The sequence below is a fragment of the Lachnospiraceae bacterium JLR.KK008 genome (assembly GCA_037015955.1).
Classification (GTDB): domain Bacteria; phylum Bacillota; class Clostridia; order Lachnospirales; family Lachnospiraceae; genus VSOB01.
Genome location: CP143548.1, coordinates 1,645,934 through 1,876,619 on the forward strand (window position 1 = coordinate 1,645,934; position 230,686 = coordinate 1,876,619).

218 protein-coding genes, 1 tRNA gene and 1 pseudogene (1 of these 220 only partly in view) are annotated in these 230,686 nt (G+C 47.7%); 64 read left to right on the forward strand and 156 right to left on the reverse strand.

Annotated elements, in window-relative coordinates; all coding sequences use genetic code 11:
- From V1224_08420 to V1224_08445, 6 genes are all read left to right on the forward strand, one after another.
- On the forward strand, positions 1-1,405 hold the 3' portion of the coding sequence (locus V1224_08420) for a DNA gyrase subunit B (protein WWR14532.1). The gene continues 518 nt to the left of window position 1, outside the view; only the last 1,405 of its 1,923 coding nucleotides appear in the window; its start codon lies off the left edge, out of view; the stop codon is at positions 1,403-1,405.
- 12 nt (positions 1,406-1,417) lie between these two features.
- The gene (locus V1224_08425; GenBank protein ID WWR14533.1) at positions 1,418-3,655 is read left to right on the forward strand and encodes a DNA topoisomerase (ATP-hydrolyzing); all 2,238 of its coding nucleotides are present in this window, start codon (positions 1,418-1,420) and stop codon (positions 3,653-3,655) included.
- Positions 3,656-3,666: 11 nt separating this feature from the next.
- Positions 3,667-4,224: a 16S rRNA (guanine(966)-N(2))-methyltransferase RsmD gene (gene rsmD / locus V1224_08430; protein ID WWR14534.1), complete on the forward strand. Its 558-nt coding sequence runs from the start codon at positions 3,667-3,669 to the stop codon at positions 4,222-4,224.
- 1 nt (position 4,225) lies between these two features.
- Positions 4,226-4,726: a pantetheine-phosphate adenylyltransferase gene (gene coaD, locus V1224_08435; protein WWR14535.1), complete on the forward strand. Its 501-nt coding sequence runs from the start codon at positions 4,226-4,228 to the stop codon at positions 4,724-4,726.
- Positions 4,727-4,759: 33 nt separating this feature from the next.
- Positions 4,760-5,365 (forward strand): vacuolar family H+-ATPase subunit H, encoded by a 606-nt coding sequence (locus V1224_08440; protein ID WWR14536.1) that lies wholly within the window; start codon positions 4,760-4,762, stop codon positions 5,363-5,365.
- 117 nt (positions 5,366-5,482) lie between these two features.
- Entirely contained in the window at positions 5,483-6,541 is a 1,059-nt protein-coding gene (locus V1224_08445; GenBank protein ID WWR14537.1) for an N-acetylmuramoyl-L-alanine amidase, read from the forward strand.
- 14 nt (positions 6,542-6,555) lie between these two features.
- Here the strand turns inward: V1224_08445 and V1224_08450 are convergent, their stop codons facing one another.
- Positions 6,556-7,446, reverse strand: coding sequence for a hypothetical protein (locus V1224_08450; protein ID WWR14538.1), 891 nt, complete (start codon positions 7,444-7,446; stop codon positions 6,556-6,558).
- A gap of 110 nt (positions 7,447-7,556) precedes the next feature.
- On the opposite strand from V1224_08450, the gene V1224_08455 reads away from it, so the two are divergent.
- The 30 genes from V1224_08455 (at position 7,557) to rsfS (ending at position 38,102) form a co-directional block, all read left to right on the forward strand.
- Positions 7,557-8,276: a pseudouridine synthase gene (locus V1224_08455; GenBank protein ID WWR14539.1), complete on the forward strand. Its 720-nt coding sequence runs from the start codon at positions 7,557-7,559 to the stop codon at positions 8,274-8,276.
- Entirely contained in the window at positions 8,263-8,940 is a 678-nt protein-coding gene (locus V1224_08460) for an HAD family phosphatase (protein WWR14540.1), read from the forward strand. The genes V1224_08455 and V1224_08460 overlap by 14 nt, the downstream gene beginning before the upstream one ends.
- A complete protein-coding gene (locus V1224_08465; GenBank protein ID WWR14541.1) occupies positions 8,937-10,916 on the forward strand; it encodes a YgiQ family radical SAM protein in 1,980 nt (659 codons plus the stop codon). Before V1224_08460 ends, V1224_08465 begins: the two co-directional genes overlap by 4 nt.
- A gap of 35 nt (positions 10,917-10,951) precedes the next feature.
- Complete coding sequence (locus V1224_08470) at positions 10,952-11,713, forward strand: SDR family NAD(P)-dependent oxidoreductase (GenBank protein ID WWR14542.1); 762 nt, start codon at positions 10,952-10,954, stop codon at positions 11,711-11,713.
- Positions 11,714-11,780: 67 nt separating this feature from the next.
- Entirely contained in the window at positions 11,781-12,353 is a 573-nt protein-coding gene (locus V1224_08475) for a hypothetical protein (protein ID WWR14543.1), read from the forward strand.
- A gap of 76 nt (positions 12,354-12,429) precedes the next feature.
- Positions 12,430-13,461 carry an RluA family pseudouridine synthase gene (locus V1224_08480; GenBank protein ID WWR14544.1) on the forward strand — a complete coding sequence of 344 codons (1,032 nt, stop codon included), beginning with the start codon at positions 12,430-12,432 and terminating at the stop codon, positions 13,459-13,461.
- A gap of 2 nt (positions 13,462-13,463) precedes the next feature.
- Entirely contained in the window at positions 13,464-13,997 is a 534-nt protein-coding gene (locus V1224_08485) for a Holliday junction resolvase RecU (GenBank protein WWR14545.1), read from the forward strand.
- A 72-nt stretch (positions 13,998-14,069) separates the two neighbouring features.
- Positions 14,070-15,197, forward strand: coding sequence for an ATP phosphoribosyltransferase regulatory subunit (gene hisZ / locus V1224_08490; protein ID WWR14546.1), 1,128 nt, complete (start codon positions 14,070-14,072; stop codon positions 15,195-15,197).
- 8 nt (positions 15,198-15,205) lie between these two features.
- Complete coding sequence (hisG, locus tag V1224_08495; GenBank protein ID WWR17445.1) at positions 15,206-15,868, forward strand: ATP phosphoribosyltransferase; 663 nt, start codon at positions 15,206-15,208, stop codon at positions 15,866-15,868.
- Positions 15,865-17,154 (forward strand): histidinol dehydrogenase, encoded by a 1,290-nt coding sequence (gene hisD / locus V1224_08500; GenBank protein ID WWR14547.1) that lies wholly within the window; start codon positions 15,865-15,867, stop codon positions 17,152-17,154. The genes hisG and hisD overlap by 4 nt, the downstream gene beginning before the upstream one ends.
- 12 nt (positions 17,155-17,166) lie before the next feature.
- Positions 17,167-18,468, forward strand: a complete 1,302-nt coding sequence (hisIE, locus tag V1224_08505; protein WWR14548.1) for a bifunctional phosphoribosyl-AMP cyclohydrolase/phosphoribosyl-ATP diphosphatase HisIE — start codon at positions 17,167-17,169, stop codon at positions 18,466-18,468.
- 163 nt (positions 18,469-18,631) lie between these two features.
- Entirely contained in the window at positions 18,632-20,386 is a 1,755-nt protein-coding gene (locus tag V1224_08510; protein WWR14549.1) for a GH25 family lysozyme, read from the forward strand.
- Positions 20,387-20,514: 128 nt separating this feature from the next.
- Positions 20,515-21,984 carry an SWIM zinc finger family protein gene (locus tag V1224_08515; protein WWR14550.1) on the forward strand — a complete coding sequence of 490 codons (1,470 nt, stop codon included), beginning with the start codon at positions 20,515-20,517 and terminating at the stop codon, positions 21,982-21,984.
- A gap of 15 nt (positions 21,985-21,999) precedes the next feature.
- Complete coding sequence (locus V1224_08520) at positions 22,000-23,949, forward strand: hypothetical protein (GenBank protein ID WWR14551.1); 1,950 nt, start codon at positions 22,000-22,002, stop codon at positions 23,947-23,949.
- Positions 23,950-23,965: 16 nt separating this feature from the next.
- Entirely contained in the window at positions 23,966-25,051 is a 1,086-nt protein-coding gene (locus V1224_08525; protein WWR14552.1) for an AAA family ATPase, read from the forward strand.
- Positions 25,051-27,315 carry a DUF5682 family protein gene (locus tag V1224_08530; GenBank protein ID WWR14553.1) on the forward strand — a complete coding sequence of 755 codons (2,265 nt, stop codon included), beginning with the start codon at positions 25,051-25,053 and terminating at the stop codon, positions 27,313-27,315. The genes V1224_08525 and V1224_08530 overlap by 1 nt, the downstream gene beginning before the upstream one ends.
- Before the next feature lie 74 nt (positions 27,316-27,389).
- The gene (locus V1224_08535; GenBank protein WWR14554.1) at positions 27,390-28,580 is read left to right on the forward strand and encodes a VWA domain-containing protein; all 1,191 of its coding nucleotides are present in this window, start codon (positions 27,390-27,392) and stop codon (positions 28,578-28,580) included.
- A gap of 83 nt (positions 28,581-28,663) precedes the next feature.
- On the forward strand, positions 28,664-29,026 hold the full coding sequence (locus tag V1224_08540; GenBank protein WWR14555.1) for a hypothetical protein: 363 nt from the start codon (positions 28,664-28,666) through the stop codon (positions 29,024-29,026).
- A gap of 31 nt (positions 29,027-29,057) precedes the next feature.
- Positions 29,058-30,968 carry a TIGR03960 family B12-binding radical SAM protein gene (locus tag V1224_08545; protein ID WWR14556.1) on the forward strand — a complete coding sequence of 637 codons (1,911 nt, stop codon included), beginning with the start codon at positions 29,058-29,060 and terminating at the stop codon, positions 30,966-30,968.
- Positions 30,965-31,666 carry a TIGR03936 family radical SAM-associated protein gene (locus tag V1224_08550; protein ID WWR14557.1) on the forward strand — a complete coding sequence of 234 codons (702 nt, stop codon included), beginning with the start codon at positions 30,965-30,967 and terminating at the stop codon, positions 31,664-31,666. The genes V1224_08545 and V1224_08550 overlap by 4 nt, the downstream gene beginning before the upstream one ends.
- A complete protein-coding gene (locus V1224_08555) occupies positions 31,663-32,961 on the forward strand; it encodes a ribonuclease E/G (protein WWR14558.1) in 1,299 nt (432 codons plus the stop codon). The genes V1224_08550 and V1224_08555 overlap by 4 nt, the downstream gene beginning before the upstream one ends.
- 87 nt (positions 32,962-33,048) lie before the next feature.
- Complete coding sequence (locus tag V1224_08560; GenBank protein WWR14559.1) at positions 33,049-33,603, forward strand: NUDIX hydrolase; 555 nt, start codon at positions 33,049-33,051, stop codon at positions 33,601-33,603.
- Between the two features lie 177 nt (positions 33,604-33,780).
- The gene (rplU, locus tag V1224_08565; protein WWR14560.1) at positions 33,781-34,086 is read left to right on the forward strand and encodes a 50S ribosomal protein L21; all 306 of its coding nucleotides are present in this window, start codon (positions 33,781-33,783) and stop codon (positions 34,084-34,086) included.
- 18 nt (positions 34,087-34,104) lie between these two features.
- Positions 34,105-34,434: a ribosomal-processing cysteine protease Prp gene (locus tag V1224_08570; GenBank protein WWR14561.1), complete on the forward strand. Its 330-nt coding sequence runs from the start codon at positions 34,105-34,107 to the stop codon at positions 34,432-34,434.
- 4 nt (positions 34,435-34,438) lie between these two features.
- Positions 34,439-34,723 carry a 50S ribosomal protein L27 gene (gene rpmA / locus V1224_08575; protein ID WWR14562.1) on the forward strand — a complete coding sequence of 95 codons (285 nt, stop codon included), beginning with the start codon at positions 34,439-34,441 and terminating at the stop codon, positions 34,721-34,723.
- Between the two features lie 133 nt (positions 34,724-34,856).
- Positions 34,857-36,146, forward strand: coding sequence for a GTPase ObgE (obgE, locus tag V1224_08580; protein WWR14563.1), 1,290 nt, complete (start codon positions 34,857-34,859; stop codon positions 36,144-36,146).
- Between the two features lie 17 nt (positions 36,147-36,163).
- Positions 36,164-36,454: a ribosome assembly RNA-binding protein YhbY gene (gene yhbY / locus V1224_08585; GenBank protein WWR17446.1), complete on the forward strand. Its 291-nt coding sequence runs from the start codon at positions 36,164-36,166 to the stop codon at positions 36,452-36,454.
- Between the two features lie 32 nt (positions 36,455-36,486).
- Positions 36,487-37,122, forward strand: coding sequence for a nicotinate-nucleotide adenylyltransferase (gene nadD, locus V1224_08590; GenBank protein ID WWR14564.1), 636 nt, complete (start codon positions 36,487-36,489; stop codon positions 37,120-37,122).
- Positions 37,123-37,164: 42 nt separating this feature from the next.
- Positions 37,165-37,755, forward strand: a complete 591-nt coding sequence (gene yqeK, locus V1224_08595) for a bis(5'-nucleosyl)-tetraphosphatase (symmetrical) YqeK (protein ID WWR14565.1) — start codon at positions 37,165-37,167, stop codon at positions 37,753-37,755.
- Positions 37,752-38,102 (forward strand): ribosome silencing factor, encoded by a 351-nt coding sequence (gene rsfS, locus V1224_08600; protein WWR14566.1) that lies wholly within the window; start codon positions 37,752-37,754, stop codon positions 38,100-38,102. The genes yqeK and rsfS overlap by 4 nt, the downstream gene beginning before the upstream one ends.
- A 99-nt stretch (positions 38,103-38,201) precedes the next feature.
- Here rsfS and lexA read toward each other — a convergent pair whose 3' ends face one another.
- On the reverse strand, positions 38,202-38,822 hold the full coding sequence (lexA, locus tag V1224_08605; GenBank protein ID WWR14567.1) for a transcriptional repressor LexA: 621 nt from the start codon (positions 38,820-38,822) through the stop codon (positions 38,202-38,204).
- Between the two features lie 193 nt (positions 38,823-39,015).
- On the opposite strand from lexA, the gene V1224_08610 reads away from it, so the two are divergent.
- Positions 39,016-39,372: a LysM peptidoglycan-binding domain-containing protein gene (locus V1224_08610; GenBank protein WWR14568.1), complete on the forward strand. Its 357-nt coding sequence runs from the start codon at positions 39,016-39,018 to the stop codon at positions 39,370-39,372.
- Positions 39,373-39,387: 15 nt separating this feature from the next.
- Here the strand turns inward: V1224_08610 and V1224_08615 are convergent, their stop codons facing one another.
- Complete coding sequence (locus V1224_08615) at positions 39,388-40,452, reverse strand: tyrosine-type recombinase/integrase (protein ID WWR14569.1); 1,065 nt, start codon at positions 40,450-40,452, stop codon at positions 39,388-39,390.
- Between the two features lie 268 nt (positions 40,453-40,720).
- Here V1224_08615 and V1224_08620 point away from each other — a divergent pair, with 268 nt between their 5' ends.
- From V1224_08620 to cls, 3 genes are read left to right on the forward strand one after another with little or no spacing between them, the layout of a single operon-like run.
- Complete coding sequence (locus tag V1224_08620; GenBank protein WWR14570.1) at positions 40,721-42,151, forward strand: AI-2E family transporter; 1,431 nt, start codon at positions 40,721-40,723, stop codon at positions 42,149-42,151.
- A 42-nt stretch (positions 42,152-42,193) separates the two neighbouring features.
- A complete protein-coding gene (gene dtd / locus V1224_08625; protein ID WWR14571.1) occupies positions 42,194-42,652 on the forward strand; it encodes a D-aminoacyl-tRNA deacylase in 459 nt (152 codons plus the stop codon).
- A gap of 5 nt (positions 42,653-42,657) precedes the next feature.
- Entirely contained in the window at positions 42,658-44,247 is a 1,590-nt protein-coding gene (gene cls / locus V1224_08630) for a cardiolipin synthase (protein WWR14572.1), read from the forward strand.
- Between the two features lie 41 nt (positions 44,248-44,288).
- On the opposite strand, the gene V1224_08635 is transcribed toward cls, so the two are convergent.
- A complete protein-coding gene (locus V1224_08635) occupies positions 44,289-45,107 on the reverse strand; it encodes a MerR family DNA-binding transcriptional regulator (protein ID WWR14573.1) in 819 nt (272 codons plus the stop codon).
- 111 nt (positions 45,108-45,218) lie between these two features.
- On the opposite strand from V1224_08635, the gene V1224_08640 reads away from it, so the two are divergent.
- Complete coding sequence (locus V1224_08640; GenBank protein ID WWR14574.1) at positions 45,219-46,550, forward strand: MATE family efflux transporter; 1,332 nt, start codon at positions 45,219-45,221, stop codon at positions 46,548-46,550.
- Between the two features lie 212 nt (positions 46,551-46,762).
- Here the strand turns inward: V1224_08640 and V1224_08645 are convergent, their stop codons facing one another.
- The 45 genes from V1224_08645 to nth all read right to left on the reverse strand — a co-directional run bounded on the left by V1224_08645 (position 46,763) and on the right by nth (position 93,823).
- Complete coding sequence (locus tag V1224_08645) at positions 46,763-47,317, reverse strand: transglutaminase domain-containing protein (protein ID WWR14575.1); 555 nt, start codon at positions 47,315-47,317, stop codon at positions 46,763-46,765.
- Positions 47,318-47,456: 139 nt separating this feature from the next.
- Positions 47,457-48,635: a phosphoribosylaminoimidazolecarboxamide formyltransferase gene (locus V1224_08650; protein WWR14576.1), complete on the reverse strand. Its 1,179-nt coding sequence runs from the start codon at positions 48,633-48,635 to the stop codon at positions 47,457-47,459.
- A gap of 40 nt (positions 48,636-48,675) precedes the next feature.
- Positions 48,676-49,389 (reverse strand): IMP cyclohydrolase, encoded by a 714-nt coding sequence (locus V1224_08655; protein WWR14577.1) that lies wholly within the window; start codon positions 49,387-49,389, stop codon positions 48,676-48,678.
- Between the two features lie 17 nt (positions 49,390-49,406).
- On the reverse strand, positions 49,407-50,963 hold the full coding sequence (locus V1224_08660; GenBank protein ID WWR14578.1) for a Na+/H+ antiporter NhaC family protein: 1,557 nt from the start codon (positions 50,961-50,963) through the stop codon (positions 49,407-49,409).
- Positions 50,964-51,053: 90 nt separating this feature from the next.
- A complete protein-coding gene (locus V1224_08665; protein WWR14579.1) occupies positions 51,054-52,235 on the reverse strand; it encodes an MFS transporter in 1,182 nt (393 codons plus the stop codon).
- The gene (locus tag V1224_08670; protein ID WWR14580.1) at positions 52,232-52,861 is read right to left on the reverse strand and encodes a cytidylate kinase-like family protein; all 630 of its coding nucleotides are present in this window, start codon (positions 52,859-52,861) and stop codon (positions 52,232-52,234) included. Before V1224_08670 ends, V1224_08665 begins: the two co-directional genes overlap by 4 nt.
- 71 nt (positions 52,862-52,932) lie before the next feature.
- Positions 52,933-53,847, reverse strand: coding sequence for an RluA family pseudouridine synthase (locus V1224_08675; GenBank protein ID WWR14581.1), 915 nt, complete (start codon positions 53,845-53,847; stop codon positions 52,933-52,935).
- A 1-nt stretch (position 53,848) separates the two neighbouring features.
- Positions 53,849-54,376, reverse strand: a complete 528-nt coding sequence (gene lspA, locus V1224_08680) for a signal peptidase II (protein WWR14582.1) — start codon at positions 54,374-54,376, stop codon at positions 53,849-53,851.
- Positions 54,373-55,476: a 3-dehydroquinate synthase gene (gene aroB, locus V1224_08685; protein WWR14583.1), complete on the reverse strand. Its 1,104-nt coding sequence runs from the start codon at positions 55,474-55,476 to the stop codon at positions 54,373-54,375. Before aroB ends, lspA begins: the two co-directional genes overlap by 4 nt.
- Before the next feature lie 96 nt (positions 55,477-55,572).
- Positions 55,573-56,073, reverse strand: a complete 501-nt coding sequence (locus tag V1224_08690) for a cell division protein SepF (protein WWR14584.1) — start codon at positions 56,071-56,073, stop codon at positions 55,573-55,575.
- A gap of 34 nt (positions 56,074-56,107) precedes the next feature.
- Entirely contained in the window at positions 56,108-56,812 is a 705-nt protein-coding gene (locus V1224_08695; protein WWR14585.1) for a YggS family pyridoxal phosphate-dependent enzyme, read from the reverse strand.
- 27 nt (positions 56,813-56,839) lie between these two features.
- A complete protein-coding gene (locus tag V1224_08700) occupies positions 56,840-58,240 on the reverse strand; it encodes an HlyD family efflux transporter periplasmic adaptor subunit (GenBank protein WWR14586.1) in 1,401 nt (466 codons plus the stop codon).
- Positions 58,241-58,347: 107 nt separating this feature from the next.
- Positions 58,348-58,767 carry a twitching motility protein PilT gene (locus V1224_08705; protein WWR14587.1) on the reverse strand — a complete coding sequence of 140 codons (420 nt, stop codon included), beginning with the start codon at positions 58,765-58,767 and terminating at the stop codon, positions 58,348-58,350.
- Between the two features lie 66 nt (positions 58,768-58,833).
- Positions 58,834-59,823, reverse strand: coding sequence for a D-alanyl-D-alanine carboxypeptidase (locus V1224_08710; protein ID WWR14588.1), 990 nt, complete (start codon positions 59,821-59,823; stop codon positions 58,834-58,836).
- Positions 59,807-60,202, reverse strand: a complete 396-nt coding sequence (locus V1224_08715) for a methylglyoxal synthase (protein ID WWR14589.1) — start codon at positions 60,200-60,202, stop codon at positions 59,807-59,809. Before V1224_08715 ends, V1224_08710 begins: the two co-directional genes overlap by 17 nt.
- A complete protein-coding gene (locus V1224_08720) occupies positions 60,199-61,329 on the reverse strand; it encodes an FtsW/RodA/SpoVE family cell cycle protein (GenBank protein ID WWR14590.1) in 1,131 nt (376 codons plus the stop codon). Before V1224_08720 ends, V1224_08715 begins: the two co-directional genes overlap by 4 nt.
- Positions 61,330-61,355: 26 nt before the next feature.
- Entirely contained in the window at positions 61,356-61,622 is a 267-nt protein-coding gene (gene minE, locus V1224_08725; protein ID WWR14591.1) for a cell division topological specificity factor MinE, read from the reverse strand.
- 13 nt (positions 61,623-61,635) lie between these two features.
- Positions 61,636-62,427: a septum site-determining protein MinD gene (gene minD, locus V1224_08730; protein WWR14592.1), complete on the reverse strand. Its 792-nt coding sequence runs from the start codon at positions 62,425-62,427 to the stop codon at positions 61,636-61,638.
- Between the two features lie 54 nt (positions 62,428-62,481).
- On the reverse strand, positions 62,482-63,153 hold the full coding sequence (locus tag V1224_08735; protein WWR14593.1) for a septum site-determining protein MinC: 672 nt from the start codon (positions 63,151-63,153) through the stop codon (positions 62,482-62,484).
- A gap of 22 nt (positions 63,154-63,175) precedes the next feature.
- Complete coding sequence (locus tag V1224_08740; protein WWR14594.1) at positions 63,176-66,043, reverse strand: penicillin-binding transpeptidase domain-containing protein; 2,868 nt, start codon at positions 66,041-66,043, stop codon at positions 63,176-63,178.
- Positions 66,036-66,554, reverse strand: a complete 519-nt coding sequence (gene mreD, locus V1224_08745) for a rod shape-determining protein MreD (protein WWR14595.1) — start codon at positions 66,552-66,554, stop codon at positions 66,036-66,038. Before mreD ends, V1224_08740 begins: the two co-directional genes overlap by 8 nt.
- A gap of 14 nt (positions 66,555-66,568) precedes the next feature.
- Positions 66,569-67,438: a rod shape-determining protein MreC gene (gene mreC, locus V1224_08750; GenBank protein ID WWR14596.1), complete on the reverse strand. Its 870-nt coding sequence runs from the start codon at positions 67,436-67,438 to the stop codon at positions 66,569-66,571.
- Positions 67,439-67,441: 3 nt separating this feature from the next.
- Entirely contained in the window at positions 67,442-68,452 is a 1,011-nt protein-coding gene (locus V1224_08755; GenBank protein WWR14597.1) for a rod shape-determining protein, read from the reverse strand.
- Between the two features lie 18 nt (positions 68,453-68,470).
- Positions 68,471-69,169: a DNA repair protein RadC gene (radC, locus tag V1224_08760; protein ID WWR14598.1), complete on the reverse strand. Its 699-nt coding sequence runs from the start codon at positions 69,167-69,169 to the stop codon at positions 68,471-68,473.
- Between the two features lie 147 nt (positions 69,170-69,316).
- Positions 69,317-70,636, reverse strand: a complete 1,320-nt coding sequence (locus V1224_08765) for a methionine gamma-lyase family protein (protein ID WWR14599.1) — start codon at positions 70,634-70,636, stop codon at positions 69,317-69,319.
- Positions 70,633-71,595: a tRNA (adenosine(37)-N6)-dimethylallyltransferase MiaA gene (gene miaA / locus V1224_08770; GenBank protein WWR14600.1), complete on the reverse strand. Its 963-nt coding sequence runs from the start codon at positions 71,593-71,595 to the stop codon at positions 70,633-70,635. Before miaA ends, V1224_08765 begins: the two co-directional genes overlap by 4 nt.
- A 28-nt stretch (positions 71,596-71,623) precedes the next feature.
- Positions 71,624-73,597 carry a DNA mismatch repair endonuclease MutL gene (mutL, locus tag V1224_08775; protein WWR14601.1) on the reverse strand — a complete coding sequence of 658 codons (1,974 nt, stop codon included), beginning with the start codon at positions 73,595-73,597 and terminating at the stop codon, positions 71,624-71,626.
- A 15-nt stretch (positions 73,598-73,612) separates the two neighbouring features.
- The gene (mutS, locus tag V1224_08780) at positions 73,613-76,273 is read right to left on the reverse strand and encodes a DNA mismatch repair protein MutS (protein WWR14602.1); all 2,661 of its coding nucleotides are present in this window, start codon (positions 76,271-76,273) and stop codon (positions 73,613-73,615) included.
- Positions 76,261-77,730: a tRNA (N6-isopentenyl adenosine(37)-C2)-methylthiotransferase MiaB gene (miaB, locus tag V1224_08785; GenBank protein WWR14603.1), complete on the reverse strand. Its 1,470-nt coding sequence runs from the start codon at positions 77,728-77,730 to the stop codon at positions 76,261-76,263. Before miaB ends, mutS begins: the two co-directional genes overlap by 13 nt.
- Positions 77,731-77,752: 22 nt before the next feature.
- The gene (locus V1224_08790; protein WWR14604.1) at positions 77,753-79,006 is read right to left on the reverse strand and encodes a glutamate-5-semialdehyde dehydrogenase; all 1,254 of its coding nucleotides are present in this window, start codon (positions 79,004-79,006) and stop codon (positions 77,753-77,755) included.
- On the reverse strand, positions 79,003-79,587 hold the full coding sequence (locus tag V1224_08795; GenBank protein WWR14605.1) for a 5-formyltetrahydrofolate cyclo-ligase: 585 nt from the start codon (positions 79,585-79,587) through the stop codon (positions 79,003-79,005). The genes V1224_08790 and V1224_08795 overlap by 4 nt, the downstream gene beginning before the upstream one ends.
- The gene (locus tag V1224_08800) at positions 79,559-79,789 is read right to left on the reverse strand and encodes a DUF896 domain-containing protein (GenBank protein ID WWR14606.1); all 231 of its coding nucleotides are present in this window, start codon (positions 79,787-79,789) and stop codon (positions 79,559-79,561) included. Before V1224_08800 ends, V1224_08795 begins: the two co-directional genes overlap by 29 nt.
- Before the next feature lie 132 nt (positions 79,790-79,921).
- Entirely contained in the window at positions 79,922-80,794 is an 873-nt protein-coding gene (gene proB, locus V1224_08805) for a glutamate 5-kinase (GenBank protein ID WWR14607.1), read from the reverse strand.
- The gene (locus V1224_08810) at positions 80,791-82,551 is read right to left on the reverse strand and encodes an NAD(P)-binding protein (GenBank protein ID WWR14608.1); all 1,761 of its coding nucleotides are present in this window, start codon (positions 82,549-82,551) and stop codon (positions 80,791-80,793) included. The genes proB and V1224_08810 overlap by 4 nt, the downstream gene beginning before the upstream one ends.
- Positions 82,548-83,855, reverse strand: coding sequence for an aminoacetone oxidase family FAD-binding enzyme (locus tag V1224_08815; protein WWR14609.1), 1,308 nt, complete (start codon positions 83,853-83,855; stop codon positions 82,548-82,550). Before V1224_08815 ends, V1224_08810 begins: the two co-directional genes overlap by 4 nt.
- A gap of 30 nt (positions 83,856-83,885) precedes the next feature.
- The gene (locus tag V1224_08820) at positions 83,886-84,533 is read right to left on the reverse strand and encodes a hypothetical protein (protein ID WWR14610.1); all 648 of its coding nucleotides are present in this window, start codon (positions 84,531-84,533) and stop codon (positions 83,886-83,888) included.
- Positions 84,534-84,592: 59 nt separating this feature from the next.
- A complete protein-coding gene (locus tag V1224_08825) occupies positions 84,593-86,239 on the reverse strand; it encodes a polysaccharide biosynthesis C-terminal domain-containing protein (protein ID WWR14611.1) in 1,647 nt (548 codons plus the stop codon).
- A gap of 25 nt (positions 86,240-86,264) precedes the next feature.
- Positions 86,265-86,771, reverse strand: a complete 507-nt coding sequence (gene ybeY, locus V1224_08830) for an rRNA maturation RNase YbeY (protein ID WWR14612.1) — start codon at positions 86,769-86,771, stop codon at positions 86,265-86,267.
- Complete coding sequence (locus V1224_08835) at positions 86,755-87,957, reverse strand: hypothetical protein (protein WWR14613.1); 1,203 nt, start codon at positions 87,955-87,957, stop codon at positions 86,755-86,757. Before V1224_08835 ends, ybeY begins: the two co-directional genes overlap by 17 nt.
- A 19-nt stretch (positions 87,958-87,976) precedes the next feature.
- A complete protein-coding gene (locus tag V1224_08840; GenBank protein ID WWR14614.1) occupies positions 87,977-89,002 on the reverse strand; it encodes a PhoH family protein in 1,026 nt (341 codons plus the stop codon).
- Between the two features lie 6 nt (positions 89,003-89,008).
- A complete protein-coding gene (locus V1224_08845; protein ID WWR14615.1) occupies positions 89,009-90,250 on the reverse strand; it encodes a sporulation protein YqfD in 1,242 nt (413 codons plus the stop codon).
- 14 nt (positions 90,251-90,264) lie between these two features.
- Positions 90,265-90,573, reverse strand: a complete 309-nt coding sequence (locus V1224_08850) for a YabP/YqfC family sporulation protein (protein WWR14616.1) — start codon at positions 90,571-90,573, stop codon at positions 90,265-90,267.
- A 21-nt stretch (positions 90,574-90,594) separates the two neighbouring features.
- Positions 90,595-91,902: a pyrimidine-nucleoside phosphorylase gene (locus tag V1224_08855; protein ID WWR14617.1), complete on the reverse strand. Its 1,308-nt coding sequence runs from the start codon at positions 91,900-91,902 to the stop codon at positions 90,595-90,597.
- 33 nt (positions 91,903-91,935) lie between these two features.
- Complete coding sequence (locus tag V1224_08860; protein WWR14618.1) at positions 91,936-93,132, reverse strand: VanW family protein; 1,197 nt, start codon at positions 93,130-93,132, stop codon at positions 91,936-91,938.
- Between the two features lie 49 nt (positions 93,133-93,181).
- On the reverse strand, positions 93,182-93,823 hold the full coding sequence (nth, locus tag V1224_08865) for an endonuclease III (GenBank protein WWR14619.1): 642 nt from the start codon (positions 93,821-93,823) through the stop codon (positions 93,182-93,184).
- Between the two features lie 250 nt (positions 93,824-94,073).
- Between nth and V1224_08870 the strand changes: the two genes are divergently transcribed.
- Positions 94,074-95,462 carry a methyl-accepting chemotaxis protein gene (locus tag V1224_08870; GenBank protein WWR14620.1) on the forward strand — a complete coding sequence of 463 codons (1,389 nt, stop codon included), beginning with the start codon at positions 94,074-94,076 and terminating at the stop codon, positions 95,460-95,462.
- Between the two features lie 50 nt (positions 95,463-95,512).
- Here V1224_08870 and V1224_08875 read toward each other — a convergent pair whose 3' ends face one another.
- The 7 genes from V1224_08875 to V1224_08905 all read right to left on the reverse strand — a co-directional run bounded on the left by V1224_08875 (position 95,513) and on the right by V1224_08905 (position 103,714).
- Positions 95,513-96,637 carry a hypothetical protein gene (locus V1224_08875; protein WWR14621.1) on the reverse strand — a complete coding sequence of 375 codons (1,125 nt, stop codon included), beginning with the start codon at positions 96,635-96,637 and terminating at the stop codon, positions 95,513-95,515.
- Entirely contained in the window at positions 96,630-98,477 is a 1,848-nt protein-coding gene (locus V1224_08880; GenBank protein WWR14622.1) for an HSP90 family protein, read from the reverse strand. Before V1224_08880 ends, V1224_08875 begins: the two co-directional genes overlap by 8 nt.
- 3 nt (positions 98,478-98,480) lie before the next feature.
- A complete protein-coding gene (locus V1224_08885; GenBank protein WWR14623.1) occupies positions 98,481-98,606 on the reverse strand; it encodes a hypothetical protein in 126 nt (41 codons plus the stop codon).
- A gap of 111 nt (positions 98,607-98,717) precedes the next feature.
- Entirely contained in the window at positions 98,718-99,404 is a 687-nt protein-coding gene (locus V1224_08890) for a DUF2461 domain-containing protein (protein ID WWR17447.1), read from the reverse strand.
- Positions 99,405-99,419: 15 nt separating this feature from the next.
- Positions 99,420-100,271 carry an RNA polymerase sigma factor gene (locus V1224_08895; protein WWR14624.1) on the reverse strand — a complete coding sequence of 284 codons (852 nt, stop codon included), beginning with the start codon at positions 100,269-100,271 and terminating at the stop codon, positions 99,420-99,422.
- Positions 100,272-100,328: 57 nt separating this feature from the next.
- Positions 100,329-102,446 carry a leucine-rich repeat domain-containing protein gene (locus V1224_08900; protein WWR14625.1) on the reverse strand — a complete coding sequence of 706 codons (2,118 nt, stop codon included), beginning with the start codon at positions 102,444-102,446 and terminating at the stop codon, positions 100,329-100,331.
- A gap of 470 nt (positions 102,447-102,916) precedes the next feature.
- On the reverse strand, positions 102,917-103,714 hold the full coding sequence (locus V1224_08905; protein ID WWR14626.1) for an Rpn family recombination-promoting nuclease/putative transposase: 798 nt from the start codon (positions 103,712-103,714) through the stop codon (positions 102,917-102,919).
- 163 nt (positions 103,715-103,877) lie between these two features.
- On the opposite strand from V1224_08905, the gene V1224_08910 reads away from it, so the two are divergent.
- Positions 103,878-104,060 (forward strand): hypothetical protein, encoded by a 183-nt coding sequence (locus tag V1224_08910; GenBank protein ID WWR14627.1) that lies wholly within the window; start codon positions 103,878-103,880, stop codon positions 104,058-104,060.
- Positions 104,061-104,113: 53 nt separating this feature from the next.
- Here the strand turns inward: V1224_08910 and rlmH are convergent, their stop codons facing one another.
- The 8 genes from rlmH to V1224_08950 form a co-directional block, all read right to left on the reverse strand.
- Complete coding sequence (gene rlmH, locus V1224_08915) at positions 104,114-104,593, reverse strand: 23S rRNA (pseudouridine(1915)-N(3))-methyltransferase RlmH (protein ID WWR14628.1); 480 nt, start codon at positions 104,591-104,593, stop codon at positions 104,114-104,116.
- A gap of 70 nt (positions 104,594-104,663) precedes the next feature.
- Positions 104,664-105,509 (reverse strand): hypothetical protein, encoded by an 846-nt coding sequence (locus V1224_08920; protein ID WWR14629.1) that lies wholly within the window; start codon positions 105,507-105,509, stop codon positions 104,664-104,666.
- A 42-nt stretch (positions 105,510-105,551) separates the two neighbouring features.
- Positions 105,552-106,937: an NADPH-dependent glutamate synthase gene (gene gltA / locus V1224_08925; GenBank protein WWR14630.1), complete on the reverse strand. Its 1,386-nt coding sequence runs from the start codon at positions 106,935-106,937 to the stop codon at positions 105,552-105,554.
- Entirely contained in the window at positions 106,937-107,827 is an 891-nt protein-coding gene (locus tag V1224_08930; GenBank protein WWR14631.1) for a sulfide/dihydroorotate dehydrogenase-like FAD/NAD-binding protein, read from the reverse strand. Before V1224_08930 ends, gltA begins: the two co-directional genes overlap by 1 nt.
- A gap of 108 nt (positions 107,828-107,935) precedes the next feature.
- Complete coding sequence (locus V1224_08935; protein WWR14632.1) at positions 107,936-109,345, reverse strand: chitobiase/beta-hexosaminidase C-terminal domain-containing protein; 1,410 nt, start codon at positions 109,343-109,345, stop codon at positions 107,936-107,938.
- Between the two features lie 27 nt (positions 109,346-109,372).
- Positions 109,373-110,242 (reverse strand): bifunctional methylenetetrahydrofolate dehydrogenase/methenyltetrahydrofolate cyclohydrolase FolD, encoded by an 870-nt coding sequence (gene folD / locus V1224_08940; protein WWR14633.1) that lies wholly within the window; start codon positions 110,240-110,242, stop codon positions 109,373-109,375.
- An 11-nt stretch (positions 110,243-110,253) separates the two neighbouring features.
- Positions 110,254-111,924 carry a formate--tetrahydrofolate ligase gene (locus tag V1224_08945; protein ID WWR14634.1) on the reverse strand — a complete coding sequence of 557 codons (1,671 nt, stop codon included), beginning with the start codon at positions 111,922-111,924 and terminating at the stop codon, positions 110,254-110,256.
- A 103-nt stretch (positions 111,925-112,027) separates the two neighbouring features.
- Entirely contained in the window at positions 112,028-114,844 is a 2,817-nt protein-coding gene (locus V1224_08950; GenBank protein ID WWR14635.1) for a DNA translocase FtsK 4TM domain-containing protein, read from the reverse strand.
- A gap of 178 nt (positions 114,845-115,022) precedes the next feature.
- Between V1224_08950 and V1224_08955 the strand changes: the two genes are divergently transcribed.
- Together V1224_08955 and V1224_08960 are read left to right on the forward strand one after the other, a co-directional pair.
- Positions 115,023-115,095, forward strand: a tRNA-Thr gene (locus V1224_08955).
- Between the two features lie 232 nt (positions 115,096-115,327).
- Positions 115,328-115,999, forward strand: a complete 672-nt coding sequence (locus V1224_08960; GenBank protein ID WWR14636.1) for a hypothetical protein — start codon at positions 115,328-115,330, stop codon at positions 115,997-115,999.
- Positions 116,000-116,115: 116 nt separating this feature from the next.
- On the opposite strand, the gene glgB is transcribed toward V1224_08960, so the two are convergent.
- Together glgB and V1224_08970 are read right to left on the reverse strand one after the other, a co-directional pair.
- A complete protein-coding gene (glgB, locus tag V1224_08965; protein WWR14637.1) occupies positions 116,116-118,473 on the reverse strand; it encodes a 1,4-alpha-glucan branching protein GlgB in 2,358 nt (785 codons plus the stop codon).
- A 53-nt stretch (positions 118,474-118,526) separates the two neighbouring features.
- Positions 118,527-119,780, reverse strand: a complete 1,254-nt coding sequence (locus V1224_08970) for a DUF1015 family protein (protein WWR14638.1) — start codon at positions 119,778-119,780, stop codon at positions 118,527-118,529.
- A gap of 245 nt (positions 119,781-120,025) precedes the next feature.
- Here V1224_08970 and V1224_08975 point away from each other — a divergent pair, with 245 nt between their 5' ends.
- A complete protein-coding gene (locus tag V1224_08975) occupies positions 120,026-120,304 on the forward strand; it encodes a hypothetical protein (GenBank protein ID WWR14639.1) in 279 nt (92 codons plus the stop codon).
- A 5-nt stretch (positions 120,305-120,309) separates the two neighbouring features.
- Here V1224_08975 and V1224_08980 read toward each other — a convergent pair whose 3' ends face one another.
- The 8 genes from V1224_08980 to V1224_09015 form a co-directional block, all read right to left on the reverse strand.
- Positions 120,310-121,473 carry a phosphoglycerate dehydrogenase gene (locus V1224_08980; GenBank protein WWR17448.1) on the reverse strand — a complete coding sequence of 388 codons (1,164 nt, stop codon included), beginning with the start codon at positions 121,471-121,473 and terminating at the stop codon, positions 120,310-120,312.
- Positions 121,473-122,555 carry a 3-phosphoserine/phosphohydroxythreonine transaminase gene (serC, locus tag V1224_08985; GenBank protein WWR14640.1) on the reverse strand — a complete coding sequence of 361 codons (1,083 nt, stop codon included), beginning with the start codon at positions 122,553-122,555 and terminating at the stop codon, positions 121,473-121,475. Before serC ends, V1224_08980 begins: the two co-directional genes overlap by 1 nt.
- Positions 122,556-122,633: 78 nt before the next feature.
- On the reverse strand, positions 122,634-124,334 hold the full coding sequence (gene ilvB / locus V1224_08990; GenBank protein WWR14641.1) for a biosynthetic-type acetolactate synthase large subunit: 1,701 nt from the start codon (positions 124,332-124,334) through the stop codon (positions 122,634-122,636).
- Positions 124,335-124,424: 90 nt separating this feature from the next.
- Positions 124,425-126,098 carry a dihydroxy-acid dehydratase gene (ilvD, locus tag V1224_08995; protein WWR14642.1) on the reverse strand — a complete coding sequence of 558 codons (1,674 nt, stop codon included), beginning with the start codon at positions 126,096-126,098 and terminating at the stop codon, positions 124,425-124,427.
- Positions 126,099-126,133: 35 nt separating this feature from the next.
- Positions 126,134-127,231 (reverse strand): 3-isopropylmalate dehydrogenase, encoded by a 1,098-nt coding sequence (gene leuB, locus V1224_09000; protein ID WWR14643.1) that lies wholly within the window; start codon positions 127,229-127,231, stop codon positions 126,134-126,136.
- Between the two features lie 228 nt (positions 127,232-127,459).
- Positions 127,460-127,768, reverse strand: a complete 309-nt coding sequence (gene yajC / locus V1224_09005; protein ID WWR14644.1) for a preprotein translocase subunit YajC — start codon at positions 127,766-127,768, stop codon at positions 127,460-127,462.
- A 104-nt stretch (positions 127,769-127,872) separates the two neighbouring features.
- The gene (gene tgt / locus V1224_09010) at positions 127,873-129,021 is read right to left on the reverse strand and encodes a tRNA guanosine(34) transglycosylase Tgt (GenBank protein WWR14645.1); all 1,149 of its coding nucleotides are present in this window, start codon (positions 129,019-129,021) and stop codon (positions 127,873-127,875) included.
- Positions 129,022-129,025: 4 nt separating this feature from the next.
- Positions 129,026-130,099 carry a M15 family metallopeptidase gene (locus tag V1224_09015; protein WWR14646.1) on the reverse strand — a complete coding sequence of 358 codons (1,074 nt, stop codon included), beginning with the start codon at positions 130,097-130,099 and terminating at the stop codon, positions 129,026-129,028.
- 254 nt (positions 130,100-130,353) lie between these two features.
- Here V1224_09015 and aroC point away from each other — a divergent pair, with 254 nt between their 5' ends.
- Positions 130,354-131,454: a chorismate synthase gene (gene aroC, locus V1224_09020; protein WWR14647.1), complete on the forward strand. Its 1,101-nt coding sequence runs from the start codon at positions 130,354-130,356 to the stop codon at positions 131,452-131,454.
- A gap of 78 nt (positions 131,455-131,532) precedes the next feature.
- On the opposite strand, the gene ilvC is transcribed toward aroC, so the two are convergent.
- From ilvC to V1224_09045, 5 genes are all read right to left on the reverse strand, one after another.
- Complete coding sequence (gene ilvC / locus V1224_09025) at positions 131,533-132,564, reverse strand: ketol-acid reductoisomerase (protein ID WWR17449.1); 1,032 nt, start codon at positions 132,562-132,564, stop codon at positions 131,533-131,535.
- 57 nt (positions 132,565-132,621) lie between these two features.
- On the reverse strand, positions 132,622-133,125 hold the full coding sequence (gene ilvN, locus V1224_09030; protein ID WWR14648.1) for an acetolactate synthase small subunit: 504 nt from the start codon (positions 133,123-133,125) through the stop codon (positions 132,622-132,624).
- A 192-nt stretch (positions 133,126-133,317) separates the two neighbouring features.
- Positions 133,318-133,803 (reverse strand): acetolactate synthase small subunit, encoded by a 486-nt coding sequence (ilvN, locus tag V1224_09035; GenBank protein ID WWR14649.1) that lies wholly within the window; start codon positions 133,801-133,803, stop codon positions 133,318-133,320.
- Between the two features lie 13 nt (positions 133,804-133,816).
- Positions 133,817-135,433, reverse strand: a complete 1,617-nt coding sequence (gene ilvB, locus V1224_09040) for a biosynthetic-type acetolactate synthase large subunit (protein WWR14650.1) — start codon at positions 135,431-135,433, stop codon at positions 133,817-133,819.
- Between the two features lie 4 nt (positions 135,434-135,437).
- Positions 135,438-137,924, reverse strand: a complete 2,487-nt coding sequence (locus V1224_09045) for a homocysteine S-methyltransferase family protein (GenBank protein WWR14651.1) — start codon at positions 137,922-137,924, stop codon at positions 135,438-135,440.
- Positions 137,925-138,143: 219 nt separating this feature from the next.
- Between V1224_09045 and V1224_09050 the strand changes: the two genes are divergently transcribed.
- Complete coding sequence (locus V1224_09050; GenBank protein WWR14652.1) at positions 138,144-138,746, forward strand: hypothetical protein; 603 nt, start codon at positions 138,144-138,146, stop codon at positions 138,744-138,746.
- Positions 138,747-138,756: 10 nt separating this feature from the next.
- On the opposite strand, the gene V1224_09055 is transcribed toward V1224_09050, so the two are convergent.
- The 14 genes from V1224_09055 to argH form a co-directional block, all read right to left on the reverse strand.
- Complete coding sequence (locus V1224_09055) at positions 138,757-139,467, reverse strand: hypothetical protein (GenBank protein ID WWR14653.1); 711 nt, start codon at positions 139,465-139,467, stop codon at positions 138,757-138,759.
- Between the two features lie 17 nt (positions 139,468-139,484).
- On the reverse strand, positions 139,485-141,527 hold the full coding sequence (locus V1224_09060) for a methyl-accepting chemotaxis protein (protein WWR14654.1): 2,043 nt from the start codon (positions 141,525-141,527) through the stop codon (positions 139,485-139,487).
- 155 nt (positions 141,528-141,682) lie between these two features.
- On the reverse strand, positions 141,683-142,693 hold the full coding sequence (locus V1224_09065; GenBank protein WWR14655.1) for a GGGtGRT protein: 1,011 nt from the start codon (positions 142,691-142,693) through the stop codon (positions 141,683-141,685).
- Positions 142,694-142,708: 15 nt separating this feature from the next.
- Positions 142,709-143,401: a hypothetical protein gene (locus tag V1224_09070; protein WWR14656.1), complete on the reverse strand. Its 693-nt coding sequence runs from the start codon at positions 143,399-143,401 to the stop codon at positions 142,709-142,711.
- A gap of 137 nt (positions 143,402-143,538) precedes the next feature.
- Positions 143,539-144,333 carry an ABC transporter ATP-binding protein gene (locus V1224_09075; protein ID WWR14657.1) on the reverse strand — a complete coding sequence of 265 codons (795 nt, stop codon included), beginning with the start codon at positions 144,331-144,333 and terminating at the stop codon, positions 143,539-143,541.
- Positions 144,327-145,286, reverse strand: a complete 960-nt coding sequence (locus V1224_09080; GenBank protein ID WWR14658.1) for an ABC transporter permease — start codon at positions 145,284-145,286, stop codon at positions 144,327-144,329. The genes V1224_09075 and V1224_09080 overlap by 7 nt, the downstream gene beginning before the upstream one ends.
- A gap of 116 nt (positions 145,287-145,402) precedes the next feature.
- Positions 145,403-146,449: an ABC transporter substrate-binding protein gene (locus V1224_09085; protein WWR14659.1), complete on the reverse strand. Its 1,047-nt coding sequence runs from the start codon at positions 146,447-146,449 to the stop codon at positions 145,403-145,405.
- Between the two features lie 158 nt (positions 146,450-146,607).
- A complete protein-coding gene (locus tag V1224_09090) occupies positions 146,608-148,863 on the reverse strand; it encodes a diguanylate cyclase (GenBank protein ID WWR14660.1) in 2,256 nt (751 codons plus the stop codon).
- A 40-nt stretch (positions 148,864-148,903) separates the two neighbouring features.
- Positions 148,904-149,572, reverse strand: coding sequence for a UDP-N-acetylglucosamine pyrophosphorylase (locus V1224_09095; GenBank protein WWR14661.1), 669 nt, complete (start codon positions 149,570-149,572; stop codon positions 148,904-148,906).
- Positions 149,573-149,578: 6 nt separating this feature from the next.
- A complete protein-coding gene (locus V1224_09100) occupies positions 149,579-151,609 on the reverse strand; it encodes a DNA topoisomerase (GenBank protein WWR14662.1) in 2,031 nt (676 codons plus the stop codon).
- A gap of 8 nt (positions 151,610-151,617) precedes the next feature.
- Complete coding sequence (locus V1224_09105; protein WWR14663.1) at positions 151,618-153,003, reverse strand: DUF234 domain-containing protein; 1,386 nt, start codon at positions 153,001-153,003, stop codon at positions 151,618-151,620.
- Positions 152,994-154,721, reverse strand: a complete 1,728-nt coding sequence (locus tag V1224_09110; protein ID WWR14664.1) for a bifunctional diguanylate cyclase/phosphodiesterase — start codon at positions 154,719-154,721, stop codon at positions 152,994-152,996. Before V1224_09110 ends, V1224_09105 begins: the two co-directional genes overlap by 10 nt.
- A 47-nt stretch (positions 154,722-154,768) precedes the next feature.
- The gene (asd, locus tag V1224_09115) at positions 154,769-155,857 is read right to left on the reverse strand and encodes an aspartate-semialdehyde dehydrogenase (GenBank protein WWR14665.1); all 1,089 of its coding nucleotides are present in this window, start codon (positions 155,855-155,857) and stop codon (positions 154,769-154,771) included.
- 1 nt (position 155,858) lies between these two features.
- The gene (gene argH / locus V1224_09120; GenBank protein WWR14666.1) at positions 155,859-157,280 is read right to left on the reverse strand and encodes an argininosuccinate lyase; all 1,422 of its coding nucleotides are present in this window, start codon (positions 157,278-157,280) and stop codon (positions 155,859-155,861) included.
- 257 nt (positions 157,281-157,537) lie between these two features.
- Here argH and V1224_09125 point away from each other — a divergent pair, with 257 nt between their 5' ends.
- On the forward strand, positions 157,538-158,308 hold the full coding sequence (locus tag V1224_09125; GenBank protein WWR14667.1) for an ABC transporter ATP-binding protein: 771 nt from the start codon (positions 157,538-157,540) through the stop codon (positions 158,306-158,308).
- Entirely contained in the window at positions 158,298-159,110 is an 813-nt protein-coding gene (locus V1224_09130) for an ABC transporter permease (GenBank protein ID WWR14668.1), read from the forward strand. The genes V1224_09125 and V1224_09130 overlap by 11 nt, the downstream gene beginning before the upstream one ends.
- Before the next feature lie 72 nt (positions 159,111-159,182).
- Here V1224_09130 and V1224_09135 read toward each other — a convergent pair whose 3' ends face one another.
- From V1224_09135 to V1224_09185, 11 genes are all read right to left on the reverse strand, one after another.
- The gene (locus tag V1224_09135; protein WWR14669.1) at positions 159,183-159,941 is read right to left on the reverse strand and encodes an ATP-dependent Clp protease proteolytic subunit; all 759 of its coding nucleotides are present in this window, start codon (positions 159,939-159,941) and stop codon (positions 159,183-159,185) included.
- 195 nt (positions 159,942-160,136) lie between these two features.
- The gene (locus V1224_09140) at positions 160,137-160,301 is read right to left on the reverse strand and encodes a hypothetical protein (GenBank protein ID WWR14670.1); all 165 of its coding nucleotides are present in this window, start codon (positions 160,299-160,301) and stop codon (positions 160,137-160,139) included.
- Positions 160,302-160,323: 22 nt separating this feature from the next.
- Entirely contained in the window at positions 160,324-161,223 is a 900-nt protein-coding gene (locus tag V1224_09145) for a CFI-box-CTERM domain-containing protein (protein ID WWR14671.1), read from the reverse strand.
- Positions 161,224-161,258: 35 nt separating this feature from the next.
- A complete protein-coding gene (locus V1224_09150) occupies positions 161,259-161,987 on the reverse strand; it encodes a YebC/PmpR family DNA-binding transcriptional regulator (protein WWR14672.1) in 729 nt (242 codons plus the stop codon).
- 31 nt (positions 161,988-162,018) lie between these two features.
- Positions 162,019-162,957, reverse strand: coding sequence for a hemolysin family protein (locus V1224_09155; protein ID WWR14673.1), 939 nt, complete (start codon positions 162,955-162,957; stop codon positions 162,019-162,021).
- Positions 162,958-163,006: 49 nt separating this feature from the next.
- The gene (locus V1224_09160) at positions 163,007-163,897 is read right to left on the reverse strand and encodes an MBL fold metallo-hydrolase (protein ID WWR14674.1); all 891 of its coding nucleotides are present in this window, start codon (positions 163,895-163,897) and stop codon (positions 163,007-163,009) included.
- A gap of 12 nt (positions 163,898-163,909) precedes the next feature.
- Positions 163,910-164,251: a type II toxin-antitoxin system PemK/MazF family toxin gene (locus V1224_09165; protein ID WWR14675.1), complete on the reverse strand. Its 342-nt coding sequence runs from the start codon at positions 164,249-164,251 to the stop codon at positions 163,910-163,912.
- A gap of 37 nt (positions 164,252-164,288) precedes the next feature.
- The gene (alr, locus tag V1224_09170; protein ID WWR14676.1) at positions 164,289-165,506 is read right to left on the reverse strand and encodes an alanine racemase; all 1,218 of its coding nucleotides are present in this window, start codon (positions 165,504-165,506) and stop codon (positions 164,289-164,291) included.
- Positions 165,503-167,068: an NAD(P)H-hydrate dehydratase gene (locus tag V1224_09175; protein WWR14677.1), complete on the reverse strand. Its 1,566-nt coding sequence runs from the start codon at positions 167,066-167,068 to the stop codon at positions 165,503-165,505. The genes alr and V1224_09175 overlap by 4 nt, the downstream gene beginning before the upstream one ends.
- A gap of 75 nt (positions 167,069-167,143) precedes the next feature.
- A complete protein-coding gene (locus tag V1224_09180) occupies positions 167,144-167,800 on the reverse strand; it encodes a hypothetical protein (GenBank protein ID WWR14678.1) in 657 nt (218 codons plus the stop codon).
- A gap of 6 nt (positions 167,801-167,806) precedes the next feature.
- Positions 167,807-168,448 carry a redox-sensing transcriptional repressor Rex gene (locus V1224_09185; protein ID WWR14679.1) on the reverse strand — a complete coding sequence of 214 codons (642 nt, stop codon included), beginning with the start codon at positions 168,446-168,448 and terminating at the stop codon, positions 167,807-167,809.
- A 146-nt stretch (positions 168,449-168,594) separates the two neighbouring features.
- Between V1224_09185 and V1224_09190 the strand changes: the two genes are divergently transcribed.
- A complete protein-coding gene (locus V1224_09190) occupies positions 168,595-170,526 on the forward strand; it encodes an ABC-F family ATP-binding cassette domain-containing protein (GenBank protein WWR14680.1) in 1,932 nt (643 codons plus the stop codon).
- A gap of 75 nt (positions 170,527-170,601) precedes the next feature.
- On the opposite strand, the gene V1224_09195 is transcribed toward V1224_09190, so the two are convergent.
- The 15 genes and pseudogenes from V1224_09195 to V1224_09265 all read right to left on the reverse strand — a co-directional run bounded on the left by V1224_09195 (position 170,602) and on the right by V1224_09265 (position 182,515).
- Positions 170,602-171,804, reverse strand: coding sequence for an NADP-dependent isocitrate dehydrogenase (locus V1224_09195; GenBank protein ID WWR14681.1), 1,203 nt, complete (start codon positions 171,802-171,804; stop codon positions 170,602-170,604).
- Positions 171,805-171,858: 54 nt separating this feature from the next.
- On the reverse strand, positions 171,859-172,551 hold the full coding sequence (locus tag V1224_09200) for a GntR family transcriptional regulator (protein ID WWR14682.1): 693 nt from the start codon (positions 172,549-172,551) through the stop codon (positions 171,859-171,861).
- Between the two features lie 72 nt (positions 172,552-172,623).
- A pseudogene (locus tag V1224_09205) lies at positions 172,624-173,340 on the reverse strand (S8 family serine peptidase).
- Between the two features lie 35 nt (positions 173,341-173,375).
- Positions 173,376-174,980: a recombinase family protein gene (locus V1224_09210; GenBank protein ID WWR14683.1), complete on the reverse strand. Its 1,605-nt coding sequence runs from the start codon at positions 174,978-174,980 to the stop codon at positions 173,376-173,378.
- A 190-nt stretch (positions 174,981-175,170) separates the two neighbouring features.
- On the reverse strand, positions 175,171-175,341 hold the full coding sequence (locus tag V1224_09215) for a hypothetical protein (GenBank protein WWR14684.1): 171 nt from the start codon (positions 175,339-175,341) through the stop codon (positions 175,171-175,173).
- A gap of 12 nt (positions 175,342-175,353) precedes the next feature.
- On the reverse strand, positions 175,354-176,034 hold the full coding sequence (locus tag V1224_09220; GenBank protein ID WWR14685.1) for a hypothetical protein: 681 nt from the start codon (positions 176,032-176,034) through the stop codon (positions 175,354-175,356).
- Positions 176,028-176,663, reverse strand: coding sequence for a DUF4417 domain-containing protein (locus V1224_09225; protein ID WWR14686.1), 636 nt, complete (start codon positions 176,661-176,663; stop codon positions 176,028-176,030). Before V1224_09225 ends, V1224_09220 begins: the two co-directional genes overlap by 7 nt.
- Before the next feature lie 148 nt (positions 176,664-176,811).
- A complete protein-coding gene (locus tag V1224_09230; GenBank protein WWR14687.1) occupies positions 176,812-177,819 on the reverse strand; it encodes a ParB/RepB/Spo0J family partition protein in 1,008 nt (335 codons plus the stop codon).
- Positions 177,816-178,601: a ParA family protein gene (locus V1224_09235; GenBank protein ID WWR14688.1), complete on the reverse strand. Its 786-nt coding sequence runs from the start codon at positions 178,599-178,601 to the stop codon at positions 177,816-177,818. Before V1224_09235 ends, V1224_09230 begins: the two co-directional genes overlap by 4 nt.
- A gap of 56 nt (positions 178,602-178,657) precedes the next feature.
- The gene (locus V1224_09240; GenBank protein ID WWR14689.1) at positions 178,658-179,053 is read right to left on the reverse strand and encodes a DUF6075 family protein; all 396 of its coding nucleotides are present in this window, start codon (positions 179,051-179,053) and stop codon (positions 178,658-178,660) included.
- 16 nt (positions 179,054-179,069) lie between these two features.
- Positions 179,070-179,651: a metal-dependent hydrolase gene (locus tag V1224_09245; GenBank protein ID WWR14690.1), complete on the reverse strand. Its 582-nt coding sequence runs from the start codon at positions 179,649-179,651 to the stop codon at positions 179,070-179,072.
- A gap of 442 nt (positions 179,652-180,093) precedes the next feature.
- Positions 180,094-181,413, reverse strand: a complete 1,320-nt coding sequence (locus V1224_09250; GenBank protein WWR14691.1) for an IS30 family transposase — start codon at positions 181,411-181,413, stop codon at positions 180,094-180,096.
- Positions 181,414-181,802: 389 nt separating this feature from the next.
- Positions 181,803-182,042 (reverse strand): hypothetical protein, encoded by a 240-nt coding sequence (locus V1224_09255; protein ID WWR14692.1) that lies wholly within the window; start codon positions 182,040-182,042, stop codon positions 181,803-181,805.
- Between the two features lie 66 nt (positions 182,043-182,108).
- On the reverse strand, positions 182,109-182,348 hold the full coding sequence (locus tag V1224_09260) for a hypothetical protein (protein ID WWR14693.1): 240 nt from the start codon (positions 182,346-182,348) through the stop codon (positions 182,109-182,111).
- Positions 182,345-182,515 (reverse strand): hypothetical protein, encoded by a 171-nt coding sequence (locus V1224_09265; protein WWR14694.1) that lies wholly within the window; start codon positions 182,513-182,515, stop codon positions 182,345-182,347. The genes V1224_09260 and V1224_09265 overlap by 4 nt, the downstream gene beginning before the upstream one ends.
- 122 nt (positions 182,516-182,637) lie before the next feature.
- On the opposite strand from V1224_09265, the gene V1224_09270 reads away from it, so the two are divergent.
- On the forward strand, positions 182,638-183,012 hold the full coding sequence (locus V1224_09270; GenBank protein WWR14695.1) for a helix-turn-helix transcriptional regulator: 375 nt from the start codon (positions 182,638-182,640) through the stop codon (positions 183,010-183,012).
- A 234-nt stretch (positions 183,013-183,246) separates the two neighbouring features.
- Here V1224_09270 and V1224_09275 read toward each other — a convergent pair whose 3' ends face one another.
- A complete protein-coding gene (locus V1224_09275; protein ID WWR14696.1) occupies positions 183,247-183,396 on the reverse strand; it encodes a hypothetical protein in 150 nt (49 codons plus the stop codon).
- A 133-nt stretch (positions 183,397-183,529) separates the two neighbouring features.
- Between V1224_09275 and V1224_09280 the strand changes: the two genes are divergently transcribed.
- Both V1224_09280 and V1224_09285 read left to right on the forward strand, forming a co-directional pair.
- Positions 183,530-183,862, forward strand: coding sequence for a helix-turn-helix transcriptional regulator (locus V1224_09280; GenBank protein WWR14697.1), 333 nt, complete (start codon positions 183,530-183,532; stop codon positions 183,860-183,862).
- Positions 183,863-184,483: 621 nt separating this feature from the next.
- Positions 184,484-184,858 carry a helix-turn-helix transcriptional regulator gene (locus V1224_09285; protein WWR14698.1) on the forward strand — a complete coding sequence of 125 codons (375 nt, stop codon included), beginning with the start codon at positions 184,484-184,486 and terminating at the stop codon, positions 184,856-184,858.
- 162 nt (positions 184,859-185,020) lie between these two features.
- Here V1224_09285 and V1224_09290 read toward each other — a convergent pair whose 3' ends face one another.
- The 5 genes from V1224_09290 to V1224_09310 all read right to left on the reverse strand — a co-directional run bounded on the left by V1224_09290 (position 185,021) and on the right by V1224_09310 (position 188,386).
- Positions 185,021-185,197 carry a hypothetical protein gene (locus V1224_09290; protein ID WWR14699.1) on the reverse strand — a complete coding sequence of 59 codons (177 nt, stop codon included), beginning with the start codon at positions 185,195-185,197 and terminating at the stop codon, positions 185,021-185,023.
- 31 nt (positions 185,198-185,228) lie between these two features.
- Entirely contained in the window at positions 185,229-186,101 is an 873-nt protein-coding gene (locus tag V1224_09295; protein ID WWR14700.1) for a hypothetical protein, read from the reverse strand.
- Between the two features lie 718 nt (positions 186,102-186,819).
- Positions 186,820-187,839, reverse strand: coding sequence for a hypothetical protein (locus V1224_09300; GenBank protein WWR14701.1), 1,020 nt, complete (start codon positions 187,837-187,839; stop codon positions 186,820-186,822).
- A 183-nt stretch (positions 187,840-188,022) separates the two neighbouring features.
- Positions 188,023-188,181 carry a hypothetical protein gene (locus tag V1224_09305; GenBank protein ID WWR14702.1) on the reverse strand — a complete coding sequence of 53 codons (159 nt, stop codon included), beginning with the start codon at positions 188,179-188,181 and terminating at the stop codon, positions 188,023-188,025.
- A 64-nt stretch (positions 188,182-188,245) separates the two neighbouring features.
- Positions 188,246-188,386, reverse strand: coding sequence for a hypothetical protein (locus V1224_09310; GenBank protein ID WWR14703.1), 141 nt, complete (start codon positions 188,384-188,386; stop codon positions 188,246-188,248).
- Positions 188,387-188,724: 338 nt separating this feature from the next.
- Here V1224_09310 and V1224_09315 point away from each other — a divergent pair, with 338 nt between their 5' ends.
- Both V1224_09315 and V1224_09320 read left to right on the forward strand, forming a co-directional pair.
- The gene (locus tag V1224_09315) at positions 188,725-188,913 is read left to right on the forward strand and encodes a type II toxin-antitoxin system HicA family toxin (protein ID WWR17450.1); all 189 of its coding nucleotides are present in this window, start codon (positions 188,725-188,727) and stop codon (positions 188,911-188,913) included.
- A 29-nt stretch (positions 188,914-188,942) separates the two neighbouring features.
- The gene (locus V1224_09320; protein WWR14704.1) at positions 188,943-189,338 is read left to right on the forward strand and encodes a type II toxin-antitoxin system HicB family antitoxin; all 396 of its coding nucleotides are present in this window, start codon (positions 188,943-188,945) and stop codon (positions 189,336-189,338) included.
- A 97-nt stretch (positions 189,339-189,435) separates the two neighbouring features.
- Here the strand turns inward: V1224_09320 and V1224_09325 are convergent, their stop codons facing one another.
- Together V1224_09325 and V1224_09330 are read right to left on the reverse strand one after the other, a co-directional pair.
- Positions 189,436-191,511 carry a hypothetical protein gene (locus V1224_09325; protein ID WWR14705.1) on the reverse strand — a complete coding sequence of 692 codons (2,076 nt, stop codon included), beginning with the start codon at positions 191,509-191,511 and terminating at the stop codon, positions 189,436-189,438.
- The gene (locus tag V1224_09330; protein ID WWR14706.1) at positions 191,501-192,721 is read right to left on the reverse strand and encodes an NlpC/P60 family protein; all 1,221 of its coding nucleotides are present in this window, start codon (positions 192,719-192,721) and stop codon (positions 191,501-191,503) included. Before V1224_09330 ends, V1224_09325 begins: the two co-directional genes overlap by 11 nt.
- A gap of 147 nt (positions 192,722-192,868) precedes the next feature.
- Here V1224_09330 and V1224_09335 point away from each other — a divergent pair, with 147 nt between their 5' ends.
- From V1224_09335 to V1224_09365, 7 genes are all read left to right on the forward strand, one after another.
- On the forward strand, positions 192,869-194,146 hold the full coding sequence (locus V1224_09335) for an ATP-binding protein (GenBank protein ID WWR14707.1): 1,278 nt from the start codon (positions 192,869-192,871) through the stop codon (positions 194,144-194,146).
- On the forward strand, positions 194,139-194,768 hold the full coding sequence (locus V1224_09340; protein WWR14708.1) for a hypothetical protein: 630 nt from the start codon (positions 194,139-194,141) through the stop codon (positions 194,766-194,768). The genes V1224_09335 and V1224_09340 overlap by 8 nt, the downstream gene beginning before the upstream one ends.
- A gap of 157 nt (positions 194,769-194,925) precedes the next feature.
- A complete protein-coding gene (locus V1224_09345; protein WWR14709.1) occupies positions 194,926-195,858 on the forward strand; it encodes a hypothetical protein in 933 nt (310 codons plus the stop codon).
- Entirely contained in the window at positions 195,836-196,390 is a 555-nt protein-coding gene (locus tag V1224_09350) for a hypothetical protein (GenBank protein WWR14710.1), read from the forward strand. Before V1224_09345 ends, V1224_09350 begins: the two co-directional genes overlap by 23 nt.
- A 95-nt stretch (positions 196,391-196,485) precedes the next feature.
- Positions 196,486-197,103, forward strand: a complete 618-nt coding sequence (locus V1224_09355) for a hypothetical protein (GenBank protein ID WWR14711.1) — start codon at positions 196,486-196,488, stop codon at positions 197,101-197,103.
- Positions 197,066-197,836, forward strand: coding sequence for a hypothetical protein (locus V1224_09360; protein WWR14712.1), 771 nt, complete (start codon positions 197,066-197,068; stop codon positions 197,834-197,836). The genes V1224_09355 and V1224_09360 overlap by 38 nt, the downstream gene beginning before the upstream one ends.
- A 15-nt stretch (positions 197,837-197,851) precedes the next feature.
- On the forward strand, positions 197,852-198,547 hold the full coding sequence (locus V1224_09365; protein ID WWR14713.1) for a hypothetical protein: 696 nt from the start codon (positions 197,852-197,854) through the stop codon (positions 198,545-198,547).
- Positions 198,548-198,813: 266 nt separating this feature from the next.
- On the opposite strand, the gene V1224_09370 is transcribed toward V1224_09365, so the two are convergent.
- From V1224_09370 to V1224_09430, 13 genes are all read right to left on the reverse strand, one after another.
- Positions 198,814-200,466 (reverse strand): recombinase family protein, encoded by a 1,653-nt coding sequence (locus V1224_09370; protein ID WWR14714.1) that lies wholly within the window; start codon positions 200,464-200,466, stop codon positions 198,814-198,816.
- 76 nt (positions 200,467-200,542) lie between these two features.
- Positions 200,543-200,716 (reverse strand): hypothetical protein, encoded by a 174-nt coding sequence (locus tag V1224_09375; protein WWR14715.1) that lies wholly within the window; start codon positions 200,714-200,716, stop codon positions 200,543-200,545.
- A gap of 271 nt (positions 200,717-200,987) precedes the next feature.
- A complete protein-coding gene (locus V1224_09380) occupies positions 200,988-202,349 on the reverse strand; it encodes a VapE domain-containing protein (protein ID WWR14716.1) in 1,362 nt (453 codons plus the stop codon).
- On the reverse strand, positions 202,306-202,947 hold the full coding sequence (locus V1224_09385; protein WWR14717.1) for a CHC2 zinc finger domain-containing protein: 642 nt from the start codon (positions 202,945-202,947) through the stop codon (positions 202,306-202,308). The genes V1224_09380 and V1224_09385 overlap by 44 nt, the downstream gene beginning before the upstream one ends.
- Before the next feature lie 58 nt (positions 202,948-203,005).
- Positions 203,006-204,397, reverse strand: coding sequence for a serine/arginine repetitive matrix protein 2 (locus V1224_09390; GenBank protein ID WWR14718.1), 1,392 nt, complete (start codon positions 204,395-204,397; stop codon positions 203,006-203,008).
- Between the two features lie 363 nt (positions 204,398-204,760).
- Positions 204,761-205,174, reverse strand: coding sequence for a DNA mismatch endonuclease Vsr (gene vsr / locus V1224_09395; protein ID WWR14719.1), 414 nt, complete (start codon positions 205,172-205,174; stop codon positions 204,761-204,763).
- A gap of 22 nt (positions 205,175-205,196) precedes the next feature.
- On the reverse strand, positions 205,197-207,089 hold the full coding sequence (locus tag V1224_09400) for a Z1 domain-containing protein (GenBank protein WWR14720.1): 1,893 nt from the start codon (positions 207,087-207,089) through the stop codon (positions 205,197-205,199).
- On the reverse strand, positions 207,086-208,147 hold the full coding sequence (locus tag V1224_09405) for a restriction endonuclease PLD domain-containing protein (GenBank protein ID WWR14721.1): 1,062 nt from the start codon (positions 208,145-208,147) through the stop codon (positions 207,086-207,088). Before V1224_09405 ends, V1224_09400 begins: the two co-directional genes overlap by 4 nt.
- Before the next feature lie 13 nt (positions 208,148-208,160).
- The gene (locus tag V1224_09410; GenBank protein WWR14722.1) at positions 208,161-209,270 is read right to left on the reverse strand and encodes a DNA cytosine methyltransferase; all 1,110 of its coding nucleotides are present in this window, start codon (positions 209,268-209,270) and stop codon (positions 208,161-208,163) included.
- 265 nt (positions 209,271-209,535) lie between these two features.
- Positions 209,536-210,144, reverse strand: a complete 609-nt coding sequence (locus V1224_09415; GenBank protein WWR14723.1) for a recombinase family protein — start codon at positions 210,142-210,144, stop codon at positions 209,536-209,538.
- Positions 210,145-210,478: 334 nt separating this feature from the next.
- Complete coding sequence (locus V1224_09420; protein WWR14724.1) at positions 210,479-210,784, reverse strand: molecular chaperone; 306 nt, start codon at positions 210,782-210,784, stop codon at positions 210,479-210,481.
- On the reverse strand, positions 210,768-211,112 hold the full coding sequence (locus V1224_09425) for a hypothetical protein (protein WWR14725.1): 345 nt from the start codon (positions 211,110-211,112) through the stop codon (positions 210,768-210,770). Before V1224_09425 ends, V1224_09420 begins: the two co-directional genes overlap by 17 nt.
- On the reverse strand, positions 211,113-211,331 hold the full coding sequence (locus V1224_09430; protein WWR14726.1) for a helix-turn-helix domain-containing protein: 219 nt from the start codon (positions 211,329-211,331) through the stop codon (positions 211,113-211,115).
- A gap of 343 nt (positions 211,332-211,674) precedes the next feature.
- Between V1224_09430 and V1224_09435 the strand changes: the two genes are divergently transcribed.
- Positions 211,675-212,721, forward strand: coding sequence for a hypothetical protein (locus V1224_09435; GenBank protein WWR14727.1), 1,047 nt, complete (start codon positions 211,675-211,677; stop codon positions 212,719-212,721).
- A 74-nt stretch (positions 212,722-212,795) separates the two neighbouring features.
- Here V1224_09435 and V1224_09440 read toward each other — a convergent pair whose 3' ends face one another.
- From V1224_09440 to V1224_09515, 16 genes are all read right to left on the reverse strand, one after another.
- Complete coding sequence (locus V1224_09440; GenBank protein ID WWR14728.1) at positions 212,796-213,173, reverse strand: TnpV protein; 378 nt, start codon at positions 213,171-213,173, stop codon at positions 212,796-212,798.
- Positions 213,174-213,197: 24 nt separating this feature from the next.
- Positions 213,198-216,050 (reverse strand): ATP-binding protein, encoded by a 2,853-nt coding sequence (locus tag V1224_09445; GenBank protein WWR14729.1) that lies wholly within the window; start codon positions 216,048-216,050, stop codon positions 213,198-213,200.
- On the reverse strand, positions 216,043-216,486 hold the full coding sequence (locus tag V1224_09450) for a TcpE family conjugal transfer membrane protein (protein ID WWR14730.1): 444 nt from the start codon (positions 216,484-216,486) through the stop codon (positions 216,043-216,045). Before V1224_09450 ends, V1224_09445 begins: the two co-directional genes overlap by 8 nt.
- A 16-nt stretch (positions 216,487-216,502) precedes the next feature.
- Positions 216,503-216,859 (reverse strand): TcpD family membrane protein, encoded by a 357-nt coding sequence (locus tag V1224_09455; GenBank protein WWR14731.1) that lies wholly within the window; start codon positions 216,857-216,859, stop codon positions 216,503-216,505.
- A gap of 12 nt (positions 216,860-216,871) precedes the next feature.
- Positions 216,872-217,897, reverse strand: coding sequence for a conjugal transfer protein (locus tag V1224_09460; protein ID WWR14732.1), 1,026 nt, complete (start codon positions 217,895-217,897; stop codon positions 216,872-216,874).
- A 39-nt stretch (positions 217,898-217,936) separates the two neighbouring features.
- Positions 217,937-219,484 carry an FtsK/SpoIIIE domain-containing protein gene (locus V1224_09465; GenBank protein WWR14733.1) on the reverse strand — a complete coding sequence of 516 codons (1,548 nt, stop codon included), beginning with the start codon at positions 219,482-219,484 and terminating at the stop codon, positions 217,937-217,939.
- Positions 219,485-222,253 carry a hypothetical protein gene (locus V1224_09470; protein WWR14734.1) on the reverse strand — a complete coding sequence of 923 codons (2,769 nt, stop codon included), beginning with the start codon at positions 222,251-222,253 and terminating at the stop codon, positions 219,485-219,487.
- Positions 222,247-223,134 carry a site-specific integrase gene (locus V1224_09475; GenBank protein ID WWR14735.1) on the reverse strand — a complete coding sequence of 296 codons (888 nt, stop codon included), beginning with the start codon at positions 223,132-223,134 and terminating at the stop codon, positions 222,247-222,249. Before V1224_09475 ends, V1224_09470 begins: the two co-directional genes overlap by 7 nt.
- Before the next feature lie 270 nt (positions 223,135-223,404).
- A complete protein-coding gene (locus V1224_09480; protein WWR14736.1) occupies positions 223,405-223,713 on the reverse strand; it encodes a hypothetical protein in 309 nt (102 codons plus the stop codon).
- Between the two features lie 22 nt (positions 223,714-223,735).
- Positions 223,736-224,125 (reverse strand): hypothetical protein, encoded by a 390-nt coding sequence (locus V1224_09485; protein WWR14737.1) that lies wholly within the window; start codon positions 224,123-224,125, stop codon positions 223,736-223,738.
- A 444-nt stretch (positions 224,126-224,569) separates the two neighbouring features.
- Positions 224,570-225,346 carry a Rha family transcriptional regulator gene (locus tag V1224_09490; protein ID WWR14738.1) on the reverse strand — a complete coding sequence of 259 codons (777 nt, stop codon included), beginning with the start codon at positions 225,344-225,346 and terminating at the stop codon, positions 224,570-224,572.
- Positions 225,347-225,605: 259 nt separating this feature from the next.
- Positions 225,606-226,925, reverse strand: coding sequence for an IS30 family transposase (locus tag V1224_09495; protein ID WWR14739.1), 1,320 nt, complete (start codon positions 226,923-226,925; stop codon positions 225,606-225,608).
- Between the two features lie 253 nt (positions 226,926-227,178).
- Positions 227,179-227,352 carry a ribbon-helix-helix protein, CopG family gene (locus tag V1224_09500; protein ID WWR14740.1) on the reverse strand — a complete coding sequence of 58 codons (174 nt, stop codon included), beginning with the start codon at positions 227,350-227,352 and terminating at the stop codon, positions 227,179-227,181.
- 587 nt (positions 227,353-227,939) lie between these two features.
- The gene (locus V1224_09505) at positions 227,940-228,524 is read right to left on the reverse strand and encodes a hypothetical protein (protein ID WWR14741.1); all 585 of its coding nucleotides are present in this window, start codon (positions 228,522-228,524) and stop codon (positions 227,940-227,942) included.
- Positions 228,525-229,502: 978 nt separating this feature from the next.
- Positions 229,503-230,384 carry a hypothetical protein gene (locus V1224_09510; protein WWR14742.1) on the reverse strand — a complete coding sequence of 294 codons (882 nt, stop codon included), beginning with the start codon at positions 230,382-230,384 and terminating at the stop codon, positions 229,503-229,505.
- Between the two features lie 84 nt (positions 230,385-230,468).
- Positions 230,469-230,663, reverse strand: a complete 195-nt coding sequence (locus V1224_09515) for a hypothetical protein (GenBank protein ID WWR14743.1) — start codon at positions 230,661-230,663, stop codon at positions 230,469-230,471.
- Positions 230,664-230,686: the final 23 nt, after the last annotated feature.

Consider the following 230,686-nt stretch of genomic DNA (forward strand, 5'->3'; position numbering starts at 1 on the left):
GTTTCTGCCAGACGATACGATCTTTGACCGCACACGGTTTCGGGAGGATGAGATCAAGAGCCGCCTTCATGAAACTGCCTATCTCAATCCGGCGCTGACGATCGCGTTTGAGGACAGAAGAAAGGCGGAGGCGGAAGTTCTGGAGTTTCATGAACCGGACGGCATCACCGGCTTTATCCGGGATATGAACAAGGCGAAAGAGACCGTTCATGAGGTCATTTATTATAAAGGAGAGAGTGAAGGGATTTCCGTGGAAGCAGCGTTCCAGTATGTCAATGAATTTCACGAGAACATCCTTGGATTTTGTAATAATATCTACAACGCAGAGGGCGGCACGCATCTGACCGGTTTTAAGACGATGTTCACGACGGTCATCAACAACTATGCCAGAGAACTGAACATCTTAAAAGAGAAGGATGTAAATTTCACGGGAGCGGACGTGCGAAACGGCATGACGGCCGTCATTTCCGTGAAACATCCGGATCCCCGGTTCGAGGGACAGACCAAGACGAAGCTGGACAATCAGGACGCGGCCAAAGTTGTGGCCAAAGTGACCGGGGATGAGATTCAGCATTATTTTGACAGAAATCTGGAAGTGCTGAAAAATATTATCAGTTGTGCGGAAAAAGCTGCCAAAATCCGCAAGACGGAAGAAAAGGCGAAGACAAACATGCTGACAAAGCAGAAGTTCTCCTTTGACTCCAACGGGAAGCTGGCTAACTGTGAGAGCCGGGATGCCTCCAAATGCGAAATATTTATTGTCGAGGGGGATTCCGCCGGCGGCAGCGCCAAGACAGCGCGCAACAGACAGTATCAGGCGATTCTGCCGATCCGCGGAAAAATACTGAATGTGGAGAAAGCCAGCATTGATAAAGTACTCGCCAATGCGGAGATTAAGACAATGATCAATGCTTTTGGCTGCGGGTTCTCAGAAGGGTATGGCAACGACTTTGATATTGCCAAACTGCGCTATGACAAGATCATTATTATGGCCGATGCCGATGTGGACGGCGCTCATATTTCCACGCTGCTTCTGACGCTGTTTTACCGATTTATGCCGCAGCTCATCTATGAAGGACACGTGTATATCGCCATGCCTCCCCTCTATAAGGCAATGCCTGCGAAGGGAAATGAGGAATATCTGTATGACGATAAGGCGCTGGAACGGTACCGGAAACGACACAAAGGGCCCTTCACTTTACAGCGGTACAAAGGTCTGGGGGAGATGGATGCCGAGCAGCTCTGGGAGACGACACTGGACCCGGAGACGCGGCTGCTGAAGCTGGTGGAGATTGAAGACGCACGTATGGCGTCGGAAGTGACGGAAATGCTTATGGGCACAGAAGTCCCGCCGCGAAAAGCCTTTATCTATGACCACGCAACTGATGCGGAACTTGACATATAGGAGCAGTAAGCGATGAATGACAGAATTATAAAAACCGAATATTCGGAAGTGATGCAAAAGTCCTATATTGACTATGCCATGAGTGTAATCATCGCCAGGGCGCTTCCCGATGTGAGGGACGGTCTCAAACCTGTTCAGCGGCGCACGCTCTATGATATGCACGAACTCGGAATCCGCTATGACAGGCCCTACAGGAAGAGTGCCCGTATCGTCGGCGATACGATGGGTAAATATCATCCGCACGGCGACAGCTCGATCTATGAAGCGCTCGTTGTGATGACACAGGAATTTAAAAAAGGACTGCCGCTGATCGACGGCCATGGCAATTTCGGCAATATCGAGGGAGACGGTGCGGCGGCCATGCGTTATACGGAGGCCAGACTGGCAAAGATCACGCAGGAGGCGTTTCTGGCCGATCTGGATAAAGACGTCGTCGATTTTATTCCCAACTTTGATGAGACGGAGAAAGAACCGTCCGTACTTCCGGTGAAAATTCCCAATCTGCTCGTCAATGGAGCGGAAGGGATCGCCGTCGGTATGGCGACGAGCATCCCGCCTCACAATCTCGGGGAGATCATCGACGCCATGAAAGCCTATATGCAGGATGAATATATCGCCACGGCGGCGTTGCTCAGATACGTGAAGGGGCCGGATTTTCCGACCGGCGGCATTGTCATCAACAAGTCCGACCTTTTGTCTGTCTATGAGACAGGTACAGGCAAGATCCGCATCCGCGGGAAAGTGGAGACGGAAAAGGGCAGGGCAGGCAGGATCAATCTTGTTATTACCGAGATTCCCTACCCGATGATCGGCGGCGGTATCGCCAAATTTCTGTCCGATGTGGCGGCGCTGGCGGAGACAAAGAAGACGCAGGACATTGTCGACATCTCCAATCAGTCGTCCAAAGAGGGAATCCGCATCGTCATCGAGCTCAAAAAAGATACCGATGTGGAAAACTTTAAAAACATGCTCTACAAAAAGACCCGTCTGGAAGACACATTCGGTGTCAATATGCTGGCCATTGCCGGCGGCCGGCCGGAGACGATGGGGCTGAGAGAGATTATCAGGGCCAATGTAAACTTCCAGTTCGAAGTGGCCACAAGGAAATATACGACACTGCTGGCCAGAGAGCAGGAAAAGAAAGAGATTCAGGAGGGCCTGATCAAAGCCTGCAATGTGATCGACCTGATCATTGAGATATTAAGAGGTTCGCGGGATCGGGCGATGGCGAAAGCCTGTCTCGTGGAAGGGAAGACCGACGGGATTAAATTCAAATCCCGGGAGTCGAAAGTGATGGCGCAGATGCTGCGGTTTTCGGACCGGCAGGCAGCCGCCATTCTGGAGATGCGTCTCTATAAGCTGATCGGTCTGGAGATCGACGCCCTTGTGAAAGAACATGAAGAGACGCTGGCCAATATATACCGGTATGAAGATATTCTCGAGCGCCGGGATTCGATGGCCCAGGTTATTATGAACGAGCTGGACGCTATCAAAAAAGAATATGCGAAAAAAAGACGGACCGTCGTGGAGGACGGAAAGGAAGCGGTCTTTGAGGAAAAAAAGACGGAAGAGATGGAAGTCATCTTTTTAATGGATCGGTTCGGTTATGCGAAAGTGGTCGACGTCTCCACATACGAACGCAACAAAGAGGCAGCGGACGCCGAACATGTGTATGTCTTTTCCTGCAAGAATACAGGGCGCATCTGTCTGTTTACCAATACCGGAACACTGCATACGATCAAGGTTATTGACCTGCCCTTTGGAAAATTCCGTGATAAGGGGATTCCGATCGACAATGTGAGCAATTATAATTCTTCGGAAGAGAACATCATCTTCATGACCGGACAGACGGAACTGAATCTCTACCGGGTTATCTTTGTGACGAAATTTTCCATGGTCAAAATCGTGGACGGCGGTGAATTTGACGTGATGAAGCGTACTGTGGCGGCGACCAAACTCCAGGAGGGGGACGAAGTGATCAGTATCGCTGTCCTCCGGGAACAGAAGGATATGGTCTTGCAGTCAAAAGACGGATATTTTCTCCGTTTCTCTCTGGAAGAGATTCCTGAGAAGAAAAAGGGCGCCATCGGCGTACGGGGAATGCGGCTGAGCGAGCAGGATGTGATCGAAGCCGTCTATTATACGGAAAATATGACGGACACGGTCGTTCCTTACAGGAATAAAAGTCTGGAACTGCATAAACTGCGTTCCGGTAAACGGGATACCAAAGGTGTTAAAGTGAGAGTATAGAGGATTCATTTATGAGAGTGATCGCAGGAAGTGCCCGCAGTCTGCCGTTAAAAACCCCTCCGGGGCTTGATACGAGGCCGACGACGGACAGGATCAAAGAGACGTTATTTAATATATTGCAGCCGCATCTGAGCGGAAGTGTATTTCTGGATCTGTTCAGCGGCAGCGGCGGTATCGGCATCGAGGCGCTCAGCCGTGGTGCGGAACGCGCTTATTTTGTGGAAAAGGACCGGCGTGCCGCAGCCTGCATTGAAGATAATCTACGGTTTACGAAGCTGTCGGGGCGGGCGGTGATACTTCAGGAAGAGGTACAGGGAGCACTCAGCCGGATCAGAGAAGAGGCGGTGGATCTTATTTTTATGGACCCTCCTTATGGGAAGGGACTGGAAAGACAGACACTGACACTGCTTGAGAGCCGGACATATGTGACCAGGGATACACTGATCGTCGTTGAAAGCGCTCTGGAGACCGATTTTTCCGATCAGGAATTGGAACATTGTGGTTTTATGGTGGAAAGAGAAAAGAAATACAAGACAAATAAACATGTGTTTATCAGGAGGCGTGCATAGGATGAAAGCGGCAATTTATCCCGGAAGTTTCGATCCGGTCACATTCGGACATCTGGATATTATCCGGAGAGCGGCATATATTTTTGACGAATTGACGATTAGTGTGTTGAATAATGTCAAGAAGACACCATTGTTTTCTACGGAGGAACGTGTTAGAATACTGAAAGAAGCAACCAGGGACATGCCTAATGTAAAAGTAGACTCTTTCAGCGGGCTGCTGGTAGATTATGCCAGACAGAAAAAGGTTCGTGTCATTGTCAGAGGGCTTCGGGCCATCACGGATTTTGAGTATGAACTGCAGAACGCACAGACGAACAGACTGCTGTCAAAAGAGAAACTGGATACAATGTTTTTTACGACCAGTCTTGAGTACGCATATTTAAGTTCTACAACGGTTAAGGAGATCGCAAGTTTCGGCGGAGATATTTCCGGCTGTGTTCCAGCCTTTGTGGAAAAGCTGATCTATGAAAAATATGGGGTTCCAAAGGCGCCGGCGAAGTGATCGCATGTCGGTGTGCAGTGACTGGAGGGGAAAATGAGCAGTAAGATCGAACAGCTGATCGATGAGATTGAAGAATATATCGATACATGTAAATACCAGACGCTTTCCAACACAAAGATCATTGTAAATAAAGAGGAGATCGATGAACTTCTGCGGGAATTGCGTATGAAAACGCCCGATGAGATCAAGCGTTACCAGAAGATTATCAGCAACAAAGAGGCAATCTTAAACGATGCCAAAGAAAAGGCGGAGGCACTGATCAACGCCGCTACCGTACAGACAACTGAGCTGATCAACGAGCATGAGATCATGCAGCAGGCATATGCGCAGGCCAATGAGGTTGTGACGATGGCCACCAATCAGGCGCAGGGCATTCTGGACAATGCCACGATCGAGGCTAACAATATGAAAGCGGCCGCCATGCAGTATACGGATGATATTCTCGGTAATCTGGAGACGATCATCGCACATTCCATTGATACTGTGTCCCAGCAGTTTCAGAGGACAGTCTCTTCGTTACAGGATTGTATGAATATCGTCAAGTCCAACCGCATGGAACTGCATCCGGCGGATGTTGAGGCGGAGAGCGAGAAAAGTGAGGGTACTGAGGAGGAGCCGATCAATCTGGACATGATCTGACAGGCAGTGCGTCAAAGTGAAAGAAGAGCGTACGGTTATTCTACATAATAAAAACAGAGGGAAGCATAGACGGGAGAGAAATAAAGAAATATAAAGGGAACGATAAGGGGAAGCAGATTGAGAGAGACAGCAAAGACAAATGGTACGAAAAATACCAAAAAGAACTGGCAAAAAATAATGACGGGATTTATGGCGGCAGTCGTATTCGCTGCGGCGATTCCGTTCTCTGCGGCAGCGGCGCCGCAGGATGACAATATCGTAGTTGTTATTGATCCGGGACATGGCGGTACAAATATTGGCGGACAGATCCCGGGACTGGACGAGAAAAATGCGACTCTGATCACGGCGCTGGCCATGAAAGAAGAGTTGGAGAAATATGAGGGAATCACCGTATACCTGACAAGATACGGCGACGAGGATGTGTCGCTTTCGGAGAGGCCTCTGCGTGCGGCTGCCGTGGGGGCGGACTTTTTATTCAGTCTGCACTATAATAAAGCGGTGCCAAATCGCCTGTATGGAGCGGAAGTGTGGGTCCCTTCGCTCGGAGAAAACTACAGCAGGGCCTATGCCTGCGGTGATCTGATTTTAAATGAACTGTGTGACAGTTATGGTATCTATCGCCGGGGGATCAAGACAAAGCTGAATAAGAACGGGACAGATTACTATGGGGTAATCAAAAATGCTACGGCTGTCGGCATCCCGTCCATGATTATCGAACACTGCCATATCGACAATGAAAAAGATCTGTCTTATTTTAACAGCATCGAAAAAATGCAGCAGCTCGGGCGTCTTGATGCCACCGGGGTCGCCAAATATTTCGGCTTGCGGTCCGATGTGCTCGGCGTCGACTATTCCAATGTGCCTAAGACCGTGGTGACGGCCCCAAGAGTGCCGGTCGCAGACGATACGACTCCGCCGGAAGTAGCGGCAATCGTGTCCGCGGTGCGGGAGAACGGGCAGATCAGAGCCGTACTGCAGGGAGCCGATTCCCAGAGCGGTATTCTTTACTATGACTACAGTCTGGACGGCGGTCTTACCTGGTCGGCATTGCAGGAATGGAACAGCGCCGATACTGTAAACGCGGTCCTGATTCCGGGGGATGGGTCGACACTGACTGTGCGGATCTATAATCAGTATGACAAAGCGTCACAGAGCGCGCCGGTTCCCGTTTCATGACGTGACAGAGTCTGTTACATAAAAATGCGGAAGATGAACAGGTAATAACAGAGCGTCAGAGCACTCTGACAGAGCTTATGAATCACATAGGGAAAGACGGACAGATCTGTCCCGGTGATCATGCCGGCTGTCTGGGCGATGCAGGAGAGGCCGCCGAACGGAAGAAATGTCAGAATAAGCAGCGGCGCGTCGGTTCCGGCCAGAGCGATTCCGCCGGTGATCTCTGTAGTCAGATACAGCGGAATCCGCAGAGAAGTAAATGCGGGCGGAAGCAGAGGCAGAAACAGTCCGGGCAGTACATTCAGCAGATTAAAGAAAATCATATAACCTCCTAATTTTGTAATGCTTTGGATGGCAGATAATATCGACTCATCCAAAGTCTGTACAAAGCCGGGAGGTTTTTGTATTGGCAGCTCTGCCGCCCCGCAGACGTTAAGACTGTTCCCATAATACAGATACCGCAGAAACAGCCCATAGAGAAAGGGAATGCCGTACATGCCAAATAAATAAACGGATACCGGGATCTGCCTCGGAAGAAATGCGAGCACAAAACCGGTAAAAAATACAGGACCGATGTTGTTGCAGAAGGCAAGCAGGAAGTCGGCCTCTTTTTTTGTGATCTGTCGCAGGCGGTACAGATCAGCAGTGATCTTTGCGCCCATGGGAAACCCACAGAGAAAACCGATGATAACACAATACAGGCAGCGGTTATTCACACGCAGGAATGGATAGAGCAAAGGGCGGAAAAAACCGGCGAATTGGTCTGATAAGCGCAGCCGGATCATCATCCCTGAGAGGACCATAAACGGAAACAGGGTGGGGATCATCTTCTGGAACCAGACATTCAAACCTGTCAGCGCGCAGGAGAGAGACAACTGTGGATAACAGAGCATGGCAAAGACCATCAGGGCGAAAAAAAAGAGCAGACATGATTTTTTTATAAATTTTTGCAAGAAATCACCCCAAAGAAGTGAAAATGTTATATACTCATACATATGTGCAAGGAGACAGATTCATGCGCCTGGATAAATATCTGACAGAGGCCGGCTTCGGTTCGCGAAGCCAGGTAAAACAATCAATACGAAAAGGACAAGTCCAGGTGGACGGTGTGACGGAGACCCGTTCCGACCGCAGTATTGACGAAGCGGTTTCAGAAGTCATCGTTCAGGGCAGGGTGGTCCGTTTTCAGAAGACGGTCTATTATATGATGAATAAGCCGACGGGCTTTGTCTGCGCCACACGGGACCACAGAGAGAAAACGGTCCTGGAACTTTTGCGGGAAGAGGACAGAAGGAGAACTGATCTGTTCCCCGCCGGGAGACTGGACAAGGATGCGGAAGGGCTGCTTCTGATCACCAATGACGGCGCGCTGGCACACCGGCTGCTGACTCCCAGGAGACATGTGCCGAAGACGTATTTTGTAAAGCTGTCGCACGGTCTGGAAGAAGAGCAGATACAAATGCTTGAGGCCGGTATCGATATTGGAGAAGAGAAACAGACACTTCCGGCACGATTTTGCTGGAAAGACAGAGAGAAGAAGGAAGCGCTGCTGACGATCACCGAGGGAAAGTTTCACCAGGTCAAACGGATGTTTTCGGCTATCGGAACCCATGTCTTATATTTAAAGCGCGTACGCATGGGGAATCTGGCTCTGGACGAGACACTGGAACCTGGTCAGTACCGCGCGCTGACTGCGGAAGAATTAAAGGAGTTATCAGAATATGCTGAACAATAAAGAAGCTGTTATCTTTGATATGGACGGTTCTCTTGTGGATTCAATGTGGGTCTGGAAAGACATTGATACTGAATACCTGTCGCGATTCGGCCTGACGGTGCCGGATGATCTCGGACAGTTGATTGAAGGTATGAGCTTTACGGAGACCGCCATGTATTTCAAGGAGCGATTCGGACTGGAACGCCCGCTTGAGCTGATCAAAGCCGACTGGAACGAGATGGCATGGGAAAAATACCGCACGGAAGTGATGCTCAAACCGGGCGCCAGAGAGCTGCTTGATCATTGCCGCAGGCACGGGATCAAGCTGGGGATCGCAACGAGCAATTCGAGACAACTCGTCGATATGGTCATGCGCGCACGCGGGGTTTTTGATTACTTTTCTTCGATCATGACAAGCTGTGAGGCGAAAAAAGGCAAACCGGCCCCAGATATTTACCTGATGACAGCGAAACAGCTTGCAGTGAAACCGGAGAACTGCCTCGTATTTGAGGACATCATATTTGGCATTCAGGCCGGTAAGGCGGCCGGCATGGAAGTATGCGCCGTGGAAGACGATTATTCGGCCTATCAGAGAGAGGAAAAGCGCAGACTTGCCGATTATTATATCAACGATTACACAGAGATCGAAGAAGTACAGGCGATGCTGCGGGTGAACGCCTGTTGAGCGGCGGCTTTTTGCCTGTCAGCCGGGAAGAGATGCTCGCGCGGGGATGGGACAGCGTTGACTTTGTCTATGTATCGGGGGACGCCTATGTAGATCATCCGTCCTTTGGGCATGCTATCATTACAAGGCTGCTGGAGGCGCATGGCTTCCGGGTCGGCATCATTGCCCAGCCGGACTGGCGGGACGCGGAGAGTATCGCAGTCTTCGGGGAGCCGAAGCTGGCGTTTCTCGTCAGCGGCGGCAATATGGATTCGATGGTCAACCACTATTATGTATCCAGAAAACCGCGGGAGCATGACGCCTATACGCCCGGCGGAGCGACGGGCAAACGGCCCGATCATGCCGTCGTTGTATACGGCAATCTGATCCGCAGAAAATTTCGCAGGACACCGGTCATAGTGGGCGGTATCGAAGCCAGTCTTCGCCGGATGGCCCATTATGATTACTGGTCCGACTCCTTCAAACGTTCTATTCTTCTGGACAGTCAGGCCGATCTGATCTCCTATGGAATGGGGGAGAAATCCATCCTGGAGATTGCTGAGGCACTGCAGAGCGGCCTTTCGGTCAGAGATCTCACGTTTATCCCGGGTACGGTCTATCAGACAAAAGATATTTCCGGTGTTTATGACAGCATATCGCTGCCTGTTTACGAAGAGATGAAAGCAGAGAAACGCCGTTACGCAGACAGTTTTCTGTTACAATATGAGAATACGGACCCATTTACCGGCAAAACTTTGATTGAGCCTTACGAAAATGGTGTTTATATCGTACAGAATCCTCCACAGCCGCCTCTGACGATGCAGGAGATGGATGATGTCTATGACCTGCCCTATATGCGGACCTGTCATCCTTCTTATGAGAAGGAGGGCGGAGTACCTGCCGTACAGGAGATCCGGTTTTCTCTTGTGAGCAACAGAGGATGCTTCGGCGGCTGCAATTTCTGTGCCCTGACCTTTCATCAGGGAAGAATTGTGCAGACGCGCAGCCATGCGTCCATCCTGAGAGAGGCAGAGGCAATGACACAGGAGGCGGATTTCAAAGGTTATCTTCACGATGTGGGCGGTCCGACCGCCAATTTCCGGGCGCCGTCCTGTGGCAAACAGCTCCGGCATGGTGTCTGCAAGGACAGGCAGTGCCTGTTTCCGAAACCATGTAACAATCTGCAGGCGGACCACAGAGACTATCTGTCGCTGCTGCGAAAACTCCGAGCGCTGCCGGGTGTCAAAAAAGTGTTTATCCGCTCTGGCATCCGCTTTGACTATGTCCTGGCAGACCGAGATAACAGTTTCCTGCGGGAGCTTGTGGAACATCATGTGAGCGGACAACTCAAGGTCGCGCCGGAACATATCTCAGACACGGTCTTAAGACGGATGGGTAAGCCGGAGAACGCCGTATATGAAACGTTCGCGGCCAAATATCGACGACTCAATGAAAAACTGGGGAAGAAGCAGTATCTTGTTCCCTATCTGATGTCTTCCCATCCGGGCTCGACGCTGAAGGAGGCCGTGGCTCTGGCGGAATACCTGCGTGATCTCGGCTATATGCCGGAACAGGTACAGGACTTTTATCCGACGCCGTCCACGATGTCCACCGTCATGTATTACACAGGCATTGACCCAAGAACAAAAGAGAGTGTCTATGTATGCCGCAGTCCCCATGAAAAAGCGATGCAGCGGGCGCTGATCCAGTACCGTGATCCGAAAAATTACCGGCTTGTCCGCGAAGCGCTGACCGCGGCCGGGCGGGAAGATCTGATCGGCTATGACAGAAAGTGTCTGCTCCGGCCAGCGCGCGCCGCCCATGAGGCAGCCGCAGGGAATATACCGGCAAAAAAGAGTTCCGATTTGGGCCAAGGCAGCCGCAGACAAGGACAGACACAAAAGGGACGAAACGGCGCAGACCGCAGAAAAAAGACGATCCGTAATGTGCATAAGAAAAGCGCCGCGAAGGTGTCGCAAAGAAAACGAGAGACGTAACGATATAATCAATCAATAATGACAGGAGACGCATTATGAATATTGTGATTATTACGGGAGCTTCCTCCGGCATCGGACAGGAATTTGCCTGGCAGTTGGATACGCTCTTTTCCAATATGGATGAGATCTGGCTGATCGCCAGAAGAAAAGAACGTCTGGAAGATTTGAGTCTTACTCTACACACGAAATGCAGAATTATAGATATGGACATTACGGACCCGGTTTACATGAAACAATTTTCCGAGATCCTGGCGCTCTCCAAACCACAGATCCGCCTGCTTGTCAACTGTGCAGGTTTTGGTCTGATGGGGGCGGTGGAAAAGCTCTCTCTGGAAGAGCAGACAGCCATGATTACGCTCAACTGCACGGCGCTGACGGAGATGACACACAGATGTCTCCCTTATATGCGAAAAAACAGCCGGATTATCCAGATGGCCTCAAGCGCCGCTTTTCTGCCACAGGAAAATTTTGCAGTCTATGCGGCCACAAAGGCTTATACACTCAGCTTTTCCCAGGCGCTGAATCAGGAGCTGCGCGCACGTGGAATCTATGTGACAAGTGTCTGTCCCGGCCCCGTAGATACGGAATTTTTTTCGATTGCCGAGAAGTATGGCAAGACACTTGCCGTCAAAAAACTGACAATGGTGTCGGCGAAACGCGTGGTGAGAAAAGCCATCCGTGACTGCTACCGGAAGCGGCCGCTTTCTGTGTGCAGTCTTCCGATTCAGGCGTTTCACGGTCTCTGTAAGCTCGTTCCGCATTCTCTGATCTTCCGTGTGATGAAACTGTACAAATGATGCTGCGATCCCGCCGCTGACAGGCGGCGGACGGTCGCCCGGAAGAAATACATTGTGGGAGAAAAGAATGAAACTGACAAAAGGCTGTTTTGGCTATTTGAACGCGAAAAAAAAGTGGGAGACCCTGAAGACGGTCATTTATTTTGCCCTTCCGGCGGCGATCTTCCTTATGGGATACTATACGACCGGGACAAAGAAAAACCTGCTGACAGTCGTGGCTGTGCTCGGCTGTCTGCCGGCAAGCAAGAGCGCAGTCAGTCTGATCATGTATCTGAAAGCGGGCGTCTGTTCCGGTTCCTGTCATGAGACATTGCAGGAGTGCGGACTGGAACGGGGAGATACCTTGCTGCTTTACGACCTGTATCTGACAAGTTACGAGAAAAATTTTCAGATCAGTGCGCTGGCAATTAAAAACAATGCTGTCTGCGGCTATACTGAGGACGGCAGATGTGATGTCGGAGCAGGGGAAAAGCATATCGCGGAAATCCTGCGGCAGAGCGGCTATGAGGGACTGACGGTAAAGCTGTTTACCGATCTGTCGAAATTTGCCGACCGGCTGGCACAGATGAACGACACCGCGGAAAAAAAGGAAGAAAAAGAGAAAGCCATTGCCGGGATTCTCAAAGACATTTCTTTATAGAAGGATATTTCTTTTATAGAAGGCTTCGAGGCAGGGAAGTTGATGGACAGGGGAAGTTACCGGAAAGGAGCCGGTTATGCGCCGTATCATTGTCAGACAGGAGGAAGCCGGACAGCGGTTTGACAAATTCCTTCGGAAATATATGCGGGAAGCGCCAGTCAGCTTTTTTTATAAAATGCTGCGCAAGAAAAATATTACGTTAAATGGCCAAAAAGCGGACGGCAGCGAGCGGATCCGTGAGGGAGACCGGGTGGAAATGTTTCTCTCGGACGAGACGATCGAAAAGTTTTGCGGCGTGCAGGACTGCCCGGGGAGCGGAAGCCGGGAGGAGTCTTTGTGCCTGGAAGGGGAGGCGGCCTGGAAGAAATTCGGGGCGCTTCCGGTTCTGTATGAAGACAGACATATTCTGCTCGTGGACAAACCTGCCGGCATATTGACGCAAAAGTCAATGCCTGACGATCTCTCGCTGAATGAATGGCTGACTGGTTATCTGCTAGCAAGTGGAGCGCTTGGCACCGACAGAAAGCAGGCCAGAGACAGCCTGCGGATGTTCCGTCCGTCTGTCTGTAACCGTCTGGACCGGAACACAAGCGGCATTGTCATCTGCGGCAAAAGTCTGTATGGCAGTCAGCAGATGAGCCGTATTCTGAAAGACCGCAGTCTGCACAAATATTATCTTTTGTATGTCGAGGGAAAGCTGCGAGAGGCAAGACGGGTGGAAGGCTGGCTTGTCAAGGATGAGACAACAAACAAAGTGCGGATTACCCGCGAACAGACGGAGGAAAGTGCGAAGATCGTCACCGCTTACCGGCCCATCCGGGAGGGAGAACACGAAACGTTAGTGGAAGTGGATCTGATTACCGGCAAACCGCATCAGATCAGAGCACATCTGGCGGCGGAGGGCTTTCCTCTTGTGGGAGACTATAAATATGGCGACCGCCGCGCCAACGACAAAAGGAAACGGCAGGATGGGATCACGCATCAGCTCCTGCACGCATACCGGGTCGTATTTCCGGTTTTGGACGGAGAACTTTCGGCCCTGTCCGGCAGAGAGATCCGGGCACCCCTTCCGGACATCTTTCAAAAACTGAAAGGACAGAAGAGATAACGATGGCAACTTGGAATTCCAGAGGGCTGCGCGGCTCCACACTGGAGGACTTGATCAACAGGACGAATGAAAAATACCGGGAGAACGGACTGGCGCTCATTCAGAAAGTACCGACCCCAATCACTCCGATCCGAATTGACAAGGAGAGCAGACATATCACACTCGCCTATTTTGATCAGAAGAGTACGGTCGATTATATCGGTGCGGTCCAGGGGCTTCCGGTCTGCTTTGATGCCAAAGAATGCGCGGCGGATACTTTTTCTCTGCAAAATATCCATGAACATCAGGTCGCTTTCATGGACGATTTTGAAAAACAGGGCGGTATTGCCTTTTTTCTCATTTATTATACGGGCAGAGATCTGTTCTACTACCTGCCGCTTGCCCATCTGAAGCTGTTCTGGGAGAGGGCGATGACGGGAGGCAGAAAGAGCTTTCGCTATGACGAGCTCAATCCGGAATATATCATACCGAAAAAACAAGGCGTTTTTGTGTCTTATCTGGATATGATCCAGAAGGATCTGGACGACCGGCCCTGACGGTAAACCGGAAACAGCCAGGAAACAGATACGCGGCAGAACCGCGATGCGATATGGAAAGGAAACGGAATCATGCGGGAACGACTGGTACATACGCCGGAAGGCGTACGGGACATTTACGGAGAGGAATATGCGAAGAAACTCGCAGTGGAAGAAAAGATCCAACAGGTATTCCACAGCTACGGGTATCAGGATATTCAGACGCCGTCTTTTGAGTTTTTTGAGGTTTTTTCCAGGGAGATTGGCACGAAGCCATCTAAAGAACTCTACAAATTTTTTGACAAAGAAGGGAATACCCTTGTACTGCGGCCGGATTTCACGCCGTCCATCGCCCGCTGTGCAGCCAAATATTTTATCGGAGAGGACAGGCCGCTGCGGTTCTGTTATCTCGGCAACTCCTTCAGCAATACCTCGGAGCTTCAGGGAAAACTGAAAGAGATGACGCAGATGGGCAGTGAACTGATCGGTGACGATTCCGTGCAGGCAGATGCGGAGACGGTTGCTGTGGTAATCGAATCATTGCTTGGCGCAGGACTGAGCAGATTCCAGGTCAGTATCGGAGAAGTGGAATATTACAAGGGAATCTGTGAGGCGGCCGGCCTGTCGGAAGAAATGGAGCTGGAACTGCGTGGTTATATTTCAACTAAAAATTATTTCGGCGCGGAAGATTTTCTCATCCGTGAACATGTGCCGCAGGAGCAGCGGGGTGTACTGCTGAAGTCCGCAGAGCTATTCGGCGGCGCAGAGATTTTACAGGAGGCGCGGCAATCGGTTTCCGGAGACAACAGACGTTCTCTGGCAGCGATTGACCGCCTGGAACAGATTTATCAGGTTCTCTGTGTTTACGGTCTGGAAAACTATGTCTCCTTTGACCTTGGCATGTTGAGCAAATACCGCTATTATACAGGAATCATTCTCAGGGCTTACACATACGGTGTGGGAGATGCCATCGTCACGGGCGGCCGTTACGACAAGCTGCTCGGCTATTTCGGCAGGGAAAAGCCTGCCGTCGGGTTTATGATTGCCATTGATGCCCTGATGGAAGCGATCGCCAGACAAAAACTCCCGGTATCCACCGGCAGACAGGTATCTGTCATCACCTATCGGGAAGAATCGGCTGGGGAAGCGATCGCACAGGCGCAGGAACGAAGACGGGCAGGGGAATGGATCGAACTCATACCGGAGGGAAAAGAACAATGAAAGAAGAAATGCGTTATCTGACATTTGCACTCGGAAAGGGTCGTCTGGCGGACCGGACGCTGGCACTGCTGGAGTCGATCGGCATTACTTGTGAGGAGATGAAAGACAAAGATTCCAGAAAGCTCATCTTTGTCAATGAAGAGTTAAAACTGAAATTCTTTCTCTCCAAAAATCCGGATGTTCCCACTTATGTGGAGTACGGTGCCGCAGACATTGGCGTCGTCGGGAGCGACATCATCCGGGAGGAAAACCGCAGAGTATACGAAGTGCTCGATCTCGGGTTCGGGAAATGCCGGATGTGCGTCTGTGGGCCTAAAGAAGCCGGAGAGCTGTTGCAACATCACGAGATGATCCGTGTGGCAAGCAAATATCCAAACATAGCCAAAGATTATTTCTTTAATAAAAAACATCAGACTGTCGATATTATCAAGTTAAACGGCTCCGTGGAGCTGGGACCGATCGTCGGCCTGTCCGATGTGATCGTGGATATTGTGGAGACCGGCTCCACACTGCGCGAAAACGGCCTTGATGTGCTGGAAGAGATTTGTCCGCTGTCCGCAAGGATGATCGTCAATCAGGTGAGTATGCAGATGGAAGCTGACCGTATTCGGGAGATCATCGCCAGACTGCGGGAAAAAATAGGGAGAGACACACAGGAGGAGACAGCATGAAGATCGTGGCACTGACAGAAGAGACCAAAACGGGGCTGATGCAGCACTTACTGAAGAGAAGCCCAAACCATTACGGTCAATACGAGAATATTGTGGCGGAGATTATCGCCAATGTCCGGGAACAGGGAGATCAGGCTTTATTTTCTTATACGAAACAATTTGATCACTGCGAGATGGACGCCTCCCACATCCGTGTCACAGAGGCAGAGATCCGGGAAGCCTATGATGCGCTGGAGCCGGAATTTATCGAAGTGATGAAAAAGGCAGCCGCCAATATCCATGCCTATCACGAAAAACAGGTGCGAAACAGCTGGATTGACGTGAAAGAGGACGGAAGTATCCTTGGACAGAAAGTTACCCCCATCGGCAGAGCCGGTGTGTATGTGCCCGGCGGTAAGGCGGCCTATCCGTCGAGCGTGCTCATGAATGTTATTCCAGCCAAAGTGGCGGGCGTGCCGGAGATCATTATGACCACGCCGCCTAATATGACTGACCAGGTCAATCCGGGAACGTTGGTGGCTGCTCACATTGCGGGCGTCGACACGATCTATAAAGCGGGCGGCGCACAGGCGGTCGCGGCGATGGCATTCGGTACGGAGAGCATTCCCAAAGTAGATAAGATTACCGGACCGGGCAATATTTTCGTCGCCCTTGCGAAAAAGGCTGTATATGGTTATGTGAGCATTGATTCGATCGCCGGGCCGAGCGAGATCCTCGTGCTGGCGGATGAGACGGCGAATCCCCGCTATGTGGCGGCAGATCTGCTGTCGCAGGCCGAACATGACGAGCTTGCTTCCGCAATTCTGATCACGACGAGTGAGACGCTGGCCGCGCAGGTACAGACAGAGATCGGACAGTTTCTCACACAACTTTCCAGAGCGGACATCATTCAAAAATCTCTGGATCATTATGGATATATTCTTGTGGCAAACGATCTGGATGCGGCTGTGGAAGCAGCCAATGAGATTGCCAGCGAACATCTGGAAATTCTTACAAAAGATCCGTTTGCTGTGATGACGAAGATTAAAAACGCAGGAGCGATCTTTCTGGGTGAATATTCCTCGGAACCGCTGGGCGATTATTTCGCGGGTCCCAATCACATTCTGCCGACAAACGGGACCGCACGCTTTTTCTCGCCGCTCGGCGTGGACGATTTTATCAAAAAGTCCAGTATCATTTCTTATTCTGCAGATGCGTTGGCGGCGGTACATAAAGACATCGAGTTGTTTGCAGGCAAGGAGGGGCTGACAGCCCATGCAAATTCTGTCAAAGTCAGATTTGAATGAGGAGAGCGGACGATGAATGGAAAAACGATGAACAAAAAGAAGCTGATTCCCTGTATGTATCTGTATCAAAGACATGCGGTTGCAGGCTTTACGGATAAAAAGACAGTTATCAGCATGAATCCGGTGGAACTGTCCCGGTTTTACAGTGACAACGGCGCGGATGAACTGATTATTTTCGACCTTTCGGACGATGACCAGGAACACGAGGAAGCGCTTGATCTGATCAAGGCAATCTGCAGCGCTGTGGAGATGCCTGTCATCGGCGCCGGCAATGTAAAGCGCATGGAAGACATCAAGAAACTGCTCTATGCCGGCTGTAAAAAAGCGGCGCTGAACTACTCCAAACCATCCAACGTTGCGATCACGGAAGAAGTTTCCCTGAAGTTTGGCGCAGATAAGATCGCCGCCTGTGTGCAGGACGGCAATTCCATTTCCGGAAATAAGGAACTGCTCGAGACTTATGTGAGTGAGCTGATCCTTGTGAGAGAAGCAATCGTGAAGACATGTGTCGGCTGTTCCAGTGTTCCGTTTATTGCCATGCTCCCGGACATGACGCTGGATAAACTGCTGGATACACTGAATTATATTGATCTGTGCGGGGTAACCGGAAATATTGTCAATGAGAATGCCCGTGAGATCACAGCTCTCAAGTCGCTCTGTGCGGATAGGGGAATCTGTGTGGATACTTTTGTGACCGACGTTGTCTGGGAAGATTTCAAATGCAACTGCGATGGTATGGTTCCTGTCGTCGTGCAGGATTACCGGACAGACGAGGTGCTGATGGTCGCCTATATGAACAGGGAAGCCTATGAGTCTACATTAAAGACCGGAAAGATGACATACTTCAGCAGGAGCAGACAGCAGCTCTGGCTGAAAGGGGAGACGAGCGGACACGTCCAGTATGTAAAAAGTCTCACGGCTGACTGCGACATGGACACGATTCTGGCCAAAGTATCTCAGACAGGCGCGGCCTGCCATACCGGCAGCCATTCCTGCTTCTTTCATGAGATTGCAAAAAAGGAGTCCAAAGAGTCCAATCCGCTTCGTATTTTTGAGTCTGTGTTCGAGGTAATCATGGACAGAAAAGCACATCCGAAGGAAGGCTCGTATACGAACTATCTGTTTGACAAAGGGATTGATAAAATTCTGAAAAAATTGGGAGAGGAGGCGACAGAGATCGTTATCGCTGCCAAAAATCCCAATCCAAATGAAATCAAATATGAGATCTCTGATTTTCTGTATCATATGATGGTACTGATGGCAGAGAAAGGTGTCACTTGGGAGGAAATAACGACCGAACTGGCAAAACGGTGATCTTCCAAAAAATGTTACAAATTCTTTACAAATTATTATGGCAATATTTCAAGTTTTATATTATACTGGAAATACCCTCGCGGCGTTTGCCGGACCGGACATGCCTGTATGTCCGTCCTGGCTTACTGCCCATGGGAATAAAGACAGGAGGAATTTTTTACATATGAAGAAATATCTGAGAAAGATAGCAGCCATATTATGTGCGGTGACCGTGATGTCAAACATTCCGGCCGTCCCGTCACAGGCCGCAATCACATCTGCCCAGGCGATCGCCAAGGGAATTGATGTCTCCAAGTATCAGGGTGCCATCGACTGGAACAGCGTGGCGGCACAGGGATACACTTTTGCCTTTATCAAGATCGGAAGCAGCAAGAGCGGGCTTGATCCTGCCTTTATTCCGAATATGGCAGGGGCGTCTGCGGCAGGTCTGCGTACGGGCGGATATATTTATTCCTACGCGACAACAGTGGAAGCAGCGATCGCTGAGGCGACTTTTGCGGTCAATGCACTGCAGAATATGCCGGTTTCTTTCCCGATTGCCTTTGATATTGAGGACACTGTCCATAAACCGTTGACGCCAATGGAACAGCAGGCAATCGTCAATGCGTTCTGTACGGTGATCGAGAATGCTGGCTATTATCCGATGGTATACGCAAGTAAGAACTGGTATCTGAACAGGCTCGGCCCCACCATGTATGACCAGTGGGTTGCTCAGTATGCGGATGCCTGTGATTATCCGCTTCCCTTCACGGTATGGCAGGCGACGAGCAACGGCGCCGTTGCCGGAATTGCCGGCAGGGTAGACATTGATTATCTGTATAAAGATTATACGCAGGAGATCATCCAGACAGGCTGGATTATGCGTAAGGGATTCAATTACTTTTATGAAAACTGGCATATGAAGACAGGCTGGATCAACTATGCGGATGCAATCTGGTACACGGATGCCATGGGCAGGATGGTAACCGGATGGCAGGATCTGGAGAACAATGGCACGAAACGTTACTTCGCGCCCGAAGGTCCGATGGCGATCGGCATCTATAAAGTCGGAGACGCGACTTATTACTTTGCCCCGGACGGTATCATGCAGACCGGGTGGCAGAACATTGGCGGGTTCCGCTATTTGCTGAGTCCGGAAGGAATCATGCAATTTGGCTGGCATCAGGCGCCGGAAGGCATGTACTACTTTGCAGACACAGGCGCAATGTCCACTGGATGGCTGACACTGGCTGACCAGAAAACGTATCACTTTGACGAGACGAACGGTCTGTTGTCCGTTTCCACCTTTGTGACGACCAACGGGGTGAAATTCTATGTGGATACCGACGGTTCCATGGTCAGAGGCTTTAAGAACATCAACGGCGCAAATTACTATTTTGCTCCGGATGGTGCAATGCAGACAGGCTTTATTCCTGTTGACGGCAACTATTATTACTTTAATGGCGACGGCATCATGCAGGTTGGCTGGCAGGAGATCGGTGGACAGAAATTCTACTTCGATCCGGCGACGGGTATCATGCAGACAGGTCTGATCAGCGATGGCACAGGACAGTATTATCTGGCTGCAAACGGCGCGGCAACGACCGGATGGCAGGAGATTGACGGCAAACGGTATCATTTCGATGAGACAACCTATGCCATGAATGTCAATACCATTGTGACAACCAACGGAGTACCCTTCTTTGTAGGCATCGACGGTACGATGCAGACCGGATGGCAGAATGTAGGCGGTGTATTGTACTACTTCCAGCCAGATGGCAGCATGGCGGCAAACATTGCCCTGACGATTGACGGTGTTCTTTATCAGTTTGATGCGAACGGAATCGGCGTACCGGTGATCCCGGCGGCAGAAATACTGCCCGGAGAAGTACCGGCAGCAGAAGGCGTACCAGCACCGGAAGTGCCTGTGACACAGTAACAAAGAGTAATATCGATATATCAATTAAATAACGGATTTTCATGCCGTCGCGTCAGAGTTGATGCGGCGGCATTTATTGTTCCCATACTGTAATTATGATATAATTATTCGCGGAAGGGGGTTATGATATGAAGGAAATCACGGAGCAGCAGATATTGTCTCTGGCGCCAAATGCAACGGCGGCATCAAACGGACGGAAAATATCGCAGAAAGGCGGATTTGTCCGGCTGGAGCGGGCTGCCGACGATACCTTTTATATGGGGGAATGCAGCGGAAGCGGAAAGAGCAACTATATAACGACGGCAGATTTTGTCGATCCGCTCTCTCCGGTATTTCGCTGTTCTTGTCCCAGCAGGCAGTTTCCCTGCAAACACAGTCTGGCACTGTTATATGAGATCATGGCACAAAAGTCATTTACTCTCTGTGAGATTCCCGGGGATATTCTGAAAAAGCGGGAGAAGAAACAGGCACGGGAGGAAAGAGCGAAAGAAAAGGCGGAGAACGCCGCCACAGAGGACGGCACAGCCGCCGCGGCAAAAAAGAAAGCGCCGTCAAAGGCGGGCAAAGCGGCCCGGACAAAGAAAATCAAAAAACAGTTGGAAGGACTGGAGCTGGCGGACAGACTGATGAGAGAGCTGATGACAAACGGGCTGGGGGCAATGGGCGGTACCGCTCTGACCTCTTACCGGCAGTTGTCAAAACAGATGGGAGATTATTATCTTCCAGGGATTCAGAGACTGTTAAACGGTCTGATCCTGGAAATCGAAACGCTGCAAAAAGACGGCGATGAGAGCCATTACGAAGCGGCTGTGGATCTGATGAAACGTCTGGGAAGTCTAATCAGAAAATCTCAGAAATATCTCACCGAAAAGCTGGAAAGCGACAGTGTCGAACAGGATGACAGCCCGCTCTACGAAGAGCTTGGCGGTGTATGGAAGCTGTCGGAGCTGGCCGCTCTCGGACATGGCAGAAAAGACCGGCAACTGATTCAGACCGCATTCTGGGTCTCCTATGATGAGGCCGGAAAACAATATATTGACACCGGTATTTTTGTGGATCTGGAAGACGGTACGATCAGTAAAACCTGTAATTACCGTCCACTGAAAGCCGTGAAATACATAAAACAGGAAGACACGTTGTTTGGTGTCGCCCAGATTCCGGAAGCCGCTTATTATCCGGGAGAAGGGAATGTGCGTGTGCGCTGGGACGGCGCACAGATCCGTGCGGTGGAAAAGGAGGATCTCGCAAAGCTGCGTTCCTTTGCCGCCGTATCTCTGGCGGCAGAGAGCAAACAGGCAAAAAATCTTCTGAAAAATGCGCTGTCAGATCCGATGCTCCTGAGGCTGATCTCTTATGCACAGATCGGCAGGACTAAGCTGGGGCTTACCCTGCGGACACCGGAGGGGGAGACAATATTGCTCGGAGACATGCCCGGCATGGAACCGACCGTCATGCGACTTCTTCTGCTTCCTGACGGAGGACTCTTATACAATCAGACGTTGCTGGGCGCATTTTATTATGATCAAGAGGCGGGACGTCTGCTCATGCAGCCGGTCAGCATTATCACAGAAACAGATATTGTCAGATTGTTGTATTAAGGAAAGGAGACTATTATGGACATCACTCCATTATATGAACTGCGCACCCGCCTGAAGCATGTGATGATCTCGGGCTGTAGTCTGATCGGTGAAGATTTCCGACTCAAACGCGCCGCCGAAGCCATAAAGCCTCTGACGGCCGCATCACCGGTATTTGCCAAAATCGGGCAGCTTTTGGATGCGCTGCTGAAGGACTGTCAGGAAGCATCCACGCTTGTTTTAGAAGCCATCACGCTTGTGGATGCGGTTCTCTGCACACAGGCGGCAGTCGATGTGCCGGGGGAATTGCAGGAAATAGAAACCGCCGAATGGGGAAGTACTGTGACAAGCGCCCCTTATTCCGCCCTTTATCCGCTTCTTGACGCACTGACAAGTTCCGGAAACGGAAGATACGGATATGTGCTGGAAGCACACGAGACACAGCCGGAACTGTTTGAGGATTACCGGGTCAAACCGGTACTTGTCAGAGCGCTCGGCGCTTCCTATTCGGAACTGGCGGATCATGCCGCGCAGTGGCTGAAGGAATGCGGCACCTCGATCCTGCCTTTACTGGAACAGGACTTTGACCCCAAAGGAAAAAAAGAAATGGTACGGAGGGTGCATGTAATCGACGCCCTGGCGGGAGCATCCGCCAATGACTTTTACATAAAACATCTGCCACAGGCAGAGAAAGAAGTGCGGAGCGCCCTGATCTATGGGCTGCGCCATTGCCCGAAAAACACGGAAATTCTCTTTGAACTGGCAAAAACCGAGAGAGGAAACTGCAAAAAGACAACGCTTCATGCACTGGCATCCCTGAGTGATGAACAGACCCGGCAATATTGGCACGATTTCATGGACAAAAACCCGTTGCAGGCACTTCCCTATCTGGAAGAGACTGACAGCCCATGGGCGTCAGACCTTGTGGGGGAAGGACTGCGTCAGCTTCTGGAACCATGGCATACTGTGGACGCCGGCGGGCAGATGCCGGAGCTGACCAAAGAGACGGCAGCTCTCATCGAGGCCTATTTGCGGGCACTGCCGGGTAAGACCGGAAACAGGGCATTGTCCTGTTGGTATTTTGCCGCGACGATGGGCAGCAAGCTGGATCGCTGTATTGTGGGAGAAAAGTCTCCCTGGTGTCTGGAGCATCTTTCCGGAATCCGTCTCGGATGGAATGCGCGCAGCCAGAAGAATTTCTGTTTTTCCCGAGCGATTCCCTGTCTGCTTCACTATGCCATGGTCTTAAAGCCGGATCAGAATCTTGCAAAACTGGCCCTGACCTTTTACGATACGATCGGAGAGCCTTATTTCCCGGCCGCTTTGACAGCGCAGCTCTTCTTTGCACCGGAAAGAGAGTTCAGCGACTGGCTGGAGGCGCAAATGTACCAGAAAGCTGTCTTTGGGAAAAAATTACGGAAAAATCTGCTCCCTGGTCTGGAGAGTGGTCTTTCGCTCATATCATGGAATGAAAAGGATCAATGCTATGAGATGAAACGTTACCGGTACAGTCAGGTGGAGGATACGAATGTTACCATATGTCAGCGCGTCCCCCAGCCGCTGAACGGTTATGTCACTGATCTGTTGATTGACTGCAGGACCACAGGACTTGATTTTATCCTGTTTCGCTGGGTCCGGCCGCATGACCGGACATACTGTGAAAAGCTGGCTCATTATTTTTATGAACGGGCGCGGACCGTCACCGGCAACAACAATATGTATCTGACACCGATGAAACAGTGCGGGATGACGGAATGCGCGGGTCTGGCCACGAAACATTTCAAGACAAGAGGAACTGTCTCAGGCTGGGAGGTATGGAGTTATCTGCAGCAGATGCCGGGGACCTGGCAGGCAAAACAAAAAGAGGCGGAGGCGCTCTGTGAACTTGTAAAGGCAGGAAACATAAAGGGCACCAATCTCAGAGAACGGCTGGAGGAGTTTATCGATCTTGCCAGAGCGGAGAGCTGTCAGGAACGAAATCTGTAAGGAGAGAGGAGAGAACATGGAACAACAATTATTGCGGCTGCCTGCGGAGCAGCTCTTTCAGAAGGAGATCGAGGCGCTGATCGCCGCGGAGACAGAGCAGATTCCGGCCGGATGGCGGATGTCACCCCGGTCGGTGAGAACTTACCTGTGCGGCGGAAAAGCAGGAAATACCGTGATCACCCCCAAATATATCGGCAATGAACGGCTTGTGGAAATCGCAGTGGCCACCCTTGTGACAGACCGCGCCCTCCTTCTGATCGGAGAACCGGGAACTGCCAAGAGCTGGCTGTCCGAGCATCTGACGGCAGCCATCAACGGGGATTCGACCAAAGTCATACAGGGAACGGCAGGAACGACCGAAGAACAGATCCGCTATTCCTGGAACTATGCCATGCTCATTGCAAATGGTCCCTCTCCGGAAGCCATGCTGAAAAGTCCTGTTTTTCATGCGATGGAGACGGGAAGCATTGCCCGTCTGGAAGAGATTTCCCGCTGCGCTTCGGAGGTACAGGATGCGCTGATTTCGATTTTATCGGAAAAACGTATTTCCGTACCGGAGTTGTCTCTGGAAGTGCCGGCGCAGAAGGGATTTTCGATTATCGCCACAGCCAATACGAGAGACAAAGGCGTCAATGAAATGTCTGCAGCCTTAAAGAGAAGGTTCAATATCGTCGTGCTTCCGTCTCCGCCTGATCTGGAGTCTGAGATGGACATTGTCCGGACGAGAGTGGAACAGCTCTCGGAAAATCTGGATCTGAATGCCGCCCTCCCACAGGACGAGACAGTGGAAAAAGTCTGTACGATTTTCCGGGAACTTCGGGCGGGCCAGACACTCGACCGCAGTCAGAAGGTAAAGACGCCGACCGGAGTGCTGTCCACCGCCGAGGCCATCTCTCTGTTGTGTAACAGTATGGCGCTGGCCGGGAGCTTTGGAAACGGCAGCATTGCGGATGCCGATCTGGCGGCAGGACTGCAGGGTGCGGTCATCAAAGATGAGGAAAAGGATGCCGTCGCCTGGAAAGAGTACCTAGATAATATTATGAAAAAACGTGGAAGCAAATGGTCCGGTCTGTACCGGGCCTGTAAGGAGTTGAACGATTGATGGGACAGTATGAGGGAATCTCTGTTTTTGGAATCCGCCATCTCTCTCCGGCAGGAGCGTACCATCTGCGTAATTTTTTATCCGAAAAGAATCCCCGTCTTGTGCTGGTAGAAGGGCCCTGCGATTTCAACGATCTTCTGGATGATATGGTCCGCCCTGAGACGAAACCGCCGATCGCCGTTCTCGCCTACACAAAACAGGCGCCGGTACGCACGATTCTCTATCCATTTGCCGAGTATTCTCCCGAATATCAGGCAGTTTTATGGTGCTGCGAACAGAAGCGGTGCGTGCGCTTTATTGATCTGCCTTCCGAAGTCTTTCTGGCGCTTCCTCCTGAGATTCTGCCGGATAACGAACAGGGCGAGGAGGGACGACTGTCAGTCTACGAGAGACTGGACAGAGAGACCGGAGAGGACGGACAGGAGACGTTTTGGGAACGTGTTATGGAGCACGCGCAGGATGCACACAGCTACCGGGACGGAGCGGCCGCGTTTGGGAAAAATCTGCGGGAACTGACAGGCGGCAGAGAGGGCGACTGGGCGGAGATCATTGTTCGGGAAGCCTATATGCGCCGCCAGATTTCCGATGCCCTGCAGGAGGGTTATGCCCCGGAAGAGATCGTCATCGTGACGGGAGCCTATCATGTGGAAGGATTGACGGAAGGAACGCCGATGTCAGACACGCAGATCGATACTCTGCCAAGAGCAGAGGCCAGTCATACGCTGATGCCTTATTCATATTACCGCCTTTCAACGAGAGCCGGCTATGGCGCCGGGAACAAAGCGCCTGCCTATTATTCTCTGCTGTGGGAAGCTCTGGAGCTGGAACAGCCGCAGCGGACAGCCTACAGTTACCTGTCAAGGATTGCCGGATATGAGAGAAGAAATGGAAATCCTGTCTCTTCCGCACAGACGATTGAAGCCGTGCGTCTGGCAGGCGCACTGGCAAAGCTGCGGGGCAGTGAACTCCCAGCGCTCCGGGATCTGCGGGAAGCGGCGGTCACTCTCATGGGCGGCGGCAGCTTTTCGGCGATCAGCCTGGCGGTTGCGGACACGGAGATCGGTACAAAGATCGGCGCACTGCCTGACGGCGTAAGCCGCACGAGCATTCAGGAAGATTTTTACCGACAGTTAAAAGAATGGAAGCTGGAAAAGTACCGCGATCTGACCGCACAGGATCTGCCGCTTGATCTGCGCGAGAACCGCAATGTGAAAAGCGAAAAGTCAGCCTTTCTCGATCTGAACCGTTCCTCCTTTCTGCACTGTCTGCGTGTGTTGCATGTCAGCTTTGCAGCGCTGCAAAAGAACAATCAGGAAAATGCCACCTGGGCGGAAAAATGGGTCGTCAGATGGACTCCCGAGGCGGAGATTGAGCTGGTGGAGGCTGCTCTCAAGGGAGATACGGTCGCACAGGCCGCGTCCTTTGTGATGAAAGAGCGTACAGAACGGGCACCTTCCATGAAAGAGATCAGTGAGGTTATTGAAGATGCCTTTACCTGTGGGATGTCAGAGGCCGTATGTTATGCCACTTCAGCTCTGCAGGCAATGTCGGTGGAGGCCGCCTCTCTGGAAGAGCTGGCCGCAGCGGCAGACCGTCTGTCTTTTGTCGTTCAGTACGGGAATATCAGAAGGCTGGACATTTCTCCGCTGGTACCGATATTGAAACAGATCTTTTACCGTTCCTGCCTGATCCTGACACAGTCCTGTGTCTGCGATGACAACGGCAGTAAGAGCATTCTCACAGCGATCGAACGTCTGAATGCGGCGTCGCTGGCTCATGATTTCCTCGATGAGACATCATGGCTGGCCGCGCTGCAGGAGACGGCGCAGCGGGATGATTTGAATACAAAGCTGTCAGGATTTGCGGCCGCCATTTTACTGGAGCGTGGCCGTATTGATGCCGGGACGTTAAAGCTGGAAGTCAGACGCCGGTTATCAAAAGGAGTGCCTGCAGATCTGGGAGCCGGATGGTTTGAGGGCCTTGCCATGCGCAACCGCTATGCGCTGATCGCCAGACTTTCCCTGTGGGAAAGTCTCGACGAATATCTGGACACGCTCGACGAGGATGAATTCAAGAGAGCGCTGATTTTCCTGCGCCGCGCGTTCGCGGATTTTTCTTCTATGGAGAAGGATGGCATTGCCGAAAATCTGGGAGAGATCTGGGGACTTAACGGACAACAAATCAGTGAGAGCGTCAATGCGGCAGTCAGCGAGGAAGAAAAAAAACTGCTTGACGGTCTGGATGACTTTGATTTTGATCTGTGACCGTTGTGGCTTTGGCCGCTGTCTGTGTAAGCGACAGGCAGACCTCAGAAAAAAAGCGTATAGGGAGAACAATTATGGATACTGAAACACGTATCAGCCGTTGGAGACTGATCCTCGGACAGGAAAGCGAAGACCGTTTTCAGAGTATGGGCGGACAAGGGCTCTCCGGTGAAATGGATCTGATGGATCAGGCTCTGGCAGCCATCTATAATAAAACGGAAAATGGCGGCTTCGGTTCTCCATCCGGCAGAGGCGGAGCGGGAAGCGGACCATCAAGCCCACAGATCAGCCGCTGGCTCGGAGATGTGCGAAGTCTGTTCGACAAAGATCTGGTGACGGTCATTCAGGGAGACGCCATGACAAGATGCGGCCTGAAACAACTGATCTTTGAACCGGAACTGTTGGAAAATCTGGAGCCGGATGTGAATCTTGCAGCCACGATCCTGCTCTTAAAAGACCAGATTCCCAAACGTTCCAAGGAGAGTGTCCGCGTTTTTATCCGAAAGATCGTGGAAGAGCTCAACAAACTTCTGGAACAGGATATTCGGCGCGCGGTGACAGCCGCCGTCAACAGACGGAAGCATTCGCCGCTGCCTTCCGCGGCAGCGATGGACTATAAGATGACGATCTCGCGGAATTTGAAGCATTACAGCCCGGAGCTGAAGACGATCGTGCCGGAACATTTTTATTTTTTCGACAGAACGAGTACAACGGCTGCCAATAAGTGGAAAATTATTCTGGATATTGACCAGAGTGGTTCCATGGGAGAGTCGGTCATCTATTCTTCGATCATGAGCTGTATTCTCGCCAGTATGTCCAGTATCAGCACACATATCGTGGCATTCGATACGAATATCGTCGATCTGACGGAAAAGAGCGAAGATCCGGTCGATCTGCTGTTCGGATTCCAGCTCGGAGGGGGGACGAATATTGATCAGTCGGTCGCTTACTGTGAAAAGCTGATCGAAAATCCTTCCAAAACATTGTTTTTCCTTATCTCCGATCTGGAGGAAGGTGGAAATCGGGCAGCTCTCCTCAGGCGGCTCTCGGAAATGAAGCAGTCCGGGGTGACTGTAGTCTGCCTTCTGGCGCTTGCCGACGGTGGAAAGCCTTATTACGATGCACAGATGGCGCAGAAGATCGCCGGACTTGGAATTCCCTGCTTTGCCTGCAATCCACAGATGCTTCCTCAGCTCCTGGAACGGGCGCTGAAGGGACAGGATCTGGAGGCCATGCGCAAGGAATTTGAGAAACGCAAGCAGTGAAAAACCATACAGATTCATAAGGAAACTCATAATTGCCGCAGTATTTCCATAAATTGATAAAAACAGGCATCACAGGAGAGAACATGAACTCTCATATTTCCTCTGAAAAAAAGTTACAGCTTGTGCGTAAGATACGGGAAGAACATCAGATGAACCGCGACACTGTGCGGGGCAGAGAAGCATTTCTGTATGGCAGGAACGTTCCCTATGAATCTTTTCAGGACGCCGGTATGGATGGGATGCAGGATGGGGAACTGCCTGTGTCCACCTTCCGTCTGCGGACTGCGGCAGCGCTCCTTCTCTTTGCGTTTTTTTATACTGCTTTTTCACAGAATAAAACGATCTTTGGTCTTGATACGCAACAGGTGTATGAGGCAGTAGAGACTGACTATTCCCCGATTTTATTTGATTTTATGGAACAGATACCGTATACTTTACATGAATAAAACAGAAAGTAGAGGACAAAAAAACAACCGCATGCGTAAACTTGCTTTATCGGACGAAATACTACTGCAGGTGGAAAAACCTGCCAGATATATCGGAAACGAAATCAACAGCATTGTGAAACGGAAGTCAGAGACGCTCATCCGTTTTGCCATGTGTTTTCCGGATGTGTATGAAATCGGCATGTCTCATCTGGGTATCCAGATCCTTTATGACATGTTGAACAGTTTTGACGATGTCTGGTGTGAAAGAGTTTATTCTCCGTGGATCGATCTGGACCGTATCATGCGTGAGCGGAAGATCCCACTCTTTGCCCTGGAATCCCAGGACCCGATCAGGGAATTTGACTTTCTCGGCATCACAATCCAATACGAAATGTGTTATACGAATATATTACAGATTCTCGATCTGTCGGGAATCCCATTGCTGGCGAAAGACAGAGAGGAGACAGACCCGATTGTGATTGGCGGGGGTCCCTGTGTATACAATCCGGAGCCGATCGCGGATTTTTTTGATCTGTTTTATATCGGTGAGGGTGAAACCCAGTATCGGAATCTTCTTGATCTCTATCAGGATCACAAAAAAGCCGGCGGAAGCCGACTGGATTTCCTGCGGGCAGCGTCCCGGCTTCCGGGCATGTATGTCCCTGCCTTTTATGAAGTCACTTATCATGAGGACGGCACGATCGCTTCGTTTTCTCCGACGGAAGAAGGAATTCCCAAAACGGTCTGTAAAGAGCTGGTCATGGATCTCTCTGACACGTATTACCCGGAAAAACCGCTCGTACCTTTCATCAGGGCAACCCAGGACAGGGTTGTGCTGGAGATTCAGAGAGGTTGTATCCGTGGCTGCCGCTTCTGTCAGGCAGGGCAGTTGTACCGACCGGTACGGGAGCGGGATATGGAGATGCTGAAGCGGTATGCGGTTGCGATGCTTCGAAATACGGGCCAGGAAGAGATTTCATTGAGTTCTTTGAGTTCCAGTGATTATTCGCATTTGGAAGAACTTGTCAATTATCTGATGGAAGTATGCGCCGAAAATAAAATCAACATTTCACTTCCGTCGCTTAGAATCGATGCCTTTTCTCTTGATGTGATGAGTAAAGTGCAGGATATTAAGAAAAGCAGCCTTACGTTTGCCCCGGAAGCGGGCAGTCAGAGGCTTCGGGATGTCATCAATAAGGGTTTGACTGAGTCGGTCATCATGACCGGGGCGGTCAATGCGTTCAAAGGGGGCTGGAGCAGGGTCAAATTATACTTCATGCTGGGGCTTCCTACGGAGACAGAGGAAGACATCAAAGCCATTGCTGCTCTCGCCAATCAAGTGGCGGCAGCCTACTATGAGACTGTGCCCAAAGAGAAGCGAACCGGAAAATGCCAGATCGTGGCCAGTACCTCTTTTTTTATTCCGAAACCATTTACGCCTTTTCAGTGGGCATGTCAGTGTACGAAAGAGCAATTTCTGGAAAAGGCTTATATGACACGGGCTGCCATCGCCGGACAGTTAAATCAGAAAAGCATCAAATATAACTGGCATGAGGCGGATGCCAGTGTACTGGAAGGCGTATTCGCCCGAGGTGACAGACGGGTGGGACAAGTAATCCACATGGCTTATCAAAAGGGCTGCTTTTATGACGCCTGGGGCGAGCACTATAAAAATGACGTATGGCTTTCCTGTTTTGAGGAATGCGGCCTTGACATTGGTTTCTATACGACAAGGCAGCGCTCCCTCGAGGAAACGTTTCCCTGGGATTTCATCGACTGCGGTGTAACCAAAGAGTATTTGATACGGGAGTGGAACAAAGCGCTGGCGGCAGAGACTTCCCCCAACTGCCGCTTACAGTGTCAGGGGTGCGGGGCGGCCCGTTATGGCGGCGGTGTCTGCACGCAGCAGAGAGAGACGACAGCGCAAACGGCGCTGCCCGTTCAGGGAGGGAACAGATGAAGGTAAGAATCCAGTTTTCAAAGCATGGGGCGATGAAATTCATCGGCCATCTTGATATTATGCGTTACTTTCAGAAAGCAATCCGCCGCGCAGGCATTGACATCGCCTACACAACAGGGTTCAGCCCTCATCAGATTATGTCTTTCGCCGCCCCGCTCGGCGTCGGCCTCGAGAGTGATGGAGAATATATGGACATTGAAGTCAATTCACATGCCGGAGGCACACAGATGCGGGAGGCGTTGAACGGGGCAATGGCAGAGGGCATCGAAATCCTCTCCGTTCGGCTCTTACCACAGAAAACGCCAAACGCCATGGCAAGCGTGGCCGCCGCCGGATACCTGGTGAGATTTCGAAGCGGCTATGAACCTGATTTTCCTTATGAGGAGGCTCTTGTCCGGTTTTATGAGCAATCGGAACTTCCCTTTGTCAAAAAGACCAAAAAGCAAGAGTTGACCCTGAATCTGAAACCGGCGATTTATGAGCTCCATATGCAAAAAGATGCCATCTATATGCTTGTGGATGCCAGCAGCGCAGGGAATATCAAACCAGCCACGGTAATTCGTGCCTTTTATCAGGAAAATGGCAGAGAACTGCCGGAGTTTGCCCTGGAGATCACAAGGACGGACACTTATATGAATATTGGCACCGATGAGGACAGACGATTGGTACCTCTTCGGGATGCAGGAGAAGAATTTTGAAATCTGATAATAATTCTGATATGGAATGGAATGAATGTAATGATAACTCTGAGTATCGGACCGGTATGACCAGGCAGAAAGCAGGCGACGGCAGAGTCTTGCTCCTGCGATGGGACCAGAAAGTGCTGACACTTCTTTACGCAGGAAACCGGCTGATACAGGCTGATGCCTGTCTTCCTGATGACAATGTGCTTGATCAGATCTATATCGGAAAAGTTAAAAATGTGGCAGGTAACATTCAGGCAGCTTTTGTGGAGTACATGCCGGGAAAACTGTGTTTTCTTCCGCTGCGGGGCAGCGAACCTGTCATTACCAATCGCAAGTACGACGGACGTATCCTTGCGGGAGATGAAATTGTATTACAGATCTGTGCTGAGAGTCAGAAACAAAAAGAAGCCCGTGCCACAACCAGTCTGTCTTTTTCAGGAAGTTGTGTGACACTCGTCTATGACAGAAATCAGCTCACATATGCGGCAGATTTACCGGAGAAACAGCGGAAAAATTTGAAGGCCTATGCCGGGCAGAGCGCTTTGATTACAGAGATCCGAAAAGAATATGGAATTCATTTCGACGCCGCTTCCAAAACGCTGACGGATCCATCGGAACTGGAAAAAGAGCTGCTGCGGTTAAAGGAAGAGGCCGATCAGTTACGGCAGACCATGTATCACCGGACCTGTTTCAGTCTGCTCTACAAGGCGCCTTCCGCCTGGCTGAAATGCCTGAAGAGTTATGACAGCGGAGATTATGAAAAGATCTTAACGGATGATGTATCCATACTGGAGGAGACGAAAGCATACCTGGAAAGGTATCAGCCGGCCGACCTTTCCAAACTGGTCTTTTATGAAGATCCACTGCTTTCCCTGAGTAAGCTCTACAGCGTGGAAACGAGGCTGACAGAAGCGCTGGAACGGAAAGTATGGCTGAAATCCGGCGGGTATCTCGTAATAGAACGCACGGAGGCTTTCACCTGCGTGGATGTCAATTCCGGGAAATATATTGGTAAAAAGGGCAAGGAAGAGACATTCCTTCATATCAATCTGGAAGCGGCACAGGAGATTGGCAGACAGCTTCGGCTACGGAATATTTCCGGCATTATTATCATCGACTTCATCAATATGGAACGCTTTGAATTTAACAAAACATTAATGAAAAAGTTGAAAGAGATTGTCGGTATGGACCCGGTTCCGACGACGGTCGTCGATATGACCCCTCTGGGGCTGGTGGAAGTGACACGGAAAAAGGGTAAGCGTTCTCTCTGGGAACAACTCAACAGAAAAACGGAGAAAACGTCATAAGCATATGGAAATATAACAATCAGATGCAGGTACAAGTATTCAAACTTAAAAATGATCAGGCATGGTGTATAAGGAGAGAATTGGAAAATGAAGTTACTGAAGCTGGAAAAGATAAAAGACGGAAAGTATCTGAAGAATTATGAGATCACATATCTGAATAAAGCAGGAAAAGAGAAAAAATATGAGATGGTCAGCAGAAGGGATATTCAAAAAATCGAGGACATCGGCAGTCGCGCCAGCGGTATCTCCATTGTGGCCTTTCATGAAGGAAACCTGTTATTATTGCGGGAATTTCGTATGAGCGTCAATAAGACAATCCTGAACTTATGTGCAGGTATGATCGAGGACGGAGAGACAGTGGAAGAATGTATCCGTCGGGAACTTTACGAGGAGACCGGACTCTCCGTAAAAAAGATTCGAACGATTCTGCCGCCTTCATATGCTGCGGTTGGTATTTCCGATACGAAAACATATATAGCCATCGTCGATGCAGAGGGTGAGTTTTCCGATCATACTTCTGCCAATGAAATGATTCAGGCCCGGTTCTATTCGCGGGAAGAAGTGGAAAAGCTGCTGGAGACAGAAGAGTTCAGCTCCCGTTCCCAGATGATCGCGTATTTTTTTGTGCAGGGGTTTTGCTGATCTTACAGCGCAATGTATCAACAGGCGCAGATAGACGACATAACAATTTTAATTTCAGGAAACGCTTGACATACGAGTGATCTCATGCTATTCTTTATGAGTATGCCGCATGGCCAGGTATAAGTATGTGACAGACACATCACCAAAGCCAGCGAGTAAAATTATAGGAGGTGCCCTATGTACGCAATCATTGCAACTGGCGGAAAGCAGTATAAGGTTTCTGAAGGCGATATTCTTAAAGTAGAGAAGTTAGAGGCAGAAGCCGGAAATACTGTAACGTTTGACCGGGTTCTCGCTGTAGGCGGGGATAGCTTAAAGGTTGGAGCCGAAGCTGCGTCTGCTACCGTAACAGCTACTGTTATGAGTCAAGGCAAAGGTAAAAAGGTTATTGTATATAAATACAAGAGAAAAACCGGCTATCATAAGAAAAACGGTCACAGACAAGCATACACTCAGGTTAAAATTGACAAGATCAATGCTTAGCAATAAGCGGAGAACTCTATGACAACCATAACCGTATTTCAGTCCACAGAAGGCAGATACAAAGGTTTTTACTGCGAAGGACATGCCGGATTTTCCAAAGCGGGAACGGATATTGTATGTGCGGCAGTTTCCATCCTTGTCATCAATACGATCAATTCCATTGCTCAGTTTGGCGGTCAGAAGTTTACATGCAGCCAAAAGGAAAAGGATGGGGTCATCCGTTTTGAACTTGCCGGAGAGCCGACAAAGGAAACGAGTCTTTTGTTGGATTCCATGATTCTTGGACTGAAAGAAGTGGAAAAGCAATACCATAAAAAGTATTTGAAAGTAAACTTTAAGGAGGTGTAGACTGATGTTAAATATGAACCTTCAATTTTTTGCACATAAAAAGGGTGTCGGTTCTACTAAGAACGGCAGAGATTCCGAGGCCAAGAGACTTGGTGCGAAGAGAGCTGACGGACAATTCGTAAAAGCAGGGAATATCTTATTCAGACAGCGTGGAACAAAAATTCACCCTGGTATTAATGTAGGCAGAGGTGGAGACGATACGTTATTTGCACTTGTCGACGGTGTTTTGAGATTTGAGAGAAAAGGAAGAGACAAGAAACAGGCTTCTGTTTATCCTGTAGAACAATAAGGCGAATGATTTCAGGCTTCAAACAGCTCTTGTTTGGAGCCTTTTTGCTAGTATGAAGTATGAAGTCAGCATGAGAAACGAAAAAGCGGTTCAGGGAAGTGCCGCACGATAAATCGATAACAGGAGGCGGCAAATGTTTGCAGACAGAGCAAAGATATATGTCAGAAGTGGAAAGGGCGGAGACGGGCATGTCTCTTTCCGCCGTGAAAAATATGTGCCAAATGGTGGTCCGGATGGGGGCGACGGCGGTCGGGGCGGAGATGTGATCTTCACAGTGGACGAAGGATTAAACACATTGACAGATTTCCGGCATATCCGCAAATATAAGGCACAGGATGGCGAAAACGGTGGCAAACGAAACTGCCGTGGTAAAGACGGACAGGACATCGTAATCAAAGTGCCTGCTGGTACGGTAATCAAAGAAGCGGAGAGCGGAAAGGTGATTGCCGATATGTCCGGAGAAAACACAAGACAGGTACTGCTGACAGGCGGCCGGGGCGGTAATGGCAATCAGCATTATGCGACTTCGACCATGCAGGCTCCAAAATATGCACAGCCGGGACAGCCTGCCAGAGAGCTTGAACTTCAACTGGAACTGAAAGTGATCGCGGATGTGGGCCTTGCCGGCTTTCCGAACGTGGGGAAGTCTACCTTCCTCTCCAGAGTGACCAACGCCAGACCGAAGATTGCCAACTATCATTTTACGACGTTGACACCCAATCTCGGTGTTGTGGACCTTCCTGATGCGAAAGGTTTTGTCATTGCAGATATTCCGGGACTCATTGAGGGTGCCTCGGAAGGTATCGGACTGGGACACGAGTTTTTGCGCCATATTGAACGGACAAAAGTTCTCATTCATATCGTGGACGCAGCATCTACGGAGGGCCGTGATCCTGTGGAGGATATTTATGCCATTCAAAAGGAGTTGGGGAATTACAGCAGTGAGCTGTCAATGCGTCCACAGGTCATTGCCGCCAACAAAATTGATGTGATTTTCCCTGACGCTGAAGATCCAGTGGCAAAGCTGCGGGCCGAATTTGAGCCAAAAGGTCTGAAAGTGTTCCCAATTTCGGCGGTCAGCGGACAAGGTGTCAGCGAATTATTGTATCACGTGAGCAAAATGCTCGAGACAATGGATGACAAACCTGTCATATTTGAACAGGAGTATTTCCCGGAGACAGAAACTGCTTACAGCAACGAGCCTTTTACCGTAAGTTATGACGATAAAGCGCAGGAATATGTCGTAGAAGGTCCGCGTATCGAAAAGATGCTTGGATATACCAATCTGGAGAGTGAGAAAGGTTTTGTATTTTTCCAGAATTTCCTCAAAGATACCGGCATCCTGGAACAGCTTGAGGCATTGGGAATACAGGAGGGCGATACGGTGCGCATGTACGGGCTTTCCTTTGATTATTATAAATAGGAGATTTCATGATGATATTGACAAGTAAGCAGCGTGCCTATTTAAAAGGGCTGGCCAGCACGCTGAACCCTGTTTTTCAGGTGGGAAAAGCCAGCCTGACACCGGAAGTGACAAGAGCTGTGGAAGAAGTCTTTCATACGCGGGAACTGGTCAAAATCGCCGTATTGAAAAACTGTGTGGACGACCCAAAAGAAATTGCCGCCACTTTGGCAGACAGAACACATTCGACAGTCGTCCATGTCATTGGCAAAAAGATCGTTCTCTATAAACCGGATAAAGAGAAACCGAAGATAGTTTTGCCCCTGTAAATCGGGCAGGCGCAGCAAACGGCAGAGGGTAGATGAAAATGAGTACAGATCACTTATGTGGAAAAGTCGGTATTTTGGGAGGAACTTTTAATCCGGTTCATTTCGGGCATATCCATCTCGCACAGAAAGCGTTGGATACTGCCGGATTGGATCAGGTTCTATTTGTCCCAAGCGGTGTCTCTTATATGAAAGACCAGCGGGAGATCCTTCCGGCGAAACATCGTGTACAAATGGTAACACTGGCTGTCGCAGACTATCCTTATTTTGAAGTCTCTGCGATCGAGACGGAAAAAGAGGGAAATTCTTATACTCATGAGACGATCCGGGCGCTGCAGAAGCGCCATCCACAGGCAGAATTTTTCTTTCTGACCGGTGCAGATACTTTATTTTCCATCGAGTCATGGAAAGATCCGGGCAGCATCTTTCACTCAGTGACGATACTGGCTGCCTGCCGCATCGGCGCCTCGCTGCAGGAACTGAAAGAACAGATCACTCATCTGCACGAGACGTATGGAGCCGACATTCGTCTGATCGCAACGGACAGAATTGATATTTCTTCCTCCGGCATCAGAGAAGCGATCTGTAATGGAAAACCAATCAGCGGTCTCATGCCTGCCGCAGTGGAAGACTACATTGTAAAACATCATTTTTATGAAGCAGGCAGATAACAGAGAAAACAAGGGATAACGGAATCATAAGGCGGTGACACTATGAAATTAAAGCAGGCAGACATTTCAAAAATACGAAAGGCTATGGAAAAAACACTGGACCCCAAACGTTATGAACACACGCTTGGCGTTGCCTATACTGCAAGCTGTCTTGCCATGTGCCATAATGAAGACGTAAAAAATGCGGAGCTGGCAGGGCTATTACATGACTGCGCCAAATGCCTTGACAATGCCAAAAAAAAGAAGATATGTGAAAAACATAATATTCATGTGAACAAAATCGAGGCACTGAATCCATTCCTGCTTCACGCTAAAGTGGGAAGTTTTCTGGCGATGGAGCGCTATGGCGTGAGAGACAGAGATATTATCAATGCAATCTTAAACCATACGACCGGAAGGCCTGGCATGACTCAACTGGAAAAGATCATCTATATTGCGGATTATATCGAACCAAACCGGAAGCAGGCTCCCAATCTGACAGAAATTCGCAAACTTGCTTTTACCGATCTGGATCAGGCACTTTTGAGGATATTGGAAGACACCCTGTCTTATCTGGAAACTATCAAAAGCGATATTGATCCAATGACTAAAAAAACTTATGAATATTACAGGAAAGAGAGGAACAGAGCATGACTACGACAAGAGAACTCGTCAAAATTGCGATCCATGCACTGGAAGACAAAAAAGCGGAAGAAATTCATATCATTGACATTAGCGAAGTTTCTACCATCGCTGACTATTTTATCATTGCCAACGGCACAAATAAGAGCCAGATACAGACACTTGCGGACTACGTGGAAGAAGCGCTCGGAAGAGCAGGGCTGCCGTTGAAACAGGCAGAAGGATATGATGCTGCAAACTGGATACTCATGGACTATCGGGACATCATTGTTCATATCTTTGACAAAGAAAACCGATTGTTCTATGATTTGGACAGAATATGGAGAGATGGAAAGGTCATCGATAAAAACAGTCTGTGATGACCTGATGTTTTCCATCCACCTTCGTCCGATAACAACAGCCGAACGGCCTTCCCGTCACATTCAAAAACTTACAAAAAATAATGCGGTCTGCGTTCCTCATGAAAACAGACGGAATACGCCATATACCTTGCCTAAGATCTGGCAGTCATTTACGATGATCGGCTCCATCGTATCGTTCTCAGGCTGCAGGCGGATATGACCGTCTTCTTTATAAAAAGTCTTGACAGTGGCCGAATCGTCTATCAAGGCAACAATCATATCTCCGTTATGAGCGGTGCTGCATGTCTGAACAAAAATCTGATCACCGCTGAAAATTCCCGCATTTACCATAGAATCCCCTTTTACCTTTAATACAAAGGAGGGTTCTCCTTTGGGCACCATATCTGCCGGCACCGGAAAATATTGTGTGATATTTTCCTCTGCCAATATCGGAATCCCTGCAGCCACCGTGCCGATGACGGGAAGACTGACTGTTTCCGTGCGCACCATCTGAAAAGAATCGTCACAGATCTCGATCGCACGGGGCTTTGTCGGGTCTCTTCGGATATACCCGTTTTTTTCCAATGTTTCCAGATGAGAGTGTACCGATGATGTCGATTTCAGATGAACGGCCTCACAAATCTCACGCACAGCAGGCGGATACCCTTTCTGTAAAATCTCTTCTTTTATATATTCTAAAATTTCTTTTTGCTTCACACTGATTTTTCCATATCCCATAAAACGATACCTCCGATGATTTCTGTTTCCAGTCTACCACAATGTCCGAAAAAAATCAAACATATATTCCAAATATTTGTTCGATTTTTTGTTGACAACCGAAAGTATGTTCTGTATAATATCTGAAAACAGAACTAATGTTTGCACTATGGTGCGATACATGACATTACTTTTTCGTTGGAGGGAAGGAAAAATGAGTGAACGGAGAATTAAAAGAAACCGGCTGCGCAGACAAAAAGAACGGAGAAAGAACATACTGCTTTTTATTATGACTGTCTGTCTTGTCATTTCCCTGTCTTTTTCGGCACGCAGTATGTTATCCAATGCCCAAAGCCAGAGCAGGCCTGTAGAGTACAAATATTATGCCAGCATTTCCGTACAGGAAGGAGACACTTTGTGGGCGATTGCCGAAAGATATATGGGAACGCATTATGAATGTATTGAAGATTATGTGAAGGAGATCTGTCAGATCAATGCGCTGGAAAACGAACAGATCAGAGCCGGAACCTATCTTATCGTGCCCTACTATGTGACCGAGTCCACACAGTAGAGCAGTATGAGGCCTTTACAGTTCTTCCCGCAGCCGAATGGTTTTCGCTGCCTTCCTCTTGTTTTCATCCTGCATGGCGGCATAATGTTTTCGTGTCGTATTGACATCCTTATGTCCAAGCACGTCAGCAACGAGATAAATATCCCCTGTCTCCTGATAAAGCGTTGTTCCGTAAGTGCTTCTCAGTTTATGGGGCGTGATCTTTTTCATACCTGTCACAAGAGAAGCGTATTTCTTCACGAGATTTTCGACGGCCCGTACTGTAATTCTTCTGTTCTGAATCGATAAAAAGAGAGCATTTTCATGTCCGGTATTTGCAATCATATGTTTTCTCTCTTTTATATAAGACTGCAGCGCCTGTTCCACCTCCTCCCCAAAGTAGACCATATCCTCGTAACCGCCTTTGCGACGCACTTTTATTCTCATATTATCAAAATCGACGTCCTCAAGATTTAGTCCCACACATTCGGAGACACGGATTCCAGTGCCCAATAAGAGGGTGAGCAGCGCAAGATCCCGTACTTTCGTTTTCTCATGAAAGCGAAGTTGGTTTTTAGTCAGTTTTGTTCCGTCTTCTACCTGATCCAACAAAATTGCCACTTCGTTTGGCTCAAGGCGGATAATCTCTTTCTCATGTAGTTTTGGCATTGGCACAAGCGATGGGGGATTGGAACGGATCAATTCACTACAGAAATAATAGTTATAAAAACTTCTCAGAGAAGCCAGCTTTCTTGCCTTGCCCCGCTCATTATTTGTGATTTCCTGACCATCCCTGATATAAAAAGAGAGGTAATCCATATATTCCTCAATATCCTCTTTGCCGATCTCATCTAATATGGACATGGGAAATTCAACAATATCCTTTTTTTTATACACTCCGTTCGTCTCATGCAGAAACTCAAAAAAAAGCCGGATGTCGTACGCATAGGCCAGTCTCGTCCTGGCTGACGTCTGGTTTTCAATTCCCCGGAAAAACCGTTTGCAAAAAGGTGGGAGCGTAGCCAATACCTCCCTCATCAGCAATATATTTTTTTTATTTTCCTGTTCATGATAATTTTGATTGTTTTGATTGGTTTCCATATAATAATCATTCCATTCTTTGTCTCGTTATTTGGTCATTTCTTTTTTTCGTTCCTATTTTATCATATCCTGAACGCTGCGAGACAAAAACTTTATAAAACTTTCACAGTTACTCTCAGCGGGAGAAAAGAAAAAGAATATTGTATTTTACGAGCCGGAAACATGTGGTATAATATCGACAGATATGACGCTGCCGGATTGCATCAGTCTGCATGTCCGGAAGAACAGTCTATTTACAAATTCAATCTATCAGAAAAGAGTGTGTGCCATGAAACTTCATTTATATAAAAAATATATCTGTTGGGGAATTACCGCCTTCCTCGTGATCTGTGCAAGTATCTGCTTTTATTATCTGTTATTTCACAGCAGCAATCTCTGGAGCGGCATCCAGACGATTTTAAATATTACCATGCCAATTTTAGACGGCTTTGTGCTTGCTTATCTGTTATCGCCTGTCCTCAATCATATTGAAAGCAAGCTGCTTTATCCGGCGTTCTGCGCGGCTACACATACGAAGAAAACAGAGCTGAAAAATAAAACGGCAAAGAAAATTCGCAAACTCAGTATATTGATCACTCTGTTTTTGGTCGCATTTTGTGTGTATTGTTTTTTCTCTATTCTGATACCGCAATTAGCCGACAGTATCCAAAGCATAATATTACAGTTCCCCTATTATATCCAAAATCTGAACGAATGGATACTGGGTATTTTCGAGGATAATCCTGACCTGGAACAGACTGCCAATATTTTCCTGGAGCGTTATTCCTCACGAGTGGAAGAATGGGTGACTTATAACCTTGTTCCTCAGGCAAACGCCTTACTGCGTACCGTCTCTTCCGGTCTGATTGGCAGTGTAATCGGAGTCGCAAGAGCGTTGTGGAATTTCCTGATTGGAGTGATTATTTCTGTCTATCTGTTAGACGGAAAAGAAAATTTTGCAGGACAGGGTAAGAAGATCATGTATTCTCTCCTGCATAAAGATACCGCCAATGTATTTATCTCTAATGTCCGTTTTATCCATAAGACGTTTATCGGTTTTATCAGTGGTAAGATTGTGGATTCGATCATCATCGGTATTATCTGTTATTTCGGGACAAACCTTATGGGAACGCCATATCCGATGCTGATCAGTGTAATCATTGGCGTAACCAATATTATTCCGTTTTTTGGACCGTATATGGGCGCTATCCCGAGTGCAATTTTGATATTAATGGTAAGTCCGCCCCAATGTCTGTATTTTATTATTTTTATTTTCATCTTACAGCAATTTGACGGTAATATTTTAGGACCTAAGATTCTTGGAGATTCTACCGGACTGAACAGTTTCTGGGTTATATTTTCCATCACTTTCTTTGGAGGACTCTTTGGTGTCATTGGAATGGTTATTGGTGTTCCTGTCTTTGCAGTGTTTTATGCCGGTGTAAAAGCGATCACCAACCGCAGGCTGGAAGAAAAAGGACTGCCTGTATCGACCAACGATTATTTAAAAGTACTCAGTATTGAGGAAAACGGTTCCTTTACACAGTATGAAAGACGGCCCACAGAGCAGAAGAGCAGTGGTAAAAAAGCAATGACTGAAAATCGGCCCGGTTTCGGGGATTCCTGGCTACTCTTAAAGCGCAGGAATAATCGTAACCCTGAAAAGAAAGAACAGGACACAGGCTGTGCAACCCAGGCCGAAACAGAAAATACTAAATAATAGTAACACCAGATAACAAGAAGAAATACAGGGTATAACATTATGAAATTTGTCATTCAGCGCGTGTCACAGGCAACTGTGACAGTAGATGGAAAAACAGTCGGAACAATCAATCATGGATATGTTGTACTGGCTGGTATCAGTAACACAGATACCAAACAAACGGCAGAAAAAATGACGCAAAAAATGCTTCGTCTCCGTATATTTGAAGACTCTGACGGAAAAACAAATCTGTCTTTAAAAGACGTAAACGGTGAGATTCTCATCATTTCACAGTTTACTCTCTATGCGGACTGCCGAAAAGGCAACCGGCCCAGTTTTATTAACGCCGGGCAGCCAGAACTTGCCAATGCGCTGTATGAGTATATCATTTCATTATGTGAAAAAGAGTGCCCTGTTGTCCGTCACGGAATATTTGGCGCTGATATGAAGGTAAGTCTTGTCAATGACGGTCCATTTACGATTGTACTTGATTCAGAAGAACTGTTAAAAGACAAATAGGACTAATGAAAATAGTGAAGGTAGATTATTATAAAGATAAGGGGCTCTCGCTCCTGAAAAAAGGACAAAAAGGAATCATCCATGCCATTTTCAGCCGTTTTGGTCTGATCCTGTTACTGCTGATCCTGCAGATATTGATTCTGTTTGGCATTTTTCGATGGTTCGGACAATTTTTGCCACATATTTTGGGCGGAACAGTTCTGTTTACCTTTGTTATGGTAATTTACCTCCTGAACAGTAAGCTCAATCCAACGGCAAAAATCACATGGCTGATCGTAATAATGCTTCTGCCAGTGTTTGGTGTTCTTCTGTTTTTGTATACACAGAGCGAAATCGGGCACAGAGCATTGAAAGTATACATCAATCGAATGATAACGGATACGAAAGAGTGTATTCCGCAATCCGATGATGTAATAGAACATCTGACTGCAGAAAATCCGGGAGTCGCAGCACTGGCACATTATATCCATCGAAGTGGCTGTCATCCGGTATTTGAAAATACTTCGGCAACCTATTTTTCTTTGGGAGAGTACAAATTTGATGAAATGCTGAGACAGTTGGAAATGGCAGAACATTTCATTTTTATGGAATATTTTATCGTCGATGAAGGACTCATGTGGGGCAGGATATTGGAAATTCTTGTCAGAAAGGCCGCGGAGGGTGTGGATGTCCGTCTGATGTATGACGGGACTTGTGAATTTGCCTTATTGCCGCGTGATTATCCCAGACGTCTGAAGGCTTTAGGGATTCAGTGCAAGGTTTTCGCCCCGGTAGCTCCATTTATTTCTACCTGTTATAATTATCGGGATCACAGAAAAATTTTAGTGATTGACGGTCATACGGCATTCAACGGCGGGGTCAATCTCGCCGACGAATATATTAACCAAAAAGCAAAATTCGGACATTGGAAAGACACAGCCGTCATGCTGAAAGGAGATGCTGTCAGAAGTTTCACGCTGATGTTTCTGCAAATGTGGGGGATCGGGGAACGTGAAAAAGAGTATACCCGTTTTTTAGCATATCAGACGCCTCCCATAAAAGCCTCCGGAGGATATGTCATCCCTTATGGAGATTGTCCTTTGGATGATGATAAACTCGGAGAGCGGGTCTACATGGATATGCTGAACAGATCTCTGTCTTACGTACATATCATGACCCCTTATCTGATCTTAGACGGTGAAATGGAAACCGCTCTCAAATTTGCTGCTGAAAGAGGTGTGGAAGTTGTGTTGCTGTTGCCAGGCATTCCTGATAAGGCGGTGCCATATGCTTTGGCTAAAACACATTACTTGTCATTACTGGAGTCTGGCGTAAAAATATATGAATATACACCAGGATTTGTTCATGCCAAAGTATTTGTCAGTGATTCAAGGGAAGCGGTCGTTGGGACGATCAATCTGGACTACCGCAGCCTTTATCACCATTTTGAATGCGCCACTTATCTATACCAAGTGGACTGTATTTCAGAGATTGAAGCGGATTTTCAGGATACGCTTACAAAATGCAGACAGGTTACGACGAAAACTGTCCGCAACGAAAAATGGCATGTTAAATTGACCGGCCGTCTGATGAAAGCAATCGCTCCGCTGATGTAATACTACATCAGGAGAAAACAGGCGGATCTGGCTCCTGAGAGTTATTCCAGTATAGGGATTTCGATCTGAATAATATAATCCTCAATCCGGTCGATGACAATTTCATTGATGCCTTTTTCATAGGAATAACCGGACAGCGTCAATCCCTGTCTGCGTACATAATCTAAAATCTCCTGATAGCGCAAGGGGATTTCGTCCCAACTTCCTTTATGGAACGCCCGCAAATATTTTCCGCCGGGCTGTATGTGTAACCCCTTTTTCTGTCCAAGAAAGGGAATCTCCATAAACAGTCTGGTATAATTATCAAAATCACCGTTCCACAGACTGGCAACCGGAATCATTGAGCCATAATTGGCGTCATGCAGACGGCCAAGCTGGTATCTGACTGTTTCCGCAGTGATCAGTTCCACTTTTCTTTCAAAAGAAATATCTCTGTCAATTCCTACTGTCACAAGACAGCATTCTTCTTTTTCTATAATACTGATCTCAGACAAATCTATCGATAACAGAGTGTCCATATCATGACAGTGATTATATAAAGTCTTTCTGACTGCTTGCAGGTGAATGATTTGTGAACTCAGACTCTCAATTTTTTGTTCCAAAAGATACTTCAGATTTTCGGCTGAGCGATCTTTCATAAAATTTTTTATTTCAGTGACAGGCACATCCAGCTCCCGGAGCAGTAAGATCGTCTCCAGAACAGGGCTCTGATAATAACTATATCGTCGATACCCATTGGCCGGATCGATAAAAGCAGGCATAAATAAGCCAATTTCATCATACCACATCAATGTTTTTTTATTGATTCCATGTAACGATGCGAATTGACCGATCGTCAATAGTTTGTTGTTCCCATCCATAGTAAGCTCCTGAAATATTTTTTACAAATCTCTCTTTTTCTGTTGACTGTACTGTTACTGTACGGTTTATGATACTACATGCAGCATACAAAGACAAGAGGAGATGAGTTTATGGAATGTAGAGATGTTTATTTAAAACCCATAACAGTAAAAAATATTTTAAAATTTGCGATACCAACCATTGCTATGACGGTATTTATGTCTTTTTATACGATGGTTGACGGGTTGTTTGTGTCTAACCTGATCGGTACCGATGCGCTATCCGCAATTAATTTGACAGCCCCTGTCATTCAGCTCGTAACTGCCATATCTACTATGCTTGCCACTGGGGGAAGTGCAGTCATCATGAAGAAAATGGGAAAGCAGAAAAGCGAAGAGGCAAATGAAGATTTCACTTTTTTGATTATTGTGAATGTATTGATCGGAATTATCATGTGCATGCTCGGTTACCTGACAATGGACCATATATTCAACAGCATGAACCTTTCCGAAAATGTAAGAGAACACTGTATCAATTATTTAAGTCGTTATCTGCTTTTTACGGTGCCTGTTCTATTGATGAATAACTTTACTCTCTATATGATAGCCAGCGGAAAAGCAACGCTTTCGTTTATCTGCTCATTGACAGGTGGAATTTTGAACATCATCCTTGATTATATGTTGATTGCATGGTTTAACATGGGAATCAGCGGGGCAGCAATCGCAACTGGTATCGGATACTCTGTGACGGCAGTAGTCGGTCTGATTGTTTTCAATCAGAGAAGCAATCTGCTGCATTTTAATCGGCCTGCCTTTCGGTTCAAAGTTCTTCTAAATGCTTCCGCAAACGGCTGCTCTGAGATGGCAACCGCGCTTGTCACCGAAATCATTACCATGATGTTCAACTGGACAATGCTCCATTATATTGGAGAAGATGGGATAGCGGCAGTCACGATCATCATGTATGTACTAATGTTTGCAAGTTCTTTGTATACAGGTTATTCTTATGGAGTAGCACCGATGATTAGTTATTATTATGGAGAATGTAGCAGGGAAAAGCTGAAAAAACTGACAAAGATCAGTCTGATAGTGATTTTATTAATCTCTGTAATCACAATGACAGTATCCTTTATACTGACAAAGCCATTGGTATCGGTTTTTGCCCGTCCGGACAACCCGGTATATGATCTGGCAGTTACGGGGAACAGAATATGCACTTTAGCATTGCTTTTTATAGGTTTTAACATTTTCGCCAGTGGAATGTTTACCGCACTGTCCAATGGTATGGTCTCAGCTGTACTCGCTTTTTCAAGATCCTTTGTGCTTATGCTGCTCATGATGATCGTACTTCCTCTGGTCCTGGGTGTAAATGGTATATGGCTGGCGACGCCATCCGCAGAACTTATGGCACTTTGCCTGTCGGCATTCCTGTTTCTGAAATACCGGAAAAGATATGGGTACTGAACATCACAGAATCACGGCAATATATACAAGCTGTATCCGGTAAACGAAAAGTACGCATGTAACGTATAAACGTTTGATTTTGAGTCAACTATTCGTTAAAGTGTTCTTTTGCGAATAGTTACAAGTCTCCGCAGATCACTTCTTTCCTCATATAAAATACCCGAAGATCCTCCAGTGGATCTTCGGGTATTACACGTATCAACAATGATAGGTTACATATAATCAAATAAAATATGTATCTTTGTATATTTTCCCGAAACCTGTACCTGTATCGGGCCGAAACGCACATTACTCAGCGTACCGTTTCCACGCAGTGTGGTCAGATAATCGATGTGCGGATCAAATACATAAACTGTGCCATCAGGACCGTCCATCTGGCACCAGGCATGCGGCGTGTAGCCGCCTCCGCTTTTCGATGTGGCGCCGCCCACAACATACATCGGCAAACCGAGCTTCCACGCCATTACGGCAAACGTTCCGCTGAAATTATCGCATAAGCCATCCTTCGTAAGCAGCGTCACATAGGCGGTGTTATAGATTTGCATCGCATCCGGACCAACCTCTATCTCATACTCAAATGATGCATCCGGCACCTCTTCATATCTTCCGTCTTTGACATTGAAAATCAGATAATCATAGCAGGCCTTCAGCTTGTCATGGGTATCCATATCCGGCGTTATGATCTGCGCAAAAATTTCGTCCAGCATAGCATCCAGTTCCGGCCTGCCTGTTGCTGCATCCGGGTAAAGCGGAAGGGAATCCAGCATCTGGCGCAGTCCCTGATAACGAATGTCTTTCTGTGTACTCGGCAGACTGTATACATCCTGTTTGCTATTTTTTTCACAATACTTTCCCCTGTTCCTATTTGTAAGTCCATGGTTTTAACGATAATCGGTTTTAGAGGTATCAGTGATGAAACAGCCGGATACCTGTGAACGCCATCGCCATATTGTATTGATTACAGCATTCGATCACAGCATCGTCACGGACGGAACCTCCGGGCTGTGCGATATATTTGACACCGCTTTTTTTCGCCCGCTCGATATTGTCGCTGAACGGGAAAAAGGCATCCGAGCCAAGGACCACATCATCCATCTGATCGAGCCATGCACGTTTTTCCGTCTCTGTAAACAATTCCGGCTTTTGTTTAAATACGCGCTGCCATGCTCCCTCCGCGAGCACATCCATATACTCGCTGCCAATATAATTGTCAATGGCGTTATCCCGGTCGGCCCGTTTGATACCGTCCACAAAAGGCAGTTCAAGCACTTTGGGACACTGGCGAAGCAGCCAGTTATCCGCTTTTTGTCCGGCCAGACGCGTACAGTGCACACGGGACTGCTGTCCGGCCCCGATGCCGATTGCCTGTCCGCCTTTTGCATAGCACACAGAATTAGACTGCGTGTATTTTAACGTGATCAGAGCGATAACCAGGTCGATCTGCGCCTGTTCCGGAATTGTTTTATTGTCCGTCACAATATTGGAAAGACAATTCCTGTCTATCTTCAGTTCATTCCGTCCCTGTTCAAAGGTAATGCCAAATACCTCTTTGCGTTCCACGGGCACCGGCAAGTATGCCGGATCGATCGCAATCACGTTATAATTTCCATTTTTCTTGCCTCTTAATATTTCCAGCGCCTCCGGTTCATATCCGGGTGCGATGACGCCGTCGGAGACTTCCCGCTTGATAATCTTCGCCGTAGACACATCACAGGGATCAGACAGACTGATAAAATCGCCAAATGAAGACATTCTGTCTGCGCCGCGCGCTCTGGCATAGGCACTGGCCAGCGGAGATAACTCTCCCAGATCGTCTACCCAGTAAATTTTCGCCAGGGTATCCGTAAGCGGCAGTCCCACAGCCGCTCCCGCCGGAGATACATGCTTAAAAGAAGCGGCCGCGGGCAGGCCCGTCGCCTCCTTCAGTTCTTTCACAAGCTGCCAGCCGTTAAAGGCGTCCAGAAAGTTAATATATCCCGGTTTTCCGGATAAAACCTGGATCGGCAGATCAGAGCCGTTCTGCATAAAGATGCGGGAAGGCTTCTGATTGGGATTGCAGCCATATTTTAATTCCAGTTCATTCATAATATCGGTTCCCCTTCCTCTCGTACATGCTTTGCCACAATTATCGGTTCTTGTTGACGATTCTTGTCTCATAACTTCCTGTTTCAATATTGATAAAACGGACAAAGAGAGACACCTTATTGTCCGGATGCAGACTGTTCCAGAGCATATCGGTAAAGCTGTCAATATCCTCTCCAATCTCTACCAGTTTAGGCTCTCCCTCAAAACTGGGAAGCGGTTCTCCGTCGCAGAGATAAGTATGAATAAAACGGCCCTGTCCAGCTCTCGGATTCTCATAGGAAAACAGATAGCGGCTGCAGGAATCAGGATTCCCGTCAGCACTCTTTAAAATTGACAACGCATATGCACAGTTTCCCTCTTTTACCTGCAAGATGCCGGATATACGAGGCGTATAATTCGGCCCATCCGGCTCAAACGTACGGCTTCGAAGCGACTGTTCAAATGTAAGCTGCCTTTCCAGCCCCTCATAGACCGTATCGGTCTGGTCGCCGTTTGTGACGATCGTCATATCACCCAGCACTCTCACCGGCGCATAGATGATCAGGCTTGGATCGGTCAGTTTGGAGGGGTCGAAGGCCTGTGTACGGATTCCCTCTTCTTCCTCCACAAAGATACGATTTCTGCTGTTTTCACTTCTGCCCATAATAAAGTATGCAACGACCGCGCAGGCTCCATCCTGTGATCGCCCAAGCACGATCCCTCTTCCGGGATATGCATTACCTGATAACTCCGTGTTCATTGTTGTCATTTTCATCCCATGTACTCTCCTGTTTACCTGTTAATCTTAGAATAATCGATTTTCGTGCTGAATTTTCTGGAAATTATAAATAATACAAATGCCAAAAGTACAAGCGTCGCGGCAACGGCAACGATTCCGTTATTAACGATTCCCATAAACACATAACCTGCCACACAACAGCCCGCAGCGACACCCGCATATACGACCTGCGTGGATACATGATCAATATGGTTACAGGAAGCCCCTGTGGAGGAAAGAATCGTCGTATCTGAGATCGGTGAAATATGATCTCCAAATACAGCCCCTGCCAGAATTGAGCCAAGTACTGGCATAATCAGATGCGCCGTGGGAGCCGGAGAACAGATCGCCGCGCCGATCGGAATGAGCAGCGCCATCGTTCCCCAGGAAGTACCTGTGGCAAAGCCAAGGAAAGAAGCCACTAAAAAAGTAACTGCCGGCAGAATAAACACCGGAAATGTGCTGTTGTTTACAAGATTACCGACAAATCCTCCCGTGTTCAGATAGTCGACACTGCAGATCCCGCCGATTGCCCACGCCAGAATCAAAATGGTAAACGCCGGAACCATCGACTTGATCCCCTCTGTTATCCCTTCCATAAATACCCGGAAAGAAATGACTTTGCGCGGCACGAAAAGAAAGAACGCAGCAACAAGCGCAACGAAACTGCCAAGTACGAGTGACAGAGACGAATCGCAGTTGCCAAAAGATTCCGTGAAACTGCATCCGCCGCCAAATGCTCCGCCCGTATAAGCCATAGCTACAATCGTCGCACCAATCAATATCAGAATCGGAATGATCAGGTCGTACACCTTTCCCTTGCCGGATACTGCGGAATTCTGCACCTCATCGGACTTGATCTCTCCTTTACCGGAAAACAGATCCCCCTTCTCAATGGCATTTTTTTCAAATCTTCCCATCGGTCCAAAATTCAGGTTCGTCACACAGATAATAATGATCATTACGATCGTCGTGATCGCATACAAATTGTAAGGAATCAATTTGACAAACGTAGACATGCCATTGCCCACGCCGGCTTCCTCAATATAAGTAGCCACCGAGGCGCCCCAACTGGAAACAGGCGCAATGATACAGACCGGTGCAGCCGTGGCATCCAGCAGATAAGCAAGTTTTGCTCTGGATATGCGATGTTTGTCCGTTACAGGACGCATGACCGTACCGACGGAAAGACAGTTAAAATAGTCATCAATAAAGATCAGACAGCCAAGGGCACAGGTGGAAAGCGAAGCGCCCTTTCTCGTCTTAATCTTCTGTACCGCCCAGTTTCCGTAAGCTGCGGAGCCGCCCGCTCTTGTGATAACTACGACAAGCGCGCCCAATAACCCCAGAAAAATCAGGATATTGACATTGCCGCTCATACGCTCTCCCATAACGGTGAACGTGTTCATCACCATACCTATGGGATTTCCATAGCTATAGATCAGTGCTCCCGCCAGGATACCGATAATCAGAGATGAAATCACCTCTTTGGTAATCAGCGCCAAAATAATGGCGATCAGCGGCGGTACGATCGACAGCCACCCATAGTTCATCTGAGATAGTGCTTCCATTTTAGTATCTCCCTCATTTTTCCGGAAAGCAGCTCTCTGCCACTTCCCTTAGTATTTTCATTGCTGATTGATGCCACGTCAGCATCATAGTTATACCATGTCTTTACATTTTTCTATTGACAGAAAGACAAGCACCGCACCAAAGACAGCGATCAATACAGAGATCAGAAGCATGGACGAAAGACCTGGTCCGTCAATGATAAAACCACCCAGAAGGCTGCCAAATACACTGCCGATCGTGTTAGTCGCCGTCATAAAGGCCTGCCCTTTTGCCCGGTCCGACGGACGGATCAGGCTGTTCGTATAATAGACCGATGCCGGTACAAAAAGTGCAAACCCAAACATCTGTGCTGTCTGCGCCACATAGACACCACCGATCCCTGCCGCCACAAAGGTGAGAAACGCTTTTATAATAAAGAATACACTGGAAATTCTCAAAAGATTTCCACTGGACACTTTTTTGATCATCAGTGAAAATAAAAGCATGGTCGGAAGTTCCAGTGACGCAGAAATTCCGGCGGCAATTCCCATCTCCTGACTTCCTCCATGATGATATGTCATCACCTGAAACATAAAATTGTTCAGCATATTATGACATACAAACAGAAGGGAAATCCCGACAAGCAGTACGGCAAACCGTTTATATGTAACCAAAAATGACGCTTCCTTTGTCTCTTTGTTCACCGTCGTATCAGTCTCCCCGGTCTCCGGGCCATAGCGAAACCGAAAAACACAGGCTGCGGCAAAGACAAGCAGATAACAGAAAATGATCAGTACAGGAATGATTGTCGTGGAAAAACGTTCAATCAAAGTCCCGGCTGCAAACGATGCAAGCGCAAATGATACGGAACCAATTCCCCGCGCAAGCCCGAAGTTCACGGAGATTCCATGATTGATACATTCCATGCCAACCGCATTGACAAGCGGCGTCAGCATCTGCAGGACAGCGATCAACAATCCGTAAAATAAAGCATGCCATAAAAAATACAGATTGGGAATCATCAAAATCCCGGAACAGGCTATCATAAACAGAGCCAGCATGAGAATCAGCTTTCTGATTGTACCTGCCCTGCCTCTGTCCGCAAATCCGGCGATCACCGGCTGAAGCAGAGCCGAAATCACTCCGCATACTGCAATGATCACCCCGATCTGCGAAGAACTGTAGCCTATGGACAGCAGATACATGGACGCATAGTTAAAAACAATACAAAAACTCATCCAGAAACTGCTGCACAGACTGGAAAATTTGATGGTAGGAATATGGCGGTTCATTCTTTTGTTCTGTCCTCGAAATCCTGAATATATTGCGTGATCAGCCGCACGGTGCCATCCACGCCGAGCAGACTGCTGTTGATGCACAGATCATAACTGTCCGCACGCCCCCATTTTTTGGAAGAATAGTAATTATAATAGCTTTGACGCTGTTTATCCTTCTTGACAATCATATCTCTGGCCTTGGCTGCAGTCAGATCATATTTCCTGCTGATCCGTCTGACCCGTGCTTCCTCATCGGCATAAATAAACAGATGAATGCAGTTGCTGAAATCACTCAGCGCATAATCCGCACATCTGCCCACTATCACGCACGGCCCCTCTTCGGCAATCTTCTTGATCGTGTCAAACTGTGCGAGAAATACCTTTTGGCTGATCGGCATATCCACAAAGGAAGATGCGTTGTACCCAAATGAGTACGTATCCATCACAAGATTGTATAAAAAAGAATTGGTGGGACGTTCATCGTGATTTGCCAGCATCTCCTCACAAAGCCCGCTTTCTTTGGCAGCCCTTGTCAGCAATTCTTTATCATAGCATTTAATGCCAAAATGCGCGGCAACTTTCTCGCCGATCTCCCGTCCTGCGGACCCGAACTGGCGTCCGATCGTTATTACTGTATTCATACAGATCACCCCTTTCTCCTCCAGTATACAGCAAAAGCAGGCATTTGTCACGTTCTGTGACAATTCTCCGACTACTTCAGGACATGGAGCAACTGTGTAAAGTATTCCGGCAGCGGCGCCTGTGTCTCAATATACTCTCCGCTTCTTGGGTGAGCAAAGCCCAACACCTGCGCGTGAAGTGTCTGACCCTGCAAGGCAAATCCACTTTTCCGGCCTGGCCCATACACTTCGTCTCCCAGAAGCGGATGGCCGATGCTTGCCATGTGAACGCGGATCTGATGCGTGCGGCCTGTCTCCAGCATACATTCAATATACGTATATTTCTGAAAGCGCTCCCGTATCCGGTAATGCGTCACAGCCTCCCTGCCGTTTTTTGCATTGACAGCCATCTTTTTTCGATCCGCCGGGTGTCTGCCGATCGGCGCGTTGACAGTTCCCTCCGCTTCCTGCAGACGGCCGTGAACGATGGCGGCATATTTTCTCGTAATCGTATGCGCTTTTAACTGCCCGGCAAGACTGGCATGGGAAAAGTCATTTTTACATACGAGCAGAGAACCCGTCGTGTCTCTGTCAATCCGGTGAACGATGCCTGGACGCAGTACCCCGTTGATACCGGACAATGAGTCTTTACAATAATACAGCAGCCCGTTGACGAGCGTGCCGCTGTAATGACCTGGGGCAGGATGCACGACAATCCCCTTCGGTTTGTTTATGACAAGTACATCACTGTCTTCATAGAGAATGTCAAGCGGCATCGCCTCCGGAACAATATCCGGCTCCATTGCCTGCGGAACGGTGATCTGCAGCAGATCGTCTGCCTTTACCTTATAATTTGCCTTTACCGGGACACCGCTCACAAGCACCTGTTCCTCTTTGACCAATTTCTGGATATAAGTGCGGGAAATCGTATCCATCAACATTGACAGACACTTATCAATACGCACTTCCTCCATATCTTCCGTCACGCGGAATGTAAACACTTCCATGTTATTTTAATTCCCTGTATTTTGTCTGTTTGAAACTCATAAAATTAAGATCTTCTTCTTTATAATAAAATAAGAGCAGCAAGACAAGAATCGTTGTCGCTACCGTCACATAAATATCGGCCACATTAAAAATAGGAAAATGAATAAGGACAAAAGAAATAAAGTCTACCACATAGTCGAGACGGAGACGATCGATCAGATTACCGACAGCGCCGGAAGCAATCAACACAAGCAGCACATGCAGCGCCGCATATTTCTTCTTCTCCGGCATCTTAAAGAGCACATATCCAATGACAGCGAGAATAATCACCGCCACAAAGACAAAAAATATTTTCTGATTTTGAAGCATCCCGAAAGCAGCACCTCTGTTTTCCAGATAGCTGAGTTCCAGCACGTCCGGAATGATCGAGATGGCAGGCTTGTCTTTCAAATGAACGACTGCAATATATTTGGTCAACTGGTCCGCCATAATCAAAAGAAACATTCCCAGCACGTCTTTCAAAAGTAACCGTTTTTTTTGCTTCTTCATTCTTCTTCCTCTCCGCTGTAATTGATCTCACGCAGTGCAGCCAGCATTTCTTCTTCCGTCACCGTATTGTCGATGACCGCCCTGCCCGTCTTTTGCAGCAGGATGAATTTAATTTTTCCCTGTTCCATTTTTTTGTCGGACTTTGTAAAGGCAAGCACCTGTGTCAGATCGACATCCTCAAAGGAGATTGGCAGTCCAAAGGGCACAAACATGTCTCTGATTTCATAATATTCCTCCATGGACAGCATTTCTCTCTTCCAGGAAATATAAGCGGCCGCCACACAGCCAAGCGCCACACACTCCCCATGCAGCATTGCAAAGTTTTTATACTTCTCTATGGCGTGCCCGAGCGTGTGTCCAAAATTGAGCAGCGCACGCTCCCCCTGTTCCCTCGGGTCTCTTTCCACCACTCCTTTTTTGATCAGACAGCTCTCATAGATCATTTCCTCGACCACATCCATCTCCCGGTCATTGATCTGTGTAAAATGCCCGATCAGCCATTCATAATATGCCACATTTTTGATCAATCCATGCTTTAGAATTTCTGCCATACCGCTGGCATACTGTCTGTCGTCCAAACTTTTCAGCACCGACAGATTCATATATACAAGACGAGGCATATGAAACGCGCCCACCATGTTTTTATACTGGTCGAAATCCACCCCTGTCTTGCCGCCGATACTGCTGTCGACCTGTGAGAGCAAAGTCGTGGGGATCTGGATAAAATTAATGCCACGCAGATAAGTCGCCGCCGTATATCCGGTCAGATCACCGACTACTCCGCCGCCAAGCGCCAGAAGCAGATCTTTGCGATCAAATTTATGTTCGATCAGAAAACGGTATACATCCTGGACTGTATACAGATTCTTGGACGCTTCCCCCTCCGGAAATACAAACACATGAACTGCCTGACAATGCGGTCTCAACAGATCAAGCAACTCGTCCGCATATCGTTTTCCCACATTGGAATCTGTTACAATACAGAGTTTTCTGGAGGCAACGTCAAATACTTCCAGTTCTCCGGGAAGAGCCCGGAAATCATCTCTGATCACAATATCATAATTCACACCGGAAGGAACCGCCACCGTTATCCGTTTCATCTGTCTTCTCCTGTCTGTAAGTCTGTAAATTTCCCCTGCCCTTTGCGGAAAAAGAACTTCCTGTAATGTACAGGAAGCCCTATCATCTCTATGTATTTAAAAAGCCGGAACGTCAAACGTACCGTTGATAATATCCTGAAAATCGCCGGAAATATCCACACTTGCAGGCGTTACGATAAAAATGTAATGTGATATTTTCTGAAGATTCCCGCTGATCGCAAACGTCGAACCGGACGTAAAATCAATGATACGCTGGGCGATGTCCACATCCAGACCTTCCAGATTCAGCACGACCGTTCTGTTTGCAAGAAGAGTTTCCGTAATTTCCCGCGCATCTTCCACGGAAGTTGGCCGGATCACACATACTTCCATGCCATTTCCCATTATTTTTTTCGGAGACTGGCGCATTGGCGTTACTTTAGATGACACTTTCTTCGGCCGCTCTTCCTGTTCTTCTCTGAGCGTCTCTTTCATGGGAACTGATTTCTTTACAGGTTTTTCTTCCGGTTCATCATCATAATAATCATCATCATAGTAATCATCGTCGTCATCTTCGGTGAGTTTCATATAATTTAAAAACTTGTCCATAACTCCCATTGCAGTTATCTCCTTACTATTTGCCTATTCTTAATCATATGGTGGTCTGCACATAGTCTCTTTCTCCAAATATCCCGGTGCCCACACGAACATAAGTCGCACCTTCACCGACAGCCGCCTCATAATCCCCTGTCATTCCCATTGATAAAACATTCATACTCACATTATCAATGTTTTTCCGCATTATGTCAACAGATAATTGCCGCAGGGCCTGAAAATATTGACGATTTTCTTCCGGATCTTCCACATAGGGGGCGATCGTCATCAGACCTTTTATGGCAATTCCCGGGAGTACGGCAGCCTGACGGACAAGAGAAATCACTTCTTCTGAAGTGACCAGACCAAACTTTGTCTCTTCCTTTGCGACGTTGACTTCCAGCAAAATGGAAGTGATCACCTGTTTTTTTACGGACTCTCTGCTGATCTCCTCCGCGAGCCGGAGGGAATCCACACTGTGAATCAAAAACACTTTTCCGACAATGTATTTTACTTTATTTCTCTGCAAATGCCCGATCATATGCCAGTGAATATCTTTCGGCATACACTCGTATTTTTCTGTCAGTTCCTGTACTTTATTCTCCCCAAAGTCCCTGCATCCGCACGCGTACGCTTCCTGCAGCAGGGAGAGCGGCTTTGTCTTACTGACCGCGATCAGCGTCACTTCGCTTCTGTCCCGTCCTGCGTTTTCACACGCTCTGTCAATGTTCTTTTCCACCTTTGCGATATTATCAGCTATCATATGTCATACTCCTGTTTGTGTCTCCTGTTACTCGTTGATGATGTCGTGCTCCTCCACACTGGAAGCATCAAGCGCGATATAATCATACACACTCAGACCATAGGCAGTCCCTGACTCCACGATCGAATATTCCTCATTGTCATATAGAATATTGATCTGTTTGAAATCGGCATATCCTTTGTTAATGTTGTAAACCCCGATCAGTTTTCCCCGTTTGCTGACGGCATATTTGTCTGATGAATCAGGCTTTATGATGTAATCACCGATCCGCAGCACGGAATCATCCAGATAGTACTCTTTTTCCTCGTCATCGTAGTTATAGATCGGCGTCTCCACAAACTCCGTGCTCGCCTCTCCTTCCTCCGTATAAACTTCACGCAGGACGCCATCGGCCCCGTTGCTTCCTCCCTTTGTCACATAGTCGACAGGCACAAGAAAAAATTCTTTTTCCACGATAGCGGAATTGGGAATCTTCAGCCCTGTCTCATCCTCCGTGATCAATTCAATATCCACATACCGGTCCGTGCAAAAAGTCAGCATCGAATTATTGAACCGCAGTTCCGCATAGGTACCGTCCTCGTTGTGGTGAATAAAGACCTGCCCCCATGAAATATCCTGATTTTTCAGAAATTTCACCTGGACATATTCCGCTTTCTCCAGCTCCACCGCACGTTCCGGCGTGACCGGAATGACGATCGACCAGTTTTCACTGAGAGAAATCTTATAGGCCGGATCGCCCTTGTTGATCAGCTCGTTGTTGATCAAAGGGGTTTTTTCGTAATTCGTTGTATCAAAATCTGCTTCTTTTACCTGATCCGGAGTCAGTGACTCGTAACCGTCCGTGGAATAAATAATGATTCCCGTTTTTATCGCCCGGCAGGAATCAACCAGTCCTGCTCCGCTTGTATTTTTCAGGGCATCGATATTCTCCAGCATCCTGTAATTGGCCAGTTTCATGACCGTGCCCTGTACACTGTACTTAAAATCGTACACTTCTCCGAAGTTCCTCGGCGAAAATGTATTGGTAAATCCTAAAATTTCTGTCTTCAATTCACTCAGATCCGTATCGGAAAGAGAGTTTTCATCCGGGTCGCCGCCTCCCACCATCTGCAGAAGTTCTCCCGTCTCATCTATTGTGTATACAAGATCGCCTACCGCCACTCTGCCGCCTTCTCTTGCATAATAATTGATATAGCCTGAGTTAATACTGTCGATGATCTCTTCCTGACGGATCGCGATTCCCTGATAGACATTGTTTACGGAGAGAGAACCTGCTTTTACCTCATAACTGACGATATGACTGGAAGTAAAATATAAGAAGACACAGATCACAATATAGACAGAGATACAGCCAAATATGATCATGCCGAGATTGATATTCAAAGGCTTTCGATATTGTCTGATTTTTCCGGAGCGCCTGGCTGCCAAATTGATTCCACCTCGATTCCCGCAGCGGGGTATTGACTATGAAAAGCCTCTGTCTACTTTCGGCAGAGGCTTTTTCTTCAAGTATTGTTGACTTTATAATTTATATATTAAAGAGATACAATGATTTTGTCTCTTAAATGCTCGGGAATTTCCGATTCATCCAAGGAAATGTTGATCATAAAATCTACCTGGAACAAATTACTGATTTTTTCCAGTTTTTCAATCGCTGGTGTAACGTCCTGATCTTCCAGATGAGCGTTTACAAGAAAACTGTCCAGATACATCTGTTCCAGATCATGATCCTGCGAGATGATGCCGCAGAGAAAACCGATAAACTCATCACAGTCGTTGATCGGGTAGTCCGATACGTTGATCAGACGGATCTTATTGTTTAATTCATACATATTTTTGGAGTTCTTATCCAGATAAACAATATTTCCGGATGCAGCTTTCACTGCGCTATTCACTTTATCTAATAAATGTTTTGTCTTTCCCTTTCCCTTTTTGCCAACGATTAATTGAACCATTGCAATCCCTCCTAAAGTAAACTTGTTATGTCCATTATAAGTGATTAACTCTGAAAAAACAACCTTTTATTTATTGATTTCTGACAGCAGACCCGTCATGTTCTCGTAGAGAATGCCACGCTCCTTGCAATGCAATATCACTGAAATATAAGGGTTTCCGGACCCGTCTCTTGACAGCAGCACAAGACAATTCTGTGCCGCACTGGTCGTTCCGGTCTTTCCTCCAATCACTGTAACATTGTCAGGCGCCGTATAATTCCCCTGCAAATACTGATTCGTTGTCTTAAAGTCAAATGTTTTGGCATTTCCGCTGCGATCCGAATATGTTGTCGTATAGGTATCCAGACTGATGATCTCCGTAAAGAGTTCATACTTCATAGCTTCATTGAAAATCAGATACATATCATAAGCCGTCACATAATGATCTTCATCATGCAGTCCGTGCGGATTGACAAAATGACTGTTCGTGGCCCCAATCGCAAGTGCCTCTTCATTCATCATTCCTGCAAACCGCTCTACACTGCCGCCAATATGTTCTGCGATCGCCATGCCGGCATCGTTGGCCGAGTAGATCAAAAGTGCGTGCAACGCCTGTTCCATTGTAAGCGTATCTCCTGCCTTCAGGCCACAGAGCTGCGCGCCGCTCTCCGTAATGCCTGCGCTGATGGCACTGACCGTGATCACATCGTTCGGATCACCATATTTGAGCGCTACCAGCGCCGTCATCACCTTTGTGAGACTGGCCGGATACAGCCTTTCATGAATATTTTTCGCATAGAGAACATCAGCGTCATTCAGATCAAACAGACCGGCACTGTCGGCCTCCGACATATCTACGGAAGCGCCTTCCGTAACATCTGCGGAAGCGACACAGAGTTCCTCTGCAAACAGCTGCGCCTGCCCGGCCATCCCGTTTTCTGTAATCTGAAAGCTGCTGACCGTACTGCTCGAATCATATGTAAAGGCATACTGCTTTGCCCCACAGCCGGTCAAAATACAAGATACCGTCAGCATCGCAAAGACAGCCGCCACTCTCTTTTTATTTATAGATCTCACGCCACTCCATATCTCCTCTGTCAAGCGATTTCAACAGCAGCTCTGCGGAAGCAAGATTGGTCGCTATCGGGATATTGTGCATATCACACAGTCTGCACAGATCTCCGATATTCGGCTCGTGCGATTTGGGAGTCAGCGGATCTCTCAGAAAGATTACAAGATCAATCTGATTATTTTCTATCTGCGCACCAAGCTGCTGTGCACCACCCAGGTGCCCCGCCAGATGCTTATGGATATTCAGATTGGTAACTTCCTCTATGAGTCTTCCCGTTGTTCCCGTGGCATAGAGCTCATTTCTGGATAAAATCCCCCTGTAGGCAATGCAGAAATTCTGCATCAGTTTCTTTTTCGCATCATGTGCGATCAGCGCTATTTTCATTGTAAGTCCCTCACTTTTATGCTAGTATTTTTTCCTTGTAGTCGAACGTTTAGAACAAACCCCATACCTATAAACAGACTGACCAATGAAGTCAGTCCCGCACTGACAAACGGGAGCGGTATCCCCGTATTGGGCATAAGCCCTGTGGCAACAGCAATATTCATATAACTTTGAAAACCGATGATACTTCCCATTCCGCTGCAGATGATCATCCCGGCCGTGTCTTTCGATTTCCTGGCGATCATCACGCATTCCAGCGCGATCAGAAACAACAGAACGATCACCGTGCAGGAGCCGATAAATCCCAGCTCTTCCCCGATAATGGCAAAAATAAAATCTGTCTGTGGCTCGGAGATAAAATTACCGTTTTTCACCGAACCAATGATATTATTATTCAGTCCCTTGCCCCAGAGCTGCCCGGAGCCAATCGCCATGATCGAATTCGCCTGCTGATACCCTTCCGCATTGACGTACTCTGCCGGGTGCAGCCACGCGAGAATACGTGTCTGCTGATATTCCTTAATCAGTTTCTGATCCGGCTGCAGAACAATCATCAGAAAAATAACGATGGAAGGCACGACAACTGCCAGCACCCCTGCTATGATCCGATAATCCAGCCCACCGACAAACAGAACGATGCAGAAAATGATCACGACCATTATACTTGTCGACAGATCCGGCTGCTTGTAAATCAGGAGCAATGGCGGAAAAAGCAGCGCCACAGTCTTCACCAGCCCACGAAAAGAATTTAACCGTTCCCCTTGTTTCATAATAAACTGTGCGTAAAACAAAATCAACAAAATTTTTGCAAGCTCTGAAGGCTGGAAGCGGATTCCCAGGATCGTAAACCACCGCTGCGCCCCGCCTGCTTTGTATCCCATCACTTCCACAAGTAAAAGCAGGACTACGTTCATAATGTAAAAGATCCAATAAAGATTGAGCAGAGCCGAATAATCAAACAACGAGATGACGATCATCAGAAATACGCCCAGAACAAGCCCCATAATCTGCTTGTCCTGAACGGATTTCTGTGCGCTTCCGATCGCCAGTATCCCGATCACGGAAATGGCGATCAGCATAATGACCAGTTTAAAATCATAATCTCTGATGCGATACCTTTTTAACATAGACTGCTCCGCTTCTGCCTTTCACTCTAGTGTTTTAAATCCAAAATAGGAATGTTGGCGTAAAGGATCGGACTTTTGACAATTCTTCCCCTTGCTGCCTCCTTTGTGATCTGTATCTCCATACTTTTTGCATCGATCTTCATATATTTGGATATTACTCTTGCAATATCCGTTTTGATCATGTCCATCATTTCCGGCGAACAGTTGATCCTGTCCGAGATCAGCAAGATCTTCAATCTGTCCTTTGCCAGCTCTCCCGACGATTTTTTATGGAAAATATGTAATAACTTCATACCCTGCCCCTCCCTAATTTCTGTGAAAGATTCCACTGACTTTTGTCCAGAAAGAAATCCGTTTTTCAAAGTTCATGAAAGGGACTTCCTGTCCGAGCACCCGGTGACAAAGATTCTGGTATGCCCGTCCCGCAAGAGTGGCATTACCGACCAGCGGTTCGCCCTGATTGGCGGCAATCACGACATTTTCGTCATCGGGCACGATCCCGATCAGTGGAATGGCAAGGATATCCGAGACATCGCTGACGGACATCATATCTCCCCGTCTCACCATATCAATTTTCAGTTTGTTGATGACCAGATCAATCTTTTCGATCTCATTGGCGGCGAGAAGTCCGATGATCCTGTCGGCATCACGGATAGACGAAACTTCCGGAGTCGTGATCACAAGCGCTCTGTCGGCACCGGCAATGGCATTTTGAAACCCCTGCTCGATCCCTGCCGGACAATCGAGAATGATATAATCAAACTGTTCCCGCAGCGTATGGATCATCCGAATCATCTGGGGCGGTGTCACCGCAGATTTATCCCGTGTCTGCGCAGAGGGCATCAGATACAGTCCAGGGTAACGCTTATCTTTGATGAGCGCCTGTTTGACCCTGCATTTTCCTTCCACAACATCCACAAGATTGTATACAATCCGGTTTTCCAATCCCATGACGACATCCAGGTTCCTCAGACCGATGTCCGTATCGATCAGCACTACCTTATTTCCCATTGCAGCAAGACCTGTTCCCAAGTTTGCGGTCGTAGTGGTCTTTCCTACGCCGCCTTTCCCTGACGTAATGACAATTACTTCGCTCATAATGAGTACCTCCTGGAAATTAATTGTCCCCTAAATTTACGTCCGTGCATCCGGTCAGATGGGAAGCATATTTAGTAATTCTTTTGTAATTGGCTCTACAACAATCTTTCCTTCCTTTTCATATGCAATCTTCGGTTGTACTTTCGGCCGGATAGGCCATCTGCCCGGCTTTTTCGTAGTATCATATTTCACATTACCGATTTTCAGCTTTTCCGGGGACATTTCCAGCGCTACGACAAAATGTCCTTCTTCGCCATCTGCTCCCGCATAAGCCTGCCCGTAAAGGCCGCCGATAATGATAATATCTCTTTTCGCTGCGATCGAGGAACCGGGATAGACGTCTCCGATGATGATCACACTGGACTCTATCTCCAATACCTGCCCGTTCTTCAGGCATCCTCTGTAAAACTGCCCTTCATTTTGTTCTCTCTGGTCCATCTGATGAATGGCCTTAACATATGTCTGATTTTTTTCTTCATCCTTGCCTACGACACAGACGATCTGCAGACGGCAGTTTGACGCGATCTGCTCTACAAGCTGCTTTTCTTCCTCTTCAGTTAATGTTCTCCCTTCAAAGGAAACCGCCATCCGCGCATCCTTAAAGAACGCTGCGGACTCTCTGAACTTCATCCCCACCTCTTCCAGAAGAGCTGAAAATGCAAGGGTATTATCCAAATATACGGCGATTCCGTTTTGAAAGCTCTTGATAATGACTGGACTGCTCATCCTTTCCCTCTTTCCTGAAGTTTTAGTCTCCTGCCGTACCTACGGCTTCCGGTCTGATCGCACTTCCCGTGAGAATATTCTCCTCCTCGTCAGGATCAAAGTAATACCGGAACACATCTCTGGAAATTTCTGCCGCATAAGCAGAATTATATCCATTCGCCACACGGGTCGCGATAGCGATCTGTGGATTCTCATAGGGGGCAAACCCCACAAACAAAGCATGGTTGGCACGATTTTTGTTTTCCTGTGCCGTACCTGTCTTTCCCGCCACATTGACAGGCATATCACTGTAATAGGACATTCTCTCAACGACCCGGCGCATACCGAGATGAACAGCATCCCATTCATAAGACGGAAGCTCGATCTGATTGCGTATCTCAGGTGTATAATCCTCCAGAACATTGCCTTCATTGTCTGTCAGCTTGTCCAGAAGGCTGAGATTATAACAGGTGCCGCTGTTAGCAACTGTTGTCACATAGCGGGCAAGGCCTACTGTCGTCAGGTTGTGCGTACCCTGTCCGATCGCGGACCGGACAGCATCAAAGTCGGACAGCTCCGGCTCAGACTCTGAGATTTCGATACCGGAAGTCTCGGAAAGCCCGAACATATCCGCATATTTATAAAGAGTCTCCAATCCTCTGTCACTGTCGTACAGGCCGTTTTTGCTTCCGAGCCGATAGCTCAGCTCATAGAAAAAGCTGTTGCAGGAATTTTCGATACTGCCTGTCACATCCAACAGGCCGTGGCTTCCGCCGCTCGTGACAATCCAGCATCTGGGCGGCGGCGTGATCTTGTCAAACGGACCATAGCAGCCGATCTTTTCATTGATACCGATCACTCCTTCCTCCAAACCGGCAACGGCAGACACCATCTTAAAAGTGGAACCCGGCGCGCTCTTTTGCTGTGTGGCGTAATTCCACATCGGCCTGGACAGATCATTCTGAAGCTGGTTATAATAATCGGAATCAATCGCATTGGCCAGGCGGTTCGTGTCATAGCCCGGATAGGTGACAAGTGCAAGTACCTCACCGCTGTTTACATCTGTGACGACGCAGGAACCGGAACATGGATCAAGCGCCAGCTGCGCCGGTGTAATATCGAGATTTTCGATCCGGTTGACCATAAACCCATAGGCAGAAATCCGTCCCGATGCAAGCCCTTCCTCTTCGCCCTCCGACACTTCCACAATATCCTGTTCGATCAGTAGCTTACAGATCTGATTTCCTGTCAGCATATCATTTTCGATCATATAACGGTACAGCTTTTTCGAAAACTCCGTATTGCTGTCAAGTCCCTCGAAGATCGTCTGGATCAGTTGTTCGTAAATCTCTTCCGAGGAAGCATATTTATTTTCTAACCCGACTTTCGTCACATCGATCCAGTTCATGGCGATCGCATAATTCAAATACTCCGCAAGGCTGATGCTCTCGTCGTTCCTCCATGCCTGATAAGTTTCATCCGATGTATCGATCTCGCTCTCCCGGAGGATTCCCTTACTCTCTGAGGCGAGCATGGTGACAATATAGCTCTCATAAACCTGGTATTCTTCCGCAAGCTCCTTGTAAGGCGTGCGTTTCTCCGTCAGCTCCGCGTACAGCTCGTTAAAAATGGCTTCTTTTCTGTTCAGAAACGCCTGATATACTTCCTGTTCCACAGGCTGCGCCGTATTTTTTTCAAAATGTGAAATATCAATGATATTATTGTTGATCAGCGCATAGTATACATCGTAGATAGAGATACGGACACCCGCAGAGGATCTCGCCTGCCCCGGCCTTGTGTTGTCCAGTTTGGATACAAGAATACCGGCGATCTTCTGCTCCAGGATATTGTAGACCGCTTTTTGCAGCTCCTTGTCAATCGTCAGATACAGATCGTTGCCCGCCGTCGGCTCCGTGCGCTCGGTAATCTCAATCACTTTGCCAAGATTATCGACATACATGATTTCCGAACCTTTTTTACCCTGCAGCTTTGTCTCCATAACCTGCTCGATCCCTGCTTTGCCAATCGTATCGGTAGCCGCATACGTATTGTTTTCCAGCGACAGTTCCGCCAGCTCATCCTGAGAGATCTTTCCCGTATAACCGAGAAGATGCGAAAAATATACGCTGTCCACATATTTTCTGACCGTATCTTCCGCGATCGCCACCCCTTCCAGAACGTCACTGTTCTCCATGACAACCGCCACCGTCTTCTCGTTCACGTCGGAAGCAACCGTCGTGGCAATATATTTCTGATAACTGTTGGCGCTCATCGCAAAGCGGATATTGATGATCTTGAGTACCTCTTCCTTACTGTAACCTTCCCCGGGCACAAAACTCTTTTTGTCATCGGGGTCTGCATACTCTCCGATCGCATACCGCTTCGTGCCTGCCAGATAATCGATGACTTCATCCGGCGTGGCTGATTTTTCACTGTAGATCAGTTTATCTGTCGTATCGCGGCCATAAATATCTGCGAGAAACCGGTCTTTCTGCTTTCCTTCCACCGTAAATTGAAAATTGTTGTCCTGATCGAGGACGATATTGAAATCGTTGATCAGCTTGTCGCCATTTTTCTCTATGATCCGGATCAGTGTAATGATCGTCTCATTCAATTTTTTATTCTTATCATTTCCCGGCTCAAAAACATCCTCGATCGTTACATTGTAGGCAAGCTCATTATATGCCAGAAGTTCTCCGTTTCTGTCATAAATGTTTCCGCGTGTACTTGCGATAGAACGCTCCTTGCGTATTTTTAACTTAAAATTATCTAAATACTCCTGTCCATTCACAATCTGCAGGGAAAATGTCCGATGCAAAAGTGTGCCGCAGAGTACAGTAAAACATATGCTCAAAACAAAAGTCCGGGACGTAATCATACCGATAAGCCGGTCTTTCAGACTGTCAAACAAATTTTTTCGCACTCCTTTTTTCGCGTTCTGTCAGTTTTTGGTCGATACGAAGGATGACCGGATACATAATCAGTGAAATGCCTACCGTATATACAACCTCCGGCAAGATAATATAGATAAAATAATATCCGATCTGGAAACGGCTTCTGAGCAGAAAAAGCAGAGAATAGCATAAGATATTGTAAGCCAGATCGCTGGCAGCGATCAGACAGAGTGGCAGCTTGATGTCTTCCGGAAAGAATATTTTGCGAAAATTGCCGTTTATGTATCCAATATACATATAGATCAGAGCATAGAAACCGATCGCTTCCCCAAAAAAGATGTCGAGAAGCAGCCCCGATAAAAAACCGGTCATCAGACCGTTCTTTCTTCCTCCCATAAATCCGTAGGAAGATGTGAGTATGATGAGCAGATTGGGTATAATCCCGCCAAATGACAGAGCATGAAAAACGGTGCACTGGAGCAGGAAACAGACAAGAATCCATACTCCGATCAGAATTTTCCGTTTCATACGCTCCCCCTTTCCTACTCTTCCGGCTGTTGTTTTTTCTGGAGAATGACAAGCACTTCTTCCAGATGCTGGAAATCCACCGCCGGTGTGGCATAGCCTGATTTCGTCAGGTTGTTGGAATCCATCTCCATGGAACTGATATAACCGATCAGTATCCCTGAGAGATATTTGTCACTGATATTGGAGGTGACGATCTTGTCTCCCTCCACGACCTGATTGTCGCTGTCCACAAGCTGTTCGAAGCGGATCAGCCCCTGACTCATTAACTCCAGATCGCCGGATACGATCAGATTGTCCGATGTCGAGAGCACCATGCCGCTCACATTCGAATTATCGTTGATAATAGACGTAACTTTCGCCCAGTTTTTACCTACCGTGTCGATCCTTCCCACAAGACCATTGCCGGCCATCACATTCATATCGACTTCCAGTCCGTCGTCCGTTCCTTTGTTGATCGTAAACGAATGAAACCAGTTGCCGCCATCCCAGGCGATGATCCGGGCGCCGACCTTATCATACTGCTCATATTCATCATCCAGCTGATACAGCTCTCTTAAATTGTTCAGTTCATATTTCTCCTGCTGAAGAATCGTATTCTCGATTGTGAGCTGGTCCACCTGCTCTTTGAGCTGCTGGTTTTCCTCGATCAGATCACGAATCTGCGCCAGTTCATCCGATTTGTCTGACAACCATGTTCCTACTTCCGTGATGCCGTTTTGAAAAGGCACCGTCACATAGCCGACAAACACACCCAGGGAACCGTTAAAAATATCGGTCGTAAAGGTGATCGCCATCATACAGATGCACAAAATAGTAATGATTAGAAGAAGGTACTTACTCGGCAGAGTGAATTTTTCCCCTTTTCTTCTGACGATTGGACTCATCTGTTATTTTCCCATTCCTTCGATTGCATAAGCCACTGATTTATAGTTATCATCCTTGATAATGCGCGACAGACCGATGGCCACACTGGCAATCGGCTGTTCCGCCATATTTACCTGCAGCCCGGTGCCCTTGCTGATCAGCTCGCTCAGATGGTTGACCTGAGAAGCGCCGCCGGTCAGATAGACGCCATGGCGGTAAATATCGGCCGCCAGTTCGGGTGGCGTCCTCTCGAGGATGACTTTAATGTTATCAATGATCGTACTGAAATGCTCCTGAAGCGCTTCGTCCACAAGCGCCGTGGGAATCTCTCTCTCCACGGGAAGCCCGGTGACAATATCTCTGCCATAGACAACAGCGCCTTTACCGGCCTTCTCCAGATCACACAGAGAAATTTTCACATTTTCCGATGTCTTGCCGCCGATGATCAGACTGAACTCTTTTCTGACCGCAGAACGGATTGATTCGTCAAATTTCTTGCCACCGACATTGATCAGATGACTGAGCACAATGCCGCCGAGCGACAAAATGGAAATCTCCGTCGTATCGTATCCAACGTTGACGAGCAGTACGCCCTGCGCATTTTTGACATCGATGTCCATGCCAAGTCCGTCGGCAATCGCCTTTTCCACGACCATAATCTTTTTCGCCTTCACATTGGCATCCCGGATCAGATCATAGAACGCTCTCTTCTCCACCTCGGTGATGTCGGTAGGTACCGCCACATAATAGTCTGCGGATTTGATACCGCCCTTCATCAGACCTCCGATAAAAAACCGGACGAGCGTCTCCATATTTTTAATATCGGCGATAACACCGTTACAGAGCGGATAGGAAATATGGATATTTCCCGGCGCCTTTTCATACATTTCAAATGCGGAATTTCCGTAAGCAAATAACGTATTTTTATTTTCGATGGCGATCATATTTTTCTCGACCATAATACTGTCGTCCGCCCTGCTGTAGATTTTGATGTTGTTGGTACCGAGATCGATACCAAATGCACTGTTTGCCAATTCAACTTCCCCTTTCTTCTATAAGTAACCCATTTCTTTAAAACTGTAAAATTTTTTATCTCCAATAATAATATGGTCGATCAGAGGGATTTCAATCAATTCCGAAGCGTTTTTGATGCGCTGCGTCGCTATCCTATCCTGTTTGCCGGGTGTCGGGTCCCCGCCCGGATGATTGTGCAGCAGCATAATATAGACTGCGCCATGCCGCAGAGCCGTGAGAAAGATCTCCCGGCAGGAGACCAGAGAAGCGTTTACTGTGCCTTCTGACAAAATATGTTCCCCGATCAGGCGATTGCGGTTATCCATCATCAGCAGCATGACTTTTTCTCTCTCAGAGTGCCGCATACGTTCCATGTAATAATCCGCCACAGTCTCCGGACTTGTCATCCGCAGGGATTCTCTGGCCGTCTTCTGTGCGATCCGCGAAGACAGCTCGGCGATACATTTCAGTTTGATAGCCTTAACCTGACCGATTCCGCGTATACTTGTCAATTCTTTCAGAGAGACATGGTGAAGCCCCAGAATGCCTCTTTCCCGCTCTCCCTGAATGGAGAGCACTTTGTTAGCGATTGACACCGTATCCTCCCCGACCGTACCTGTGCGGAGGACCACGGCGAGAAGCTCCGCATCCGTAAGCTGCTCCGCTCCCGCTTCCAGATATTTTTCGTAGGGACCGTCTCTGTGGACGGTCTTTTTTTCTTTCTTTTTATCCTGCATCTGTTTTCTGATTCTATACAGACAGGCCCCTGTTATTTATTATAAAAAAGCAATATACAGTCATACTGATCATGGTTGTACGTTGTTAATATTACCACAATTCCCATTTTATGTATATAAAATTTCCCGAAAATTTTTCGATGATTTTTATGAAAAAAGCCCTTTTACCAACTCTTTTTCGACTAAAATCTGCAACGTTTTCAAAATGCCGAACTTCGCGTGCTGCCATGTGAGACCTCCCTGAAAATAGACGGCGTACGGCGGCCGGATCGGTCCGTCCGCGGACAGTTCGATGGAGGAGCCGGACACAAAGGCGCCTGCTGCCATGATGACCTGACTGTCATAGCCCGGCATATCCCACGGCTGTGGCACGACAAATCCGTCTACGGGCGCCGCCGCCTGAATCCCCTGACAGAAGGCAATGACAGACTCCGGATTGCCGAAAGTCACGGCCTGAATGATGTCATGCCGCGGCTCAGAGCCATCCGGCACGACGGCAAACCCCAGCCGTTCGTATATGTTTGCGGCAAAAATGGCGCCTTTGAGCGCGCTTGCAGTCACATTGGGCGCCAGAAACAGTCCCTGATACATGGCCGGCAGCGCCGCCAGAGATGCGCCCACTTCCCGGCCAAGCCCCGGGGACGTCAGCCGATAAGCCGCATTCTCGATACACTCCCTTTTCCCGGCCAGATACCCGCCTGTCGGCGCAAGACCGCCGCCCGGATTTTTGATCAGCGAACCGACGACCAGATCCGCGCCGACATCGGTGGGCTCTGTCTCCTCCGTAAATTCTCCGTAACAGTTGTCCACCATGCAGATGACATCCGGTTTTCTCTCTTTGAGAAACGCGATCAGTTCCCCGATACGCGCCACAGACAGCGTCGGCCTTGTCTGATACCCCTTCGAGCGCTGGATCGTCACCAGACGGGTTTTCCCGTTCAGTGCCTTTTCGATTCCATCATAATCAAAGCTGCCGTCCGGCAGAAGATCAACCTGCCGGTAAGTAATGCCGTATTCTCTCAATGAACCTTTGGACGGCCTAATGCCGATCACTTCTTCCAGCGTATCATACGGCTTCCCCACCGGGGAGAGCAGTTCGTCGCCGGGCCGCAGATTGCTCATAAGCGCAAGGGCAAGCGCATGGGTGCCGCAGGTGATCTGTGGCCTCACAAGCGCATCCTCCGTATGAAACAGCGAGGCATAGACGCGCTCCAGCGTATCTCTGCCAAGATCATTATAACCATATCCGGTCGTCCCATACAGACAGGCTTCACTCACTCTGTTATCCTGCATCGCCTTCAGCACTTTCAGCTGATTCCACTCTGCAGTTTTGTCTATCTGTGCAAAGCGGTCTTTCAAGTCCGCCAGAACTGTCTCTCCGAAGGTATACACTTCCCTGGAAATGCCCATGTCTGCGTACTGCTGCCGCAGACGATCCTCTGTCATGTTGTCTGTCCGCTCTCTCATATGATCTCCCCGATTCCTTTCTCTCTCATCTTCTCCCGCATATATGCCAGGATCTTTTCCTCATCGCCGCCAAACCGTTCCTTCTCCACCCAGATCACATCCTTCTCCCGCCGGAACCATGTGAGCTGACGTTTGGCAAAATGTCTCGTATCCCTCTTGATCAGATAGACTGCCTCTTCCAATGTCGTCCGCCCGTCTAAATAGTCAAAAATCTCCTTATATCCAAGTCCCTGCATCGATGTCATATCCCGCAGACAACCCATCCGGCGCAGCTCCCGCACCTCTTCCACAAGTCCGTCCGCCATCATCTGATCGACACGCCGGTCAATCTTCTCATAGAGTTTCCTCCGGTCATCATTCAGCACAAAATAGCAGAAACGGAAGCGGCTCTTCTTTTCCCGCTGCTGTTCGTTGTGCTCCGAAATGCGCTGCCCGGTCAGCCGGTAATATTCCAGCGCCCGAATCACGCGCTTGCGATTGTGCGGGTGAATCTGCCGCGCTGCCTCCGGGTCTGCCTGCGCGAGCAGCGTATGAAGCCATTCGCCCCCTCTTTCCTCGCAGAGAGCTTCCAGCTCCTGCCGGCAGGCACCATCGTCCGCCTCCTGCGTAAAGTCAATATCATACAGTACCGACTGGATATAAAACCCCGTACCCCCTGCAAGGACCGGCAGATGCCCGCGGCCCCGGATCTCCCCGATATACTCTCTGGCATATTTCTGGAACAATGTGATGTTAAAGGCCTGCGTCGGTTCTATGAGATCGATCAGATGATGCGGCACCCCTTTCGTCTCCTGCGGACGTATTTTGGCGGAGCCGATATTCATATGCCGATAGACCTGCATGGAATCCGCAGATATGATCTCCCCGCCCATCTGCTTCGCAAACGCAACCGAAAGGTTCGTCTTTCCGACTGCAGTCGGCCCTGTCACAATTACCAGCGGCGTCTTTTCCACTTCCATCTGTAACTCCTTTTTCCCTTTTTGCTCCTTATACGATCCTGCTGAATTTCTTTTCCAGCTCATATCTGCTCATGACGACGACCGTAGGACGACCATGAGGACAATGATAGGGATTGTCCAGCGTCAGCAGTTCGTCGATCAATGCCCTGGCCTCCTCCACGCTCATCTTATGATTCCCTTTTACGGCTGCCTTGCAGGCCATGGAAGCCAGCTTGCCCGCAATCACATCCGGTTCGCCGCGGACCGGCCCCTCTGACAGTTCGTCCAGCACTTCTGACATAAGTTCTCTGGCATGGCGTCCGAACAGATCGACGGGCACAGCCCGGACGGCATACTCGCTGCCTCCAAATGGCTCGATCTCAAAACCGATCTCCTGAAAATATGTCTCATACTGTCTGTAGACCGCCTCTTCCTTCCCGCTGAATGTGACAATGACCGGCGGATCAACCTGCTGCGAGAGAACGCTGCGTTCCCGTATTTTCTGACACAGCCGTTCGTACTTCACTTTTTCGTGTGCGGCATGTTGATCGATAAACAGTAATTTATCCCGAAAGCCGACAAGCCAGTAAGTGCCAAATACCTGGCCCAGGATCTCATATTCCTCCCGAAACTGAGGTGAGACCAGCCTTTCTTCAAAGAGATTCAGCTGCATCGGTCTCTCCACAAGAATATGATCCTCTTTTTTGATGATATTGCCATGCAGTTTTTCATGATCCCGTCTGTCTACGCCCGGATTTCTGCCAAGCATACGAGGACAGATCGTCTCTTCCTTCAGTCTCGATGACATCCCCTCTTCCTGCGGCGGCCGCCCGGCTGCCTTCTCTTCCACCTGATTGACACCTGCCCGTGCGGCGCCCTCCATCTGCCGGGCCGCTTCCTCCTGTACCGCTTCGCGCTGTCTCTGCTGCGCTCTCGCCTGCCTTTCAAACGGTTCCGGCACCGGTTCCGCAGGCGCCTTCCCCTTCCTGTCCCCTTCTTTTGCGGAAGGTTCCGCAAAGGTCACCGCCCTTAACATCTCATGTTCCGTGAGTGTGTCGTGGATGGCCCGATAAATAAAGTCTGACAAGATACGCTGTTCATGAAACCGCACTTCCATCTTGGACGGATGGACATTCACATCAAGGGCATCCGGTGACAGTGACAGATGAAGTACAAAAAAAGGATACTTATGCTGCATCAGATGCGACCGGTAGGCTTCTTCCGCCGCCTGCGCGATAACGGGACTCTTTACAAATCTGCCGTTGATAAAATAGTTTTCAAAGTTGCGGTTAGCCCGCCCGATCACCGGCGTACCGAGAAAACCGGAAAGTCCATATCCCGTTTCCTCTTTTTCCAGCCACACGAGTTCACCGGCGATGTCCCTGCCGTAGATACGGTAAATAATCTCTTTTAAGTTACCGTTGCCCGATGTATGGAACCGAACCTGTCTGTTCAGGACATATTTAAAGGAAATCTGCGGATGAGAGAGGGCGAGATGTTCCATCAGATCGGAGATCGCGCCGCCCTCGGACTGGGGCGTCTTCAGAAACTTCCTGCGGGCGGGCACATTATAAAAAAGATTCCGCACAAGGACTGTCGTCCCCTCCGGTGCACCGATTTCTTCCCACTCTTTTTCCACGCCGCCCTCGATCACATAGCGGACTCCTGTCATCTCTTCGCGCGCTTTCGTCACAAGCTCCACCTGTGCGACCGCACTGATACTGGACAGCGCCTCCCCGCGAAAACCGAGACTGGAAAGCCGCAACAGATCATCCGCACAGCGGATCTTACTTGTGGCATGGCGGATAAACGCCCTGGCCACCTGCTCCTTTTCAATGCCCCCGCCGTTGTCCGTCACCCGGATCAGCCTCAGCCCTCCGTCGCTGATCTCCACCGTGATCGCATCTGCGCCGCTGTCCATGGCATTTTCCACGAGTTCTTTGACGACGCTTGCAGGTCTGTCCACCACTTCCCCCGCCGCGATCTTGTCTATCGTGCCCTCATCCAGAATCCGAATCTCCATCTTTTTCCTCCGTTTTTATCCGTGCCATCTGTTTTTCAGCCGGCTTTGCAGTCTATGCAGCGTGTTCAGCGCCTCAAGCGGTGTCAGATTTGTAATGTCAAGCTCTTCCAGCTCATGCAGTACGGCCTCATCCGGTACCGCGTCAAAAAGTGACATCTGCGTCATATCCAGTTCATCATAGCGGGTAACTTTTTTCTTCTCTTTCTTTTCCTCTGTGCTGCCCGCCGCGATCATCTGTACCTTTTCCGTAATATCGTTGTCGCTGAGCTGTTCGACGATCTCCTTCGCCCGCTCGATGACCACATCGGGAACGCCCGCCAGACGGGCTACCTGAATGCCATAGCTTTTATCTGCGCCCCCTTTGACAATCTTTCGCAAAAAGACTATATCATCCCCTTTTTCCCTGACGGCGATACAGTAGTTATTGACATTATTCATTTTCCCTTCCAGCTCTGTCAGTTCATGGTAATGGGTGGCAAACAACGTCTTAGCGCCGAGCAGTTTCCGGTCACTGATATGCTCGATCACAGCCCAGGCAATCGACAGTCCGTCAAAAGTGGATGTCCCCCTGCCGATCTCATCCAGAATGAGCAGGCTGTTTGCAGTGGCATTGCGCAGGATATTGGCAACTTCATTCATCTCCACCATAAAGGTACTCTGTCCGCTCGCCAGATCATCGGAGGCGCCGACTCTCGTAAAGATGCGGTCCACAATGCCAATATCCGCCTGTCTCGCCGGGACAAAAGACCCGATCTGGGCCATAAGCACGATCAGGGCGCTCTGACGCATATATGTCGATTTTCCCGCCATATTCGGTCCGGTTATAATGGAAATACAACTGTGGTCATTATCGAGATAGGTGTCATTGGCAATGAACATATCATTCTGGATCATCTGTTCGACAACCGGGTGGCGTCCCTCTTTGATGTCGATCACACCCTTTTCGTTCAGCTTCGGCCGCACATAACGGCTGCGCTCCGCAGTCAGGGAGAACGACGCAAACACATCCAGTCTGGCAACCGCCTTGGCTGTCTGCTGAATACGCTCGATCTGACCGGCGATCGTCTCTCTGATGCGGCAGAATGCGTCATATTCCAATGCACAGAGTTTATCCTCTGCATTCAATATCATATCTTCCAGCTCTTTGAGCCGGGGCGTCGTGTAACGCTCCGCATTGGCAAGCGTCTGCCTGCGAACATAGTCTTCGGGAACCAGATTCAGATAGGAATTGGTCACTTCAAAATAATAACCAAATATTTTGTTATATTTAATGCGCAGGTTTTTAATGCCGGTACGCTCCCGGTCTGCCTCTTCCAACTGGGTGAGCCATGTCTTACCTTCGGTCTTGGCATGACGCAGGGCATCAATATCCGTATCGAATCCCTCCCGGATCATGCCTCCCTCCCGGATGGCGATCGGCGGTTCCTCAACGATGGCTCTGCCGATCAGATCACAGATGTCCCCGAGGTCATCAATCTGTGTCTCGATCTCCCGCAGCGCCGGCGTCCGCACATCCTGCAATACCGTCTTAATATGAGGCAGCATCGACAACGATGTCTGCAAAGCGAGAAAGTCTCTCGGATTAGCGGTCCGGTAGCTGACTTTCCCGAGAAGCCGTTCCAGATCATAGACCGGGCTTAGATACTCTCTGATCTCATCCCGCAGCAGGGCATCGCCGCACAGCTCTTCCACTCCGTCCAGACGTTTCTCAATCTCCGTCTTACTGACGAGCGGCTGCTCCAGCCAGGAACGCATCATTCTCGCGCCCATGGCGGTCTTTGTCTTATCGAGCACCCACAGGAGCGAGCCTTTCTTCTGCTTTTCCCGCAATGTCTCCGTCAGCTCCAGATTCCGTCTCGTCGAGCTGTCAAGCAGCATATAGCGGCTCGTCAGATAAGGCGTCAGATGAGTAAAATGAGCAAGGGATGTCTTTTGATTCTCGTACAGGTACTGCAGCAGGCTGCCGGCGGCAATGACGCCGTTTGGAAAATCTTTGATGCCAAGCCCGTCCATGGAACTGACATGAAAATGCTTTTGCAGACATTTGACACAGTTGACCTCATCAAAGCAAACATGATCCAGCGCGTAAATCGTAATGCCAAGTCTGTCTTTGAGGTCCTCCACATCAATCCCGCTCACGAGAAACGCATCATTGCAGATGATCTCCGACGGCATATATTTATTAATCTCATCGACGAGCTTTTTACCGTCCTCGACTTCCGTTACGAAATAATCTCCGGTCGTCACATCGGCAATCGACAGTCCGACTGCTCCGTCAGACCAGACAATGCTCATCAGATAATTGTTCTTGCCGTCCTCCAGCGCCTGCATATTGAGATTCGTCCCTGGCGTAACGATACGCACGACTTCCCGCCTGACAATTCCCCGTGTCTGTTTTGGATCTTCCACCTGTTCACAGATAGCGACCTTATAGCCTAAAGATACCAGTTTATTCAGGTATCCCTCCACCGCATGGTAGGGAACGCCGCACATCGGCGCCTTCTCCTCCTGCCCGCAGCTTTTTCCCGTCAGTGTAATGTCCAGCGCCTTGGAGGCGGTGAGGGCATCGTCGTAGAACATCTCGTAAAAATCTCCCAGCCTGTACAGTAAAATACAGTCCTGGTATTGCTGCTTTGTCTCGATATATTGCTGCATCATCGGCGTTAATTCTGCCATGTTCCTTTGTCTCCTGTCATTTTTCCTATGTAATAAAAGCCCCTGCACTCATCGAGACTGACTGTCACATACTGTCCGATCAGCTCGCTTGTGCCCGGAAAGTGGACAAGCATATTGTTGGACATTCTGCCGGTCATCAGTGTCCCGTCGTGCTCATTGACTTCTTCCACAAGCACTTCCTCACATCTCCCGGCGAGCAGTGCCGCCCGCTGCTTTGCCATATCCTGCACGGTCTGCAGCAGCCGGTCAAAGCCTTCTCTGACCACTTCTTCCGGTACCTGATCTTCCATCGCGGCAGCAGGCGTGCCTGTCCGTTTAGAATAGATAAAGGTAAAGGCATTGTCAAAGCCGACTTTCTTCACGACATCAATCGTCTCTTCCACATCCTCCGCTGTCTCTCCCGGGAACCCGACGATAATATCCGTTGTGATGGAAATGTCCGGGATTTCCCGCCTGATCTTTTCTGCCAGCTGCAAATATTGCTCTTTTGTATACCGTCTGTTCATGGCACGCAAAATTTTCGTGGAACCGGACTGCAGCGGCAGATGCAGATGCCGGCAGATTTTGTGCGAATCTTTCATTACCTGTATCAGTTCGTCGGATAAATCTTTCGGATGGGAAGTCATAAACCGAATCCGGCGGATGCCGTCTATCTGCTCCACTTCCTGTAACAGCTGTGCAAATGATAACGGTTCATCCAGATTCTTCCCATACGAATTTACATTCTGGCCAAGCAGCATGATTTCCGACACACCGTCCGCCGCCAGCTTCTCGATCTCACGGAGGATCTCCTGCGGCTGTCGGCTGCGCTCCCGCCCCCTCACATAAGGGACGATACAATAGCTGCAGAAATTGTTGCAGCCAAACATAATATTGATACCGGACTTAAACGGATATTTTCTCTCTTTCGGCAGCTCTTCCACGATCTTGTCCGCATCCTGCCAAATATCCACAATCATTCCTTTCTGTGTCAGGCTTGTATACAATAATTCGGCAAATTTGTACAGATTGTGCGTGCCAAAAATCAGATCAACAAAAGAATAGCTCTTCCTGATTTTCTCGATAACCGCATTTTCCTGCATCATGCAGCCGCAGAGCGCGACCCTTCGCCGGGGATCACGGCGTTTATAGCCGTGGATCACACCAAGCCTGCCATACACCCGCTGATTGGCATTGTCTCTGACCGTGCACGTATTATAAATGACGAAGTCCGCCTCTTCCTCTTCGATACATACATATCCGATCTGCCCGAGGATGCCGAGCAGCTTTTCCGAATCTCTGGCATTCATCTGACAGCCAAAGGTGATGACCGCCGCCGTCAGCGGCCGGCCGCGCTGCACGCTCTCTGCAGCGACCAGTTCACGGCATTTCGCCATATAATAATATTGTCTGTCCGGTTCCTCCAAAGGAGGACCGGCATTCAAATCGATATGATCCAGGTCAAATTCATATTTCATGTTTCCTGACTGTTCCCTTCTTTCATTCTCTCACCTGTCCGTTCCCGGTGATCACATACTTATATGTCGTCAGCTCGTTCAGACCCATCGGCCCCCGCGCATGCAGCTTCTGGGTGCTGATACCGATCTCACCGCCAAAGCCAAACATAAAGCCGTCCGTGAATCTTGTGGAAGCATTGACATAGACGCAGGCGGAATCGACTTCCCGCGTAAACTTCTCCGCGTTCTCCCGGTTCTCTGTGAGAATGGCATCGGAATGATGGGTGCTGTAACGGTTGATATGGGCGATCGCTTCCTCCACGCTCTCCACCGTCACCGCCGATAAAATATAATCCAGATATTCCGTGGCATAATCCGTCTCCGACGCAGGAGACGCCTGTTCCAGAATATCACAGACTTTCTCATCGCCCCGTATTTCCACCTCATGTACTTCCTGAATCTTTTTCTGTAAAAGCGGCAGGAAGGCATCGGCGATCTTCTTATGGATCACAAGCGATTCGCAGGCGTTGCACACGCCAATCCGCTGTGTTTTGGCGTTGATTACAATATTGACCGACTCGGTCAGTCTTGCAGTCTCATCGATAAAGATGTGGCAGTTTCCGGTCCCTGTCTCGATGATCGGGATCGTACTGTTCTCGACAGCCGCCCGGATCAGGCCGGCGCTCCCCCGGGGGATGAGGACGTCAATATATTCATGACAGCGCATAAAGGCAGCCGCCGTTTCTCTGTCAGTCGCCGCAATCAACTGGATGGCATCGGCCGTCACACCTGCCTGTTCCAGAGAACCGCGCAGGGATTTTGTAATTGCCAGATTAGAATGAATGGCATCACTGCCGCCCTTTAAGATCACGGCATTACCTGCCTGAAAACACAGCGCAAAGGCGTCCGCCGTCACATTAGGCCGTGATTCATAAATGATACCGATCACGCCAAGCGGTACAGACACCTTTTTCAGACACAGACCATTCGGACGCTCCCATGTATCGAGTGTCCTCCCGACCGGGTCCGGCAGTCCGGCAATCTGCCGCAGCCCTTCCGCCATCGCCCTGATCCTCCCTTCATCCAGATGCAGACGGTCGAGCAGACCGATGTGCATCCCATGTTCTCTGCCTGCCTGCATATCCAGCTCGTTGGCGGCAAGGATCGCTGTCATATCTGCCTCCAGACCTTCCGCAGCCAAGAGAAGCGCTTCCCGCTTCTTCTCCTGTGAAAGCACCTGAAGTTCATATTTTGCCATAACCGCCTTTTTTCCCAAGTCTTCTAATAAACGTATCATCCAAAACCCATACCTTTCTTCTCGATCACTTCGTTTTCCGTGACGATTGTCTGCGGACAGATGTCATGTGCCTCCCACGGAATACTCCTGCGCACCTGGACGGCAAATGCCAGCGCCGCTGTTGTCAGCTCCCCGGCTCTTTGCAGATAGCGGTCATAATAGCCGCCGCCATAACCGATACGGTGACATGCTCTGTCAAAGGCCGCGCCGGGCATGATTACCAGATCCCCGCTGTCAGGGACATACAGCCGCTCTCTATGCGCCGGCGGCTCCAATATGCCGTGAAATCCCTCCCGCAGCTCTGCCATTGAATCAATCTCATAAAATTCCATCTCTGCTTCGGTGACGAGCGGGCAGCAGACGCGCTTGCCCATGGACAGGCTTTCCCTGATCAGCCATTCCGTCTCCACTTCACTTTTATATGTTACATAACATAAAACAGATCCGGCTGTCAAAAAAGCCGGATGAGTCATCAGCCTTTCCTGTATCCGCCGGCTTTTCTCATGCCGCTGTGCCTGCGGCAATTCGTTCCGCAGCGCAAGCACTTCCCTTCTAATGTCCTTTTTTGCTGCGGTTTCCATAGGTCTCTCCCAGATCCGTCACGGTACCGTCGGCATTTTGAATGGAAATATTGTCGAGCTGTCCGCGCAGATTCGCTCTCACGTTGGCCGCATATTCCTGCCGCAATAACTTCTGTTCCCTGCGCTCTTCCTCAGTCAGCCCTTCGGCCTGCGATTTATGGTAAAGGGCATTGATACGTGCGATCTTTTCTTCCAATGTCATAGAATTATCCCTTTCACTGTCCGTTTTCCGGTTTTTGTCTGTTCCCTTTTTATCTGTTCCTGCTCTATATCATATCTGTTCCTGCTCTATATCATATCTGTTCTTTTGTTCGTCCGCTTCCTACAACTGTCATCACGATCTGTGATAATCCGCCACAAAATCCGGCAGGTCAAAGTTTTCGTCTTTATGAGCACAGAAAAACGTGCCAAAGTCGCGTCCGTCCATTATGCGATGAATGATACGGATATCCTCACTGCTGGCGATGACCATATCCGCGCCCGCGCTCGTAGCGATTCTGGCAGCGATCAGCTTCGTGTTCATGCCGCCGGTGCCCACACTGCTCCCCGTGCTTCCCTTCCCCATCTCCATCAGGTTATCGTCAATCTCCTCCACCAGATCAATGAATCTGGCGTCTTTGTTCTGCCGCGGATCGTCCGTATACAGGCCATCAATATCCGATAAGAGGATCAGCAGATCCGCTCCGATCAGCGCCGCCACCACGGCCGAAAGCGTATCGTTATCGCCGATCTCGATCTCATACGTAGCGATCGTGTCATTTTCATTGACTATGGGAATTACCCCCAGCTTCAGCAGTTCGGAAAATGTATTGTGTGCATTGTAACGGTTGAGATTATCAACGATTGTGTTTTTCGTCATCAGGATCTGCGCCGTCACCTGACTATACTCCGCAAATATTTTCTGATACGTCGTCATCAGCTTCGCCTGCCCGATCGCCGCGCACGCCTGTTTGACTGCAATATGGCTTTCTCCGTACTCACTGTTGATGTCTTTGATATGTACCGCCTTGCGCCCGGCTGCGATCGCCCCCGAACTGACAAGCACGACATCTTTGCCCTGATTGCGCAGATCACACAGTTCCCGGATCAGCACCTCCATCCGGATATAGTCGAGATCGCCGGTCTCCGGGTGCTGCAGCGACGAAGAACCGATCTTTACCACGATCCGCTTTTTCTCTTTCAATCGTTCTCTGACGTTTTTGTTCATCCTCTCTTCTCCTCAAAAGGTCTGTATTTTGTGGTCACTGCCTCCGCCACGCGGACCCCGTCCATGGCCGCCGAAGTGATGCCGCCCGCATAGCCTGCGCCCTCCCCGCACGGATAGAGCCCTTCTATATTGCTCTGCAATGACTCGTCCCGCAGAATTCGTACCGGCGAAGAAGTCCGGCTTTCCACGGCCGACACGAGTACCTCATCGTCCGCAAACCCTGCGATCTTATGAGAAAACTGCTCCATGCCGTCCAGAAACGCCTCTGTCAGTTCCGGCGGCAGGATCTTCGTAATATCGCAGAGCCGGTATTTCCCTTTCATACATGGCGTAAGACTCATACCGTCCGTTTCGACGATTTCTCTGTCCGCCATGATTTGTACTGCCATATTTGCAGGATTTATGTCATTTTCAGACAGTTCCTGTCCTGTCCGTCCTGCAAGGACACTATCTGTCCGTCCCGCAAAGACATCCGCAGTCATCCCGGAAAGCTCCTTTTGCTTCCGCTGCCAAAATGTCTCCCGAAAGTCGCCCAGTCTCTGTACCGGTATGGCGCCGCCGCCCGCCCGGTACGCCGCTTCCTCCAGCGTCCTCTGAAATTGGATACCGGCCAGCGGATGCTCCGACGGAAAATCGTCCTTTTTCACAGACACGATAATCGCGCTGTTGGCATTCTCCCCGCTTCTGCCGCTGTAACTCATCCCGTTGACAGCAAGCCTGCCAGCCTCCGAAGAGGCGTTGACGACATAGCCTCCCGGACACATACAGAAGGAATAGACACTTCTGCCGTTCGCCGCCTTTGCCGCCAATTTGTAGGAGGCAGCCGAAAGCGGCGCCGGGTCCTCCCTGCCGTATTGTGAAAGATCGATCCGGCGCTGTTTGTGCTCCACCCGAAATCCTGCGGCAAACTCTTTTGCCTCCATGGAAATCCCTCTCTCATAGAGCATTTGAAACGTATTTCTGGCACTGTGCCCGATGGCAAACACCGCCGTTTCACACGGCAGCTCCTCTTTTTGGTTAATAACCAATCCGGTCAATCTCCCTGATTCGGTCAATATCCCTGTCACCTGCGCGCCAAAACGGACATTTCCGCCCAGCACCTCGATCTCTTTCCTCATATTTTTGACAACTTTGGCGAGAACATCGGTACCGATATGCGGTTTGCTTTCATACAGTATCGATGGATCGGCGCCCGCTGCCACGAACCGTCGCAGCACTTCCCTGTTCCTGCCGTCCCTGTCATGGACAAGTGTATTCAGCTTGCCGTCGGAGAATGTGCCTGCGCCTCCCTCGCCAAACTGTACGTTAGACTGCGGATTCAGCTTCCCGCTCTCCCAGAAAAGCGCGACATCCCGCAGACGGGTATCCACATCCTGACCCCGTTCAAGCAAAAGCGGCCGATACCCATGTTCTGCCAGCAGCAGACCACAGAAAAGTCCCGCCGGTCCCGTTCCCACGATCACCGGACGATTCGCCATCGGCGCCGTCCCCGGCTGCGGAAAGCAGTAATTCTTTTCTTCCACTATATTGAGCCTTTTGTCACCAGCCCGCCTGACCAGCTTCTGTTCCCGCGTAGCATGGCAGTCGATCGTATAACTGTAATACAATTCCGGTTTCCTTCTGGCGTCAAGAGAACGTTTCCTGATCTCATATTCCAGCGGTTCTTCCGCGCGGAGTCTTAACTGTCTCCGTATCTTATGTTCCAGCTCCCGCCGGGTATGTTCAACCGGCAGTTTTAACTGTTCTATCCGTATCATTTGCTCCCGATTCCTGTTTTTTTGTTCTTATTATTCTTATCATTCGTATTATTTTTATCGCTCCCTGTCCTGTGCGGATTCACGGTTCCCGCCGCCGCTCTGCCTGCGACCACACCACTCGTCCACGCCCATTGCAGGTTATAGCCGCCGCATCTGCCGTCCACATCCAGCATCTCTCCCGCCGCATAGAGTCCCCTGTGCCTTCTTGTCTCCAGACAGTCTGTCATCTCTGTCAGACGGATTCCTCCGGCACAGACCTGGGCCTGCGCAAACCCATTGGCTCCCGTCACGGTCACCGGCAGTCTCTTCATTTTCTGTCCCACCTCCAGCAGCCGCTTTGCAGGCACCTCGCCGACCTTATCCTGCGGCCTGATTCCTGACAGCTTCAAGATTACACCGACAATCTTTTTATGTATGGTACCGGTGAAAAACTGCTCCATATTCTCGAACTCAAGCATCTTTCTGCGAGCAAGCAGTGTCCTATCCCATGTCTCCTCGTCTGTATCCGGCATAAAATCGAGAAAGGCCGGCAGCGTTTTCTGACGCCGCAACGCCCTCACCGCATACCCGCTGAGCTGAAATACGGGAATCCCTGAGATGCCGTAGTCCGTCAGCTGCAGCTCCCCCGTTTCCGCCAGCTCCCCTTCCTCTGTGGCAAGCATGACCTGCGCATGGCACCGCACGCCTGCAAGCGCCTTAAAAAAAGGCTCCCCGCACCGAAGCTGCACAAGCGCCGGTGTATAAGGAATCCGTCTCAGAGAAAGGGCTGCCGCCAGTTCCATTCCATTTTCATCCGTCTCTTTTTTCAGTCCCGCCTTACTGCCGCAGGCTAAAATGATTCTATCAAATTCACGGACATAATGTCCATCGTTTCTTTCTATATGTACAAGGAAACATTTCCCGGTCTTTTCGATTCCCACGACCCGGCAGTCTGTCTCCAGCTCTACGTTTCTGTATTCCAGTGCAAAGCGCAGCACATCGAGCACTGCCGACGCCTGCTCACATTGCGGATACACATACCCGCTTTTTTCTTTAATCATCAGACCGAGCCGCTGAAAAAAGGCAAGCGTATCCTCCACTGTAAACTGCGCCAGTATCGGCGGAAGTCTCTGCGGGTCACTGCTGTGATAACAGCCACAGGAGAACTGCAGATTGGAGAGATTACACTTTCCGTTCCCCGTGGCAAGCAGCTTCTTGCCGATGCGGTCATTTTTTTCCAGAATCACAGCCTGTGCGCCGCACTCCGCCGCCGTGACCGCGGCTGCCATACCGGCCGCGCCGCCGCCAATAATACCGATTCTCATCCGTTCAAACACCTTTCCCCGCAAAACTGCTTAACTGGAATAAGACTCCAGAAAATGATAGAGCGCACCCTGTCCGCTGATCAGCTTTTTCTGAATGATCTCCTCCTGCAGCACTTCCGGAAGACTCTCTACACGAATATCCGTATACAGATAGACATTGTTCATATCTTCCTGATAGACCGTAATATAATGGTTTTCTGCCACCAGATAAAAGATCTCTTCCTCCGGCTCCTCAATCGCCTGATAGCTTTTGCGGATCAGCACCCGCTCACCGGAAAATGAGAGTACCTCCACCGAGATCAGGCCCCTTTGCTGCTCTTCCAGCGGTGGAGAAAGCTCATAGGAAGTCATGGCATCCACAAAACCTTCTCTGTCCATACCAATATACTTTCCCGGAATCTCTTCCACATGCTCTGTTGTATAATCCGTGTTTTTATCAAGCTCTTCGATACTCAATATCGTGTCACACGTTATGACATCAACGCTGCGGCTGTCCGTGGGCAGACTTTCCTGCTGCATATCCCCTGCCTCTGTTTCCGCCGTATACAGCTGAAACTCTCTCTCCTGCCCGGTATTCGGATAAAACCAGTGAAGATACGCGGAATTGGCATAAATGCCCGCCGCAAAGCCAACCAGCCCGATGATGAAAAATAAGCTGACTCTACCGATAAATTTCATGATATGACTCCTTTTATCATAGTATCAGCTTAATTTTAATTTTTATTCAATCGAAACACTTATAAAAGCCGCAATGCCTTCCCTGCCATACAGAGCCATCTTCCTCCGGGCACAAGACGTAGCTGCCGCTCACTTACACCCCGGAGCATAAGCAGTACGGCCGCATAGACCACACAGCCCAGCACGATACCGACAATCAGCAGTACAGGCGGAGACACCACCGACGCCAACGCCTTTGTCAGGCCAAACAGGACTACACCCATAACGGCCGACGCGACCGCCGCCGGCACATTGCTGCGCAGCAGACCATGCCGGAACCGGCACCTCCTCCGCACTGATGCCCCAAGCAGGGCCGTGAGAACAAAGGCGTATAACAAGTCCGCATAGAGCACGCCGGAAATATCGAGCTGCATGATGTCCAACATGACATAGAGCGCACCCATCTGAAAGGCAAAGGCCATGGCTCCGCAGGCCAGCGCCGAAGCCATCTTTTTCATCCCCCGAAGCGCCTCCGTCAGCACATAAGCAGCTGCAAAAAGTACGGCGGACAGACATCCTGTCAGCATCAGTTCCGAAGCCACCTGACCATTCTGCTGCGGAAAAAGCGTTGCCAGCAAAGGACCTGACAGTGTTCCAATCATCACAGACAATGGAAGAACGGCGATCATAACCGCCTGCATAACATTTTGGATAAAATCACTCGTCTGCTGATACTGCTCTCTCCGGTTCAGAGATACGATTCTGCTCTGCAGCGTAGCGCTCATGGCAATCGTCAGAACAAGCGGCAAAGCCATAAACAACTTGTACTTTCCATAGTACATGCCCCACTGCTGCGAGATAAGGGTCGTTTTCATACTGTCCCGGACAAGCAGCCGGAAAGCGATCTGCTGCGGCAGTACATAGCCCCACAAAAAGAGACCGGACAAGAAAGCGGCAAACAGAGAAGCAAAAAACGGAATCACCGTCATCCCCTCACTCCTTCGTCCGAACTCTTTTCCATTCTTTTTATAATATACATTCGCAAGCGGGTAGACGAGCAGCAAAAATAAAAATGACAGCGCAATCCCCAGAGCGACGCCCCCCGCAAACCCCAGGATGGCATAAGACAGAGCCGCCGTCTCATTTTGCAGAAGCGCTCCTACTTTCTGCCCATATCGACGCAGATACTCAGACAACGGAAATCCCACTCCCAATGTGACGCCCTGTTCCAGCAAAACAGAAAAGACCACCGGGAATCTCGCCCCACTGCCCATGAAAAATCCTCTGACAACGCCGTTCCATGCAGCAATCGGTACCGCCACAGACAGGGCCTGCAAGGGAAGCGCCGCCAGCGGCTCAAGCATCACATATTCTGCGATCAGCGTCCCGGCAAAAAATAAAAGGACGCCAAGTCCGCTTCCGACTACAGTCGCATACAAAAAAGCAATCCGCATCACCTTGCCCACACTTTTGTACTGTCCCTGCTTCAGTCTTACCTTTAAGAGTGCAGAGACTGCGATAGGCAGTCCGTAGGCAGCGATAAGACAGGCAAATGAGAAAACACCGAAAGCAGCCGCATAGATACTGTTCCCCTGATCTCCCAGTATCGCGGTCAGCGGAATACGCCGAAACAAAATACAGGCGTTGGCAAGCAGAAACGCCACCGCCATAATGCCGCCCTGTGCAATCAGATTCGCCTGTTTTTTCCTGTTCTTACGCACTGTCATAATGTTCCTTATTCCCGTATGTAATTCAAACTGACTCTCGTGTGATCCCAGCCAGATTCAATATAAGATTCTGTCTTTGTTCCATGATGGCCGCCTCCCGCGGCTCCATATGATCATATCCACATAAGTGTAGCATACTATGCGCGATAAGAAAAGCAAATTCCCTTTTTTCAGAATGCCCATAGGCCTTTGCCTGTTCCTTTACTTTTTCGGCGGAGATGATTATATCTCCAAGTAAAAGTTCACCGCTCTCCATATCAAAGCAATCCGCCGCTCGCTCTTCCAGATCAGAAAAGTCAGACGGCGCGGAAAATTCAAGATTGGGAAAAGAGAGCACATCCGTAGGTTTGTCCATCTCCCGGTACTGTCTGTTATACTGTCTGATCCCTTCGTTGTCCGTAAGAAGCAGACTGAGCTGGACTTCATAGGGGCAGTCTTCAACGGACAGCGCCTCCTCTATGACCATCTCTGCAATTTCGCGGACAGAAAAGGAAAATTGTGACTCTGTCTCATTGTCAACGTAAAAAGTCATAATACAGTTTCTCCCTTGTAAAGATCTCCTTCATCACAGACAGATCGTGGACCGTGATCAGGCTCGTATCCAGACTGCCGTTTTGCTGTTTTCTCGTAAAGATCATATCTACGACCTGATCATAATCCGGCTTTCCGTCCGGGTCCTTTTCAAACAGAAATAAGACAGAAGTGACGATGGCATCCGCAAACATTACAATCGTACTTTCCTTTGATACACACCGGCGGCTGGCGCACTCCAATATCACATCGCGGATCGTAACCGGAAACTCATATTCTTTGCACATTTTATGGATGATTTCTTCCTCTGTCTCCTCCTGATGGCCATTTTCCCGGTAAATTTTGCCAAAACGATGATAGTAGGCGCCTGCCTTTGCCAAAGCCACATCCGCATGAATGCTGGAAGCAATCCGTTCACTGAAATAAGCGGTGTGCAGGGCAAGAAAATAATCGTCTTTGGCTTCTTTTTTCAGTTCGGCCATCAGCTCGAATTCCGGGTCATTCACCTCCAGATAACGGTTTCTGTACTGATGAATCACAGAAAAGCTGAAATATTTGAGCACACAGAGAAACAGAAGGCCGGTCAGACAGACATTCATGACAGGCATGAGAAACATTTCCCATGTGAGTCTTTCATTGATAAACAAAACGATCGTCGCCGTCTCCGCCACAAAGAAAAACAACATCGATGTAATCGTGGGAATGCCAACCTGAAATGACTCGTCCAAATTGCGAAACAGAAGGATCGCCATACTGCCGCTCAAAAAATAGAGAAAAAATACATTCAGAGAGGCCTCCGACAAAAATGCCGCAAACATTATGATCGCCCCATAAGAAAAGAGCCCCAAAAACGCATTGCTGAAAAAAGACAGCGCAATCGCGAGTGCAACGACCGGCCACACCGAAAAAGGAAACAGCGGCAACAGGCAGGCAAACAATGTCCCTGTCACAAAAAAGAAGAGGAACCTCGTCAAATGAAGAGAATTGTTGTAGTCCAACTCGTCCTCCAGATCATAATGATACCAGCCATAGACAACACAGAGCGCACAGACAGTAAACATGACCGTATTGCGGATCTGCTCATTTTCCGGTCTCCCATAGAGAAAACTGGCGCCCGCCGAAAAAAGGCATGACAACAGGATGAGGAAGATCCCCGGTAAGATTTTTTTTCTGTTAAGTTTTTTCATGCTATCTTCCTATCTATGATTATCTTCGGTTTTCATATCCACCGTTTCTGCGGCTTCTCTTTTTTACCTCTTCCTTTTTCACAGCCGCATGGCTTGTCTCATAAGTTTCGTAAGCCTTGACAATCTGCTGGACAAGGGGATGCCGCACGACATCTTTACTTGTCAACTGGCAAAATGCAATCTCTTCCAGCTTCCGCAGAACCCGCAGAGCCACGTCCAGTCCTGACTGCACGCCCTCAGCCAGATCTTTCTGGGAGGCATCTCCTGTGACGATCACCTTCGAGCCAAAGCCAATTCGGGTCAGAAACATTTTCATCTGTGCAGGAGTCGTATTCTGTGCCTCATCGAGAATGATATAGGCATTGTCCAGCGTCCTGCCTCTCATATAAGCCAGCGGTGCAACTTCAATCAATCCCTTTTCCATATTTTTGGAAAAACTTTCTGCGCCCATGATCTGATACAGGGCATCGTACAACGGCCGCAGATAGGGATCTACCTTACTCTGCAAATCTCCTGGCAGAAAGCCGAGCTTCTCTCCTGCTTCGATAGCCGGCCTGGTAAGAATAATCCGCCCCACTTCATCGTTTTTGAAAGCTGTGATCGCCATTGCCATCGCCAGGTATGTCTTCCCGGTTCCGGCAGGCCCCAGGCCAAATGTAATCATATGGCTCCTGATCGCATCCACATATTCTTTCTGACCGAGTGTTTTCGGCTTTACGGGTTTCCCGCTGACCGTGTGACAGATCGTCTCCTGATCAATGCCAAGGAGCGCGTCTTCCTTCTGTTCGTAGCTCATTTCCAACGTATAATTAACGTTTTGCTGTCCGATCTGATTGCCGCGCTCGGACAGCGCGGTCAGATTTTTGAGAACGCTTTCTGCCTGCAAAGCATTTGCCTTTTTACCGGTGATCTTGATCCCCTCGTCCCGATTGACAATCGTGACACAAAGTTCTTTTTCTATTTTTCTGATGTAAGAATCGTACTCCCCGAACACATTCCTCATGTGCTCCGCCGGGACTGACATTTTCAATGTAAATTCATCCATCTGTCATTACTCCTCCGTAACCTGTGTGCCGTCTTCCGTATCGGAAGGCAGTACTGTCTCCGTCGCCACAAGCGTCCCTGTCTTTTCCACAACGACAAAATCCGCCTCCATCACATAGTGCACGGAATCTTTTACTATTTTAACATCTTTTTGAATAATTTGTACCCCCTTTTCTTCTAAAGTTTCCACGACACGGTCTAATTTTTCCTGACATAACTGTTTCGCCTGTTCATCCGTATATTTTTTCTCCAGCAATTCATATTCCCGGTAACAGTAACTGCCCAGGCTGACGGGGAGAGACAGATCTTTCAGCACTTCAAGTCTGTTTTCATTCACAAGGCAGTCGCTTCTGTCAAATTCAATGTGGATCCCCGGCATACGCAGTTCCTTCTCAAAAACGCGCAGATACGGGACCTCTTTCACATTACCGGTATAGACTTTGCACTGGTAGGATATGGGAAGTTTTTCTTCATAGCGATAGCTGCATTGCAGATAAATATCCGCATCGGCTTTACAGAACAGATAGTCCTTCACAGCCGCATCCTCCCCGTAGACAGGCACTGCGCCGCTGACAAGGATTTCTCCCGGCTCCACCTCGTCCTCAATTTTCACAAGCGGTACGCCACTCCTTGTGACCATACGCACGATCTTCCCGTTCTTGGTGGCCTTCAAGTCCATACCCTCGCTCTCCGCTGCCTCAATCACCGGTGTGCCTCTGCTGTTTTCCTTGATCTGGATCACAAGTTTCGTACCGTCCAGTCTCGCGGAAGTCCATGTGACGATGGCAAACTCCTGACGGATCGCCTTTTCCAGTATCTCAATGTCCAGATCTTTCTTTTTGCTGCCGCACCGGATCTCATTCTCCTCCAGAAAATCCATCAGCACATCCGTCGTCAGACCGCTGTTGCCCGTAATCTCAATCGTCCATATGTAATAAGACGTTCCATGAAGAAATAAAAGACAACCCAGAAGTCCTAAAATAAAAATACTCCGTTTTCTCATGCGGGGAATCAAAAAGGGCAGTCCATATTTTTGTAAAATGGCTACCCTTGTCTTTGTCTTCTTTGTCACAGGTCTCAGTTCCCGAAAACCGGAAATGCTGATGCACATCGTATAAAACGCCCCATGATTGGCAATGTCCCACAACAGAATATTGCGGTTGCTGCACAGATTCATAAAACGTTCCGGGGAATATCCCCACACCTTGATCCTCATATATCCACGCAGATAATGAAAGAACTTCTCCATGGCCGTCCTCCTGTCTATTCATACTTAACACATTCAATACATCCACTGATCTTCATGTCCTCATTTGTATAGTAGTCAATCGACAAACATTTCCCCGATATACAGATTTGGCAGGTCTTACCCTGCAAGAGCACAAACGTGTCGCAATATTCAATTATGCCTTTATAGTTTTCGATCCAGGCTTCATAATTTCCGGTCAATGTGACAATAGAAGCTCCCAAAAGCAGATCTTTTGGAAGCTTCAGAGAATCTACCACCTGTTCTTTTCTGGTCGCGGTTTCATAAGCATTGTTGGACTTATTTTGTTTGATTTTCTTCTTCATGCTACAATATATGTAGCCTGATCAGGGAGTTATGACTCCTTTTATGAGCGGACTACTTTCCACCGGATTCTCACTGAACGAATAGGCCGAGAGGAAACGTTCTTTCGCCAGTTTCATCTTCTCTCTGTCATTTCCATGCAAAACTGCCAGCGCCTCTCCCTTTTTCACATAATCGCCCTTCTTTTTGCGGAGCACAATTCCCACAGACAGATCGATCTCACTCTCCTTCGTCTCTCTGCCGCCGCCGAGCACCAGAGAACACATACCGATCTCCGCGCACGCGATATGAGAGACATATCCTTCCTGGTCCGACAAAATCTCTTCCATGTATGCGGCCTGTGGCAGTGACTGTGGATGAAACACGGCATTGCTGTCTCCGCCCTGCGCTTCTATAAACTGTGCCAGCTTCTTCAAAGCCGCACCGTTCTTGACTGCATCAGTCAGTTTTTGCCGCGCCTGCGCTTCGTTCTCCGCCTTGCCTCCGGCTATCAGCATATAACTGCCAAGCGTCAGACACAGTTCCATAAAATCATCCGGCCCATGCCCGTTTAACGTGTCAATGGCCTCCTTCACCTCAAGCGCATTGCCGACGGCCAGGCCCAACGGCTGATCCATGTCGGTAATCACGGCGTACGTCTTTCTGCCGGCGTTATTGCCGATCGCTGCCATCTCTCTGGCAAGCGCAAAGGAATCTTCCTCTGTCTTCATAAACGCGCCGCTTCCGGTCTTTACATCAAGCACAATGGCATCGGCTCCGCTTGCCAGCTTCTTGCTCATGATCGAACTGGCGATCAGAGACATGTTATCTACCGTCGCCGTCACATCACGCAGCGCATACAGCTTTTTGTCAGCGGGAGCCAGATCTGCGGTCTGTCCCATAATTGCGATGCCAATCTCATTCACATTGCGGACAAATGTCTCCGTGGAAATCGCCGTGGAAAATCCCTGAAAACTTTCCAGCTTATCAATCGTCCCACCCGTATGTCCAAGTCCTCTGCCGCTCATCTTCGCCACAGGAATACCGCAGGCGGCTACCATCGGTGTCAGCGCCAGTGACGTCTTGTCCCCCACGCCGCCGGTACTGTGCTTGTCTACCTTGATACCATGAATACCGGACAGATCAAGCGTATCGCCGCTGTATTCCATGCTTTCTGTCAGCCAAAGCGTCTCCTCCTCATTCATTCCCCGAAAATAGATCGCCATCATCATGGCTGACATCTGATAATCCGGAATCGTTCCCTCCGTAAATCCCCCGACCATATACGAGATCTCTTCTTTTGTCAGAGACTGCCCGTCTCTTTTTTTCATGATCAGATCATACATTCTCATATGCGATCCCCCGCTTTTTATATGGTAAAATTCTTACCGTTCATCCTCATCTTCCTCTTCCTTTACCATCGGGCTGTATCTTGACGTTCCAAGGAATCTGTCTTCTGTCACTGTACCGTCCACGGTAACTTCCAGATAGGCGTTGGCTGCCAGTCCGCCTTTTCTCACCGCATGAAGCCGATAAGTCGTACCTGCTGTCAGTAAGTCGTTCGTATAAATATTGACCGTCAGATTCTTCCCTTCGGTATATGCCTCAAAGAGCACCGGGAACGGGTAATCGTTGCGGACTTTCAGATCCTTGCTGCCACTGGAAATCGCAGCGTCCATACCAAGCGGCAGATAATGTACCGGCATACTGTGCGGATGACGCTCAACGACCGTCAGTCCACCGTTCATGACCGCATTATAGATCGTAGAGGATACCTGGCAGATACCACCGCCCATCCCGGGAACGACTTTCCCTCCCACATAAGTGCCGGCCTGTCGGTATCCGTTAGCGGAAGTCCGAGGCAAAAAGGCTTTATTCATGGAGACTGTCTCCCCCGGCTGCAACACCAGCTGGTTGACATTTCCGGCTGCAATCTGTATATTGCGGATCCGGTTGGCAGAGCTTCCGCGAAAGCTCGTCGTACAGCTTCCCTCAAGAGAATATTTGTTGGCTGTGATCTCTTCCGGTATTTCCGGGTAGACTTCCGTCACACTGTCATCCTTTAACTCGATCGTCTGATCCGCCATGTCAACCGTCGCCAGCATCTGCAGCAGTGTGAAATAGACCTGTTCTCTTCCAACTTCAGTAATCTGGCAATAACCGGCCGCCGCCGGATAAGTCTGGATCGTATTTGTCAGCGCATCATAATAGTAAAAGGCCTCTCCCTCACCGGCAGGCACACCCATCAACACCGTGTTAATGTCCGTGAGGAACGTATCGAGCAGCGTCCTGTCCGGAATATGACACAGTCTGCTTCCGTCCGCATTATCCTGCACGACCACTTCCATTGTCGCCAGATCCGCCATCGTTCTGGCAAACTCATAGCCCTGTACTTTTATGACCAGCCGCTGCGCCGGGACAGCCTCCTTCAACGCTCCGATCGTCGTCACATAAGGGCCTCCCTCTCCTTCAGCGTGCGCTGTCAGCCCTGTACCCCCGATCAGCAGCAATAACAGTACAAGAGCCGCGAGCTTTCCCCTTATTCCTTCGTTTCTGAACTTACTTTCCGTGAAACTCCTCATCTCCTTGATACTCCATCCCTTTCCTTATATTAATGTTCTTTTTACAAGATCATCCATCTACTCCTGTCCTTCTACAAATATCCTGAACACAACATCTCTCGCAGTACGGTTTCGTGCGGGCGGTACATACTTCTCTTCCGTGATACACGAGACGATGGCAAAAATCGCTGCCCTCCTGAGGCGGTATGAGTTTCCACAATTCCCGCTCCACTTTGGCAGGCTCTTTGATGCCGTCCACCAGTCCCATCCTGTTCACCAGACGGATACAGTGCGTATCAGTGACAATCGCCGGTTTCCCGAACACATCTCCCATAATCAGGTTAGCGCTTTTCCTGCCTACACCGGGAAGTGACAACAGCTTGTCAAATTCATCCGGCACATTTCCTCCGTACACATCCCGGATCATCCTCATACAGGCACTGATGTCTCTCGCCTTGCTCTTACCAAGCCCGCAGGGACGGACAAGCCTCTCGATTTCCTCCACCGGTGCCTCCGCCAGCGCGTCCACATCCGGAAACACTTCATAGAGTTTTTCCACGACCACATTCACTCTGGCATCGGTACACTGTGCAGCCAGACGCACGCTCACGAGCAGCTTCCAGGCCTGATTATAATCGAGCGTACATCCGGCGTCGGGATATTCTTTCTTCAGCCGTTCTATGATTTCCAGCGCAAGTTGCTCTCTTGTCATTTGTTGTTTTTACTCCTTCTTATGTATTGTCAATACAGAGGATCATCGTAACTCCTGAAAATAAGAGTTATTCTTATTATATATGATTCCGGTACAAATTTCAATAAGCTGTACACGCACTGCAGGCCTTGAATTTCATAATATAATTCTATAATTTAAATGAAAAAAAATTGTAGAAACTATTGTAAAATTTTTTAATTTTATGTTAAGATGTACAAGGATATATTACGTTTAAAGGGAGGACGTACATATGAGGCTTGGGAAAACCCCGTCAAAGCTGGCAAAGGAGGTTGCTGAGCTGAAGGAGATTATAAGAGCCATCGCTGAAATGAAGGACACTGATTACTCCGCTCAGCCCGAATTAGCAGCTATTTACCAGAGACTCACAACAAACAGAAAGCAGTTTGAGGAAGTTCTCGAAAAAAATATCAAGGCGGTCATGCAGATCAGCTCTCTTGATCTGGCCATGCAGTACCATACGGATAAGATCATCCAAATATCCGATCAGGTGGCTCAGGCTACCGAAGTCATTTTCGGTTCCTCATCCGGAAAAGCCGACAATCGTCATGAAGAACTGACCAATACGATTATCAAGGCTTCCGAACATACCGAAGATGTCTATAAAAAAATCGAATCCGGACAGGATGAACTGACAACAATCAAAGAACTTTCTATCCAGACAATGGACGCATCCAGAGCCATGCAGAAAGACATGAGTGAACTGTTTGATATTATCAACCAGATGAACAAGGTAATCGCCGGCATCAACTCCATCTCTTTCCAGACAAATCTGTTGGCGTTAAACGCCTCCATTGAGGCGGCCCGGGCCGGGGAAGCAGGAAGAGGTTTTGCAGTCGTAGCTGACGAAATCCGTGAACTGGCAGAACAGACACAGAAACTGACAGGGAACATGGGGACGTTTGTTGGGAATATCAAGATCGCATCAGAAAAGAGTTCTAAGAGTGCGGAAGGTGCGATTGGCACTCTCGGTATGATGAATGAGAGAATAGAAGGTGTATGGGAGTTAAACAGCGAGATCCAAAGTCATGTTTCCGGAGTCAATGATCTCATCAGCTCCCTCGCCGCAGTCAGTGAAGAAATCAGCAGCGCTATGGCGGAAATGGAAAATCAGCTGAAAGACTGCACAGTCTTTATGCGTGGCGTTGGGGAAGAAGTCCAGGAAGAAATAAAGCCGGTTTCTCATATAGAAAAGACGCTGGATGATTCCATCAAACAGATGGGAAGCATGACAAACGATGCTTTCTTATATTTGCATCCGACAAAATTTGGTGAATATGTAAAAGCTGCTATCGGCGCTCACAAGACATGGCTTCAAAATCTGCGAAAGATGGTCGACGAAAAGACGATATTGCCACTGCAGCTCGATTCCACCAAGTGTGCGTTCGGTCATTTCTACTATGCCGTTATGCCCAAAGCACCGGCTATCATTCCAGTCTGGAATGCTCTTGACAATAAACATAAAAGATTCCACTCATTTGGTGCGGAAGTGATCAATGCCCTGAAAACGCAAAACTATGTGCAGGCGGAACAGATCTGTCGCGATGCAGAGAATTATTCAAGAGAACTGCTCTCTGACCTTGAAAAGATCTATCAGATGTCTCAGAATAATTATCATTAACAGTTCAAATAAGACTCCATGGAGCCGACTGCTCCGATGGAGTCTTATTTTTAATACACTGCGTCTTCCAGTTTCCGGCAATAATAATCAGCGCCGTTTCTCTTGTCAAATCTCTCTGCAACTTCTTTTGCACGCTCATAATAATATTGATACAGGTCGTCGAGCCGATACTGTCCGCTCTCCTGATACAGAGGAAATGCAGTATCCAGCGTAAGTTTAATCGTCTCTTTTTTCCTCTCTGTCCGCAGACGCTGAAAAAAGCGGGCAATATTTCTGTTACAGCGAAAAGCCGTGGCTGGCCGCCGCTCTTCCTCCCAGTCTCTCCAATGCGCTTTATAAATACGCAGCGCTTTTCCCATATCACGATGCGCATAACAGTACAGAAAATCATCCCATCTCTGAAACTCCGTATCTTTAAGTGTCTGACGCTCAAGGATGCGGCAATACTTCTCTGCCTCCTCAAAGTCCCTGAGCCGGAGATAATATTCCATATAGTACCGTTTGAGCCGCAGCCAGGCTTCTCTTCTGTCATGCCCGCACATCAGAACAAAATTTTCTATCTCCTCCGCCAGCTCTGCCGCCCGCTCCATCTGTCCGCCCTGCAAATAATAATTGATGGTAACATTCCGTTCACACGCTCTACAGTCACAGTTATCATCCCGCGGAATCTTCTCAAACGCCTGAAATGCCTCTCTTGACTTAACCTGATCAATCTTTTCATAAAACATGTACAGATAATAATAGTAAGGACGCAGATTATATCCATATGCCTGACTGCGTCTTTTGAAATCCTCGAAAAATTTCAAACAGTCTGACATGGGAATCTGATAAAAATTACTGCATTCTTCCAAAACCCATTTGTATACCCATAAAATATGATCCATTTCGTCCAGATACCCACTGTCAAAACAGGTGGAAGGCGTCTCCGGATAACGGTCCGCAATGGCCAGCGCCTCCGGAAAGATGACCATCATATCCATGCAGTCACCATAAAAGCAGGACTCCCGACACAGCTCCAGACGGAAAAAAATCTGAAACGGCGTATCCTCGTGAGAGTCCGCCGCCGCTATGGCGCTGCGGATGGCTGCCATCTTCGCCTTGCCGTGTTCCACATTCTCATAAGCCTGCTTCCATTCTTCCGGAACATAAACATCTTCTCCCCCGTATCTATCCATCCGACAGTCCCCTCTCCATCAGTGTCAGAATATTGCGGCTCTGCATCCCCAGCTCATTATGATGCAGAGTGAAACCTCCGATCTGCAGCGCCTGTACATACAAAATTTCTATCAATAGTTTCAGATCCGACTCCCGCTCCACCGCCACCAGCTTTTTCACAAGCGGATTGCTGTAATTAAAATAAAGGACAGCAGCCGTATCACTCGGAATCTCCGCCGCAAAGGCATCCAGCATCTGGAAAAACATCGAATCCGACCTGGAGCGTGAAGCCGCAATCTGGCGCTTCAACAAAATCTTTTCATCCATCAGGTAAAAGGTCGGCTGACTGACAGGAGAAAAATATTTCAATTCCGCCCTGCAGTCATAAGATCTCAGTATCCTGTCAGCCGCCTTCTGGAAGGCAAAGCTCTCATCCTGGTCATCCGGCGTCAGATCCTGTAACAGATCTTCGACGCTCCAGTCGTCTACCGGATGGACTTCCAGACCATACACCTGTCCAAGCCTGCAGAGAAGTTCCAGTGTGTGGACATAAGAGACGTTAATCAACAGTTTATCCTGGGCAAAAAAGAGCTGGGAGAGCTGCTTATATTTTGCTTCCGTCGGCGCATAGACAAGCGGTTCCCCACAGGAACGCAAATCATAACCGCTCTTTATCCCTCTCGTCGTTTCAAACTCACAGTAATCAACCAATATCTCAAACAATTTGGGCGTCGCCAGCGCCAGCGACATCAGCGTCAGCCGGTGAATATGAAAGAACGTATCAAACAGCTCCCTGTTCTCCTCGGCAATTTCCGCTATATAATCGATCAGTGCATCCTCGATGGCTTCCCGGGCCTGCTCCAACACTTCATCCACATAAAAGCCCTCTCTGGAAGCTGTCGGCCGCAGATCCGTGGCATTGATGATACATCTTGTAAAGACCGCCCAATCCGGAATCAGATCATTTCCCTTTTCTGTCAGCAGCATGTTCTTCAGATAAATCCGGTGGTTGCCTTTTGCCGACGGCAATACCGGGTATTTTACAATATAAGCAACGCCGGAGACATTCCCCTGCCCGCTTCGAAGTAGAACACAGTCCAAAAACTGCTCTTCAAACATCATCTGTCCAAACAGCAGTAATTCCTGTTTATTCGTCTTTCTTCCATCCCACGGCAGATAGACCGGATTGATTTGCTCTTCCTTTTCCCCCGTCCGCACGATAACCGGAAATGGCAGCAACAATCCGTAATAGGTGAGCAGTCTGCGGATCACCTTTTCTGTAAAGTAATCTTCACGTCCCGGTTTTGCCGTCAGTATCACCTGTGTGCCATAATCAGGCGCTTCCTCGCCTGGAAAAGTCCGGGCCATCTTCCTGATCGTGTAAGTGCCATCCGGTCTCCCCTTCCACTCGAGTACCTGGGCGTCTCCTTTGCATGACTTTGTCAACATCCGTATCTCATCCGACACCATAAAACAGGAGAGCAGCCCTATGCCAAACCGGCCGATATAGTCAGTGCAAACCTTTTCATCTCTGACACCGCGTTTTGAGGACTCGCCGATGACGGCCAGAAACTGATGAATCTCCTCTTCCGTCAGTCCCTGCCCATTATCCGTAAAAACAAGCCTCCTGCCTTCTTCGATCTCCAGCACGATTCTGCCCGGCACTTCCTTCGGTGCCTGTCTGTCCGGCGTTTTCCCCTGCGGCTCACTGTATTCCTGCGCCTGGATCATTCTGCCTGTTATGGCATCCACACTGTTCTGCAAGAGCTCGCGGATATACACGTCCGGACTGCTGTATAAATGATCTGACAGAATTTCTATCATCCCGCCCAGATTTACCTGAAATCGATAATCACTCATGGCTCAGTCCCACTCAATCTCATCTGCTTTTTCACGAACGATCTGATACAGCTCTTCTTCATTTTCGTTATAAAACCATACATCGATCGTATCATCACTCTTATTGAGTTTCACATAGTCAGGCGTCATAAAATTACTCCTTATATTCTGCTGCTTTACGATTCGCTACTGACTTTATTATACTACGTTCCTTTCCGGGGCGGAATCAATTTTTTATAAAACTTGTCGTTTTCTCCTTTCCTATGGCCTTTTTGGCATCTGGAACCCCGCAAGCGCTCTGTTCAGATAATCGTTAAACGGTTTCATAATCCGGAAAAGTTCCGCTGCTTTTGCCGGTAATGCTTCAGCATCTTTCACTTCTTCGTCTTTCAGCGCATACTCAAGATACCAGCTCTTATATTTCAGATATTCCGCCTGTGCGTGCTCTTTCTCATATCCCGCCGGAACATTTTTTAAGACCGTTCCCTGTACGGTGAAATATTTCTGAAACTCCTGTTCATGTATGATCTGCTCCCATTCCTCACCGTTACGGGCAATATAATCCCGTATCATCGTTGTTGCCTCTTTAAACATATCTGCAAACAGGCCTCCTCCTAAAAAAGAGCGGTTACCGGGCTTTATCATCAGATAATACCCGACAGGAACTGGCAGTTTGCCCATGGTAGAAATATGGGCACGGAACGCAGGAAGATACGGCGATTTATCATGACTGAAACGAGTATCCCTGACAATCTTAAAGGTAAGATCCTTCGGATTACTATGGATAATGCTGCTGTCAAACTTCCCGATTTCCATAATCAGAGCCTGCAATAATTGTTCAAATTCGGCATTTGCCTTTTTAAAGTCGTCTTTATTCGCATGATACCATTCACGATTATTATTCCTTTCAAGCGCCGATAAGTAATCAATGATAAGCTGTGTATTCATCATCTGTCATCTCCTTCACGAATTTCTGACAATCGAAAGCTGCGTGGAATCTAAAAATTCCCGTATCAGAGATTTCGTGCGCTCAGGAATCTGATAGGGCTTACAGAACGAAAAATCCTGTGATAACTCATCGATCTCCTCCATGGCATTTTTCACTTCCATGATTGTCTGAACGGAAATTTCCGCAGCCGTTACATAGTCCAGCCGCGATGGGTTTAATCTGTGACTCTGTATTGCATAATTCACTCTCTCTTTACATCTGCATCTTCCCTGTCCATATTCTCCACAATACTGTCCAAGAAAGTCCGCCATTTTTCTGCGTACCCGGGAGAGCCGCTGACGATACGCCTCCGGGGTTATCTCCAGAATCTCCCCCGCAATGCGGCTGTCGAGCTGAAACATTGTGCCCAATATGAAAATACACCTGCTCTCCATATCAAGACATTGCAACATCACATTGGTGCAGGACAGCTTCAGCTCCTCCGCCAGCAGCTCCTTTTCCACATCCTGTGTCAGATCCGGCAAATTCTCAATTTTTGCATTTTCTATATCCTCTCCATAATACGCAAAGCTCAGCGGAAACCGCGCAAACATATGCTTTTTATAGTTCTTCAGATGATTCGCCGCAATGCGGAATACCCATGTCGTAAACAGGCTGTCACCTCTGAAAGATGACAGATGCGTGATCACTTTCAGCAAAATGTCCTGTGTGGCATCCTCCGCATCTGCAAAGGTCCCGAGCATCCGCAGAGATAAATTAAATACCATGTCCTGTACACCTGAAACAAGCGTTTCAAGCGCTTTCCTGTCTCCTGCGGCAGCCTGATCGACCAGCGCCTGTACTTCCTGATTTGTCATTTTATCCATCGTCTTTTACCTCCTGCTTAATTAGACAACGTTCTCCCGGCCTTGTGACAGGAAAAATCATTCTTCCTGTATTTCACCGGTGTCATCATTCAGCAGATAAACCGCACGTTCTTCTTTCTTCTGATAACAAATGAGATGATAAAGCTGTCCGTCCCTGACCATCAGACCGTCATAGTAAATAAAATCTCCCTCCCATGGCCCGGTCTGAGCTTCACCGTCTGCTTCTACAGCCGCATTTTCCTCTGTCCCCGGGACAGTGTAATAATAATCCGGCAATTCCACTCCTTTTAATCGTTCATATCCTGTCTTCTGCCATGCCGCATAAGGCAGATCCGCCTTTTCCCCATTTCCGGCCACAGCGCTTATGAAATGATCCAGAGCCTCCACAGCGGCGATGTTTGTCTCCGTCTTATCATCATAGATGGAATAAGACACATCATACAGATCCATAGTTGGAAACGCCTTATGAAACGGATGCGCGGAATCTGCAAGATCAACCCTGACCATGCGGAAACCATCCATGGCAATGGCATATTCCACCCATGTATCATCTTCCACGTCTGTTACGGTTACATCATAGCCATCGGCAAAATGACTGTATCCCACACTGATACTCTTTGTCTGCTCCAGTTTTCCATTCCGATAACTGTAAATCTGCATAACTGTCATACCTGTACTGCTCCCCCAGCCTTCCTGCAGCATCAGGTTGCCGTTTCCCATGAATATACCAAAATAAGGATCTCCCTGCATTCCGCCGGCGTCACCGCCGCTTATATAAGGCACTTCGGTTACTTCCTGCATGGAACCGTCCTTTTGCCGTATCAGGACATACAGCCGCCGCGTATCCATATACATTTCGTCAGACTTGTGATCCCCAAATGTCCCATCGATTACAAAGGCAATATCCTTTCTGCCGTCCCCGTTCAAATCCCCTTCCACATAATCAATGCATGTATAGTCCGTAACTTCCGGATGCTGCTCTTCGATCCACGTCTCGGCATATTCTGTTTTCTCATCCATCGCTTCATAACTTTTCCAGGAAAGCAAAGGTACCTCACACACAGGCTGTAAATCAGCGCAGGGATTTCCGAATACTGAAACATACATCAGTTCCTTTTTTCCCGCCAGAGGCGACAGATCGGAAATCAGGTTGTCCGAAAGCCCCGCCTGATTCAAATGTGTCAGGCCGCTGAGCGCGGAAATATCGCTGATTTCATTTCCGTCCAAAGCCAAATCAAACAGGTTAGTCAGACTTTCCAATGACGAAATATCTCTGATCTGATTTTCAGCCGCCCCCAGCCGTTCCAATCTGGTAAGACCTGCTAACGGAGATAAGTCTGTAATGGAATTATGATTCAGGTTAATCCCCCGAAGCTGCGTTAATTCACTTAAAAAACTAATATCCCGGATTCCACAGTTCTGTAATCCCAGATCTTCCAGACTGGTCAGTTTTCCCACAACTTCCAGATTCTGGACATCGGAATTTCCGCTGAGCGCCAACTCCACCAGTCCCTGCAGGTTTTCCAACACAGCCAGATCATCGACATTTGTCTCATACAGAGACAGCCGTTCCAGCTGTGGCATATCTTTTAAAAACGTCAGATCTTTGACCTGACAATTTGGCAGATATAATTCCGTGAGATGATTCATTTCCGCCAGACAGGAAAGATCTATCTCTTGCCGGGCGTGATTATCTATGTAGAGCTTTTCCAGTCCGCTAAGTCCGGTAATTGGGGTAAAGTCCGCAATCGCACAATTATCCCAGGCGTCCAGATCGATGACCAGACTTTTCAGATTGGGCAGATAAAACAAATCCTCCAGAGAATACAGGGAACTGCCGCTGGCAGGCTCTTTTAATACGAGCTGTTCACATTGATCCAGTTTACGCAGGATCGTTTCCTCCGTATCTTCGCTGCCTATGTCCGCCTCGTACCATACACAATCCCGAAACCCCTCATCTTTTATCAGACGGGCCAATATCAGTTCCGCACCATTTTCCGCTGTTGTTTCCGCCGCAGCACCATTTTCCATTGCTGTCTCCTCCGGCGTATCCCCGTTTTCCTGCTCTGTCTCCCTGGCTGGAATTGTCTGACCATATCCAATCAGGAACAACCCAGACAATAATACTGCTAATGCAATTTTTCGCACATTTCTTCTGCCACGATGTCTGTCCATATGTTATCCTTTCCGCAATCCAAGTTTACTCTGATTCCCTGTCCTTTTGGTGATGCACGATTCACACTCTGTAATATTTTAAACCCATGATGCATCAAAATTGTATCATCCTGTAATCTTCTTTCTGTACCCTCAGTGGACAAGGGGACACACGCCGTGTGTCTCCTTGTCCACTGAGGGTACTGACATGGCAATAAATTCACCTTTCCCATATTGTGTCACAAATAAATGCTTCTGTAAACTGCTCTGATTTCTGATCCGTCGCAAAAAATTTTTGTTTTTCTATCTCACCAAGCTCTCTGTGAATAGAAATTGCTGCAGCAATATAATAAGCCCCTACCTACGACCACAGGCGGGAATGGGAATTCACAAAAAAGCCATTGCAGGGTATTCTCACATACCTCCAATGGCCTTTTCTTATATTATTGACAGAAAATTATTAAAATTTTCTGCCCTGTGATGCCCTGCTTTTAAATGATATGATACTCCACATAAAGTTCCTGACGATACTCTTTATCCTGTGATGCTTTGATAACGTCTGATAAACGTCCATCTTCACTTAAAAGTATTATTAATTCTGCCAACATTTCCTCACCTTTTTTCACATTCTCCTGGTCTCTCATCAACAACGTCATATACTCATGCCTCCATTCTCTATTCTTCTTGGCCTCTTTTACAGCTTCTTCCAATCTCTCCACATAGGCATCCTTCGGCTTCTTCCCTGCCACATAATCAAGGAACGCCTTTAATTCATCACTCACATCATCCAGAGTTCCTTTTGCATTGAGAACTATCTTTACCGCCTCATCACCCATAGAAATGCTGCCGTCTTCTTTACAGATATTTTCAAAGGTATAAATATGCCGTCCTTTCCCATATAAATCGAATGGACAGATAAATATAACATAGCTTCGCTTTAACTCATCATAAAACTGCCCCTTATCAATAAGTTGAAGGTCAATCATACTCTGATAATACCTGCTTCTCTTAGGAAGTTCCTTTGTATGGCTTACCTGCATTTCTATGTCGTAAACAACTTCTTTCTCATCTTTTACATACACATCCAGCCTCACACTGCGGGCATCCATATCCATGTTGATACTTTTCTGTAATTCTGGATATTCAATGCGTTCAATGTTCAAATCCGGAAGAATCCTCTGCAATAACTCTTTGCACAATTCCGGATTCTGCATGACCTTGCCAAACAGGAAATCATTGGATATGCTTAATTCTTCCCATTTTGTCTGCTTTGTTTCCATGTCTCCCATTTTATCCACCTGCTTTCTTTCAAAAAATGCCGGAAAACTCTGCATGTTCCAAAAGCCCTGCTACCTATATCTATTATACTCAGCCTTCCGGCGAATTACAATAAACCGAAAACCTGTTTTTCCCGCTCTTTGTTGTAACTGAGTATGCTTTCATCCTGTCGCCATGCCAAAGAAAGAAAACCCTTTACACCAGCTTCCTGTCAGTTTAGATGGTTATGGCGATATAAAAATTCACTTAGCAGAAATATTAGAAGAAAAAAACATTTCTCTCAAAAGCTATGTTGTAAGAACTTTATTGTCACGAACAGTAAAACCCCATGGAAGCCTCAAACTCCCATGGGGTTAAAAATATAACTCTTATTCTCTATTGCTCCCAAGAACACCTGTTCTCTTTCGCTCTTATTTATGATATGGTTCTCCGCTGATGATCCGGTATCCCCGGTAGATCTGTTCCAGCAAGATGACCCGCATCAGTTGATGCGGAAAAGTCATGTCCGAAAAGCTCACAGACAGAGCCGCCTTTTCCTTGACAGTAGAATGCAGACCGAGAGAACCGCCAATTACAAAGGTCAGATGGCTCTTTCCTGCCGTGCCAAGCTGTTCGATCTTCCTGGCAAATACCACAGAATCCATCTTCTTTCCGCCAATATCCAAAACGATAACATAAGATCCTTCCGGAATTCTGCCCAGAATCCTCCCGGCCTCTCTCTCCAAAATGGCGTCCTGCATCACTACAGAGGCCCCATCCGGCGTTTTATCGTCCGCCACCTCACACAATTCCAGTTTACAGTAGCGGCTCAGGCGTTTAGTATATTCGCCTATCGCATCCCTGAAATAAGCCTCTTTTATTTTCCCGACTCCAATCACCGTAATCTTCACAGCAGCTTCCTCTGCAACAAACGAAGGAAGAAATATTCTTCATATTCCTCCCTGCGTTTGTCTGATATTTTCATTTTTCAAACAATTCCGGATAAAATTCATCAATCAGATTATCGAGAAAACCCGATTCGATATTGATAAACTTCCGCGATATTTTTGTTTTGATAAAAGCGGTCCGCCGGAAATATTTCTCTTCTTCAGAAAGTGTCTCTCCGGAAAATGTCTCGTCTACTTCCTGTGCAGTCAGGCTGTCTCTGCACCAGCTCATAATCTTTTCTTTTAAATTACTTTCTGACAATGCTTCTTTTTTGTAAACTTTGGCAGAACGCATGGAACGAATGCCAATTATAACAAAGACAAGAAACATCGTCCCCATCACGCCATAAGTAAGATACGTCATGCCGCCGAGTGAAAACGGAATCACTCCCGCAGCCATCAGAAGGACGACTGCCAGGCCAACGATGCCAACGCCAAGGAGCGTATAACCGGAATCCCGGAATTCTTCCGCTTTCTGTGCATTGTCTTTGTATACGCCGCGGCTGACCTGCTCGCCATCAGAATGGACGTCAGATTCCTGCATCCCCGTCTCTGCCGGTTCTTCCTCAGTCTCGTCCTGTCCGGCCGTTTGACCGGACGACTCCTGCATCAAAAATACACGCGCAATCTGTCTGGCCTGCTCTCTTTCCCCGTCAGCGACAAAAATCTCATAAACCTGTTCCGCTTTGTCTTCCTGCATACGCGGTGAAGTCAGACCATTATACTTCATAAAAGACAACAGTCTGTCCATCTGCTCCTGATCTCCGAAAATAACAGCGCTGGCCTCTTTCTCCAGAGACGCTACCAACTCGCAGCCACAGTCCGCGCATATTTTGATTCCTTCCACATACTCGTTCTTACAGTTTGGACACCAAGGCATCGCAACCCCCTCCTAAAGCAATCTGTCCCCGCTCCGGGTGATCTATCTGCCGCTTAAAAATTCATCGATACCTTTTGCCGCCGCCTTTCCGGCCCCCATTGCCAGAATGACCGTAGCTGCGCCGGTGACAGCGTCGCCGCCGGCGTAAACGCCCTCTTTGGTTGTTTTACCGTGTTCCTCATCCGCAATAATACATTTCCATTTATTAACTTCCAAACCTTCCGTTGTGGAGGAGATCAGCGGATTAGGTGAAGTTCCGAGAGACATGATAACTGTGTCCACATCGATCACAAATTCGGATCCCGGTACTGCCACAGGTCTTCTTCTTCCGGATTCATCCGGCTCGCCAAGCTCCATACGGATACATTTGATCCCATTGACCCAACCGTTTTCATCGGATAAGATCTCCACCGGATTTGTCAACAGATCAAAGATAATACCCTCTTCCTTCGCGTGATGTACTTCTTCCACTCTTGCCGGAAGTTCTTCCTCACTTCTTCTGTATACAATATGTACCTCACCGCCAAGACGGAGCGCCGTTCTCGCGGCATCCATCGCGACATTGCCGCCGCCAACTACCGCCACCTTTTTACCGTGCATAATCGGTGTCCGGGAATCCTCGCGAAATGCTTTCATCAGATTGCTTCTCGTCAGATATTCATTCGCAGAAAACACACCGTTAGCCTGTTCGCCGGGAATGCCCATAAACTTCGGAAGCCCTGCGCCGGAACCGATAAATACCGCGTCAAATCCCTCTTCCTGCATCAATTCATCGATCGTCGTCGACTTGCCGATAATCACGTCCGTCTCTATCTTAACCCCGAGGGCTTTTACATTGTCGATCTCTTTTTGTACAACTCTCTCTTTCGGAAGTCTGAATTCAGGAATGCCATAGACAAGCACACCGCCCGCCTCATGCAGCGCCTCAAAAATCGTCACCTCATATCCCATTCTGGCCAGGTCGCCTGCACATGTCAGACCAGCCGGACCGGAACCGATAACCGCCACCTTTTTGTTTTTCTTTTCTCTGGCTCCTTCAGGCTTGATATTGTTTTCAGCAGCCCAATCGGCTACAAAGCGCTCCAGCTTACCGATTGAAACAGGTTCCCCTTTAATACCACGGATACATTTTCCCTCGCACTGACTCTCCTGTGGACAGACACGACCGCACACAGCCGGAAGCGAGCTGGACTGGCTGATAATCTGATACGCTTTTTCGATATTGCCGTCCTTAACCTGCTCGATGAATCCGGGAATGTCAATGGCTACCGGGCAGCCTTTGATACACTGCGCATTTTTGCAGTTGATACATCTTGCCGCTTCCTCCATTGCCTCCTTCTGGTCATATCCAAGGCATACTTCCTCAAAATTGCAGGCACGTACTGCAGGCTCCTGCTCACGCACCGGTACTTTTTTCAATACGTCCATTATTTTTCACCTCCGCAGTTTCCGCACCCGCCATGATGGGTGTCACCTTCCTGCTGTCTCAGGAAAGCTCTTCCTTCTTCTGTCTTATACATCTGCTGACGTTTCATCGCCTGATCAAAATCTACTTTATGTCCGTCAAACTCCGGTCCGTCCACGCAGGCAAACTTCACTTCTCCGCCTACTGTCACACGGCAGGCACCACACATGCCCGTTCCGTCCACCATAATCGGGTTGAGACTGACAACCGTAGGGATATGTAACTGCTCTGTCAGCTTGCAGACAAATTTCATCATAATCATCGGACCGATGGCAATGCACACATCATAGACTTTTCCTTCTTTCTCCACCAGATCCTGGATCGTCTGTGTGACCATACCGCTTCGTCCGTAGGAACCATCGTCGGTCGTCACATACAGCCCTCCTGCCACTGCTTTCATCTCTTCTTCCATAATGAGCAGATCTTTTGTCTTGGCGCCGACGATCACATCCGCATCAACGCCGTTCTCATGCAGCCACTTTACCTGTGGATATACGGGAGCGGTTCCCACACCACCTGCCACAAACAAAATTCTTTTCTTTTTTAACGATTCTTTCTCTTCGGAGATCAACTCGGACGCACAGCCAAGAGGCCCTACGAAATCATGAAACGCATCTCCTGCCTGCAGCGCAGCCATCCGTTTCGTCTCGGCACCGACACCCTGGAACACGATCGTCACGGTACCGGCCTCTCTGTCATAATCACAGATCGTTAGCGGAATCCTTTCTCCCTCGTCATCCATCCTCACGATGACAAACTGTCCAGGATAACAGGCTTTGGCAACCCGTTTTGCTTCTACGACCATAGAATAGATATTTTCTGTCAATTCTCTGGCTTCCAAAATTTGAAACATGATCTTTCCCTCCGTTTTCCTTCGTTCATCTTTTAATGATAAAATATCTCACCGAAAAATACAATCAAAAACTTTTACCATCTGTATATTTATTCATTTCCAAGCCAATCAAAACGAGACAACCGAATAATATCCGTCTTCCCCTACATTGGCTTTAAACAATTCTCCTGTCTGCGCGTCCACGCAGTAGAGATTTCCTGTCTTCGTATCCACGCCGAGCAGGTCTTCATAATATTCAACCACAAGAAAATAATTTCTCTCATTGATGCAGACAGCGCTGCTGCACACATAAACATTTCTTCCTTTTTTGTCCGGCACACTGCCATTGAAATCGGTGACGACACCATGCTCGACAAGACCGACGACAAGCAGATTCACTGCCGTCGGCAAATCGATCTCCGACTGCATCACAAAAGAGTAATTTCTCGTCACTACTTCGCTGGCTGTCCCCTCCTCCGTGTATGAGATAAATTGATAGGTACTGCCCCCGATTGGCAGAGCGATCGGATTGCTGTAAAGAATGCTGTCTTTTGTCGGCTGGCTTCCATCCACCGTATAATACACAGACTCTCCCTGAGGCACCGTCACCGTAATCATCTGCGGCTGTGTATATTCCCCCGAATTAAGACTGACTTCCGGTTCATGCGCCTGATCTAAATGGATCTGATAGATCTGGACTGCCGTCTCACTTTTAATGCCATACTCATTGACAAAGAATGCTCTCACTGTATAAATCCCGTCGTCCAGAAAAAGTGGTGTCGTATAAACCTGACTGTTTTCATCCGGCTCACTGCCATCCATTGTAAAATATACGGTCCCCGACGTATTCGCAGTCAGCTTCAGCGGAATCCGCTCCTCATAAGTGCCCTGCGGGTAATTGAACTGTGGTGGATTGGCAATATATTTTATAAACGTATTGACGATCTGATCAGAATCACTGTCGCGCACTAACTGGTTGATCGTCACGTAATCATTTTCTTTCTCATAAATACCGATCAGATTCCGATAGGCGTTTTCGTTTTCCCGGTCCGCACGAATCACATCATAAAATGCAGCGATGGCATTTGCGGTCTGTCCGTCCAACAAATAATATTCTCCCAGCCTGTTTCTTATGTCCAGATCGGTCGCATCCATTTCCGACGCCTTCAGCATACAGGAAATCGCTTTCTCATAATCTTTCTCCGCCGCCGCCTTTTCCGCCCTGGCAAGCTGAGTCTCCACCGTTGCCATCTGATTGGATGCGAAGAAAATAAGAAAAACAATACCTGCCAGAACTGCGGCGATCACTGTACTGTAAAAGCTGATCCTGCTCCTTCGTTTTTCCTCCTGTTCGATCTTCCGTTCCTTTTTCTCCGCCTTTTCGCTTCGAATGAGATGATCCGTGATCTTCTCCAGCACACCGGTCATTTCTTCTTCAATCTCCGGTTCAAAATCAGGAACGATCTGTACTTCACGCCCGCACTGCGGGCAGTACATCTTGCCCTCCTCCAGCTCACATCCGCATTCTATACATTTCATAATCAGATACCTTTCTATCAGATGTGATCAGAGGCCGGAAGTCTCTTCGGCCGGGCACGCGTTCTTTCCCGCCTGCAGACAGTTATACATCAGCATGGCGATCGTCATCGGACCTACACCGCCCGGAACAGGCGTAATGGCACTGCACAGGTCTTTCACATCGTCAAAATCCACGTCGCCGCACAATTTATGATCCTCGTTTCTGTGAATGCCCACATCGATCACTACTGCGCCCTCTTTGATATATTCCCGATTGATAAATTTCGGTCTGCCAACTGCCACGACAAGAATGTCCGCCCGTCTGCATACTTCCTTCAATCCGACTGTTTTCGAATGAGTCACAGTCACAGTCCCGTTTTCCCGCAGAAGCAACAGCGCCATTGGCTTTCCTACAATATTGCTCCTCCCTATGACGACACATTCTTTGCCTGCAATTTCCACACCTGAACGCTTCAAAAGCTGAATAATGCCAGCCGGCGTACAGGACACAAATCCTTGCTGGCCGATACAGAGCGCCCCTACGCTCTGCGTATGAAAACCGTCCACATCTTTTTGCGGTGAGATCGCGCCGATGACTTTATTTTCGTCGATATGCACCGGCAGTGGAAGCTGTACAAGGATACCGTTGCATTCCTCCATATGATTCAGTTTCCCGATCAGCGCAAGCAGCTCCTCCTCCGTCGTATTTTCCGCCAGTTCATAGGAAAGCGAACGGATTCCCACATAAGCACAGGCCTTTTTCTTATTGGAAACATACACGCTGGAGGCAGGATCTGTCCCTACCTGAATGACAGCCAGCGTAATCTCCCGTCCTCCCTGCCTGAGCACGGCCACCTGTTCTTTCACTTCTTCTTTTATCTGTGCGGAAATCGCCTTTCCGTCAATGATATTCGGCATACTTTCTCCTCCTAAAATAATCCGGTGATCTTCCCCGACGCATCCACATCTATCTGACAGGCAGCAGGACTTTTCGGAAGTCCCGGCATTGTCATGACCGCCCCGGTCAATACTACAAGGAAGCCGGCTCCTGCGGACACATACACCTCTCTGACTGCCATCGTGAACCCTTCCGGCCTGCCCAGCAGTTCCGGATCATCCGATAATGAATACTGTGTCTTTGCCATACAGACAGGCAGCTTGCCAAAACCAACCGCCTCCAGTCTGGCAATCTGCTTTTCTGCCGCCCCTGCATAAGAGACAGCCGCCGCACCATAGATTTCTCTTGCGATCGTCTCTATTTTCTCCTTTATGGGAAGTTTCTCGTCATACAATACCTGAAAATGGCTCTCTTTTGTCTCCAGCGTATGCAGCACTTTCTCCGCAAGGACAACGCCGCCCTCTCCGCCCTTCTCCCAGGCCTGCGAAATTGCGAACTCACACCCCCTGTCTTCACAGAAAGCGCGGACAAAATCAGTCTCTGCCTCCGTATCCGTGACAAAGGCATTCAAGGTGACAATAATCGGAACCTTGTATTTCTGCAGATTTTCGATATGTTTGTCCAGATTGACGATACCGGCGCGCAGAGCCGTCATATTTTCCTGGCCAAGCTCCGCTTTCGGCACGCCGCCGTTATATTTCAGCGCCCGCACAGTTGCCACAAGTACAACTGCATCGGGTCTCAGTCCCGCTGTCCGGCATTTGATGTCAAAAAACTTTTCCGCTCCCAGATCTGCACCAAATCCCGCCTCTGTCACAACATAATCCGCCATTTTCAACGCCGTCTTCGTCGCCCGCACAGAATTACATCCGTGAGCGATATTCGCAAACGGACCCCCATGCACAAGCACCGGCGTATGTTCCAATGTCTGGACAAGATTGGGCAAAAGCGCATCCTTCAGCAGCGCAGCCATTGCCCCCACTGCCTGTACCTGTCCCGCCGTCACCGGCTCGCCACTGTACGTATAGGCCACAACCATCCGCGAAAGTCTCTCTTTCAGATCCTTCATATCTTCCGCCAGACAGAGGACAGCCATGATCTCGGAGGCAACCGTAATCACAAAATGATCCTCCCTCACCGTTCCGTCCATCTTGGCACCAAGTCCGACTACAATATTGCGAAGCACTCTGTCGTTCATATCCACACAGCGTTTCCACACGACCTGCCCCGGATCAATGCCGAGCGCATTGCCCTGATGGATATGGTTATCTACGACCGCCGCCAGCAGATTATTCGCGGAAGTGATCGCATGAAAATCCCCTGTAAAATGCAGATTCAGCTCTTCCATTGGCACGACTTGTGCATATCCGCCGCCTGCCGCACCGCCCTTGACGCCAAAACAAGGCCCGAGAGAGGGCTCCCGCAGCACGGTGACTGCCTTTTTGCCAAGCCTTCCGAACGCCTGTCCGAGACCTACACTCGTCGTCGTCTTTCCCTCGCCCGCCGGCGTCGGATTGATGGCCGTCACAAGGATCAGTTTGCCATCCGGATGATCTTTTATTTTCTCCAGACAGTCGTCAGAGATCTTCGCCTTGTACTTCCCATATAATTCCAAATCATCCGGCGATATGGACAACCGTTCCCCGATCCGGACAATGGGTTCCATCACAGCTTCCTGTGCGATCTGAATATCTGTTTTCATCCTTTTCTCCTCCTTGATCCATATCGGCCGTCACATAAACTCTGCCGGATACCGTTACAACTTGCTGCATAAATCTTTTGTACACATACGTCTATCCGTATTCTTATACGTATTCTTCAATATACTGTTCAAACTCTTCCATACTCATAAGCACTTTGCGGGGCTTCGTTCCCTCTTCCTCACCAACGACACCTGCCTCACAGAGCTGATCCATGATTCTCGCCGCCCGGTTAAAGCCAATCTTAAAAGCCCGCTGAAGCAGCCCAATAGAAGCCTTGTCTTTCTCAATGACAAAGCGGCCTGCCTCCACAAAATGTTCGTCTCTCTCCGCACCGGAAGCGCCTGCCTGGGACGCCCCGCTGCCCATACTCTGAATCTGTTCCTCTATATCACCGCTGTAACAGTTGCCGATCGCCTGGTTCTTCAGGAAATCCACAACATCTCCCACTTCCTTATCGGAAACAAAGGCCCCCTGCATCCGCGCCGGCTTTGGATAATCCTGCGGATAAAATAGCATATCTCCTTTTCCGAGCAGCTTTTCCGCACCATTCATATCAAGGATCGTGCGGGAATCCACACCACTCGATACGGCAAAGGCCACACGGCTTGGCATATTCGCCTTAATCAGTCCGGTGATGACATCCACACTCGGCCTCTGTGTGGCGATGATCAGATGGATACCGGCCGCCCTTGCAAGCTGTGCCAGACGACAGATCGACTCTTCCACTTCTCCCGGAGCCACCATCATCAGATCCGCCAGCTCGTCCACGATAATGACGATCTGCGGCATTTTGCCCGGCACATCCTCTCCGGTCATTGATTCCACTTTTTTATTGTAGCCTTTCAAATCCCTCACATTAAGATCCGCAAACTTTTTATAACGGTCCGTCATCTCCGCCACACCCCAGTGCAGCGCCGCCGCCGCCTTTTTCGGATCTGTGACAACCGGAATCAACAGATGCGGAATACCGTTGTAAACACTCAGCTCGACAACTTTCGGATCTACCATGATCATTTTCACATCTTCCGGAGAGGCTTTATATAACATGCTCATAATCAGTGTATTGATACACACGCTCTTACCGGAACCGGTGGAACCGGCAATAAGCATATGCGGCATTTTGGCAATATCGGTCACTACGGTCTTCCCCGCAATATCTTTGCCGACCGCAAACGCCAGATTGGAAGAAAACTCCTTAAAATTTTTACTCTCCAGCAGATCCCGCAGTGCCACCATGGCATTTTCTTTGTTCGGCACTTCGATCCCCACCGCCGCTTTTCCCGGAATCGGCGCCTCGATTCGAATGTCCGTAGCCGCCAGATTCAGTTTGATGTCATCCGCCAGGTTGACAATCTTGCTCACCTTGACGCCCGGTTCCGGCTGAAGTTCATAGCGGGTAACGGTAGGACCCTGACTAATATCCGTCACTGTCACTTTCACGCCAAATGTCTGTAACGTCTGCTGAAGGCGCATCGCTGTCTCTCTGAGCTGGGCAGCCGTATCCCCTGAACCCTTTTTATCCCCCTTTTTCAGCAGATCAAGCGGTGGGAATACATAACGCTTCGCCGGAGCAAACGGCTGCCTGCCAACCGGCGGTTCTTTCCGTTCCGGCTTCGTTCTCACTGTCTCCGACGGGCCGCCGGCCACTGGTCTGGACACCGATTCCACAGAATCCCGCCTCGCCGGTTTCTCTTCCACAGGAATCTCCGCAGCAACAGTCCCCATCGGAGAGACAGGCACTTCCGGTTCATAAGGGCTGACATGCAGCTCTGTCATACCGCCGGAAACAGCCTGCTCCTGAAAAATAGAGGCTTCCGGTTGTATCTCATCAGAAAAACCGGCACCCATGCGATTTTCATCCTGAAAACTCTCACTCGAAAAACTCTGATGCTGGAAACTCTCATTCTGAAAACCTTGGGGCAATAAACTCTCGTCGGAATAAATCTCATCAGAAATCCCTTCCGCAGACAGATTTTCGCTGAAAAGGTCCATATCTGCAGGAATTTCATCAGAATACTGCCCTTCTCCCCGCGCAGTATGGATGCGGATCTTCTCCATTTCCGTCTCCGCTTCTTCATTTAATATAATCTCGTGCATGTCATCCCTGTATATGGGCGCCGACGACGTATCTTTTTTCTTTTTTTTGCCGATTGTCGTATCCAGCATAACGCCGGTCACTTTTTTATCCATGCGCAGGATTCGCTCCTGCTCCGCCTGTTCTCTCTGAAGCTCTTCCTCTTCCCGGCGTCTCTCCTGTTCCTCCCGGCGCCGTTCCATCCGTTCCCTTCGCCGGTTCTGGTCTTCCACCGCGCTCTCATATACTCTTCTGCTTCCCGCTTTGACACCCCGAAGCAATGATTTCTCCGTGATAATCACGATACAGATAATCGCCAGAACGATCAGTACAAGGATTGTCCCCGTTTTTGCCAGAAAATGATTCATCAGATAAGAGAGGGTGCCAAAGACTACCCCGCCGCCACATTTCCCTTCACTGCTGGTCACGTAAATCGCTTTCAGATCATATTTTATCAATTCAAGAGAAGCGCCGCCGACCATATCAAACACAACGCCGAACAAAAATACCAAAACCACACCGGCCGTCAGTTTGAACGCCGCAATCCCCTCCCCCTTATTGGCAAGATGGAAGGCAACCGCCAGAAAAATAAGCACAGGCGCCGCATAGGAAAGCAACCCGAAAATACCAAATGAAATATGACTGATCGTATCTCCCACCGGACCAATCACCCCAAAATTGCACAAAAATAAAAGGACTGCAAATGCCAGCGCCACGATCAGAAAAATCTCGTCACGAATCCCGCTCTCCGGAACTCTGCCTGCCGTTTGCCGCGATGCCGAGGCCTGTCCCCCCTTACGTCTTCCTGTCTGCTGTTTTTTGCCGCTCTCTTTCTTTGCCGCCACAATTTCCACCTGCCACTTATTTTAGAATCGTGAATTTGAGTATAACACTTTTTTCCCATGCTGGCAATGTGCCAACAATACCGAAATAAAATGTAAATAAAAATATAAATTGTGCTTGCAAAATTTTCCGATACCCTTTATAATAACAAAGTCAGTTATTTCATTTGAAATGACCCATGCCGAAATAGCTCAGTTGGTAGAGCACTTCACTCGTAATGAAGGGGTCGAGGGTTCGAGTCCCTTTTTCGGCTGACAAAAAAAGAATCCCGTATTTGGGATTCTTTTTTTGTCCATTACCATTCCGTTATATAATATCATGCGTTTCAAAATCATATGTTACGTAATATACGTTATTCCATTTGCCTTTTTCTGAATCTGCAAACAAAATCGCATTGACGAGAGTAATATGTCGCGTGCGTTATTTATTATAAAGAGCTATATTTCTGTAACTATTGCTATTTTAAAAGAAAGAGGGAGAAAAAAATGAAAGAGCACATGGTAAAAGGCTGTTTTGTCAGGGGGCTGGCAGTCGTCATCGGTATTTTCATGATCGGAATCGCCGTCGGATTTTTTAAGATTGTGGAAATGGGTGCCGACCCCTATACTTCCATGAATACGGGGATCAGTTCTTTTATTGGTATGCAGTTCGGGACGCTGCAGCTGATCGTCAATGTCCTGATTCTCATCTTTGTGTTTCTGTTCAAAAAGCAGTTTATTGGCTTTGGTACGATCTTCAACATGGTATTTGTCGGCTACACAGCAGACTTCGTCATGTGGCTGATGGCGAGATGGCAGATCACTTTTGGTACCATAACAGTCCGCCTTCTGATGCTGTCTGTCGCCGTACTGCTGATCTGCATCGGAGACGCCCTGTACATATCGGCGGACATGGGAATGTCCCCCTATGATGCGGCCGGTTACATCGTAGAAGCCGTCACCAAAAGGAAACTGTCTTTTCGAATCGCCCGCATCATCCTAGATATTATCTGCTCTGCCATTGGTTTTCTTACCGGTATGCAAAACGGAATCCAGTGGAAAATCATCGGCATCGGCACAATCATCCTTGCTTTCTGCACTGGTCCGCTGATCCAGTTTTTCAGAGTGCACTGGAGTGATAAGCTGCTGCTGCCTTACCGGAACGATAACCGCAAGTAACAGCAGGTTTCCTCTGCGCGCCCTTACGGCATAGTTCCCTTGCATGGGGCTGTGCATAAAAGGAGCCGATCAGATCAAACCGACCGGCTCTTTTTTTGTTGCTGACTTTTATACCCTTATTTTGTCTTCCGCGCTGTCGTCTTCACACTCTTGCGTACAACCGGCGACTTCTTTTCCTTCGCAGATTTTGCCCCTTTCACGGTTTTGGAAGCAGTCTCAGGAATGCAGGAGAATACCTGCACCGACAAAGGCGCTGATTTGATTGTGATGGAATACTCTCTGTCGTCGCACTCACTCTCTTTTGCCGTCTTTACCCGCGGGTTAATCCGGCCCTTTCCACCGTACACCTGCGCGTCAGTATTCAAGATCTCCTTATATTTTCCGGCAAACGGTACCCCGATTTTATGAGCATCCCACTCCGCGTTGGCAAAATTTTCCACGATGAGCAGCCACTCGTCCTTCTTCCTGCTCTTTCTCAGGAATACAAGCATACACTCGTCCGCTGAAATATTATTGATCCACTCAAAGCCTTCACTCTCCGTATCAAGCTCATACAACGCCGGCTGACTCTGATAGAAATGATTCAGGTCCTGCATGAGCTGATTGACACCCTGATGCTCTTCATATTGAAGCAGATTCCACTCCACTTCCCGCTCTTCATTCCACTCATCAAACTCTCCGATGTCCTGCCCCATAAAGAGCAGCTTTTTGCCCGGGTGCATGATCATATGAGCAAATGTCAGGCGCAGATTGGCAAACTTGTCCTCCCGCTCTCCCGGCATCTTCCCGATCAAAGACGCCTTCCCATGAACAACTTCATCATGGGAAAATTCCAGTACAAATTTTTCACTGTAGGCATAGATCATACTGAACGTCAGTTCTCCATGGTGATAGGAACGGAAATACGGGTCATACTTGATATATTGCAGATAGTCGTTCATCCATCCCATATTCCATTTATAGGAAAAGCCCAGGCCTCCCTCGTCAAGAGCCCCTGTCACCATCGGCCACGCCGTGGATTCTTCCGCAATACTGATGGCCCCCTTGCCTCTCTTGCCGATCATGGAGTTCAGATGTTTCAAAAACTCCATCGCCTCCAGATTTTCATTGCCGCCATAGATATTGGCCACCCACTGTCCGTCCTGTTTGCCATAGTCCAGATAGAGCATGGAGGCCACGGCATCAATCCTGATCCCGTCCGCATGATATTTCTCGATCCAGAACAGGGCGTTGGCAATCAGATAGTTGGAAACCTCCGGCCGGCCATAGTTATAGAGAAGGGTACCCCAATCGGGATGCGCTCCCTGCCTCGGGTCCAGGTGCTCATACAGACAGGTCCCGTCAAAATTGGAAAGCCCGTAAGTATCTCTCGGGAAATGCCCTGGCACCCAGTCCAGAATCACACCGATCTCTGCTTTGTGCATCTCATTCATAAAATACATGAAGTCTTCCGGTGACCCGTATCTGGCAGTCGGTGCATAATAGCCGATCGTCTGATACCCCCAGGATGCGTCGAACGGATGCTCCATCACCGGCATCAGCTCAATATGGGTATAGCCCATCTTTTTTACATAGGCAATAATCTCCGGTGCAAGTTCCCGATAGTTCAGATAGGGATTTACCGGCTCCGCCGCCTGCCCTTCCTCTTCAGCGTCAGTCTCTCCTTCTCCTTCCGCCTGTGCCCTGACAGCCCGCTTGAAAGAACCGAGATACAGTTCGTAAATACTCATCGGAGCCTCTTTGGACTGTCTGTCTTTGCGCTGTCTGATCCACTCATCGTCCTCCCAGCAAAAACCGGATATATCCGCAGTCACAGACGCTGTCCCCGGACGCATCTCTCCGAAAAATTCATAGGGATCAGCCTTCAGATACGTCAATCCGCCTTTTACTTTGATTTCAAATTTATAATTCTCTCCGGTACCGACATCCGGCAAAAACAATTCAAAAATACCGGAATCCCACAGTCTGCGCATTTGATGGACACGCCCGTCCCACTGATTAAAATCTCCGACCACACTGACACGCAGCGCATTGGGCGCCCACACAGCAAAGTGCATACCCGTTACACCGTTTACCGTCATCACGTGCGCACCAAGAATATCATAGACTGTGTAATGAATCCCCGCCTGAAATTTGTCCGTATCCTTTTTGGTAATCACCGGCGCGTTATTGTATACTTCCTGGACTTTCTGTTCCCGTTTTCCGTCATTGACAAGATATTCATAGGAAAACGAACTCTTTTCCGGAATAAGCGCAGCATAAAACCCCGCCTCATCCACACATTCCATCGGATAGGCCTTGGAACCGTCCAGACTGCGGACCGTTACTGACCGTACATTGGGAAAAAATGCCTGCACAAGCAGTTTATTTCCCTCTTTATGAGCGCCAAGCAGCCTGTGGGGATCATCACTCTCCGAATAAACGATCTCCTCAATGTCCCTCCAGTTCAAAACCTTGTACAACTTATCATTCATAGTGATACCTTCCTCTCTTATGCTGCCTCTGCGCGCAGCTCTCTCCCCATTCATTATGCCTCGATCCGGTGAATAAAAATTCCGCTTCGAAGTTTCGGCTCAAACCAGGTGGACTTTGGCGGCATCAGGAGTCCCGCGTCCGATACCGCAAACAATTCCTCCATCGATGTCGGGTACATGGCAAAGGCCACTCTGCAATCTTCATGCACCCTCCGCTCCAGCTCGTCAAGGCCCCGTATGCCGCCCACAAAATCGATCCGTTCATCTGTCTTCGGGTCTTCTATGCCGAGCAGCGGGTGTAACAGCTCTCTTTGAAGGACAGAGACATCCAGCCTTTCCACCGGGTCCGCATCATCGCCGCCTTTATAAGTCAGTCTGTACCAGTCCTCATCCAGATACATTGTGATCTGACCCTTTTGCTGCGGCCTGCGTACTTCTTTTCCCATTCTCTCCAGTTCGAGCTTTTCAACCAGAAACCTTTCCGAAATCTTCTCCAGAAACTGCCCGCTCGTATACCCGTTTAAGTCTTTCACGACCCGGTTATAATCCATGACCATCAACTGATTGTCCGGAAAGAGCACAGACAGAAAATAGTTAAATTCTTCCTCTCCCGTGTAATGCGGATGAGCCTGCCTTCTGCGCTGCGCCACTTTGACGGCGGAGGCACACCGGTGATGTCCGTCAGCAATATAAATTTCTGGAATCTGCCTGAAGTTTTCCCTTATATCAGTAATCTTTTCCGCATCTGCCACTCTCCATACCCGATGGCAGATACTATCAGCGGAAATGAAGTCATAGAGCGGTTTCTCTTTTTTGATCTCTTCCACGAGCCGGTCGATCTGTTCCCTGGAACGATAGGCGAGAAAGATAGGCCCTGTTTGCGCACTGCACACATCCACATGGCAGATCCGGTCCGCTTCTTTCTCCGCTCTTGTGTTTTCATGTTTTCTGATAACCTCATTCTCATAATCATCGACACTGGCACAGGCGGCAATGCCTGTCTGCGTCCGTCCGTTCATCGTCAGTTCATATATGTAATAACATGGCCGGTCCTCTGTTACAAACTGCCCGCTGTCTGTCATTTCCTGTAACAGCGCCCTGGCCTTTTCATAGACACAGGCTGCATACATGTCCATATCCTCGGGAAACTGTGTTTCTGCCCGGTCAATCCGTAAAAAAGAGAGCGGATTATTTCTCGTCTCCTCCAGCGCCTCCCTGCGGCTGTATACATCATAGGGAAGTGCGGCGATCTGATCCTCCAGTCCTTCTCTCGGGCGGACCGCACAAAAAGGTTTGATATCAGCCATTTTAAAATTCCTCGCATTCTCAATATTCTGTAGTATGTGCTGTATGTATCATATACATTTTATTTTATCAAATACAACGCCGGAAAACAATTCGTTTTGACAGAAAAAAAAAGCGGTGCTAAAATAATTGCAAGTATCAATGAACACAGGAAGACCGGAGCGCAAAACGTTTTTGTTCCGCTCCTTGTTCTACTGTGTCGATTCATACTTCGGATTCAGAATAAAAAGGGAAAGGAAGCAGAACTATGACAAAAGAACAGGAAGTTATGTTAAATCGCATCAACCAGTATGCGGAAGAGGTGATGGGAGATCTTGATCCCCAGAAGACGCCTGTCTCCGTGCAGCTTGAAAAATTAAAACCGATCATGAAAACGATCGCCGCCGAGCAGGGACGCCCTCTGGAGGATATTTTTATTGAATATATGGATCTCGCCAGTGAATTTTCCGTGAAAAATGCACAACAGTTCAAGGAAGATTATCTGGACTTTGATATGGTACAGGACGATATTTACAAATCACATTAGAGTCGTTATCTGACGACTCTCACCCGGAACACGCCCGGTATGTTTTTCAGCGTCTCCACGATCTCTTCTGTCACAGGCTCCTCCACATCGAGCATCGTGTACGCCACATTCCCTTTCGACTTGTTGATCATATTGGCGATATTGATGCTGTTATCGCCAAAGATCGTGGAGAATCTGGCAATCATCTTAGTTGCATTTTTATGGAAGATCGCAACACGCCCCGCCTTGTCACAGGCGCCCATGTCACAGTTCGGATAGTTGACACTGTTTCTGATATTGCCGTTTTCAAGGTATTCCATCAATTCTTTGACTGCCATCTTTGCACAGTTTTCCTCAGACTCTTCCGTGGAAGCGCCAAGATGGGGAATCACGATGCATCCCTCCTGGCCGACCGTCGTCGCATTGGCAAAATCAGAGACATATTTTCTCACTTTACCGCTCTTGATAGCGGCCAGCACCGCTTTTTCATCCACAAGCAGATCACGCGCGAAATTGAGCAGGATCACGCCATCCTTCATTTTGGCAATCGCCTCTTCATTGATCATCTCTTTTGTGGAATCCAGCAACGGCACATGGATCGTGATAATATCACAGTCCGTATAAATCTCATCTACATTGAGCACATGTCTGACATCACGGCTCAGATTCCAGGCTGCATCGACCGACACATAAGGATCATAGCCATATACTTCCATCCCAAGGTGCTTCGCCACATTGGCCACTTTCACCCCGATCGCCCCCAGCCCGATGATACCGAGCTTCTTATTCTCTATTTCCGTACCTGCAAACTGACTCTTTATTTTCTCCGCTGCCTTGCCGACATCTTCGTTCCCGGTCTGTGTCTTCACCCACTCAATGCCGCCGACAATGTCTCTGGAAGCGAGGAGCATACCTGCGATCACAAGCTCCTTGACACCGTTTGCATTGGCTCCCGGCGAGTTGAATACGACCACACCTTTTTCAGCACATTTATCAAGCGGAATATTGTTTACTCCCGCACCGGCTCTGGAAACGGCGAGCAGGTGATCGGAAAGCTCCATCTCGTGCATTGATGCGCTTCTGACAAGAATCCCCTGTGCATCTCCGATCTCTTTCGTCTCCTGAAAATTTTCTCTGAACCGGTCAAGTCCTGCTTTGGCAATCGGATTCAGGCAATAATACTGAAACATCATGAATTCTCCTTTTCGAATTTTTTCATAAACTCCACAAGCGCTTCCACGCCCTCGATCGGCATGGCATTATAAATGCTGGCACGCATACCGCCCACCGTTCTGTGTCCCTTCAGATTTTCAAATCCGGCCGCTTTTGCCTCTTTCACGAATTTGGCATCCAGCTCTTCACTGCCTGTGACAAAAGGTACATTCATGAGTGAACGGTCCTTTTTCTCCACTGTGCCGCAAAACAGACTGCTCTCATCGAGATAGTCATACAAGATAGCTGCTTTCTTCTCGTTTCTCTCTTTCATGGCCGAAAGACCACCCATCTTCTTCAGCCACTGAAACACTTTACCGCAAATGTAAATACCATAGGCAGGCGGTGTATTATAAAGCGAGTCCGCATCGGCATGTGTTTTATACTTCAGCATCGTTGGCGTCCCCGGAAGTGTCTCTTCCGAGATCAGATCTTCTCTGATGATAACAATGACAACACCCGCCGGGCCGATATTTTTCTGTACCCCGCCATAGAGCAGGCCGTATTTCTCCACGTCCACGGGCTCTGACAAAAAGCAGGAAGAGACATCCGCCACGAGTGTCTTTCCTTTTGTATTTGGAAGCTCTTTGAATTTCGTTCCATAGATCGTGTTATTTTCACATATGTATACATAGTCCGCATCTTCGGACACCGGAAGGTCGGAACAGTCCGGAATATAAGAAAATGTCTTGTCTTCACTGGAAGCGATCTTATTTGCCTTTCCGTACAGGCTGGCCTCCTGATATGCCTTTTTTGCCCACTGTCCGGTAACGATATAATCCGCAACTTTGTTTTTCATCAGATTCATGGGGATCATCGCGAACTGCTGGCTCGCGCCCCCCTGTAAGAACAACACTTTATAATTATCGGGAATGTTCATCAACTCTCGAAGGTCCGCTTCCGCCTCTTTGATGATGGTATCGTAGGCCTTGGATCGATGACTCATTTCCATGACCGACATTCCGGTTCCCCTGTAATCCAACATTTCTTCCGCTGCTTCCTTCAATACTTCTTCGGGCAGAACAGCCGGACCTGCCGAAAAATTGTACACTCTGGACATGAATCTTCCTCCTCACATGATAACGCTTAAAATCCAACAAATCTTATTCTACATGCAAAAAAGCAATGCGTCAACCCGCTATTCCGTATCACCCTGGTCTCTTTCTTTCAGATCCTCTCCGTCAAACACTTCGCTGATCGCCGTGCCGGGAGATACCATCGGGAACACTTTGTCATCCTTCGGGATCACACACTCGATCACGACCGGACCGCCCAGTGCGATCGCCTCCCTGACAGCCGGCCCGACCTCTTCCTTCTTCGTCACGCGGATCGCCTTGCAGCCAAGACCTTCCGCCACCTTGCAGAAGTCGACTTTATCTTCCAGAACAGTCTGCGAATACCGCTGCCCGTAAAATAATGTCTGCCACTGCCGTACCATGCCCAGCACATGGTTGTTAATTACGACCTGTATAATGGGAATCCCATACCTGCTGGCAGTCGCCAGCTCATTTAAGTTCATGCGGAAGCACCCGTCGCCCGCAATATTAATACATATTTTATCCGGCCGGCCAGCCTTCGCCCCGATGCAGGCGCCAAGTCCGTATCCCATCGTACCCAGACCGCCGGAAGACAAAAAGCTCCTCGGCTCCGTATATTTATAATACTGAGCTGCCCACATCTGATGCTGCCCGACATCTGTGGAGATGATTGCCCTGCCCTCTGTAATGCGGTCGATCTCTTCCATGATATACGGACAGGAAAGCGCACTGTCATCATATCTGAGTGGAAACCGCTCTTTCAGATCCAGAATATGAGCATGCCAATCAGGATGACTCATCTGGTCAAGTCTTTCATTTAAAATCGACAGCACCGACTTCAGATCGCCGACGACCGATGCCTCAGTCTTAATATTTTTATTGATTTCTGCGGCATCAATATCAATGTGCAGAATCTTCGCTTTGGAAGCAAATTTTTTGGAATCACCAACAACGCGGTCGGAAAACCGGGCACCCAGCGCAATCAGTAGGTCACACGCACTGACACCCAGATTGGAAGTCTTCGTGCCGTGCATCCCGATCATACCGGTATACATCTCATCTCTGCCGTCGAACGCGCCCTTGCCCATTAGCGTATCGCACACCGGAGCATCGATCTTTTTCGCAAACGTCCGCACTTCGTCACAGGCACCTGAAATAATGGCGCCGCCGCCCAGATAAATAAACGGACGCTGCGCTTTGCGGATCAGCTGCACCGCAGCCTCGATATCCGCATCGGTAAACTTATTGCTCCGTTCCTCTGCCTGGACTGTTTCCGGCGCCTGTGGCTCATATTCGCAGAGCGCAGCCGTTACGTCTTTCGTAATGTCCACAAGTACCGGGCCGGGCCTCCCCGAGCCGGCTATCTGGAAAGCCTTGCGGATCGTCTGTGCGAGGATCTTCACGTCTTTCACGATATAACCATGCTTTGTGATCGGCATCGTTACCCCGGCAATGTCCACCTCCTGAAACGTATCCTTCCCCAAAAGCGGCAGATTAACATTGGCCGTGATCGCCACAACCGGCACACTGTCCATATAAGCGGTAGCAATACCGGTGACAAGGTTGGTCGCTCCCGGTCCGCTCGTCGCCATACAGACGCCTACCTTTCCGGTTGCCCGCGCATAGCCGTCAGCGGCATGAGCCGCTCCCTGTTCATGGGATGTGAGAATATGGTTGATTTCCTTTTGTTGATATAACGCATCATATATATTTAAGATCGTCCCGCCGGGATACCCGAACACAGTATCCACACCCTGTTCCTTCAGGCATTCGATCACGATCTGCGCACCTGTCAGCTGCATTCCTGTCTCCTCCTGTTATAAAAGAATCGCACCCTCACGACTTTCCACACTTAATTGAGCTGTAAAGCAGTCAATTTCTCTTCCGGACGGTCAGTCGGCCTTTTTTACTTCCAAAATCGCGCCTCTGTTACCGCTCGTCACAAGTTCCCGATACCTTGACAAGTATCCGGTCGTGATCTTTGGCTCTCTTGGCTGCCATTTTTTTCTTCTCTCTTCCATCTCATCCGCAGATACGTTTACCTGCAGCGTATTTTCAGGAATATTGATGCTGATGATGTCCCCTTCTTCCACAAGCGCGATCGGACCACCAACTGCCGCTTCGGGAGACACATGACCGATGGAGGCGCCTCTCGAGGCCCCGGAAAACCGTCCGTCTGTGATCAGCGCTACACTGGAACCAAGTCCCATGCCTGCAATGGCCGAGGTCGGATTGAGCATCTCCCGCATTCCGGGACCGCCTTTCGGTCCTTCATAGCGGATGACAACGACGTCTCCCGCCTTGATTTTTCCTCCGGTAATCGCCTCGATAGCGTCCTCCTCGCAGTCAAACACTCTTGCCGGGCCTTCATGCACCATCATCTCCGGCACGACAGCGGAACGCTTGACAACGCCGGAATCCGGCGCCAGATTACCCTTGAGCACCGCAATGCCGCCCGTCTCCGAATAAGGATTGTCAATCGGCCGGATAACTTCGGGATCTCTGTTGACACAGCCGGCAATATTTTCTCCGATCGTTTTGCCCGTGACTGTGATCAGATCCGTATGGAGCAGTTCCCGCTTTGTCAGTTCATTCATCACGGCATAGACGCCGCCAGCTTCGTTCAAGTCCTCCATATATGTCGGTCCCGCCGGCGCCAGATGGCACAGATTCGGTGTCCGCGAAGACAGTTCATTGGCAATATCAAGATTCAGCTCTACCCCTGCCTCATGCGCGATCGCCGGCAGATGCAGCATGGAGTTCGTGGAACATCCAAGCGCCATGTCCACGGTCAGCGCGTTCAGAAATGCTTTTTCCGTCATAATATCCCGCGGCCTGATCTGCTCCTTTACAAGCTGCATAATCTGCATACCGGCATGTTTTGCCAGACGAATCCGCTCCGAATAGACGGCCGGAATCGTACCATTGCCTTTCAGGCCCATGCCGAGCGCCTCTGTCAGACAGTTCATGGAATTTGCCGTATACATACCGGAGCAGGAGCCGCATGTCGGACATACCTTTTCCTCGAACTCGGCCAGCTCATCCATCGTCATCGTCCCCGCGGCCACACTGCCGACCGCCTCGAACATGGAAGAGAGACTTCTCTTCTGTCCTTTTACGCGCCCTGCCAGCATCGGACCGCCGGAGACAAAGATCGTCGGAATATTGATTCTCGCCGCCGCCATCAAAAGCCCCGGCACATTTTTGTCGCAGTTCGGCACACACACAAGCCCGTCAAAACCATGTGCCATCGCCATACATTCCGTGCTGTCTGCGATCAGATCTCTGGTCACGAGAGAATATTTCATACCGATATGCCCCATGGCAATTCCGTCGCATACAGCGATTGCCGGAAATACGACCGGCGTACCGCCCGCCATAGCTACTCCCATTTTGACTGCTTCCACGATCTTGTCCAGATTCATATGTCCCGGAACAATCTCGTTATAAGAGCTGACAATACCGATCAACGGCCTCTCCCGCTCTTCTTCCGTATATCCAAGCGCATTGAACAGGCTTCTGTGAGGCGCCTGCTGTACTCCCTTTTTCACTGAATCACTTCTCATCTCTGTTTCCTCCTGTCCCCTCTGTCTCAACTTTCTTATGAAATACGATTTGTTATATATTCCGTAATGATATGTCCCATCTCACTACAGCCAATCTGACGGCAGCCTTCCGACATAATATCTCCCGTGCGCCAGCCCTCTTTCAGCGCTCTCCTGACCGCTGCATCAATAGCGTCCGCCTCCTGGTCCAGATCAAAGCTGTACCGCAGCATCATCGATGCAGAGAGAATCGTGGCGATCGGATTGGCAATATCCTGTCCCGCAATGTCCGGCGCAGAGCCGTGGCTCGGTTCATACAACCCAAATTTCGTATCATTCAGACTGGCGGAAGCAAGCATTCCGATTGATCCTGTCACCATACTCGCCTCATCTGAGAGAATATCCCCGAACATATTTTCCGTGAGAATCACATCAAACTGCGCCGGATCTTTCACAAGCTGCATCGCACAGTTATCCACAAGCATGTGTTCCAGCGTGATCTCCGGATAATCGCGGGCCACCTCCTCAACGACCGCCCTCCACAGTCTGGAGGAATCAAGCACATTTGCCTTATCAACACTTGTCACTTTTTTTCTTCTCTTGGCAGCGATCTCGAACCCTTTTACGGCGATCCTTCTGATCTCCTCCTCCGTATAGGTCAGCGTATCGACCGCCCGTCTGATACCGTTTTCCGTAACTGTCCTGCGCTCTCCGAAATAGAGCCCCCCGGTCAGCTCCCGCATAATCATCATGTCAAAACCGCCCCGACGCACTTCCGTGCGCAGCGGACAGGCGTCAGCCAGCTCCTCATATAAGACGGCAGGCCGCAGATTCGCGAACAGATTCAGAGCCTTGCGAATCTTCAGAAGTCCCGCCTCCGGTCTCCGGTCCGGCGGCAGCTGATACCAGGGAGATTTGGAAGTGTCCCCGCCGATCGAACCCATCAGCACTGCGTCGGCGGACTTCGCATCAGCGATCGCCTCGTCTGTCAGCGGAATACCATGGACATCGATAGACGCCCCGCCCATCAAAATATCCTTGTATGTAAACTCATGTCCGTAAACTGCCGCGATTTTGTCCAGCACACCCCGCGCCTGTCCTACGATTTCCGGCCCGATCCCGTCTCCTGCAATACATGCAATCTTACATTTCATAATGCCTCACTCCTGTTCTTTTCTCTTGCCATCCATATTTCTTTCTATCTTATCACGTCTGTCCGTCTGATAACAATGAATCCTGTTTATGCTTTTTATAACCCGCAGTTATACCAACAATGGGTAAGGGCTCTGCCCTGCCCACTGAGAGCAGCACGGCACTATGTAAGAAAGCCCCAAATAGTCTATATTCGGAGCCTTTCTGTACCATTCATTTGATTATCTTTCTTACGATTCCGATGCCTTCTCCACCTGTGAGATCGCTGATTTCTGCATGGGAATCCGGCAGTTTTTGTTGCTGCCAAATTCTACAATTACCGTATCATCGGTAATATCAATCACAATACCATAAAACCCGCTCGTCGTCAGAATGCTGTCGCCGATCTCCAGTGTGGAGAGCATGGCGCTCAGTCTTTTCTGCTCCTTTTTCTGCGGGCGGATCGCCATAAAATAAAAAAGCGCGATCAGCAACGGAATATATAAAACCCAAAACATTCCCGTTCCCTGTGTATCTGCTGCTGTCAGTAACATTCCCATTTCTTTTCCTCCTGATCATAAACAATCTAACGAATATCATACATAAAAATGAACCATCCATCAAGTCTTTTCTGTACATATTCTACAGATTGTTCAGAATTTCCCTATGAATCGCTTTCCTGCTGCATCCCTGACAGCTTCGTTTTTTTATACCCGGCAAAATTTCCTGCGTCCAGTGCATCTCTGATCTCTGTCATCATCGTGTTATAAAAATAAAGGTTGTGGAGCACACAGAGCCTCATGCCAAGCATCTCCTTCGCCTTGAGCAGATGCCGGATATAAGCCCTTGAATAGCGCCGGCACGCCGGACACTGACATCCCTCTTCGATCGGACGATCGTCCAGTTCATATCTGGCATTAAACAAATTACGCTTTCCCTCGTTCGTATATACATGGCCATGGCGACCATTGCGGGAAGGATAGACACAGTCAAAGAAGTCAATTCCCCGTTCCACCCCTTCCAGTATATTGGCCGGTGTACCGACCCCCATCAGATAAGTTGGCTTATCTACCGGCAGACAGGGAACCGTCTCCTCCAGAATATAATACATCTCCTCATGCGTCTCGCCGACCGCCAGACCGCCGACCGCATAACCATCCAGATCAAGCTCCGCGATCGCCCTGGCATGTGCAACACGAATATCCGCAAAGACAGCGCCCTGGTTAATACCGAACAGCATCTGTTCCCTGTTTAACGTATCTTCCAGACCATTCAGCCTTGCCATCTCATCCCGGCAGCGGATGAGCCATCTCGTCGTCCGGTCGACAGAAGCCTGTACATAAGAACGGTCCGCCTTACTTGACGGACACTCGTCAAAAGCCATCGCAATCGTGGACGCCAGATTTGACTGAATCTGCATACTTTCTTCCGGTCCCATAAAAATCTTTCTGCCATCAATATGAGAATGAAAGAATACACCTTCCTCTTTGATCTTTCGCAATCCCGCCAGAGAAAATACCTGAAACCCGCCGGAATCAGTGAGGATTGGCTTCTGCCACGACATAAACCGGTGCAGACCTCCAAGCTGCCTGATCACGGCGTCTCCCGGACGCACATGAAGATGATACGTATTCGAGAGCTCCACCTGCGTTCCGATCTCTTCCAGATCACGTGTGGAAACTGCGCCCTTAATTGCCGCCGCAGTCCCCACATTCATAAATACGGGGGTCTGGATTGTGCCGTGCACGGTATGAAATTCTCCACGCTTGGCACGCCCCTCCTGCTTTAACAGACGATACTTTTTCTGTTCCATATCATTACAGACTGTCTATAAACTCTTCCAGACAGATTCCTTTCTCTTTCATCACCGTAGCTGCTTCCTTACCCACATACCGGAAATGCCACGGTTCATATTCAATACTTGTTATGTACTCCTTGCCCTTCGGATAGCGTAAAGTGAATCCATATTCACAGCTGTGCTCCTCCAGCCATCTGCCCGCTTCCGTATCTCCGAATCCCTCATTCAGGGAATAATAACTGTCACACACAATATCCAGCGCAAGACCGATCTGGTGCTCACTGGCCCCCGGTACCGTAACTGCCTGGGAAGAAACTTTATAAGCTTCCATATAACTCATGCCCTTCCCCATATAGGCCTTGATCTTGCGGTTGAAAAGTACCTGCTGGCGGTTCAGATCCCGGTATGGGGAACAGATGACAAGATCAATGCCATCGTTTTTCGCAGCCTGCAGCATCGCCAGAAGATCCTCAATGATCCGCTCATCGCACTTCATGGAGCCTTTGATCGTACCCAGTTCAAACGTATAGTCTTCCGGAATCGGATGCTGCTTATTGATCAGCAAGAGTCTCCAGTCATCTTTGTCAAACACAACTTCATCCAGAGACACCTGCCCGCCGCCGGAAGCATCTGACTCTTCCGCTGCAGCGCCGTTTTCCTCCAAAATCTCATCCAGCGTATATTTGTCGATGTCCTCCATATTTTCCAGCTCCGTATCTTCGTAGCCGTCGAGCACGTCCGCGTCGTCCAGAATCTCACTGGCGGCAAAGGAACTGTCGTCCGCCGGGCCGGTATCCGGACGCTCTTCCGCAACGGCTAATTCCATGCGGTCGGTCTCCTCATATAACATCGTTTTCTCCGTCAGTTCCATATCCTCAAAGATTGGAAAAGAGAAACTGCTACTCATCACAAAGAAAAGAAACACCACGATCATACAGGCATATTTCTTACTGTTAGAAGCGAAATAAGCCGGAATGGAAGCAATGACTGCCATAATATAGAGAAACGGACTCGGAACCCATCTGGCCCATTTTTTCTTTTTTATCAATTTCATATACCGGGAAACCGGATTTTCCTTCAATGTCTGCATCATAGTTCTTCCTCATCAGTGGTACTTTCGTACAGAGTAATATTAGCACATCTTTGTCTCTTTTCTCAATCCTTTTTTTGTATATTTCAAAAATATATTTCCAGGCATCTCATTTCTCTGCCCACAGCACAAAGACCGGAGAGAAAATTTGTCCCTTGTGAAATGATAATATTTTCTTTATACTGTTTTTATCGTATCGGATTCGGGTGCCAAGAAACACACCAGACAGCACACCAGATATAAGAAAGGAAAGAAAAATGGCAGGCTCATCATTTGGAAAATGTTTTACAGTAACGACATGGGGCGAATCGCATGGCGCCGCGCTTGGCGCCGTCGTTGACGGCTGTCCGGCAGGACTGCTCCTGACGGAACATGAAATACAGCGTTATCTCGACCGGCGCAAACCGGGACAGACAGACATCTCCACCCCGCGAAAGGAAGCCGACCAGGTACGGATCTTATCCGGCGTCTTTGAGGGACGCACAACCGGAACGCCGATCTCACTGATGATCGAAAACACCTCTCAAAAGTCAAAAGATTACAGCGAGATCGCTTCCTATTACCGGCCCGGCCATGCTGACTTTACCTTTGACGCCAAATACGGATTCCGGGATTATCGTGGCGGCGGCCGTTCCTCCGGCAGAGAAACTGCGGGCAGAGTGGCAGCCGGTGCCGTAGCCCTCTCTTTCCTCAACGAACTCGGCATCTCCGTCTGTGCCTGCACAAAGGCTATCGGCCCGGTGACAGTTCCTGACGGCTGCTATCACAGAGACGCTGTCTTGCAGACACCTACGGCTATGCCGGACTATGAGAGCAGTAAAAAGGCTGAAGTCTGGCTGCAAAACTGTATGCTGGAGAAAGATTCGGCAGGCGGCGTCATCGAATGCCTGATCGACGGTCTGCCGGCCGGTATCGGAGAAACCGTCTTTGACAAGCTGGACGCCTGCCTCGGAAAGGCCATTCTCTCCATCGGCGCCGTCAAAGCCTTTGAAATTGGGGACGGCTTTCGGGCTGCACAGGCAAAAGGTTCCGCAAACAATGACGCCTTTATTATGAGAAACGGCAGCGTAGAAAAACAATCAAACCATGCCGGCGGCATTCTCGGCGGCATGAGCGATGGTTCTTCTGTTATCCTTCGGGCTTATATAAAACCGACGCCTTCCATCTTTCAGGAGCAGGAGACGGTAAACAAAGACGGGGAAAATATAACCGTGCAGATCAAAGGTCGTCATGATCCCGTCATTGTTCCGCGGGCAGTCGTCGTCGTGGAAGCCATGGCCGCTCTCACTGTCGCTGATTTATTACTGCAGAACATGCACGCAAGACTGGATCGGATCAAAGATTTTTATAAACGCTAGAACGGATGCAGGCAATATAAAAAGAACCGCGTATACGCGGTTCTTTTTATATTGATGTCATTCTCAGACAATCCCCTGTCAGTTATTGATCAGTTTGTCCTCATCACTCCAACTGTACAGCTTTCTGATTTCTTCGCCGATTACCTCCGATGAATGCTCGGACGCTTTCTTTCTCATCGCACGGAAATGTACCTGCTTTCCAGCCGGAGACATGTCGAGCAGGAAATCTTTGGCAAACGTACCGTCCTGAATATCAGATAAGATCTTTTTCATTGCCTTTTTTGTATCTTCTGTGATAATCTTAGGCCCTGTGATATAGTCACCGTACTCCGCCGTATTGGAAATGGAATACCGCATTCCTGAGAACCCTGACTGATAGATGAGATCTACGATCAGTTTCATCTCATGGATACACTCAAAATAGGCATTTCTCGGATCATAGCCCGCTTCCACCAACGTCTCAAATCCTGCCTGCATCAATGCACAGACACCACCGCAGAGAACTGCCTGCTCACCGAACAGATCGGTCTCGGTCTCGGTGCGGAAGGTCGTCTCCAGTACGCCTGCTCTCGCCCCGCCAATGCCAAGTGCATAGGCAAGCGCCATATCCTTTGCTTTTCCTGTATAATCCTGTTCCACAGCTACCAGACAGGGCACACCCTTGCCGGCCTGATATTCGCTGCGTACCGTATGTCCCGGACCTTTCGGTGCGATCATCGTCACATCGACGTTCGCTGGCGGTACGATACAGCCAAAGTGAATATTAAATCCATGGGCAAACATCAGCATATTGCCTTCTTCCAGATTTGGTTCGATGTCATTTTTATAAAGATCCGCCTGTTTCTCATCATTGATCAGGATCATGATGATGTCGGCCTTCTTTGCGGCTTCTGCTGCAGTATACACTTCGAAGCCCTGCGCCTGTGCCTTTTCCCATGATCCGGACCCTTTGTAAAGGCCAATGATAACATGACAGCCGGACTCTTTCAGATTCAGTGCATGTGCATGTCCCTGACTGCCATAACCGATAATTGCGATTGTCTTTCCCTCCAGTAAAGAAAGATTACAATCTTCCTGATAATAAATGTTTGCCATTTTCTCTTCCTCCATCGTTTTCTTAATACGGTAATATATATTGTGCAAAAAGGATTTTGTCCTTTTTCCGGTCTAATCTTCTATATATACGACGTCTTCAACCCCGCGGCCAAGGCCCGCAATTCCCGTTCTCGCCAGCTCCAGTATCTCATACCCGTCGAGCAGACTTAAAAACGCCTCAATCTTCGCCTGATTTCCGGTCAACTCAATCGTAAGACTTTCTTTACACACATCAATGATCTTGGCACGGAAAATATCAGTGACGCCGATCACCCCTTCCCGCTCGGCTGCAGTCGCCTTGACCTTGATCAGCGCCAGTTCCCGGTACACGCTCTTTTCCGGTTTCAGCTCCCGAATATCCCGTACATCGATGAGTTTGGCAACCTGTTTCTCAATCTGCTCCAGAATCTCATCATCCCCGCTGGCCACGATCGTAATCCTCGTATATCTCGGGTCCGCAGTCACGCCTGCGGTAATGCTCTCGATATTATAACCCCGTCTCGAAAAAAGGCCGGAGATCCGGCTGAGTACACCGGACGTATTATCTACCAGAAGCTGAAATACTTTCTTATTCATAATGACTCCTCTTTTTCTTTTTATTACACACAAATGACCGTCGCACAAAGACATCCTCACGCTTCATGTTACCCATTCTAACAACAAATATTTTCTTTGTCAATGTATGCGTCTGTGGAATGCCTGCTATAACACACCATTATAATACCGTTCTGTACTATGCTTTGTAATTAACACAAGACAATCCTGTAATTATAAGACCTCGCTGCATTTTGGCAGTGCCAGCGTCCCGGTCCGCGCCACTTCGACGATACTGATCGACTGCAGCAGCGTAATCAGGAGAGCTGTCCGTTCCGGCACATCGCAGATCTGTATCATCATATGATTTTTCGACATATCCACAATCTGTGCTTTCATGATCTCGCAAGTCTCCATAATGTCCCTTCGGTTTCCCTTGTTAAATTTCACTTTCACAAGCATCAGCTCCCGGCTGATGCTCTGGGACTCGTCAAAAGTCTTCACTTTGATAATATCGAGCTTTTTATTTAACTGTTTCTCAATCTGCTCGATCGTCCTCTCATCTCCGCTGCTGACAATCGTCATACAGGACACTGCCGGATCATCGGTCTCTCCTACGGCGAGACTGTCAATATTAAAACATCTTCTGGAAAAGAGTCCGGCCACCTTACACAGTACACCGGAACGGTTCTCCACAAGAACAGAATAGATTCTTTTCATCACTGTGTTCCTCCTATTTTACCAGATCCATCGGATCTATGAGACATTCCATCAAAACAGAAGTGTCGCCCTGCAGGAATCTGTCGACCGCTTCCTCCGCCCCATCCATATTGGTAAGCCGGATAAAGGGGAGTTCATAAGCCGACGCCAGCTTTTCCAGATCAGGACTGCCTGACAGATCGACGACAGAGTAATGGTCTTTGTACGTATAATGCTGATACTCCCGCACCATGCCCAGGTAATTGTTTTTCAGCACAATAATCTTCACCGGCACATTATGCTGCCGCATCGTCGCCAGCTCCATCATTGACATCTGAAAAGAACCGTCCCCACAGACAGCAATGACCTGTCTCGAAGGATCTCCCAATTTTGCTCCCATAGCGGCCGGAATGGAATACCCCATCGTCCCCATACCACCGGAAGTGAGAAAACGCCCTTTCTTAACGACATGATACCCGCACGACCAGATCTGATTCTGACCGACATCCGCCACATAGACTGCCGTCTCCTCCATCTTCTCCGAGAGCAGGCGGATCAGCGTCGCCGGGTCCACATAGGCCGGATCGGGATGTCTGTTGATACACATAGTCAGCCGATAATCGTTTAACAGTGCAATCCATTCTTCGTGATCGCCGCGTGCTTCCTGATTCATAAAATCTTCAAAAATACATTTAATGTCTCCGACGAGCGGAATCGTAGGTCCTACATTCTTACCGATTTCCGCCGGGTCCACATCAATATGTACGAGCACTTTATTTTCCGTGATCAGATCCGGCTGGCTGACCGCCCGGTCCGCCACACGGGCGCCCGCCATGATGAGCATATCCGATTCATTCATGGCCCGGTTGGCACAGGGCTTCCCGTTATTGCCTACCATACCGAAGTAGAGCGGATGCTCGGTCGGCATGGCACTGATACCCATCATCGTCGAGACAACGGGAATCCTGTACTGCTGTGCAAATGCCTGCAGCTCCTCTCTGGCATCGCTGAGCAGAACGCCGCCGCCCACACAGAGAATCGGCCGTTTCGCTTTCTCCAGCTCTCCGACTACCTTCTGAATCTGTACCGCATGTCCCTTTACCGTCGGTTTATAAGTCCGCAGATTGACTTCCTCCGGATAGATAAACTGTCTGACCGGCGCATTCTGTATATCAATCGGCACATCGATCAATACCGGACCTTTTCGCCCGGTCGTGGCAATATGAAATGCTTCCTTAAAAATACGCGGAATTTGCTCCGCATCCTTTACGAGATAACTATACTTGACAAACGATTCCGCAGCGCCGGTGATGTCTGCTTCCTGGAATACATCTGAGCCAAGGAGTCCACTGTTTACCTGTCCTGTGATGCAGATCAGCGGAATGCTGTCTGCAAAGGCGGTCGCAATGCCGGTCAATAGATTGGTCGCACCGGGACCGCTTGTAACCGCACAGACACCTGCCTTTCCTGTCACTCTCGCAAGACCGCTCGCCGCATGAGCGGCATTCTGCTCTGTCCGAATGAGAACACTCCTGACCGGTGACTGTAATATACTGTTATAAAATGGGCATATCGCCACTCCCGGATAGCCAAACACGATATCTACGCCTTCGGCTTCCAGACATTTGATCATTGCATCTGCTCCGTTCATTTTCTTATCCCCTGTCTCCTTTTTCTAATCCGAGTATCCGCCGCGTCAGCCTGACCGCCTCCGCCGCATCAGCGGAATATCCGTCCGCACCAATCTCATCGGCATAATCCTGCGTAATGACCGCCCCGCCGATAATGATTTTCGCTTTGCTGCCTTTCTCTCTGGCATAGGCGATAACATTGCGCATCTCCTGCATTGTCGTCGTCATCAGAGCCGAAAGCGCAATCACACTGGCGTGATGTCTCTCCGCTTCCTCCACAATCGTCTCCTTCGGCACATCTTTGCCAAGGTCAATGACCTGAAATCCGTAATTTTTCAGCATAAGCGCCACAAGATTTTTGCCAATATCATGAATGTCCCCTTTTACGGTTGCGATCACAACAGTCGGCAACGCCTCCTGTCCCCTTGCCTTCAATAATAGTGGCTCCAGATATTCGATCGCCAGCTTCATCGCCTCCGCCCCTGCAATCAGCTGCGGCAGGAAATATTTTCCGCTGTCAAACAACTCGCCCACTTCATTAATGCCAGGCAACAACGCATTGTCAAGAATCTGCTTTGCCTCCAGCCCGGATTCCAGAGCTGACTTTGTTAATTCTACAATATTACGTTTATTTCCTTTTAAAACGGCTTCCCTCACATGGTCTGCCGGGCCTGCGGCTTCCCCCGCTGCAGTTGCCGTTTTTTTCTCACTTCTGTCCGGCCCCGAAGCCGTCACCGGAACGCTCCGCATACTCTCCTGCGGCCGGGACGCTTTCCAGTCATTCATCCGCTCAATATATCTGATGTCAGCATTCGCTTTGTGCAGCAACAGATCGGAAGCCATTGCACAGTTTACAAGTAAATCCTGAGACGGATTGGCGATCGCCATCGTCAGTCCCGCCTGAATGGCCATCGTCAGAAAAGCCGTATTGACAAAGCTCCGCTCCGGGAGTCCGAAGGAGATATTGGACAACCCGCAAATCGTAGCCAGTCCATTGGCCTTACAGTGGCGGATCGTCTCTAACGTCTCCAGTGCTGCCTTGGGATTGGCACCCACTGTCGTCACCAGCCCATCCACCACAATGTCTTCCTTTGTCATACCGAGCGCAAGGGCACGGGCCGTAATCTTTTCGATAATCTCTGTCTTTTCTTCTATGTTAGCAGGCAGTCCTTCATCCGACAGCGGTAACAGAATAAACATCGCCCCATATTTCTTTGCCAGCGGCAGCAATTTTTCAAACTTTATCTTTTCCAGTGAAATGGAATTGATCAGCGCCCGCCCCGGATACCGCCGCAGAGCCGCCTCCAGCACGTCTACATGGCTGGAATCGATGGCGAGAGGCAGTGAGGTCACGCCGGACACTTCCGTAAGTGTCCGCAGCATCATCTCTTTCTCGTCGATGCCGCTCATCCCCATATTGATGTCAAGCACCGCTGCGCCGCACGCTTCCTGTTCCTCAGCAAAGGAAAGTGCCAGATCCAGTCTGCCTTCCCGAAGCTCCGCCTGTAATTTCTTTTTGCCCGTCGGATTGATACGCTCTCCCACAATCAGAAACGGATCGTCCAGTCCGAACGAAAGCGTCTGCCGCTCAGATGTCAGATACCGGCATCCCTGCCGCTCTCTCCGCGCTACACGGATCTGCCCTGTATGTTTGATCAGAGCTTCGATATAGGAAGGATCCGTGCCACAGCATCCTCCCAGAACGCAGGCCCCGGCTTCGGCCAGCACTGTCATCTCCCGTCCGAATGTCTCCGCATCCATATCGTAAACCGTACTTCCGTCTGCACTGAGCGAAGGCAGTCCCGCATTGGGCTTTGCAATCAGCGGAATCTCAGTCACTGCCGCCATCTCCCGTATAACTGCCGCCATCTTGTCCGGCCCTGTGGAACAATTGGCCCCAATCGCCGCTGCACCAAGGCTCTCCAGAACGATGGCTGCCGTCCTGGCATCCGTACCGAACAGACTCCGGCCATCCGCCTCGAACGTCATCGTCACCATAACAGGCAGATCACAGGTTTCTTTGGCTGCGATCAGCGCAGCTCTCGACTCCTGCAGACTCATCATCGTCTCTATCACGAGCAGATCGGCGCCGCCTCTGACACAGCACCCAATCTGTTCTTTATAAACATTAATCAGATCCTCAAAGTCCAGGTTCCCCATCGGCGCGAGCTGCCTGCCAGTCATCGTCAGGTCGCCGGCTACAAAAGCCTTCCCTGCCGCCGCTTCCCTGGAGAGCGAAATCAGTGTCGTATTATATTCTTCCAGGAAATCTGCCAGCCCGTATTCCTCCAGTTTAATCCGGTTACAGGTAAACGTAGGCGCATAAATGATATTACTGCCTGCCCGGACATATTCTTTCTGAAGCTGCAATATAACCTGGGGATGTTCCATAATCCAGCGTTCCGGACACACACCTGCCGGCATCCCTCTTTTAATCAGATTAGAGCCCGTCGCTCCGTCCAGATAGATGATCTTTTCCCTGCAGAGTTTCTGAAATTGTTCTTTTGTCATCGTATATCCTCCCTGCAACGTATCAATTTCTCATTCCTGTATATAATGTCTATCATAACTATGAATACCATCCAATCATAGCATGGTTCTTTTTTTTTCTCAATTTATTTTTTCATCTTACTTTATCGTTGCTTTCATACGGTGAATGTGTTAAATTGAAATAGAATTTTATGGTAGATTTTACCTTCAGTGAGTAAGGAAACACAGGAGGATTCTGATTTGAAGAAAGCAGTATTCATGATAACCACCTTTGTACTTTTCGCCGTTTTGACCGGATGCGGAAAGACGGATCACGAGCTAGAACAGTACAAAGCTGAAATGACGGCATTTACCGAGACGGTCGACGAATTGGTCACAGCGATCGACAACATTGATCTTGAATCTGAAACCCGCACCGAAGAACTTCTCGGCTATCTTGATCAAATGGACGCCGCTTTTCTGGCAATGGGAGAATTGGAAGTGCCTCAGCAGTTTTCCAACATCGAAGAACTTGCAGATGAAGCCAGTGAGAATCTTTCCCAGTCTGTGGAATTGTATCATCAGGCTTTTGATCACGAAGGTGATTATGAGCCGCAGCTGATAGAAGCCGCATTGGAATATTACAGCCGTGCTTTTAAACGCCTTGACTATATTGGTACTATTTTACAAGGGGAACTGCCGGAAGATGAGACGATCACGATCATTCATGAAGATGAAGAAGAAGATCCCGGCGATGACGACAACAGCGACGACACAGAAGAAGCAGCTCCTTCTGACGATGACGAATCTCAGGAAGACACCCCAGCCGAGTCTCAGGAAGATTCCCAAGACTCGGTAGGCTGATGATGCACAGTTATTTCCACTGCCTGCTCTGAGGGCAATACATTCCAATGATGTCCATCGCCGCTTGAAACTGCGCGCCGTTTTGGAAAAACAATTCTTTTTCTGTGACTTCTTTTGTCAAAGAAACCTCAGAAGAATCCCCTCCATAGACAAGTACCATAGAGACACCGATCGTCATTTTACGGCCAGCAATGGAATTTCCCGTATTGACTCTTGTCGTCTCTTCTCTTCCAAAGACAGACTGGATATTGGCAGTCTTGAAAAAGTCACACCTTCCACGCCCGTTGACAAATACCCAATAATCAGGTCCCGCCAGAAAACGAGTTGGATACTTGTCAGACATCGTATTCAAAAACTCCACTTTCCCATAGTTTCCACTCTCCATCTGTTTACAAAAAGCTTCTGTATCTTCTGGTCTGACAAAAAATGACTGTATCCCCTTCTCATAAATCTTTCTTATTTTTCCGGCAGACATTCCGCAACAGCCTTGCAGCCAAAAGCCTAAACCAATAAACAGCGCTATGATAAGACCGATCACGAAATGAAGGCGCATCACATAGCCGATGTCATAACCGACAACGATCCCCAGCCCTACCATACCTCCTATACTCACTGCCATCCAGAGCGGCGCCCGCCGAAATACTTTCTGTTTATACTGAGCTACCAATTTCATATACTCTGACAGCTCCAAATCCAACCATTTTCTTAACCGTTCATCCATTTTTCATTTCCTCCCCATCAGTTTACATGGAATTTTTTAACCATACCGTTCAGATTGATCGCCTGTGCAGCCAGCTCTTCTGAAGTTGCGGATGTCTGTTGCGCTGTCGCAGAATTACTCTGTACCGCACGGGAGATCTCATCAATCCCAATGCGGATCTGTTCCATATTTTCCGCCTGAACCGACGTATTGTCCGACGTCTTTTTAATCATTTCATTGACCTTATTTACTGCCTGGACGGACTCGTCCAGAGACGTCACCACATCATTGACAATCGTACTGCCTTTTTCTATCTCCTCCATTGAGACTTCGATCAGATCCCTTGTCATACCTGCCGCCTTTGAACTCTCAAGCGCCAGCTTCCCGATCTCATCAGCAACGACCGCAAACCCTCTTCCCGCTTCACCGGCACGGGCAGCTTCAATGGAAGCATTCAGCGACAGCAGGTTAGTCTGCGACGCGATCTCTTCGATCGTCTGAATAATACCGACGACCTTCTTTGACGTTTCACGGATTTCGTTCATAGCCGTCATCATCATGCTCATCTTTCCCTGATTCTCACTCATCATAACGGTAACTTCTTCCGTAGCCTGTGCGGAGAGTTCCGCATCCTTGCGGTTTTCCTGAACATGATCCACAACAGATTCCGCTGTTGCCACAAGCTCTTCCACCGATGCCGCCTGTGACTGCGCTCCTTCCGCCAATACCTGCGAAGCATTGGCAAGTTCGGAAGCGCCTTCGGAGACTTGTTCCGAAGTATCGTTGATGCCCTCCATCACTTCGATCATCGAAGTGGAAATGTTAAGCAGCGCCGTTTTAATCTTCTGAAACTCTCCCGTATAATCATACTTTAAATCGACCTTAAGTTTACCTCCTGCAATCTGTGCCAGCACCTCTGATGTCTCATCTATGTAAGCAATATACTCTTTCAGCCGTGCGATCGTCTTCTGAATGGAATTTCCCAGTTCTCCGATCTCATCCTCCGCCGTGATCTGAAGCACCACATCCAGATCACCGTCTGCAAGCTGCTGCGCCGTACGATTCAGTTCGAGAATCGGCCTCGTCAGCTTCCCTGCGCTCTTGCGGATGCTGATCACGATCAGCAACAGTCCTACAACAAATACAAACAAAAGTGCAGCTGCCATCAGCAGCAGCTCCGAATAGTATTCTCTTAACGTCATAGTACTGACAACAACATAACCGGTATCCCCGGCCTGCACGACAACTCCATATTTATCCACGCCACTTGCCTGATAATGAATGAATTTCGCTCCCTCAGCAGGCGACATAACTGCCTGGACGAGATTTTGAGATATATCGGCATCCGCAACGTTTTTCTGTAAAAGTTCGGCATCTGGATGATAGTTAAAGGTTCCGTTCGCAGTCAGTAAAAAGACAAAACCTTCCTTACCTATCTTATACTTGCTCATGACTGTGGCAAAATGATCCAAAGAAATGTCTACGCCTGCCGCGCCGAGAACCTCCCCGGTGACCGGATCATAAACCGGTGTGGCCGTACTTAAAATGAGCTTTTCCGTGCTCGAATCCACATAAGGCTCGGTAAGGATCGTCTCCCCTGTCTCAATACACGGATACCACGCACGTCCCGTAATATCCCAGCCCTCTTCTGATGTAAAACCGTCGGACTGTGTCAGCGAACTTGTATCCAGATCCGAGATCCAGACCGCCATAATGTTCTCTGAATCAGTCTGTGCAATGTTCACCAGATTATCATGGACAGTATCCATTTTATCGGTGTCCAGAATGTAATCTCCCGGCTTCGTCTCGGACAATACATATGCCACTTCCGGATTCACTGCCATCTGCTGAGAGATCCTGATATACGGTTCCAGAAAGCTCGTCACACTGTCGGCGGCCGACTGGGACTCCAGTGTCAGTTCCGTCTTTTTTGACGATGTAATCGCCTGCCACATCATAAAAACAGCCACAACGGCAATAAGCACAAATACCAATAAGATACTTTTCCCGATCTGATATAAGATCTCATCTCTGATCCTTTTTTTCGGTCGCGATACGACCGCCCCTGTCTGACTGCCCATAGTTCCCCCTCCTTTGTTTCTGCCTGTTTCTTTTATTGTAGTACACTTTTACCAAAAGTACAATCCAAAAGGACCCGTTTTTTGCAAAAAAGTACCACAATCCTCATGATTGTGGTACTTCTCATTCATTAGTCTATATTTTGTTGATACAAGACTTAAAATTTCCCTTCGTTCGCCGCTTCCTCAATGGAGACGGCAACAGCAACGGTAGCGCCAACCATCGGGTTATTGCCCATACCGATCAGGCCCATCATCTCCACGTGCGCCGGCACGGAGGAGGAACCTGCAAACTGTGCGTCAGAGTGCATACGGCCAAGAGTATCCGTGAAACCATAGGAAGCAGGACCTGCCGCCATATTATCAGGATGAAGGGTACGTCCTGTACCACCGCCGGAAGCAACGGAGAAATACTTCTTGCCGGCTTCTGTTCTCTCTTTCTTGTAAGTACCTGCTACCGGATGCTGGAATCTGGTAGGATTGGTGGAGTTACCCGTGATTGATACATCTACGTTCTCTTTCCACATGATCGCCACGCCTTCCGGAACGGAATTTGCACCATAGCAGTTTACTTTCGCACGAAGCCCTTCAGAGTAAGGAGTTCTGCTGATTTCTTTCACTTCATTCGTATAAGGATCATACTCTGTTTCAACAAAGGTAAATCCATTGATACGGGAAATAATCAGAGCCGCATCTTTTCCGAGACCGTTTAAGATTACACGAAGCGGTTTCTTACGCACTTTGTTTGCCTTTTCTGCAATACCGATCGCACCTTCTGCTGCAGCGAAAGACTCATGTCCTGCCAGAAATGCAAAGCAGTCCGTATCTTCTTCCAGAAGCATCTTGCCAAGATTACCATGTCCAAGACCTACTTTACGGGTATCGGCAACAGATCCGGGAATACAGAATGCCTGAAGTCCTTCTCCGATAGCAGCCGCAGCATCGGCAGCTTTCTTGCAGCCTTTCTTGATTGCAATCGCTGCGCCTACCGTATACGCCCAGCAGGCATTCTCAAAGCAGATCGGCTGAATCTTCTTAACCTGCTCATATACGTCAAGACCGGCATCTTTTGTGATCTTCTCAGCTTCTTCGAGGGAAGAGATGCCATAGCCGTTTAATACACCATTGATTTTATCAATACGTCTCTCATATGATTCAAATAATGCCATTGTATTGTCCTCCTATTATTCTACTCTGGGGTCGATGATCTTAACAGCATCATCCACACGTCCGTACTGTCCGCATGCCTTTTCGTATGCCGTGTTCGGATCGTCACCCTTCTTGATAAAGTCAGTCATCTTGCCAAGGCTTACGAACTTGTAACCAATGATCTGATCATCTTTGTCAAGGGCAATACCTGTCACATAACCTTCTGCCATCTCAAGGTAACGGGGACCTTTTTTCAGCGTTCCGTACATTGTACCTACCTGGCTTCTCAGCCCCTTGCCGAGATCTTCCAGACCTGCGCCTACCGGAAGACCATCTTCCGAAAAAGCAGACTGCGTACGACCGTAAACGATCTGCAAAAACAACTCTCTCATCGCCGTATTGATCGCGTCGCAAACGAGGTCAGTGTTCAGAGCTTCCATAACCGTAAGTCCCGGTAAAATCTCAGATGCCATAGCAGCGGAGTGTGTCATTCCGGAACAACCGATCGTCTCTACCAATGCCTCCTGAATGATACCTTCCTTTACGTTCAGAGTCAGTTTGCAGGCACCCTGCTGCGGTGCACACCAGCCAACACCATGTGTCAGACCGGAAATGTCTTCTACTCTTTTCGCCTGCACCCATTTCGCTTCTTCCGGGATCGGAGCACAGCCATGATGAACGCCCTGTGCCACACAAGTCATTTCTTCGACTTCTTTTGAATAAATCATGTGAAAACTCCTTTCAATATGTAAATTATTATTTCTGGCAAAATCGGATAAATGTCCGCTACGTTTATTATTTTCTCATATAATCGACAAAAAATCCAGTGCTTTTCAAACTTTTTCCAACACTTTTATAACGCCTCTCAGGAAAGCATCATTCTGTCGTTGGCAAACTCACCGCCGCTGGCCTCCTCAAATTTGGCAAGCAGATCGGACACATGCAGTTTCCTTTTCTCCTCTCCCGCCACATCATAGATGATCCTGCCCTCGTGCATCATTATCAGACGATTGCCAAGTCGGATGGCATCTTTCATATTGTGCGTGACCATCAGCGCCGTCAAATTACTCTCATTGATGATCTTCTCTGTGATTTCCAATACTGTTTTCGCAGTCTTCGGGTCAAGTGCCGCAGTGTGTTCATCCAGCAGAAGCAGTTTCGGTTCCACGAGAGTGGCCATCAGCAGCGTCAGTGCCTGTCTCTGTCCGCCGGAGAGCAGTCCAACCTTTGATGTCATCCGTGATTCCAGCCCCAGATTCAATATTTTCAGCTTCTCCGCATACATTGCCCGCTCTTTTTTTGTCACGCCCCATTTCAGTGTACGCCTTTGTCCTCTCCGATATGCCAAAGCGAGGTTTTCTTCTATTCCCATTCCCGCTGCCGTTCCCCTCATCGGGTCCTGAAATACCCTGCCGATATATTTGGCACGGAGATGTTCCGGCTTTCTGGAAATGTTCACACCGTCGATCACGATCCGGCCGTTGTCGATCGGATATACGCCCGCGATCATATTCAGCAATGTGGATTTTCCGGCTCCATTGCCGCCGATGATCGTCACAAAGTCACCCGGATTCAGATGGAGATCAAGACCACACAGCGCCTTTTTCTCATTGATCGTCCCCTTGTTAAAAGTCTTGTATACATTACTCACTGTCAGCATATGGGCCCCTCCTCAGAATAAGATTTCCAGATCCTCCATTTGCCGACGGCCACAGGTATACACAGCGCCAGCGCTACAATCACAGCCGACAGCAGCTTCATATCATTTGCGTCCATACCAAGCTGTAATACGATGGCCCGGATGAGAAAATAGACGACGGAACCGACGACCGCACCGGACAATTTACTGGCAAACGATTTCAGCCTGCCCATCAGTACCTCGCCAATGACGATCGCCGCAAGACCGATGACAATCGCTCCCGTCCCCATACCGATGTCCGCATATTTCTGACTCTGGCATACAAGACCGCCTGCAAGTCCCACAAGGCCATTGCTCAATGTCAGCGCCAGCAGCTTGGTCATCTTCGTGCTCACGCCCAACGCACGCACCATATGCTCATTGTTTCCGGTCGCCCGCAGCGTACTGCCGATCTCCGTCCCGAAAAACCAATACAGAAATGAGATAATTACAACTGCGATCAAAATGCCGATGATTAAAGATACCGTCGCCTGCTTAAGCATCAGCCAGTCCATATGCAGCTGCCCCGCAAGATTGTCAAACATATCCACAATCTTCGTAAAGATCGTGTCCACTTTCAAAAGAGGCTCGTTGCTCTTACCCATGACGCGCAGATTGACCGACCACAGACCGATTTGCGTCAGGATACCTGCCAGAATGGCAGGTATATCAAACATTGTATGTAACAGCCCGGTCACCGCACCGGCAGCCATGCCCGCGATCGTCGAAATAACAAGCGCCAGCAGGGGATCCATCCCCTTGTCCACTACCATCACCGCACATACACAGCCGCCCAGCGCAAAGCTGCCGTCAACCGTCAGATCCGCGATGTCCAGTACTTTATAGGTAATATAGACACCGAGCACCATGATTCCCCATAATACTCCCTGAGATACGGCGCCCTGCATTGCAAGAAAAATTGCGCCTAAATTCATATTCCCATCCTCCCGTCAATCATTGATAACAACTCCGTCTCCGGTGAGACACCTGTTACTGAAAACAGGCTCTCAATCTGAGAGCCTGCCATCATATCTTATCGAATTTTATACAATCAGTCAAGTACGGATAAGTCAACGCCAAGAGTATCCGCTGTCTCCTGATTGGTCTTCAGCGTACATTTGTCAGCGCTCAGATAACCGATCGGCATTGTGGAAATATCTGCACCATTGACAAGGATGTCCACTGCCTGCTCACCTGCCATATAACCGATCTGATAATAATCAATGCCATATGTTGCAAGACCGCCTGCATCTACCATTCCCTCTTCTCCGCAAATGGTAGGAATCCCATTGTCATTGGCAACCATAGCCACCGTAGCCATACCTGCCGCAATCGTATTGTCCGTAGGCGTATAGATCACATCCACCTTGCCGACCATAGACTCCACAACCTGCTGGATCTCATTGGAAGTAGATACGGTAAACACTTCCGATGTAAGACCTGCATCCGCACATGCCGCCTCTGCCATCTCAGCCTGGAACACAGAGTTGGATTCTGCGGAACAATAGAGAATGCCCACTGTCTTTGCCTCCGGAAGAAGTTTCGTCAACAGCTCAACCTGCTCTTTTACCGGTGTCAGATCCGATGTCCCGGATACGTTTTTGCCGGGCGCTTCGTTGGAATCAACCAGCCCCGCGTCCGCCGGGTCCGTCACCGCGGTCACAAGTACCGGAATCTCTTCCGTCGCACCGGCTACTGCCTGTGCTGCCGGCGTTGCAATGGCGAGAATCAGATCGTTGCCATCGTTTACGAGCTTCTCCGCGATTGTCTGACATGCCGACTGATCGTTCTGCGCATTCTGCTGATCGATCTCATAACTGATACCAGCATCGTTTAATGCCGCCACGAATCCTTCGTTTGCCGCATCCAGAGCCGCATGTTCCACAAGCTGGATCACACCGATCTTATAGGTCTGTCCGTCTGCAGCGCCATCCTCCGCAGCCGCCCCTTCTGCCGCGTCCGCAGCGCCCGATTCTGCCGCCGCTGATTCCTCTGCCACAGCTTCGTTTCCCTCACCCTGCGCCGCAGTGGAACCACATCCGGTTGCCATCCCGATCACCATCACAGCGGTAAGAGATAATGCCAATAACTTTTTCATACGTTCTCTCCTCACTATTCTCTTCTGCGTTGACGCTTTAGTGTGTCAACGCATATTTAAACTACGGGAATAACTATACTCCAAAATGCTCATCCCGTCAACTGTTTTCGCCATATTTGTGATCGTTTTCTTTCTGTAAATTGGAGCAACTGCTATTTTTACAGCCTCCGCCAGTCGAAGCTCGACTTCGAATCCATCATACCTCCCATAAAGTATTCGGAAATATCCATATAATTCAAAAGACAGGTAGCACTGTCAGCATCGTTTTGCAGCCATGACGCATGTACTTTCAGCCAGCTGCGAAGCGCCCCGTTAAAATGCTCTTCCGACAGTTTGGCATGAATGTCATTTCTGTTCAGTTTCTTCATAACACAGTTTTCACACGGCGCATCCTGTCCTGCAAACGCACGGTAACAGTAATCGCCAATCTGCAGATCCGGCAATGCCTCCAGCAGCTTGCGGTTGGCAAAGTTCAGTTCGTAAGTATCACTGTCCACCGTGATAACATAACTGTCAAAATTGTCAAAAACGCCCAGCTTGTCAAGCATTTTCTTACCCCGCTGATGTCTCTCATACTGAAGGACATACATCTGGAGCAGCTGCAGCACTCTTGCCAGTTCTTTCTGTTCGTTTCTCTGTAATACCCATTCGCGTCCGCTGCATTCACCGATCAGAAATACACCCACAACTTCTCCCTCAATCATCAAAGGCTGTATGAGCATCGTATAGATTTTGTTTCGTATCATCTGCGAAGACAATTCCTGTGGAATGTCATCATAGTTGTGAACGACCCGATATTTATCGAGCATATGTAACTGTTTGAGGAATGTGACCCATTTGAACTCACTGCCGTCGCTTGTCGCTCTGCCTCTCCAGTCATGCCCGCGGTCACAATACTGGAATTCCAGACCTGGCTTTCCATCCATCCCCTCCAGTGACAGACAGGATTTATGAAACCCATAATGCCTGATAATCAGCTTCAGCACTGCCCGCAGCTGATTCATATTCTGTCTGTTCTCATTCAGAATCTGCTCCAGCAGATCCTCCAGATTGACGCTGGTACTGATCTCGTCATAGAAATTAATGTTCGGCTTTTCATTGTCCGTCATCGCTTTTCTGTAAATACCGGAAAGATCATAAATATGGTACCCTTCTTTACCATCCTCTTTCTGGGAATTGACGGCTCTCTCCGCTTTATCAAGCAATTCGGCCCACGTATTTCCCTGATAAGGACAGACAGAAACGCCGACGTTGCCAGCCAGCATAAAGCTGTCCTCCCCGCTGCCGAGCGTCACTTCCGTGCTGTGCGCTACCTTGGCGGCAATCGCATCTACATTGGATACATTGCCGACATTGGGAACGAAAACGACAAACTCATCTTCACTTGCCCGTCCGAGAATATCTACACGGCCCATCCCCTTCTCTATCTTATCCGCAACATCCTTCAGCACTTTTCTGCCGACTTCTTCACCCAGTGCATCGGCTATAAAACGCAAATTGCCGATATTCACAAGCATAAACGCATGCACATCGTCCTTGCCTGACTTCTCCAGGATCTGATCGATCTGCGCCCTTGTCTCCGCTTCATTGTACCAGCCTGTGAGGACATCGAGTTTTTCTTTATCCCGCAGTTCCTTCAGAAGCAGTTTTTTCTCATGAATATCAGAGATCTTACCAACGACATACGTCACATATCCGTCTACCCCGGCGATACTGGACGTATGAAAGCTGTACCAGCGTTTTTCTCTGCCGTCTTGTAAGCTGAGCTGTAACTCTACAATATCCGACCGCGGCGTCTTCAATGCCTCCTCCATGACCTCTCTCAGCTTCCTCACTTCCGGGTCCTTAACCGCATATTCCTGAATCTTCACAAGAAACCGGTCAACAATCTGATTGTTCTCCAATCCATATTCGCTGGCTTTCTTCACGGAAAATACATCCGTCTTCGCATTATAATCAAACAGAAGCTCGCCCTCTGTTTCTACAAGCATCTGGTACCACTGAGACTGCATACGCATCTCGTTCTCCACAAACTTTCTGTCCGTGGCATCGATAAATACGCACAGAATGATCGCTCTGCCATTAGCCTTCTCATACAGGTTGCCACGGACCTGAAGCCAGCGCAGACTTCCGGAGGCCGTGACCGTACGGAACTCCGTGTCCACAGCGCCATCGTCTTTCAGTATATCTTCCAGCGCCTGCCAGAATTTCGGTTTATCTTCCTCTAATATTACGGAAAGCAGATTGTTCACATACTTCATTCCCAGCTCCGGCGTATACCCGAGCATCCGGAATCCTCCGTTGTTCATATAGAGGAGTTCCATCCGTTCTTCATCGAATGCAAGAAATGCCACCCCTGTCAGCATATTTTCCAACATATCATGTATTGATTCATGATCCAGCTTTTTCGCCATAACGCCCTCTTCCCCTTCGTAGTGATACCATATACGATTATTATACTTCCTTCTTTACAATATTTCCAGCATCTTTAAAAATACTTTTCTCTGGAACATACCCTCTTACCCTTGAAAGCGGATAAATATTCGTCTCTCTGCCAACTATACTGCCCGGATTGAGCACGCTGTTACAACCTACCTCCACATGGTCGCCGAGCATCGCGCCAAACTTTTTCAACCCAGTTTCAATATTTCCTTTCTCCGATTTTACAACGACAAGCGTTTTGTCGCTCTTGACATTCGACGTAATGGAACCGGCCCCCATGTGCGCCTGAAATCCTAAAATGCTGTCCCCCACATAATTATAGTGTGGCACCTGCACTTTATTGAAAAGGATCACATTTTTCAGTTCCGTCGAATTACCGACGACCGCTCCCCGGCCGACTATCGCGTTGCCGCGGATAAATGCACAGTGCCGGACTTCCGCCTCCTCATCGATAATCGCCGGTCCATTAATACAGGCTGACGGATAAACTTTGGCCGATCTGGCAATCCATATATTGTCCCCTCTTTTTTCAAATCTGTCCTCCGGAAGGGTATTCCCCAGCCTGACGATAAAATCACCAATCTTTGGCAACACCTCCCACGGATAGACAACCCCTTCAAAAATCTCTCTTGCGATCGTTTCCTCCAGATTATACAAGTTTAAAATATTCAGATATTCCATGCTCTATCACCCCTTATAATTTTTTGCCGCCATATCGTACCTGCCATACAGCCCGCGTCCACTGTCACACTGTCTCACGAGAGCCGTCCTTCTCGATACGAAATCGCTGAGCTTTCCCATATATTCTTCCCCGGTTATTGTCCCCGCAGCCACCTGTGTCAGGCCTTTCTCCCAGCTCGCAGTCAGAGCAGGATTGAGCAACGGCCTGATCGAATAGTCCACGATCTCATAAATCATCTCCCCCAACAGCGTTGGTGTGATGATCTGTGTCTTTTTATTCAAAGCCAGATACTTGATCGTTACCAGTTTTTTGAGGATTTCTGCCCGGGTTGCAGAAGTACCGATGCCGCTTCCTTTGATCTGTGCCCGCAGTTCTTCATCCTCGATAAACTGACCGGCATTTTCCATCGTCAGAATCAGCGTGCCGGAATTATAACGTTTGGGCGGAGAGGTCTCCCCTTCCTTAATAACAAAGGGCTCCTGGCTGCGCAGCGGAATCCGCATCCCCTTTTTCAGCGCAGCCAACACGCCAGCCAGCCCGGCATCATCCAAATCGCCTGACTGCTGCGCCTCGTCATCGCTGTCATTTTTCTTTTCCTTTTCGTCTTTCTTTTTCTGAAATGAGAGCTGTGCGACACTCAGATAGCCTTTTTCTTCCTGTATTTTAAGATTCGTAAAAAATCTTTCATTTTTCACTGACAAAGTCAATGTGATCTTCCGGTATACGGCAGCCGGATAAAAAATACTGAGAAACCGTCTGACGATCAGCTCATAGACACGGGCCGCTGTCGGAGCAATTCCCTGCAGGTTCCCGATCCCCTGACCGGTCGGAATAATCGCATAGTGATCGGTGATCTGCTTGTCATTCACATACCTTGTCTTCTCCAGTCCGCGGTACATTTTTTTCCGAAGCACTTCCTCCGCAAACTGCACTGTTGTCTGATAGCGGCTTAATCCTCTGATATTTTTTTCAATCTCTTTTGCCACTGCAGACGAGAGGACTCTGGCATCCGTTCTCGGGTAAGTCGTCAGTTTTTTCTCATACAATTCCTGGACAATCCGCAGTGTCTCGTCAGGGCTGATCTTAAAGAGGCGGGAACAATCGTTTTGCAGTTCCGCCAGATTATAGAGCAGCGGTGGATTCTTCGTCTCCTTCTTTTTCTCAACCTTCTCCACAACCGCATCTTCCCGCGGTTCCTTCAGCAGATAATCTGTCAGCTCCTGCGCCTTCTCCTTTTCCCGAAAGCCATTGTCTTTATATAATAACGGAGAGTTCTCATAAAGGCTTCCGGAAGCGGCACGCCATTCGCCTTCCACCTCCCGGTCTGTCAGACAGAAATTGCCGATCACCCGATAAAATGGTGTCTTGACAAAGGCTCTGATCTCCCGTTCTCTTTGGACTACCATGCCAAGTACACAGGTCATGACACGCCCTACCGCCACGACTGCCCGGTCGACCTTCAGATAATCTTTCACAGAGTTTCCAAATTTCAGCGTCAGCGCTCTGGAAAAATTGATGCCCATCAGATAATCTTCCTTGGCCCGCAAATATGCCGCTTCACAGAGATTATCATAGTCAGAGAGATCTTTCGCCTCCTGAATGCCCCGCAGGATCTCTTCCTCCGTCTGCGAATCAATCCACACACGCCGACGCTGCTTGCCGGTGACGCCTGCCTGCCGCTCCACAAGCCGGTAAATATATTCTCCCTCTCTTCCGGAGTCAGTACAGACATAGATGATTGCAATGTCGCTTCGCTTTAAGAGGCTGCTGACGATGGCAAACTGCTTTTTCACACTCTCTATCACTTCATACCGAAATTCCCCGGGAATAAACGGCAGCGTGTCGAACGACCAGCGACGGTACTTTTCATCATATTTGTCAGGATAACTCATCGTCACCAGATGCCCCACACACCAGGTAATTACTGCCTCTTCAGACTCCATATAGCCGTTTTTACTGGCCATCCGGTATCCAAGGGCTTTGGCAAATTCTCTCGCTACACTGGGCTTTTCCGCGATAAATAAATTTTTTCCCATTTTAGTCCTCAAAATGTATCCAAATCAATCAGATGAAGATCATCCCGCATCTCTGCCTCCTGTATGAGCTTTTCATCAAAACGGTACGCGGAAAACAGATAGACGTGGTCCGCCGATAATTTAGCCTTTCTGGCACAAAATGCCAGCCATTCATAGTCTTCATAAGGCATCACCGATGTCTCCCAGTTGCACAGTCCGATCAGCGTATGTCCCTCTTCGTCCTGGGCAATGATGTCAATATTTCCTACTTTTCCGACCCATTCCCCCGTTTTTGTGTAGACAAAGGGCAGCTCGCCCCGCAGATTCAGATATTCCATATATTCCCTGCACACCTGTCCGAAAACGGAAGCCGTGAAATTTCGCAAGTCGGGTTCTATGTAAATATCATAATAGGTCTCCTCATCCAGCATATCCAACCGGCTCATATGCGGATACAGATAACGGAAATAAAAATGTACGAACTGATTACAGATCCGGTACACTCCTTTCTGTGCGTTCTCGCGCCCTTCCGTATCATAAGAAAATACTTTTTCCACAATCTCCAGTTCCATCAGATTTTTCAAATATACACTGATCTTGGCACGGGAAAATCCTGTGTGAAGATACAGATCATTCAGCTTTTGCTTTCCCGAGGCAAGAGCAGTCAGTATCGCATGATACACATAGGTTTCCCGCAGTTCTTCCGCTACCATCCTCAGCGCCTCCTCATGCAGGAAACAGCCTCTTCGCAAAATATAACGGCATATATTATCCCTTAAAGGCAGTCCTTCCTCAAAATGCTCCCAAAGACCGGGGAATCCACCAAGAACCGCATACGTCTCGATCTGCTGCTGCCTCGTATTATCCGTAAAACGACGCACCATATCAAAGAACCGCTTCTCCTTCATCTTCACAAATCCTGAGATCTCGTAAGCGGCTTCCCCGATTTTCTCGATCATGCTGTTTTCGATCCAGCCGATGTAAGTCGAGCAAAGCAATACCATCACCTGCTGATTGTTCCACTCATTGTGGAGGAACTGAGTCACTGACTGCATAAATTCCTGGCTCTGTCTGACAATATTATGAAACTCCTCGATCACGATCACTTTCTTTTCCGTCCGTCTTCGGATCATAGAGTCAAACAGCTCTGAAAACGACGGATACTCTTCGAGCGTGGCGCCTTCCTCTTTCAGTTCATTTCCCCACAGATAGCGCTGCTCTCTTTCCGAACAGGGGCGCGCCCGATAAAACGACTGGGGTTTTCCCTGGCAGAACGCCCTGAGCAGCTCTGCCATACCGATATTTTTTTGTCCGTATAAAACAATTAACTGACTGCCGTCCGCCTCATAATAACGATTCAGATACTGCAGTTCGGTTCCTTCTATTTCTGCCATGGCCTCACCTGCTACTCCCATATCTGTCTTTCCAGTAATTCTTCGATCTGTTCCCCCGGCATCGGTTTCCCAAGCAGAAATCCCTGGATATACTCACAGCCGATCTCCTTCAGATAATCAAACTGCTCCTGTTTTTCCACACCTTCCGCGATCGTCTCATAGCCCAGTTTGTTTACCATATTTACGATTGACTCAACGATAATATTCCCTGTTTTGTCCTTCAGCATAGAGTCAACAAACGATTTATCGATCTTGATCGCATGGATCGGCAGACTCCGTAAGTAAGAAAAGGAAGAATAACCTGTTCCGAAATCGTCGATCGCTGTCTGGATGCCATACTGGCGCAAAAGCTCCAGCTTCTTCGTCATGCGCGCAAAATCTTTCACTAATATCGTCTCTGTGATCTCCAGCTCGATCTCTTTCGGAGACACCTCATACTGCTTAACGAGCTGAATCAGCCGTCTGGCAAACCCATCCTGAATGAAATGGATCGCCGAGATATTCACGGACATCGTCAGGCTGACTCCAAATTTTTTCTTCCACTGTGCAAGAGTGGAAACTGCTTTTTCCACGACCCATTCGCCGATGTTGATGATCAGACTGCTTTTCTCAGCGATCGGAATAAATTCTCCCGGACTGATAATCTGCCCTTCTTCATCCCGCCAGCGGATGAGCGCTTCCACGCCCCGAAGCTGTTTCTTTCTTGTATCATACTGTGGCTGGAAATACAGTAAAAATTCTTTTTCGAAAGCCGCCCCTCTCAGTTTATGTTCGATGCGCGCATTTTGTATAAAATCATGAATCACCGGTGCATCAAAATAGCGGATGCCGCTTTGATTGTTCTGCTTTACCTTAAACATGACGATTTCCGCACGCTCGATCAATTCCAGTGCATTTTCCGCCGCTTCCGGATATTCGGCCACACCGACACTGACCGTGACCGATATTTCATTGCCCATAAGCACGAACGGCTCCTGCAGCCGCTCATGAATCTGTTGATAAATCCGTTCCATCGTCCGTTCGCCAAGCGGATCATATATCGCCATACAATAGACGTCCGCATTGAGATGAGCACACATAATCGTTTCATCCGTACACAGCCCCTGCAGAAACTGCCCGAACTGCATGATCATCTCATCTCCTGCCAACATACCGATCCCGTCGTTGATCTTCCGGAAATTATTAATATTGATAAAGGCGACACTGATAATCGTCTTTTCCACACTGGCCTTTTCGATCCAGTCCATCAGCCTCTTGATAAAATGGTTTCGGTTGAACAAACCGGTCAGACTGTCATAATATGCCAGATAATCGAGATCATCCTTCTGCTTTTTATACCTTGTAATGTCCCGGAATCGGAGCAGTTTTTCTTTCGGCCTGCCATGTGCATCCCGGACTACCTTTACCTTGCATTCCATCCACTGTTCTCTGTCACTGCGGCAAAATTCTCCACAGGCATCGGAACCGCCCCGCTCTTCGACATGGATCACTTCTTTGAGAGAGGTCACATCCTCCTCTCTCATAATATAGAACAGTCTGGCAATATCACCGCGGTTCCTGACCGGAAAATCAAAAAAGCTGTCCCAGTTTCCCACTGTCAAACAGCAATCGTCCTCATAAGAACAGTAGAGAAACGCATTGCTCGATGTGTCTATCATCATCCGGTACATACTACATTCACTGTTTAATTTCTGGTTCATCGCTTTTAACAGATCGATTTGATATTGTAATTCATCCACAGGTTACATTCCTCCTGCTATTACCATCTTTCCCTCTCATTTACCGGTTACTGCTTTTTTGTAATATATCCTGATGCCTTCAACATTTCGGCGCAGAGCACACTGCCTCCGGCCGCTCCTCTCACCGTATTGTGAGAAAGTCCTACAAATTTCCAGTCATAGACCGTATCTTCCCGCAGACGTCCGATTGAAATGCCCATCCCCTGCTCAAAATGCACATCGAGCGTTACCTGCGGCCTGTTGTCCTCCTCCATATATTGAATAAATTGCTTCGGCGCACTCGGAAGTGCCTGCTCCTGAGGGAGTCCCCGGTAAGCTGTCAGTTTTTCGATTAACTGCTCTTTCGTGGGCTTTTTTCTGAATTTCACAAACGCAGCCGCCGTATGCCCGTTCAGTACCGGTACACGAATACACTGACAAGTAATCAGAGGAAGGGATGCCGGTTTCACGACGCCGTCCTCCACGGTACCGAGCACGCGCAGCGGCTCTTTTTCTGATTTCTCTTCCTCGCCACCGATATAGGGAATAATATTACCCACCATCTCCGGCCAGTCCTGAAACGTTTTTCCTGCCCCGGAGATCGCCTGATAAGTCGTGGCCACCACCTCATAGGGCTCGAATTCTTTCCACGCCGCCAGAGCCGGCGCATAGCTCTGAATGGAACAATTCGGTTTCACCGCAATAAACCCTCTCTTCGTACCGAGTCTCTTTCTCTGAGATTCGATCACTTCCATATGGTCCGCATTGATCTCCGGAATCATCATTGGTACATCCGGAGTCCACCGGTGGGCACTGTTGTTGGAGACGACCGGAGTCTCTGTTTTTGCATAATCCTCCTCAATCTTTTTGATCTCATCTTTTGTCATATCCACGGCGCTGAAAACAAAGTCAACCTGCTCTGCCACCCGCTCCACTTCATTCACATTCATCACGACGATCTTTGCGGCCGCCTCCGGCATCGGCGTATCCATTTTCCATCTGCTGCCTACCGCCTCCTGATAAGTCTTTCCCGCGGAACGGGGACTGGCCGCAATCGTCGTCACCTCAAACCACGGATGATCTGCCAGCAAAGAGACAAATCTCTGCCCTACCATACCTGTACCGCCTAAAATACCAACTCTTAACTTATCGCTCATCTTATTCCTCTCCTCTGAAACTATAATATTCTCCTCTTACGTTACATTCCTCTTCCAGAAACTTCCTGCCGACTGCGATTGCCTGCTGCATCGCCTGCTGCCCCGGCGCGCCGACTGTCAGACGTCTCTCCACACAGGTCTTCAGACTGATAGCGTCATAAATATCGGTCTCAAATACCGGGCTGACTGACTGCAGTTCTTCTATTGTCAGTGCATCAATGCTCGTGTTTTTATCGATACAGTATAAGACCAGCCTGCCGATGATCCCATGCGCATCCCGAAACGGCACTCCCTTACCAACGAGGTAATCTGCCGCATCGGTGGCATTCGTAAACCCGTTGACAGCGCTCGCCGCCATCACATCTGTGTGAAAACGCATCGTCTTCAGCATCCCCTGAAACAGCGTCAGTGAACTTTTTACTGTCTCCATGGCATCAAACGCCAGTTCCTTATCCTCCTGCATATCTTTATTGTATGCCAGCGGAATTCCCTTCATCATCGTCAGCAGCGACATCAGCGCCCCATAGACCCGGCCTGTCTTTCCTCTGACGAGTTCCGCGATGTCCGGATTTTTTTTCTGAGGCATGATACTGCTGCCTGTGGAATACGCATCGTCGATCTCCACGAACTGATATTCGTTGCTGTTCCAGATGATAATCTCTTCACAGAAACGACTCAGATGCATCATAATCGTAGCCGCAGCCGCCAGATATTCGATCAGATAGTCTCTGTCGGCCACAGAATCCATACTGTTCAGCGTCGGCCCTTCGAATCCAAGCAGAGAAGCCGTATATCCGCGGTCAAGCGGGTATGTCGTCCCCGCCAGCGCACCGCTGCCGAGCGGGCAATAGTTCATGCGCCTGTATATGTCTTTCATACGCAGAAGATCCCGTTTGAACATCTCAAAATAAGCGCCCAGATGATGGGCCAGCGTAATTGGCTGCGCTTTCTGCAAATGCGTAAATCCCGGCATATAAGTATCCAGATGCTCTTCCATCATTGAGAGCAGTGTGCCGAGCAGTTCTTTCAGCAGATGCTCCGACTCCAGTACCACTGTTCTTGTATACAGTCTCATGTCCAGTGCCACCTGATCGTTCCTGCTCCTGCCGGTATGCAGTTTCTTGCCGGTATCACCGATCTTATCGATCAGACTGGCCTCCACAAAGCTGTGAATATCCTCAAATTCGTCCGTGATCACAAGCTGTCCGCCCTCCACCTCTTCCCGAATCTGCGTCAGCCCCTTGACAATGGCATCTTTCTCTTCCTGCGTCAGTATATTCTGCTTCGCCAGCATGATCACATGGGCGATGCTTCCTTCAATATCCTGTAAAAACAATTTCCGATCAAACGATATGGACGCATTAAACTGATAGACAAGCCGGTCTGTCTCTCCCGTAAAGCGTCCGCCCCAAAGCTGTGCCATACATTTCCTCCTGTTTAATTAAACCTAAATTTGATATTACCACAATTTTTTCTATCCTGCAACAGTATGATATTTTGTGTTTCCCTGTTTTTATAGAAAGCTGACTTTCCAGACGCTTTCTGTGCGGGACGTCTCTTCCGCTTCTTTCAGCAAGCCCTTTTGATGCTGCAAAACAGAGACGCCCTCATCGGTTTCCTCATTCCGCAACAATCTGCAAAAATCTCATACTATAAGATATAAATTCTTGGAGTGATGCTATGAGTTCTTCCATATTACAGCTACACAACATTACTTATTCCTATCATAGCCTGACCGGAGAGATACCCGCTCTTTTTAATATTTCTTTTGATGTAAAGCAGGGAGAGTTCCTCGCGATCGTCGGCCCCAGCGGCTGCGGTAAGTCCACGCTTTTGTCGATCATCGCCAGACTGCTCACCCCTGAGGGCGGTACCATCGTCTTTCAGAATCCCGACGGTTCCCTGAATTATCCGAAAACAGGCTATATGCTCCAGCACGACCATCTTCTGGAATGGAGAACGATCTTCCGCAATGTCATGCTCGGTCTGGAGATCACACATCAGGAGACACCGGAAAATATCGCTTACGCGGAAAAGCTCCTGACCGATTATGAACTTTACAGATTCAGAGACAAACATCCGAGCGAATTATCCGGCGGTATGCGTCAGCGGGCGGCGCTGATCCGCACCCTTGTTCTCAACCCGGATATTCTGCTTCTGGATGAACCGTTCAGCGCCCTGGATTACCAGACAAGACTGTCCGTCTCCGGAGACATCGGCCATATCATCCGCACGACGGGAAAGACTGCTATCCTGATCACACATGATCTTTCGGAAGCCATCAGTCTGGCAGACCGCATCATCATTATGTCAGCCCGTCCTGCGACCGTCAGAAAAGAAGTGGAAATCCATCTGACAAAAACAGACGATACGCCGCTCTCCGCCAGAAGCGCTCCCGAATTTCATCATTACTTCAATCTTCTATGGAAGGAGCTGTCCCATGAAAGCTAAAAACAAAAACAATGTCCTTTCCGCCCAGGAACTTTACATGAAGCAGCACAGAGATCATCATCACTGTGTTGCCATCCTGCGCCTCGTTTTGCTGCTGCTGTTTTTGGGCGTCTGGGAATTGTGTGCGGATCTCGGGGTCATCGACAGTTTCTTTTTCAGCAGTCCCAGACAGGTACTCTCCTGTTTTCTGTCCATGGTAGCAGATTATTCGATTTTCCAGCATGTTGGCATCACCCTGTTTGAAACACTCGCCAGCTTTTTTCTCGTAATCCTGATCGGCCTGCTCTCTGCCACTTTGTTGTGGTATTCCAAAAGTCTGTCAGAGATCGCAGAACCTTACCTCGTCATCTTAAACAGCCTTCCCAAATCCGCACTGGCGCCGCTCTTTATCGTCTGGCTCGGTACCGGCATGGATACAATCATCGTCGCCGGCACTTCCGTCGCCCTGTTCGGCTGCATCATCAGCCTCTACACCGGCTTTCATCAGGTCAATGAAGAAAAGATCACGCTGATCCGCACACTCGGAGGAACAAAAAAAGATATGTTCCTGAAAGTTGTACTGCCCTCCTCCGTGCCCGTCATATTGAGCACGATGAAAGTGAACATCGGTCTGGCGCTTGTCGGCGTCATCATCGGAGAATTTCTCGCTGCCCGCAAGGGACTTGGCTATCTCATCATTTACGGCAGTCAGGTATTTCAGCTTCACCTCGTGATCACAAGTATTATCATTCTCTGTGTGATCGCCATGGGTCTGTACCAACTGATCCAATACGCAGAACACTGGTACAAGAAACGTATGTAAAACGCCGGTATTGCTGTCATAAGGAGCATTTCAAAAAAGAATCCTGTGTCCAGGATTCTTTTTTCATCTCTCTTATCTCGATTCTCCCATCAGAGCATATAATTTACTCATCGCTTCTTTGATCCCGCCGACCTCGTTAATCAGTCCTTCTTTCACGGCTTCCTCTCCCACAAGAATCGTTCCCACGTCTTTTGTGAGAATTCCGGTTGCCATCATCATCTCTTCCATGCGCGCTCTCGTCACCTTACAATGACTGCACACAAAACCGGTGATCCGGTCCTGCATCTGTTTAAAATAGTCAAATGTCTGCGGCGCGCCGATCACCATGCCGTTCATCCGCACTGGATGGATGACCATCGTTCCCGTAGGCACGATAAAAGAATAGTCCGTGCTCGTGGCAATCGGCACCCCGATCGAATGACTGCCACCGAGCACTAACGATACCGTTGGTTTGCTCAGGGAACCAATCATCTCCGCTATGGCCAGCCCCGCCTCCACATCTCCACCCATCGTGTTTAGCAGCACGAGCAGCCCCTGAATTTCCCTGCTGTCCTCGATCGCCGCCAGCTGGGGCAGAATATGTTCATATTTGGTCGTCTTGGCATTGTTGCCCAGATTGTCATGTCCTTCCACCTCGCCGATGATCGTAATCAGATGAATATTGCCGATCGTCGTCTGTCCGGTCTCTTCGATCCGCTCATCCCGGTGTTTCTCCTGTTCCCGCTTCTCTTTCGCGTCCGCGTTCTCCTTTGATTCTATTTTTTCTTTTTCCGTACTTTCCGCGCTGTTTTTCCCGGTATTATTTTTATGATTGTTTTTACTTTTCGACATATAAGACTCCTTCTCTGTGAATGAATAGAAAAGAATCGCATACACGCGATTCGTCACACGCGCAGACTGCCTCAGCAGCAGTTTCCGCTCCGCGAGCTGCGCATTTTGATTGTTATCATATTAGGAATTTCCGATACGATAAAAAAAGAGAGCAAACTTGCTCTCTCTAGTATCTGCTTAATTTCTGACAATCATTCATGGCAGATCGAAATCATCTTCTCCTTCTTTTAAATCCACCAGGTCAAACTCCATCTCCTCCGGGTGCAGCTCAAAATCATAGTCGAGCGGCGGTTTGACATGCTTTCTTGGAAGCGGCAGGGGATTTTTGATATAATTCGTTGTTTTTTTCTGTTCCTCCATTTTTTATCCTCCGTCTGTCCGGTCACAGATATTCCGCCCGCAGCATCTCTACCATTTCCTCATACTTTTCCCGGCACTCTTCGTTTCTCTGTTGTTCGATCAACTGCACGCATGGTTTGATATAAGTCTCGTACAAATATCGGTAGACATCTTCGTGATCTTTTCTCTTATTGACGCGCTTGATAATCGTTGGCGCCATATCATAATACTGTGCAATCATCGCCTCCCCACCCGGCAATGCAGTCAGATAGTTGTCCCGATACGCCTTCAGGAGATTCAATTCATAACAGTCGGACGGTTTGTTGAGCCCTTCGCATACCGCCGTCGTGATATAACAGAGTTTGCGCTTAAAACCGCTGATCAGCGTGTCATAATCCGCAGCATGAATATTGCTGTTTTTAAATGTCTGCGACCACTTCTCACAGATCGCATCCGCCAAGTCCGTATATTTTTCTTTTTCCTGATACAGAAGAGCGGGAAGTAGAAAAGTCACCATATACATATTCCGGTTCATCTGTGTGGCTTCTCTGCCGATTTTGCCTTTCATGGACTCCATCGCCCTGGCTGCACTGTCCACGACGACCTGCGCGATCTCCTGCGCTGCCCGTCTCCTGTCAACGGCAACATCTATCATACTGCGCATCAGTGTCAGATTATCTCTCTGCTCCGCAAGATAACTTTCAAATCGCTCCGCATACACAGTTCTCTGAAATCCCTTTACAGTCCGGTCCGCATCGGCAAACAGGGAATCGACCCTTCCCCTGAAGTCTTCCAGCACATGTTCATACGATGCCATCGCCGCGTCCGCGCTTTCCCTCACAGAAAATTCCTGACCGCAAAACATACAGATGATCTTGTCTCTGTCCTCCGGTATTTGCATTACTTCGTTACACTTCGGGCATCTGCCCTCTCTGTATTTCATCTCACTGCCCTCCAAGCGGCCTGCACGACTCTTTTTTATTCATCCCAGTTCGTATATACTGCCTGCACGTCATCATCATCATCGAGCAAGTCGAGCGTTCTCTGTAAATTTTTAATATCCGCTTCCTCTTTCAGTTCCACATAAGTTTGCGGGATCATCGTCACTTCTGCGGAAGCCATGACAATCCCCGCCTCCTCCAGCGCCTTCCTCACCCCTTCAAAATCGTCGGGACCGGTAATGATCTCGTAGCTGTCCTCTTCCTCGGAAAAGTCTTCCGCCCCCGCATCGAGCGCTGTCATCATCAGATCATCTGCGTCTGCATCATATTCTTCTTTGTCGATAATGATCTGTCCTTTTTTATCGAACATAAACGAAACGCATCCCTGTGTGCCAATGTTTCCATGACCTTTGGTAAAAGCGCTTCTCACGTTGGCTGCCGTGCGGTTCTTATTGTCGGTGAGCGCATCGACGATAATGGCAATCCCGCTCGGTCCATAACCCTCATATGTAACATACTCATAGTTGACATTGCCCGCGTCCCCGGCCGCCTTCTTGATACCTCTCTCAATCGTGTCATTCGGCATATTGTTGGCTTTGGCTTTGGCTACAACTGCGGCAAGCTTATAATTGTTGCTGACATCTGGTCCGCCCTCTTTGACGGCTACCGCGATTTCTCTGCCGATGATCGTAAAGATCTTTCCCTTTGCAGCGTCATTTTTCTCTTTCTTATGTTTAATGTTCGCAAATTTTGAATGTCCTGACATCGTTTTCTCCTCTTTTGCCATACTGATTCAGCTATGATTCGTTTTCACATCCATCCACGCCAGAGTCCTTGTCCGTACTGTCCGGCGACTGTCCTCCGGCCTTTGTCACAAGCACCGTCTCGATCATTTTATTTTTGACGGAGAGCACTTTAAAATGATAAGCGTCCACGTCTGTCTCATACTCTTCGCCGTCATCCGGTATTTTATCCATCCGCGAGATCAGAAATCCGTTCAATGTCTCAAATGTCTGCTCCCCGAAAGAGATGCCGAATCGTTCTTCCAGCTCCTCGAGCGGAGTCAGACCTTCAATCACATATTCGTTTTCGCTCTTCTCTTTGATATGTGCTTCCTCTTCATCGTATTCATCCATGATATTGCCCACGATCTCTTCCAGTATATCCTCCATGGCGATCAGCCCGGCCGTCTGTCCATACTCGTCGATAACGATCACCATCTGTATCTTCATCGTCCGCATATTGTGGAACAGCACATCGATGTTTCTCGTTTCCGGAATAAATCTCGCTTCCCGTACCAGACCCTTGATACTTTTTACTTTCTTCTCCGCCGCCGACGCACCTTTGCTGCCTTCCCTTGCGCGGACCGCGTCTTTAAAATGCAGGATACCAATGATATGATCGATGTCTCCGTCATAAACCGGATACCGGCTCTTATTTTCGCCGATAATAAAGGTGAGCGCCTCCTGTAATGTCATATTACCGTCTATCGCGATGATATTTTTCCGGTGTGTCATAATATCCTGAGCTTCCTTATCTCCAAACTCAAAGATATTGGTGATCATCTCCGCTTCGCTCGCCTGAAGAACGCCCTGTTCATGTCCTTCATTGACCATGGATATGATTTCTTTTTCTGTCACATCCGAGTCCGTGCGGCTGCGAAACACTCTGGAAATCCTTTTCATAAGTTTTTTGGTAGAACCGATCGTCGCGGCCGTAGGCCCATCATCGTCCATTTCTTCATCCCCTTCTGCAAAAGTCTTATCTATGAATATAGCATTTTCTCTATTCCACGTCAAGAATTCCCTCAGCAACTGTGAAATGAACGTCTTTTTGATATGTGCTGATGATCTGTGTCCCAGCCTCCCGCAGTGCCTGCTGCGTCTTCTCCTGTGCCTCTTCGGCCGTAATCACGGCATAGGCAGGATGCAGTCTTTCGACCAGATCATCGCTTTTACCATTGTCCCTTCCATGATGAGCCGCTTTGTACACATCAACCCGCGGCAACTCCTCCGCGAGCAGTTCTCCGATCCGTTTCTTCCTGGCATCGCCTGCAAAAAAGAAAGTCCGGTTCTCATACACTGCCAGAGTCGCAAGCGAACAGTTGTTGGAATCTTCATAAACTTCCTGCGGCGGATAGACCGTCACCTCCAGTTTTCCGAATGTCCATACCCGGTTGTCCTCCGGCACGGTTACGGTCTCCTCTTCCAGTTTTCCATTCAGCGTTTGCTGTAATTCGGAGCCTTTCTCGAATGAAGTCTGCACGACTTCTCCCACCGGAAATGTATCCAGAAGAAGCGCCGCGCCACCGATATGATCTTTGTCAGGATGCGTCAGAATGAGCAAATCGATCTCCTCCACCTGCAGCGCCCTCAGCTTTTCCATGAGCATAGCGGCATCCTCTTTTGTCCCGGTATCAATCATAATATGACTGCCACCGGTTTGCAGCAGTATACTGTCCGCATCATCCGAGCAGGCAAAAAACCAGACATCCAGCCTGTCATCGTTACTGGCGGACGCCTTTTCCCCGCTGACCGGCGGACAGTCAGCGCAGGCAGGCGCCTTCGTCTCACTGCCTCCGCCCCCGCAGGACGATACAGTCCCACACAGGCAAAGAAATAACAGGCACACAGCGAAGCGCACCTGCAGCTTTCTTTTTCTGATATTACCAGACATATTTTCTCCCTGTTATGTATCCAGCTCAAGACTGATCAAAAGCCCTTTGTTCACTTTTTCCATCATGTCCTGGTCAAGATGACATACTTTATCCTTCAGACGTTTTTTATCGATCGTACGAAGCTGCTCGAGCAGCACAACCGAGTCCTTGACCATCTCGTATCTGTGCGAATCCAGTTCTATATGAGTCGGCAGCTTTGCTTTATTCATCTTTGACGTAATTGCCGCACAGATCACAGTAGGACTGTGCTTATTCCCCACATCGTTCTGAATGATCAGAACAGGCCGGATGCCTCCCTGCTCCGAACCGATCACAGGTCTTAGATCCGCGTAATATACATCTCCACGTCTCATTGATACGTAACACTTCCTTCACTACAATTTAGGAATATTATTGCCTTTTTTCCGGAAGGTATTCAAAATCATCGTAATAATCTTTTACTGCTGTGATCAGCGGACCTTTTCGGTAAACTCTCGGTACCCGTTTGCTGATGTCACATACAAGCTCATAGTTAAAACGTCCGGAGAGATCTCCCAGCTCTTCCGCACTGATCGTCTCCCCGCCGTCTGTTCCCAGCAGTGTCACCACATCTCCTTCTTTTGCCTGCGGAATTTCCGTGACGTCGACCATCATCTGATCCATACAGACTCTGCCTGCAATCCGCGCTCTCTGTCCACGAATCAGCACACAGCCTTTGTTCGAGAGCGACCGCGGATACCCATCCGCATAACCGACCGGAATCGTCGCTATTTTCATGCCTTTACCGGCTCTGAAAGTGCCTCCATAACTGATCTCCATCCCCTCTTCCATATCTTTCACATAAACGATATGACTCTTCAGAGACAGCGCCGGCGTCAGCGACACAATATCACGCTCAACCTCCTCCGACGGCCACAGCCCGTACATCGTGATTCCCGCCCTCACAAGGTCCATATTGGCCTCCGGAATCCGGATAATGCCCGCGCTGTTGGAACAGTGCCGGAGTGGAATGTGCAGCGCCAGCTCCCGCTCAATCCGCTCTGTAAAGGCGCCGAATATCCGGCATTGTCTCACCGCCTCACTCTGGTCGGCCCAGTCTGCCTTGGCAAAATGCGTGAAAATGCCTTCAATCCGGATACCTGGAAGTCCGCTGACCTCCCGCACAAAACGCAGGCCCTCATCGTCAGGCCGGATCCCAATCCTGGACATACCTGTGTCCACTTTGATATGCACAAGCGCTTCCCTGCCTGTGGAAACGGCTTCCTCTGACAGTCGTACCGCCGCGTCCATTCGAAATAATGCAGTGCGGATCTCCTGTCTGATCAGCTCCCCATAACAGTACGGAAATGTATATCCCAAAACCAAAATCGGCTTTTTCACACCGCTTTTCCTCAGAATCTGCGCCTCCTCAAAGGTGGCTGTGGCAAACCCGAACAGATACGGAAGCGGTTCCAGTTCCCGTGCAATGGGAACGCTGCCATGCCCGTATCCATCCGCCTTGATCACCGCAATCATCCTTGTCTGCAGTGCAATATTCGCTTTCATACGGTCCATATTGCACCGTATGGCATCCAGATCCACCTCTGCATACACTCTCTCGTAACTCCTGAGCCGCTCTTCGATGTTCATCTGACATTTCCTCCCTTTGTAAATACCCGGGGAAGCTCCCGTAACAAATCCCCCGCCATCATGCAATAGGCCGACTGTCTCGCAGCCGCGCCATCTCCGGCAAGGCCATGCACATAGACCGCCATACACGCAGCATCCATACCGCGCATTCCCTGTGCGACCAGACCCGCCAACAGGCCTGCCAGCACATCACCGCTGCCGCCGGTCGCCATACCGTCATTTCCCGATGTATTGATATAAAGTTCTCCTGTTGGGCCTCCAACGACAGTTCTCGCATCTTTACCGACTACGACCAGCTGATGCGCTGCCGCATATTCCCTTACCGTAGAGAGCATCTCTTCCTTACAACATTTTATGCTTTTTTTCGTCAGCCGTGAAAGTTCTCCCATATGCGGCGTCAGCCAGACTTCTCTGCCCGGTTCTGCCGCCCTGTCTATCCAATTGTCATGTTCCGAGAGAATATTCAGCCCGTCCGCATCCACGATCAGAGGCAGACGGCAGTGCTTCCATACATATTCCATGAGACGGCAGGCCTGCATATCGGTGCCAAGGCCCGGTCCGATCACGACACAATCCGCCCAGGAAAGAGCAGATTCCAGTGCCTCCTGCGGAAATGTTACCCCATACGTGTCAATAAGCGCTTCCGGCACAGCCGAGAGCAGCAGCTCCCGGTTCTCCTTTGCCGTAATCACACGCACAAGCCCGGCGCCGGCGCGGTAAGCGCCGAGAGCGGCAAACTGACAGGCGCCGTACATACCGGCGCTTCCCGCAATGACAAGTACTTTGCCAAAACTTCCTTTATTTCCGTCTTTCCGTCTCACAGGAAGTCTGCGCAGATCGGACGGCTCATATGCATACGCCTCCGGTGCCTCCAGCCCTTCCCTGCGGGAAATACCAATCTTTTTACAAAGCACCGTTCCCGCATATTCCGCACCCGGATAAAGAAACAGCCCCAGCTTCCGATAGCCATAGGTTACCGTCAGATCCGCGCGGACGGCCATCCCCATGACTTTGCCGGTATCCGCATGAATGCCGGAAGGAATATCGGCTGAGACCACATAGGCTCCTGTCTTATTAATAAACGCAATGGCTTCCTGGAAGCGACCGGTCACTTCCCGCGATAACCCGATCCCAAACAGTGCGTCGATGACAATCTCATAGCTCCCTGTTGCGGCTCTCGCATCTTCCCTCTGCTCCTCCTGTCCGGTCAGTCCGTTCCCGATCGTGACACCAAGGCGTTCCAGAATGGAAATCTGCACCTTTGTCTCCCGGCTGCACTTCTCCCTGTCTCCGATCAGCACATAAGAGACCGGATAGCCGTATTCCTGCAGGATACGTCCGGCCGCAAAACCATCTCCGCCGTTATTGCCACAGCCTGCCACAACGAGCACCTGTCTTTTGCCTGCCCCTGTCCGCTCTGATCTGGCGGGAAACCGTTTTCTGATCTCTTCCGCGGTCGCTGCCGCCGCCCGCTCCATCAGCACCATCGCAGGAATCCCTATCGCATGGATCGTATCCGCATCATATTGTTTCATCTGTGCCGCAGTTACCAGTTCGTACATATCTTCCTCATTTCCCTGTTGAAAAAAGAGCCCGCCCGCGGACTCTTTTATAGTTCAATTCGAATATCAGAAACCTTATTTTCTACCTTTTTTCTTATCTTTATCCGCCTTTTCCGCTCTCGCATTGTACTCTTTGTCAAAAATCTCAATGATTTCCGCTCCGAAAATATCGTGCATATAAGAATACAGATACTGATTCACCTGTTCGGCCTCCTGCTTTCTGATAATCTTCTTTTTCAGCTCAACTCTCGTCTTATCAATCCAGCTGCCGATCTCATTGAGTTCTTCGGTATTCTTCCGCAGTTTTTGATAACACAGCTCCATTGTGGCGATCGTCAGTTTTTTATTGATCTCCTCGATCCGGTCCGGCAGCGTCTGGCTCTCCTCACGATAAGACTTCAGCTTCGCGTTGCATTCTTCGATCAGCCGCCTGTCCTCTCCCATCTTAAACTCCGTATCCGGCAGCGTATCCAGTGTATCCATAGATTCCACAATATCATTCATGAGCTTTTTTTTGATCAGATGAATATCATTCATCTCGCTGTTGACTTTCCCCTGACGCTTCAACAGCTCGTTCAACTGTCTCGTCAGAGACTCAATCTCCGGCGTACTGCCTGTCTGACTGAACAATTTATACCACTTATTGTCCAATATCAGAACCGGCACCTTTCTGTCGCCCAGAATGTCCCTGACTTTTTCTCCATTCCCGTTTTTCTTCCGCCGTCCCAGCATACCCCTCTACCCTTTTTGGTCCTCATAACAACTGATCATATATGACAACTTCATCAGACTGTCCGACAGATGTACGTTTTCTACCTGTACGCCTTCCGGCACCCGCAGATCTACATGGGCAAAATTCCAGATCCCCCTGATCCCATAACCAATCAGCCGGTCCGCCACCTCAATGGCACTGTCCTTGGAAATCGTCAGCACGGCAATATCAATCTCATTTTCGCGGATCCGCTTCTCCACCATCTCCATCGGTTCCACAACAAGATCTCTGACTTTCCTGCCGAACAATTCCGGATTGATGTCGAAGATCCCCTGTATAATAAAACCGCGCTTTTCAAACCCCATATAATTGGCAAGTGCCTGACCAAGATTGCCCGCCCCGATGATGATCAGATGGTGCTGCTTGTCAATCCCCAGAATCCTGCCAATCTCCTCGTATAAATGCTCTACATTATATCCATAGCCCTGCTGTCCGAAACCGCCAAAATTATTAAAATCCTGTCTGATCTGAGAAGCCGTCACCTGCATCCGTCTGCTTAAATCCTGGGAAGAGATACGCTCCACCCCTTCATCTTTAAGCTCTCTTAAATAACGGAAATACCTCGGCAGCCTTCCGATGACCGCCTGTGAAATTTCTCTTTCTTCCATTCTGCATGCCCTCAATCGCCGTATCGCACCTATTATTTTTATTATATAAGAATGTTAAATTCCTGTCAATAACACGACAGACAATAACAGACTTGTATTTCCGTCGCTTTTCCATTAGAATGTAATAGATTATCGGAGGATCTGTTATGCTGTTATCTTGTCAAAATATAAAAAAACAATTCGGAGAAACACTTGTTTTAAACCGCTGCTCCTTTCATATAGAAGAATACGAGAAAGCCGCCGTAATCGGTGTCAACGGTGCAGGCAAAACCACACTCTTTCGCGTGATCACGGGTGAACTGCCCGCTGACGACGGGATCGTCGCCCTTTCCAGGGGGAAGACAATGGGATACCTGCCCCAGCTTGTTGTATTCGAAAGCGAAAATACAATCTATGACGAACTGTTGTCTGTCAAACAGCATCTGATCGAACTGGAACAGAACATCCGTGAGACAGAACTGCGGATGAAACAGCTTTCCGGCAATGAACTTGAGACTTTGATGGAAACTTACGCTTCACTGACGCATCAGTTCGAAATGGAAAACGGTTATGCCTATAAAAGTGAGGTGACCGGCATCCTCAAAGGGCTGGGATTCCCGGAAGGCGATTTCACGAAAAAGATCACGACTCTTTCCGGCGGCCAGAAAACCCGCGTGGCACTCGGAAAGCTGCTGCTTCTGAAACCGGACCTGATCTTACTGGACGAACCTACCAATCATCTGGACATGGCTGCGATCTCCTGGCTGGAAACCTACCTGCTCAATTATAAAGGCGCCGTATTGATCGTCTCCCATGACCGTTATTTTCTTGACCGGGTGGCGACAAAGATCATTGAGATCGACCAGTCGGAAACGACGGTATTTTCCGGCAACTATACGGACTATGCCGCGAAAAAAGAACAGCTTCGCCTTGCCAGATGGAATGCCTGGCAAAATCAACAGCGGGAGATCCGCCATCAGGAACAGGTGATTGAAAAGCTCCGCTCCTTTAACCGTGAAAAGTCGATCCGCCGCGCCGAGAGCCGAGAAAAAATGCTGCAAAAGATAGAGGTGCTCGAAAAACCCACGGAATCCAGAACAGACATGAAATTATGTCTCACACCCCGGATATTAAGCGGGAATGACGTTTTGTCCGTAACTGCCCTGAAAAAGTCGTTCGACGGTGTCACACTGTTTGAAGAACTGGACTTTTCAATCAAACGCGGCGAGCACGTCGCAATTATCGGCAGCAACGGCACCGGCAAGACAACGATCCTCAAGATCATCAATGATCTGATCTCTGCCGACGCCGGAAAGATCCGCACCGGCACCAATGTCCAGATCGGCTACTATGATCAGGAGTACCATGTGCTCCACCCGGAAAAGACATTGTTTGAAGAGATTTCGGACGCCTACCCTGCCCTCTCCAATACGGAGATCCGCAATACACTGGCTGCCTTTCTCTTTACCGGAGAAGAAGTATTTAAACTCGTCCGAGAACTCTCGGGAGGTGAAAAGGGGCGTGTCTCACTCGCAAAACTGATGCTTTCCGAGGCCAACTTCCTGATCCTGGACGAGCCTACCAACCATCTGGATATTATGTCGAAGGAAATACTCGAGGATGCCCTGAACAGTTATCAGGGTACTGTCCTCTATGTATCACATGACAGATATTTTATTAACCGGACAGCGCATCGTATCCTGGAGCTGTCAGGTACTGCACTCACTAACTATCTCGGTAATTATGACTATTATCTGGAAAAAAAGACAGAGTCTGCATTGTCAGCCGCAAACACACTCTCCCCCGCCCCTGCCACCACTGCTGTCAGGACGGATACGGAATCCAAAACCGACTGGAAAAATCAAAGGCTCCAGCAAGCCAGAAAACGGAAGCTAGAAAACGATATGAAAAAAACAGAACAGGCTATCGAGACATTGGAAGCGCGCAATGAAGAACTCGACACACTGATGGCCATGCCGGAAAACTGCACCGATGTGTCAAAACTGACCGAGCTGACGTCAGAGAAAGAGCGTAATCTGCAGGAATTGGAAACCTTATATACCCGCTGGGAGTCTCTGGGAGAAGAAATGGAGGAGTAGAACTTCTACCCCTCCATTTTCGTTATCATATGATACCCTCAGTGGACAAGGGCACCTTTGGTGAAAAAAACGCTACTATGATTCCATCGCTCTGGCAATCTCTTTGATAAACTGCTCGCTGTTTAATACAGTGACGTCTTGCAGAGATGTGATCAACGCCAAGTCCTTCGTCATCCGTCCACTTTCGATTGTCCGGATAGTCGCCTGTTCCAGCCTGTCGGCAAATGCACACAATGCTTCGATTCCGTCCAGCTCTCCCCGCTTGCGCAATGCGCCTGTCCAGGCAAAGATCGTAGCCACCGAATTGGTCGATGTCTCCTCCCCTGCCAGATGTTTATAATAATGTCTCTGCACCGTTCCGTGCGCAGCCTCATATTCATAGACACCATCCGGTGATACGAGGACGCTTGTCATCATCGCCAGAGACCCAAAGGCAGAGGACACCATGTCGCTCATTACATCGCCGTCATAATTCTTGCACGCCCAGATAAAACCGCCCTTCGCCTTCATCACTCTGGCGACGGCATCGTCAATCAAGGTATAGAAATACGTAATCCCCGCCTCATCAAACGCCTTCTGATACTCGCTTTCAAACACTTCCTGAAAAATATCTTTAAACGTATGGTCATATTGTTTGGAAATCGTATCTTTCGTGGCAAACCACAAATCCTGCCTGATGTCAAGCGCATAATTAAAACATGACCTTGCAAAGCTGCGGATCGACTGCTCAGTATTGTGCATTCCCTGCAATACCCCAGGCCCGGAAAACGTATGGATCAGCCTGCGCGTCTCCGTGCCATCCCCGGCAGTGAACACAAGCTCCGCCTTACCCGGTCCGTCCACTTTGATCTCCGCATTTTTATAGACATCTCCATAGGCATGTCTCGCCAGCGTGATTGGTTTCTCCCAGTTCCGCACACAGGGCTCAATCCCCTTTACAATGATCGGCGCCCGGAACACCGTCCCGTCCAAAGCGGCCCGGATCGTACCGTTAGGACTCTTCCACATCTCTTTCAGATGATATTCTTCCACCCGGGCCGCATTCGGTGTGATTGTCGCACACTTGACCGCTACTCCATACTTTTTAGCTGCAAGCGCACTGTCCATTGTCACCTGATCGTCAGTCTCATTTCTGTATTCGAGGCCCAGATCATAATACTCTGTCTTCAGATCTATGTAAGGAAGTAGAAGATTGTCTTTGATCATCTTCCACAGAATTCTTGTCATCTCATCTCCGTCCATCTCCACGAGCGGTGTTTTCATCTGAATTTTTTCCATTGCACACTTTCCTTTCTCATGATCGAATTTATTGTATCGCTGCGTCGGTACGTACTACTTTTCCTCTTCATAATAGGCCATAAAACCGTTCTTTACAATATTCTCATAGGCATTGACCATATGCCTGTTGGCAAGCTGCTCTGCCATATCGCCATCGCCTGCCTTGATCGCCTCCATAATCTTCCGGTGTTCCGCATTGGAAGCTGTGCTCCTCGTCTGTGTCGACAATGTCTTTTTCCGCACCCGCAGCACATACTGATGATAGTCTTTCAGTGCATGTTCGAGCATCTTACTGCTGCAAGCCTCATACATGATCTCGTGAAAACGGTTGTCGAGCTCCGCCATCTGCTCCCTGTGCCCTTTGGACGCATGAAACTCCGAAAGGAAAATATTTTCCTCCATCTCCTCCATCTGTTCCCTGGAGATATGCTCCGTAGCCCATCTGGCACAAAGTCCCTCCAGCAGGGAACGGATCATATAAATATCTTTCACATCCTTCGCCGTAATGCCAGTCACATAAGCGCCCTTATTGGGCACGATCTGAATCAGTCCTTCCAGTTCAAGCTGCCGGAACGCCTCCCGCACCGGCGTCCTGCTCACACCCATCTCTTCCCCGATGGCGACCTCCTTCAGCTCTTCTTTTCCTTTATATCTTCCGTTCAGAATATCTTCCCGGATTTTATGGAATACCCGTCCCCGCAGAGAATACTTGTCCGAGACTTCTTTTTTTACATCATAATTTTCCACTTCTATTGCCCTGCCTGTTTCTTATTGACACATCTCGTATTATTGTATACAACCATACGAGATGTGTCAATATCAAAAATACAACATTCTTTCTATATTAAGCATACCCCAGCCTTGTTGGTACCATGGTTCCCGCAGATCCGTAGCGGCGTAAGTGATTCTTCTCTTTACCTCCCCGTTTCCGGTCTCCGGATTCTTCTGCAGAAGCAGCGCCGCCGCTCCCGACACGATAGGAGTCGACATCGACGTGCCGCTTTTCATCACATAAGCGTTGTGCCATCCTCGCAGCGTGCGCTTCAGGCGGCTGTTGCAGGCTATAATATCTGTCCCTGGCGCTACCACATCCGGTTTTCTGATTTGCGCCCCCTCCGCCTCTCTCCCGGAATAATGTTCACAGAGGGAATTCCGCTCTCCGAAGTATCCTCCTTCATTGCATCCCACAGTGATCACTTTGCGTATGCTTCCAATCGGTGAGAGAGTCCCCGGCATCGGCCCGGCATTCCCCGCTGCGACGACTACCACGATTCCCTGTTCCCACGCCTCTCTGACACATGAGAGCAGAGTCTCTTTCTGCTCTCCCTGCAATTCCAGTCCCAAACCAACAGAAATATTTAAAATCCGGATATTCCAGTCCGTTCTTTTTTGCAGGACCCACTCGATCCCCCGGACCATATGCTCGATCGTTCCGTCACCGTTACTGTTGAGCACCTTGCCTACGACGAGACGACACTCCGGCGCAATCCCCCGGTATTTTCCGCTGGAAAGGCTCCCGTTTCCCGCTAAAATTCCGGAGACATGAGTCGTTGGTTCTTAACACAATAGATTTATAAGTTCCAGTGTATCCTGATTTCCTGTCTGCCCGTTTCCGGATCCTTTTCGCCCACTTCTATGTAATCGATAAAGTCCGCGGCCATCTCATGCGTCAGCTCATCAAAACTGCAATATTTATCAATCAGCTCCTCGATGCTTCTCTTTTCCTTCTGTTCCTGCTCCAGGGCTGCCAGTTTATCGTCCAGGGCAGTAATTGCCTTTGATACGCTATCATACTCTCTGTCAACCTCCGTCTTTAACTGCCGGAACTGCTGATCCGTCACGATACCGCTGACTCTGTCATCATATAATAAGGAAAGTTTTCGTTCCAGGGCAATTTTCCTATCACGATAACTGCCCTGTTCCTTCCGCAGCTCTTCCATCTTCGTACGACTTCCCATAAATCGATTCAAAACCTGCGACAACTGCTCTTTTCTGCCCTGATTCTCCAGCACGCCGGAGACGAGCGCTCTGATATTGTCGAGTACGACCTTTTCAATGACAGAGTAATAAATCAGATGCGTCGTACAGAATTTTTTTCGGGATTTATTGGCTAACTGGCACCGCAGGATCCAGTCTTCCATCTTGCTGTTCGTATATCCGGACTTAATCAGTGTTGACCCGCAGTCCGCACACCGCAGCTTGCCCGCCAGTTTATGTACCTTCCCGCCCTCTGTCGCCCTTCTGCGGCGCGCTTTCATCTTCTGTACTTTATCGAATTTATCCCGGGAAACGATCGGCACATGATGGTCTTTGATGACGACCCATTTATCTTTTGTCGTCTCCACGACCTTTTTATCCTTGTAGCTGACTTTTTCCCAGCGTCCCTGTGTCAAAACTCCCAGATAAGTGTCATTCCCAAGAATCCTGTTAATTGTCGTCGTGCTCCAGAAGTTGTATTTGACGCTGAACTCTTCCGCCTTTTTGTTCGCATAGTTTCCCTGTTTCTTTTTGTATACCGTCGGGTTGTCGATCCCTTTGTCTTCCAGTATGTGACTGATTACCTTTGAGCCATACCCCTCGAGAGCAAGATCAAAGATCATATTGACAACGCCGGCCGCATACTCGTCAACAATGAATTTATGGCCGTCCTGCGGATCACGTAAATACCCGTACGGCGCAAACGAACCGAGAAATTGTCCGGCTTTCATCTTCTGGCGAAATACCGACTTGATATTTCTGGAAAGATCTTCACAGTACCATTCATTTGTCAGGCCATAGATCTGTCTGGTCTTTTTATTCCCTTCCACGCTTGTGTCCACGCCGTCCACCAGACCGATAAAACGGATGCCGAGCAATAGAAAATCATGATGCAGATATTTCTCCAGATGTTCCATATTGCGCGTAAACCGTGACTGTGACTTGCAGAGCACGATCTGAAACTTGCCCAGCCGGCTGTCCCGGATCAGACGGTCAAAGCCCGGCCGGTCGTCATACAAACCCGAATAATCGTCATCAATATACGTATCGGCAATCGCCCACCCCTGCGACAACGCATAATCGGTCAGGAGCAGGCGCTGATTGACAATACTCGCACTGTCGTCCCCTGCATGGATCTTGTCGGCATCCTCCTTACTCAAACGCAGATACAAGGCTACCTGTAACTGAACAATACTCACGCCTGTCTACCCAAGCCTTTTCCCGATCTCTTCGATGAGAATCGCCACGATCTTCTCTTCCCGTTCTTCTTCCCCCAGACAAAATATATTCTGTACCGTAATATTCCCCATAATTTTCCTCCTGTAACTGATTGCAGGTTTTGTTTCAATATATTGCCTGACTGCCTGTTTCTATGATTCCGGCGGACTGTTATCTGCCTTTGGAACTGCTCCTGTCTTCTTCATCGAAACGGCGCAGCGCCGCCGGATCGATCTCCGCGAGCACTTCCCGCTCGATCCCTTTCATGATGTCCAGGAAATCCCCGTCCGTGTAGACGACGTCTTCCTCTTTTTCCGCTTCGTTCTTTTTGTTCTCTTCCATCCCTTTCCTCCTTTACCTGTTGTACCGGTACTCTTTCTTTCTCGTAATATATTCAAAACCATATTGGGGGAATATTTCTTTGTAATAGGCATTCAACACGCCGACCTGTTTCTGCCGGGCAACGTGTCTTGCCTGCTTCTCGCCATGCAGCTTCAACTCCCTGTCGTATGCCTCCCTGTAGGCCTCCTTTGCCCTGTCGATCAGATCCGGATAATCTCTGTTGATCCGTTCCCGGAGCGCCGGCGGATCCGCCTTTGCGGTCCTGCGCATGATGTAATTCATTTCGCCCTGCCCGGATGCTGCTGCCCTGTGCTCCTGCCATTCAGATTTTAACATATTATCAATATCAGCAAAAGAAAAAGTACCTCCAAACTCCGCATACCCTTTCGGATGCCCGTGCGTCACGGTGATGCCTTTTACCTGTAACAGACTGGCCGGGAAACAGACGCTTGTAGCGTTTCCTCTGTATGCCGCCAGAATCTTCCCATCCTGATCAAACGCATATAACTGCTCATGGGCCAGCTTCCGGATTCTCGCCTCTGTTTCTTCCAGACTATGTCCCTGATACCTTTGAATATCTATGGGATTCAGCTTCCCCCTGCTTTTTTCTCCCTCCCTGCTTAGCCAGTCACCGGAATCACCCAGCCCTGACCTCGCGCCTCTTCCGCCGAAAAACTGCAATCGTATCACCACTGTGGCATCACCGCCCTGCTGAACTTGTCCTGAAATTTGGTGATCCTGACAATGTTTCCCTGGCATTCTTCCGGAACGGACCCGTGGAAAATGATCTGTGTAGGTTTCAGCCGTTTTATCATCTCCTGATACCCTTCCACAAACCTTGCCCGGCAGATTTTGTTCTTTATACAGCCAACGGACGATACTGCGACGCAGCTTCCCGCTGGTTCCCCGTCAAAGCACCATTCGTAGCTGTCTCTGTCGCTCCAGCCTATCGTAGCCACTACTTTGATCCCATGGAGCTGCATATAGGCGCCCAGCCAGTGTTTCCGATAATGATTATAGATCTGCAGCGCTTTGGGAAAGTCCGCGTACAGGCTGAAATCCGGAGACATCACAAACCGGAATCTCTTCAGCACAGGCATATATTTATCCGGATTCTCCCATATCCGGCTAAACTGATAATCATCGAGAAAGAAGTGCACCCCTTTCTGCACCGGCTGTCTGTAACCAAGCGCATAATTAAATCCTATGTACTCGCACGGATCGCACTGGATCGGATATATCTCCGGAATCGTGTACTGTCCCGTTCCCGGAAACTTCCAACGATTGATATTTTCATAGTTTCTCTGTTTTCGATAGATCATCTGTTTTTTCAATCCTTATCTTTTGACCCACGCATCCGGACGTGCCACAATCCGGATGCCTTGGCTTTCTTACAATTCAATGCACAGATACACATAGTAACAGTTACCGTGGCACTTATATCAAGCAAAATGCTCAATATTCCCTATATCATGGCAGATACCTGCCGCCCTCCAGCGTAGCAAGGTCCGTCTGTCCCGGAATCTGCTGCGAATCCTTCTTCCCAGCTGTCTGACGCCATTTTTCCAACAAGGAAACGATGACGCTCTCCATATCTTCCACCTTGTAATCCTCCGGAAAGTATTGAGAAAGCAGGTCTCTTTTTAATATGATCCTTTGCGGTGTCCGCGCTGCCTGCTCTGTCTGCAATACCATATCCAGGACGTCCTCCGTCACACTGCCCGCCCTGCTGTATTCCTTCAGATTCTGCGCCTGCCTGCCGTTCGGTGTAATATGATGATCCTGCATATACTGCAGGAGTCTCCGCTGTTCTCCATGTCGCAGATAAGACAGGTCTGACGCCGCGATCACCGGCAGTTGTCCGGCGTCTGTCATATCCATCAGCTCCGGGATCAGCCAGGTCAGTCTGATGTATCTCTGTATCGTGTTCCTGCTCTCCCCGGTCTTCTGTGCCAGTATCTCGTCCGAACGCCGGAGCTTCGTATCTCCTGTTCCTCCGATGCGCTCCCTGCCTTCCACTATTTTCTGATCAGGATTTCCTTCTGGCCGTATCTTTTGCAGACGTTTTTGCGCCTCCATGTGCATCCGGTAGGAAAAAGCCTTTTCTTTGATACTGATCTGCTCCCGCTGGATATTGGATTCCACCATAATGAGAACGGCCTCGTCATCGCTGTAATCTCTCACCATAAACGGCATCGTGGCAACTCCGGCAAGCGTACAGGCCGTCTTGCGCCTGTGACCGGCGATCGCTTCATATCCTCCTCCCGGCGCCGGCCTGGCGATGCCCGGATGTAAGACTCCCCGTTGCCGGATACTCTCTACAAGCTCCGCCATATCCCCGTCCATCTTCACGGCAAACGGATGTCCCGGAAAGTCTTTGACTGCCGCCGGATCCAGATCAAGCATCCGGAAAGGCCGGTCGGAATCCAAATCCTGATCCGAAATGCCAAACAGTTCTTCCAGCGGCTTCATCGTCATGCCAGTACCTCCTTTGTAAAGTCTCTGTACGCGCAGGCGCCGGCAGATTTCCCGCGGTGCGCATAAATGCTCTTTCCCTTTCCCGACGCTTCCGCAATGCAGATATTTCTCGGTATCCAGGTATCAAATACCCGTATCGCGGGCTGATACGTCTCTTTTACTTCCCTCATAATGTTTCTGTGCTCCTTTGTCCTGGCATCCACTTTCGTAAATAAGATTCCCCTGATCTGCAGTGCTTTGTTCAGTTTCTTCCGCACCATGCCAATACTCCGGAAGAGCTGCTGCATTCCCACCGCGGACAGATTCTCCGGCTCCACCGTGATAATGACTTCATCGGCCGCAGTCAGGTCATTTAACGTAAGCAGCCCCAGAGAAGGCGGACAGTCGATCAGAATATAATCATACCGGTCTGTCAGTATGTCAATATAACTCTTCAGGATATGTTCCCTGCTCATGGCGGACATCAGCGTCATCTCCATCGGACACAGATTGAGGTTCGCCGGCATGATATGTACGCCCTCGTCACTGAACAGAATACCGTCATCCGGACGCAACTCTTCTTCCCGGATGATCCTGCCATAGATGTCAGCGATCGTCACTTCCAGGTCGTCCGGATCATACCCCAGTGATTTCGCCAGATTCCCCTGCGGGTCCGTATCGATCAACAGCACGCTGTATCCCATATCCGCAAGCCCTATCCCCATATGCAGCGTTGTCGTCGTCTTACCGACGCCGCCTTTCTGGTTTATCGTCGCGATAACTTTGCATGTATCACTCATCATTCGCTTCTCCTCCCGGATTTATTAAAAAACATCTTTTCCCTTCCTCCCTTTCAGAATCAGCAATATTCCGGAAACCGGATCTGTACCGCCTGCCAGAAGTACCTGGCATAACTACAACAAAACAGCTCTTCCACCGTATATCTTCTGCATTCTTTTAACTGCCTCTCCGGATCGTCTCCCTCAATAGATACGCTCGGCGTGCCGTTGCAATACAGATTCAACGCCAGTCGGATGATCTTTGCACTACCACTGGTGATCCATCCCTCTGTCAGGCATTCAGTTTTCACACAGTCGTCCTCAAAATCATAAACCTCCCAGACATGATTTCTTGTATCTGCACTGACGCCAAGACAATACAGTAACGCCATATGGTATACATCCTTATTTCTGCAATGTTCTAACGCCGTATAGAAAAAATCCTGATGCTCATCATCTCTGAAAATAATATCCATATTCCGGCTCTCCTTCCTATCTCCATCTTAATAATTCGTTTCCGGCCAGCAAGATCAGCGCACCTGCCATCAGCATACGCACCATCCATTCCAGCGGACCGCCGGTCCTGATCCGGGCCAGCGTGATCCGTTTCATCGTAAAGGGGAAAAGCAGCGACACGCCGCCGGCCAGCATATCCAGAAACAAATGACTCAGTACACCGACGCCGACGCCCCATGACGCCAGAAATACCGTCTCTTTCCATGCCGGCAGCGCGATCGCTCCCGCTGACACCAGCAGGGTACAGAGAACTGCCATAAACAGAGAATGACTGGCCCCTCTATGCCCTGCCGCCCCTCTGACATACTGCTCCTGCCTGCGTGGCAACAGGTTCCCCAGGCCACGCAGTAACGTCTGAAAGATACCTACGGCCACACTGATCCCGCGATGCCGTCTGCTGATGCTGCTGCGCGGATGATCGATGTCAGGAATCAGACTCCCCAATACTGCCGCGGACAATAAGACCGCTTTCCCTGCCACGTCGTCCGGCGATGTCAGGATACCCGCCGTAAGCATTCCTGCCGCCACGCCGCCCAACCGATGTGATGCTGCCATCATAATGATCGCTCTCCCCTCTTTTGTAAAATTATATTTCGAAAACAAGTATAACCGCATATGTATATCCGCTTTCTACGGTACATGAACTGATACCGCCATATGTCATGCTGGCCGTAAACGATGTAAAACCGCTTCCCGCATACCGGGCATTCATGCGCTTTCACCACTTTATATTTATAGATACAACTGCTGACTTGAAAAAGTAAATTCCAGTGCAGGACTAAATTCCACCCTATTTTAATAGTTGGCGATTTTATCAAATTTTTTTAGGCAAATTGATAGGAATTCGTTTATAATAGAAGCAACTTCCTGCAAAATAATCGAATGGATGACATGACAAACAGACCGCTGGAAATGCAGTGTGCAAGACTGAATTCCACCAGCCGAACATATGAAATGTGAAAAGTCTATTTCCTGTCTGACAGCAGATTTTTTGTGGTGGTTAGTGGTTAAAGCGTATCAGCTTAGGCGTCAGGTTGACTTCATCGGGAGGAATCGGTCTAAGCTGAAGTGCTTTTAAAGTGCGGGCCCCATAAGTCCATAATGCTGCTTCATAAGGAGTGCGCCCGCCAAGGCTTTCCCGCGGCATGGAGTTGATGTGGTTTACGATCAGGTTCACATCCCACTGGGTCAGGAATTCAAAACTGGTGCCTTTTGGGAGAACCATCCGGAGCAGGGTGTGTGCGTTTTCAACACCGCCTTTTTGTCCGCTTCGCATAGGGTCACAGTAGAAGACGCTGGAGCATTTTTCTCCGTATATGTCGGTTTCCAGAGAGTCTGGGTCACCGAATTCCGAACCCCGGTCTGTAAGGACGGTATGGAACAGAAGATGGAAATCGGTATCCAGACGGTTTTTAAGCCGGTCAAAGACTATGCGGACAGCGCCGGTTGTGCATCGGTTCATCAGGAAGGCAAGAAACAGCTTTTCCTTGCGCAGATAGAAAGTGAGCAGTACTTTTTTAGAGTCTCTCGAAGAATGTACGGTATCCATTTCAGCGGCCCTCTCTCTATAGTCCGGGTCGAGCAGGAGAAAATCACTGTACATGCGGCCTGAAAACACTTCACGGTTGGTAATCTGTGTTTTGTGGCACTTGCGGGGCCGGAACTTCGTCTTGCGTTTCAGGTCGATATTCCTGGCTGTAAAGAGTCCCTTATCGATGTAGGTGTAGACGGAACGGACGGACATATCCAGCTCCGGATGGTTTGCCACGATCTGATAAGGGGACTGTCCTTGATAGACCAGATGGGAAACCAGCTTGTCTTTCTTTGCCAGTTCGGTCTTTGTCATGTTTAAGCCGCTTCGGGAAGAGCTTAGGGTCTCAGTGTATTTACGGTGTGCAAAACGGGCATCGTACACATATTTGTGGGCGATGGTACATTTATGGAGCGCCTTGTCGCAGCCATTGCAGACATAAGGGGCCTTGTCCAGACGGCCGCATCGTTCCCGGGCAAAATCTCTGCATGTCTGGTTACAGGATGGACAGGAGGTGCACTTGATCCCACAAAGGATGATCTTGCCACAGACATTTGTTTTTCGACAGTGATATCTGTGGATGCAGAAGTTATGGGCATTGTAGAAGGTGCCCTTGTGATACCAGTCGCTGAGCCGGTGCTTTTTGACCTCTTTAGAAATGGTAGAGGGATCTTTGCAGAGGAAGCGTGCAATGTCTTTAAAGGATGTTGCAGAGGAAAGGGCTTTTTCAATGTAAAGCCGATCCTGCAAGGAGAGATGTTTTTGATTGCCAGGTATAAGATTGCTCATGATTTCTCCTTCTACTGCTGTCAGAAAGCAGAGGAATCATATCATAAGCGTATGAAGAAGTAAACTCTACTTATGCAGAGGTAAATGCTACTGTAGTTTGAGAAGGTGGAATTTAAGATTTCATTTCAGGTATAGATACAACTCAATTCGAATCCCCTTGATTTTTCCTGCCTGGTCTGTTACAATAGCGATACGTAATACAGGTGGCATCTGATCTGTCAGGCGGATATTGACGATGCGGTTGCCTTAAGCATGTGAAGTGTCGGTCAAAACAGATTCACATGCTTTTTTTTGGTGCGGTACATAATATTGTCATTCTTGTATCCTTCTTCTTAATCCAAAAACTGATTATTCTCATATCAATGTCATTTACTTAAGCCTTCCCTCTGTTAAGTTAAGGCTTTTCCCTCTCTAAAATTTCTGTTGCAATTCCTTATATACTCTCTGTCTGTGTTCATGAAATGTACCGTCATGTGGTTAATCTCCATGAACTCTGATTGCGTCAAAGCTTCAAGCTGCCTTGCCATCTGTGCTTTTCCATAGGTCTGATACAGCAGCTTCGTGGAAAAGGAACGCTGTGCATAAAGGGCTTCACGCTTCAACTGCTCTAAAATCGGGTTTTCGCTCATGTTGCGCTACCTCTGTAATTGAAGTGTCTGCATTGGGCAATGTCATTTACTTAAGCCCTCCCTCCGTTAAGTTAAGGCTTTTCCCTCTCTAAAATTTCTGTTGCAATTCCTTATATACTCTCTGTCTGTGTTCATGAAATGTACCGTCATGTGGTTAATCTCCATGAACTCTGATTGAGTTAAAGCTTCAAGCTGCCTTGCCATCTGTGCTTTTCCATAGGTCTGATACAATAGATCCGTGGAAAAGGAACGTTGTGCATATAGGGCTTCACGCTTCAACTGCTCTAAAATTGGGATTTCGTTCATGTTACGCTCTTACGACTTGACAGACTGCGCCGTTTTTCCATTCCACTCTTTTCATCAATAATATGTTCTGCTTCCATGCCAGCCATAAAAATCAACACTTTTGATACTCTCTCGGTAGGCATTTCTGTAATTTTTCGGATTGCGGTTTCTTTTTCAAGTGTCATCATGCCATTGCCTCCTTTCTTCTATTGAATAGTTCAAGTATAAATCAACCTGTTCATGTTGTCAATATATTTTTCTTGACTTGTTCAAGTTTTTTTGTTATTGTATAATTCATAGGAGGTACACTATGAACCAATGTGATAGGATAAGACAAATACTGAAAGAAAATAAATTAAAGCAAAAAGAGTTTGCTTCTGTTATTGGTGTAACCGAGAGTTACATATCCAAACTCCTTAAAGATCCCGATATTCGGTTATCTCAATCTCTTGCCGTTTTGATTGAAGAAAAATATGGATATAATGCTGAATGGGTTCTTAATGGAACTGAACCTAAGCTAAAGCAAATCAGCAAAAATAAATCGTTGTCCGAAATTCATCAGAAGGCGCTTGCACAACTGGAAAAAATGAATGATGAACAGGTCAAAGCTGTTTTGGCTTTTATTAACTCCTTAGATGAATTGGAAAAGTCGCTCCAAGCAGCTCCACACAATTCTGAAAAATGATGTAGGTACGGGATGTACCTGCATTTTTTTCAAAATATCCGCTTTTCAAGGCAAAATCCCCCTTTTCACGAAATAATCTCCCTACGGGCACCACGCCAAACAGTGAATTTAAGAAATATTTCTGTAAATGGATATTTCAGAATTTGCAAAATGCAAAATTCTGCCATGACAGATTTTCCTTAACTTAACGACTCACGCACCTAACTAAATGACATTGCTGCATTGGGGGTATGTTTATACAAGTTGCTTTGTTGGGTTACGCTGATTCTCGGATATACTCTGCTGTGCGAAAATACCCATAATGAAAATTCTTACTTTCTCAATCGTGGTATCATCCTTGATTTTCTCAATATCCTCTTTTAATTCCTGTTGTGCTTTAGTCATCAATTTCTCCTCCCTTCTGTTGCTTTTAACAAAACTATATATTGCTTATAGCAATTTGTCAAGTGCTATTTCAATACTTTTCATTGACATAAGCAATATTTTCTGATATGCTTTCACCAGTGAGGTGACTATTATGATTTGTGACAGATTAAAAATCCTTTTGGATAAGCTGAATATTTCTCAACGCCAATTTGCTATAAAAATAAATCTTGACCCTGGTTATTTTTCAAGAATCATACAGGGTAAGGTCAATCCGCCTGATCGGATACTGTTGCTTATTGAAAATGTCTTTAATGTAAGTAAAGATTGGCTGGAAAACGGACAAGGTGAAATGTTTTCTAATCAAGGTGTATCTTTGGCTAAAAAGCAGGTCTTAGAATCTATTGATTCCTTGAGTGATGAACAGGTGAATGCTGTTTCTTCTTTCATTAAATACTTGACTGAAAGCTCCAATTCCGAAAAATGATGCAGGTACATCACCGTACCTGCATTTTTTCAAAACAGCCAATTTCCAAGGCAAAATCCCCCCCTTTTCACGAAATAATCCCCTTACAAGCACCACGCCAAACAGTGAATTTAAGAAATTTTTCTGTAAATGGATATTTCCGAATTTGAAAAATGCAAAATTCTGCCATAACAGATTTTCCTTAACTTAACGGCTCACGAACCTAACTAAATGACATTGATTCTCATATTTGTTTATTTTTTCTATTACTCAAACCCCACCATTGTCCGAAAGATATTTCCTCGCTATCTAAGTTTTGTACTTTTAGTTCATTTCTAACTTAAAAATATATCGTCCACTGACATTTCCAATGCTTTTGCAATTATGCATGCAGTTCTCAGTGAAGGAATTTTTTCCCGCTTTCTATAAATCGTAAATATCTCTCCGAAACACCCGTTTTTCTTGATAATTGAAGTACCGTTAAATCCCTTTTTTCTCTCAAACATTTCAATTTATTCATCACAATCCCTCTTTTCTATATTTATGTACTATTTGTTCTTTAATGTACTAATAGTACTGTACTTTCAGTTTCTTGTCAATACTATTGTTGATATAATAAAGAAAAATGCAGGATGGTTTTTTATGAATATTGGCAATCGTATCAAAATGCTACGCACCGAAAATAATATGACGCAAAAAGAATTATCCTCTAAATTGGGGCTAACTCCTAAAATGGTTTCCTTTTATGAAACCTCTCAACGTATGCCGCCTATTGATATAATTTTAAAACTAGTAACAATATTCGATGTATCTTCAGATTATTTATTAGGATTAACAAATACAAATTTATATGAATCTAACAATATAACCGCTCTATCAGAAATGCCAGACGGTGCACAAATTTTACTTGAAACATATAAAGAGCTTATTCCTCAAAATCAACGTACCTTACTTCACACAGCACTTTCTATGCTTGAAAATCAAACGAATTCTAAAATATTAAAAAATGTAAAATAATCTCCTTTAAAAAATATAATAAATAACCATAAATAGTAGATTATTTTTTGTTTTATGAATAAAGGGCATTATAAGATCATCAAATCAGATAACCTTATAACACCCTTTATCTTTTTCATACTATCAACTATACAATTTCCGCCATCTGGCAGATAAGATCATTTACAAGTCCGACAACTTAGAACAGTATTCCATTAGCCTTTGTTTTCCTCTCCCGTCCGCACCGTTCTGATTAAAACCGCATTCGATCAGGATCTCCTGAACAGGCTCTTCATCAGAATATAGCAGGTAAGTATCAACTGTCTTCTCTTTCTGATGTGTAGGTTTATTATTATCCATCTCCATTTCCTTGTCCTTTACTTTCTATATGTTAATCCATGCCGATCTTTTCTGCCTTGACTATGTCCAGAACAGGATCATCAGGAACCCACTTTGCTTCCGCATTCTCATCATCATAGGCTTTATAATACAGCTCCAGAAAATTCAAACATTCAACGCCATTTATCACATAATGTATGTCACCCGTATATGCCCAGTCAGCCATCTCATTCTGAAGATCTTCTTCATCATACCAGATCTCTGTCACATTATCTTTGGTCAAGGGCAGATTTTCAAGCGGAGCACCCGGAGCCGTGACATCGATGGATAATCCCATCTCCAGCAATTCTTCCGCTTCCGGGAAAGGCACTGTCGGTATGATATGCACACTGTCCGCCTCATCCATGATCGTCGCGGACGTCAGTATGACTGCCGTTTCCTCCTCATTCACACTGAAGAAATACGTCACCTCTACCGGTTCCTCCGTCATCAGCGCGCCGTTCGATACGATGCCTTTCGCCACAATGCACTCCCAGTCCTGTCGGATGACCTCATACTCTTCCATATATCCGGTTATCTCATAGTCCCACATCTGGGATATTTGAGCATTCGGATCTTCTTCCCCTGGAAAGTATTTATAATACCCCGTTCCTGTCACTTCCGTCTCCGGGATCATGGCGGCCCGTTCCTCATTGGACAGTGCCGCAAAGAGCTTCGCCGCGTCCTCTCCTATCAGCTCTGCCAACTCGTCCTCGCTCATCTCTTCCGGGTTCCCGCTGTCCGTACTCTTTCCTTCCGCTCCGTCCTCTGTCTCCTGTGCCGCTTCCGCCGCAGTCTCCGTCTCCTTACTCTTCCCGCTGCCACAGCCGGCCAAAGCCAGCGTAAGACCGGCCAGCATTCCGATCAGCAAATAGTTCTTCTTCATCTTTTGTCTCCTCCCTCACTCGCGTCCCAATTTGGGACACCTGTCTTCTTATCTATTACTTTAGGCCTATATGGTAAATTTTGTCAAATACTATCTGCTTCAACAAACCGGATCTTTCACTTCGTATAACTTAATAAATACTTCGTTTTGAAAGCGATCCTCTTATCATACATATTATTATTTATCTTATCAAAGGCCATATTGTTGTATCTTCTGACAGGATGTGATAAGATTCTTATGTTACCGCCCCGATACTGGCAACAGGAAGGGGGTGTATCACATGAACATACTGCTATCTTTCATTCTTTCCGTATTGGCCAGTGTAGTCGCCTACTACCTGTGCAAGTGGTTAAACGGCGAGGATTAGTACGGTAACTTAGCCCAAACGGTTCACTTCTCCGCAAAAGAAGGAGAAGCCCTCATTGTATCACCAGTGCAATGAGGGCTTCGTCCTTGTCGTGTCACATGAACACTACTATCTTTTTGCCTACACATACAATACCATATGCGCCAGGCTAAATCAAGTGTATGTAGTAATAAATCATTTATTCATTTATTAACTAAAATCTCCGTCTCCTTACTCTTCCCGCTGCTACAGCCGGCCAGCATTCCGATCAGCAGATAGTTCTTCCTCATCTCTTGTCTCATCCCTCACTCACGCCCCAATTTGGGACACCTGTCATAAAGTGGAAAAGGCACCGCCAAAAGCGATACCTCTTCAGACCAGTTTCCTAAACTCACTTTCCGCCATCCCCATTCGTCTGGCCGCATCTTCCACCGACAGGATATGCTCTTTCACCAACTGTACGAGCATTTCCAGCTTTCCCATTGTAACACCCTTTTCAATCCCTTTTTCTATTCCTTTTTCTATTCCCTGCTCTATTCCTTTTTCTATTCCCTGCTCTATTCCTTTTTGGATTCCTCTTTCCATTGCCCTTTCTTCTACCAGATCACTGAGATTGCACATAACATTCATCTCCTCCTTCATTCTCTCCGTCACCGAAATCCGATACTTCTCATCAAGAATCTCCTCTTTCTCCTTTGGGCTTAACGTATTCGACAGCAGTACCGATAACAGTCCATGCAAAGACGGCTTCTCCCTGCTGTCAGCATCCTTCTTTCCCAGGCAGATCATTACAGTCGACAGCAGATCGTATCTGGCCCTTCCCCTGTAATTTCCCATCACTTTTTCCTGCCTGATTCCATATCTTGTGATCGTATTTTCTGCATACCCCGGCGTATCCATGCAGATCCATATCGAATATACCTTTTTCATATCATCATAATCAGGAACCGCAAATTCCGTGTTTAACTGGGCGGAAAGCAGTCTTGCACAGTAGAATATTCCTCTCGTCACCAGATCATACGATGTATGGTACTTTTTCTGCGCCTCCAGATTAACGATTAACTTAACCGACCTGTGGTCTGGCGTAATGACATGAAACAAGATGTCGTAGTAGATTTCCCCTTCTCCCGGCACATTACTCTCCGTATTCATTCCTGCGATCTTGTGCAGTCCGGATTTCCCCGGATGAACCGGCGCAGCGGATACCTGTGGTTCTCCCTCAATACACTGTATGATCATGTCAATATCCAGATCCTTCAGTTCATCCGCTGTCTCTCTCAGTATCCATGCCAGAATCGGCTTGTTACTGAGTATCCACTTTACCTGCGCGTCATACCTCGCTTTATATCCACCGGCTTCGATCGCGTCCGTGACGCTGGTCTTTTTCTCCATCTTATCTGTGTTCTTCTCCTTTGGAACTGATAATTTCAGTATATCATAGTCTGCTTTCTTTTACCATATACTGTTTCGCTCTCGCGTCCCAATTTGGGACACTTCTATTTCGGAAGGAACAGATAATGATCCGTATAAAATTAAAAGGCATCGTCCTAAAACGATACCTTTCTCAGACAGTAGCTATGATAATGGTAACACTAAATTCACAAACCCCTGAAAAACCTGAATTGCAGCATATGCTATCCCTGCAACGGACAAAATCGTCGCAATGCAAATCCCCCATATCGCTATTTCGTTATCCTTAATGTCTTTCACAAAATTGTCAAATTTTTCTTCCATTTTTCAAATTTTACATTTACCACATTATTTTGATTCACAATCATTTCTTCTATTTTAGACAATTTTATTTTGCATCAATTCTGGCTTCTGAATCTTCGGTCATCTTAGTGATTCTCTCTTCCCGCTCGCGCATTTCTTCTCTAAGACTTCTCTGATCAGCGTCCACTTTATCCATATATTTTTCAAGAAGTTTATTATCATCCATATCAAAAAGTAACCTGTTAATGAAAATATATCACTCTCAACATTCATTGTATTCACCCTATTATTTGCATTTAAGACTTAAATTTACACAATTAATATACCACATTTCCAGGTATTGTAAAATAAAATTGGATCGCTATATTTAAAAATATGTTTCTATTACCGGATAATATAACCTAAAATTCTGACTGTTTGCTAATTCAATAATTTGTGACACATAGCATTCGTCATATTATGCGATAATATATAAAAACATCATACGTATTGATACGTATTTGTTGATATACGTATCAATACGTGTTATAATACAAATGAGATGAGGAAAGGAAGGTAACGGAAATACCAATGACACCACGAGAGATGATAAAACATCTCAAGAAAAACGGATTTAAAATAGTCAGTCAAAATGGTTCTCATGTTAAAATGAAAAACGATACGACTGGGCATCAAACTGAAGTTCCTTATCATAGCACAAGCCTGAAAAAAGGTCTTGAACAAGCCATATTAAAACAGGCAGGTCTCAAATAACCTCGCCTATAAAAATGGAGGCGCTGATTATGAAAAAATTATTTTATCCAGCATTATTTCACAAAGCAGAGGAAGGCGGCTTTTGGGTCTCTTTTCCTGATATTCCTGAATGTCTTACACAGGGCGACGACATGACACAAGCTTACGAAATGGCATTTGATGCGCTTGGTCTGGCTCTGACTTGTCGCGAAAAAGAACAGCAACCTATTCCTGTAGCTTCTGACCCGGCATCAATCAACACGGAACCTGATTCTTTTCTCGTTGTCATTGAATTTGATATGCTTTCTTATAAAAAACATGCAAATTCCCGTTCCGTTAAAAAAACTTTGAGTATCCCCGAATGGCTCAATGAAGCGGCCATTGCTATGGACCTTAATTTTTCACAGGTATTGCAGGAAGCTCTTATTTCCAAACTACAGTTATAACAGATCTGCGTTTCTAAGGCTGGGAATACCCTCTTTCATCAGACTTGTTTTTGTCTGATAAAAGAGGGTATTTTCATAAGACTGGCCGGGGTATCGTTCATCCTCCCGAACGGGTATCGCCCTCCTTCGCGCTGCCGGCAGCGGCAAATCTGCGTGCCTGCCGTTTCTGCGCCTGCTCTTCTCTCCGCCTCACGAAAGTCTGTTCGAGCATTTCCCGCTTACCATCTATGCGGCTTTTATATTCAGACCGTTTCTCTGCCCGCTCCTCTCTTTTCTTCCGATGTTCTCCATAGCTCTGTCGGTGTCCTTCCGCGTTTTTCTCTGCTGTCAGCGCCACGCCCTGTTTCACGCGTTCTACCTCACTGCCGGCAGCCGTACGGACGGCGCCTGCCTTCTTTTCTGCCGAATACAGGTGGTCTGTCGTCTTCTCTTTCGCCCTTTTGGACTGCGTATGCGCGGCATACCGGAACTGGATCGGGGCGCCCTTCACGTACTCTCTGACCTGTGCCGGCATACCTGCCCCAGCGCCGGTCGCCGCTCCCGCGTGTCTGCCGATCTCACCGTTTTTCACATATTTTCGCGCCGCCGTCCCCGCCTGCTGCAGCTTATCCTTCATCATCGGATCCGGATGCGCCGTCACCGGATGCTTTTTCCTCTGTTCGGACGTCCCCGACTGTTGCCCGGTCTGGCCTGCTCCGCCCGGTATCATCCGAAAGGCCGGTCTGGCCTGCGGCGTCTGTCCGCCTTGCGAGACGGACGCATTTCCTGCTTCGTGTGCCGATCCGGACGATGCGCCGACAGGTCCCTGTGACGATGCCGGAGCCGATTCCCCGGCGCCGATGCCTGCCTTTCTCCCAAGAGCCATCGTGCTTCGTCCTATCTGTCTGCCTGCAGCCATGACATTTCTGCGCATATGATTCAGATCCTTCACGTTGCCACTCATACGCAGCCGGTTCACAGCATAACGGGGCGTGGCGCTGCCGCGCTGTACCGTGCTGAGCAGCTCGAAGATCTTCCCTCTGTTTAAGAACAAACCCGCGCCGATGATAATCTGTATGAGCAGGACGATAAACCAGCCCCACTCATCCGCCTTCTGAAACAGAAAGACATCGGTTCGGATCAGCAGCGCCAGCATAAAAGTAATGACCAGAATCATGATCTGTGTCTCCAGCATTTTCTTCAGCCATGCCGTGAGAATGCTCTCATACCCCGCAAACAGAAAAAGTAATAACATAACCGGCGCCAGAATCAGATAGAAGACCGCCAGCACCTGAAAGATGAGCAGCGCGCCCGCGACTACGATAAACAACAGGCATTTGGCCAGACAGGGGATCAGATAGACGATCAGGAAACCGATCCGCTCAAAGCCGACCGTCATCCGGAAACATGCCGCGTCTCCCATGCCCTTCACCAATTCGGCTCTCTCTTCCGGATCGCTCACTTTCAGAAAACTGTCTACCGTACCGTCGTCTACGTCGTCATTCATAAATTCGACCGTCTTCCACGGCTCATGGACGAGATCGACCCACAAAACGCCCGCCGCCTGCGCCGCGAAATCTTCCCGGTTTCCGGACATACCCATGCTGTCATTGACGCTCGAGAGCGCGTCGATGCTCACTTCCTTCGTGACATTCGTCGCCAGAGACAGGGCGCTGTCTGATTTCAACACGACAAACATGGACAGGACGACGACAAGAAGGATCTTCCCGATCTCCGCAATGCCGCCGACTGCATCCCGCTTCGCAAATTTCACCAGTAAGGTGGCCATACACGCGCCGATCGCGAGCATCAGCAGCGGTTCGAACACCGTATCCTTCAGCGCCTGCTGGATGCCGTTGATCTGTCCGCCGAACATCTCCCCGATGTCGAAATTCAGCGCCCAGTAAAACAGCGTCACCGTCGCATAAGAGATCGTCCTGATGGCCGCGAACAGCGCGTTGGCGATCCCGTTCAGTGCCTCCCAGTGGATCTCCAATACGCCCGTCTCCTCGATATCCAAAACATAGTTATCTCTGTAGTCATCCCTTAAATACTTTGCATCTCCTTCTAAGTGATTAAAAGCATTTGTACCTTTGATCCCGCTGTCTGCCCTTACCGTCCCCGCAGGGACTGCCAGGGCAAGCACAAACGCACACAAGAGCAGCATTCCCATTTTTCGCAGTCTACGCAGCATCTTCTCCCTCCTCTCCGGCAAACTGAAACCGCGGACGCCTGTAATATTTAAATCTGCAGCCCTTCATCGGCGGCGAGAACGTCCCTCCCAAAATCGGATCGGTGTTGTTGCTGCCGCTATCCACCGAGATACCGACCCGGCCCTTGGGCCGTTCCGCATAACCATAGCTGGAGCCGCCGCAGTGGATCCAGGCGTGCTGTCCGCCGATCTCCCCGATATAGATCCCCACATGGTTGTAGACGCCGTTCCCAACCTCCTTCGGGAGCCGGTAAAAGCCCAGGTCGCCCGGCTTCAATTCGCTCTCTCTGATCTCGTCACTGGCATACCACTGTGACGTCGTCCCGCCGCCTCCGGCGACCGTCCTGCCAAAACACTGATAATAGACCCAGTCCACATAGCCGCTGCAATCCAGCGGCCCTGACGGCGCTCCCTGGCGCGCCGACTTGCCACCCAGCAGATACGGCCAGTTCACCAGGGAATCCGCGACTTCCAGCAGTTCCTGCCGCGTCACATCCCCGACCGTAATCTCCGGCAGTTCCCCGGCGCCGCCCGCCCAAACGGAATCGGTCGGGACATGCTCGTCATATCCGTAAAGCTGTGGCAGATACCGGGCCTCATACAGCTCCACGACACCGTCCCTGTCCTTCTCTTTCAGGCCGATAAACCGGTCAAGGACGTCCTCATACTGCACTTCCGGATAATTCTCCAGCGCCACCTCATACTTGATGTCACCGCCGCCCTTTTCCCGGGCCGCCGTCTGTAATGCGATTAGAAGCTGCTCCGCGTTCCTGTACGTCACCGTCAGCCGGGACTGTCCCGCGTATATGAGGATCGCGTCCGCCGCCTCATAATAGTCCACACTCTGAAGCTCCCACTCGGAGTCCGTCGTCCCGTCCTCATTTTCATGGGTAATCAGCTTGTACTTCTCTTCCCGCAGCCTGCAAAATTCCAGCCCCGTAATGATCGGATTAAAGTCCTCGATGTCCCCTTCTCCGGCCTCATAAGTGCGCACCACATCGGAGAGCATGACCAGATCCCAGGGAGCGCCCAACTCCGTACAGGCATATTGGTATTCGAACGCTTTCTGCTCTGTCGCCGGTACCGGGATCGGCTGGCTTGCGCCGCTGGATGCGAAAAAGAGCATCAGCACCAGAGGCAGCGCCGCGCTTATGGCAAGAAGCAGTCCCAAAAACAATCCTGCCTTTTTCATATCTCTTCCCTTTTCATCAGATCTTTGCCACATTGTCAAGCGGTGAATTTAAAATTTTTATATTTTTTATGAAAATATATTGCACAAAAAATTTTCATGTGGTATAGTATGTAATGTAAAATGAATTTCAATTTGGAGGAACCGACCATGCTAATAGAAATAAGAGCCAATAACTGCTTTTCTTTTTCGGAAGAAATAGTTTTTTCTACGAAAGCGGATATGCGAAACAAAAAATTTGCATCTAACGTTCATAGCGAAAATAATTTCAATATATTAAAGGCGGTAGGAATCTATGGCCCTAACAATGCGGGTAAAACATGTCTGGTAAAATGTATCCGCAGTGCCAAAAACATTCTGTTAAATCAGAAACCCAAAATTATGCCGAATATTTTTCAAGACAGTACAATATGCCAGCTGGGAATCACGTTTCTGGAAGAAGGCAGGGAGTTTTCCTATGATTTTTGGTATGATGACCAAAAAAATGAATATCCCTATGAAAAATTTGTAGAAATCTCAAAAGATCAATATGGTAACGAAAAAGAGAATATTTGGCTTTTAAAAGATGTCGTCAGTGGAAATTACCAATGTGATGATGAAGATTTGTTAAAAATGATTTCTCTTGTATCTCAAAGTAATTTGTTGTTTTATCTGGTAGATGTCAATAAATTTGATAGACTGGCAGAAATGAAGCGAGTTGTTACAAAGTTCGCTTCTAAGATTGATATCATCAATATGAATAATATTCCCTTAAAACGAACAATCAATCTTATGAAGAATGAAAACGATCTACAGAGAAAAGTAGTAGAGTTCATTAAAAATTCGGATCTTTATATGGATGACTTCGGGTATGTAGATATGGATAAAATCCATGTAAAAATGAACTCTGATGAAGAAAAACCGGATGAAAAAGCTCTTGATATTCCTGAACAGATTATGGATCAAATTCGGTTGGTGTCTGTTTATAGAGGCGTTCCTGTTCCCAGCGTACTTTTTGACTCTACTGGAACAAAGAAAATTGCCGCTCTTGCAAGTTATATCATAGAAGGGATTGAACAGGGCAGGATTCTTGTGGTAGATGAATTAGACAGTAGTATTCATTTTAAACTGACCAGAGCAATCGTAGCTATGTTTAATAATGAATTGAATACAAATGCTCAGATGATATTTACAGTGCATGATATCAATTTAATGGATTGTAAAAAAATGTTCCGAAAAGAACAGATATGGTTTGTGCATAAAGATGAAAGTGGTGTCTATGTTTATTCCTTGGCGGCGTTTACCGCACAACAGGGAGTGCGTGATACTACGGACATCATGGAAAAATATCGGAAAGGTGTATTAGGTGCCCTGCCTGATCCAGAGTTAATTCGTTCTTTACTGGATATCAAAGGAAACCGGAAGGAGGTGCCTGCCGATAATGAGTAAAATTCCTCAGATTTTTACTGGCAGCAGAATATGTATTATATGTGAAGGGGATGAAGAATATGAATATTTAGAGAAATTGATCTCATTAGATGTATGGAGCAAAGAATACCTTTTTCAACTGGAAAATGCTGAAGGAAATGGAAATATACCAGCACGATATCAGGACAAATATCAGAATAGTTCAAGTGACTTGGTATTGGTATTCTGTGATACAGATAAAAAACCTTATGAACAATATGTTGATATCAAGCGAAAAATCAACAAATTTCATGGAGTTGAAAATGCTGCAGACCAGATTGTTATATATGGAAATCCCTGTACCATGCAAATCATCATTGAACATTGGGATGATGTGATACTTAGTTCCAATAAAAAAAAGAAAAATGCCCCGATTATCTTTGAACTTACAGGCGTTGAAGGATACAAAGGGAGAGCGGATCAACGGCAAGCATTGTTTTCCCGAATTACAAAGGAAAACTATCAAGAAATGCGAGAGCGAATCAAAAAGCTGCCATCTGATGATGCAATAGAAGGAAGCACTAATTTAGGCAGATTTATTGAATACTTTACAATGGATGACAGTAAATGGATACAAACAATCAACAATGCTTTGGATGGATGACCATATTTAAGAAGAGATTCTGTATGGATATATAGAGATTTTTTCTCTTAATATAGCAGCCACTCAAATAATATGCTAACAAAAACATAAGAAACATTATAATTTACGGGTTCAGGCATACAAACAGCCAAAAAAATGCTTGTAGAAAGGAATATCTATGAAATTGAAAGCTTTAAGTCACTATAACGGAGACATGGACACACGATTTGGAGATTGTATACTGCTGTATGATACCACTTCTTTGGTAGTATACGATTGTGGACATATTCAGCATACTGAGGAGATTAAAAAATTTTTGAGAAAAAATAGTTTAATTTCCCAGATACACATTGTTATTTCACACAATGACAGTGACCATACAGATGGGGTTGAGAGTTTAATGGAACATCTGCACAGTAAAGGATATGATGTTACATTATATTCTTCTTTATATCTAAAAAGCGCAAGAAAAGTATTGGAACTTCTTGACGATGGGCGCAGGACATTGCCGGCAACAAAACAACATATACTTGAAACCTTTGACAATATAAAAGATATTGTTGAAAAAGCTCAGGAATATGGATTTTCAATTGAAAATGCCACTGTAGGAACAAAGGCGTTATCTGGGAGCATTGTTGGTCCAACAGAAGATGAATTTGCTGAGGTTGTTGCACAGGCTATTGAAGATGCCAAAACCACGAAAATAGATGGTGAAACTGTGATGAACGCTGCAAGTGTACAGTTAAAATATAAATTAACTAATGCAGAAATCATTCTTCTATGTGGAGATGCGTCACCTACCTATCTACATCACCTTGATAACTATGATTTAATCCAGCTTCCTCATCACGGGAAGTTAGATAGCGCAAAGGAAATCTTTGATACTCTGAAAGATTCTTATGGAAAGAGTTATCTTATATCCGATAATACAGGTTCTGGGGCTACAAGCGGCGGTTCTGATAAACTAGTCGAGTATATGAAAAATGAACGGTATAGCCCGGCACTAAATACTAAAAATGGTGTGATATCTATCCCTGCAAATACATATGGGAATAATTCCAGTAACAGAACACAAGGAGTGAAGCTAGGTGAAATGGATTGTAAGCTCTGATCCTCGAATTTTTGTAAATAGAGCCCATATGTCAGCAAGATTACAATATATCCAATCTGTTACTGATGCACCAGTAACAGATTGGATGATTACTCGAAAAAACAGCGCTTTTCCCAAATCATTGTTTTGTTGCATGACAAATGATGAGTTAAATGGAACATTTATAACGGCACATATAGGTGAAGTCCAGCGATTATGCTCTGTCCATGAAATCGCAATGAGCGATTTCGTGATAGCTAATACATGCATTTGGGAAAAATCATCAAACAAACAAATATTATATTACATGATGAACATAAATAAAAAGGCAGTGCTCTGGTTTTCCAAGCAAACACTGAGTTTGGAAGAGAATTATAATTTGCGCCAATCAACATTGTTAAGCAATGTTGGAACATTTGGTTTTAATACTTCTTTATCAGAACGGCTACTCTTTTCCAACAGACATAAAGGATTCATGAAAGCTGTTTCTTTTGCTTTTGATAAAGTATCACCTATTATTTTGCCGCAAGATTATGATAGTATTATTATGTAATATTTGAAACAATAGAAATCAGTTTTAAATATGAATCCCAAAAAACAAATACCCATAATACACTTAAAATTATATTTTAGAATGGAGTAAAAATATTGAAAGAACCATTATCATTTTATAAAGCCAATGATGGTATAAAATTCTACCTTGTAAACTGCGGTTCAGGATTAACGCATCTGATTGTCTTTCCGGATGATACCGTAATGTTATTTGATTGTAACCTTATAGATGACGCAGAGCATCCAAACAGGAATAAAGATTATATCTTAAATTTCTTCAAAAATGTAATCCCGAAAAAAATAGATGAATATGGAAATACATTTCAGCCCATTGATATTTTCGTCAATTCCCACCGTGATACAGATCATCTAAAAGGATTAAAAGATATTAATAGTGTGTTTCCAATTCAATCAATATGGGATTCAGGATTCCATGGAGCAAATATCGGCAATGATGATTATAAGTATTATATGGGATTAAGAAATAGGTTAAAAAATAAGAATCGTGCCAATCTAAAAGTACCAACACCATCAAATAAACCATTTCAATGTATCGGAGGTGCTAATTTATATTGTTTTTGTGATGCTCAAGAACCTACTACTCTAGTGAATGAATTGCTTTGTGAAAGCGCTGACAAAGAACAGCATACTAATTGTATCGTACTCCTAATCCACTATGCTGAAAAAAAAATTACTATTAACAGGCGATTCTGATTGGAAAGCATGGAAAGAAGATATCGTCCCAAATTTTGAAGATTGTCCTGTTAACTATGAAAATACTGATATCCTAATTGCAAGTCACCATGGCTCAAGAACTTTTTTTACACGTGAAGATACAATTAATGAAACTAAATATCCAAACACCACTTATACTGAATCCATAAGACTAATAAGCCCTAAAATAACATTAATTTCATGTGCTGAATATGAATATAAAGATTATCATCTTCCAAATAAAGAAGCACTAAAATTATATAAAGATAATACGTCAAATGAACAAGTTTATACAACCAACGAGTATGGCACTTTCTTTGGGCGTATTGATTCAAACGGAAATTTTTCTGTAACACCAGAACGATTTCACAATCATGGAAAACAGACTGGAATGAAAATCCATCTAACATGTAAAACCGATACAGGTATTACACTTGAGACTAATACAGCATATGCTGTTGGTTGTAAACTAAATTTTTACCTCACCTCTATTGGTGGAGTTCTTAATGATATAGATAAACCACAAATTTTATGGGAAGTTTGCAATGCCGGCTATGGAAAAGACGATATACACCACGAAATTTATTATAAAGACAAGAATGAAGATGATAAAAAATGTTTTTTTTCACGAGATTTATGTTTCCTTGGAACTCATCTTCTTAGATGCCGTGTTATAAACAAACGAAAGCATTTTGACCAAACACTTATATTTGTAGTTCATGGGGAAAATTGAAGGAGAAGTAATGCTATGGATAATAATCTTAAAGACTATCGCGAAAAAGAACTGAAGAATTATGTAATTGGAAATGCATTAATAATAATAGTTTTGTTAGGTATATTTAATACACTACTTGATGTAAAAATGGATGAATCTACAAATAACATACTATTGACATTGAGTTCAGAAATAATCTCTGCCGGCATCTTTTCATCTATCTTATATACCTATGTATTTATTCTTGATGCTATTATTCCTGGAAATTGGAAAGATTCGATCTGTAATCTATGTAGACCACTTCCCGGTGAAATAATTTTTGAAGAAATCCGGGAAAAAGCAAACGATAAGCGATTCACAAAAGAAAAGGCTCTACAAAAATATGCAAACATATATGAAATTATAGATAATCTAATTGGAAAAGAAAAACGAAAAGCATCAAATGATGCATGGTACTCTATCTATCTTAAATACGAAAATAAAACAAAAATATTTATCTCTCAACGAGACTATTTATTATGTCGCGATTTATGTATTTCAACACTATATATTGGTTTATTATATTTTGTTTTATGGGCATTTTCGATTGTTGCTTTTGACTATAGAATTGTAATATTATTGATAGTTGAATTGATTGCTACAAATTTTGCCATGCGAGGTAAACAGAAAAGATTTGCTTATAATGTAATAGCCATGGATATACACACACCAGAAGAGAATCACGAATAACAAACATATATAATCCGTAGTTCCCGCTATATAATTCCTTCTACAATGAAAACAGTATACGAAGCCCCATAAACACTGATAGAGTCTTTCAATACAATCAAAAATTTGTGTAGATAGAAATAAAAAGTAAATACATTCTACATTTCAGATATAGACAGTAATTCCGCTAAAATAAAGCCTTTAGAAATGTAGACAGAATTAACTGGCGGGAACTACGGATAATCTATTTCTCTAGCCCTCCCCTCTGCCGGGGAGGGTTATCATATTTATCCTGTTATCTCTTGTATCTCGCCGACAAAGTTATAGACAATCTTGATTTCCTGGCATTTCTGACCATCCACTTTTTTAACTTCACCCACCAGAATTTTACTGATAAGCCGGTTCAGCACAGCTTCATCCAGTTCTTGAATTGCAGCATATTTGCGGATTTCCTGCATAAATGTCCGAACGTCGCTTTCCTGCTCGTCTGTACGGCGCATCACCAGCATCAAATCCTGAAGCCGTTTCCGATTGGCTTCCTGTTCCTGCTCCAGTGAGGCAGTCAGCTTCAGAAAACGCTGTTCCGTCAGGATGCCTTTCGCCTTATCTGTATAAAGGCTCATAAACATGCTGTCTATCTCCTGATTCCTTGCTTCCAGCCGGTCACATTCTTTCTGCATTTCCGAAGCATCCGCCATATACCGCCGTTCCATGCGGCTGGACAGCCGCTGATAAAATACATCCGCATCTTTCAAAGCCATCGCCGCCAGATCCTGTATATCTTTCAGCACAAGATTATACAAATCCCTTGCTTCGATCTTGTGGCTTGTGCAGGCGTTCTTACCCAGCCGGTTATAAGTCTGGCAGATATAGTATGCCTTGTCTATCGGCTCCCGTTCTTTCCCGGTAAACCGGTTCTTCCCGGTTCTCCCGACTTTCTCATAACGCACCTGCATGGATTTCCCACAGGTAGCGCAATAGATAATTCCATGGAAGATGTTATAAAAAGGACAGGCATTCCCTTTCATAATTGTTGGCCTGCGGTCAATGATCTCCTGTACCTGTTCCCATTCTGCCGGTGTGACGATTGCTTCGTGGCAGTTCTCTATCACTTCCCAATTCTCACGGGGGATGATGTCGTAAGTGTTGGAACGGATACCTTTCTGGTGCGTCCGGCAGACCAGATGTGCGCCCTTATAAAAAGGATTCCGTAGGATATGGCTGATCCTTGCGCTGCCCCAGGAATAATAGTTCACATCACATTCCGTATTGGCTTTCACCCTTGTAATCGGCACTTTGTCATCCATCAGCTGCTTTGCAATCCGCATACAGCCCCAGCCATCCAGCGCAAGTTCAAAAATTCGGCGGATTACCGGCGCAGTTTCAGGATCTGTAATCAGATGCCCTTTTTCATCCGGGTCACGCATCAGTCCAAGCGGCGGCTGCCCTCCGCAGAATTTCCCCTGCCTGGAACGGGTCATGCGCCCTGCCAATACCTTTTTGGAAATGTCACGGCTGTACATGTCATTCAGGATATTTTTGAACGGCGTAATATCCATTTCCTGCCTTGTCAGGCTGTCCACCCCGTCCGTGACTGCAATGTATCTTACATTATGCTTTGGGAAAAAGATTTCGATATAACTGCCTGCTTCAATGTAATTTCTCCCCAGCCTGGATAAATCTTTGGTGATCACGCAGCCAACTTTCCCCGCTTCAATGTCGGCAATCATGCGCTGAAAAGAGGGACGGTTGAAATTTCGCCCCGTATAACCGTCGTCCACATAGTATTCATATTGGAACATGCCGTTTTTCTCGGCATAATCTTTGAGCATAAGCTTCTGGTTGCTGATGCTCATGCTTTCATTCTCCCGGCTGTCTTCAAGGGAAAGCCTGCAATAGAGGGCAGTTATCTTCTGGTTGATTTGATTTTTCCTGTTCATAGTCATTCTCCTTCTCTATGAACAGGGACACGATACAATTATAATACCATGCCCCCGCTCGTCCTGCAACCGTTTTTTAGCCTGCCTTCCGCCCCAGCCATTCCTCAAACTGCCCACAGGCCTGCCGCTCAATAAGCTGTTCAAAGGCTTCCTGCATGGTCTGGCTGCCGGAGAACTCCCGTGTCACGATAAACTGCACTTTTTTCCAACTCTCCTGTCTCTCTTTCTTCTTTTCTGAATCTCTCTGCATAAGCATTTGCCTCCATAAATGAAATAGCCAGACAAAGGAACACGGCAACGAAGTCCAACAACGGACAGCGTAAAACCTGTAATCTAATATCCGGCCTGTTATTATTGTTTTTTAAATTTTTCCTGAATTTCTCGTTGCTTTCGTTGTCATAAAAATAGACAATAATAAAATTCTCTTAAAATAAGCGGTTTTCTGAACAACAGGGCAGCATATTCACCGGCAACGAACCCGGCAACAGAACAACAACCTGCCCGGCAACCAGCACACAAAATCACTCCAACCACTCCTTCGGAAGCTCCAACTGCCGGGCTTCTTCCTCTGTCAGTTTCAAAAAACCGGCTTCGTTGCCGGACAGTTCGTTGCCGGAATCCGGTATGCGTTCCCAGCCTTTCTGCCTGCCGTATCCGGCAAATGCCCTGGGATTGGAAAAGTACCGCCAGCCGGTGACAACAGAGTTCATAATCTCATTGATGTCGTGGATCTGCCAGCGTTTCGGCTCGTCATATTCATGATGCAGGGCTTCCCGGTAAAGCTGTTTGGAGCATACCTGATTCCCCTGATAGGTTTCCAGAAAACCGACAATCATTCCGGCTTCGGTATCCTCCGGCATAAAATCCTTTTGAACCTCCGCTAATTTCTTCTGTATGGACTTGCTGAATTTCATGGAGTAATTCCCGCCCTGGTAAATCTCCATAGCTTCCGCCCACACCTGCAAAAGATAGGCTCTGGAACCGTCCTCGTCCTCCAAAATGTGTACTTCCGCATCTTCCGGGCAGACCATCACCGGCAGGAACCGTCGGTTCCCGGCACGGTCAAGGGGCAGGAAGTCCAGCCGGTTTGATGTGCCGCCGAACACGCACTGCCGGAGCCGGTCTTTCGGCTGTGATTCATAGGGTGTCCGGTAGGTTTCCTTCTGCCTGCTGATAAAAGAGCGGATCTCCTCAATGCTCTTTGCGTTGCTGGTGGCAAGCATCTCCGACATTTCAATAATCCAGTGCCCCTGCAGCTTCGTAAATACTTTATCGTCATCCAGCTTCTTTAAGTCATCGCTGAACCATTCGTCTTTTATTGCCAGTAAGCGGAAAAAAGTGGATTTCCCTGCTCCCTGTCCGCCTACCAGACAAAGCATTTCCTCATATTTTGAACCGGGCATGAACACACGCCGGATTGCCCCTAACAGGAAGTGCTTCAGCATCTCCTCCACATAATCATCCGCGTCAGCCCCCAGGAAATGACGCAGGCAGAAACGGATGCGCAGCGTTTTGTCCCAGACAAGCCCATTCAGACAGTCCTTTATAGGGTGGTAGCAGTTTTCATCCGCCACGATTGCCAGGGCATTCTGAATCTTCTTTTCACTGGTCAGCCCATAGTTTTCCTCAAAATAAAGGAGCAGGTATTTAATATCCGTATCCGTAAGTGCGCTGGTGTTCCTGCGCCACCCCACATCCCGTACAATATCGATCCGCTCTGTCAGTAAATTCAGCCGAATTGCCCCCTTTAAAAGCGGGTCACGCAGGAATACGGTCTTGCAGTTCCCGATTGTGTTCGCTGTCTGCCCCTTTTGTGTAATGGAAAGGCTCTCCCTTACCTCATCGACCGTCAGTGCCGGTAGGAGCAGGCCTGCTGCGTTCATCACGGCCTGCCTTGTGGCGGGCGGCAAGTCCTGAAATCCGTTCCCCAATCCGCATCACTTCCTTTCCATGTTCTTTTATTACGGCGGCTTTTTCTTCTGCCGTACCGGTCAGCAGAGTATCCAGCAGATATTCTGTATAAGACTGTTTCTGTAAAGACTCCACAAACAGGGGATTCCATTCTTCTTCCGGAGTGTTTGGCGCATACTCTGTTCTCCATTTTTCTAACAAATGGTTATAATCCGATAAAATCCGGCAGCACTGTAACTCTGCCTGCTTTAGCCTCAGTTCTTCAGATATTTTTTTCTTTACCGGGAGTGGGGAAGCCCGCCCTTTGTTGTCGTAACTGATTCCAAAATCAGAAGCCAGCTTCACAGCCGCCCCGAGGTTATTCAGCCCATACAGCCTTGCCGCAAAGTCAATCACGTCGCCGTCTGCCTGGCAGCCGAAACAGTGGAAACGTTTATCCACCTTCATGCTTGGATGCCTGTCATCATGGAACGGGCAGCACGCCATGCCGTTCCGATTCACCCGGATACCATACATCTCAGCCGCCTGCCTTGCCGTCACATTTTCCTTTACTGCTTCAAATACATTCATACCGTCCCTTTCCGAAATAAAAAAGCATCTGCCATCTCCGCAAAGAAAAGCAAATGCTTCAAATTTCCATATCTTTTTTTGTTACCGGTCTTATCCCATCCCTGCGCTCCATGCGTTCACGGTTCGCCCGGTCTGCTTCTGTTTTCCCCCTTGCAAGCCTGTCCCTGATAGATTCCCTTGCTTTCTCCTTAATCTGTTCCTTATTCACACGGCTTACCTCCGGCTTTTGGAGCGCCGACTGGACTTTCCTCAGCACATTTTGCGCCGCATTTTTTATCTGCTCCTGGACTGTGTTCAGGCACTTCACGGCAAAATCCCTTTTCTCCTTCGGGGCTTTCCGCTCCGGCGAAGCCAGCCACTTTTTATAATCTTCAACTGCCCGGATGTCCTCTTTCTGTGTCTCCGCCCGGACAGTATCCGATACAACCTCACAGGCTTTCTCATAAGCAGTGTCCGCCACTTCCTCTACCAGCGATTCTATGTCTGCGATCTTCATGGTGACAGTTGCAAGGGCCGCCTGCTTTTCTGAAAGTTCCTGCTTCTTTTCCTCAATCAATCCTTCCTGTTTTTCCAGTTCTTTTTCCTTCTCTAAAACAGCCTTTGCCGCTTTATCAAATTTATTTTCCTGTTCCGCTATGGCCATGGTATTTTGCCTTAAAATTTCTCCCTGTGCGGAGAGTTTTTCTTTCTGCTTTTCAATGATGAAATCCTGCTTTTCCAGATATCCCCTGCCGCCGTAGCTTGGTTCTGTCTGCAAATGCAGACTGTGTTTCGCACAGATACGGAAAAGCATTTTCCGGCACTCCGCATCAAAGGTCTGCTTACGGTTGTTGTTCCTGCCTTTTTTCTTTTCAGGATCAGGGAGTGGCACCCCCAGTTCTTCCAACGCTTTCTCCTGCTGCGGACATAATTCGCCGTATTTATTTTCACAGTCAAAAACGTGTCTTTCATGGATATGCGGGGTGCCTTCGTCAAGGTGCAGCGCCCAGTCCAATATGTGGACATGGGAGCCGAATTTTTCCTCCATCTCCGCAAAAAATTCCACAGCAATCTTTGCCAGCAGTTCCCCCGGAACAGATTCCTCTACTGTCCCGATCTGGTAAATGCTTTCTTCCGGGCAGGTCTTGTTGTTAGTGAGCAAGTCATCCACCGTCCGGTTGCGCTCTGTGTGCCTGTTCTTTTCGTTCCGCTCATTCTGCGCCTGTACATGGTCTGCATAATGCTCATAATAATAAATCCGTTCAATCTTCTCAAAAGAATAATCGTTTTCCCCGCCCCTCTCCCTTGTCAGGGCTGAAGATAAGCCGGTATAACAATCCCAGTAAATATTCTGCCTTGTCCGTTCCATGTCGATATGTTCACTGTTCGCCACATCAAATCTCCGGTCATTGTGTTTGGGATTGTAAGCGCCGTTTTTCCCGGCTCTGCCGTTGTGTCTGGTCAGTTTCATTCTGTCCTCCTTCTTTTCAATTTTCTCTCTGCGGGAAGGGCAGCTTTGCTGCCGAATCTGCCGGTTCCTGCGTCAGATAATACCCAGTACGAATTGGCGCAGGCGCCAACTCTAGCTGGGCAAGGCGTTTCACCCTTGACCCGATAAGGACTGCCGCCCTTAACCCGCCAAAGGGCTTTGCCCCTTGACCCCAACAGGGCGCTTCGCCCCTGTACCCAGAGCAGAGGGATTGCATCCTCTGCACTCCTGCACAAAGGAAGTTACCTATTGCATTTCTAAAAATTTTCAAAAATAAAAGTCACTTACTGGACAGCTTTTTTATAAAAACAATCCGACAAGTGACTTTATTACCGATTCCTATATTCAATTTTTTATCTCTTCACATAATCGTTGCAACCGTTCTTCGGCCACACGCTTTTTTAATTCACATTCCCAAACTACAATTACTTTCCAACCTGTATCTTCAAGTTTTCTGATATTGTCCTGATCCCTCTGTGCATTACGTTTAATCTTCGGCTCCCAATATTCCTGATTTGACCGAGGCAATCTTGCCCTGGAACATCCATGCATGTGCCAAAAACAACCATTCACAAATATCACCGTATAATACTTCGGAAGTACAATATCTGGCTTTCCAGGATAGCGTTTATCATTTTTTCTATACCGAAACCCATGTGTAAATAAATATTTTCTTACAAGTTCCTCTGGCTTTGTATTTGTACTCCGTATATGCGACATATTTTTGCTGCGTTCTTCCGGTGTCTTTGTATCAGCCATACTATCACATCCCACATTTATTTTATGCATTTTCTCCGCTGTAATAAGCATAATCTCCTGGCAGCTTAATATTGGGAATCCAAAGTTCTTCTCCATCCCATCCCTTTGAAATATTCCCGGTAATTTTATAAACAGTAAGTACTACTTCCTCTGTATATTCATCACCTAATTTTCTGTCAGCGGGAGAAAGTAATGTTCCTGTTCCTTTTCCTATATCTCTATTACGGCGAACAATAAGTTTTCCTTGTGTTGCAGGATCTGCCGCCAAAAACGTATTGATAAATCCTATAAATACTTTCGCATTCCAGTCATCAACTTCGGAATCCATATGTTCAATAAGTTTTACTATCAGTTTTAAACTTACCGTATACAAGTCATTATCAAAACATTCCAATATTTTATCTATATCCGAAACTGTTCTATTCACTGGATAGAATGGAAAATAATTTACTCCGCCTGAATAAACGCCAACGGCCTTTTTATCCAAAACATTTTTTCTTGTCGGTTTCAAACCCGTCGGGTAAAATATTTTAACATTGCACCCATTGCTTGAATTTTCAATTTGCCGGATGATACTATTATTAGTCCTGTTAATATCTGAAAACAGTTTGAATAGCTTCGGCGGCATAAAGACACGCATTAAATCTGGATCTCTATCATACCCAAACATCCTTGCATGCTGCCACATAGTATCTGCCTGCGGACTTTTTGCCACACGGCAGTAATATATTGTCTGAAGCTGCGGAAACGTAACTCCCCGCCCTAAGCTATTGCCGCCAACAATAATATTAATGCCTGTATCATATTGCGTATTTTCATCGTATGACACGATTGAGTTCAACATTAAAATATTCACTTTATCATCCAGCATTTGGGCAATTATATAACCATAAATTTTATCCAACGGAAAAATATCTCTTTTAGTATCTTTTAGTGATTTATAAGCAGCTTCAAACGCTTCATATGTTTCCTTTTCGTCATATGAATGGCAAATTTCATTCAAGTAATTCCCTATCTTATTTGCAAAACTTGAATGCTGGCTTGTTTTTACACTTGGATGAATCAAAAAATTGCAAACGGTTCCCCCTGCCAGCATAATATGTCCGGCTGCGATCAAATGCATGATAAGTGCGCTTTTTAAACCGTTTTCAGGAAATTCGTCATCATTTAATAATTCTTCTGCCTCGTCATTATCTGTCAAAATAATTTGCTTTGGTTTGTCCTCTGTAAAAAAGAAATTTCCTCCCAGATACTTTTCACCTGGTTTAAAATAATAAATGAAATATGGCTTCCAACCGCTTTTGGACGTTTGAAGCAAAATCGACTGCGGAGTACCGGTCACTTCCATATAGACACTGCTGGAAGTTGTTCTTTTTATTTCATCCAGATGCTTATTGATTGTACTCTGCTTGTTTTTGTTTACCTGTGTATTTAAACTTGCTGCGTCCGCCTCATCATCTACAATAAAAAGTGGATTTCCAGTACAAAAGTTTGTTGATATGAAATTATTTTTCCATTGTCTTAAAACGGATGCATTTTTCTTCAAAACAATCACCGCTGGTTTACGGAGATTATTTTGGAAAAATTTCAGGTAATCATTTTCATCGCATACACAAAAATCACACAAATCTCTTTCTGCACGCTTAAATGTTTGTTGTTGTAAAAGAATGTTATCTGTCGTAAGCAATACAAAATTCATGAAACTTTCATCAGCAGCTGCACACATAAGCCCAAACATATGGCTTGTCTTTCCGCTTTGAACATCCCCCACCAGCAAACTTACAACATGATCTGTAAAGGAAAAATTCGATATGTACTGAGGAATAATATTAGACACCGTTTTTTCTATTGCAGCAGATAAGCCAATATTTCCACATTGCTTTATCCGTTCTAAATATTTGTCCAAATAATTCATTTCTTCACCTCAAAATCAAGAAACCAGATTCCCGGCGTTATCGTTTTGGTAAGCGTAAATGTATCCCGACCGTAATCTTTCAATGTTTTTGCTGTCACTGGTTCTCCAACTTTTAATACTCCTGCATTTTCTAAGCGTCCTTTAAGCCACTTCCCAAGAATTTTTAAATCTCCCTCTGAGCGGAAGTTTTTACTATAATCTCCGCTAACCTTGCACTTAAAAGACCATCCGTCATCCGTAATAACTGTGAAAACTGCATTCTCTGTTTTACTTTGAGGATATCCTTCCTGACTTGTGACATTTTTAGGAACAATCAATTCAACCTCATACCAATGCCGCGGTTTTACAAGCCCGTTTTTCGATTCTCGTCCTTTCCCAAAGAAAACATTCAGATTGCTTTGTGGCGATATCTCATACGGCTTAATTGGAATTTCGAATGATGTTTTTGTCTTTGCATACATTGCAAGTGCTATATCATGCGGAGAAAGTCTTTTTACAAATTCATGTCCTTCAAGCAAAGGATTCTCCTGATTAAACTCATTTATATCAAGTTCTGCAATATTTTTAGTGGCTGTCTGCGCAAGCTGCGAGATAAACCCGCTCATTTCCTTTGTAGCATTTTGTTCCTGTAGGAGTACAGAATTTTCATAAACCCTTACACCGCCATCTATTATGCTGCTAAGATTATTAGAGCCTATAATACACGCAAACGGGCCTTTATCATTGCTATATGAATATAGCTTTCCATGGTAGCGGAAAGCAGTGACCAGCCTGACGCCGCCCATGTTATTTTCTGTGAGAAATTCATTCAAATGCATTGCTGCGTTGTATTGAACCTTTGTGAATTTGTCAAAATAGTGCATCCCCACAATTAAATTTAGTGCCTGTATGTTACAATTCAACTCAATCGTTTTTTGTAATTCTATCAGAGCATCAGAAGAAACATATCCCACAGCAATATCTAATTTAGATGTCTGCGGAATAAGACCGTAAAATGTATCTGCAAATGTTTTGCACCCTGTTTTTAATGGAGGGTAATTAGAAACCAAAAATTCCATACTCTGTCCTCCCTTAGTTCATTTGTGCTGTCACATATTCAAGACGCTGTTTTATCGTCATAGTTTTCATCTTTTCATATTCCGGCATTAAATCAATCGGTTTATAATCACCTGTAAATAACGGGCGCAGGCGTTTTGCTACTTCCCGGACACCCACAGGCGGGACAGCGTTTCCAATCTGCCTGCGAACCTCTGTGACGTTCCCTTCAAAAATAAAGTTATCCGGAAAAGATTGCAGTCTTGCCCTTTCCCGATTGGTCAAAGGACGAGGCTCCGGATAATGATATCCCCATGTGCCTCCACCTCCGGCAGCGATAATTGTTTTTGCCGGTTCATCCCGTTTAATCCGTCTATAAACATGGCTGATCATGCCTTTAACATACAGCGGATTATCTTTCGGGATATCAGTAAAATTACCGCCTTCCGGTATGAGTTCCAACATCTTCTTTGTTTTTTCTTTAATATTGATCAATTCATTGTTAGTTGAAACCTGCTCTACACCAACAAGTGCCTCTCCAGCGGTAACATACGGCAAATCCCCATTTGGCCCATGTGTCGGCTTCGGATGAACAAAATCAAACCCTGTGTCTATTCTTATCCCGACAAACAAAACCCGCTCCCTAAACTGAGGGACTCCATATTCCGCAAAATTATATAAATGAGGTTTAACAACATATCCCGGTGCAATACTCTCGAAATCTTTTACAATAGTGTCAATAGCTTTCCCTCCATTTGCAGTCAGCAAACCCTTTACATTCTCCGCCACAAAGGCCTTTGGCTTTTTGCCGTCAACAAATTCTGCGAAATGTCTAAACAGCCCTCCTCTTGTTCCATTCAGTCCTGGTTGTTTCCAAATAATCGAAAAATCCTGGCATGGAAAACCACCCAGAACTAAATCACATTCTGGTATGGTTTTATCTTTATATGGATTTATCTGTGTTATATCCTTATAGCGGATAACATCTCCAAAATTTGCCGCAAACGATTTACAAGCCCATTCCGCAAAATCATTTGCCCATACAGTTTCGTATCCCTCCATATGAAAGCCAAAATCAAGTCCTCCGCATCCCGAAAAAATTGACACGATTTTCGGCTTATATGTAAAATCCTTTGTATTATCCATTTACAAGTACCTCCATAAAGTCTGTAAATATCCATCCGGCACTTGCCGTAAACTGAAAATTGTTTCCTTACTTGGAGGTAAAATGGGAACGAGACTTGCGTACACCAGTTCTTTTGCAAGATTGTGTACGTTCCTGTAAATGCCCGCTTCAATTTTACCCATTCTATAATACTACAAAAACACACGGTTTTCCACTGAAAATCCATATTTTTAAGCCCATTTTTTTGAGTGGCCAAAACGTACACATTTCTGTAAAAATGCCCGCTTACAATAACTTGGCTTTTTGGTAAATTTCTGCCCGGTAACGGAATGTAGACAGTGGCATACCGCATAGTTCCGCCGCTGCCGTTCCAGTAACTTTCCCGGATTTCCATAGCTGGTAGACTTCATGAAAGTTCTCCGGCAGGGGGCTTGGAGGCCTTCCGAAGCGCACACCTCTGGCTTTCGCCGCTGCGATCCCTTCCGCCTGCCGCTGCCGAATGTTTGTCCGTTCATTCTCCGCCACAAAAGACAGCACCTGTAATACAATGTCGCTTAAGAACGTTCCCATCAGGTCTTTGCCCCGCCGGGTATCCAGAAGTGGCATATCCAGCACCACAATGTCAATCCCATTCTCCTTAGTAAGAATCCGCCACTGTTCCAGTATCTCCGCATAATTGCGTCCCAGCCGGTCTATGCTTTTAATATAAAGCAGGTCATCCTTTTTCATCCGCCGTACCATTCTCTTATAAGCCAGACGGTCAAAATCCTTGCCGGACTGCTTATCTATAAAAACATTCTTTGTCGGGATAGCCAGTTCCTGGAATGCCAGCCTCTGCCTGTCCTCATTCTGGTCACGGCTGCTGACCCGGATATATCCATATATGTTCGCCATAGTTCCCTCCTTCCTGCCGTACCGGAAGAGCAGTTCCGGGATCTGGCAATATTTCTTTTCAACATTTCCATGATACTTTATGCCCCTGCCATACCAAACAGCTAAAACAGTGGCTCTGCACCCGATAGTTTGGACACAGGCCGCCTGATATTCAACACCATTTTGTGGCAGCATATAGCACTGGTAACAGAGTGGTGGCGGACAAAATGTCCGCCACCACTTTACAGGGATTATCAGATACAAAATCTGGACTGCCATTTTTTCAACGTGAACGACAAAATGTCGCTCACGTTCTCTGCCTATAATAATGAAACAGGCCTTTCTACATTTGTCCTCATGCAATATCCTGTATGGCCTTAACCGGCTGGAACCCATGCTCTTTTGCATAAGCCCTTGCCGCTGCCCGGCGTTCTTCGCTGTAGGGTGGCACAAGCCGGATAGACAGCCGGGATTTATCCAATACATAGGTCACGCTGCCTTCCGGCGTGGTTCTCTCCAATCGGCACAATAGCGGATACTTACGGCTGAACTCCGCCAGCCTGCGCTTCAAATCCGCATTAAACGTATAAACACTGGCCTCAGATTCCCCCTCATTGAAGTTCACGATTGTTTCTCTCTCATATTTAGACAGCTTCTTCATACATATCCTCCTCACGATTTGTGCTTGACTCCACAGCCTTCATAAATTTCTTTGCCCTGAAATATCCTCCCATCTCCATGCGGAGATGATGATAGAAGCAGGAATGCCAATCTTTGGAGCCTTCCGTTTCCATTTTCCGGGCAAGTGCCAGCAGCCAGCGCTTCGCTTCCTGATCCACGGTCAATGAAACCAGCCACTTCAGCCTTGTAACCGTATTGTAGTAATCCGGGCATCCATATACATACAGCACTTTCTTTTCTCTTATATCCAGCTTCATAAATACCTCCGTTTCTGCCGTCCTTGCGGCATTTTCCATTCTCTTACTCATTTACTGCTCCTGCACATTCCCGGTGCCTTTTGACATCCAGTCAAAAAATGCTTTCTTACTGACTTTAATCAGCCTGCCGCTCCTGAATGCCGGGAATCCCGGCGTGTGAACCAGCTCATAGGCGCTCGCTCTTGAAATTCCCATAATGCGCCGGATGTCCGATACATCCAGAACCAGAGGGAGATCATCATAGTTTTTTAATTTTTTGTTGTCGCTCATTTCCTTGCTCCTCCTTATATTTGAATTGATAAAACCTTGTTCTTCATTTGAATGTTTCCTGTCGCCGTTCTGCCTACCAGCCGTTATCCTCAAAGCCCCATTCCTGCGGCGTATCCCGTATTGGCACGCTCCCCGGTTTCCCGGCTCCCGGCGCTGCTTCCCCTCACGGTCATATCACTGTCAGACGGTCATTCACTTGTCAATGTACTGCATGGTACGAAATTACCATGTGCAATCATCATATCGGTTTTTCCTTGACGAACGCAATGCTTATACGGTATCATGAGTGTAACGGATATAACTAAATTATAAAATTACCATAAACATTAGGGAGATTAGAAAAATGGAAATGGAATTCTTGCGGCATGAACCGTGCTATGACCGTATCCTGCTTGTCCTTTCACTGGACAGGCAGAAAAAGAAAGAGCGCATCCTGATCGGCGAGGAACTGCAGATCCGCTTCCGCCTGCGGGGAAACACGGATACCGATGTCCTGTGCGATGTGACACGCCCTCTGGGGACTTTCCTTGCGGAGTTTGAGCATGATCCAGACGGGGAATGGAGCCGCCTTGGGCTGGCACCGCTCCGGGAAGCCCTGCACTCCAACCGCTGGAAGCAGCCTGCACTGGAACAGTCCGCCGGGGAGTTTCTGTCAAAAAAATATCTCACCGGCGACCCGGTGAGGATGTATGCGGCATTCCGTATCTGGAACGATTATCTGCTTGCGAGAGAACCGAGGGAGAGGGCGAAGGCCTGTGACCGTTTTATGGATAAAATGAGCCGCTTCACGCAAATGTTCCAGGAAAGAAGCCCGCTCCGGTTTGACCCCGACACCGGAAAACCGGAGCGTTTTCAAATCTCCAGCCGGGTGTTCGGCACTGTACCGGCGGAAGAAACACGGCTTGACCTATGGTATCCGGACAATAAACGCAATACGGAGTGCGTTGCAGCCTATGCATCCCTTTATCCGATAGTCACCTATTACCTGAACCGGCTGAATGACTGGGGGCTGCATTTCCGGAAATGCAAGATATGCGGACGGCTTTTCCTTGCTGAAAGCCTGCGTTATGAATTGTGCAGTGACAAATGCCGGAAAGCACAGGCACTCCAGAATAAGCGAGAATTCGACGAAAGAGCCAGGGATAACAATTATGATCTGGTCTATAAAAACGAGTGCCAGCACTGGCGCAACATTATTAACAAGGCAAAAAAGAAGCCCGGCCTACCGGCTGACCGGCTGGAAAAAATGCAGGCTGCCTTTGAAGCGTTTAAGAAAGAAGCCCTTCAAAGGAAAAAGGCAATCAAGACAGAAAAAGCCAGCCCGAAAAATTTCACGGACTGGCTGTACCAGCAGAGCAGCATCCTGACTGATCTGCTGGAAGAATCCTGACCGGGCAGCTTCTGAAAACGGTATTGTACCATTTTCGGGAAACTGCCCGCCGGGAAACAGCAAAAATTATTCATTTACACATAGATCAGTTCTGCACGGACGATTTCTTCCGCACGGCTTCGGATAGAATTGCAGCGGCGCACCCATTCAAGCTGGTCATCCGCTTTCAATTCCTCTGTCACACCCTCAGCGACCTGCATCTGCTCTGCAATTCTGTCCAGCCGTTCCTGTGCCTGTTCGTCCAGGTCAGCAAGATATGTCCATAATTTTCCAGTAAGAAGCAAGCTGCTGTAATATCCGGGGCGGTTTTCTTTTAAATACTTCTGGTGCATCCGCCCCCAACGACCGATAGGGCGATTTTCCTCCGGCAGTGTCAGCATGGGGATATAGTAATCCCCGACAAGAACATAGTCAATGCCGTTCTCATGTGTGTATTTCGGCAATTTCTCCATTATCGACCTCCTGTATTCAATTATTCAGAATCCAGCTGATCGTGTCCCTGTCCATGTGAAATTCAAGGCAACTGAACTCTTCACCAACAAGTATGTCATATCCCGCATGATCTTTTCATAATCGACCTCCACGTCCTCCCGTGTAGGTATCTCCTGTTTTTCTTCCGGCGGTATCTCTTCTTCTTCTGTCGGTACTGCCATAAGCTGTACTTTCTTCGGCATTTCCTTCATCCATCCGGATAAATCGAGGTCGAAGTCCAAATCCGTCTCTTCGGGATCTTTTATTCCCTCTTCCCAGTCCATATCGGCATCCGCGATCTCCAGCGCCGCCGCTTCTTCCCCGCTTTCTTTCTCTGTGCGTTCTTCCTCCAGCACATCGTTTTCCGTCTCATCCGTCCTGGCTTTCGGCGTCGTGGAGAACACGTCTATGATGTCCTGAAACACGGCGTCAAACCGCAGTATCCCCACATGTTTGTCCAGATCCTGGAACATGCACTCTCCGTTCCCCATGTTCATGATCGCGGCCTTGTTCTGCGCATTTGGCTCCAGACCCAGATATTCGCACATGCGGACCGCCTCATTTTCATTTGTCGTGCAAAAACAGAATTTATAGGTGATCGTATTTTTGATCGCCTCCGTCGGAAGATCCAACACGGAATGGCCGTTGAAAATGCAACCCGTATACAGAGATCTGCCCATACGGGTCAGATAATCATACATCTTAACCCCTTCCGTAGTCTTGGCAAGCGCCCAGCTCTCGTCAAATAAGATGACGGAAAAAACATTCCTCTTAATCAACGCGAATTTCTTGGCAAAATGAGAAAGCACCATCATAATCACAGTAGAAATACTCTCCTCTGTCGTGTAATCGGCCTTTGACGTCTCCGGAGACGGCAGCTTCAGATTTTGTATCTGCAAAATATTCAGACGATTGTCCAGAGAAATCGTCTGTTCCCCTCCTTCTCCGATCAGAAGCCTGGCCATTCCGGCAGATCTGCGCAGACGGATCTGTCTGGCCGTCATCCTCGCCGGTTTATACAGATCATCTTCCGGATCAAACTCCTCCAATATTTCTGAAAGCCGCATCAGGGACGGCTTCTTCCCGGACGTATCTTCCGACATCCTGTTTGCCGCCTCTAAAAGAGCCGTATATTCCATGGAATTGGAACTGTACTGAAACATTTCCGTGATGACATTGATGGCCAGTTCATTCGCCTCATCCGGATCGCCGCTGTAAATATTATAAGGATCAAGCATCCCCGTATTGCCCGCATCCGCCGACAGTGTCACAGTAGAAATCAGGCCGCGCAGCATGGAAAATTCGCTTTCCCAATGGCTTCTCTCCCCTTTGGGGTCAAAGATCAGACCATAACCGCCATACATTACCGTGAGAAAAACCAGTAGATTCGCATTGAAAGACTTGCCAAAACCCAGGTTTCCAAAGAAAGTCGCAGAAGCCGATTTATTCCGCAGACAGGCAAGCCCCATATCCAGAAAGACATTTTTTTCTTCCTCGCCTGTCGTCCCTATGTATCCGCCTTTTCCGTCCCCCAGTTCCCTGTTGACGCCAATCACACCGCTGGCCAGTGTTGTCGGCGTGATCGGCATGATATAGTCTTTAATCGTTGCTCCAACGGTAGGGATAAACGATAAAAACAGTTTGATCTGATCCGCGATCGGCCTCTCGATGACAAAATTCATGTCCTGGTACTTTTCCCGGATCGTTGTCGCCCGTTCTTCCAGTTGTTTTTTCTGATCAGCAGCGACACAGATTGTGATTGATGTATTCAGTACCGGATCTTTGTTCGTCTTGATCTCGTTTTCCAGTGCGGCGGCATATTCCCGGCCGGTATACAGATCATCCGGGATCTCCGCACCGCCTTTTTCCGCATTTTCGCTCTGGCTGTCTATCTCCCGCTTTTTCAGATCAATCTTACGCTGCGCGCCTCTGCATTCGATCGCTTTGATATGAATACACACTTCCGCCTGAAGATTCTCTTTTTGCAACTCATACAGCCACTCGTTTCCCGGGAACTCCCATTCATCGGGCAGACCTGTCACGGCAAGAAAAGTCTGATAGGAGACGGCTCTGTCATGCTCCACCCGGATCGTCCGTTCCTTTGTCGTGATACTGCCGGAAAACAGATTGACGATGTCTCTTCCCCACGGATGGATCACTTCTTCTCTGCCGACCCGATCCATGCGGTATTTGGGCTGCCACACTCCCTGATCCGCGTTCTCATAAAACAACGGGATCTCCTCCTTCAGTCCCCGATAAGCCACCCTGCGGAAGATCCATTGCAGCTCCTCCCCGCATACTTCGTTCATACTCATTTTCTGATTTTGCGAGAAATACCAGTCATCCGCGGCCTTCTTCACGCGCTGCACCCTGCTCATCAGAATATCCTTTGTGTCTACGCTCAAATACACATTGATCGCATTGACCGGGTCTTTGATAAAATACTGCCAGGCATGGCTCATGCTGGAGATCAGATCACTGCCTCCTAAGTCCTCGATCTTCACGAACAGATACGTGCGGTAATCATGATTGTCCGACTCCAGCGACCGTTCCTTCAGATAGACTTCCACCTGATCCGTATAACCACGCGCCGTGTCATACAGGACATCTTCCCGATCCAGCCCCTCTCTTAACGCCTTGTAATGCTCCTCGATGTTCTGTCCCATCGGCAGGACAAGAATCTGTACTTCCGACAGGATCCCGGCCAGAAAACGCGCCGTCTGGAACAGCACGCCTATTTTTTCACTCTTATTCAGAAAATCATAGTCATATCCGGTCAGCCGGAAGGCGCCCCAGCAACTCTTATCGGCATTAAAAATAATATTTTCCGTGTAGAAATCGATCGGACATTTATACATTCGTGCTCTCCTTCCTCCGTACCCTTTTCTCCTTCAGCGGCTTTCTGTATGCCCTGCTGCAATTCCAATCAAGGACAAGACGCTCTGTCCTGCCCTGATGCTGCATAAACCGTTCCAGATACCGGTACCTGTCATGCGCCAGATATATGATGCCGCCTGCCAGATATTTCATGGGATTTTTTCCATCCACCTTCATTTTTCTCATCAGATACATGATGCCGTAAGGAAGTAACCCAAGCCGGATGACAACCGGTACCACTGTGATAACCGGAAACAATTTCTGCAACAGATAAATGCAAAACGCCGAACTAATGAGATAGACGCCGCCCCACAGCTCGATCGGCACCGGAAACACAATGTTGCCGATGTTATAAATTTTCTTTTCAACCTTCCATACTTTCGCATAGGAGTAAATCGTCAGTTTATCATGTTCCATTTGCTTCCCCTTTCTGTCAGCCAAAGATTGCGCCGCCGATCACATTTCCGATCTCCTGGATCTTACTTGGATTGGAAATAAAAAATATCACGATCCCGCCTACAATGAGCGCCACAAGCACTCCCACATAATTTCTTTTAATGCCGGAGATAAAAACAACGACAATAACAGCAATAATTGCAGCCCATAAGAGATTTTCGAAAAAGATGCCGCTGGCAAATTTCTCCACATAGTTTGTCGCAAAGACGACGTTCCCCCAGCACAGGGAAGTCAGCAGTACCATGCCAAACAGAGTCGATAATTTCCTTCCGATTTTCTTTCTATCCGTTGTTTTCCTCATATCCATCGCATCCATTTTCTTTGTTCTCTCCATCCTCTCATCCTCCTACAAATGTCCCGTTTTTGTGTTCATGTCTTTGATATAATATTTATCGCCATCGGCAGTTACCGAAACGTTCAGACTCTGCAAAAGCTCACTGCCGCTTTCCACATCCGTCACCGTAAATTCCACGAGACATAAGATCCCGCTGTCCGTATCATAGCAGTTCATGCTCTCCAGGCTGCCAAACCTGTAGGTTCCTGACAGGCCCTGAAACTTTGCCCGGTCCGCGTCCTTTGTCAGGTAATACTCGATCACATTCTGATCCTGCTCATAATATGCCGTCAGGAAACTCGTAACAGCCTCCCTGACCGCATCGACGCGGCTGTCGATGATCGTCGTCCCGGAATACGCCGGCGCACTGTAATTCTCGATTCCGATCCTGTCATTGACGATGACCGGTATCCCTTCCACCACATACCTTCCCCTGTCACTGTAAATAGGGATCTTCAATGTTATCGACTGCGTCTGCAGGATCGTGTCTGTTTCCGTCTCTCCGTCCTTCTCGGACGTCACTTCCCGCTCATACTCCACTGCAGACAGCACATATACATCGTACTGATCTTCGGCATAACTCTCCTTCCGGTAAGCCTTCACATATATTGCCATTGTTTTTCCCGCAAAATTCATCAGGTCGCCGGCCCGGCCGTATATCTCTTTACTTACATACGGCATGATTCGTCTGGCATAATCACTTTCCTGCCTTTTCTCATAGGTCAGATATTCCCTGGCAAAGTTCTGAGCAAATCCCATGATCTCTTCATTGTCATCTTTATAGTCGGAAAACTCCCTTCTGAAATCACGGATGATCGCCTGTGCCTGTTCCGTTGAGTCTTTCTGAATACAAACTCTGACCCCCTGTACAAAGATAAAAAGGAGCATCGTCCAAAGAGAGATGCGCATGATCCGCATTACCGTATTCTTCCGCATCACATACACTTCCGACCGCTTTCGTGGCTGCCTTTCCCGCTTTGCTTTTTTTGCCCGTTCTTTTTTCTTTTTCTGTGTTGTCTCATCTTCCTGTTTTCTCATTTTATTTTTAAGAAACATGCTTTTCTATCCTCTCCTTTCTCACCCAAAAAAGTCCAGATTCAGATCATATTCGTCCATAGCGGCTTTTTCCTTCTCAAACTCTTCTTCGCTCATCCCTTCATAAGGATTGCTAACCGGCTGCGGATTCTCTTCTGCCTTCTGTGTAGGTTTCGGAGCACGTTCGCTTTTCCCTGCGGGCACTTCCGCAAACGCCTTTTCGGAAACATCGCCTGGCGTGCCCGTGAGCATACCGCCAACCTCTACAGAAACATCCTTTAACATCGTTTCATCGTCAAAATAGTACGCCTGAAACTGCTGCATCTCATTTCCGACTTTACAGATAAACCGGCCTTTAATATCCGGTATATTGCAGGCATCCGTACTTCCCAGGACGATCTCGGAGGCCGTCTTATCCGCAAACCTTCCGGAAATACGGACAGGTATGTTATTCTTGATCTGCCCCGTTAATACATTGGCATCCGGCCGCTGCATACCGAGTATCAGATTGATTCCTGTCGCTCTGGAGAGCCTTGCCAGGGTGGATATCTTTCCTTCTATTTTCTCCATCAGCTCTTTTTGCTCTTTCGAAGATCCTTTTTTATCCATCATCTCCGCCAGTTCGTCGCAGAACACCCCGACACGGCAGAGGTTCTTCCCGGTCTTTTTGTTGTACTCCACGATATTTTTCACCCGCATATTTCGAAACAGCGTCAGTCTCTGCGCATTTTCTTCTTCCAGCATTGTCAGGACCTGCAAGGCTCTCTTTCTCTCTGTGACGACTTCGCCATACTGTTCATAATCGATGCCGAATTCTACCCCACCCTTAAAATCAAACATATACACGCGGCTGCCCTGATTGATAAACTGCCACAGAATCAACCGCAGAATCACGGACTTTCCGGATCTTGTCTCCCCGGCGGCAAGCACATGCGGCACTCTGTTCAAGTCAAATGTGATCTCCGAAAGCGCGCTTTTTCCGACCGTAATGACGCCGGAGCTTTCCCTGATCAGCGCATCCTGCCAGTCGATCTTTTCCGGTATCCGGAAATCGCTGGGAAGCGTCGTCACCCTGACGATCCTTTTACTGTTTCCGTTCTCGATCTTCAGAATCGTACAGTCAAACGCCGTCTCCAGCAACGCTTTTCTGTTCCGCCATTCCTCAACCGGAATATTGCTCTGAAAGATATAAATCCGTTTTTTATCCTCTTCCTTTGTCTCACACAGATACGGGTATCGTCCGTCCTTGCCCTTAAAGTCGATCTCTGTAAACGCCGCCTCAAACTCTTTACGCCCGGCTGGCCGTATGCTTCCCAGCACAAACAGAACAATCAGCGGGAAAGTAAGCAGTGCATAATATAAAATATATCTGACAAAGACGGGAACCCGAATCTGTAATATCTGATCTTTGAGTAACAGAGTTGTAAGAACGGCAAGAATACAGAAACCGAAAAACAGGAGAAACTTTTTCAGACTGTTCAGCTTTTTAATCCCACGGAATATCCCGACGAAAATTGCTTTCACTGCTTTACAGATTCCGATCAGCATCTCTTCCAGCAGTCGATTCAACTCTTTTTCCGCGCCTTTCATTTATCTGCTCCTTTCCGACTCTGGCACTTCTTTCGGTATCTTCACTTTGATCTCCTTTCCGATTACTGCCTGTATTTTCCTGTCTTTATATCTGATTATCATCATCTTCCCCTCATATTTCCTCACAAAGCCTCTGCCGGGCTTTATCTGAAAATGCTCTGTATCGGCTTTGGAATACAAATATGAATCAATCTTCACCTGATACATTCCATAGCGTTTTTTGAGCCTTCTGTGCCCTATGTAGACATATTCCTGATCCATATTCATCGCCAGAATTCCGACCGATCGAATCACATAAAAGAGAACATAATAGATGATCACCCCACCGGAAGTCGCTGCCGTTCCCTGTGCTGCGTAACGCATAATCCTTTTTGGCAACAGCCCCTGATCCATGGGAATGTCAACGATCGTTCTCTCCGGTTTCTCCTCCGGATCAGATCTTTTGCTGTTCCCGGTTTCTCGCGGAAGATCTTCCGGAAGTCTGAACTCTGTCACCAGAACCGGAAGATCTGTCACTTTCAGCAGATCTGTCGGCTGATGCACCGGGATGACCGGATCTTTGACGATCGGTATAACACTTCCCCCATGGTCTGAATTGTCTTCCTGTTCGTACCAGTCCACCGGCGGTATCTCTATTGGCGGAACTGGCACCGGCGGCCTGCTCTCTCCGCTTCCACTCCCTCCGCCGCTTTCTTTCTCTGCGGATTCACTCTCTCCGGTTCCGTCATTTTTTTCATTTTCATCTCCCCTGTCAGGCTGAACGATGTTGGTTACAGTATGGGATACTTCCGTCACATTGCCGGCCCGGTCCCGTACCTTACAGATATATGTCCCATTTTGGGACACTTCATAGCTGTTCTCCTTCGTCCAGGCGCTGCTGTTTTCTCCCTTCTTTCCATAGCAATAGCTGTCTATGCCAGAGCTTCCATCGACCGCACTGGCAGCCTCATCCTCCGCTTTCATGTATAAGATTACACTCCCTTCTGTTTCCTCCTTTGTGTTGGCTGTAACCTCTGCCCTGGGCGCCAGTCGGTCGATATTCATGACCTGATATGTTACTTCTGCTACATTGCCGGCCCGGTCCCGTACCTTACAGATATATGTCCCATTTTGGGACACCTCATAAGTATTGCTGCCTGTCCAGACCGGATCGCCCTGATCATCCTCCTTGTAGCTATAGCATTCCTGCATAAGTCCGGAACTGCCATCGGCTCCTGTGGCATCCGCATCTTTGGCTGTGGCCGTCAGTGTCACCTTATCGTTTGTCCATTCCTTTGTATCCGCCGCCAGCATTATTTCCGGCGCCAGCCGATCGATATTCGTAACTGTGATCCGTGCCTCTGTGCTGCTCCCTGCCGTATCACGTATCTTGCAGGCATATGTCCCATTTTGGGACACCATATAACGATTACTCCCTGTCCAGATGTCATTTCCGTGTTCATCCTTTTCCCAGCAATAGGGCGTACTCCCAAGCCCGGTCCCTGTGCCTGTCGCTTTCGCTGTCAGCGTCACTTCTCCCTTCGTCCACTCGGTTCCGGAGGCGGACAGTTCCAGAGCTGGCATCGCTGCATGGAATTGAATCCTCACATAACCGTTCCCTGCATTCACTCCGTAGCTCGACGCGTCTAACTGGCTGGTCTGCCAACCTACGCTCCCACCTATGCTGTTCATTACCATGCTGCCTCTGTTCCCGGTCCCGTTTTCTGTATAAGTCCCATTACATGGATGATCACGAAGATCCATCCGGCCGGCGCTCCCGCCGCTTGCCGAGAGAATAGTCGTGCCGCTACACACGACATAGGACGCTTCCCCCGCATTTCCTATGCCTCCGGCAAAATCCACGTCGTGATCTTTGCACATGCCAGGCGTCTCATGAAATGTCCTGCTTCCGCCTTTTACCGCTGCTGTAATAGACAGGACCGTTCCCTTTTTCAGCCATGCCCGGCCGCCCCGCATATCCCCTTTGCTGCCGTTCACGCAATTCACGCTCCCGACTTGATGTTTCCCGCTGTTCCAGGACACATAGGTGGAACCGCCTTCACTGCCATAACAGTAGATGTCATAATACCCATCTACAGGCGCTGCAAAAGTCTGTATACCGCCGGTATATTCATAGCGGTTTTCCTGACCTGCTTTCAGATCTGTCGGCGAGATACCGAAGCTGCCGGCCCTTGCTTCGACATTCGCCGCCACTTCAATAAATTTAAGCTCTATCTTTGCCGCATGTGGCGCAGGCACCTCCGCAGCATATGTAGCCCCCGGCAAACCTTCCTGATCTTTCATCTGCACAGTCTCTTCAAACTTTCCGCTTTCATTGACCGTTTCCTTTTCGATCTCTTCCAGCTCATCCGTTTCGGTTCCCGGAAGATGAAGGTTGTCTTCCGGCGCCCCGGTTTCTGGAATTCCTTCTTCCTGCTCTTTTGGTTCTTCAGACAGATCTCCTTCCTCTGTCCCCTCTGGCTGTTTTGGTTCTTCTACTGAATCTTCTGTCTCCTGCTTGGGCGCCTCACTTTCCTCCTCTTCCGCTTCCTCTGACTCTTCCGATTTCTCACCCGGTTCTTCCGGTGTCTTCACAGTTTCTTCCTGCTTTTCCGGATCTTCGTTTTTTTCATTAAGATCTTTCTGTTTTTCAGCTTCATCTTCCGGAACTTCTGCTGCTTCCTGCTGTTCTCCAGTTTCCTGTGCACTGACGCTTACTGGTACCGACGAAAACAATAAAATGGCACACAAGCATAAAACCTCCAGCTTTTTCGTATCCTTTCTCAACATTTTTTCTCCCCTTTTCTCCGACTTATGACCAACTTTCTATTAAACAAATATCTCTTTGTCGTCGAAAATCTTTTATGACGTAAACTTTTCATCACTTCCTGATTCGCTTCCTCCACCGGCATGACTTTTTTCAAATCGTTTCTTTTCAGACAGGCAAAGATACGCCTGAAATCATGGCACTCCAGATCTAACTCCCAGGCTCTCTTTCTCAAAGTAGATTCCGCATAAAAAAGTTTTCCTTCCTGATGTTCCCTCACATAACTCTGTAACCGATCATACAAATAAGCATCCGGAAGGCATTCTATGACTCCATTGCTTCCGCCTTTCCCATTCGTTACGTTCACGTAAATCAATCCATCTTCAAAGGCTATCTTTTCCGCATCCAACCCTGCCAGCTCTGACACACGCAGCCCAGATACCAATGCGAGCCGGAACGCATATTTCGTTTTCGGATCTTCGATCTGATTTACTTTTCTTTTTATTTCATCAAGGTACAATATTTTTTTAGGTTTCACAGAACGGTTTCTTTTTTTCTGGTTGATCTGATGATAAAAATCATCGCCTGGAAACGCTGCCGCCGATCGGGCAGATAATCTTATGTCCCTTCCGGGACCTGCACCGCCTGCCGTACCATTATGAACTTTTCTGTATTCCTCAAAATATCGAAGCCCGTTCTTTACTGCGCTCACTTCATTTCTTGTTTTAAACAGCAGCGGTATCTTCTCCTGATAAAAATCAGCATCCAACTGTTTGATGTCTTTTCTTATGTCAACATCCCGGTACAGCTTCACCACCGCACTGTAATATTTCCTTGCCGTATTTGCATTAGGCACCTGGTTATATAAATATTTTCTATATGCTTCCAAATCGTCATATTTCATGTACTATTCCTTTTTCTTTCTCTATATATAGGTTAGAAATACAGTCATTTCATTCCTGTATTTCTAACCGCTATATCACGTATCCATATAGCATGAATACAATCGGCATCATCCGATCTACTCTGACAGCCACAGCATGTCTGTCGAGATCCGGACGCTGTCTGTCCACCTGTATTCATGCTATATTACTACGTAATATAGCCTATTATCGTGACAGACCTGTTTCCTGTACGAAACCTCTTATTTACTGCTTTGACTGCCAGGGCTGTTTTATTGCTGTCTATGTGCATTTCCAAGTAATTCCTTCATGGTCTCATAGACTCCCGCATCAAGTTTCACACAGCGTTTTCTCTGGCCGTCCAGGCATACTTTCTTCGTCGTTTGGTTATGATCCGCATCGATCCATTTCATCGCTTTCCAACGTTTCAACTTTTCCAGTGATGTCAGATATTTGTTTTTATCAAGAAGCTGCTCCAGATCACGGCGGCCAATAATCAAATATCCTTTTGCTTTCTTCACATTATTTTTTTCCAGATAATTACAGATCGCTATAAATTCACGTATCATCGTCATCAGCATATACGCTTCTCCTATCCCTGCTTCAGAACAGTCCCCAAAAAAAACTGGTGACGCTCTCTCGCAGATCCTCATTGAACATGATTGTAGCCCAAGTAGATACGACAACAATTATTAAAAGTGCCCAAAAGCTAAGCCATGTCCGAAATAGGAACCCCTCTAACCTGTCAAAAAAACGATCGATCTTTTCTTTCAGCCTCCTGTTCTTCTCTCTCTGATCCTCCTTCTTCTGTTCTTTTTCTTTTCGTCTTAATTCGCTCTTTATATGCAGCAATTCCTGTTCCATATCTGCAATGTGCATATTCTTCGACTTCAATTCCTGCTCTTGTTCCTCTACCTTGTCGATCAGCATGTTTTTAGATACACGCAGTTCCCTGTTTTGCAGAGCCAGATCTTCGCTTTCTCTTGCTCCCACTCTTTCACTCCTCTCCGGATATATTTATTTTTTATAAAAGGGCATACTGTCTCGCAATTTTTCTACGGACTACCTTGTTACTTGTCAAGTTCATTTTGATTTATTTATATTTTTTTTAGAAAAATGCCCTAGTATAACCCAAATCCTTATCCTGAAATTTGATGCAAAACAAAAACACCCACCCCTGAGAGCAATGTCATTAAGCTAAAATAATTTTCTGTTAAGTTAAGGTATTTTGGAAATTGTCTTTCAAATTTAAAAAATTAAATTTATTAAATCAAAAAATGTGATTTAATAAAAATTTCATAGACTATCTTAAAATTATAAAAAGTGGCAGTTCCAATTTTCCTCAGAACTGCCACTTTCAAAGTATTTCTTGTTGTCTGTTATTCTTTATTTTTACCTGTGTTCGCTTATTGTGAAAATTCAGATATTTTTCTTGAATTAAATATTTTGTATTTTTATATTATTTTCTATCTGCATTGATTCCTCCCCCAAAACTATATTGATACGAACAGGCAAACCATAATGTTTATCTACTGCTATCTCTTTCTTAGGTGGTTCGATAGACTTTAATCCGTCTGCAATCATATCATAGGATTCTTGATTTATCTTTCTTCCACGCTCTCGTCTGTATATTTCCAATGCTCTTTTGATTCCACGTGGATAAAGATAATTCATGCATTTATCAGACCCATAGTCAAAACCATATTCTTTCTTAAATTCCTCCATGTTGACTGTTGTGTACCATCCCCAACCATTATAGTCAAGACCGCCTTGTAATCTGTCCGGTCTTTTCATTGAGGTGTAGTTTCCAAAAATTTCTACTCCGGTTAGTGATTTGAAGTCACGAAACAGCATGATATATCTTCCCCTAAATCTGCGGATAAACCACGGTAATTCCAGTTCAGTCTCTTTCTTTGAAAGAATGTCCTGCATTTCGTGAAAGCGGTTTATGTATCTTGCTGTAAAGATGGTTCCCTTTGTTCCAGTCAGCTTGTGGGCGATAAATTCACAGCCTTTTTTTGTAACCTTGTAACAAGGGAGCGTCCTTCCTATGCTGTCTTTATACTCTGAATTTCGGAAAAAATCATTGAATCCAATTTTGGCTTCAATAAATTGTTCCTCATATCTGCGCAAATCTCTCAACAGCTTGCTATGCTCTTTTTCTATCATTTCGGCTACTTCTCGGCTGTCTAATGTCTGTTCTATCGTCTGCATATCATGCTGACTTGAAAAAGTAAATTCCAGTGCAGGACTAAATTCCACCCTATTTTAATAGTTGGCGATTTTATCAAATTTTTTTAGGCAAATTGATAGGAATTCGTTTATAATAGAAGCAACTTCCTGCAAAATAATCGAATGGATGACATGACAAACAGACCGCTGGAAATGCAGTGTGCAAGACTGAATTCCACCAGCCGAACATATGAAATGTGAAAAGTCTATTTCCTGTCTGACAGCAGATTTTTTGTGGTGGTTAGTGGTTAAAGCGTATCAGCTTAGGCGTCAGGTTGACTTCATCGGGAGGAATCGGTCTAAGCTGAAGTGCTTTTAAAGTGCGGGCCCCATAAGTCCATAATGCTGCTTCATAAGGAGTGCGCCCGCCAAGGCTTTCCCGCGGCATGGAGTTGATGTGGTTTACGATCAGGTTCACATCCCACTGGGTCAGGAATTCAAAACTGGTGCCTTTTGGGAGAACCATCCGGAGCAGGGTGTGTGCGTTTTCAACACCGCCTTTTTGTCCGCTTCGCATAGGGTCACAGTAGAAGACGCTGGAGCATTTTTCTCCGTATATGTCGGTTTCCAGAGAGTCTGGGTCACCGAATTCCGAACCCCGGTCTGTAAGGACGGTATGGAACAGAAGATGGAAATCGGTATCCAGACGGTTTTTAAGCCGGTCAAAGACTATGCGGACAGCGCCGGTTGTGCATCGGTTCATCAGGAAGGCAAGAAACAGCTTTTCCTTGCGCAGATAGAAAGTGAGCAGTACTTTTTTAGAGTCTCTCGAAGAATGTACGGTATCCATTTCAGCGGCCCTCTCTCTATAGTCCGGGTCGAGCAGGAGAAAATCACTGTACATGCGGCCTGAAAACACTTCACGGTTGGTAATCTGTGTTTTGTGGCACTTGCGGGGCCGGAACTTCGTCTTGCGTTTCAGGTCGATATTCCTGGCTGTAAAGAGTCCCTTATCGATGTAGGTGTAGACGGAACGGACGGACATATCCAGCTCCGGATGGTTTGCCACGATCTGATAAGGGGACTGTCCTTGATAGACCAGATGGGAAACCAGCTTGTCTTTCTTTGCCAGTTCGGTCTTTGTCATGTTTAAGCCGCTTCGGGAAGAGCTTAGGGTCTCAGTGTATTTACGGTGTGCAAAACGGGCATCGTACACATATTTGTGGGCGATGGTACATTTATGGAGCGCCTTGTCGCAGCCATTGCAGACATAAGGGGCCTTGTCCAGACGGCCGCATCGTTCCCGGGCAAAATCTCTGCATGTCTGGTTACAGGATGGACAGGAGGTGCACTTGATCCCACAAAGAATGATCTTGCCACAGACATTTGTTTTTCGACAGTGATATCTGTGGATGCAGAAGTTATGGGCATTGTAGAAGGTGCCCTTGTGATACCAGTCGCTGAGCCGGTGCTTTTTGACCTCTTTAGAAATGGTAGAGGGATCTTTGCAGAGGAAGCGTGCAATGTCTTTAAAGGATGTTGCAGAGGAAAGGGCTTTTTCAATGTAAAGCCGATCCTGCAAGGAGAGATGTTTTTGATTGCCAGGTATAAGATTGCTCATGATTTCTCCTTCTACTGCTGTCAGAAAGCAGAGGAATCATATCATAAGCGTATGAAGAAGTAAACTCTACTTATGCAGAGGTAAATGCTACTGTAGTTTGAGAAGGTGGAATTTAAGATTTCATTTCAGAGTCTGCATATCATCACGCCTCTCTACTTGAATTTTCCGAAAGAGAATGATATGATAGATTTATCATTTCCCTTTTGGAAGTGATGTGTATAGAGGTTGCAATCATTGGAAGTGGGAGCAACCTCTATTTTTCTTTTTTCAAAAGAAGATGAACCCCTTTTCTGATAGCTTCTCCTTTTGTGATTCCATGCTCTATACAGTATTGGTTCAGCTTATCATCAGTTTCTTTGTCAAGCCGAACGCTTGTCCGTATATTGATAGGGTTATCTACTTTTGGTCTGCCTGTGCGTGGACTCAATTTTCATCACCTCACTTTTAAGCACACATAAAGTATATTAAATGCACGCTCGAAAGTCAATAGGGAAAATGATATTTTTTTTGTACAAACTTTAAAAAGCTGTTCTGCTATATTTAGTTTTTCAATGTGCAATTTCCGATTAACCTTAACTAAACAAGATAATTCTTTAACTGAATGACATTGCCCCTGAGAGTGGATGTCAACAGTAACACGAAAAGAGCCGCTTACAAAACAAGCGGCTCTGAAGACATCTGTCAGAAACTTTAATAAAAAAATACCTCCCACTTATTGTGTAAGACAGAAGGTATTCATATACTTCTTATTTCATACTTCAAATTTTATCATTTTATCTTGAGATTACGTTCTTCCCAACTGCCTGGATAATAATATTGCTTCTCGCAAACAAATGCACCCCTACCCTCCCCCCCCGGTACATTCCGGTATGTCCTACATTAAAAGGGGCAGCTTCTACAATATCTACATGAGTACAATATCAATCCCGATTCAATGCAAAAAACGCATGGTTTAACAAATTTACTGTTCCATACGTCTTTACGCTGTTATTTTGATGTTAAATTGTTTTGCTGTTATGCTAACTGCATTGATTGGCTTGCCAATTCTTTTATTGTTTCGAGAGATAATTCTGTATAATCAGCTATATCTTCCAGTGACATTTTACCTGCTTTAATCATACGAATAGCCATCTTCTTTGCTTTATTTTGTGCCGCTTCTCTTGCAGCTTCATTCCTCATATCTTCCATCATTTTACACATGGCCGCCACTCCTTCCTTTTCCTTCTTATAATATCTTGCCTTTCCGGCAAGTGCTTCATACTCCATCTCGTCGGGATCGGTACATGAAAAATCGTGCATCAGCTTTCCGATTTCATCATCTCCCCTATATTTCCCATTCACATATAGAATATGCGAACCGTCACCAAACAATACCTTATGTTCTCCGATAGTGACATATCTCTCTACCGAATAAATTGACTGATTTCCTTTCATCACATCATTTTCTGTAATAAAAATTACATAGCTGTCGGGAATATCCTCTGTATTTTCTCCGGGCCTTAGTATATATGCGTCTAACAGACTGCTGTTATGCCTTGCCCTCTTTGCGCCTGTCCCTGCGTCTGACCTTTGAATTTCTATGTCAAATTCTTTTCCCATACTGTCAACTGCATGAACATCTAAAATAGCGGAACGTCCCTGAAGGTTCTTCAGTAGTTCCTGCGTCCGTACCGACCTGACTTTTATATCCCGTCCTAAGATGATCCGAAGTATCAGCTCCACACCTTCCACATTATCTTCCAGGCAAACCGTCATAAAATCGTCGTCTATATACCGGAGTAATTTCAGACGTTCCAAATCTTGTTGATGCAGCTGTTCTTTTGTGTACAAATTCTTTTCAACCTCATTCCTGGCAACAGAAAACATAAAAACTGTTCCTGTTATTTCTTTTATTATACAAAAATCCATTCCTGTTTACAACAATATTCTCCCGAACTAATGGCAACAACATTACCCATCTTCCTTGTCCATGTTCTTATCACACCCAGCGTTAAGGCCCCGGCCGCGGGTCCCATGGGGCGGTGGGCGGCGGGGCCAGCGTCCGTTGCCACAGAAGACGAAAAGTGAGAACGCTTGTTATTATAACAAGCGAAACTTGCTTCCTGCTGCGCTGTGCGCAGATGTGATATATCACCAGCATGGTGATACGGATGTGATATAGAGAAGAGAAGATATACTTCCTCCCATTTTGTCTGCAAACACCCTGATTTCCTGCATTCCCGGATTTTCCTCTCTGTACGCTTTTGGAATGATTTCCTTCCTTTTTACTATGGTTTTGGAACCAGTTTCATTTTTATGTTATGAAAATGGAATACCTCATATTTTTATACGGTAAAATTGGAATCTTCTTTTCCTGATCAGAACTTTTTTTCTGTAATATTGGAATCATTTCTTCTTTCAAACATAAAAAAACAGGCGCTACAATATGTGGCGCCCTTCGTCATCCTTTCCGTTCCCTGGCAATCGCTTCTTTCTATTACGAAATCTGGAGATAACAAGAATCTTTCCTGTTATGTTCCGGATTTTCTCTACGCGAAAAAGCCTGTCCGACAGGCTATGGGATGATTCTATCTGATTTTAAGCATAAGCTCCCTCCGGAAGCCGCTCCAGCAACAGCTGATGCAGGTACTTTTCATTGATCCGCCTCCGGCGCCATCTGCGTGGGAGAATGCTGCCGTTTATATGGATCAGATGATCCCGCAGCGCCTCCATGAGCGCCGGTTCCAGATCGATCCTGACTTTATACGTATACTGTTCCGCCAGGCTCTTGATGGCCGCATACGCTTTTCCTGCTTCCTCCAGACGGAACCGGCGGCACAGGCTGCCGGCGATCTGCCCTGCCCTTTCGCTCTTATCACTGCGGCCGTTCTCTCTGTATACCTTTTTCCGCAGCGGATTGATCCAGTATGTCCTGTCTTTGATCCCGATCGAGAACCACCTGCGGATCCCGGTGAGATAATTTTGCAACGTGCGCTTTGTCACGCAAAGAAGTTTCGTATACTTCTCAAAAAATTTTGCGGTTCCGATATGATAGTTCGGACTGCCGGCGCCGGCGATCTTAACATAGAGCATCGTCATCAGCTTCTCATTGGCTTTCATGGTATAAAATTCCCGACGGTAGAAGATGTCCAACCCGGTATTCAGATAACTGTCCGTCGTTCTCCCTGGCTGCAATTCTTCTCCGGAAAAATCATTGTCAAGGATCTGGATCTCCCAGTCATCGTAAAACCGGCTGTCTTTGGACACTTCGATGATCCGTTTCTCTGCCAGGCTCTTTTTCACGTTATAAAAAGTCTGATAGGAAATATACAGATCGGCAACCACATCCTTATAATAGACGCCCCGCACTTTTCCTTCTTCATTCTGATGATGCGAAAGCCAGAGAAGAAAATCGATCTCTGCACCGGTAACTTTTGCCTTTATTAATTTGTCTATGATTCCGGCTTTTAACTTTCTCATTGCCTCTCCAACACAGTAATGGTAAAATAAAGCCAACTTGAAATCTAAGCAGCTTGTCCAAAATCCATTACATATCTTATTGTGCTAAGAAACAATCACATGAGTCCCATGCGAATCATCGTCATACAGCCCTACTCTCCCATTCACAAAATCAGAGAATGCAAGAATACGGCTGTCAAAATCCGGATGCCATGCGATCCCGGTATCCAGAACTGCCGCCGTAATATTTTTTCCGGTATACGCACCGCTGCAATATACCTGTTTTCTTACACGTAACAAAACAGACTCCCGGCTTTTTTATT

Excerpts from the sequence above, each read along its gene's own strand:
- V1224_09365 (WWR14713.1), top strand. The coding sequence starts at position 197,852 with ATGGATAATAATCTTAAAGACTATCGCGAAAAAGAACTGAAGAATTAT.
- V1224_09330 (WWR14706.1), bottom strand. The coding sequence starts at position 192,721 with ATGAAAAAGGCAGGATTGTTTTTGGGACTGCTTCTTGCCATAAGCGCG.
- V1224_08820 (WWR14610.1), bottom strand. The coding sequence starts at position 84,533 with ATGAAATTTATCGGTAGAGTCAGCTTATTTTTCATCATCGGGCTGGTT.
- V1224_08875 (WWR14621.1), bottom strand. The coding sequence starts at position 96,637 with ATGGATAGATACGGGGGAGAAGATGTTTATGTTCCGGAAGAATGGAAG.
- V1224_08480 (WWR14544.1), top strand. The coding sequence starts at position 12,430 with ATGCGCCGTATCATTGTCAGACAGGAGGAAGCCGGACAGCGGTTTGAC.
- V1224_08840 (WWR14614.1), bottom strand. The coding sequence starts at position 89,002 with ATGGATGAATTTACATTGAAAATGTCAGTCCCGGCGGAGCACATGAGG.
- V1224_09095 (WWR14661.1), bottom strand. The coding sequence starts at position 149,572 with ATGGAATATCTGAATATTTTAAACTTGTATAATCTGGAGGAAACGATC.
- V1224_09405 (WWR14721.1), bottom strand. The coding sequence starts at position 208,147 with ATGGAATTTTTGGTTTCTAATTACCCTCCATTAAAAACAGGGTGCAAA.
- V1224_09465 (WWR14733.1), bottom strand. The coding sequence starts at position 219,484 with ATGAAAGGCGCGGAAAAAGAGTTGAATCGACTGCTGGAAGAGATGCTG.
- V1224_08765 (WWR14599.1), bottom strand. The coding sequence starts at position 70,636 with ATGAGAGAGCGGACAGACAACATGACAGAGGATCGTCTGCGGCAGCAG.
- V1224_09190 (WWR14680.1), top strand. The coding sequence starts at position 168,595 with ATGCTGTTATCTTGTCAAAATATAAAAAAACAATTCGGAGAAACACTT.
- V1224_09425 (WWR14725.1), bottom strand. The coding sequence starts at position 211,112 with ATGAGTAAGAGAATGGAAAATGCCGCAAGGACGGCAGAAACGGAGGTA.
- V1224_08650 (WWR14576.1), bottom strand. The coding sequence starts at position 48,635 with ATGAATGAACTGGAATTAAAATATGGCTGCAATCCCAATCAGAAGCCT.
- V1224_08525 (WWR14552.1), top strand. The coding sequence starts at position 23,966 with ATGGAACAACAATTATTGCGGCTGCCTGCGGAGCAGCTCTTTCAGAAG.
- V1224_09070 (WWR14656.1), bottom strand. The coding sequence starts at position 143,401 with ATGATTTATTCAAAAGAAGTCGAAGAAATGACTTGTGTGGCACAGGGC.
- V1224_09475 (WWR14735.1), bottom strand. The coding sequence starts at position 223,134 with ATGAAATATGACGATTTGGAAGCATATAGAAAATATTTATATAACCAG.
- V1224_09375 (WWR14715.1), bottom strand. The coding sequence starts at position 200,716 with ATGCAGAGAGATTCAGAAAAGAAGAAAGAGAGACAGGAGAGTTGGAAA.
- folD (WWR14633.1), bottom strand. The coding sequence starts at position 110,242 with ATGCCGAATATCATTGACGGAAAGGCGATTTCCGCACAGATAAAAGAA.
- V1224_09255 (WWR14692.1), bottom strand. The coding sequence starts at position 182,042 with ATGAGCGAAAACCCGATTTTAGAGCAGTTGAAGCGTGAAGCCCTTTAT.
- V1224_08735 (WWR14593.1), bottom strand. The coding sequence starts at position 63,153 with ATGAGCAGTCCAGTCATTATCAAGAGCTTTCAAAACGGAATCGCCGTA.
- V1224_09480 (WWR14736.1), bottom strand. The coding sequence starts at position 223,713 with ATGCTGATGACGATGATACGTGAATTTATAGCGATCTGTAATTATCTG.
- V1224_09325 (WWR14705.1), bottom strand. The coding sequence starts at position 191,511 with ATGCTGCGTAGACTGCGAAAAATGGGAATGCTGCTCTTGTGTGCGTTT.
- V1224_08920 (WWR14629.1), bottom strand. The coding sequence starts at position 105,509 with ATGCCTTGGTGTCCAAACTGTAAGAACGAGTATGTGGAAGGAATCAAA.
- V1224_09185 (WWR14679.1), bottom strand. The coding sequence starts at position 168,448 with ATGGAAGAAAGAGAAATTTCACAGGCGGTCATCGGAAGGCTGCCGAGG.
- V1224_09380 (WWR14716.1), bottom strand. The coding sequence starts at position 202,349 with ATGAACGCAGCAGGCCTGCTCCTACCGGCACTGACGGTCGATGAGGTA.
- V1224_09145 (WWR14671.1), bottom strand. The coding sequence starts at position 161,223 with ATGAAATACAGAGAGGGCAGATGCCCGAAGTGTAACGAAGTAATGCAA.
- V1224_09235 (WWR14688.1), bottom strand. The coding sequence starts at position 178,601 with ATGATGAGTGATACATGCAAAGTTATCGCGACGATAAACCAGAAAGGC.
- V1224_09155 (WWR14673.1), bottom strand. The coding sequence starts at position 162,957 with ATGGACGATGATGGGCCTACGGCCGCGACGATCGGTTCTACCAAAAAA.
- V1224_08845 (WWR14615.1), bottom strand. The coding sequence starts at position 90,250 with ATGGAGAAGTTCTTTCATTATCTGCGTGGATATATGAGGATCAAGGTG.
- hisZ (WWR14546.1), top strand. The coding sequence starts at position 14,070 with ATGCGGGAACGACTGGTACATACGCCGGAAGGCGTACGGGACATTTAC.
- mutL (WWR14601.1), bottom strand. The coding sequence starts at position 73,597 with ATGGAGATTCGGATTCTGGATGAGGGCACGATAGACAAGATCGCGGCG.
- V1224_09320 (WWR14704.1), top strand. The coding sequence starts at position 188,943 with ATGAAAAAATTATTTTATCCAGCATTATTTCACAAAGCAGAGGAAGGC.
- V1224_08635 (WWR14573.1), bottom strand. The coding sequence starts at position 45,107 with ATGGATGGGAACAACAAACTATTGACGATCGGTCAATTCGCATCGTTA.
- hisIE (WWR14548.1), top strand. The coding sequence starts at position 17,167 with ATGAATGGAAAAACGATGAACAAAAAGAAGCTGATTCCCTGTATGTAT.
- V1224_08675 (WWR14581.1), bottom strand. The coding sequence starts at position 53,847 with ATGGAAGTGTTTACATTCCGCGTGACGGAAGATATGGAGGAAGTGCGT.
- V1224_09310 (WWR14703.1), bottom strand. The coding sequence starts at position 188,386 with ATGGATGATAATAAACTTCTTGAAAAATATATGGATAAAGTGGACGCT.
- V1224_08560 (WWR14559.1), top strand. The coding sequence starts at position 33,049 with ATGAAGTTACTGAAGCTGGAAAAGATAAAAGACGGAAAGTATCTGAAG.
- V1224_09195 (WWR14681.1), bottom strand. The coding sequence starts at position 171,804 with ATGGAAAAAATTCAGATGAAAACACCGCTCGTGGAGATGGACGGAGAT.
- V1224_08945 (WWR14634.1), bottom strand. The coding sequence starts at position 111,924 with ATGAAAACAGATATTCAGATCGCACAGGAAGCTGTGATGGAACCCATT.
- lspA (WWR14582.1), bottom strand. The coding sequence starts at position 54,376 with ATGAAGAAGCAAAAAAAACGGTTACTTTTGAAAGACGTGCTGGGAATG.
- ybeY (WWR14612.1), bottom strand. The coding sequence starts at position 86,771 with ATGACTTTTTACGTTGACAATGAGACAGAGTCACAATTTTCCTTTTCT.
- V1224_08960 (WWR14636.1), top strand. The coding sequence starts at position 115,328 with ATGAAAGAGCACATGGTAAAAGGCTGTTTTGTCAGGGGGCTGGCAGTC.
- V1224_09510 (WWR14742.1), bottom strand. The coding sequence starts at position 230,384 with ATGAGAAAGTTAAAAGCCGGAATCATAGACAAATTAATAAAGGCAAAA.
- V1224_09345 (WWR14709.1), top strand. The coding sequence starts at position 194,926 with ATGAAATTGAAAGCTTTAAGTCACTATAACGGAGACATGGACACACGA.
- V1224_08905 (WWR14626.1), bottom strand. The coding sequence starts at position 103,714 with ATGGGAGACATGGAAACAAAGCAGACAAAATGGGAAGAATTAAGCATA.
- V1224_08655 (WWR14577.1), bottom strand. The coding sequence starts at position 49,389 with ATGAAAATGACAACAATGAACACGGAGTTATCAGGTAATGCATATCCC.
- V1224_09440 (WWR14728.1), bottom strand. The coding sequence starts at position 213,173 with ATGGAGAAATTGCCGAAATACACACATGAGAACGGCATTGACTATGTT.
- V1224_09160 (WWR14674.1), bottom strand. The coding sequence starts at position 163,897 with ATGTCTGGTAATATCAGAAAAAGAAAGCTGCAGGTGCGCTTCGCTGTG.
- coaD (WWR14535.1), top strand. The coding sequence starts at position 4,226 with ATGAAAGCGGCAATTTATCCCGGAAGTTTCGATCCGGTCACATTCGGA.
- hisG (WWR17445.1), top strand. The coding sequence starts at position 15,206 with ATGCGTTATCTGACATTTGCACTCGGAAAGGGTCGTCTGGCGGACCGG.
- V1224_09085 (WWR14659.1), bottom strand. The coding sequence starts at position 146,449 with ATGAAAAAGTTATTGGCATTATCTCTTACCGCTGTGATGGTGATCGGG.
- mreC (WWR14596.1), bottom strand. The coding sequence starts at position 67,438 with ATGAGTCCAATCGTCAGAAGAAAAGGGGAAAAATTCACTCTGCCGAGT.
- V1224_09245 (WWR14690.1), bottom strand. The coding sequence starts at position 179,651 with ATGATGGCAGCATCACATCGGTTGGGCGGCGTGGCGGCAGGAATGCTT.
- V1224_08570 (WWR14561.1), top strand. The coding sequence starts at position 34,105 with ATGACAACCATAACCGTATTTCAGTCCACAGAAGGCAGATACAAAGGT.
- V1224_09420 (WWR14724.1), bottom strand. The coding sequence starts at position 210,784 with ATGAAGAAGCTGTCTAAATATGAGAGAGAAACAATCGTGAACTTCAAT.
- V1224_09180 (WWR14678.1), bottom strand. The coding sequence starts at position 167,800 with ATGCTGGGACGGCGGAAGAAAAACGGGAATGGAGAAAAAGTCAGGGAC.
- V1224_09400 (WWR14720.1), bottom strand. The coding sequence starts at position 207,089 with ATGAATTATTTGGACAAATATTTAGAACGGATAAAGCAATGTGGAAAT.
- V1224_08450 (WWR14538.1), bottom strand. The coding sequence starts at position 7,446 with ATGGTCTTTGCCATGCTCTGTTATCCACAGTTGTCTCTCTCCTGCGCG.
- V1224_09045 (WWR14651.1), bottom strand. The coding sequence starts at position 137,924 with ATGACAAAAGAACAATTTCAGAAACTCTGCAGGGAAAAGATCATCTAT.
- dtd (WWR14571.1), top strand. The coding sequence starts at position 42,194 with ATGAAATTTGTCATTCAGCGCGTGTCACAGGCAACTGTGACAGTAGAT.
- V1224_09305 (WWR14702.1), bottom strand. The coding sequence starts at position 188,181 with ATGGAAGAAAAATTTGACAATTTTGTGAAAGACATTAAGGATAACGAA.
- V1224_09290 (WWR14699.1), bottom strand. The coding sequence starts at position 185,197 with ATGGATAATAATAAACCTACACATCAGAAAGAGAAGACAGTTGATACT.
- V1224_09430 (WWR14726.1), bottom strand. The coding sequence starts at position 211,331 with ATGAGCGACAACAAAAAATTAAAAAACTATGATGATCTCCCTCTGGTT.
- V1224_09150 (WWR14672.1), bottom strand. The coding sequence starts at position 161,987 with ATGTCAGGACATTCAAAATTTGCGAACATTAAACATAAGAAAGAGAAA.
- V1224_09285 (WWR14698.1), top strand. The coding sequence starts at position 184,484 with ATGAATATTGGCAATCGTATCAAAATGCTACGCACCGAAAATAATATG.
- V1224_09090 (WWR14660.1), bottom strand. The coding sequence starts at position 148,863 with ATGGCGAAAAAGCTGGATCATGAATCAATACATGATATGTTGGAAAAT.
- V1224_08690 (WWR14584.1), bottom strand. The coding sequence starts at position 56,073 with ATGGGAGTTATGGACAAGTTTTTAAATTATATGAAACTCACCGAAGAT.
- V1224_09370 (WWR14714.1), bottom strand. The coding sequence starts at position 200,466 with ATGAACAGGAAAAATCAAATCAACCAGAAGATAACTGCCCTCTATTGC.
- tgt (WWR14645.1), bottom strand. The coding sequence starts at position 129,021 with ATGGAACAGAAAAAGTATCGTCTGTTAAAGCAGGAGGGGCGTGCCAAG.
- V1224_08900 (WWR14625.1), bottom strand. The coding sequence starts at position 102,446 with ATGGACAGACATCGTGGCAGAAGAAATGTGCGAAAAATTGCATTAGCA.
- V1224_09470 (WWR14734.1), bottom strand. The coding sequence starts at position 222,253 with ATGTTGAGAAAGGATACGAAAAAGCTGGAGGTTTTATGCTTGTGTGCC.
- serC (WWR14640.1), bottom strand. The coding sequence starts at position 122,555 with ATGTCCAGAGTGTACAATTTTTCGGCAGGTCCGGCTGTTCTGCCCGAA.
- V1224_09450 (WWR14730.1), bottom strand. The coding sequence starts at position 216,486 with ATGGAACATGATAAACTGACGATTTACTCCTATGCGAAAGTATGGAAG.
- radC (WWR14598.1), bottom strand. The coding sequence starts at position 69,169 with ATGCAGGATAAAAAGAAAGAAAAAAAGACCGTCCACAGAGACGGTCCC.
- V1224_09075 (WWR14657.1), bottom strand. The coding sequence starts at position 144,333 with ATGCTGACAGTGAGTAATGTATACAAGACTTTTAACAAGGGGACGATC.
- V1224_08620 (WWR14570.1), top strand. The coding sequence starts at position 40,721 with ATGAAACTTCATTTATATAAAAAATATATCTGTTGGGGAATTACCGCC.
- V1224_09445 (WWR14729.1), bottom strand. The coding sequence starts at position 216,050 with ATGTATAAATGTCCGATCGATTTCTACACGGAAAATATTATTTTTAAT.
- V1224_09270 (WWR14695.1), top strand. The coding sequence starts at position 182,638 with ATGAACCAATGTGATAGGATAAGACAAATACTGAAAGAAAATAAATTA.
- V1224_08535 (WWR14554.1), top strand. The coding sequence starts at position 27,390 with ATGGATACTGAAACACGTATCAGCCGTTGGAGACTGATCCTCGGACAG.
- V1224_09080 (WWR14658.1), bottom strand. The coding sequence starts at position 145,286 with ATGAATTTAGGCGCAATTTTTCTTGCAATGCAGGGCGCCGTATCTCAG.
- V1224_08670 (WWR14580.1), bottom strand. The coding sequence starts at position 52,861 with ATGAATACAGTAATAACGATCGGACGCCAGTTCGGGTCCGCAGGACGG.
- argH (WWR14666.1), bottom strand. The coding sequence starts at position 157,280 with ATGGCACAGCTTTGGGGCGGACGCTTTACGGGAGAGACAGACCGGCTT.
- V1224_08455 (WWR14539.1), top strand. The coding sequence starts at position 7,557 with ATGCGCCTGGATAAATATCTGACAGAGGCCGGCTTCGGTTCGCGAAGC.
- V1224_09495 (WWR14739.1), bottom strand. The coding sequence starts at position 226,925 with ATGAGCAATCTTATACCTGGCAATCAAAAACATCTCTCCTTGCAGGAT.
- gltA (WWR14630.1), bottom strand. The coding sequence starts at position 106,937 with ATGGACGTATTGAAAAAAGTACCGGTGCGTGAGCAGGAGCCTGCAGTA.
- V1224_09140 (WWR14670.1), bottom strand. The coding sequence starts at position 160,301 with ATGGAGGAACAGAAAAAAACAACGAATTATATCAAAAATCCCCTGCCG.
- V1224_08800 (WWR14606.1), bottom strand. The coding sequence starts at position 79,789 with ATGACATTGGAAGAAAAGATCGCACGTATCAATGCCCTTTACCATAAA.
- V1224_08790 (WWR14604.1), bottom strand. The coding sequence starts at position 79,006 with ATGATACGTTTATTAGAAGACTTGGGAAAAAAGGCGGTTATGGCAAAA.
- V1224_08550 (WWR14557.1), top strand. The coding sequence starts at position 30,965 with ATGAAGGTAAGAATCCAGTTTTCAAAGCATGGGGCGATGAAATTCATC.
- V1224_08835 (WWR14613.1), bottom strand. The coding sequence starts at position 87,957 with ATGAAAAAACTTAACAGAAAAAAAATCTTACCGGGGATCTTCCTCATC.
- rsmD (WWR14534.1), top strand. The coding sequence starts at position 3,667 with ATGAGAGTGATCGCAGGAAGTGCCCGCAGTCTGCCGTTAAAAACCCCT.
- V1224_09390 (WWR14718.1), bottom strand. The coding sequence starts at position 204,397 with ATGAAACTGACCAGACACAACGGCAGAGCCGGGAAAAACGGCGCTTAC.
- V1224_08715 (WWR14589.1), bottom strand. The coding sequence starts at position 60,202 with ATGAAAATAGCGCTGATCGCACATGATGCGAAAAAGAAACTGATGCAG.
- rpmA (WWR14562.1), top strand. The coding sequence starts at position 34,439 with ATGTTAAATATGAACCTTCAATTTTTTGCACATAAAAAGGGTGTCGGT.
- V1224_09240 (WWR14689.1), bottom strand. The coding sequence starts at position 179,053 with ATGGATATTATTTTCAGAGATGATGAGCATCAGGATTTTTTCTATACG.
- ilvB (WWR14650.1), bottom strand. The coding sequence starts at position 135,433 with ATGAACGGAGCAGATGCAATGATCAAATGTCTGGAAGCCGAAGGCGTA.
- mutS (WWR14602.1), bottom strand. The coding sequence starts at position 76,273 with ATGGCAGAATTAACGCCGATGATGCAGCAATATATCGAGACAAAGCAG.
- V1224_09265 (WWR14694.1), bottom strand. The coding sequence starts at position 182,515 with ATGATGACACTTGAAAAAGAAACCGCAATCCGAAAAATTACAGAAATG.
- V1224_09280 (WWR14697.1), top strand. The coding sequence starts at position 183,530 with ATGATTTGTGACAGATTAAAAATCCTTTTGGATAAGCTGAATATTTCT.
- V1224_08705 (WWR14587.1), bottom strand. The coding sequence starts at position 58,767 with ATGGTTCAATTAATCGTTGGCAAAAAGGGAAAGGGAAAGACAAAACAT.
- V1224_09490 (WWR14738.1), bottom strand. The coding sequence starts at position 225,346 with ATGCAGACGATAGAACAGACATTAGACAGCCGAGAAGTAGCCGAAATG.
- nadD (WWR14564.1), top strand. The coding sequence starts at position 36,487 with ATGAAAATGAGTACAGATCACTTATGTGGAAAAGTCGGTATTTTGGGA.
- leuB (WWR14643.1), bottom strand. The coding sequence starts at position 127,231 with ATGAAATGTAAGATTGCATGTATTGCAGGAGACGGGATCGGGCCGGAA.
- vsr (WWR14719.1), bottom strand. The coding sequence starts at position 205,174 with ATGGCTGATACAAAGACACCGGAAGAACGCAGCAAAAATATGTCGCAT.
- V1224_09300 (WWR14701.1), bottom strand. The coding sequence starts at position 187,839 with ATGGAGAAAAAGACCAGCGTCACGGACGCGATCGAAGCCGGTGGATAT.
- V1224_08880 (WWR14622.1), bottom strand. The coding sequence starts at position 98,477 with ATGAGTGATTATCGATTTCAGGTAAATCTGGGCGGGATGATAGAAATT.
- V1224_08515 (WWR14550.1), top strand. The coding sequence starts at position 20,515 with ATGAAGGAAATCACGGAGCAGCAGATATTGTCTCTGGCGCCAAATGCA.
- V1224_08970 (WWR14638.1), bottom strand. The coding sequence starts at position 119,780 with ATGGCTGATATCAAACCTTTTTGTGCGGTCCGCCCGAGAGAAGGACTG.
- V1224_09260 (WWR14693.1), bottom strand. The coding sequence starts at position 182,348 with ATGAACGAAATCCCAATTTTAGAGCAGTTGAAGCGTGAAGCCCTATAT.
- V1224_09175 (WWR14677.1), bottom strand. The coding sequence starts at position 167,068 with ATGTACGAACTGGTAACTGCGGCACAGATGAAACAATATGATGCGGAT.
- V1224_08645 (WWR14575.1), bottom strand. The coding sequence starts at position 47,317 with ATGCTGGATTCCCTTCCGCTTTACCCGGATGCAGCAACAGGCAGGCCG.
- V1224_09105 (WWR14663.1), bottom strand. The coding sequence starts at position 153,003 with ATGGGAGTAGCAGGTGAGGCCATGGCAGAAATAGAAGGAACCGAACTG.
- V1224_09225 (WWR14686.1), bottom strand. The coding sequence starts at position 176,663 with ATGATCTATCGAAAACAGAGAAACTATGAAAATATCAATCGTTGGAAG.
- V1224_08850 (WWR14616.1), bottom strand. The coding sequence starts at position 90,573 with ATGAAGAAGAAAATCAAACAAAATAAGTCCAACAATGCTTATGAAACC.
- minD (WWR14592.1), bottom strand. The coding sequence starts at position 62,427 with ATGAGCGAAGTAATTGTCATTACGTCAGGGAAAGGCGGCGTAGGAAAG.
- V1224_08855 (WWR14617.1), bottom strand. The coding sequence starts at position 91,902 with ATGAGAATGTATGATCTGATCATGAAAAAAAGAGACGGGCAGTCTCTG.
- V1224_08890 (WWR17447.1), bottom strand. The coding sequence starts at position 99,404 with ATGAATACACAGCTTATCATTGATTACTTATCGGCGCTTGAAAGGAAT.
- V1224_08485 (WWR14545.1), top strand. The coding sequence starts at position 13,464 with ATGGCAACTTGGAATTCCAGAGGGCTGCGCGGCTCCACACTGGAGGAC.
- rplU (WWR14560.1), top strand. The coding sequence starts at position 33,781 with ATGTACGCAATCATTGCAACTGGCGGAAAGCAGTATAAGGTTTCTGAA.
- glgB (WWR14637.1), bottom strand. The coding sequence starts at position 118,473 with ATGAATGATAAGTTGTACAAGGTTTTGAACTGGAGGGACATTGAGGAG.
- V1224_08815 (WWR14609.1), bottom strand. The coding sequence starts at position 83,855 with ATGAGAATCGGTATTATTGGCGGCGGCGCGGCCGGTATGGCAGCCGCG.
- V1224_09100 (WWR14662.1), bottom strand. The coding sequence starts at position 151,609 with ATGGGAAAAAATTTATTTATCGCGGAAAAGCCCAGTGTAGCGAGAGAA.
- V1224_08810 (WWR14608.1), bottom strand. The coding sequence starts at position 82,551 with ATGATACGGATAGAACAGTTAAAACTGCCGGTTGAACATACCCGGCGG.
- V1224_08545 (WWR14556.1), top strand. The coding sequence starts at position 29,058 with ATGCGTAAACTTGCTTTATCGGACGAAATACTACTGCAGGTGGAAAAA.
- V1224_09275 (WWR14696.1), bottom strand. The coding sequence starts at position 183,396 with ATGACTAAAGCACAACAGGAATTAAAAGAGGATATTGAGAAAATCAAG.
- V1224_09340 (WWR14708.1), top strand. The coding sequence starts at position 194,139 with ATGAGTAAAATTCCTCAGATTTTTACTGGCAGCAGAATATGTATTATA.
- aroB (WWR14583.1), bottom strand. The coding sequence starts at position 55,476 with ATGAAACGGATAACGGTGGCGGTTCCTTCCGGTGTGAATTATGATATT.
- V1224_09125 (WWR14667.1), top strand. The coding sequence starts at position 157,538 with ATGAGTTCTTCCATATTACAGCTACACAACATTACTTATTCCTATCAT.
- V1224_08520 (WWR14551.1), top strand. The coding sequence starts at position 22,000 with ATGGACATCACTCCATTATATGAACTGCGCACCCGCCTGAAGCATGTG.
- V1224_08795 (WWR14605.1), bottom strand. The coding sequence starts at position 79,587 with ATGGAAACCGCAGCAAAAAAGGACATTAGAAGGGAAGTGCTTGCGCTG.
- V1224_09295 (WWR14700.1), bottom strand. The coding sequence starts at position 186,101 with ATGAAGAAGAACTATTTGCTGATCGGAATGCTGGCCGGTCTTACGCTG.
- V1224_09065 (WWR14655.1), bottom strand. The coding sequence starts at position 142,693 with ATGGCATTATTTGAATCATATGAGAGACGTATTGATAAAATCAATGGT.
- V1224_09385 (WWR14717.1), bottom strand. The coding sequence starts at position 202,947 with ATGAATGTATTTGAAGCAGTAAAGGAAAATGTGACGGCAAGGCAGGCG.
- V1224_08980 (WWR17448.1), bottom strand. The coding sequence starts at position 121,473 with ATGTTTCAGTATTATTGCCTGAATCCGATTGCCAAAGCAGGACTTGAC.
- ilvN (WWR14649.1), bottom strand. The coding sequence starts at position 133,803 with ATGAAAAGAATCTATTCTGTTCTTGTGGAGAACCGTTCCGGTGTACTG.
- obgE (WWR14563.1), top strand. The coding sequence starts at position 34,857 with ATGTTTGCAGACAGAGCAAAGATATATGTCAGAAGTGGAAAGGGCGGA.
- V1224_08910 (WWR14627.1), top strand. The coding sequence starts at position 103,878 with ATGCCAAAGAAAGAAAACCCTTTACACCAGCTTCCTGTCAGTTTAGAT.
- V1224_08930 (WWR14631.1), bottom strand. The coding sequence starts at position 107,827 with ATGTTTCAAATTTTGGAAGCCAGAGAATTGACAGAAAATATCTATTCT.
- V1224_09055 (WWR14653.1), bottom strand. The coding sequence starts at position 139,467 with ATGGATGAACGGTTAAGAAAATGGTTGGATTTGGAGCTGTCAGAGTAT.
- V1224_09060 (WWR14654.1), bottom strand. The coding sequence starts at position 141,527 with ATGGGCAGTCAGACAGGGGCGGTCGTATCGCGACCGAAAAAAAGGATC.
- cls (WWR14572.1), top strand. The coding sequence starts at position 42,658 with ATGAAAATAGTGAAGGTAGATTATTATAAAGATAAGGGGCTCTCGCTC.
- V1224_09505 (WWR14741.1), bottom strand. The coding sequence starts at position 228,524 with ATGGGAAAAGAATTTGACATAGAAATTCAAAGGTCAGACGCAGGGACA.
- V1224_09135 (WWR14669.1), bottom strand. The coding sequence starts at position 159,941 with ATGTCGAAAAGTAAAAACAATCATAAAAATAATACCGGGAAAAACAGC.
- minE (WWR14591.1), bottom strand. The coding sequence starts at position 61,622 with ATGAAGTTATTACATATTTTCCATAAAAAATCGTCGGGAGAGCTGGCA.
- V1224_08825 (WWR14611.1), bottom strand. The coding sequence starts at position 86,239 with ATGACAGTGCGTAAGAACAGGAAAAAACAGGCGAATCTGATTGCACAG.
- aroC (WWR14647.1), top strand. The coding sequence starts at position 130,354 with ATGGCAGGCTCATCATTTGGAAAATGTTTTACAGTAACGACATGGGGC.
- proB (WWR14607.1), bottom strand. The coding sequence starts at position 80,794 with ATGAACAAAAACGTCAGAGAACGATTGAAAGAGAAAAAGCGGATCGTG.
- V1224_08935 (WWR14632.1), bottom strand. The coding sequence starts at position 109,345 with ATGAAATGTATAGAATGCGGATGTGAGCTGGAGGAGGGCAAGATGTAC.
- V1224_08695 (WWR14585.1), bottom strand. The coding sequence starts at position 56,812 with ATGATAGCTGATAATATCGCAAAGGTGGAAAAGAACATTGACAGAGCG.
- V1224_08460 (WWR14540.1), top strand. The coding sequence starts at position 8,263 with ATGCTGAACAATAAAGAAGCTGTTATCTTTGATATGGACGGTTCTCTT.
- V1224_09410 (WWR14722.1), bottom strand. The coding sequence starts at position 209,270 with ATGGATAATACAAAGGATTTTACATATAAGCCGAAAATCGTGTCAATT.
- V1224_09165 (WWR14675.1), bottom strand. The coding sequence starts at position 164,251 with ATGAGACGTGGAGATGTATATTACGCGGATCTAAGACCTGTGATCGGT.
- V1224_08475 (WWR14543.1), top strand. The coding sequence starts at position 11,781 with ATGAAACTGACAAAAGGCTGTTTTGGCTATTTGAACGCGAAAAAAAAG.
- V1224_08425 (WWR14533.1), top strand. The coding sequence starts at position 1,418 with ATGAATGACAGAATTATAAAAACCGAATATTCGGAAGTGATGCAAAAG.
- ilvN (WWR14648.1), bottom strand. The coding sequence starts at position 133,125 with ATGAATAAGAAAGTATTTCAGCTTCTGGTAGATAATACGTCCGGTGTA.
- V1224_08530 (WWR14553.1), top strand. The coding sequence starts at position 25,051 with ATGGGACAGTATGAGGGAATCTCTGTTTTTGGAATCCGCCATCTCTCT.
- V1224_08540 (WWR14555.1), top strand. The coding sequence starts at position 28,664 with ATGAACTCTCATATTTCCTCTGAAAAAAAGTTACAGCTTGTGCGTAAG.
- asd (WWR14665.1), bottom strand. The coding sequence starts at position 155,857 with ATGAGCGATAAGTTAAGAGTTGGTATTTTAGGCGGTACAGGTATGGTA.
- alr (WWR14676.1), bottom strand. The coding sequence starts at position 165,506 with ATGAACATCGAAGAGCGGCTCAGGAGTTACGAGAGAGTGTATGCAGAG.
- V1224_09335 (WWR14707.1), top strand. The coding sequence starts at position 192,869 with ATGCTAATAGAAATAAGAGCCAATAACTGCTTTTCTTTTTCGGAAGAA.
- V1224_08470 (WWR14542.1), top strand. The coding sequence starts at position 10,952 with ATGAATATTGTGATTATTACGGGAGCTTCCTCCGGCATCGGACAGGAA.
- V1224_09230 (WWR14687.1), bottom strand. The coding sequence starts at position 177,819 with ATGACGATGAAGCCGCTGGAAGAACTGTTTGGCATTTCGGATCAGGAT.
- mreD (WWR14595.1), bottom strand. The coding sequence starts at position 66,554 with ATGAAACGGAAAATTCTGATCGGAGTATGGATTCTTGTCTGTTTCCTG.
- V1224_08860 (WWR14618.1), bottom strand. The coding sequence starts at position 93,132 with ATGAGGAGTTTCACGGAAAGTAAGTTCAGAAACGAAGGAATAAGGGGA.
- V1224_09015 (WWR14646.1), bottom strand. The coding sequence starts at position 130,099 with ATGATGCAGACATTGAAGGAAAATCCGGTTTCCCGGTATATGAAATTG.
- miaA (WWR14600.1), bottom strand. The coding sequence starts at position 71,595 with ATGGAAGTGGAAAAGACGCCGCTGGTAATTGTGACAGGGCCGACTGCA.
- yqeK (WWR14565.1), top strand. The coding sequence starts at position 37,165 with ATGAAATTAAAGCAGGCAGACATTTCAAAAATACGAAAGGCTATGGAA.
- V1224_08870 (WWR14620.1), top strand. The coding sequence starts at position 94,074 with ATGAGGCTTGGGAAAACCCCGTCAAAGCTGGCAAAGGAGGTTGCTGAG.
- rsfS (WWR14566.1), top strand. The coding sequence starts at position 37,752 with ATGACTACGACAAGAGAACTCGTCAAAATTGCGATCCATGCACTGGAA.
- lexA (WWR14567.1), bottom strand. The coding sequence starts at position 38,822 with ATGGGATATGGAAAAATCAGTGTGAAGCAAAAAGAAATTTTAGAATAT.
- ilvB (WWR14641.1), bottom strand. The coding sequence starts at position 124,334 with ATGCAGCTGACAGGTGCGCAGATCGTGATCGAATGCCTGAAGGAACAG.
- V1224_08895 (WWR14624.1), bottom strand. The coding sequence starts at position 100,271 with ATGGATAAAATGACAAATCAGGAAGTACAGGCGCTGGTCGATCAGGCT.
- V1224_08640 (WWR14574.1), top strand. The coding sequence starts at position 45,219 with ATGGAATGTAGAGATGTTTATTTAAAACCCATAACAGTAAAAAATATT.
- V1224_08610 (WWR14568.1), top strand. The coding sequence starts at position 39,016 with ATGAGTGAACGGAGAATTAAAAGAAACCGGCTGCGCAGACAAAAAGAA.
- ilvC (WWR17449.1), bottom strand. The coding sequence starts at position 132,564 with ATGGAGGAAGAGAAAATGGCAAACATTTATTATCAGGAAGATTGTAAT.
- V1224_08975 (WWR14639.1), top strand. The coding sequence starts at position 120,026 with ATGACAAAAGAACAGGAAGTTATGTTAAATCGCATCAACCAGTATGCG.
- ilvD (WWR14642.1), bottom strand. The coding sequence starts at position 126,098 with ATGAGAAGTGATTCAGTGAAAAAGGGAGTACAGCAGGCGCCTCACAGA.
- V1224_08440 (WWR14536.1), top strand. The coding sequence starts at position 4,760 with ATGAGCAGTAAGATCGAACAGCTGATCGATGAGATTGAAGAATATATC.
- V1224_08660 (WWR14578.1), bottom strand. The coding sequence starts at position 50,963 with ATGGAAGCACTATCTCAGATGAACTATGGGTGGCTGTCGATCGTACCG.
- V1224_08615 (WWR14569.1), bottom strand. The coding sequence starts at position 40,452 with ATGGAAACCAATCAAAACAATCAAAATTATCATGAACAGGAAAATAAA.
- V1224_09435 (WWR14727.1), top strand. The coding sequence starts at position 211,675 with ATGGAAATGGAATTCTTGCGGCATGAACCGTGCTATGACCGTATCCTG.
- hisD (WWR14547.1), top strand. The coding sequence starts at position 15,865 with ATGAAGATCGTGGCACTGACAGAAGAGACCAAAACGGGGCTGATGCAG.
- V1224_08885 (WWR14623.1), bottom strand. The coding sequence starts at position 98,606 with ATGACGCCTGACTATGTGAAACTCAATAAGAGTGATGATACGATCGAT.
- V1224_09460 (WWR14732.1), bottom strand. The coding sequence starts at position 217,897 with ATGAGAAAACAGGAAGATGAGACAACACAGAAAAAGAAAAAAGAACGG.
- V1224_09215 (WWR14684.1), bottom strand. The coding sequence starts at position 175,341 with ATGGAAGAGAACAAAAAGAACGAAGCGGAAAAAGAGGAAGACGTCGTC.
- V1224_09360 (WWR14712.1), top strand. The coding sequence starts at position 197,066 with ATGCTGAAAAAAAAATTACTATTAACAGGCGATTCTGATTGGAAAGCA.
- V1224_09250 (WWR14691.1), bottom strand. The coding sequence starts at position 181,413 with ATGAGCAATCTTATACCTGGCAATCAAAAACATCTCTCCTTGCAGGAT.
- miaB (WWR14603.1), bottom strand. The coding sequence starts at position 77,730 with ATGAAATATGAATTTGACCTGGATCATATCGATTTGAATGCCGGTCCT.
- nth (WWR14619.1), bottom strand. The coding sequence starts at position 93,823 with ATGACAAGAGAGCAACTTGCGCTGGAAATCATAGAACGGCTGAAGAAA.
- V1224_09415 (WWR14723.1), bottom strand. The coding sequence starts at position 210,144 with ATGGCGAACATATATGGATATATCCGGGTCAGCAGCCGTGACCAGAAT.
- V1224_08510 (WWR14549.1), top strand. The coding sequence starts at position 18,632 with ATGAAGAAATATCTGAGAAAGATAGCAGCCATATTATGTGCGGTGACC.
- yajC (WWR14644.1), bottom strand. The coding sequence starts at position 127,768 with ATGGGAATGTTACTGACAGCAGCAGATACACAGGGAACGGGAATGTTT.
- V1224_09455 (WWR14731.1), bottom strand. The coding sequence starts at position 216,859 with ATGGAGAGAACAAAGAAAATGGATGCGATGGATATGAGGAAAACAACG.
- V1224_08665 (WWR14579.1), bottom strand. The coding sequence starts at position 52,235 with ATGAACCGCCATATTCCTACCATCAAATTTTCCAGTCTGTGCAGCAGT.
- V1224_09130 (WWR14668.1), top strand. The coding sequence starts at position 158,298 with ATGAAAGCTAAAAACAAAAACAATGTCCTTTCCGCCCAGGAACTTTAC.
- V1224_08720 (WWR14590.1), bottom strand. The coding sequence starts at position 61,329 with ATGTTAAAAAGGTATCGCATCAGAGATTATGATTTTAAACTGGTCATT.